Origin of the sequence: Paenibacillus sp. FSL H7-0737 (assembly GCF_000758545.1) — a bacterium.
Taxonomy (GTDB): Bacteria; Bacillota; Bacilli; order Paenibacillales; family Paenibacillaceae; genus Paenibacillus_AQ.
Genome location: NZ_CP009279.1, coordinates 5,536,463 through 5,767,148 on the forward strand (window position 1 = coordinate 5,536,463; position 230,686 = coordinate 5,767,148).

193 protein-coding genes, 1 pseudogene, 4 riboswitches and 1 other annotated feature (2 of these 199 cut by a window edge) are annotated in these 230,686 nt (G+C 45.2%); of the genes and pseudogenes, 58 read left to right on the forward strand and 136 right to left on the reverse strand.

All coding sequences use genetic code 11. The features are described 5' to 3' along the window. The 5 genes from H70737_RS24185 to H70737_RS24205 form a co-directional block, all read right to left on the reverse strand. Positions 1 to 76: the 5' portion of an AraC family transcriptional regulator gene (locus H70737_RS24185; RefSeq protein ID WP_042191405.1), read on the reverse strand. Its footprint begins 797 nt before the window's first position; only the first 76 of its 873 coding nucleotides appear in the window; the start codon lies at positions 74 to 76; its stop codon lies off the left edge, out of view. A gap of 188 nt (positions 77 to 264) precedes the next feature. Then, entirely contained in the window at positions 265 to 645 is a 381-nt protein-coding gene (locus H70737_RS24190) for a FlxA-like family protein (protein WP_042191407.1), read from the reverse strand. Between the two features lie 203 nt (positions 646 to 848). Continuing rightward, positions 849 to 1,559, reverse strand: a complete 711-nt coding sequence (locus H70737_RS24195; protein WP_042191408.1) for an ABC transporter permease — start codon at positions 1,557 to 1,559, stop codon at positions 849 to 851. Further along, positions 1,556 to 2,401 carry an ABC transporter ATP-binding protein gene (locus tag H70737_RS24200; RefSeq protein ID WP_042191410.1) on the reverse strand — a complete coding sequence of 282 codons (846 nt, stop codon included), beginning with the start codon at positions 2,399 to 2,401 and terminating at the stop codon, positions 1,556 to 1,558. Before H70737_RS24200 ends, H70737_RS24195 begins: the two co-directional genes overlap by 4 nt. A 138-nt stretch (positions 2,402 to 2,539) precedes the next feature. Beyond that, positions 2,540 to 3,475, reverse strand: a complete 936-nt coding sequence (locus tag H70737_RS24205) for a LytTR family transcriptional regulator DNA-binding domain-containing protein (protein ID WP_042191412.1) — start codon at positions 3,473 to 3,475, stop codon at positions 2,540 to 2,542. Positions 3,476 to 3,692: 217 nt separating this feature from the next. Between H70737_RS24205 and H70737_RS24210 the strand changes: the two genes are divergently transcribed. Beyond that, positions 3,693 to 4,385: a YetF domain-containing protein gene (locus H70737_RS24210; RefSeq protein WP_042191414.1), complete on the forward strand. Its 693-nt coding sequence runs from the start codon at positions 3,693 to 3,695 to the stop codon at positions 4,383 to 4,385. A 50-nt stretch (positions 4,386 to 4,435) separates the two neighbouring features. On the opposite strand, the gene H70737_RS24215 is transcribed toward H70737_RS24210, so the two are convergent. After that, on the reverse strand, positions 4,436 to 4,828 hold the full coding sequence (locus H70737_RS24215; protein ID WP_042130783.1) for a hypothetical protein: 393 nt from the start codon (positions 4,826 to 4,828) through the stop codon (positions 4,436 to 4,438). Between the two features lie 237 nt (positions 4,829 to 5,065). Here H70737_RS24215 and H70737_RS24220 point away from each other — a divergent pair, with 237 nt between their 5' ends. Then, positions 5,066 to 5,788 (forward strand): YheC/YheD family protein, encoded by a 723-nt coding sequence (locus H70737_RS24220; protein ID WP_042191416.1) that lies wholly within the window; start codon positions 5,066 to 5,068, stop codon positions 5,786 to 5,788. 90 nt (positions 5,789 to 5,878) lie between these two features. Here the strand turns inward: H70737_RS24220 and H70737_RS24225 are convergent, their stop codons facing one another. From H70737_RS24225 to H70737_RS24250, 6 genes are all read right to left on the reverse strand, one after another. After that, positions 5,879 to 6,202, reverse strand: a complete 324-nt coding sequence (locus H70737_RS24225; RefSeq protein WP_042191418.1) for a hypothetical protein — start codon at positions 6,200 to 6,202, stop codon at positions 5,879 to 5,881. A 103-nt stretch (positions 6,203 to 6,305) separates the two neighbouring features. Beyond that, positions 6,306 to 7,253, reverse strand: a complete 948-nt coding sequence (locus H70737_RS24230; RefSeq protein WP_042191420.1) for a hypothetical protein — start codon at positions 7,251 to 7,253, stop codon at positions 6,306 to 6,308. Beyond that, positions 7,250 to 7,807, reverse strand: a complete 558-nt coding sequence (locus H70737_RS24235; protein WP_042191423.1) for an RNA polymerase sigma factor — start codon at positions 7,805 to 7,807, stop codon at positions 7,250 to 7,252. Before H70737_RS24235 ends, H70737_RS24230 begins: the two co-directional genes overlap by 4 nt. A 149-nt stretch (positions 7,808 to 7,956) precedes the next feature. Beyond that, complete coding sequence (locus H70737_RS24240) at positions 7,957 to 8,601, reverse strand: DEAD/DEAH box helicase family protein (protein WP_042191425.1); 645 nt, start codon at positions 8,599 to 8,601, stop codon at positions 7,957 to 7,959. Positions 8,602 to 8,757: 156 nt separating this feature from the next. Further along, a complete protein-coding gene (locus H70737_RS24245) occupies positions 8,758 to 9,756 on the reverse strand; it encodes an NADP-dependent oxidoreductase (protein ID WP_042191427.1) in 999 nt (332 codons plus the stop codon). 16 nt (positions 9,757 to 9,772) lie between these two features. Then, positions 9,773 to 10,063, reverse strand: coding sequence for an ArsR/SmtB family transcription factor (locus tag H70737_RS24250; protein WP_042194449.1), 291 nt, complete (start codon positions 10,061 to 10,063; stop codon positions 9,773 to 9,775). Between the two features lie 364 nt (positions 10,064 to 10,427). Between H70737_RS24250 and H70737_RS29965 the strand changes: the two genes are divergently transcribed. From H70737_RS29965 to H70737_RS24265, 3 genes are all read left to right on the forward strand, one after another. Then, positions 10,428 to 11,471: a helix-turn-helix domain-containing protein gene (locus tag H70737_RS29965; protein WP_052404403.1), complete on the forward strand. Its 1,044-nt coding sequence runs from the start codon at positions 10,428 to 10,430 to the stop codon at positions 11,469 to 11,471. A gap of 282 nt (positions 11,472 to 11,753) precedes the next feature. Next, positions 11,754 to 12,287: an RNA polymerase sigma factor gene (locus tag H70737_RS24260; RefSeq protein WP_042191429.1), complete on the forward strand. Its 534-nt coding sequence runs from the start codon at positions 11,754 to 11,756 to the stop codon at positions 12,285 to 12,287. Beyond that, positions 12,274 to 13,443 carry a DUF4179 domain-containing protein gene (locus H70737_RS24265; RefSeq protein ID WP_042191431.1) on the forward strand — a complete coding sequence of 390 codons (1,170 nt, stop codon included), beginning with the start codon at positions 12,274 to 12,276 and terminating at the stop codon, positions 13,441 to 13,443. The genes H70737_RS24260 and H70737_RS24265 overlap by 14 nt, the downstream gene beginning before the upstream one ends. A gap of 163 nt (positions 13,444 to 13,606) precedes the next feature. Here the strand turns inward: H70737_RS24265 and H70737_RS24270 are convergent, their stop codons facing one another. From H70737_RS24270 to H70737_RS24285, 4 genes are all read right to left on the reverse strand, one after another. Continuing rightward, complete coding sequence (locus tag H70737_RS24270; protein ID WP_042191432.1) at positions 13,607 to 15,346, reverse strand: ABC transporter ATP-binding protein; 1,740 nt, start codon at positions 15,344 to 15,346, stop codon at positions 13,607 to 13,609. Then, the gene (locus tag H70737_RS24275) at positions 15,343 to 17,124 is read right to left on the reverse strand and encodes an ABC transporter ATP-binding protein (protein WP_042194453.1); all 1,782 of its coding nucleotides are present in this window, start codon (positions 17,122 to 17,124) and stop codon (positions 15,343 to 15,345) included. Before H70737_RS24275 ends, H70737_RS24270 begins: the two co-directional genes overlap by 4 nt. A 171-nt stretch (positions 17,125 to 17,295) precedes the next feature. Next, a complete protein-coding gene (locus H70737_RS29970) occupies positions 17,296 to 18,321 on the reverse strand; it encodes a helix-turn-helix transcriptional regulator (RefSeq protein WP_052404404.1) in 1,026 nt (341 codons plus the stop codon). A gap of 260 nt (positions 18,322 to 18,581) precedes the next feature. Further along, on the reverse strand, positions 18,582 to 18,896 hold the full coding sequence (locus H70737_RS24285; protein ID WP_042191434.1) for a hypothetical protein: 315 nt from the start codon (positions 18,894 to 18,896) through the stop codon (positions 18,582 to 18,584). Positions 18,897 to 19,130: 234 nt separating this feature from the next. On the opposite strand from H70737_RS24285, the gene H70737_RS24290 reads away from it, so the two are divergent. Continuing rightward, positions 19,131 to 19,451: a hypothetical protein gene (locus H70737_RS24290; protein WP_042191436.1), complete on the forward strand. Its 321-nt coding sequence runs from the start codon at positions 19,131 to 19,133 to the stop codon at positions 19,449 to 19,451. Positions 19,452 to 19,708: 257 nt separating this feature from the next. Here the strand turns inward: H70737_RS24290 and H70737_RS24295 are convergent, their stop codons facing one another. From H70737_RS24295 to H70737_RS24330, 8 genes are all read right to left on the reverse strand, one after another. Next, positions 19,709 to 21,442: a family 10 glycosylhydrolase gene (locus H70737_RS24295; protein WP_042191438.1), complete on the reverse strand. Its 1,734-nt coding sequence runs from the start codon at positions 21,440 to 21,442 to the stop codon at positions 19,709 to 19,711. A 37-nt stretch (positions 21,443 to 21,479) separates the two neighbouring features. Continuing rightward, positions 21,480 to 23,126: an extracellular solute-binding protein gene (locus H70737_RS24300; protein WP_042191440.1), complete on the reverse strand. Its 1,647-nt coding sequence runs from the start codon at positions 23,124 to 23,126 to the stop codon at positions 21,480 to 21,482. Between the two features lie 34 nt (positions 23,127 to 23,160). Beyond that, complete coding sequence (locus H70737_RS24305) at positions 23,161 to 24,051, reverse strand: carbohydrate ABC transporter permease (RefSeq protein ID WP_042191442.1); 891 nt, start codon at positions 24,049 to 24,051, stop codon at positions 23,161 to 23,163. Between the two features lie 95 nt (positions 24,052 to 24,146). Continuing rightward, positions 24,147 to 25,073 carry an ABC transporter permease gene (locus H70737_RS24310; protein WP_042191444.1) on the reverse strand — a complete coding sequence of 309 codons (927 nt, stop codon included), beginning with the start codon at positions 25,071 to 25,073 and terminating at the stop codon, positions 24,147 to 24,149. A 24-nt stretch (positions 25,074 to 25,097) separates the two neighbouring features. Then, positions 25,098 to 26,396, reverse strand: coding sequence for a 6-phospho-beta-glucosidase (locus H70737_RS24315; protein ID WP_042191446.1), 1,299 nt, complete (start codon positions 26,394 to 26,396; stop codon positions 25,098 to 25,100). Then, on the reverse strand, positions 26,393 to 27,370 hold the full coding sequence (locus tag H70737_RS24320; protein ID WP_042191448.1) for an N-acetylglucosamine kinase: 978 nt from the start codon (positions 27,368 to 27,370) through the stop codon (positions 26,393 to 26,395). The genes H70737_RS24315 and H70737_RS24320 overlap by 4 nt, the downstream gene beginning before the upstream one ends. 21 nt (positions 27,371 to 27,391) lie before the next feature. Continuing rightward, positions 27,392 to 28,381: a LacI family DNA-binding transcriptional regulator gene (locus H70737_RS24325; protein ID WP_042191450.1), complete on the reverse strand. Its 990-nt coding sequence runs from the start codon at positions 28,379 to 28,381 to the stop codon at positions 27,392 to 27,394. A 317-nt stretch (positions 28,382 to 28,698) separates the two neighbouring features. Next, complete coding sequence (locus tag H70737_RS24330) at positions 28,699 to 28,923, reverse strand: helix-turn-helix domain-containing protein (protein WP_019908812.1); 225 nt, start codon at positions 28,921 to 28,923, stop codon at positions 28,699 to 28,701. 246 nt (positions 28,924 to 29,169) lie between these two features. Here H70737_RS24330 and H70737_RS31120 point away from each other — a divergent pair, with 246 nt between their 5' ends. From H70737_RS31120 to nagA, 8 genes are all read left to right on the forward strand, one after another. Next, a complete protein-coding gene (locus H70737_RS31120; protein WP_179085837.1) occupies positions 29,170 to 29,337 on the forward strand; it encodes a hypothetical protein in 168 nt (55 codons plus the stop codon). A gap of 430 nt (positions 29,338 to 29,767) precedes the next feature. Continuing rightward, positions 29,768 to 30,670: an iron uptake system protein EfeO gene (gene efeO, locus H70737_RS24335; RefSeq protein ID WP_042191452.1), complete on the forward strand. Its 903-nt coding sequence runs from the start codon at positions 29,768 to 29,770 to the stop codon at positions 30,668 to 30,670. 5 nt (positions 30,671 to 30,675) lie between these two features. After that, on the forward strand, positions 30,676 to 32,007 hold the full coding sequence (efeB, locus tag H70737_RS24340; RefSeq protein WP_081951199.1) for an iron uptake transporter deferrochelatase/peroxidase subunit: 1,332 nt from the start codon (positions 30,676 to 30,678) through the stop codon (positions 32,005 to 32,007). Between the two features lie 58 nt (positions 32,008 to 32,065). Then, a complete protein-coding gene (locus tag H70737_RS24345; protein WP_081951200.1) occupies positions 32,066 to 33,865 on the forward strand; it encodes an FTR1 family iron permease in 1,800 nt (599 codons plus the stop codon). A 290-nt stretch (positions 33,866 to 34,155) separates the two neighbouring features. Next, entirely contained in the window at positions 34,156 to 35,133 is a 978-nt protein-coding gene (locus H70737_RS24350) for a LacI family DNA-binding transcriptional regulator (protein WP_042191457.1), read from the forward strand. A gap of 236 nt (positions 35,134 to 35,369) precedes the next feature. Continuing rightward, on the forward strand, positions 35,370 to 36,248 hold the full coding sequence (locus H70737_RS24355) for a MurR/RpiR family transcriptional regulator (protein ID WP_042191459.1): 879 nt from the start codon (positions 35,370 to 35,372) through the stop codon (positions 36,246 to 36,248). Then, entirely contained in the window at positions 36,248 to 36,976 is a 729-nt protein-coding gene (gene nagB, locus H70737_RS24360; protein ID WP_042191461.1) for a glucosamine-6-phosphate deaminase, read from the forward strand. Before H70737_RS24355 ends, nagB begins: the two co-directional genes overlap by 1 nt. Then, positions 36,964 to 38,151: an N-acetylglucosamine-6-phosphate deacetylase gene (gene nagA / locus H70737_RS24365; protein ID WP_042191463.1), complete on the forward strand. Its 1,188-nt coding sequence runs from the start codon at positions 36,964 to 36,966 to the stop codon at positions 38,149 to 38,151. Before nagB ends, nagA begins: the two co-directional genes overlap by 13 nt. Before the next feature lie 89 nt (positions 38,152 to 38,240). On the opposite strand, the gene H70737_RS29975 is transcribed toward nagA, so the two are convergent. Continuing rightward, positions 38,241 to 39,344, reverse strand: coding sequence for a YhcN/YlaJ family sporulation lipoprotein (locus tag H70737_RS29975; RefSeq protein WP_052404405.1), 1,104 nt, complete (start codon positions 39,342 to 39,344; stop codon positions 38,241 to 38,243). Between the two features lie 201 nt (positions 39,345 to 39,545). Here H70737_RS29975 and H70737_RS24375 point away from each other — a divergent pair, with 201 nt between their 5' ends. After that, entirely contained in the window at positions 39,546 to 40,616 is a 1,071-nt protein-coding gene (locus tag H70737_RS24375) for a glycosyltransferase family 4 protein (protein WP_042191464.1), read from the forward strand. A 66-nt stretch (positions 40,617 to 40,682) separates the two neighbouring features. Here H70737_RS24375 and H70737_RS24380 read toward each other — a convergent pair whose 3' ends face one another. From H70737_RS24380 to wecB, 8 genes are read right to left on the reverse strand one after another with little or no spacing between them, the layout of a single operon-like run. Continuing rightward, entirely contained in the window at positions 40,683 to 41,723 is a 1,041-nt protein-coding gene (locus H70737_RS24380; RefSeq protein ID WP_042191466.1) for a glycosyltransferase family 4 protein, read from the reverse strand. Beyond that, complete coding sequence (locus tag H70737_RS24385) at positions 41,720 to 42,442, reverse strand: glycosyltransferase (RefSeq protein WP_042191468.1); 723 nt, start codon at positions 42,440 to 42,442, stop codon at positions 41,720 to 41,722. Before H70737_RS24385 ends, H70737_RS24380 begins: the two co-directional genes overlap by 4 nt. Before the next feature lie 31 nt (positions 42,443 to 42,473). After that, entirely contained in the window at positions 42,474 to 43,049 is a 576-nt protein-coding gene (locus H70737_RS24390; protein ID WP_042191470.1) for a class I SAM-dependent methyltransferase, read from the reverse strand. Positions 43,050 to 43,056: 7 nt separating this feature from the next. Further along, positions 43,057 to 43,773 (reverse strand): glycosyltransferase, encoded by a 717-nt coding sequence (locus tag H70737_RS24395; protein ID WP_042191472.1) that lies wholly within the window; start codon positions 43,771 to 43,773, stop codon positions 43,057 to 43,059. Continuing rightward, positions 43,770 to 44,753, reverse strand: a complete 984-nt coding sequence (locus H70737_RS24400) for an SDR family oxidoreductase (protein ID WP_042191474.1) — start codon at positions 44,751 to 44,753, stop codon at positions 43,770 to 43,772. Before H70737_RS24400 ends, H70737_RS24395 begins: the two co-directional genes overlap by 4 nt. After that, positions 44,750 to 45,589 carry a dTDP-4-dehydrorhamnose reductase family protein gene (locus H70737_RS24405; protein ID WP_042191477.1) on the reverse strand — a complete coding sequence of 280 codons (840 nt, stop codon included), beginning with the start codon at positions 45,587 to 45,589 and terminating at the stop codon, positions 44,750 to 44,752. Before H70737_RS24405 ends, H70737_RS24400 begins: the two co-directional genes overlap by 4 nt. Beyond that, positions 45,586 to 46,572 (reverse strand): polysaccharide biosynthesis protein, encoded by a 987-nt coding sequence (locus H70737_RS24410; RefSeq protein ID WP_042191479.1) that lies wholly within the window; start codon positions 46,570 to 46,572, stop codon positions 45,586 to 45,588. Before H70737_RS24410 ends, H70737_RS24405 begins: the two co-directional genes overlap by 4 nt. Beyond that, a complete protein-coding gene (wecB, locus tag H70737_RS24415) occupies positions 46,562 to 47,656 on the reverse strand; it encodes a non-hydrolyzing UDP-N-acetylglucosamine 2-epimerase (protein WP_042191481.1) in 1,095 nt (364 codons plus the stop codon). The genes H70737_RS24410 and wecB overlap by 11 nt, the downstream gene beginning before the upstream one ends. A gap of 141 nt (positions 47,657 to 47,797) precedes the next feature. On the opposite strand from wecB, the gene H70737_RS24420 reads away from it, so the two are divergent. Then, the gene (locus H70737_RS24420) at positions 47,798 to 48,289 is read left to right on the forward strand and encodes a hypothetical protein (RefSeq protein ID WP_042191483.1); all 492 of its coding nucleotides are present in this window, start codon (positions 47,798 to 47,800) and stop codon (positions 48,287 to 48,289) included. Between the two features lie 56 nt (positions 48,290 to 48,345). Here H70737_RS24420 and H70737_RS24425 read toward each other — a convergent pair whose 3' ends face one another. From H70737_RS24425 to H70737_RS24435, 3 genes are all read right to left on the reverse strand, one after another. Beyond that, the gene (locus H70737_RS24425) at positions 48,346 to 49,809 is read right to left on the reverse strand and encodes a glycosyltransferase family 4 protein (RefSeq protein ID WP_052404406.1); all 1,464 of its coding nucleotides are present in this window, start codon (positions 49,807 to 49,809) and stop codon (positions 48,346 to 48,348) included. Between the two features lie 381 nt (positions 49,810 to 50,190). Beyond that, positions 50,191 to 51,306, reverse strand: coding sequence for a CgeB family protein (locus H70737_RS24430; RefSeq protein ID WP_042194464.1), 1,116 nt, complete (start codon positions 51,304 to 51,306; stop codon positions 50,191 to 50,193). A 51-nt stretch (positions 51,307 to 51,357) separates the two neighbouring features. Next, positions 51,358 to 52,374, reverse strand: coding sequence for a CgeB family protein (locus H70737_RS24435; RefSeq protein WP_081951202.1), 1,017 nt, complete (start codon positions 52,372 to 52,374; stop codon positions 51,358 to 51,360). 514 nt (positions 52,375 to 52,888) lie between these two features. Here H70737_RS24435 and H70737_RS24440 point away from each other — a divergent pair. Further along, positions 52,889 to 53,650 carry an AAA family ATPase gene (locus tag H70737_RS24440; protein WP_042191487.1) on the forward strand — a complete coding sequence of 254 codons (762 nt, stop codon included), beginning with the start codon at positions 52,889 to 52,891 and terminating at the stop codon, positions 53,648 to 53,650. 147 nt (positions 53,651 to 53,797) lie between these two features. Here the strand turns inward: H70737_RS24440 and wsfD are convergent, their stop codons facing one another. The 3 genes from wsfD to H70737_RS24455 form a co-directional block, all read right to left on the reverse strand. Next, positions 53,798 to 55,213, reverse strand: coding sequence for a glycan biosynthesis hexose transferase WsfD (wsfD, locus tag H70737_RS24445; protein WP_042191488.1), 1,416 nt, complete (start codon positions 55,211 to 55,213; stop codon positions 53,798 to 53,800). 8 nt (positions 55,214 to 55,221) lie between these two features. Continuing rightward, positions 55,222 to 57,114 carry an LTA synthase family protein gene (locus H70737_RS24450; RefSeq protein WP_042191491.1) on the reverse strand — a complete coding sequence of 631 codons (1,893 nt, stop codon included), beginning with the start codon at positions 57,112 to 57,114 and terminating at the stop codon, positions 55,222 to 55,224. Positions 57,115 to 57,310: 196 nt separating this feature from the next. After that, positions 57,311 to 58,648 carry a 5'-deoxyadenosine deaminase gene (locus tag H70737_RS24455; RefSeq protein WP_042191493.1) on the reverse strand — a complete coding sequence of 446 codons (1,338 nt, stop codon included), beginning with the start codon at positions 58,646 to 58,648 and terminating at the stop codon, positions 57,311 to 57,313. A 67-nt stretch (positions 58,649 to 58,715) separates the two neighbouring features. After that, positions 58,716 to 58,814: riboswitch (purine riboswitch) on the reverse strand. Between the two features lie 258 nt (positions 58,815 to 59,072). On the opposite strand from H70737_RS24455, the gene H70737_RS24460 reads away from it, so the two are divergent. Next, entirely contained in the window at positions 59,073 to 59,552 is a 480-nt protein-coding gene (locus H70737_RS24460; RefSeq protein ID WP_042191495.1) for a DL-endopeptidase inhibitor IseA family protein, read from the forward strand. Positions 59,553 to 59,613: 61 nt separating this feature from the next. On the opposite strand, the gene H70737_RS24465 is transcribed toward H70737_RS24460, so the two are convergent. The 6 genes from H70737_RS24465 to H70737_RS24490 form a co-directional block, all read right to left on the reverse strand. Beyond that, positions 59,614 to 60,141 carry a GNAT family N-acetyltransferase gene (locus H70737_RS24465; RefSeq protein ID WP_042191497.1) on the reverse strand — a complete coding sequence of 176 codons (528 nt, stop codon included), beginning with the start codon at positions 60,139 to 60,141 and terminating at the stop codon, positions 59,614 to 59,616. A gap of 206 nt (positions 60,142 to 60,347) precedes the next feature. Beyond that, positions 60,348 to 60,764, reverse strand: coding sequence for a FliH/SctL family protein (locus H70737_RS24470; RefSeq protein WP_042191499.1), 417 nt, complete (start codon positions 60,762 to 60,764; stop codon positions 60,348 to 60,350). A gap of 4 nt (positions 60,765 to 60,768) precedes the next feature. Continuing rightward, positions 60,769 to 61,071, reverse strand: a complete 303-nt coding sequence (locus H70737_RS24475; RefSeq protein ID WP_042130853.1) for a hypothetical protein — start codon at positions 61,069 to 61,071, stop codon at positions 60,769 to 60,771. After that, positions 61,068 to 61,412 carry an alpha-helical endospore appendage domain-containing protein gene (locus H70737_RS24480; RefSeq protein ID WP_042191502.1) on the reverse strand — a complete coding sequence of 115 codons (345 nt, stop codon included), beginning with the start codon at positions 61,410 to 61,412 and terminating at the stop codon, positions 61,068 to 61,070. Before H70737_RS24480 ends, H70737_RS24475 begins: the two co-directional genes overlap by 4 nt. A 24-nt stretch (positions 61,413 to 61,436) precedes the next feature. After that, positions 61,437 to 61,724, reverse strand: a complete 288-nt coding sequence (locus tag H70737_RS24485; RefSeq protein WP_042191504.1) for a hypothetical protein — start codon at positions 61,722 to 61,724, stop codon at positions 61,437 to 61,439. 204 nt (positions 61,725 to 61,928) lie between these two features. After that, a complete protein-coding gene (locus tag H70737_RS24490) occupies positions 61,929 to 67,088 on the reverse strand; it encodes a glycosyl hydrolase family 8 (protein ID WP_231573343.1) in 5,160 nt (1,719 codons plus the stop codon). A gap of 270 nt (positions 67,089 to 67,358) precedes the next feature. Here H70737_RS24490 and H70737_RS24495 point away from each other — a divergent pair, with 270 nt between their 5' ends. Beyond that, on the forward strand, positions 67,359 to 68,237 hold the full coding sequence (locus H70737_RS24495; protein ID WP_042194468.1) for an AraC family transcriptional regulator: 879 nt from the start codon (positions 67,359 to 67,361) through the stop codon (positions 68,235 to 68,237). Between the two features lie 178 nt (positions 68,238 to 68,415). Here H70737_RS24495 and H70737_RS24500 read toward each other — a convergent pair whose 3' ends face one another. From H70737_RS24500 to H70737_RS29980, 5 genes are all read right to left on the reverse strand, one after another. Continuing rightward, the gene (locus H70737_RS24500; protein ID WP_042191506.1) at positions 68,416 to 69,147 is read right to left on the reverse strand and encodes a sugar phosphate nucleotidyltransferase; all 732 of its coding nucleotides are present in this window, start codon (positions 69,145 to 69,147) and stop codon (positions 68,416 to 68,418) included. Positions 69,148 to 69,194: 47 nt separating this feature from the next. Next, on the reverse strand, positions 69,195 to 69,932 hold the full coding sequence (locus tag H70737_RS24505) for a glycosyltransferase family 2 protein (protein WP_042191509.1): 738 nt from the start codon (positions 69,930 to 69,932) through the stop codon (positions 69,195 to 69,197). Then, on the reverse strand, positions 69,929 to 70,912 hold the full coding sequence (locus tag H70737_RS24510) for a glycosyltransferase family 2 protein (RefSeq protein ID WP_156113183.1): 984 nt from the start codon (positions 70,910 to 70,912) through the stop codon (positions 69,929 to 69,931). The genes H70737_RS24505 and H70737_RS24510 overlap by 4 nt, the downstream gene beginning before the upstream one ends. After that, positions 70,909 to 71,751, reverse strand: coding sequence for a glycosyltransferase family 2 protein (locus H70737_RS24515; protein ID WP_331281393.1), 843 nt, complete (start codon positions 71,749 to 71,751; stop codon positions 70,909 to 70,911). Before H70737_RS24515 ends, H70737_RS24510 begins: the two co-directional genes overlap by 4 nt. 207 nt (positions 71,752 to 71,958) lie before the next feature. After that, positions 71,959 to 77,388, reverse strand: coding sequence for a WIAG-tail domain (locus tag H70737_RS29980; protein ID WP_052404407.1), 5,430 nt, complete (start codon positions 77,386 to 77,388; stop codon positions 71,959 to 71,961). Positions 77,389 to 77,627: 239 nt separating this feature from the next. Here H70737_RS29980 and H70737_RS24525 point away from each other — a divergent pair, with 239 nt between their 5' ends. Then, entirely contained in the window at positions 77,628 to 78,722 is a 1,095-nt protein-coding gene (locus H70737_RS24525; protein WP_042191513.1) for a YheC/YheD family endospore coat-associated protein, read from the forward strand. Between the two features lie 86 nt (positions 78,723 to 78,808). Continuing rightward, the gene (gene asd / locus H70737_RS24530) at positions 78,809 to 79,600 is read left to right on the forward strand and encodes an archaetidylserine decarboxylase (protein WP_042191516.1); all 792 of its coding nucleotides are present in this window, start codon (positions 78,809 to 78,811) and stop codon (positions 79,598 to 79,600) included. Between the two features lie 73 nt (positions 79,601 to 79,673). Here asd and H70737_RS29985 read toward each other — a convergent pair whose 3' ends face one another. The 5 genes from H70737_RS29985 to pdxR all read right to left on the reverse strand — a co-directional run bounded on the left by H70737_RS29985 (position 79,674) and on the right by pdxR (position 92,169). After that, positions 79,674 to 86,504 (reverse strand): glycoside hydrolase family 3 N-terminal domain-containing protein, encoded by a 6,831-nt coding sequence (locus H70737_RS29985; protein WP_231573344.1) that lies wholly within the window; start codon positions 86,502 to 86,504, stop codon positions 79,674 to 79,676. 695 nt (positions 86,505 to 87,199) lie between these two features. Continuing rightward, a complete protein-coding gene (locus tag H70737_RS24540) occupies positions 87,200 to 88,195 on the reverse strand; it encodes an ABC transporter substrate-binding protein (RefSeq protein ID WP_052404409.1) in 996 nt (331 codons plus the stop codon). Positions 88,196 to 88,415: 220 nt separating this feature from the next. Continuing rightward, the gene (gpmA, locus tag H70737_RS24545) at positions 88,416 to 89,159 is read right to left on the reverse strand and encodes a 2,3-diphosphoglycerate-dependent phosphoglycerate mutase (RefSeq protein ID WP_042191518.1); all 744 of its coding nucleotides are present in this window, start codon (positions 89,157 to 89,159) and stop codon (positions 88,416 to 88,418) included. A 547-nt stretch (positions 89,160 to 89,706) separates the two neighbouring features. Further along, entirely contained in the window at positions 89,707 to 90,492 is a 786-nt protein-coding gene (locus H70737_RS24550) for a helix-turn-helix domain-containing protein (protein ID WP_042191520.1), read from the reverse strand. A 171-nt stretch (positions 90,493 to 90,663) separates the two neighbouring features. Continuing rightward, entirely contained in the window at positions 90,664 to 92,169 is a 1,506-nt protein-coding gene (gene pdxR, locus H70737_RS24555) for a MocR-like pyridoxine biosynthesis transcription factor PdxR (RefSeq protein ID WP_042191522.1), read from the reverse strand. A 143-nt stretch (positions 92,170 to 92,312) separates the two neighbouring features. Here pdxR and H70737_RS24560 point away from each other — a divergent pair, with 143 nt between their 5' ends. The 3 genes from H70737_RS24560 to H70737_RS31370 all read left to right on the forward strand — a co-directional run bounded on the left by H70737_RS24560 (position 92,313) and on the right by H70737_RS31370 (position 94,678). After that, complete coding sequence (locus H70737_RS24560; RefSeq protein WP_042191524.1) at positions 92,313 to 92,930, forward strand: pyridoxamine 5'-phosphate oxidase family protein; 618 nt, start codon at positions 92,313 to 92,315, stop codon at positions 92,928 to 92,930. 178 nt (positions 92,931 to 93,108) lie between these two features. Next, entirely contained in the window at positions 93,109 to 94,410 is a 1,302-nt protein-coding gene (locus H70737_RS24565; RefSeq protein ID WP_042191526.1) for an aminotransferase class I/II-fold pyridoxal phosphate-dependent enzyme, read from the forward strand. Positions 94,411 to 94,558: 148 nt separating this feature from the next. After that, positions 94,559 to 94,678, forward strand: coding sequence for a YjcZ family sporulation protein (locus H70737_RS31370; protein WP_212567871.1), 120 nt, complete (start codon positions 94,559 to 94,561; stop codon positions 94,676 to 94,678). A 141-nt stretch (positions 94,679 to 94,819) separates the two neighbouring features. Here the strand turns inward: H70737_RS31370 and H70737_RS24570 are convergent, their stop codons facing one another. The 5 genes from H70737_RS24570 to H70737_RS24590 form a co-directional block, all read right to left on the reverse strand. Next, complete coding sequence (locus H70737_RS24570; protein ID WP_042191529.1) at positions 94,820 to 96,040, reverse strand: ABC transporter permease; 1,221 nt, start codon at positions 96,038 to 96,040, stop codon at positions 94,820 to 94,822. A 1-nt stretch (position 96,041) separates the two neighbouring features. Next, positions 96,042 to 96,788: an ABC transporter ATP-binding protein gene (locus H70737_RS24575; protein WP_042191531.1), complete on the reverse strand. Its 747-nt coding sequence runs from the start codon at positions 96,786 to 96,788 to the stop codon at positions 96,042 to 96,044. Further along, complete coding sequence (locus tag H70737_RS24580) at positions 96,785 to 98,287, reverse strand: DEAD/DEAH box helicase (RefSeq protein ID WP_042191534.1); 1,503 nt, start codon at positions 98,285 to 98,287, stop codon at positions 96,785 to 96,787. Before H70737_RS24580 ends, H70737_RS24575 begins: the two co-directional genes overlap by 4 nt. A 97-nt stretch (positions 98,288 to 98,384) precedes the next feature. Beyond that, positions 98,385 to 99,161, reverse strand: coding sequence for an SDR family NAD(P)-dependent oxidoreductase (locus tag H70737_RS24585; protein ID WP_042191537.1), 777 nt, complete (start codon positions 99,159 to 99,161; stop codon positions 98,385 to 98,387). A gap of 28 nt (positions 99,162 to 99,189) precedes the next feature. After that, positions 99,190 to 99,645, reverse strand: coding sequence for a chemotaxis protein CheX (locus H70737_RS24590; RefSeq protein ID WP_042130872.1), 456 nt, complete (start codon positions 99,643 to 99,645; stop codon positions 99,190 to 99,192). Between the two features lie 253 nt (positions 99,646 to 99,898). On the opposite strand from H70737_RS24590, the gene H70737_RS24595 reads away from it, so the two are divergent. Both H70737_RS24595 and H70737_RS24600 read left to right on the forward strand, forming a co-directional pair. Continuing rightward, positions 99,899 to 100,801, forward strand: a complete 903-nt coding sequence (locus H70737_RS24595) for a LysR family transcriptional regulator (protein ID WP_042191539.1) — start codon at positions 99,899 to 99,901, stop codon at positions 100,799 to 100,801. Between the two features lie 69 nt (positions 100,802 to 100,870). Beyond that, on the forward strand, positions 100,871 to 101,680 hold the full coding sequence (locus H70737_RS24600) for a histidinol-phosphatase (protein ID WP_042191541.1): 810 nt from the start codon (positions 100,871 to 100,873) through the stop codon (positions 101,678 to 101,680). A 99-nt stretch (positions 101,681 to 101,779) separates the two neighbouring features. Here the strand turns inward: H70737_RS24600 and H70737_RS24605 are convergent, their stop codons facing one another. The 7 genes from H70737_RS24605 to H70737_RS24635 all read right to left on the reverse strand — a co-directional run bounded on the left by H70737_RS24605 (position 101,780) and on the right by H70737_RS24635 (position 108,529). Beyond that, positions 101,780 to 102,520: an NADPH-dependent oxidoreductase gene (locus H70737_RS24605; RefSeq protein WP_042191544.1), complete on the reverse strand. Its 741-nt coding sequence runs from the start codon at positions 102,518 to 102,520 to the stop codon at positions 101,780 to 101,782. A gap of 174 nt (positions 102,521 to 102,694) precedes the next feature. After that, on the reverse strand, positions 102,695 to 103,237 hold the full coding sequence (locus H70737_RS29990; RefSeq protein ID WP_052404410.1) for a GNAT family N-acetyltransferase: 543 nt from the start codon (positions 103,235 to 103,237) through the stop codon (positions 102,695 to 102,697). A gap of 31 nt (positions 103,238 to 103,268) precedes the next feature. Then, the gene (locus H70737_RS24615) at positions 103,269 to 104,213 is read right to left on the reverse strand and encodes a metallophosphoesterase (RefSeq protein ID WP_052404411.1); all 945 of its coding nucleotides are present in this window, start codon (positions 104,211 to 104,213) and stop codon (positions 103,269 to 103,271) included. A gap of 19 nt (positions 104,214 to 104,232) precedes the next feature. Further along, on the reverse strand, positions 104,233 to 105,024 hold the full coding sequence (locus tag H70737_RS24620) for a DUF3891 family protein (protein ID WP_042191546.1): 792 nt from the start codon (positions 105,022 to 105,024) through the stop codon (positions 104,233 to 104,235). 188 nt (positions 105,025 to 105,212) lie between these two features. Then, positions 105,213 to 105,977: a succinate dehydrogenase iron-sulfur subunit gene (gene sdhB / locus H70737_RS24625; RefSeq protein ID WP_042191549.1), complete on the reverse strand. Its 765-nt coding sequence runs from the start codon at positions 105,975 to 105,977 to the stop codon at positions 105,213 to 105,215. A 75-nt stretch (positions 105,978 to 106,052) separates the two neighbouring features. After that, positions 106,053 to 107,795: a succinate dehydrogenase flavoprotein subunit gene (gene sdhA, locus H70737_RS24630; RefSeq protein ID WP_042191550.1), complete on the reverse strand. Its 1,743-nt coding sequence runs from the start codon at positions 107,793 to 107,795 to the stop codon at positions 106,053 to 106,055. A 68-nt stretch (positions 107,796 to 107,863) separates the two neighbouring features. Continuing rightward, positions 107,864 to 108,529 carry a succinate dehydrogenase cytochrome b558 subunit gene (locus tag H70737_RS24635; protein ID WP_042130879.1) on the reverse strand — a complete coding sequence of 222 codons (666 nt, stop codon included), beginning with the start codon at positions 108,527 to 108,529 and terminating at the stop codon, positions 107,864 to 107,866. Positions 108,530 to 108,930: 401 nt separating this feature from the next. Here H70737_RS24635 and H70737_RS24640 point away from each other — a divergent pair, with 401 nt between their 5' ends. Then, positions 108,931 to 109,833 carry a LysR family transcriptional regulator gene (locus tag H70737_RS24640; RefSeq protein ID WP_042191552.1) on the forward strand — a complete coding sequence of 301 codons (903 nt, stop codon included), beginning with the start codon at positions 108,931 to 108,933 and terminating at the stop codon, positions 109,831 to 109,833. 71 nt (positions 109,834 to 109,904) lie between these two features. Here H70737_RS24640 and H70737_RS24645 read toward each other — a convergent pair whose 3' ends face one another. Together H70737_RS24645 and H70737_RS24650 are read right to left on the reverse strand one after the other, a co-directional pair. Continuing rightward, positions 109,905 to 110,573 carry a potassium channel family protein gene (locus H70737_RS24645; protein ID WP_042191554.1) on the reverse strand — a complete coding sequence of 223 codons (669 nt, stop codon included), beginning with the start codon at positions 110,571 to 110,573 and terminating at the stop codon, positions 109,905 to 109,907. Between the two features lie 13 nt (positions 110,574 to 110,586). Further along, on the reverse strand, positions 110,587 to 111,882 hold the full coding sequence (locus tag H70737_RS24650) for a TrkH family potassium uptake protein (protein ID WP_042194483.1): 1,296 nt from the start codon (positions 111,880 to 111,882) through the stop codon (positions 110,587 to 110,589). A 134-nt stretch (positions 111,883 to 112,016) separates the two neighbouring features. Then, positions 112,017 to 112,198: riboswitch (cyclic di-AMP (ydaO/yuaA leader) on the reverse strand. Positions 112,199 to 112,512: 314 nt separating this feature from the next. On the opposite strand from H70737_RS24650, the gene H70737_RS24655 reads away from it, so the two are divergent. Further along, positions 112,513 to 114,198: a CPBP family intramembrane glutamic endopeptidase gene (locus tag H70737_RS24655; protein ID WP_042191556.1), complete on the forward strand. Its 1,686-nt coding sequence runs from the start codon at positions 112,513 to 112,515 to the stop codon at positions 114,196 to 114,198. Between the two features lie 107 nt (positions 114,199 to 114,305). Here H70737_RS24655 and uvrC read toward each other — a convergent pair whose 3' ends face one another. Both uvrC and trxA read right to left on the reverse strand, forming a co-directional pair. After that, on the reverse strand, positions 114,306 to 116,258 hold the full coding sequence (gene uvrC, locus H70737_RS24660) for an excinuclease ABC subunit UvrC (RefSeq protein ID WP_269321779.1): 1,953 nt from the start codon (positions 116,256 to 116,258) through the stop codon (positions 114,306 to 114,308). A gap of 121 nt (positions 116,259 to 116,379) precedes the next feature. Then, positions 116,380 to 116,697 (reverse strand): thioredoxin, encoded by a 318-nt coding sequence (gene trxA / locus H70737_RS24665; protein WP_042130884.1) that lies wholly within the window; start codon positions 116,695 to 116,697, stop codon positions 116,380 to 116,382. 358 nt (positions 116,698 to 117,055) lie between these two features. On the opposite strand from trxA, the gene H70737_RS30880 reads away from it, so the two are divergent. Beyond that, positions 117,056 to 117,211 carry a YqzM family protein gene (locus tag H70737_RS30880; RefSeq protein ID WP_143759540.1) on the forward strand — a complete coding sequence of 52 codons (156 nt, stop codon included), beginning with the start codon at positions 117,056 to 117,058 and terminating at the stop codon, positions 117,209 to 117,211. A 166-nt stretch (positions 117,212 to 117,377) separates the two neighbouring features. On the opposite strand, the gene dnaI is transcribed toward H70737_RS30880, so the two are convergent. The 3 genes from dnaI to H70737_RS24680 all read right to left on the reverse strand — a co-directional run bounded on the left by dnaI (position 117,378) and on the right by H70737_RS24680 (position 120,477). Next, a complete protein-coding gene (dnaI, locus tag H70737_RS24670; protein WP_042191560.1) occupies positions 117,378 to 118,334 on the reverse strand; it encodes a primosomal protein DnaI in 957 nt (318 codons plus the stop codon). An 18-nt stretch (positions 118,335 to 118,352) separates the two neighbouring features. Continuing rightward, positions 118,353 to 119,891, reverse strand: coding sequence for a replication initiation and membrane attachment family protein (locus H70737_RS24675; RefSeq protein WP_042191562.1), 1,539 nt, complete (start codon positions 119,889 to 119,891; stop codon positions 118,353 to 118,355). A gap of 289 nt (positions 119,892 to 120,180) precedes the next feature. Continuing rightward, complete coding sequence (locus H70737_RS24680) at positions 120,181 to 120,477, reverse strand: YuiB family protein (protein WP_042130887.1); 297 nt, start codon at positions 120,475 to 120,477, stop codon at positions 120,181 to 120,183. Between the two features lie 349 nt (positions 120,478 to 120,826). Between H70737_RS24680 and hemQ the strand changes: the two genes are divergently transcribed. After that, the gene (gene hemQ / locus H70737_RS24685) at positions 120,827 to 121,579 is read left to right on the forward strand and encodes a hydrogen peroxide-dependent heme synthase (protein ID WP_042191564.1); all 753 of its coding nucleotides are present in this window, start codon (positions 120,827 to 120,829) and stop codon (positions 121,577 to 121,579) included. Between the two features lie 59 nt (positions 121,580 to 121,638). Here hemQ and H70737_RS24690 read toward each other — a convergent pair whose 3' ends face one another. Both H70737_RS24690 and H70737_RS24695 read right to left on the reverse strand, forming a co-directional pair. Further along, a complete protein-coding gene (locus H70737_RS24690) occupies positions 121,639 to 121,917 on the reverse strand; it encodes a hypothetical protein (protein WP_042191567.1) in 279 nt (92 codons plus the stop codon). A 1-nt stretch (position 121,918) separates the two neighbouring features. Further along, entirely contained in the window at positions 121,919 to 123,112 is a 1,194-nt protein-coding gene (locus H70737_RS24695) for an NAD(P)/FAD-dependent oxidoreductase (RefSeq protein WP_042130890.1), read from the reverse strand. 331 nt (positions 123,113 to 123,443) lie between these two features. On the opposite strand from H70737_RS24695, the gene H70737_RS24700 reads away from it, so the two are divergent. Further along, the gene (locus H70737_RS24700; RefSeq protein WP_094877850.1) at positions 123,444 to 124,418 is read left to right on the forward strand and encodes an NAD(P)/FAD-dependent oxidoreductase; all 975 of its coding nucleotides are present in this window, start codon (positions 123,444 to 123,446) and stop codon (positions 124,416 to 124,418) included. Between the two features lie 131 nt (positions 124,419 to 124,549). Here the strand turns inward: H70737_RS24700 and H70737_RS30490 are convergent, their stop codons facing one another. After that, positions 124,550 to 124,693 (reverse strand): sporulation histidine kinase inhibitor Sda, encoded by a 144-nt coding sequence (locus H70737_RS30490; RefSeq protein ID WP_036685584.1) that lies wholly within the window; start codon positions 124,691 to 124,693, stop codon positions 124,550 to 124,552. A gap of 314 nt (positions 124,694 to 125,007) precedes the next feature. Further along, a complete protein-coding gene (locus tag H70737_RS24705; RefSeq protein WP_042191569.1) occupies positions 125,008 to 125,670 on the reverse strand; it encodes a YheC/YheD family protein in 663 nt (220 codons plus the stop codon). Positions 125,671 to 126,001: 331 nt separating this feature from the next. Here H70737_RS24705 and H70737_RS24710 point away from each other — a divergent pair, with 331 nt between their 5' ends. Further along, positions 126,002 to 126,211: a hypothetical protein gene (locus H70737_RS24710; RefSeq protein ID WP_042191571.1), complete on the forward strand. Its 210-nt coding sequence runs from the start codon at positions 126,002 to 126,004 to the stop codon at positions 126,209 to 126,211. A 67-nt stretch (positions 126,212 to 126,278) separates the two neighbouring features. On the opposite strand, the gene H70737_RS24715 is transcribed toward H70737_RS24710, so the two are convergent. Continuing rightward, positions 126,279 to 126,731: a GNAT family N-acetyltransferase gene (locus H70737_RS24715; protein ID WP_042191573.1), complete on the reverse strand. Its 453-nt coding sequence runs from the start codon at positions 126,729 to 126,731 to the stop codon at positions 126,279 to 126,281. 101 nt (positions 126,732 to 126,832) lie between these two features. Beyond that, entirely contained in the window at positions 126,833 to 127,192 is a 360-nt protein-coding gene (locus H70737_RS24720) for a HesB/IscA family protein (RefSeq protein ID WP_042191575.1), read from the reverse strand. Positions 127,193 to 127,564: 372 nt separating this feature from the next. On the opposite strand from H70737_RS24720, the gene mqnE reads away from it, so the two are divergent. Together mqnE and H70737_RS24730 are read left to right on the forward strand one after the other, a co-directional pair. After that, positions 127,565 to 128,671, forward strand: a complete 1,107-nt coding sequence (mqnE, locus tag H70737_RS24725) for an aminofutalosine synthase MqnE (RefSeq protein ID WP_042191577.1) — start codon at positions 127,565 to 127,567, stop codon at positions 128,669 to 128,671. Positions 128,672 to 128,720: 49 nt separating this feature from the next. Then, a complete protein-coding gene (locus H70737_RS24730) occupies positions 128,721 to 129,782 on the forward strand; it encodes an NAD(P)/FAD-dependent oxidoreductase (protein ID WP_042191580.1) in 1,062 nt (353 codons plus the stop codon). 68 nt (positions 129,783 to 129,850) lie between these two features. Here the strand turns inward: H70737_RS24730 and H70737_RS24735 are convergent, their stop codons facing one another. Beyond that, positions 129,851 to 130,105, reverse strand: coding sequence for a YuzB family protein (locus tag H70737_RS24735; RefSeq protein ID WP_042191582.1), 255 nt, complete (start codon positions 130,103 to 130,105; stop codon positions 129,851 to 129,853). A gap of 81 nt (positions 130,106 to 130,186) precedes the next feature. Between H70737_RS24735 and H70737_RS24740 the strand changes: the two genes are divergently transcribed. Then, on the forward strand, positions 130,187 to 130,435 hold the full coding sequence (locus H70737_RS24740) for a NifU family protein (RefSeq protein WP_042130899.1): 249 nt from the start codon (positions 130,187 to 130,189) through the stop codon (positions 130,433 to 130,435). 155 nt (positions 130,436 to 130,590) lie between these two features. Here H70737_RS24740 and H70737_RS24745 read toward each other — a convergent pair whose 3' ends face one another. From H70737_RS24745 to H70737_RS24805, 13 genes are all read right to left on the reverse strand, one after another. Then, positions 130,591 to 131,448 (reverse strand): MetQ/NlpA family ABC transporter substrate-binding protein, encoded by an 858-nt coding sequence (locus H70737_RS24745; protein WP_042191585.1) that lies wholly within the window; start codon positions 131,446 to 131,448, stop codon positions 130,591 to 130,593. Between the two features lie 58 nt (positions 131,449 to 131,506). Further along, a complete protein-coding gene (locus H70737_RS24750) occupies positions 131,507 to 132,166 on the reverse strand; it encodes a methionine ABC transporter permease (RefSeq protein WP_042191587.1) in 660 nt (219 codons plus the stop codon). Then, a complete protein-coding gene (locus tag H70737_RS24755) occupies positions 132,166 to 133,182 on the reverse strand; it encodes a methionine ABC transporter ATP-binding protein (RefSeq protein ID WP_042191589.1) in 1,017 nt (338 codons plus the stop codon). The genes H70737_RS24750 and H70737_RS24755 overlap by 1 nt, the downstream gene beginning before the upstream one ends. Positions 133,183 to 133,282: 100 nt before the next feature. Continuing rightward, positions 133,283 to 133,422: riboswitch (SAM riboswitch) on the reverse strand. Positions 133,423 to 133,522: 100 nt separating this feature from the next. Continuing rightward, positions 133,523 to 134,257: a Cthe_2314 family HEPN domain-containing protein gene (locus H70737_RS24760; RefSeq protein WP_042191592.1), complete on the reverse strand. Its 735-nt coding sequence runs from the start codon at positions 134,255 to 134,257 to the stop codon at positions 133,523 to 133,525. 109 nt (positions 134,258 to 134,366) lie between these two features. After that, complete coding sequence (locus H70737_RS24765; protein ID WP_042191594.1) at positions 134,367 to 135,344, reverse strand: COX15/CtaA family protein; 978 nt, start codon at positions 135,342 to 135,344, stop codon at positions 134,367 to 134,369. Positions 135,345 to 135,433: 89 nt separating this feature from the next. Further along, entirely contained in the window at positions 135,434 to 135,778 is a 345-nt protein-coding gene (locus tag H70737_RS24770) for a thioredoxin family protein (protein ID WP_042194485.1), read from the reverse strand. Between the two features lie 78 nt (positions 135,779 to 135,856). Then, a complete protein-coding gene (locus H70737_RS24775) occupies positions 135,857 to 137,485 on the reverse strand; it encodes a putative polysaccharide biosynthesis protein (protein ID WP_042191597.1) in 1,629 nt (542 codons plus the stop codon). A gap of 27 nt (positions 137,486 to 137,512) precedes the next feature. Next, positions 137,513 to 137,998, reverse strand: a complete 486-nt coding sequence (locus tag H70737_RS24780; protein WP_042191598.1) for a DUF456 domain-containing protein — start codon at positions 137,996 to 137,998, stop codon at positions 137,513 to 137,515. 36 nt (positions 137,999 to 138,034) lie between these two features. Beyond that, a complete protein-coding gene (locus H70737_RS24785) occupies positions 138,035 to 138,790 on the reverse strand; it encodes a Cof-type HAD-IIB family hydrolase (RefSeq protein ID WP_042191600.1) in 756 nt (251 codons plus the stop codon). Between the two features lie 75 nt (positions 138,791 to 138,865). Further along, positions 138,866 to 140,971, reverse strand: coding sequence for a peptidoglycan D,D-transpeptidase FtsI family protein (locus H70737_RS24790; protein WP_052404412.1), 2,106 nt, complete (start codon positions 140,969 to 140,971; stop codon positions 138,866 to 138,868). Between the two features lie 26 nt (positions 140,972 to 140,997). Next, complete coding sequence (locus H70737_RS24795; protein WP_052404413.1) at positions 140,998 to 143,073, reverse strand: peptidoglycan D,D-transpeptidase FtsI family protein; 2,076 nt, start codon at positions 143,071 to 143,073, stop codon at positions 140,998 to 141,000. Positions 143,074 to 143,339: 266 nt separating this feature from the next. Further along, a complete protein-coding gene (locus tag H70737_RS24800; RefSeq protein ID WP_042191602.1) occupies positions 143,340 to 144,485 on the reverse strand; it encodes a transglutaminase-like domain-containing protein in 1,146 nt (381 codons plus the stop codon). A 61-nt stretch (positions 144,486 to 144,546) separates the two neighbouring features. After that, entirely contained in the window at positions 144,547 to 144,984 is a 438-nt protein-coding gene (locus tag H70737_RS24805; protein WP_042191604.1) for a hypothetical protein, read from the reverse strand. Between the two features lie 270 nt (positions 144,985 to 145,254). Here H70737_RS24805 and H70737_RS24810 point away from each other — a divergent pair, with 270 nt between their 5' ends. Next, positions 145,255 to 146,442: an MFS transporter gene (locus tag H70737_RS24810; RefSeq protein ID WP_042191606.1), complete on the forward strand. Its 1,188-nt coding sequence runs from the start codon at positions 145,255 to 145,257 to the stop codon at positions 146,440 to 146,442. A 131-nt stretch (positions 146,443 to 146,573) separates the two neighbouring features. Then, positions 146,574 to 146,921 carry a DNA primase gene (locus H70737_RS24815; protein WP_042191609.1) on the forward strand — a complete coding sequence of 116 codons (348 nt, stop codon included), beginning with the start codon at positions 146,574 to 146,576 and terminating at the stop codon, positions 146,919 to 146,921. A 124-nt stretch (positions 146,922 to 147,045) separates the two neighbouring features. On the opposite strand, the gene H70737_RS24820 is transcribed toward H70737_RS24815, so the two are convergent. Together H70737_RS24820 and cyoE are read right to left on the reverse strand one after the other, a co-directional pair. Then, positions 147,046 to 147,669 carry an SCO family protein gene (locus H70737_RS24820; RefSeq protein ID WP_331281395.1) on the reverse strand — a complete coding sequence of 208 codons (624 nt, stop codon included), beginning with the start codon at positions 147,667 to 147,669 and terminating at the stop codon, positions 147,046 to 147,048. Between the two features lie 17 nt (positions 147,670 to 147,686). After that, positions 147,687 to 148,619 (reverse strand): heme o synthase, encoded by a 933-nt coding sequence (gene cyoE / locus H70737_RS24825; protein ID WP_042191612.1) that lies wholly within the window; start codon positions 148,617 to 148,619, stop codon positions 147,687 to 147,689. A 242-nt stretch (positions 148,620 to 148,861) separates the two neighbouring features. Here cyoE and H70737_RS24830 point away from each other — a divergent pair, with 242 nt between their 5' ends. Beyond that, positions 148,862 to 149,863, forward strand: a complete 1,002-nt coding sequence (locus tag H70737_RS24830; protein ID WP_042191614.1) for a metal-dependent hydrolase — start codon at positions 148,862 to 148,864, stop codon at positions 149,861 to 149,863. Between the two features lie 108 nt (positions 149,864 to 149,971). Then, the gene (locus tag H70737_RS24835) at positions 149,972 to 150,160 is read left to right on the forward strand and encodes a hypothetical protein (protein ID WP_042130914.1); all 189 of its coding nucleotides are present in this window, start codon (positions 149,972 to 149,974) and stop codon (positions 150,158 to 150,160) included. A gap of 1 nt (position 150,161) precedes the next feature. Here the strand turns inward: H70737_RS24835 and trpS are convergent, their stop codons facing one another. Beyond that, positions 150,162 to 151,148, reverse strand: coding sequence for a tryptophan--tRNA ligase (gene trpS, locus H70737_RS24840; RefSeq protein WP_042191616.1), 987 nt, complete (start codon positions 151,146 to 151,148; stop codon positions 150,162 to 150,164). A gap of 61 nt (positions 151,149 to 151,209) precedes the next feature. Next, positions 151,210 to 151,448, reverse strand: a binding site (T-box leader). Between the two features lie 134 nt (positions 151,449 to 151,582). On the opposite strand from trpS, the gene H70737_RS24845 reads away from it, so the two are divergent. Together H70737_RS24845 and H70737_RS24850 are read left to right on the forward strand one after the other, a co-directional pair. Then, a complete protein-coding gene (locus H70737_RS24845; RefSeq protein WP_042191618.1) occupies positions 151,583 to 152,557 on the forward strand; it encodes an aldose 1-epimerase in 975 nt (324 codons plus the stop codon). Positions 152,558 to 152,760: 203 nt separating this feature from the next. Then, positions 152,761 to 152,991 (forward strand): alpha/beta-type small acid-soluble spore protein, encoded by a 231-nt coding sequence (locus tag H70737_RS24850; RefSeq protein WP_042130917.1) that lies wholly within the window; start codon positions 152,761 to 152,763, stop codon positions 152,989 to 152,991. A 149-nt stretch (positions 152,992 to 153,140) separates the two neighbouring features. Here the strand turns inward: H70737_RS24850 and H70737_RS24855 are convergent, their stop codons facing one another. Both H70737_RS24855 and H70737_RS24860 read right to left on the reverse strand, forming a co-directional pair. Next, on the reverse strand, positions 153,141 to 153,551 hold the full coding sequence (locus H70737_RS24855; RefSeq protein WP_042191621.1) for a hypothetical protein: 411 nt from the start codon (positions 153,549 to 153,551) through the stop codon (positions 153,141 to 153,143). 361 nt (positions 153,552 to 153,912) lie between these two features. Further along, positions 153,913 to 155,712, reverse strand: a complete 1,800-nt coding sequence (locus H70737_RS24860) for a M3 family oligoendopeptidase (protein ID WP_042191623.1) — start codon at positions 155,710 to 155,712, stop codon at positions 153,913 to 153,915. A 118-nt stretch (positions 155,713 to 155,830) separates the two neighbouring features. Here H70737_RS24860 and H70737_RS24865 point away from each other — a divergent pair, with 118 nt between their 5' ends. After that, positions 155,831 to 156,022, forward strand: a complete 192-nt coding sequence (locus tag H70737_RS24865) for a YycC family protein (RefSeq protein ID WP_042130920.1) — start codon at positions 155,831 to 155,833, stop codon at positions 156,020 to 156,022. Then, on the forward strand, positions 156,019 to 156,249 hold the full coding sequence (locus tag H70737_RS24870) for a hypothetical protein (RefSeq protein ID WP_042130921.1): 231 nt from the start codon (positions 156,019 to 156,021) through the stop codon (positions 156,247 to 156,249). Before H70737_RS24865 ends, H70737_RS24870 begins: the two co-directional genes overlap by 4 nt. Before the next feature lie 92 nt (positions 156,250 to 156,341). Here H70737_RS24870 and H70737_RS24875 read toward each other — a convergent pair whose 3' ends face one another. Together H70737_RS24875 and H70737_RS24880 are read right to left on the reverse strand one after the other, a co-directional pair. Then, positions 156,342 to 157,052 carry a DUF2225 domain-containing protein gene (locus tag H70737_RS24875; protein ID WP_042191625.1) on the reverse strand — a complete coding sequence of 237 codons (711 nt, stop codon included), beginning with the start codon at positions 157,050 to 157,052 and terminating at the stop codon, positions 156,342 to 156,344. A gap of 36 nt (positions 157,053 to 157,088) precedes the next feature. Further along, positions 157,089 to 157,472 (reverse strand): globin domain-containing protein, encoded by a 384-nt coding sequence (locus tag H70737_RS24880; protein WP_042191628.1) that lies wholly within the window; start codon positions 157,470 to 157,472, stop codon positions 157,089 to 157,091. Positions 157,473 to 157,884: 412 nt separating this feature from the next. Here H70737_RS24880 and ylbJ point away from each other — a divergent pair, with 412 nt between their 5' ends. The 4 genes from ylbJ (at position 157,885) to H70737_RS24900 (ending at position 162,829) form a co-directional block, all read left to right on the forward strand. Then, the gene (gene ylbJ, locus H70737_RS24885) at positions 157,885 to 159,147 is read left to right on the forward strand and encodes a sporulation integral membrane protein YlbJ (protein ID WP_042191631.1); all 1,263 of its coding nucleotides are present in this window, start codon (positions 157,885 to 157,887) and stop codon (positions 159,145 to 159,147) included. Positions 159,148 to 159,223: 76 nt separating this feature from the next. Then, complete coding sequence (locus tag H70737_RS24890; protein ID WP_042191633.1) at positions 159,224 to 160,027, forward strand: NAD kinase; 804 nt, start codon at positions 159,224 to 159,226, stop codon at positions 160,025 to 160,027. A 157-nt stretch (positions 160,028 to 160,184) separates the two neighbouring features. Next, positions 160,185 to 161,369 (forward strand): copper amine oxidase N-terminal domain-containing protein, encoded by a 1,185-nt coding sequence (locus H70737_RS24895; protein ID WP_042191636.1) that lies wholly within the window; start codon positions 160,185 to 160,187, stop codon positions 161,367 to 161,369. Between the two features lie 20 nt (positions 161,370 to 161,389). Continuing rightward, positions 161,390 to 162,829 carry a S41 family peptidase gene (locus H70737_RS24900; RefSeq protein WP_052404414.1) on the forward strand — a complete coding sequence of 480 codons (1,440 nt, stop codon included), beginning with the start codon at positions 161,390 to 161,392 and terminating at the stop codon, positions 162,827 to 162,829. A 126-nt stretch (positions 162,830 to 162,955) separates the two neighbouring features. Here H70737_RS24900 and H70737_RS30495 read toward each other — a convergent pair whose 3' ends face one another. Further along, positions 162,956 to 163,606 (reverse strand): YutD family protein, encoded by a 651-nt coding sequence (locus H70737_RS30495; RefSeq protein ID WP_149645015.1) that lies wholly within the window; start codon positions 163,604 to 163,606, stop codon positions 162,956 to 162,958. A 319-nt stretch (positions 163,607 to 163,925) separates the two neighbouring features. Further along, positions 163,926 to 164,831 (reverse strand): lipoyl synthase, encoded by a 906-nt coding sequence (gene lipA / locus H70737_RS24910; protein WP_042191639.1) that lies wholly within the window; start codon positions 164,829 to 164,831, stop codon positions 163,926 to 163,928. A 294-nt stretch (positions 164,832 to 165,125) separates the two neighbouring features. Between lipA and H70737_RS24915 the strand changes: the two genes are divergently transcribed. Beyond that, positions 165,126 to 166,199, forward strand: a complete 1,074-nt coding sequence (locus H70737_RS24915) for a M23 family metallopeptidase (RefSeq protein WP_042194496.1) — start codon at positions 165,126 to 165,128, stop codon at positions 166,197 to 166,199. A 157-nt stretch (positions 166,200 to 166,356) separates the two neighbouring features. Here the strand turns inward: H70737_RS24915 and H70737_RS24920 are convergent, their stop codons facing one another. Then, positions 166,357 to 168,057: an alpha amylase N-terminal ig-like domain-containing protein gene (locus H70737_RS24920; RefSeq protein ID WP_042191641.1), complete on the reverse strand. Its 1,701-nt coding sequence runs from the start codon at positions 168,055 to 168,057 to the stop codon at positions 166,357 to 166,359. Between the two features lie 121 nt (positions 168,058 to 168,178). Between H70737_RS24920 and H70737_RS24925 the strand changes: the two genes are divergently transcribed. Continuing rightward, on the forward strand, positions 168,179 to 169,210 hold the full coding sequence (locus H70737_RS24925; protein ID WP_042191644.1) for a LacI family DNA-binding transcriptional regulator: 1,032 nt from the start codon (positions 168,179 to 168,181) through the stop codon (positions 169,208 to 169,210). 125 nt (positions 169,211 to 169,335) lie between these two features. Here the strand turns inward: H70737_RS24925 and H70737_RS24930 are convergent, their stop codons facing one another. The 4 genes from H70737_RS24930 to H70737_RS24945 all read right to left on the reverse strand — a co-directional run bounded on the left by H70737_RS24930 (position 169,336) and on the right by H70737_RS24945 (position 174,564). After that, complete coding sequence (locus H70737_RS24930) at positions 169,336 to 172,347, reverse strand: alpha-amylase family glycosyl hydrolase (RefSeq protein ID WP_042191647.1); 3,012 nt, start codon at positions 172,345 to 172,347, stop codon at positions 169,336 to 169,338. A gap of 263 nt (positions 172,348 to 172,610) precedes the next feature. After that, positions 172,611 to 173,276 carry an alpha/beta hydrolase gene (locus tag H70737_RS24935; RefSeq protein WP_042191649.1) on the reverse strand — a complete coding sequence of 222 codons (666 nt, stop codon included), beginning with the start codon at positions 173,274 to 173,276 and terminating at the stop codon, positions 172,611 to 172,613. Positions 173,277 to 173,427: 151 nt separating this feature from the next. Beyond that, positions 173,428 to 174,009 (reverse strand): hypothetical protein, encoded by a 582-nt coding sequence (locus H70737_RS24940; RefSeq protein ID WP_042191651.1) that lies wholly within the window; start codon positions 174,007 to 174,009, stop codon positions 173,428 to 173,430. 18 nt (positions 174,010 to 174,027) lie between these two features. After that, complete coding sequence (locus H70737_RS24945; RefSeq protein WP_042191654.1) at positions 174,028 to 174,564, reverse strand: hypothetical protein; 537 nt, start codon at positions 174,562 to 174,564, stop codon at positions 174,028 to 174,030. A gap of 482 nt (positions 174,565 to 175,046) precedes the next feature. Here H70737_RS24945 and H70737_RS31375 point away from each other — a divergent pair, with 482 nt between their 5' ends. The 4 genes from H70737_RS31375 to H70737_RS30005 all read left to right on the forward strand — a co-directional run bounded on the left by H70737_RS31375 (position 175,047) and on the right by H70737_RS30005 (position 182,163). Next, positions 175,047 to 176,585: a DUF6385 domain-containing protein gene (locus H70737_RS31375; RefSeq protein WP_231573345.1), complete on the forward strand. Its 1,539-nt coding sequence runs from the start codon at positions 175,047 to 175,049 to the stop codon at positions 176,583 to 176,585. Positions 176,586 to 176,738: 153 nt separating this feature from the next. Then, positions 176,739 to 178,781 (forward strand): glycosyltransferase family 2 protein, encoded by a 2,043-nt coding sequence (locus tag H70737_RS24960; protein WP_042191656.1) that lies wholly within the window; start codon positions 176,739 to 176,741, stop codon positions 178,779 to 178,781. Next, positions 178,778 to 180,199 (forward strand): tetratricopeptide repeat-containing glycosyltransferase family 2 protein, encoded by a 1,422-nt coding sequence (locus H70737_RS24965; RefSeq protein ID WP_042191658.1) that lies wholly within the window; start codon positions 178,778 to 178,780, stop codon positions 180,197 to 180,199. The genes H70737_RS24960 and H70737_RS24965 overlap by 4 nt, the downstream gene beginning before the upstream one ends. 14 nt (positions 180,200 to 180,213) lie before the next feature. Beyond that, positions 180,214 to 182,163: a glycosyltransferase gene (locus H70737_RS30005; protein ID WP_052404415.1), complete on the forward strand. Its 1,950-nt coding sequence runs from the start codon at positions 180,214 to 180,216 to the stop codon at positions 182,161 to 182,163. A 26-nt stretch (positions 182,164 to 182,189) separates the two neighbouring features. On the opposite strand, the gene H70737_RS24975 is transcribed toward H70737_RS30005, so the two are convergent. From H70737_RS24975 to H70737_RS25010, 8 genes are all read right to left on the reverse strand, one after another. Next, the gene (locus H70737_RS24975) at positions 182,190 to 182,921 is read right to left on the reverse strand and encodes a glycosyltransferase (protein ID WP_042191661.1); all 732 of its coding nucleotides are present in this window, start codon (positions 182,919 to 182,921) and stop codon (positions 182,190 to 182,192) included. After that, positions 182,918 to 184,120, reverse strand: coding sequence for a hypothetical protein (locus H70737_RS24980; RefSeq protein WP_042191663.1), 1,203 nt, complete (start codon positions 184,118 to 184,120; stop codon positions 182,918 to 182,920). Before H70737_RS24980 ends, H70737_RS24975 begins: the two co-directional genes overlap by 4 nt. After that, a complete protein-coding gene (locus H70737_RS24985; RefSeq protein WP_042191665.1) occupies positions 184,117 to 185,571 on the reverse strand; it encodes a glycosyltransferase family protein in 1,455 nt (484 codons plus the stop codon). Before H70737_RS24985 ends, H70737_RS24980 begins: the two co-directional genes overlap by 4 nt. 69 nt (positions 185,572 to 185,640) lie before the next feature. Next, on the reverse strand, positions 185,641 to 186,723 hold the full coding sequence (yunB, locus tag H70737_RS24990; protein ID WP_371915736.1) for a sporulation protein YunB: 1,083 nt from the start codon (positions 186,721 to 186,723) through the stop codon (positions 185,641 to 185,643). A 145-nt stretch (positions 186,724 to 186,868) separates the two neighbouring features. Then, positions 186,869 to 187,480: a TVP38/TMEM64 family protein gene (locus tag H70737_RS24995; RefSeq protein WP_042191669.1), complete on the reverse strand. Its 612-nt coding sequence runs from the start codon at positions 187,478 to 187,480 to the stop codon at positions 186,869 to 186,871. A 264-nt stretch (positions 187,481 to 187,744) separates the two neighbouring features. Beyond that, entirely contained in the window at positions 187,745 to 188,614 is an 870-nt protein-coding gene (locus H70737_RS25000) for a glycine betaine ABC transporter substrate-binding protein (RefSeq protein ID WP_042191671.1), read from the reverse strand. Between the two features lie 15 nt (positions 188,615 to 188,629). Further along, entirely contained in the window at positions 188,630 to 189,463 is an 834-nt protein-coding gene (locus H70737_RS25005) for an ABC transporter permease (RefSeq protein ID WP_042191673.1), read from the reverse strand. Beyond that, positions 189,463 to 190,659 (reverse strand): quaternary amine ABC transporter ATP-binding protein, encoded by a 1,197-nt coding sequence (locus tag H70737_RS25010; protein ID WP_042191675.1) that lies wholly within the window; start codon positions 190,657 to 190,659, stop codon positions 189,463 to 189,465. Before H70737_RS25010 ends, H70737_RS25005 begins: the two co-directional genes overlap by 1 nt. 259 nt (positions 190,660 to 190,918) lie before the next feature. Between H70737_RS25010 and H70737_RS25015 the strand changes: the two genes are divergently transcribed. Beyond that, positions 190,919 to 191,479, forward strand: coding sequence for a GbsR/MarR family transcriptional regulator (locus H70737_RS25015; RefSeq protein WP_042191677.1), 561 nt, complete (start codon positions 190,919 to 190,921; stop codon positions 191,477 to 191,479). A gap of 62 nt (positions 191,480 to 191,541) precedes the next feature. Here H70737_RS25015 and H70737_RS30010 read toward each other — a convergent pair whose 3' ends face one another. Then, positions 191,542 to 196,437 (reverse strand): carbohydrate binding domain-containing protein, encoded by a 4,896-nt coding sequence (locus H70737_RS30010; protein ID WP_052404416.1) that lies wholly within the window; start codon positions 196,435 to 196,437, stop codon positions 191,542 to 191,544. 307 nt (positions 196,438 to 196,744) lie between these two features. Between H70737_RS30010 and H70737_RS25025 the strand changes: the two genes are divergently transcribed. Next, a complete protein-coding gene (locus H70737_RS25025) occupies positions 196,745 to 197,761 on the forward strand; it encodes a LacI family DNA-binding transcriptional regulator (protein WP_042191679.1) in 1,017 nt (338 codons plus the stop codon). A 113-nt stretch (positions 197,762 to 197,874) separates the two neighbouring features. On the opposite strand, the gene H70737_RS25030 is transcribed toward H70737_RS25025, so the two are convergent. From H70737_RS25030 to H70737_RS25045, 4 genes are all read right to left on the reverse strand, one after another. Further along, the gene (locus tag H70737_RS25030; RefSeq protein WP_042191681.1) at positions 197,875 to 205,395 is read right to left on the reverse strand and encodes an S-layer homology domain-containing protein; all 7,521 of its coding nucleotides are present in this window, start codon (positions 205,393 to 205,395) and stop codon (positions 197,875 to 197,877) included. A gap of 463 nt (positions 205,396 to 205,858) precedes the next feature. Then, on the reverse strand, positions 205,859 to 206,869 hold the full coding sequence (locus H70737_RS25035; RefSeq protein WP_042191683.1) for a ketoacyl-ACP synthase III: 1,011 nt from the start codon (positions 206,867 to 206,869) through the stop codon (positions 205,859 to 205,861). 132 nt (positions 206,870 to 207,001) lie between these two features. After that, positions 207,002 to 207,715, reverse strand: coding sequence for a DUF3153 domain-containing protein (locus tag H70737_RS30015; RefSeq protein WP_052404417.1), 714 nt, complete (start codon positions 207,713 to 207,715; stop codon positions 207,002 to 207,004). Positions 207,716 to 208,187: 472 nt separating this feature from the next. Continuing rightward, positions 208,188 to 209,585 (reverse strand): MATE family efflux transporter, encoded by a 1,398-nt coding sequence (locus tag H70737_RS25045; protein WP_042191684.1) that lies wholly within the window; start codon positions 209,583 to 209,585, stop codon positions 208,188 to 208,190. A gap of 160 nt (positions 209,586 to 209,745) precedes the next feature. Here H70737_RS25045 and H70737_RS25050 point away from each other — a divergent pair, with 160 nt between their 5' ends. Then, positions 209,746 to 210,627, forward strand: a complete 882-nt coding sequence (locus H70737_RS25050) for a helix-turn-helix transcriptional regulator (RefSeq protein WP_042191687.1) — start codon at positions 209,746 to 209,748, stop codon at positions 210,625 to 210,627. Positions 210,628 to 210,698: 71 nt separating this feature from the next. Here the strand turns inward: H70737_RS25050 and H70737_RS25055 are convergent, their stop codons facing one another. The 3 genes from H70737_RS25055 to H70737_RS25065 all read right to left on the reverse strand — a co-directional run bounded on the left by H70737_RS25055 (position 210,699) and on the right by H70737_RS25065 (position 214,159). Then, positions 210,699 to 212,300, reverse strand: a complete 1,602-nt coding sequence (locus H70737_RS25055) for an extracellular solute-binding protein (RefSeq protein ID WP_042191689.1) — start codon at positions 212,298 to 212,300, stop codon at positions 210,699 to 210,701. Between the two features lie 75 nt (positions 212,301 to 212,375). Continuing rightward, complete coding sequence (locus H70737_RS25060) at positions 212,376 to 213,269, reverse strand: carbohydrate ABC transporter permease (protein ID WP_042191692.1); 894 nt, start codon at positions 213,267 to 213,269, stop codon at positions 212,376 to 212,378. Positions 213,270 to 213,280: 11 nt separating this feature from the next. Then, a complete protein-coding gene (locus tag H70737_RS25065) occupies positions 213,281 to 214,159 on the reverse strand; it encodes an ABC transporter permease (protein WP_143759548.1) in 879 nt (292 codons plus the stop codon). A gap of 500 nt (positions 214,160 to 214,659) precedes the next feature. On the opposite strand from H70737_RS25065, the gene H70737_RS25070 reads away from it, so the two are divergent. Next, positions 214,660 to 216,894: an AraC family transcriptional regulator gene (locus tag H70737_RS25070; RefSeq protein ID WP_042191693.1), complete on the forward strand. Its 2,235-nt coding sequence runs from the start codon at positions 214,660 to 214,662 to the stop codon at positions 216,892 to 216,894. A gap of 239 nt (positions 216,895 to 217,133) precedes the next feature. Then, positions 217,134 to 219,065, forward strand: a complete 1,932-nt coding sequence (locus tag H70737_RS31530; protein ID WP_052404418.1) for an exosporium glycoprotein BclB-related protein — start codon at positions 217,134 to 217,136, stop codon at positions 219,063 to 219,065. A gap of 181 nt (positions 219,066 to 219,246) precedes the next feature. Here the strand turns inward: H70737_RS31530 and H70737_RS25080 are convergent, their stop codons facing one another. The 12 genes and pseudogenes from H70737_RS25080 to H70737_RS25125 all read right to left on the reverse strand — a co-directional run. Beyond that, entirely contained in the window at positions 219,247 to 220,359 is a 1,113-nt protein-coding gene (locus H70737_RS25080; RefSeq protein WP_042191695.1) for a cysteine desulfurase family protein, read from the reverse strand. Positions 220,360 to 220,410: 51 nt separating this feature from the next. Continuing rightward, positions 220,411 to 221,448, reverse strand: coding sequence for a tRNA 2-selenouridine(34) synthase MnmH (gene mnmH, locus H70737_RS25085; RefSeq protein WP_042191697.1), 1,038 nt, complete (start codon positions 221,446 to 221,448; stop codon positions 220,411 to 220,413). A gap of 57 nt (positions 221,449 to 221,505) precedes the next feature. Then, positions 221,506 to 222,564 (reverse strand): selenide, water dikinase SelD, encoded by a 1,059-nt coding sequence (gene selD, locus H70737_RS25090; RefSeq protein ID WP_042191699.1) that lies wholly within the window; start codon positions 222,562 to 222,564, stop codon positions 221,506 to 221,508. A gap of 156 nt (positions 222,565 to 222,720) precedes the next feature. Beyond that, the gene (locus H70737_RS25095; protein ID WP_042191701.1) at positions 222,721 to 223,530 is read right to left on the reverse strand and encodes an alpha/beta fold hydrolase; all 810 of its coding nucleotides are present in this window, start codon (positions 223,528 to 223,530) and stop codon (positions 222,721 to 222,723) included. Between the two features lie 106 nt (positions 223,531 to 223,636). Further along, positions 223,637 to 223,821, reverse strand: a riboswitch (cyclic di-AMP (ydaO/yuaA leader). 221 nt (positions 223,822 to 224,042) lie between these two features. Further along, positions 224,043 to 224,216, reverse strand: a complete 174-nt coding sequence (locus tag H70737_RS31125) for a hypothetical protein (RefSeq protein WP_170880375.1) — start codon at positions 224,214 to 224,216, stop codon at positions 224,043 to 224,045. A gap of 84 nt (positions 224,217 to 224,300) precedes the next feature. Continuing rightward, a complete protein-coding gene (locus H70737_RS25100) occupies positions 224,301 to 225,095 on the reverse strand; it encodes a Nif3-like dinuclear metal center hexameric protein (protein WP_042191703.1) in 795 nt (264 codons plus the stop codon). Positions 225,096 to 225,206: 111 nt separating this feature from the next. Then, positions 225,207 to 226,226 carry an endo-1,4-beta-xylanase gene (locus H70737_RS25105; RefSeq protein WP_042191705.1) on the reverse strand — a complete coding sequence of 340 codons (1,020 nt, stop codon included), beginning with the start codon at positions 226,224 to 226,226 and terminating at the stop codon, positions 225,207 to 225,209. 45 nt (positions 226,227 to 226,271) lie between these two features. Further along, entirely contained in the window at positions 226,272 to 226,952 is a 681-nt protein-coding gene (locus H70737_RS31600) for a beta-xylosidase family glycoside hydrolase (protein ID WP_331281446.1), read from the reverse strand. Positions 226,953 to 226,964: 12 nt separating this feature from the next. Continuing rightward, a pseudogene (locus tag H70737_RS31605) lies at positions 226,965 to 227,804 on the reverse strand (glycoside hydrolase family 43 protein); the annotation flags it as partial. Between the two features lie 47 nt (positions 227,805 to 227,851). Continuing rightward, positions 227,852 to 228,754, reverse strand: coding sequence for a carbohydrate ABC transporter permease (locus H70737_RS25115; RefSeq protein ID WP_143759544.1), 903 nt, complete (start codon positions 228,752 to 228,754; stop codon positions 227,852 to 227,854). 59 nt (positions 228,755 to 228,813) lie between these two features. Beyond that, positions 228,814 to 229,782 (reverse strand): ABC transporter permease, encoded by a 969-nt coding sequence (locus H70737_RS25120; RefSeq protein WP_042191710.1) that lies wholly within the window; start codon positions 229,780 to 229,782, stop codon positions 228,814 to 228,816. 84 nt (positions 229,783 to 229,866) lie between these two features. Beyond that, positions 229,867 to 230,686, reverse strand: partial view of a type 2 periplasmic-binding domain-containing protein gene (locus H70737_RS25125; RefSeq protein WP_042191712.1) — the final stretch only. It continues 884 nt past the right edge of the window; only the last 820 of its 1,704 coding nucleotides appear in the window; its start codon lies off the right edge, out of view; the stop codon is at positions 229,867 to 229,869.

Below are 230,686 nucleotides of genomic sequence, written 5' to 3' on the forward strand. Positions count from 1 at the left end.
CCTTCAGGTCTATATCATCAGCAAGATTCTCTTCAATGTATTGTAGAGCCCCGTTCAGATTTGCAAGCAAATCCATTCGAATGACCTCCCTTCACTAACAATATAGCAAGTGTCGTCGGCATCCATCCGACATCTCATGCACAGTTTTGCTGGGTACCTACGAGAAACTTGCCGCTCCTTATGATACGGTTCACCGCCTATTCAAAAAAGAGGTGCGAAAAGCCGGTTCATCACCGGATGCTTTTCGCACCTTCGCTCTCTTGCCTAAATTAACACGTCGAAGTGGCCCTCCGAGTTCACCGTCGCCGTCCGGGGATCGGTCAGACCAATGCCCTTGAGGCCTCCCTTCCACTCAATCCGCGAGAGGGGGAGGTGATCTTGAAGCGGAGAAGCCGGTACAAAATTTACGGCGGCGCTACTCCCGCTTTTCTGTACGAGTTGGGACTCCAGCAGCCGGATTTGCCGCTGCAGCTGCTCCCGGCGATAAGGAGTCTGCATCTCACTTCCTTGTGCCGCATTCACTTTATCCAGTTCCATCATCAGCCGGTTCCGCTGTTTCTCCAGGGAACTGACATCACTCTGTGTACCGCCGTAGGCCGCAATGGTCTGTACGGAGCTGATGCCTGATACTGTCTGTGCCGCCATGATCTTTCCCTCCGTTTCCATGGCTACCAATCCAAATTCAGCCAAATTTGAAAGTTCTAATCATCTTTATTACCCGGCAGGCCCCGTCATGACAACATCACAGCCTCAATATGAGAATAATCGTCGTATAGTCTCAGTCGGCCGCTTGTTTCGACCCTACCAAAGACCCATCGAAGGCTGGCTAAAGTCCCTTCAGAGCTCCCTTACTCGTCCTTCAACCGCCGCTGATACAAAATGATAGACACTACTGTTAGCACAACCGTCCATGCCAAATTAATGAGGAGAGGTTTCAATACATCGCCCGTCGTATAACCTGTATTGCTTAGACCCAGCAGATGCACAAGCTGACTGCTTGGCATGTAATCCAGCACTTTGAAGACCGGATAATCCTTCGCTAGTACTTCTCCCCACGGTGCCCCCATAAATATGAACGCCACAGGGAGTATAGATAATGAGGCTTCAAGCAACGTCTTGGAGAATAAACCGCAGATCGTCCCGGCTGCAGTGTACAGAATAATCGAAAGAATGATTACTGCCACAAACGCCCATATATTAGCTGGCTCATAGCCAAATAATAATGTAGAAATAGCGAGAACAACAGCAGACATGACAAAGACCAAACTGCTTTTGCCGATTAGTACATCCATGGTCGTAGCCGGTGTCATCATTAATGACCGTAAAGTGTTACGCTCCTTCTCTTCCGCAATCAAGCAGGCTTGTGCGAAACATGTTAGCAATACAAACGAACTATTAAAAAGAAAACCGCTGGCTCCAGGTAAAGACGCACCTGCCCTCTTGAAAATCAGAGCGATAATAATTGGAAAAATCAACATAATGGAGATCGCATAATTGCGAGAAAACTCTTTGTAATCCTTCACAAATATCGCCTGGACACGTTTTAATGAGATACTCATAGTAACTCACTTCCTGTCATTTTAATAAAAATATCACCTAGACTTGGCTCTTTCGTTTCTAACCGGTCAATTAACCCTCGTCTCATCCAATCCGCGATTTGATCAGCCGTTCCCTCATCGATCGGGAGCTCGTAAGCTTCCCCATTGATTAATTCAACAAAAACTACGTTCTCCCGGTGCTGTCGTTTAAGATCCTTCGGTGAACCGATGGTTTGGATTTGCCCCTGATACAGAATCGCTACGCGGTTGCATATCAATTCTGCCTCAGCCATGTCATGCGTAGTTAAAAAAATCGTTGTCCCTTTGTCATTTAAGTAGCGTAAGCCTTTATAAATATGTGCTGAGTTTACCGGATCTAAAGCCGAAGTAGGTTCATCTAGAAATAATAATTCGGGCTCATGGATAATCGCGCAGGCCAACATGACACGCTGACGCATCCCTTTCGATAAGAGATTGACTTTCTTTTTGCGCTCTCCGCTTAAGTTTACAAACTGCAGCACCTTATCGACCGCAGATCTGGGAAGATCATATAACTTACGATACAGCTCCAAATTTTCCTCAATCGATAATCTTTCATATAGACCACTGTTATCCGTCAAAATGCCGAAGCGCATCTTCTGTGCAGACTGCTGCATCATCTCCGCTGGCTGGTTAAATACACTTGCCTGTCCACTTGTCGGATTTAACTGCGCAGTTAAAATCTTGATTAATGTCGTTTTTCCTGAACCGCTCGGCCCGAGGAAACCAAAAATTTCCCCTTTCGGAATTGAAAAAGACACATCTGCCAACGCATCTTTATTTCCAAATCTCTTACGGACACGTTCTACTTGGATAACATCCATTAACACCACTTCCTTAGCGTTGATGCCTTAAGCATATAAAGATTGCATGCTTCCAGCCATCAAAACCCGCCGAAATGTAGCTATTATCGCCTGAATAGTACCACAGAATGCTTGCTTGGTTCGACATTACCCAGGAAATTAAATGTTCAGAAGTGCTTTTAATTCAGACAATTTTGAACGAGATAACGGAACCACAGCATCTTTACCTGTATTTAACCGCAAGCTGTAGCTATTCTTCGTCCATGTAATAATCTCTCTTACTTTTTGCAGATTAACGATGTAGGACCGATGACACCTAAAAAAACCGAAATTTAACAATCTTTGCTCGAGTTCGGTCAACGTCAAAGCACAGTCATAATTTTCCCCATCCACATGAACAAGGATCGAACCCTCTACACTTTCTATAAAATCGATTTCAGGCGGATTAAATAAAATTACTTTGTCATTTCTTTTGGTTGAGATCTTCTGCAAGGTTATATTGGTCTCGTCTTGTTTCTGTAATTCCTGCTTATCCTCTTCGAAGTCCCGAATATCCAATGGATGAAATCCGGACTCGTTCAACCGATAAATGGTATCACAGGAAATAAGGGCATCCTCTAAATTCGAAGTTAAAATCAATATCTGCTTTTCTTGCGAAAGATCATCCAGAATCCGTTTGAATTGACGACGATCCTGCTCTTCCAAGTAAAAATAAGGTTCCTCCAGTACAAGCGTAGGCTGATGCGCAAAAAAAACACGTAGCAAGGTCACATACATCCTTTTCGATGAGCTTAGATCCTTGACCCTCACCTTCCGTTCTTCTTTTAGAACAAAATAATCCATTAACAAAGCGGCACGCTCTTTCCTCTCCGTTACTTGGATAAGAAAAGTAATTAGCTCTTCCACCGTTAAACGCATATACTCGCTTTGCCCAGCCCGAAATAAATAATATTGAGAATGGTCCACTAATTGATTCATTAAAAGCTGCTTTCGCTTCAAGTCCGTTATAATGGCAACCGATTGGTTCAATGTCATATTTAATTCAATCATCGGTAGTAATAATTCCCCGTCATAATACATTGGTTGAAATTGCATTCCGTCCTCCTGATCAGCGACACAACTTGGATATATAAAACAATTATAAAGTCAGGATACTTTTTTGTCAGTTTCTAACTAAAAACATAACGGCATGTCCTATCTAAACGTTCGTCCAGCCGTTCATGTTCATTCGATTCCTTTCACTTAACAAGTATAAGCGAGGAAAATGGGGGTCACTTTAAGACTATCTGTTATGCAAGAAGGGGCTCAGCATATGACATATGGAGAAATTCTATTTCGTACGGCAACGTCTTTCGTTGCTCTACTCGTTTTGACGCGTCTTCTCGGTAAAAAACAAGTCGGACATCTAACGTTTTTCAATTATGTAACAGGGATCACCTTCGGCTCCACCACTGCGGAAATTATCGTCAACAGACAAATCACGCTGCTGCAAGGAATATCTAGCTTGGTCTTATGGTCACTCTTGGCGTTCAGCGTTGCATTGATCGGACTGCGCTCTGTCAAAGCACGTGAGATTCTCGACGGCCAACCTACGATTCTCGTCAAACAAGGCAAGATTCTGGAAGAGGCATTAGCTAAGCAGCACCTCAACATCGACGATTTAAGCATGTTGCTTCGGAATAAGGATGTCTTCTCACCCGAAGACGTCGAATTTGCAATTCTGGAACCTGACGGTAAACTTAGCGTGTTGATAAAAGAAGAACTGCTGCCAGCAACAAAAAAAGATATAAAAGTAAACGTTGCACCTGTTCACAATATCCCAACTGAGCTTATCGTTGATGGTAAAATCGTAGAAAAGAATCTTAATAAAATAGATGTCTCTATTGTCTGGCTCAACCAACAATTAAAGAAAGCTAACATTCATTCTTTAGATCAAGTATTTTACGCAGAGCTCCAATTGGACGGAAGTCTGTATATCGACAAATACCAGGATATAAATCCATAAAAGACCCCCAAAGAGAACAGCCCCCAGACTGTTCTCTTTCGCTGTCTGCCTTAGAAGCAGGTGAACGAGCGAATCCGATTCAAATCAATACCGAAGTACCCCCAGAAGAGACCGAACCATCTGAACCCTGCAACAGAATTACGCCCGACGAATACCGGGAAGAACCAGAATTGCTCGCCGTTGTTCAGCCAAATGTATGTGTTGCGGAACAAACAGCCTCTGATCGCACCGGGGTCGATGGCAAATGCGGTGGCCGACATTTGCGGTACGAATTGCGGTGGAGGTGCCGTCGGCGCTTGAACGCCTCCCGGTGCAGCTCCTGGAGGTCCCGGAGTCCCAGGAAATCCACCTGGTCCACCCGGTCCTCCTGGTCCTCCTGGTCCTCCTGGTCCACCCGGAAACCCTGGGAATTGGCCGCTTCCCGGCGTTGGAAAAAATCCCATATGTGATCACTCCTTTCAATGAGTAGGCACAATCATCATATGCATTCGCGGAAAGAGTGTTTGGGCGAATGCCAATAAATAATCCGCGCCCAGCCGAAGCTGAACAGTAATGAAATTAAGCCGCCTAAAAGCCTTTTTCACCTGCTTCGGCTCATAAATATGGACGAATATCCACTTATACTGATTCCTAATTTGACTTAGAATTACCGTAGAAGATTGAAAAAGGCTGTGATTCTAATGTTAATCAAAAGAGACAAATGGTTGCAATATCGCATCCTTCGCAAGGGTTCCTCTCTCGCCGGACGGCTGCCAGAGACACAGTTGCTTAAGAAGAACGCATTAACGAATATGCTGCTTCACTATCAAAGCGTCGTATTGAAACCTCGCAACGGGAGTTACGGAAGGGATATCCTGTTCATTAAACGAAACGGTGCAAACGCCTATCGTATTCATAACGAAAAGAAAGCTTTCACCATGACAGACAGCGATAAGTTATTTAAATTGTTCCATAAAAAAAACAGAGGTCGTGGATATATTGTCCAAAGGCGTCTGCAGCTTGCCCAAATTCAACACAAGCCATTCGACATTCGGATAATGGTTCAACGACAAAAGAGCTCTTCATCCACTTGGAACGTGACAGGCTCATACGCGAAAGTTGCGGCGCAAGGATATCTAGTCACGAATGTGGCTAGCCGCACCATTCCAGTCCTTGAGGCACTCAAATTAGCCCGAATCGGAGATCGGAGCTTGCTTGTCAAAGCGGAACAGATCGCATTATTGGCAGCCACACAACTGGGTGAGCGTTACCCAAAGCTTAGACAAGTCGGGTTCGATATAGGCATCGACAGGAACTGCCGGATTTGGATCATTGAAGGCAATTATCAACCGGACTTACGCCCATTCCGGCTCTTGAAAGATTCCTCAATGCATCGCAGAATATTATGGTATAAGAAACATTAGAACGAAAAAAAAAGACGACCAGCCTCTTATCTTTGGCCTGTCGTCTTTTCATGTTTGGTGCCTATCCTTGATAATCCCCCGCTTGCAATTTTACTTGCGTCTTTTGTTACTTACAACACGCGTCACTTGGAACTTATTTACCCCTACCTGTATAATGGCAAACTGGCTGTAAGAAGTGCCGGAAGACGTATAAGGTTCCGCTTGAATATTTCCACTCGGCGTTCTAACCGTTGCAGTGATTCTAGTCACCAAACAGACTCCACGGCTAGAAGCTTTCCAAGTCTCATCACGCTGAACACTATAATTGTCATCACTACATAAGATGGATGCATATTCAACTTTTCCAAATGCATTAAACGATGTGGAGTTAAAGATCTGTACGGGGTCATAACCGCCAGCTTTTCTATTTCCCATCCTCAAAACCTCCCTTATTATCGATATTATTCATTAAATGCAATTCCATCGTTTTGGTAAGGTATAAATGTGGACAAGAAATAAAAGTACGTTTATCCGATGGTCACAACCCCTTCTCTTTTACTTCTATTATCTTTTTACTAAACTGATATTTCACTGTAACATTCTCAATAATCTCAGTATTCTGGTAGGCAAGAGAACCTTCAAATACTAATGTATCATTGTCTTTCCACACCAGGTTATCAGCATAGCTATAATTCTCATGATCGTTGCGAATCCATGTATCTAGTTCTTTTTGTGCACCATATTTGACTCTTGCAGATTCTATTAACTCTGGACTTGTCATTCCCTCTTCAATATTGCTAATTTGAACAAAATTACTTTTATTAGAGCATGTTACGATCGCAATTAACTTATGATTTGGAGAAGGGATAATTTTTGTAATATACATAGATGGTGCAGAAAAACTTAAATATTCTTTAAGCACATTGTCTTTTATTCTCCAAATGACATTTTGACTTCCATAATCCGAATAATTATTAAACAACGTAAATATCATACTTCCGTCTGCTAGCTTAACAATATAAGGGCTCCGATAACTTTTCGACAAAATATCTACGGCAAAAGCAGCCGCATCAGCGATTTTTTGATTCTCATTTTTTATAAATGGCTGAAGTTCTTTTAACGCTTTTACTCTCAACGTGGGATCATTAAAGCTTTCTACCAGCCTATTAATAGCAATATATACATATTCATTATTATCACTTTTTAAAGCATGTAGAAATTTTTCCGCATCATATTGAGTAGCAGGCTCTAACTCCATGTCTTCAGCATTTAAATAACGTATGTAAGGCTCTGAATTTTGATTTTTATAATATTCTGTTGCTAATAAAGCTGAAGCGGTTGAACTATATAGGACAAGACAGGCAACCAAAATAACCCACTTTTTAGAAATTCCTTTTTTCCTTTTCTCTGTTCCATTGTGCCCAGCCGCTTCAATTAAGTTTTCATCAATGAGTCCGATCTCCTTAAATAAATCTTCTTTTTTCATAGGTTAACCCCCTCTTTGTCTAGATGAACTCGAAGTTTATTTCTTGTCCTAAATAATATGGATTTCACTTTACTACTACTCATATTAAATCTCATAGAAAGCTCATCTATTGAATAGGAATACCAGTACCTTCCAATAAATATGTTTCTCGCTTGCTCATCTATGCCACATAAAAATTGATTTATTAAGTTTGCGATCTCACCTTCTTCATACTCTGTTTCTACAGTATCAGGCGAAGCTAGACATTCTTCTAGTTCCGTTAAAATGACTTCAAACTCACGATTACGCTTTTTCGCTGTATTATAACCATACTTATCAAGCGCAATATTACGGGTGATCCTCCCTAAAAATACCGAAAAATTCCTAGGCAGATTGGGCGGTATCGCATTCCATGCCGCTAAGTATGTATCGTTCTCACACTCTTCAACATCCGAGAAATTTGAAATAATGTTTCTTGCAATGACTCTGCAGTAAGCCCCATATTTATTTTTAGTCTCTAAAATGGCTTGCTGTGAACGCTGTAAGTATAGGTGGATTATTCCTTGGTCTTCCATTCGTTTTCTCCTTTTAAACACTCTTATCTATATAGTAGAGAATTCTTAGGATGGGTTGCACTTATATTAAAATTTACACCCATATATAAAGACAACCCCCTCCTAAACAAGGAAGGGGTCTTTGTAATAGATCTGCCTTTTGGTCATCTCTACAATCCAAAATGTTCTCTAACTAACCTAAATTGTTCTTCCACGCTCATACTTGGTATTCTTTCAACGGTTTTGATCCCCATTTTATTACAAGCAGTCTTAATCTCATTAGAGAACTTAACCATAGATTTGTTACCGTGTTTAATCGTTTCTTCTGGATTTATCGTGTAGGCGTTAATACAATCTAAAATCATCTTATGATCTTCTCTAAAGTAATATAATCTCTCTATCTCTTCATCGGACGTATAAAAACAAATCATTCTCTCTTCTGGAATAAACGGTAGTATACGTTCAGGCATTATTCCTAAATCTATTATAATTGGTTTATCATTAGGCATTGTTAACAAATCAATGATAAAGAAGTCCATCATCTCTTCGACGATTTGAAATAGCCATTGGCAGTGCTCATCTACAGGTTTATTGAACCACTTATTCCAATCCAAATCAGAATTAGGAAATTGAAGGGCAGGGTATTCAACAGGACTAGTGAATGGTCTGTATTTTAAGACATCATCCCTCAATGTTTGAAAGCCTAGCTCCTCTACAAATTCCTTGGTCATGGTAGTCTTCCCAGCACAAGGCCCCCCATTAAGCCAGTAAACATGTTTTAATTGTTCCTTCAAATAATTATTATTAATCTTCATCCGGTACACCCCATATGATTTGTGTAATATCTTACTTTAACACGTTGGTTTCAGGGAGGTGACGGATTCTTATCTTCCTATAACAGTGAAAACACATAGAAATTCTCCTTTCTTGACACAAGTAGTTATATTCTATGAGTGGGGTTAAATTCCCTGTCACTTTATCTTTAATACGATCTTTCCTTTTGCCCTGCCCAATTCAGAATACTCCATCGCCTTCTGAGCTTCTTCGAAAGAGAATATTTGATCAATTACAGGCTTTATTTTCCCTGCTTCTATAAGCTCCGAAATGATCTCCAGTTGTCTGCCGCTAGGTTTCATGAACAAGAAGCTGTATTTGACATTATATTGCTTTTCTAATTTCGTTAGCTTACGGGTAACCAATCGAAAAAGACTCGTTTTTATAAAACCAGACCCATATTCAACTCCGAAGCGTGCATTAGGCAGCCCAGAAACCGATACAATTTGTCCGCCTGGTTTGACTATTTTAAAAGCCTTCTCTAATGTCTCTCCGCCAATCGTATCGAATACTCCATCATAATTTTGTAAGACCTTATCAAATTGTTCTGTTTTATAATTGATTATTTGATCGGCCCCAAGAGATTTGACCAGATTAGCTCCAGCATCGCTAGTAGTTGTAGCTACATAAACTCCCATCGCTTTAGCAAGCTGGATAGCAAAGGTCCCAACGCCGCCCGATCCAGCTTGAATCAATACCTTTTGCCCTGCCGATAGCTGTAATATATCATGTAATGCTTGATAGGATGTAAGCCCGACTAATGGGATTGACGCCGCTTCCTCAAAGGAAAGATTTTGTGGCTTTAAGGCTATATCGTCCTCATGTATGGATATATATTCTGCGAAGGTTCCAATTCTATTTTTTCTTGGCCGTCCGTATATTGCATCGCCTATTTTGAATTTAGTTACTTTGTTTCCTACTTTGGTGACTATACCTGAAAAATCATTTCCTAACACAAGCGGCATATCGTATTTCAACAACATACGAGTTTTGCCATCCCGCACCTTGAAATCGATAGGATTAATACTCGCCGCATGGATCTCTGCCAACACATCATAATCAACTACTGAAGGTGTTGGAATGTCTGCCATTAGAAGAGGACTTTTCCCATATTTTTCAATGATCATCGCTTTCATTAAGAAACCTCCAATTCTAATAATATTGTTCCATAAATTCATCGAGATGGTTTATAAGATTTTTTAACACTCCTAATTTTGTTCTAACGTCCATAAAATAATAATTTTTAGAGCCTTCTTCCCTCACCATTATAATTCCGGCTTCTCTTAAGATTCTTAGATGATGGGAAACAGCAGGTCGTGATAGATGTGTTTTTTCAGTAATCTCACCTACGCGTAACCCGTTCGTACAGGTAGTCTCCATAAGTACAGTAATAATAGATTGTCTTGTCTCATTACCAATAGCTAAAAAGACCTTCTGGCACATCTTGAAATCGTCTTTGATGACTTCGACCTGTTGCTGTTTATTAATGATTCTCACCGCTTTCGTTTCGTTCAATCGTTTAACTTAGTGAACCATTTGCTGACGAGTATGTCATAACAAGATATGCTCCGCAACCTTGAGAAAGAAAATCGAGATCACAAGTAAATTTTTTACATTTCTTCACCTCCAACCCTCAGAGGAGAATTGTCGATAAATCTCAAATCGCCCTTCTTATAAATTGAACCAATGTCCTACAAGGTAACCTGATAGGTTAATCCGCTTAACCAAGCGGTCATTGTGGATATTTTATACAAAAAGTTATACTGCAATTGACTAGTCGAAATGATACAAATTGGAGGTTATCCAAATGAATGTTGAGATAGGAAAAAAAATAAAGACACTTCGTTTACAAAAAGAAATGACTCAGGAAGAACTAGCAGCAAAACTGAATCTGTCATCCCAAGCAGTATCCAAGTGGGAAAACAATGTAACCATGCCTGATATTCAAATTCTCCCTGATTTATCCGTGATTTTTGGTGTTACAATTGATGAATTATTTGCATTAACCGATGATACCCATTTAGAACGAATTGGAAATATGATTAGTACTGAACATTTTATATCTGAAGACGACTTTAACTATGCTGAACAATTTTTAAAAGGAAAACTAAATGATGCGCAAAAAAAGTCCTCATGTCTCACCCTGCTAGCTCAGTTACACATTCATCGTTCAGATGAGCACCGTGAATTGGCTTCCCATTATGCCAAGGATGCACTGCTACTAGCCCCGGACAATAAAAGTAATCATAATGCTTTGCGAGATGCGGAGAATGGAATCATTTTTGATTGGAACTTTTCAAATCACCATAAACTCATTACGTATTATAAGAATTTCGTGCCGAATCACCCGAATTACTGGCAGGCTTATGTTTGGCTTATGAACTACTTAATCGCAGACGGCAGATGTATTGAAGCAAAAGAAATTCTGGAACAATTGAACCAAATCCATCCTGGTCATTTATATCAAAAATATGGAGGGCTGATATGCAAGGAAGAGGGCGACCTTTCTCAGGCGCTGGCTCTCTGGGAGCAAATGACTGATTTGTATCCTGAGGATTGGCTTGCATGGTCCTCCAGAGGAGACTGTATGGCTAAACTTTGCAGGTACGACGAAGCCATAGAATACTATTCCAAAGGTTACGAACTACAGCCAAGTCCAAAGTATACAGATGCATTTGAAGCCATTTCTCATATATATATAATAAAAGGGGAATATGATAGGTCTATTGAAAAGCATCACGAAATAATTGAGCTGCTAGAAAGGGACTGGAAAGTCACAGAGGGTAAGACCGTTGATTTTTATAAGAGAGAAATAGAAAATTTAAAGATAATGTTGAATAAACAAACCTAACATTTATAAAAATACCAAATAACATGGACGACTGGCCCTTTCCGCCAAAACGGCGGAGGGGGCTTTTGCTTTTAGTAAGCAAAACTGCCCCACCAGATACTACATTATTTTGTGAGTCCAGAATGCTTGGAGAATCCCATGTGTGCTGATTTGCCCAAGCGGTGCAGTCCCCGGATATCTTAGGTTTACTTTCGTTGTAACCTTCTAGCTACCTACCCGATCTAATATTTAAGTAACGTTACGAATATCCTAAGACTTTTAGTCAAGAAAGCAGGTAAATCTTTGCATATTAATCCTATTGTCGTCAAAGCCAAAGCTGGGGACTCTGAAGCATTCGTGCAGCTGATGCAAGAGATAGAGTTACCTCTGTATAGAACTGCAAGGTCCCTCGTCAACAAAGACGAGGATTGTGCAGATGCCCTGCAAGAGACGATGCTTAAAGCCTTTAGGTCCATCCATACACTCAGAGAGCCCGCTTTTTTCAAAACGTGGATCTTCCGGATTCTGATTAATGAATGCAACAAAATGATCAAAAACAACGCAAGAGCCCTCCCTTATGGAGAGCTTCCCGAAGTCCCTTCCATTTCCAAGGATTATGAGAAAATCGAAATATGGGATGCCGTTCAACATCTTGAGGAGAATCTACGGATTGTCATTCACCTTCATTACCTACAGGACATGCCGATCAGTCAAATTTCCGACATTCTCGAAATTTCTACGGTAGCCGTGAAGACCCGGCTGCATCGCGCCCGCAAAAAGCTAAAGCATTCATCTCAATTCAATCAAGAAATGGAGTTGCGACATGGTAAACACTAAGTTAGAAGAACAATTAAAGAACTGCCAAAGCCTACTTCCCGATCAGTTATCGGATATTGCCCGCTCCAAGCTGAATGAGACTTACCAAATCATCAGGGAAACCGATAATTCCATTTCCCCCGTTCAGAAAAAGAAAAATGTATCTAAAACTTTTAATAAATGGTTGATTTCCACTGCAGCCGCTGCAATTCTTGGAGTTACAGTCCTTGCTTCCGGCTTTGTATCGCCCGCAATGGCTGATGCACTCAAGCAAATTCCGGTTTTGGGACAAATCTATTCATTATGGGGCGAAAAAAACTTAGATCCCGGTGTTCAACAAGCCGAGGATTTCATCACAAACGTAAACCAAAGCGTGACCCATGGCGATGTGACCATGAATATCCCAACGTTGTTATTTGACGGAACCCGAATTCTTATGAACATAACCACTCCTGGAAACCGTCTGGCTTCGGAGCCCAATTCGCCGCCTTCAGATGCCAATAAAGGGGCAGTGGATAAGTTTGAGGTTCTCTATAAAGGCCAACCTCTACTCTGGAGTTACGAACACATGGATGCTGAGACTGCTTCCAGCATAATGGTTCAGGTTTTGAACACTTATTATGAGCCGAGCACAACAACACAGACTGTCCAGTTCCCTGATCAGTTTGACTTGACTGTAAATGTAACGTTAAAGGGTTACGATGTCCCGTTCGAATTCGTTCTGCCTGTTACAAAATCAACGCCCGTTACCGTACTAACTTCAGAGGAGACCATGCATCACGATAACATTAACTTGCAGATCAGTAAGGTGGAAATCACCCCAATCACAACGCAGTTATCCATTGAGTACAAAACCAAACCGGGCCAGAGCGTAGAAGAAATGCTCGCTTCTATCCCTTCGAAATATAAGGGGGCTAACGGGGGCGTCATCGCTCTTCAATTTGACATTGTAGATGAACGCGGCGTTCAACTGAAGCCCATCGGTGCTCACCCCTTAAGCGAATCTTATAATGTTCGTTTTGAACCCTTCAAGACTATACCAAGTACCGTAACCATCAAACCGTACTTAGTCGTTTCCGAAGGTCAAGCCCCAGCTGGGACTAAAGGACTGTGGGAAGACAACAATATGGTCAAGGAATATATTCCTGAGCTGGAGACTGTACTTTCGGTCCAATAGTTCATTTGTAAAAGGTCCTTATTTTCTAGGATTAAAAGGGTATGCAAACCTACAAAAGACGAAGCCATAAATGGCTTCGTCTTTTGTATTTAAATGGCTTCAGGTAGATTCATCCTTTGTGATAGCCATACGTTTGCCCTCCTAAAAGCGTGAATGACGTTCCCTATGACGTGATGCGGAATCCTACGGATTGCTGCTGCAGCTTCCAGAGACGGTCGTACAATCCGCCTCGTAGTAGTAAAGCTTCATGTCGTCCCTGCTCCACCAGTCGGCCATCTTCCAGCACAATAATGTTGTCTGCACCTCGTATGGTTTTCAGCCGATGCGCGATAACAATAACGGTTCTGCCCGTAATCAGCGCATCAATTCCCTTCTGGATTTCGGCTTCATTCTGCGGGTCAAGCGATGCAGTAGCCTCATCCAGCAATACAATCGGAGCGTTCTTAAGAATCGCACGAGCAATGGAGATCCGCTGCTTCTCCCCTCCGGAAAGCGTACTGCCACCCTCGCCTACCGGCGTGTCATAACCTAGCGGTAATTTCATAATGAAATCATGGCAACGGGCCATTTCTGCTGCTTGTTGAATATCCTGCTGCGACGCGCCCGGCCGCCCAAAAGCAATGTTGTTTCCAATGGTATCTTGGAACAGGTACACATCCTGAAACACAACCGACACAGACCCTAGCAAATGTTCTGGATCAATATCTTTAATATTGCGTCCGCCTAGCAGAACACTTCCCTCGTCAGGATCATAGAAACGCGAGATCAAACGCAGCACTGTACTCTTTCCGCTGCCGGAGGGACCCACGATTGCAGTCAATGAACCTTGCGGCATTTCTATGCTTAATTGTTTGAGAACAGGCTCACCTCCATAGCTGAAGGTAACATTGTCAAAGCGAATGGTACTGCTATCGGGAAGTGGAGCTGTAGTCCCTGTCATTACCGGCTGGCGAAGCAGGTCTACGATGCGTTCACCCGCTTGTTCGTTGTACCGGAATTCAGCATAGTTGGCGAGCGCCGTCGTCAGTGGATCATAGATGCGTGTGCCGACAATAAGGAATACCGCCAGCTGCAAAATACCGAGCTCCCCGCCTAACAATAGATGCACACCTACGTATACTATTAAGGTCAGACCCGCACGAAGAAGAGCCATAGCCGTTAGAATGACCGGTCCGAATATCCCTTCAAGCTTCACACTTTCCTTCATCAAAGTTCGAAAAGAGCTATCCAGACGGACAAAACGTTCTCCCGTCAGGTTGTAGGCTTTCATCACCCGAATACCATTCAAATACTCCTGTAGCCGATTCGCGGCGTTCAGTTTCGCTTTCATATGATTCGTCCCTAATCTGCGCCGCAGTCTGCCTGACAGGTACATAATTAGGAGGGCAACCGGCAGTGCCACGAACATGGAAAGCGCCATCCGCCAGTCGAGGAATAGTAAACCCGCAAGTGCGAATATCGGCAGTACAAAAGCCCCTGCAAGCTGTGGCAGCAGATGTGAAATCCCTGTCTCAACCAGCGTGAAATCGCCCATCATCATATTGGCCAAATCACCAGGATCCCGGCGCGTCAGGTAGCCTAGCGGAAGCTTACGCAGATGTTCTGCTAATTCCGCCCGTCCCTGTGCCGCAACATTGTAAGCCCCGCGGTATGCAGTGCGGTATGCGGGGATCTCACTCAGGAACATCAGCACCATAACAGCGGCTAGTCCCGCGCAAATCCACCAAAGCCGTTCTATCTGAAGCTCTGCACCCACCGTAATATAAGGAGCAAAAATCAACCGCACCGCCTCAATTACAAGCGCAAACGGAAGCACACTAACTATGTTAGCCAGTAAGGAAAAAAGTACAGGCTTCAGCAGCTGCTGCGGTTTGCCAGCAGTAATATTGTGCAATACCTTCATAGCTGTTCCCCTCCTTTTTCCAAATGCCAATCTCCAGCATCACTGTAGGCATGCCACATTTGAGTGTAAAGTCCATCGAGATCAATCAAACGATCGTGATCTCCGCGCTCCACGATTTGCCCATCTCGCAGTACCAGAATTTGTGCGGCTTCACGAATAGAGGAGAGTCTGTGAGCAATAACAATTACCGTCTTCCCGCGCATAAGCTCCGTTAGTGCCAGCTGCATGTGATGCTCATTTTCCGGGTCGGCAAAAGCAGTCGCTTCGTCGAGTACAAGTACCGGTGCATTTTTGAGGATTGCCCGGGCTACCGCAATACGCTGCTCTTCACCACCGGAGAGATAGACGCCACCTTCACCAATTAACGTATCGTATCCCTGCGGAAGCCGAGAGATGAACTCGTCGCATTGCGCAGCTCTTGCTGCAGCCTGGACTTCATCCAGCGTGGCTCCCGGTTTGCCGACGGCAATATTCTCATACAAAGTGTCATAGAACAGGAAGGTCTCCTGAAATACAAAGGCAACTGTATTCATCAGTTCATGAATCGCCATATGACGGATATCCACTCCACCGATACGGATCGCACCCTCTTGCGGGTCCCAGAACCGCGGCACCAAGCTGGCCACCGTCGATTTACCTGATCCTGACGGTCCAACCAGCGCTGTAACCTTCCCTTGTACTGCCCGAAAAGAGACCTCGCTAAGCGCAGCCGCAGCCCCCTCTTCTTCACTGTAGGAGAAGGTTACGTCCATAAATTCAACGTCGAAAGCTTGCGGTGATAGCGGCTTTGCTATTTCTGGTACAGGCTGCTGTGCCAAAAGACGATCCATCCGCTCTACGCCTTCGCCGATATCCCGGGTGCTCGAAGCCAGCATAAGTAGCTTATAGAGCGGAGATGATACGCCTGGTGCCATAATTAGAAAGAACAGCAGCACAAGCGCAAAGGACATGGAATCCGGCTGACCGCTTAGCATAAAAACACCCACCGGTAAAATAAAGGTAAACGAGGAGGCCAGCAATGTTTTGAATAGAACATAGCCTGACTGATAACGGTCCGTAAACTCCAGACAATAATCACGGTATCTGGTCATATCACTGTAGAACTTTCGGAAGGAATGCACCGTCTGCCCGAACACCTTCACCGCTGGCATCCCCCGCACATACTGCACCGCCGAAGCATTGATCTGCTCCAAAGAATCATGATACTGCTTCACACTGGTTTTCCCCTTACTGCTCATCATAAGTGCTGACTGCACAACCATTCCTATGAGGATCGGTAGAAGGCAGGCTACAGCTAACGGCGGACTCAGCCAGAACATCGCCACAATCATCAGCACCGTAGACGCCAGCGCGCTGACCAGATCAGGGAGCTGATGCGCTACGAAATTTTCCACCTTGTCGACATTCTGTTCCAGCGTCTTCTTCACTGCGCCGGTCGAAGTTCCATTCAGGAAGCCGAGCGGCAGTCTGCCCAGATGCTCAGTCATTCGTACACGCAGATTATACTGAATACGAAAAGCCGCAATATGTGAGCACATAATACCGCAATACGAGGTCACCAGACCTCCGATCAATCCGCCGAGTGCAATCCATCCCCAGCGAATCATAGCATCACCATCAACCTGTCCAGGAGATGCGGCATGCCGCAGTAGCTCGGCCAATATGAAATAAACAGACAAAAATGGTACCAGCATTAGCACGGCGCTGACAGATGACAATACACCAGACAGGATCAGCAGGCCTCGCTTCTCTCCGGCAATCTCCAACAGTCTCGACATGCCATTTTTGCTTTTACTCACAGCTGTTCCCCCACTCTTTATAATTACGCACAAAAAAAGTGCACTGAGAATGATTCTCTGTGCACTAGTGTATAGGAACGCTCTTCATGGTTGCTACCGTTTCCGGGATTATAATCAACCAAATCAGGAGCATCTGTTTTCGATGCGAGCTTACATCCTTGTTCCTAAAGAACGCTGTCTACCACTGATCAGATACTCTCCAGGACGCACACCGAATTTTTTACGAAAGGCTGCTGAGAAATGGCTGACATTCACGTATCCGACTCTGGATGCTGCTTCACTTACCGTCATATTTCCATGTTGTAGCAGCTGCTGTGCCCTTTGCATCCGTTGTTCGATCACATAGGCATGGACAGTATAACCGAACATTTCCTTAAAGCCCTTCTTCAATTTGAACTCATTAAGGCAAATAATGCGAGAGAGCCCTGCTAGCGTCGGTGGATGTAAATAATCACGTTGCAGAATTTCCTTGGCTAGTCGCAGGCTCTTCATATCATCTCTAGATAGCTTGACTGTGTGGGAAATCCGATCAGCTTCAAATAAAGATTCATTGAGATAGACAGCCATTAGCTCCAGCATTTTCCCCTCCAGATAGAGTTCCCGCATACCCTGACTATAGGAACAATCCGCAATTTGAGACAGAATGAGTCGGATAGATGGTGTGATTGCGTTTTTGCCAAAAAACAACCCAGCTCCTCCTCCGGCTTGGAGCCGTGTATCCTCGGTCAGTCCGCTGGTCATTCGCTCAAATTGTGCCGGACTCATATCTATGCTGAGGAATCTGTAGCCCGCTCCGCTAAGGTATATACAATTTTCACTTCTTACTCCGCCGTGAAGCAGCACACTTTCTCCTGTATCTATGGCAAAATAGTCCTGCTTCAGCGAGGTCCCCCATTCAATTCCATGTCCCATGCAGAATATCAGCTCCGTACGAGGTGTTCTAAACTCACCCTTCGCTTCAATATCCCGATTAAATTGGAGATCAAAATCCGTCATTTGAAGATAACGCTGAGTAAGCAGGCTCCGGCAGCTGCCCTTCCCTAGCTCGACCGGTGGTTTTATCTCAAAGTGGCTTCCGTCCAACTGGTAAGTAATATTAAACCCTTCGCATCTAAGCGTCTTATGGGCATCAATCGTTTCCGCTTCATTCAGACCATCGCTACGCTTCATGCTCATCCCTACTTCCCCTTACTTTGGATTCATTATATATGTATTGAGAATGATTATCAATTGAATGTTCTTTTAGCAAATATGCATAAACAACAAAAAACCTTCCCACACCCCTAAGGGTGAAGAAGGCTTATATGCGTCACTTCCGAAGACATGGCCAGCTATATTTTCAGCTCCATAACCACCTGTGAACGGCCTTTAACGTTTAGTTTTTACATTACATTGGTGGTGGGGGGAAGGTGAGATGCATCCAATTGTTCACCAATTTAAATTGCTAATCCCTCCAATCGTTCAATTAGCAATGGAATCGCTACTTCAATCCAAAACTCCAGACAAACATGCCCACTGGACATACCACCATGACTGTATTTCTCACAATAGATTTGTTTATCTAAATCACCTAAGCTACTTCCTGTTAATTCCTCAAATGCGTATTTGAATATCTCTGCAAACTCCTCACCTGTACATGGATAATTCACTTCCTGAAAGTACCTCTCTAGCTCATCCCAAAGATATGGATCCCCTCTTAATCCCCACCTTTTTGGTCGCTCATTAAAAATAACTGATACTGTCTTTAGCATCCCCAGCCTCCGCCGCTTTCGAATTGGTCAACTATAACTTAACTCTATAAAACAAGTTAGAATTTCCGATATATCGTACTCACTTAATCTGTGTAAACAGTACTACTGTATCATTTTTAACCGCCAATTGTTCCAAATCCAATTATAATGTTTCTGACTATAATTAGATGATTTCAGACTGGCCAATTACTTAAAACTATTTAAAAATTCGATTAATATAGGGAGAAGATATAAATGATATTTTTTTCAGAAAATTCAAAAATACCAGATAAATATGCAGACTTTTTGAATAAGATTGCAACTTTCTTTGGGGAAGAAGAGAATTTCAAAGGTATAGTAAACGACACTATGGAAATCTTAAGACTGTCGTTTAAGGATGATATTTCCGATGCAGAATTGTTAAAGCGCGCAAGTCTTAATGGTATCATTAATGATCCGGATGTCTTTATGGAAATGATAAGTGACAATCCTGATAAAACCAAAATAAAAACAGTTTATATGGAAGAACTTAATGCTTTGTATTACACGATAAATGACATTTTCAGAACACTATGAGCAAAGAAAGAAGACATTCACCCGTATTTCGGAGATGAATGTCTTCTAACCCAATCTGTTTTCACTGTGTTCTGCCGATTATATTACATCCTCAGATTCCAAAGTCAGCCGGTATCCGTTCTTTCTCTCCCTGACAGCAAATCCCCAGGCTTCGGGTGCTTTCCAGGAGGTCTAAATACAAATCAAGCCTCTGATATCTTTGCTTTGCCCATAAAAAATAAAGCGAATGATGATGTATAGTTGTAATTGTATTAGGCTTAATCCGTAACCTTCACATTTCCAAACACGGCCTTATTCCTCGAATCATCCCCCGGATTGCTGAGCGCTATGCCAATATACACCTTGCGATTCATCGGGATCTGAACAGTTCCGACCGTTTGCCAGTTATTCCCGTTCGTCGAAATAGCGCCTTTGAAGGTATTTCCACTTCTGGTCAGCTTTAGCCATCTTGGAGCCGAGGCAGCCGCAGTATGGTCGACCATATTACCCGCTGTCTCTGCACGATACTGGAAGGTTGCCCCATTCTCGGGGGTAAGCATCATATCCGCGTGCTTCGAATTATGACCCAGCGACTCCCGAATCATAATACCAGCCTTGGCCCAGCCGTCCAATCGGCTAGTGGACTGCACTTTTACAATAATCTCTGCATTGCCACTCACGGATTGGTATATATAATTCAGTCGATCTCCATTTCCCCAAATATCCGTAGAGCTACTGCTGAGTGTAAATTGCTTATTGGATGAATTGTAGGTAACGTTCCCCGGCATGGAACCGATATTTCGAGCCTTCCATCCTGCTGGTAATTGAGCCGGATAGTCTTGTTCTACCGGAGGCGTCCAGCCTGGCGTCGGCCAGGTTTCACGTTCTTTGATATTGGCTAGCTCATCTTCTGGCCAGGCCCCGTAAGCAAAGAACGACAGACGCTTCACGTCCGGATAATTCTCGCGGATTCCCTTGTAAATCTCCTGATATTGATCATCAGTCCAGTCATTATCCAGCGTCGCAACAATTTCCACGTCACTGCCGCTAATCCGGTCGCTCGTATCCTTCAGGATGCCGTAGGAAGTGCTGTATACCCAATCACTATTGAACTCCCAGTCATCAAAGTACGCCATCGGTGCGACAAAGTCGATATCATCTTTGAATTTGGCTACATTCTGTCCAACCTCTGTAAATTCCGGCGGCAAAATATACACACCTAGCTGCACATCCGGATTTGAGGATTCGGAAATATCCTCACGGATATCGCCCACATACTGTCCAATTTGTTCAGTTCTCCATTCATTCCACTGCTCACGCTGAGGCGAATCCGTATCGAAGTCAATGCTGAGCGGGGAATACCCGAACTGCGCCTGATACTTCAGGGCCGTGTAATCACTGACGTCCATGTTGTAATTGTCAAAGCGGATCCAGTCTAGCACAACACCGTCAACAGCATAATTCTCGATCACTTCCTGAATGATGGAACGCTCATACTGCTGCACTTCGTGGTGAATCGGATTGACGAAGTATTCGTTGCCGTTAGAACCTGTGAACGGAGTCTGAACCCCGTTAACCAGCGCTTGCATCTGCCATTCATCGTGAGCAAGGAAGGCTTGCTGATCATGGAACTGGGGAATCCAGGCATGAACCTTGATTCCTGCAGCATGGGCTGCTGTAATGACAGCCTGCAGGGCATCGAAATTCTCGTAGCCTTGCGCGATCGGAGCGATATCACTCTGATAAAATACACTTCCAGACGGAACCTCATCATCTTCATCCTGCTTCACGTTCATGCTGATGACATCGACACCGTAGCTTGTGGACAGCTGGATGAAATTATGGACATCCGCCGTGTTCTTAAACTGGTTTACGGTCCGTACAATAACTTCCGTTTCAAAAGGGGGATTACTCTCCTCATCGGCCTTAGCCGGCACGGAACCACCTACTATTGAAGAAACCAATACGAAGCTTAACATTGCTATGCATCTCGATCTCAGAGCAAATGCCATAATATCGCCTCCACAAGTATAAGATTTTATAAAAGTCTTATTTCGTCGCGTTGATTTTCTTGACATTCTCCTGCCATTTTTCGGTTCTGAACTCAAGCAGCTTATCCAGCCCCGCTTTTTGGGTGTTCTTTTTGGCTGTCTCCAGTGCCGACAATACCTCTTCATCCGACTTCGCCTGAACCATTTGTGCGTAAGCAAGGGTATAAATATCCCCGACATTCTGTGCGATGATGCCAATCTCCGTATCCGGAAGCGGATCGGTATTCACAAATTCCGTAATGTCCAGCGCGGTTTTCCAGGTCACCGTGGACTGCGCCACTGTCTCCCATGATTTCTGGTTCGCGGAAAGCAACGCCTCTAAGCTCATTTTCGCCGTATCAATAAAGGTCGTATTTCCCGCCCAGTTAAAGTCCTCGAATTTTCTCATCGTTTCGGTACGCTCGTTAGCAGGAGTCGTCTTGTATTTCTCATTCGGAATTGGTGCTCCGTCTGCGTCCTCCTCATCCCAGTACAAGCCTTTAGGACCGAAGAAAAGCACCTTCTGTCCCTCCGGACCCGTAATCCAGTCAAAGTAAGCGAAGATGGCCTCCGGATCCTTGGCCTTTTTCGTAATGACACTGACGTTCCAACCCAGCGTCTCGAAACCGCTTACAAACACTTGTGTTTTGTCTAGTCCGGCTTTATGAATCGGCCAAATAATTTCATAACCGCTGTCCGGATTGTTCGCAGTCAGTGCACGGTGTCCCTCGGCTCCATACGTAGTGATATTGGATTCGACCATGACCGCTACCCGGCTGGTATTGACCTTTTCTTTGACCGCATCCTGGGTTTGCTGCAGTGCATCCTGCGTAATCAGCCGTTCACGATAGAGCTTATTGATATACAGCACCATCTCCTCGTAAGCGGGATCGTCCAAGATAGATGACAGCTTGTCGCCTTCCGGATGTCCCATGAGTGAAATGAACTTACTGGTGGAGTTCTCCTTAAAACCGCCATACATAATTTCCAGACCTGCCCCCTTCTCGCCAACCTCCAGAGGTACAACATCCGGATACTTCTCTTGCACCAAGCGTAAATATTGATACAAATCATCAAAGGTCTCCAGCGCCGGTCTGCCGAGCTCATTATAAATATCTTTATTCACCATCCATCCGCCGTTGCCGAATTGCCCGGATGTATACCAGTTGGGAATTTGATAGATTTTTCCGTCATCTGAACGGAGCAAATTCAGGGTGGATTCCTTCACATATTTCTTGAAGTTCGGATACTTGTCATAGTAATCATCCAGCGCAACAAGTTGCCCTGCCTGCACCAGCCGTTCCACTGAGGATCCCCGGTCAGTAAAAATGACATCCGGTAAATCACCACCGACGATCATCGTGTTGAGTTTTTCTCCGGCCGCACCTCCCGATTGAATCGGTTCAACATTAACCTTACGGTTCTCCTGAATCCATTTTGTCGCCTCATTATCCCCCCATGGTGATGTCGTAAGCCAGTCGTAATTTCCATAAAAGCTGAAGGTGACGGGCTTAATCCCGCTGCCGTCATCAGTGGCGACCTCGGTATTCAGATTTTTCTCACTTGTGTTTGGTGAAGTGTTAGAATTCCCCCCTCCGCTACAGGCAGCGAGAAGAAGCACCAGCGAAGTCAGCAGAAGCGATACCCATTTCATACGATTGCCCATTCTTTTCCCTTCTTTCTACATAATATGGAGACTGCTATTCTTTCAATGAACCGATCATTACGCCCTTAACAAAGTACTTTTGGAGAAAAGGGTACGTCAGGATAATCGGAATAGTAGCGATCATCATCGTAGCCATGGTCAGTGACTTCGTAGTAATCGTCCGATTTCGGTTCATATGATCCAGCGCGATGGCATTCGATGAACCAATTTGGGTCATAATGTTGGAGTTCATAACCTGCCGCAGCAGGGTCTGTATAGGAAGCAGTTCGTCTTTCGTAATATAGATCGCTCCCGTAAACCAGTCGTTCCAGTAACCGACCGCAGTAAATAAAGCAATCGTGGCCAGCACAGGGCCGGAGACGGGAATAACGATCCGGAAGAAAATGCCGTAGTTACTGCAACCGTCGATTTTGGCTGATTCCTCCAACCCCTCCGGCAAAGCGTTGAAGAAGGTGCGGATGACAATCATGTTCCAGACGCTGATGATGCCGGGGATAATCAGAACCCAAAAGGTGTCCAGCATACCCAAAGAGCGAACTAGTAAATAACTAGGGATGAGCCCTCCACTGAAGAACATCGTAATCATGAAGAACACCATATATTGTTTTCGAAAAAGCAATGTTTTCTTGGACATTCCGTAAGCTAACAGGGCCGTGAAGAAGACGGACAATGCCGTGCCGCCGAGCGTTCTAAGAATGGTGATCAGAAAAGAATTCAGCAGGCGATGATCCTGAAACACAATATAATAATTTTCCAGGGTAAATGCTCTCGGCAACAAGGTTACACCGCCGAGCGCCGTATCGCTCCCTAGATTAAAGGAAATGACCAGCGCGTTCCAAAATGGGTACAGCATAAGTAGCGCCAGCAGCGTCAAAAGGATATAAATAGTCCGCTGCATGATTTTGTCGCCTAGGCTTAGTCTCATTGTTCACCTCTCCTAAAAGGTTTATGGAGCATTACTTACAATCGATACATCCCAATAAAACTTACATCGGAAGCATTCGCTATGAGTAGTAGTACCTACCAGAGACTAACATCTGCCCGGCGCGCGATTTTGTTGGCCATTACCAGCAGAATGACACTGATTACCGCTTTGAAAAGCCCTACCGCTGTCGCATAAGAGAATCTGGCATTTAATATCCCCACACGGTACACATAGGTGTCGATAACATCGGAGTAGGGTCGCAGGATTGGATTGGTTGCCAGCAGCAAAATGTCCTCGAAGCCCGCACTAAGCAGACTGCCGATGGCAAGAATCATAAAGATGATGATAATGGGGGTAATGCTGGGGAGTGTAATCAAGTGAATTTGCTTAAATCGGCTTGCTCCGTCTATGGAAGCGGCTTCATATAAAGTCGGATCAATGCCTGCAATTGCGGCCAGATAGACAATGCTCCCAAATCCGACCTCCTTCCACACATTTACACTTACTAGAATAGACCAGAAGTATTTGGGTAATGCCAGGAAGTTAACTGGCTCTCCTACCAGATTGAATCGCTCCAGCACATAGTTTACCGTTCCGTTGTCAACAGATAACAGCGAAAATACAAAACCGGATACAATAACCCAGGACAGGAAATACGGTAAATAGCTGACGGTCTGGATAACGCGTTTAAAGCCCATATTACCGATCTCATTCAGCATTAGTGCAAGAAGAATCGGTGCTGGAAAAGAGATAATCAATTTAAGCAAACTAATCACAATGGTATTTCGCATCACATTCCAGAACTCCGGTGCCTCGAAGAACATTCTGAAATGCATAAATCCAACCCAGGGGCTCTTCATAATGCCGCCAAAAATATCGTATTGCTGGAACGCCATAACCACGCCATACATCGGAATGTAGCTAAAAATGAATACAAAGATAATTCCCGGCCAAACCATGGACTGTAAATCCAATTGACTGGTGAATTTCTTCCATCTACTTGGTTTCTCGGCCGTGTTCATCCGTTTTTCCTCCTCTGGACGATTCTAGTGAAACAACGGCAAAAACGCTTTGTTCTTCTCCAGCATTTCATCCAGCAGCTGTTCAGCTACGGTGACCGAAGGCACGAGCGGATGATGAACCATAGCCTGCAGGGCCATATCCCGGTCTCCGTGCACAGCTGCCTCGATGGTGAGGCTCTCGTATTGCTTGACCGCGGCCAGCAGGCCTTTGACGGGCTGCGGAATTTTGCGCAGCGGAATCGGCAGCGGACCTTGTTTGGTTACCAAACAGTTCACCTCAATGGAGGCATCGTCCGGCAAGAAGTCAATCATTCCGTTATTCCTTACATTCAACGTCTGGATATCGCGGGAATCATTATAAATGGAGCGCATCAGCAGCACTGCCGCCTCCGAGTAATAGGCTCCACCACGCTGCTCCAGCTGCTTTGGCTTCTCATTTAGCTCTACGTTCCGGTACAGCTCAAACAGCTCTTCCTCCACCTTCTTCACTACCTCAGCGCGCGATCCGGTCGTTGCTGCTGCTTCCTTCTGTTCCGCAAGCATCGCGTCCGTCATGTAGTAATAGCTCAGGTAATAAGAAGGGATGGCTTTCAAAGCATTCAGAAACCGGTGGTCCCAGGAATCAAACGGCACATTACTCGCCTTGTAGTTCTGGGGGTAATCAATGAGCTCCTGTAGCTTGCTTTTACCGTCAATTACGATATCGGATACCCAGTGCAGATGGTTGATGCCGACAAACTCCGCGTAGATCTTCTCCATAGGAAGTCCGAAGAACTCAGAGAGCCACTTTTGAAAACCGATCGGCGAGTTGCACAGGCCTACGCTTTTTACCGATGAATATTTGTGAACAGCTTCAGTTACCATACCGGCCGGATTCGTAAAATTCAGCAACCAGGCATCCGGAGCTAGCTCCTCGATGTCCTTGCAAATATCCAGAATAACCGGAATGGTCCGCAGGCCTTTCATCATCCCTCCGGGACCCGTCGTCTCCTGACCGATGACATCGTATTGAAGCGGAATTAATTCGTCCCATTTCCGCGCTTCCAGCATACCTACCCGGATTTGAGTGCAGATAAAGTCTGCTCCGGCGATGGCCTCCCTGCGCTCAAGCGTCTGGGTCACGGTAATCGGTAGTCCGGACTCAGCAATCATACGCTTGCTTAATTCCGCAATCGTATGCAGCTTCTCCTTTCCCGCCTCAATATCCACCAGCCATACTTCGCGGACGGGAAGCTTTTTATGGTGCATGATGATGCCTTCAATAAGCTCAGGCGTATACGATGAACCCGCTCCGATGACAACGAGCTTCAGAGTCTCCTTCATAATAATAGCCCCTCCTTACCCAGTGATAGACGATCAAGAACCTCCTGATTCACACACACACCGCTGCTTTCCATTGCCAAAACGACCGCGCCTACAACCGGTTCCCGGGTTAGAATCCTTAAAGTGCCATTTGGAGCTGAATGCTTCACTCTCTGTTCAATGGCCCGCCGGATGATGCCTGAGCGATCCCCCTTGGTCAATAGGCTGCCTGCAAGTACGATGTCAAAGGAATCCTCCTCCATAGCCAAATGGCGGATTGTCGATACCGCTGCCAAACCCAGCTCATCCCCTTGCTTGGTTAGCAGTAGGGTGGCAACCTGGTCTCCTTCATCTGCCGCTTGAAACAGCAGCTCAGCAATCTGAGGAGGCAAGTCTCTGGAATGATCCAGGTAATCCTCCCTTAACTCCGAAACACTGGAATAGCCCAGCAAATGAATTAAGCGTTCGCTTAAGACAGTCTCTTTCTCTCTTCCATCATCCGCCCGAAGAACGCTACGGAATACCTCAATACTTAGATCATAGCCGCCGCCGTAATCACCGAACCGATAGCCAAATCCACCACATTGGTATGTAACGCCTCGCGGATTTTTACCGGCGCAGTTCACTCCCGAGCCGCAGATCAGCACGATCCCATAATTACTCTCTGTACCTGATCGCAAGGCAATCCAGGTATCGCAGGAAATCTCAGTTCGGGGAAGGCCAAGTCTGCTGATGATTGGTCGTAAAATTCGAAAATCGGATTCTCTGTCCGCTCCAGCCAGACCGAACCAGGAATACTCCATCTGATCCTTTGTCAGCCCCGACGCTATAATCGCTCCCGATACAGCCTGGTGCAAACTGTTCTCTGCCTGTTCACGATTGTTTTGATGATTCCCGTTCCCTCCCTTGCCTACACCAATGACCGTTCCCTGTTCATTTGCAATCATTGCATAAGTTTTGCTGCCCCCTGCATCGACTCCCAAAAAGTACTTCACAGTTCGTTTCACTCCTAATATTTAGGTTAACCTTACAGATGCGGTGGATTCACGCACGAGAAGCTGAGGAGCGAGCTTCGTTACAACAGCTGGCATCACCTCCCCATTGATTAATTTCATCAGCAAATCAACACCAATGCTGCCCATTTGCGCCTCAGGCTGTCTGACTGTCGTCAATCGGGGATAAAATTCACCTACGAACTGCTGATCATCAAAGCCAACCACTGAGATATCCTGAGGTACCAGAATCCCCTCCTCACGCAGGGCTTGAACAACACCTAAAGCAATAAAATCGTCTCCTGAAAAAATGGCTGTCGGCAGCTTATCTTCACGGATCCATCTCTTGGCCACCTCATAACCGCTACTTACCGTAAATCCGCAATATTCCGTGCCGAAAGGCGATAGTCCCGCTTCATCCAGCGCCTGTACATAACCCCGCTTGCGCTCTGCTACACTCAGGAACACCGAAGGGCCACCGATATAGGCGATCTGGGTGTGTCCAAGACCAATCAAGTGCTTGGTAGCTTCATACCCCCCTTGATAGTTATCGACGACGACACTGGGAACATCCTCATGCTGGAGCTGGTTATCCAGCAAGACAAACGGAATATTTTTTCTTTTCAGCTCCTCCACATATTCTTTTTCCTCAAGCGGAGATAACAGGATAATCCCGTCAACGCGGTCCTTCTGAAACAGGAAGTTAACGCCTTCATCCTCATTCTCGGCTATCGACAGGGCCAAGAAGTAACCTTGTTCTGCCAGCTTCCGGTTCACCACGCGAATCACGCGGTCATAGAAAGAGTCGTTAAAGTTGGTAATCGACATACCGATGACTCCCGTCTTGCCACGCACGAGACTCCGCGCCGCTGAATTGGGCTGATAATTTAATTCCTCCATAGCACTCAGCACTTTCCGCCTATTGCCTTCACGTACAGAAGGTGAATTGTTAATAACTCTGGATACGGTCACTACAGAGAGCCCCGACTTTTTGGCTACATCATGAATGTTCATCTAAGCTTCTATGCCTCCAAGTTCAATAGTTTAAACGTTATAACTTTTAGGGAAATAAAAAAGGACTAACTCTTCTCACCACAACTACGTCCTGACTGAGAATCGAACATTGAATATCAGTTTCACCTTTATCGAAAGTATCAAAATGATTTCAAAAGTTTAAAGGTTTTAACTTTAAGATGATTTTACAACCATTCCCAATATCCGTCAATCCATAAAATGTAGTCAAATCTAATATTCCGGACACTACAAAAAACCTTCCCTCACCCCTAGAGGTGGAGAAGGCTTAAACGCGTCACTTCCGAAGACATGGCCAGCTATATTTTCAGCTCCCCAAGCTTGATCAGCTCGACAACCGCTTGTGAACGGCCTTTAACGTTTAGTTTTTGCATTACATTGGAGATGTGGTTCCGAACTGTTTTTTCGCTGATAAATAATAAACCAGCGATATCACGAGTCGTTTTGTCCTGCACGAGAAGCTCGAAAACTTCGCGCTCACGATGAGTCAACAGAAATTTGCTGTGGTGTTCGTTCCCCTTCAATGGTGTCACCCCTCCTTGCCCTGGGTTTGTTTGGTATAACAAGGTAAAGGGATACAGTCAAAACATATTATGTATTGATGAAGTTAATGGTGCTGTCATAACTACAAAATGGGCTTAACCATCCGAAGCTTATTACACCGCTTTAGTGAGGACATTCACCCGCAAAACTTGAAATCTCTTGGATAGAATCATCTCCTTACAGGGCAAACTACAACTTGTTGTTTCTTATTAAAAGGAGGTGTAAGTATGAGCAACTCGAAAAATAATCAACCTACTAAGGCAGAGGTACAAACTACGAAATTAAACAAATTGCCACTAGTTGGTAAATTCGAACCGGAATTTTCTGCTGAGGAAGCCGCAGAAGTATTCAAAAATCATCCCACTACGGAACATGAATCCCATAATGAACAATAAAATAAAGACGACACAGAATGAGGCTGTCGAATAAGTAGCTTTTTCCTATAAATGAGACAGCTCGGTTAATTATAAAAACTGTATGCAGCACATAGCAGCGATTCATCCATTATTGGAGAATCGCTGTTTTGTGTTGTTGGTCGTTGACTGCCCGCTTCAACAGTGTATTCATCATCTCCTTAAGAGGGTTACGGTCCCAGATGACGTTATCAGTAAATTTTTCGCATTTTAAGTAGAGTTTCGGACCCCAAAATTAGATATATTTCTACAAACTCAACTCCCAGTCCCGGGAGTTTTTTTATCTTGCAAAATATAACTATGAAATACATCACAATTTTATATTGACAGTAAATGTATACGGACTTATGATAAGTCCAGCATAAATGATAACGATTATCATTCACATATAAAAAAAGGGGTGTTTCATTCAATGAAATTCACATATGCCGTGCCTGCAGGTCTACTTGCAGCCTCCATACTATTTACCGGGTGTGCCAGTAACAACAATAACAATAACAGTAATAGCAATACTAGCAATAATAACTCTGCAAATGCTGCTAACAGTACCAAGGCAACAAATACATCTGATACTACTACAGCAACTACTGCCGACTTTACATCAGCGGTTGAACAATATCGTACATATGTCATCGAGCAATGTGATGAATTTGTAAAGCAAACGGAAAATTTCACGAATGCAGTTAAAGAAGCAAAGATTGAGGATGCAAAGGCACTTTATGCACCAGCCCGCATGTATTACGAGCGAATTGAGCCGATTGCAGAAGCGCTTGGTGATTTGGATCCGAATATTGATGCCCGTGAGAATGACGTAGATGCTGCTGAATGGCGCGGCTTCCATAAGCTTGAAAAGGCACTTTGGCAGGATAACACTACCAAAGATATGACCGAAGTTGCTGACCAATTATTGAAAGATGCCCAGCTTCTACGTGCGAAAGTAGAGACCGTAGAGATCGATGCCAATCTGCTCGTTACTGGTGCTGTAGAACTGCTTAATGAGGTTTCTTCTTCTAAAGTAACAGGTGAGGAAGAACGTTACTCCCACACAGATCTGTACGATTTCGTCGCTAATGTTGAAGGTGCCCAAAAGATATACGAGCTGTTAAAGCCAGAACTGGCGAAAAAAGATGCTGAGCTGGAAAAAACGATTGGTGAACGGTTTGCAGCCTTGCAAGCTGAGCTTGCTCCTTTCAAATCGGGAGATGGATATGTTTCCTATGAAGAGCTGAAGGAAGAAGATGTGCGTAAGTTGAGTCAGAATTTGGATGCCTTGGCTGAGCCATTGTCCAACATGGGAACTATTCTAGGAGTGTGATCATCATGAATAAGCAAAATAGATCTACCGGTGTACCAGTGAATGCAGAGGGTGCCCCTCTCAATGGAGAAACCAAGAGCAATCTTATATTAGATAAAAAACTAAGCCGCCGCGATATGCTGCGGCTTACTGGCGCCACTAGCCTTGGTCTATTATTAGGTGGTGGAGGTGTTGGTGGAATTATGGCTGCGCGTAATGCCGTAGCTGAGCCAACAGCAGCCTCCGATGCTGATTCCATTCCTTTTTATGGGAGTCATCAGGCCGGCATTCTAACCCCTGCGCAAAATTTTATTTACTTCGCAGCCTTTGATCTGACCACAACGAAGCTATCCGATGTAAAAAAGCTAATGCAAGCATGGACAACTGCCGCAGCTTCTCTTACTACTGGCAGCCTCATTGGCAACGTCAATGACAACCCTAATCTCCCACCTTCCGATACAGGTGAAGTGGATGGTTTAAACCCTTCACGCTGTACGCTTACCTTTGGTGTCGGCCCTTCTTTTTTTGACAACAGATTCGGTTTATCTTCCAAGCGTCCAACCCTATTAGCCGACCTTCCAGCATTTACGGGAGACAAACTGGATCCTAAGTGGTGTGGTGGAGATATTTGTGTCCAAGCATGTGCTGATGATCTGCAGGTGGCCTTCCATGCCATCCGAAATCTGGCACGTATCGCCCGTGGCACAGCCGTACTCCGCTGGACACAGGAGGGCTTCCAGCGCACAGGAACAGCAGATCCTAAGGGAGCGACGCCGCGTAATCTTCTAGGTTTTAAAGACGGCACAGGAAATCCAAATACTACGAACGAAGCAGAAATGAACGAAGTGGTCTGGAACAGCAGCAGTGACGGTCCTTCATGGATGAGCGGCGGCACTTATATGGCAGTTCGCCGTGTACGTTTCCGAATTGAGGTCTGGGACCGTTCCTCTCTGAGCGATCAAGAAGCCACCTTCGGCCGTTATCGTCATAACGGAGCACCTATCGGTGCAAAGGATGAATTCGATGATCTGAATCTGAAAGCGGCTGATGCTTCCGGGAAGCCCGTCATTCCGCCGGATTCACATTCTGCCTTAGCGCATGGTGACGGCACCGTCAAAATGCTGCGCCGCTCCTACTCCATTTCCAGCGGATTAGATATCGCAACAGGTCAACTCGATGCAGGATTATTATTCATCAGCTTTCAACGGGATTTAATGAAGCAATTTGTTGCGATCCAGCAGCGCCTCTCGAAAAGTGATCGGCTAAACGAATATATGACGCATACAGGCAGTGCGGTATTTGCCTGCTTCCCAGGTATTCGCCAAGGCGGCTACATCGGGGAAGCACTTTTAGGCTAAGCCAGCTCTAATTTTCCAATCGAATGTTCCTGTCCATTATTGAAAGGGGATTATCCCGATGTACTCTCTTAATAAACGGCTGCTATCGAAGGCAGCCGTAATGATTCTGTTTAGCATCATATGTATACTGATGCTATCTAACCCGGCGGGGGCGAAGGGTGATGGCTCGGTCGACGAGCTGCTGCCGCCAGTCGGCAGCGCGCTCGTCGAAGCCGGCCAGAGCCGCTGGGACGCGGCCGCCGCCGATGTAGAAGCGTTCGCTGCGCTGTGGCGCACCGCGAACGCGAACACGCCGGACCCGGCACTTGCCGGTCCGGCTGCCGCCGTTGACGCCGCGCTTGCAGACGCGGCGGCGGCCCTTGCGGCGGGCGATGGTGCGCCCGCCAAAACGGCACTGTCCACGCTCGCAAGAAGCGTGGACGCGTATGTCACCGCCGCCTCCGGCACGGACGGCGGTGACACTGGATCCGCCGGTCGCGAGACGGCGGCGAAGCTGTTGCCCGCGGCGGAGCGCACGCGGGATGCGGTGCGCAGCGCCGACTGGAGCGCGGCAGCGGCAGCGTACCGCGACATCGTCAGCGGATGGAAGCCGGCAGAGCGCAACATCCGGGCCGACAATTCCGCCGTCTACAGCTTGCTGGAGACGAAGATCAGCCTGTTGCGCATCGCGCTGCAGGCAGAACCGCTCCGCGAGGAGTCGGCGAAATCAGAAGCAGAAGCCTTATATCAGCTGCTTGCTGATTACAGTGAAGGCAAAGCAATAGATGCTGGGGATACTTCCGGTAAACCAGCATCTATTGAAGGACTGATCAGCCATCTCAACAAAGCTTCTTCCACCGCCAAAGCAGGCAACAGCGCAGAAGCAGCTAATATCATGGAGCAATTCATCGTAGATTGGCCCTCTGCTGAAGGACAAGTACAGATCGCATCTCCAGCGGTATACACCAATATTGAGAACGAAAGTGCAGCAGTCACTGGCTATCTGCTCTCTAATCCACCTAAGCTAGATCAAGCCTTAAAGATCATGGATAATATGGTCACTGAGCTGACTCCTTTGGCTGGTGAGACAACCTATAATGCTTGGGATGCTGCGCTAATTCTTCTGCGTGAAGGACTGGAGGCGATTCTCGTATTGTCTGCCCTTCTTGCCTACCTGAAACGTGATGGGAACACAAAAGCACAGAAATGGATTTGGTCTGGCGCAGCTGTAGGACTTGTAGCGAGTATCGGATTAGCCGTTCTACTCACCTATACCATTTCCCGCGCGGCATCTGGTGGAGCACGCGAGATGATTGAAGGCATCACAGGTCTTGTAGCCGTCATTATGATGCTTACCATTGGACGCTGGCTGCATAGTAAATCAAATACCGCAAATTGGAACAACTATGTTGGACGGCAAGTGGATGGAGCATTAGCCAAGGGCAATCTCTGGTCTTTATCCTCCGTAGCAGCGCTTGCGATTTTACGTGAAGGAGCAGAAACCACCATTTTTTATGTAGGGATGGCCCCTTCCATTAAAGTGTCTCAATTGCTGCTAGGGATCGGTAGTGCTCTAGTCATTCTAGCGATTGTAGGTTACGCAATTATTGCCTTAAGTGCGAAATTGCCGATTGCCGCCTTCTTCCGTACAGCTACACTTCTTATTTACTATTTAGTATTTCGCTTTCTTGGAGAGAGCATTCACTCCCTTCAAGTCGCAGGGAAACTACCCGCACATGTACAGGATGGATTACCTTCTATTAGCTGGCTCGGGATGTATCCAACTTGGGAAACTTTAGTGCCTCAGATGCTTGTCCTTGCGTTTATTGTGTGGGAGATGCTACGCAATAGAGCACCAAAAGCGTCACAAACTGTATAGCTACAAAGAAAAAAACGGTTGTCATCTTTTAACGATGACAACCGTTTTTTGTAGATTTTAAATGAAGCCGATGCTAGGATCTTTACATTAAAAATGAAACTAGATGTACCGGTCCGTCACGCCCGTTAGGTTACGCCGGTTTAGTCCGGTAATCCCTTGCAACTACAGTCTAATTTATGAAATGGATTCCATAGCAAGCTTTTTATTTGCAAAGTAATTTACGGACGATATGATAGAATAAAAAGACTAGACACTACACTCAAACACCAAAGGGAGGCTGTTGTTCTCGAATGGCTAATATAAAAGAAATCGCCCGTATGGCTGGTGTTTCCGTGACAACGGTCTCGCGAGTACTCAATAATCATCCTTATGTAAGTGAAACCAAACGAACCGCTGTTTTAAATACGATTGAAAAGTTAAACTACACGCGTAATATGAATGCCGTGCATCTAATTACCGGCCGTACCCACGCCATTGCCGTTATTATCCCTAATATCAACATTTTTTATTTTTCTGTAATTATTGAAGGCTTAGCCCAAGAAGCGTTGCTAGCGCAATACCGCTTGATTCTGTGCCAGACCGATTACCGCCATGAAGAAGAACTCAAGGTACTGGAGATGCTGCGCAACAAAGAAATTGACGGCGTGGTAATTGTATCTACGAGAATGAGCTCAGAAGTCATTGATGAATATACAGCATATGGCCCGATAGTCATCTGCCAAGATAGAGGTGAACGCCGCTTCTCTTCTGTGTATATCGAACATTATTCCGCTTTTCGCTCCGGCCTGCAGTACTTGCATGATAAGGGGTATGAACAGATAGGTTACTGTGAAGGCAGACAACATGGCAGCAGTAGTTCTATCCGGCAAATTGCCTTTAGTGACTTTCTAGCCGCTACAGGCCAGCCTTTTCAGGAAGAATGGATGATGTATAACTGTATGAATGAAGAGGACGGTGGACGTGTACTGCACCAACTGCTGAAAATGAAGAACCGGCCTAATGCCCTAATTATTTCAGGCGATCATGTGGCAGCCGGTCTAATCATCGAAGCGTGGAAGAACGGTATCCGTATTCCTGAGGATCTGGCCGTCATCGGATTTGACGACCAGCCGATCGGACGACTTTTAGGTCTAACCACTATAGATAACCAGTTACCCGAAATGGGCGTTACAGCTTTTCGGATCATCTATGATCAGATCCAAAATAATGATAGTCATCCTGTACACCGTAAGCTTGAGTATCGCATTATTGAACGTTCTACGGTATAGCACGTTTCAGGTATTGTTCAAAAACGGTCCACCTCGCTGTCTTCTGTGAGTGGGCCGTTTTTATTTAAATAGAAGAGAGACTAATAATTCTCGCATATTATCCTTATTGTATTCATTTTTACCCCTTGCATCCGGATAGATTTTGTTTTATTCTGAGTATGAAAATAATTTTCTTATTTCAAGAAGTAATTTTAAAAATAATTTTAAAAAGCTACATTAGAAGTCGAGGTGGATTGATGTCCCCAATTTTATATGCACTTGAGCATGAAAAGTCCAAGCTGTCTCAAATGGAGCGCAAGCTGGCGGAACGGATCCTGTCATCACCAGGTGAAATCGTTCATATGGGCATCACAGAACTCGCGGAGCAATGCGGTATTAGTCCTGCTACTATCACACGTTTTTGTAAGGTTCTACATTTTAAAGGCTTCCCAGATTTCAAAGTAAAGCTGGCGGCTGAAATTGCTCATAGCGATGCAGCGCCTCAGGATGGCGGTTCTTCTTATCAGGATATCGTTGCAGGTAACCCGCTTTCCGTAATTGTGGAAGCGATGCAAACGAACCACCTGACATCCATCCGGGATACTACTTCACTCCTAGATCTGGAACGATTACAAGCAGCCGTTAATTTATTGTGCCAAGCACGGCGAGTGGATCTTTACGGGATGGCGACTTCCTCCATTGTCGCACAAGATTTCTATCAGAAGCTGATCCGCATTGGCGTGAATTGCACCGCTTTCGCTGATTCCCATATGCAGATTACATCTGCCTCTTCGCTATCTGAAGGCGATGTCGTATTCGCAGTATCGTATTCCGGAGAAACCCCAGAGACCATTGATGCTTTAACTTGTGCCAAAGCCAGCGGAGCAAGCACCATCGCTCTAACCTCTTACGGCAGCAGCACCTTGGCAACTCTGGCTGATATTCCACTCTTCTCCTCTTCTCTGGAAAAAGGAATGCGCCGAGGAGATATGGCTTCACGTATTGCCCAGCTACACATCATTGATATTTTGTTTACTGGAATGGTCAGCACCCGTTTTGGGGATTTTATTCCTAGACTGGAGCAATCTTATTTGAATGTCCAACATTACCGAAACAAACGAGGAGGTCAATCTTAATGAATATTCTTAAGTTCAATAGTGATGAAGATTTTGTACAAACGGGTGCGAATCTTATCGCCAGCCTGCTTCAAAGCAATCCAAAAGCGGTGCTCGGTCTAGCGACCGGAAGTTCCCCAGTTGGTGTTTATGCCAAATTAGTTGAAATGCACCAAAAAGGACTTGTAAGCTTCTCGAAAGCCACTTCCTTCAATCTTGATGAGTATATCGGATTGCCTGTTGATCACCCGCAGAGCTATCGCAGTTTCATGAACGAGCAATTATTCAATCATATTGATATTGACCCAGGACAGACACATATCCCTAACGGCAATGCAGCAGATATGGAAGCGGAGTGTCTCGCATATGACAAAATGCTGGAAGAAAACGGACCGGTTGACTTGCAGATCCTCGGGATTGGAAGCAACGGTCATATCGGTTTCAATGAACCAGATACCAATCTGAGCAGCAAAACCCATGTCGTTGATTTGCTTGAAGACACACGGGAAGCAAATGCCAGATTCTTCGACTCTTTGGACGATGTACCTCGGCAAGCAATAACCATGGGCATCGGAGGCATTCTCAAAGCTCGCCAGATTCTATTGTTAGTACGCGGTGCTGGCAAAGCTGAAGCCATCCGGAATGCCGTTGAAGGTCCGATTACTACCCAATGCCCTGCATCTTTACTGCAGAGCCATCCGAATGTAATCGTCCTTGTAGATGAAGGAGCAGGAAAATGGCTGAAATAAATAAAGAACCAGGAAAATTACTGTTTGGTAAGGTTCTGACTCCCCAAGGATTAATTGAGCATGGCGTGATTGCCGTATCAGGTGAGCAAATTCATTATGCCGGCGAGGCAGCATGGCTTCCAGAGGCTTACGCGCACTGGCCAGCTGATGGTCAAGCTTCGGAAGACCTGCTCATCCCTGGATTTGTAGATGTGCATGTACATGGTGGAGCTGGCCACGACTTTATGTATAGTGATGCTGAATCTTTAAATACCATCACTAAATTTCACAGCTCCCAAGGCACAACTACCATGCTGGCTACGACTATGACTGCCTCTAAGCCAGCCATTGACCAAGTATTTGCTGAAATAAACGCATATCGCGCCACTGAGATGCCATACACACAAATCGCGGGCATGCATTTGGAAGGACCGTTCATCAGCCCGAAATGGTCCGGCGCTCAGAATCCTGAGCATATTGTTCTTGCCAATATTGAGTGGCTGGAACAATGGGAGAATGCTTATCCGGGCATGATCCGGCAAGTCACATTGGCTCCGGAACGCGAAGGTGCACTAGAAGCTATCCTCTGGCTACGTAAGCATGGTATTACCGCTGCTCTCGGTCACACCGATGCTTCCTTTGAAGAGGTTATTGCCGCGGCAGATGCCGGGTTAAATCAAGCCGTGCATATGTTTAATGCAATGACACCGCTACATCACCGCAAGCCTGGAACTGCTGGTGCTGTACTATTCGATAAACGCATACGTGCGGAGATCATCGCCGATGGCATACATGTTCATCCTGCAGCGATTTCTCTAGTGGCTAATCTAAAAAAAGATAACAATTTGTTATTAATTACAGATGCCATGTCTGCAACTGGTCTTAGTGATGGCGAATATACAATCGGTGATTTACCTGTGCTGGTTCAAGATGGCATCGCCACACTTAAAGATAACCCTGCCGCTTTGGCGGGTAGTACACTTACCATGATTCGTGGCTTCCGTTATCTCGTACAAGAAGTAGGGCTCACCTTAGAAGAAGCCTCACGTGCTGCAAGCCTTACTCCGGCGATATCCATTGGAATGGAGCGTTCCATCGGTACCTTGGAAGCCGGAAAACGTGGTGATATCCTGCGTCTTGACGCTGAATTGAATTTGCAAGGCGTATGGATTGGCGGTCGCCCAATTACCATTTAATAAGGTGGTTATATAATAAAAAAGCAACAATTCTCGCCACAAAGGTGAGGACTGTTGCTTTTTTTTGGTTTATAAAATCGAACTATTGATTAATAATTACGTGTTGGGAAAATTCGTTCAACCATCGTTCGGAATTCATCCACAAAACCCTTGATTGGATGACCCGCACGGGCCTCTTCTGCATAAACGTTAACACGCTCAACAAAGTCTGGGTTTGCTGATACATATACATCCTTAATCGTTGCATCATGTTTTTTAACTTCAGCAGCGATTTTCGCTTTAATTTCTTTAGTTACTGTATCTGTTTCTTTCATATTCATAGTGTTATTTGTATTGTTCATGTGAGTCGAATGAGTACTGTTCATGTGAGTCGAATTACTTCTGTAATTCGTACCATGCGTACTATTGGTGTAGTTTGGAGTGGTACTGCGAATACCCATTCCAGTCCCTAAACCATCTGTCATTCCTGTCCCGGTTCCGGTTGCATTTCTGGTTCCCAGGCCCATTCCGTTACCAATACCCATCCCCATATTGACATCACGTTTCGAACCGTTGCTATTCAGCAGAGGTCCATTATTATAAGTATGGGTTCTTGTCCCAGTCGTTCCAGTACCTGTTCCCAAACTTCCCATTCCGGTTGTTCCATTTCTGTGAGTACCCATGCCAAGTGTTGCAGGTCCAGTGCTTGTTGTACCAGGAACTGTATTCACAGTGCCTCTTAAGGTTCCGTTCGTTCCATTCGTTACGGCCCCTGTATCATTCATTCCATCGCGTCCTATTTTCACTCTTCCTGTACCCGACATTACTCCAGTCGGTCCATAATTGTGAGGAACTGTAGACGATTTGGCTCGATAAGATGTAGTACCTTTGGCTCGAAGACCAGTAGTTGTATCATGTAACGTTACAGCGACATACGCATTTTTACCTGCCAGCATTACGTTCGCAGTGCGAACTTCAGGCATAGCAGCAATACGATCAGCAAGCTCCTGACTGACCTCCATTTTTGTAATATTATGCGTACCCATTGTTCCTCCGCGCACGGAGTTTACACCGATACGTCCGTCATTTACCCCCCGGACACTATTAGTTTGCACATTAGTCTTTCCTGCCGTGTTCGTCCCACACCCTGTAATACTCACCAAGCCTAGAAGTAATGCGGCTGAGACTGACATGCTGATCTTGGATCGCATCATGAATTCATCCTCCATCTCTATTGTTGTATGTGTGCAGCGTAACAGTCGTTAGCATGACCTTCCGAAGAACAAGCTATCCTGAAAGGATTTGGAACTATGTCTGTTTACCGTCACCTGCGAATGCACATCGGCGTATCTTATAAACAGTAAGCCGTATTTCAACGAGTCGGTATTGCTCCGCAAAAGTCAGGAGGCACGTGCATGAAAGTTTTATTCACGTTTTATATACCGAGTGGCGGGGTGGAGACTTTAAATAAACTGCGGTGCGAGAGTCTCCAGCGTAATGGGATCGAATGTCATGTTTTATATCTAATGCCTGGTTCAGGAAGCCAGAATAAGGCTAACTTTCCGGTCTTCATTTCCTCTATAGATGAGGAGATTAAAGAAGTACTTGAGACACATAACTATGATGCCATTATTGTTACATCCGATTATTTATTGCTTAAGCGTCTGCGTGAGCTCGGTTATGGCGGTATTTTGATATACGAATCTCAAGGACTTGGAAAACGGAGTCATGCGGAAGATCTAATTAAAGACGCTATTCCTTATTTCCGCTCCTACTGTAATGCTGTCTTAATCCCACCAACGGATCATTTACTGGAGCTGTTTATTGAAATCTGTCCATGGCTACATCGGTATGTCATTCCCAACATTGTTGATGTTCAGTCCTTCCAGCACATCCCTGCTGAGCCTCCCGCTGATCCGGTCATCGCTTGGGTCGGGCGTCTGGAAAGCAACAAAAATTGGCGCGAATATTTGAGAATTGCCCATCAAATTCGCCTTCACAAACCAAACCTTCATTTATGGATGTTTCATGATCCTGAACTAGCCACAGAGGATCAAAAGCAGCTCTTCCAAGAAGAATTGCAAACCTTAGGTCTAAATGACCGTCTGAGTACCTTTACCAATATTCCAAATCATGTGATGCCGATTTATTATTCCTCGATAGCCAATTCTGGTGGGTTTCTGTTATCCACCTCGGTTACAGAGGGATTTGGATATGCCGTTGCGGAAGCCATTTGCTGCACTTGTCCCGTACTTAGCACGGATTCCGACGGCGTTAGATCTTTTATTGTGCATAATATTTCAGGTAAATTTTATCCTCTTGGCAACATCCAAACGGCCGTCAATGAAGGGCTAGAGCTAATGAACAATATGCCAATGCGAAATGCACTCCGCCAGCAAGGAAGAAATTATATGGTTTCACGTTACGGTACGGAAAAATATGCGCAGTCTTTTCGTGAAATGATGAACTCCTTTGCCATCTTCTAACTGCAAAAGAACCTTCAAACCACTTTTTTTATGGATTTGAAGGTTCTTTTATAATTTTGGGACATACTAAGATGGATTTCTTGATACAATCTCAAATAACATATTTTGAAATATTCGAGTACTTTTTTCCCAAGTGAAATCCTGTGAAACCTCTTCACCCTTACGAGCCAATCGACGGCGTAAAGACGGGTCTCTGATTAAGGTTATAATGTCATCTGCAAGCCGATTCTCAAACCGGTAGGACATTAAACAGTTATGACCATGTGTACAATATTCCTTATTCCCACCGGCGTAAACCGTAACGAGCGCTGCACCACAACGCATAGCCTCAATCCCTGGTAACGAACCTGTATCATACGTACTCGAACTTACAAAAATGTCGCTCTCACTATAGTGGAAACAAAGTTCTGTATCATTCGCTGGAGTTCTTATTTGGTAACGTTCGTCGTTCACTAGGGCTTGTAGCGTTGCAGATTCCGCTTGTTCTCCGGGAGGAGAAATTAAATATATTTCAACCTCTGGATGGTGGGCTTTAACCTTGTTTAATTGCTGAAGTAAATAATCCTGCTCACGGTGAGCTGAGAATCCGCCCTCTGGTTTGCGCATAATCGCGGAAATTACCAGCCTTTTATTACGATCACGGATTTTCGTATTTTTAAAAACAGGACCTACCCCGATCGGTACGATTCTCCCTTTAATCCCATGGTTCATCTGGACAATTCCTTGTTGCCAGTGTGATAGAACCAGTAGGTTAGGTGCAATATTATACGATGAAAAAGAACGGCTATTGTCAGGTAAAAAGGTAGGCTCATAACAAAGCGCCAATCGAACATGAATGCCTTTCCCCTCTTCACTTGCCCGCTGTGATACTTCGACTGTGGTATAGAAGTTGGAGATAATCACATCTCCTGCAGGAAAATCGCTTGCTGCCAGTTCTCCTTCTTGTGCATAGATCAGTTTACATTTCATCTCGTATTCTACGACACCATCACTGGGTAAGAGGATCGTCACTTCATGACCCATTTCTGTCAGACGATTAGCCAGCTCCGTGAGCATACGCTGCGCCCCGCCCCTAGTTAGAGTTAGAACAGGAAATATTAATTTCATTTCCCTCTCTCCTTTTGCAACAAGCGTGATAGAACCCGGCGATGTCTTGCTTGTACCTGCTCAATCTCCTTTTTCTGCTCCTCTTTGTGAATCACTGAGCCCATTTCGTTATGAACTCGGTAATCAAGCAGCGGTTCCTCTATATAAGACCATGTATAATACGGCAAAATACGCAGCCATAGATCATAATCTTGTGTATACAACAATTTCTCATTAAATTTCCCTACTGTGCGGAAGATATCCATATGGAGAAGGACCGTACTTCCATTCACCGGACAGCCTAACATCATGGTCTCAATAAACTGTGTCCTGCTGTCAAAAATCATACTTATCGTCTCTGAAATCCGCCCACCCTGCTCGTTTACATAATAATAGGCTGTATAATTAAACAAAGTATCTGTGATCTTGAGCATTTGCATCTGGCGATTGATTTTATTCGGATGAAATAAATCGTCAGCACTTAGCCAGGCAAAATAAGTTCCGGTAGCCACTCCTATACCTTTGTTTAGCGCGGAGGCGGTTCCTCCATTGCTTTTTCGTATATAAATAATCTTATCCTTGAAGGGCTCAAGCTTCTCCATCCAAAGAGTAGATCCATCATCGATTACAATGATCTCTATGTTCGAATAACTTTGTTCCAAGACGCTTTGGATGGCGAGATCCACATATGGACAGTTATAAAAAGGAATGATCACCGACACTTTAGGTTCTTCACTCATGCGCTCACCTCCTTCACCTGAAGCTCGCTCTTTATACTGTTTTGCAAGCCAATAAGGCATCTACCGGAGCATGGCCTTCACCATACGCCTCACGAAACGATGGATTTTGAGCATGATGAAAGCCTTTAAGTACAGTTACAGCATATCCCAGCTCCATAAAGTCCTCGGGCTCCCATCCGCTCCGATGCTTTTGATAATGTTCTCCTTGCAAGTGATAATGGTCCGTTCCCTCCTGCGGAAAAAAACCCCGAGGTGTAAACACGACTACACGATTATAGGCGATTCTCTCGGCCATCCCGAGTAATCTCTGTCCTTCCTTCCTTTCAAAGTGTTCTATGGAATCGATAAAAGTGACTGCCGAGAACGTCTTAGGAAGAAATAATTTATCCATATGACTAGCATCACCATGCACTGGAATAATGTGAGGTGATTTATATTCACGATGCAGTAGGTAAGGTCTGTGAATTTCTAGTCCTAGGACAACTGCGGCTTCATACCGTTCAAGCAGGGTACCGGTGCCACTGCCGATATCCAGTATACTTTCACAGAATTTCAACTGCTCCAATAAGATTGGTAGAAAGTCATTCACTTTAATTTCCCGGTACATAACCTTCTTACCCCCCCATCGAAGAGATCAAGTGTTGGAGCGGACCCTTGTAGCGAGCGTTGGTTGCAGCTGCCTCTGCCATAATGACATCGTAATACTTAAGCGTCCCCATCCCTTCATGATTACGGTAAGCGGTGAGTGACTGATTCAGCATCACAGGTGCATACCCGTTCAGAATCGCGCGGTACCATAAATCATAGTCATGTGTATAGGGAAGTGATTCATCAAAAAGCCCAATCGCTCCAAATACCTCTCGTTTGAACATCACCGTGCAGCCATTAATAGGGTTCCCCTGTAAAAAACAACGTAAATAATCGAGGTGACTAGGAAACAATAGCGATGCGTTCATCTGAACTAGTTGAGATTGAGCGTTAATAAAATTGAAGTTGGTATAAGAGATGAAAAGGTTGTTCTGCTCCATGAACAGCACCTGATTATTGATTTTGTCTCGGTAGAATAAGTCATCTGAGCTGAGCCAGGCCACATAGTCTCCGCTTGCATGCAAGATGCCGTGATTCAGTGCGGAGGCAGTCCCTCCGTTACTTTTCCCTAAATAATGAATTCGCGGAAAATACGGTCTAATCAAATCTGTATGAACAGTCGAGCCGTCATCGACGACGATGATCTCGTATGGCTCCCAAGACTGTGAAAGCACACTTTGCAAGGCATGCTCTATATAAGGGCAGTTATAAAAAGGAATCACTACCGACACTTTCGGTCTCATAACATCCGTCCTTCCCAGTTCACGCGGCAATAGTCCAAAATATCTGTTAAGGACTGACTAAACTCAATTCCCGGCTTCCAGCCCAGTGAAGATACATTGTCTTCAGGTGTTGCAGAGGCATCTGAAGTTATTAGTTTATCCCCCGCCACTCCGTTAACCGGAATAGAGAGAGCAGCTTGTGCTGGTCCCCAGTCCATCGGAATTGAAGCACTGGAGCGGCTTATCAGTTGCTCCGCAATATCCCCAAGTTGCCGTTGTGTCCCTGAGTCGATTTGATAAATGGTTCCATTAGTACCTTCGCGCAATATAAAGTCATAAGCTCTTACAGCATCGCGTACATCCAAAAAATCACGTAATGCATAGCGAGATGATAGTTTAAAGGGAGGGATTTCTTCGCCTGCATGTACTTCACTACGAACAATATGCTGTGCCAATAAAGAGCAGAAACCAGTAGAAGGACCGGGACCGATTAGGTTGCAGGGCTCAGCCAGCAGAACGGGCTGTTTAAACAGCGTCCCCCAAGCCAGAGACACCAGCTCTTCTATTGTTTTGCTGAGGCTATATGGGTGTGGGGGTCCTGCCACCACACCCGGTTTGAATTTAAGTCGCGAGCCTGCTACAAGAATTCGACTGGTAGGTAGACTTCGCATAGCTTCTAACAAATATAACGTTGCCATCACATTCGTCTCCATAAAGAGCAAAGGGTTACGCCAAGACTCGGGCACCGAGTTGTTTCCTGCCAAATGAAGGACAGCCTCCGGTGTAGTTTCCTTGATCATCTCAGCTACGGCCTTCCGATTGCTTAAATCACAGTAATAAACCTTCACTCCTTCTGGAAATAAAGCGGAAGCCAGGGCACCCGCTGTGGATGGCGGACGCACCACAGCAGTAACCTCAGCGCCTCCTGCCAAGAACAAATGAACGGCATGTCGACCGGTGAATCCGGCAGCCCCGGTAATCAGTAGTTTTTGACCTTTCATGGGGACATCTCTGACTGTTTCATCCAGTCAGCCAGTTCTTGCAGCATCAATGGGTACGAAGGCAACGGCAAATTAACATCCGTTCTTGTATTCACTAATGTTCGATCTTGAACATGTTCATCCTCAGGGATGATTTCCACATCCTCTTTATGAAAAGCAGCCTGAATATGCTGAAGCAGCTCATACTTACTTACCGGCTTCGGATGCGCTAAATGGATCAGCCCCGATACCGTGGAATCCAGCAGCGTATCCATTGCCTTAGCTAATTGGAGTGTAGTGACTCCGTTCCACATTACCCGGCGGTATCCTGACACTTGACCACGCTGTGCCAGAAACCAATCCATCAAACCAATGCCGTCTGGGCGGATTTCCGGACCAATAATCGAAGTCCGGATCGTAAGATGCCCAGGTTGCCGCACCTCGCCAAGACTTTTCGAAATCGCATAGACAGAGGTTCCATCAGGAACATCCTCTTCTGTGTACCCCCCGCGTGTTCCTTCAAACACGCAGTCGGTACTGATATGAATAAGTCTTGCATGAACAGCTTCCGCCATCCGCCACAAGTGGTGAGGAAGAAAGCCATTCACATGGTAAGCCCCTATTTTGTCACGTTCTGCGAATTGATTGAGTACCCCCATCGCATTAATGATGCAATGAGGGGAGACGATATCGACCAGCTTTTCTACTCCGGCTATATCGTTCGCATCTACATACAGCCCGCCAAGATCGCTCTTATCCCGGGTTGTATGGAAGACGTGATGCTTGCCCTGGCGGCGAAAATAATCCGCCAGCATATGCCCCGCCATACCGTTTCCACCAAGGATAAGCAGCTTCATTGCAGGAAACCTCCTCGAATCAAGATGCTTTTGATCTCTTCCTGATCCATTAGATTCGTCTCGGAGCTGAAACTATTAAAAGAGACATGAGGATAAGCGCTATAATGTGCCTTTAACTCTGGCATGTTCAGCGTAGGGAGAATCACTAGATACTGTTCATCGTAGACAACGGTTGTTAAGCTTTCGAAATCGCTCATTAGAATCTCGTGTATTTTCTCCCCCGGACGAATTCCGGTCTCGATAATACTTACATTCGGCTCTCCAGAGGCCTCGATTAACACCTCAGCCAGGTCGATAATCCGGCAAGTAGGCATCGTCATGACAAAGATTTCTCCACCTAAGCTAACCTCAGAAGCTTTAAACAACAACGTAATCGCATCGCGTAGTGTGAAAAAGAAGCGGGTCATTTTCATATCGGTAATACGTACCTGTCCCTTGTCCTTGATCTGCTTCATGAACAAATGTACTACGCTGCCGTTCGTTCCGAGCACATTACCTCCACGTACGGTTACAAAACGGGTGTTTGAGCCAATTAGATTGGCATAGACGAACAATTTTTCCCCAATCGCTTTGGTCATTCCATAGAAGTTCGACGGGTTTGCAGCCTTATCCGTAGAAATGTAAATGGCTTTCTCAACGCCATTCACAATGGCTGCTTCGATTACATTCTGAGTGCCTACAACATTGGTTTTGAGCGCTTCATACGGCTGATCCTCACAGACCGGAACATGTTTGAGCGCCGCCAAATGGAAGATATAATCAACGCCACGGCACGCGGCGATCAGCGCATCCTTGTCGCGGATATCACCAATGATAAAGCTGAGACGTTGATCCTCGAACTCCCGGCTCATCGCCACCTGAGCGGACTCACTGCGGGAGAATACGATGATTTCCTTAGGATTTTGCGGCAGAAGTTGCCTAATCAGCTCATGCCCCCAGGAACCGGTGCCGCCTGTGACCACAATCCGTTTATTATTGAACATGCAGGTTCCCTCCAAGCAAAAATTTAACTACCTTTACCGAAACATCCGGAGTCAAGTAACCTTCCGGAGCCTCCCAATCCCGACGGAGCGCCGCCATCAGCTTGACGCTACGTAGAATACTTTTCTGGTCAACACCTGACACCACGTTACTTCCGCAATCTACCGTTTCGGGACGCTCCGTTGTTCTGCGAATCGTAACGGTTGGTACTTTCATCAAGCAGCATTCCTCCTGTACGGTCCCACTATCGGTGATGGCACACAAGGCGTGCTGTTCCAAAAAAACAAAATCAAAAAATCCGAAGGGCTCATGAAATTCAACGAGAGGGTTCATTGGAAGAGAAAATTGCTCAGTTAGTTTGGAGCGAGTGCGAGGATGAATGCTGCATATTAAACGAATTCTAAAATGCTCAGCCACTGCGTTAAGACCTGACATAATTTGTACAAGGGACTCTGGATCATCTACATTCTCTGCACGATGTGCTGTTACAAGGAAATACTGCCCTGAGATAAGATTCAGCTGCTCCAGAATGCTGCTAGCCTGGATTTTCGATTCATAATGAGTCATGACCTCATGAATCGGATTTCCTGTTAACACAATACGTCTGCTTGGGAAGCCTTCGCTGATTAGATGTCTTTTGCTCTGCTGTGTATATGGCATATTAATGGTCGAAACGGCATCTATGACACGGCGGTTTTTCTCTTCGGGCACTTTTAGGTCATAGCAACGGTTGCCTGCCTCCATATGCACCACCGGAATACCCATTCGTTCGGCCAAAATCGCGCATAACGCGCTATTCGTATCCCCCAGAAGCAAGACACGGTCTGGCTGTTCTTTTTGTAAAATGCTCTCTAGCCCTCCGAACATGGCGGCAAGCTGGCCGCCGAGTCCTGCTTGCTTATCCTGCAGCACATAATCCGGCGCCCGCAGTCCCAGCTCTGCAAAGAAAATGCCGCTGAGACTGGCGGTGAAGTTCTGGCCGGTATGCACTAGGATATGCCGCTCAGCATGTTCGTCGAGAAGCGGAATGATAACACTGAGGCGGATGATTTCAGGCCTCGTGCCTAAAATCGTCATGATCTTCATGAGTTCACTCCCCTGCCTGTTTGATGATGGTCTGACTTGACTCAGTCGGGTGGATTGAGACTGCTAGAAGCGCGGGTTGGGCTTTTAGCAGGATTGGTAGAATAGCAGATTGAGACAATCTGCGGGATTTATACCGCTCATTTGGCGGGTCCGGCTCGAATCGCGGCAATTTGCGGGATTTATACCGCTCATTTGGCGGTTTCAGCTGGAATCGCAGCAATTTGCGGGATTTATACCGCTCATTTGGCGGTTCCGGCTCGAATCGCGACAATCTGCGGGATTTATACCGCTCATTTGGCGGTTCCGGCTGGATTTGCGACAATTTGCGGGATTTATACCGCTCATTTGGCGGTTCCGGCTGGATTTGGGACAATCTGCGGGATTTATACCGCTCTTTTGGCTCTTTTAGCCGAATTCGCGACAATCTGGGGCATTTATACCCCTCTTTTCGCTCTTTTAGCCGAGTTCGCGACAATCTGGGGCATTTATACCCCTCTTTTCGCTCGTTTAGCCGAATTCGCGACAATCTGGGGGATTTATACCCCTCTTTTTGCACGTTTAGCTGAATTCGCGACAATCTGGGGGATTTATACCCCTCTTTTTGCTCAGTTGGCCAAATTGGAGGCAATCTAGAGCGTAAAATGCCTCGCCATTCGCTCAGCTTGCCACCTTCGCGGCAAGCGAGGCACTTACCCTGCGCGCCGCCGCCCACCCCGGCGGGCTCGGCGGCGCTTGCCCCCGGCGGTGCTCCGCCGCCGGGCAGAACCCTTACGCCGCTTGCGAGCTGCGCGGCGCAAAACCAACGGGCGTCCGCTTCGCCGGCGCGCCCGGGCTTTGCCGCGTCGCTTGCGGGCGACGCGGCTCGGCAGTCCCTTGCTTCGCGGCAAAGCCGGCGACGCAGCGGGCAATTCAGGCAGGACAGCGGGTGGTTCCACCACGCTGTCAGCCTCGCGCACCGGCGGTGCGCTGCAATAGCGGAGGCTCCACATCTCCGCAAGACCCTGCAGGCGGCTCCGATAAGCCGCCGGACCATAAACGGCGTCAACTCGCTCCCGCGCTTGGGCGCCTATGGTTATCGCCAGTCCCGGCTGCGACAGCATGACGTTGACTCTTTCGGCCAGCGCGGAAATGTCCGACGCGGGCACGAGATTTTCGCCGCAGCCTGCTGAGTGCAGGATTTCCCGCAAGCCCCCGGAGTCGTAAGCGACCACAGGCTTTCCAAAAGCCATTCCTTCCAAAGCGGTCATTCCAAAGCCTTCGCGGATCAGGCTGGGAACAACCAGCACATCCATAGCGCAATAAGCAGATGGAAGGCATTCAGCATAACCAACAAATTTAAATCGGGTATACAGACCCTCGAGCTTTACCTTGCGGACACACCGATCATAGTAGCTTTTGTCACCAGCTGAACCTATGACAACAAATTTCGCACTAGGATGGACCGCGTACACAAGCACAGCCATTTTCACAAAATGTTCCAATCCTTTTTCCTTATTAATAAAGGAAGAAATATAACCGACCAGCTGCTCCTGCGGTTTAATCTTTAGCTCTCGCCGTCGTTCGCCCCGAAGCTTGCTCCAAGCCTCAATCATCATCTCTTTGTCATTCCAAGAAGGGGGAAGCTGAATCACTTTCTCCGCTCTTACTTCCTCTGGAAAGCAAGCTGCTGCTGTTTGTGAAATAGCCAGAATCTCATCACTATTCCGATGAATCAGCCCTACACTAATGGGTGTATATTCATTGTCTGTTATCGTCTCTGATATTTTCCATACCACCGGAATGCCCAGTGACTTGGCAGCCATTGCTGGCAAAGCATGGACACAGGTACTTGTAATAATAAACGCCGGGCGCAGTGAGGTCAGCCAGTCTGTTAACTCGTGATACTCCCTGCTTTCCTGGAATTTACGAGCATCTGCCTCGAGCCCTGCATAAGGAGTGTACATTCCATATAAAAGAGGAATCGAGAGCAACTGTACACTTATTCCAAAGCTTCGAGCCTGAGCAGTCAGCTTGCCGTCCTGTGGTGCAACGATAATACAATTAAAGTACGGAGAAAGCTCCTGAGCGAAAAACAACAACAGCTTCTCCGCTCCGGTAATACTGCGTGTATTAGATACATGTGAAAAGAGGACGATTGTAGCTTTATCAGCCATGGCGTTTCGGCGCTCCCTAACGAGGGCCTGGAGCAGCCATTCACCTCCCTTAAAGTTTTACGAAGCGTTGCTCAAGTTTCTTACTTCGTAGTAAAACTCGCTTCGAAAGCATCCACTTAGTTTTACGAAGCGTTGCTCAAGTTTCTTACTCCGTAGTAAAACTCGCTTCGGAAGCATTCGCTTAGCCTGAGCCTCGCCCTCTCAGCCCATAACCCACCTTTGCCTCCGTTCAGCTATCTAAGCCGCTCCATCAGCTTCTTTTCATCAGGTTACAGGCATACGCTGAGGTCCGGTTCTACAGTATATCGAGGAAAAACAGATGCCGGCACGACACCTGTCCCCTGCTAAGCGCACATTTCCATATCCAGTTTGGGCCAAAGTCTAGCCGTAGATTACTGTTAGCATCTGGTGAATACGTTTTGCGTAAGTGTGATCCTTGAGCGTCCGTTCAAAAGCACGCAGCGCGATTGCCCGGCGTTCCTCCTCATGGGTTAAGTAATAACGGATCTTATCCATCATTTCCTGAGGACTCGCAAAGGTCACAATTTCTTCATCCGGTTTGTAGAAAGATCCCATATCATCTCTAGCATCTACTAATTGCAACGTGCCCGTTGCTGCAATTTCAAAGGTACGTGGATTAGGAGAAACGGCAGGAATCGAAAGCGTATTGTTATTAACCACTTCATCAATGTGCGAGCGGTGGAGGTTAATGACGATTTTGGAGCCGCTGTAAGCTACTGACGTCTCTTGTGGGGACATCCATTTGCCAATTTCAATACGGTCACCGTAGAGCGGAGCCTCAGGCAGACGATCCCACCAGATTCCGTTTATCACTGTGTTATAGTTCATTAAATCAGGAAGAATCTCACGGAAGAAGTTCACCCGGTTCCAATAGGCGGAGCCAATAAAGCTAACTTCCCGATTCACTGACGAACGTGTTGTAGTAGGACGGTAATGCTCCAGGTGAGCAGCAAAAGGAAGATAATGGACCTCAGGGCAACCAAGTCCCCGATAGAAATCAATACAATTACGTTCAAGTGTGAATACAAAATCGTAGTGAGCCACAATCTTGACCGTAAAGTCAGTGTAATAAGGATCATCAGTAAGCCAAATAGCTGTCCGAATGCCACTAGTGCGTAGAGCATCGATCTGCTCAAGAGGTAAATCCATACCGTCTAGCACCAATACCAGATCCGGTCTTTGCGCTGCAGCCAGCTCTACTAGATTTTGACGCACATCCGTAATTGTGACTTGAGCTGTTAATTTTTGTAGTGCGCAAAGAACCGCATCATCTAAAGGAGAGTAAGGGTAGCCTTTGCCAGAAGCGACATACATGACATGAATATTCCGCACAGGAAATACTTCTTCAGATCGACCATTCAGGATCGCAAGGCGTCCCCGTAAATAGCCCTCATCATACCCCCCCTTGAAACCACTCAGACGACCACGCAGCTTTTCTTCCTCCGGAGGTGTCAGAGGTAATGGGGGGGTAGGCATAATAAATTCATTATTGTTCATAATCCTCGCTCCTTTATCCCGTTATAGATTTCATACACGTGAAGCAATTACATTCAGCAAATGAGGCAAACGCGCAGTGAATGTATGGTTTCGCATGGTAGTCCGTAATCCCCGTAAAGCATAGATTCGCCGCTCTTTTTCATGCTTCAAATAGTACTCAATCTTCTGCTGCAGTTCCTTAGCGGAGCCAAAAGTATCCAGATCATAACCAGGCCGATAATAATTGCCCAAATCCTCACGAACATCCGTAAGCTGCATAGTACCGCAGGCGCTGATCTCATAGGTGCGCGGATTAATGGAGCGTGAAGGAAGGCGGTAGCTATTCCGGTTATCCTGACCCTCTTCCCACGGGCGGTGAATATTAATGACTATTTTTGCGCCACTGTAGTAGTTGGCTGTCTCCTCAGGCGGGATAAAGCCATTGCTGATAAAAGGTGTAAGTTGATCATAGGTTGCGAGGCGTTCCCAGAACCCCCCAGCGATAAGCACTTTTTTCCCCTTAAGATAAGGTGCCAGTTCGTCGAACAGCTCTGTCCGATTACGAAATGCATTACCAATAAATACAATGTCATACTGATATTGCGGGCCGGTACGCCGTGGGTAGAACATCTTTGGATTGACACACAGTGGCAAATAATGAACCGATGACACCCCAAGGGATTGATAAAACTCTACGCAACCCAGCTCATGTGTAAATACGTGATCATAATGCTTGCAAATGACTGAAGTGTCCTCTGTAAAATAAGGATCATCCACAAACCAAATGGCGGTTGGGATGCCTAGCTTTCTTATCTCCGAAATCTGTTCTAAATGATTTTCCGGGAATACATGAAGCCCATTCATCACTAGCACTACCCCAGGCATTTCCCGTGCCGCGGTTTCCAGCATCGTTTCAGGAGTACTTATTACAAGCTCACTTACAAGCTGCTGCAGCGCCTCCGTTACGCCAGTGTCGATCGCCTGAAATCCTTGAGGAACATACATTAACTTAAATGGTCGGCAAGCTTCGACCCCTGGAGTATTCAGACGCTGCACAGCCTCACACATGCCAAGACGATATCCTTCGTGATAACCGTCGCGATATTCTCGCGGATGCTTGTGTTTTTTTCTCTTTCTCGCTTTCACGGCCTTCACCCTGCCCCGTCGTATTCTCAAGACAGTATAACTATATGCGGAGTCAGCACTCGCCTCATGGACATCTGTCTTTACTAGAACTAAATTGGCAGATGTCCCCTGTCTTTTGCCCGGCTTGCCCGAACCTTAGATGATTTCATCCACTCACAGGATGCTGGTATACTATAAGAGGTTGTTCAAAAAGTCCGCTTTTGATCACGAAGTAGCCCAAGAAGCTTACTCGACATCGAATATTGAATTCAGGCGAAACTTCCGGTGCTCACGTAGCTTCCACTACGCTCCGCTCCTCTGTTTCTACCTTCTTTCAATCTTCTCGGTGCTGAAAACCGTACTTTTAGAACACGCACTATAAAGGTCTAGCTTGAGACTTACATCTCGTCATATCTGAGCGGAAATGATTATTTATGGCATTCACAAGGGGGGCACTATGAATAACACCACGTTGTACTTGCGCCATGCAGAACTGCTTCGTGATCAGGTTCCATCATTCCAAGCCTATCCATTTCATCTGCCAGCCGTAAGAACACTGGATCGGCTTATTTTTCAAAAGCCAGTAACCTTTCTTGTCGGGGAGAATGGCACAGGGAAATCTACCTTGCTAGAGGGAATTGCTGCTGCGTGGGGCTTTAACCCTGAAGGTGGAACACTTAACTTCTCTTTTAACACTCGTTCCTCACATTCAAGTCTCTATGAGTATTTTAGAATTGCTAGAGGGGTTAGACGTCCAAAGGACGGCTTTTTTCTACGCGCGGAGAGCTATTATAATGTGGCTTCTTACATTGATGAATTAGATGAACAACCGGGTTTCAGCCCACCGATCAAGAACTCCTACGGTGGTAAATCCCTGCACGAGCAGTCTCACGGAGAGTCTTTTTTCGCAGCGTTCGTTCATCGTTTCGGAGGGCGTGGTCTTTATATTCTCGATGAACCTGAAGCGGCTCTATCTCCTCTACGGCAAATGTCTCTGCTGGTGCGTATGCATGAGCTAGTGCAACAGGATTCACAGTTTATTATCGCGACCCATTCTCCCATTCTAATGTCCTATCCGGAAGCTGAGATTTTTCTTCTAGAAGGTGAGGGCATAAGGTCTGTCGCCTTGGAGGAAACAGAGCACTATACCGTGACCAAAGCATTTATGAATGACCGCCAGGGTATGCTGCGTGAGCTATTAGAGGATGAGCAAGCATAAACACCTTCGACGTCCCTATAAGGACGGTAAGCGTTTAAGCGAGAAGTATAAGGATAATTTACAACATGGAACATATAAATTCTTATATTTTAATAAAAACAGCAAGTCTCCATAATCGGAAACTTGCTGTTTGATTTGTTCCATAAATTAACGTCTTACAATTCCCACTACCTTGTGTACAACCCATCCGAACATGACTACAACCATCATATCGAAGCACACATTAAACAAGAATAAATGCTTACCAATGTCAGCCCTTCCGTCCCCAAGAATCGGAACCAGGAAGGAGAAAATCCCTATCAGTCCCAATAACATCAGCAGTTCACCAGCAACTCTTCCCCGAACATCCCGACTACGGAAATATTGGAACACCGCCACGGCAAAATACACCAGATAGAATATAGTGAGAAATCCGAGCGTATGCGGAATATGCTTGTTCTTGAATTCGCTCCACCCGCTGTAAGTGTACGATAATGCACCTACTGGCTTATTTTCACTCTTCTCATAGTTCCCTAGATAATAAGGACGAATCGCCATACTGTTACTAGCAGCATATTCCATATTATCTATTAACCGTCCTGGATGTTTTAAGTAGAAGAACAATACATCCTTATGGGATACCCGGTCGTAGAAATCCGGTACCAGCGAAGGATCATCCTGTTTGATCACTGTATCGGTCTGAAAATAATTCGTGCCCGCAAGTACCTCCAACCGCTCCGGCAATCCGAGATCCTGCAAATCTCCCTTCACATCTGGTGATTCGTTTAATATCCCAAAAAACACAGTCTGATACAGGTTAATATGCTTCAGCTCTTTTGGCGCCGTCACGTACATAACGATGGATACCAGAAATATCGCAATCGAAAAGCGTAAGGCCAGCTTTCTCCATTTTCGCTCACCATCAAGCGTCATAAACCGCAGGAAGATCAATGCAAAGGCAATCCCAATCGGCGCATTCTGAATTTTGGAGGTGACCAGAAATAGTATCGCAATAAAAAATAAGGTTAACCCCTTAGTCGTAGGCTTTTCTTGGCTAGTGAGTCTTAACCCCAGTGCAAAGGTCAACAGCATAAACACCATCGATACCGGTTCTCCAAACAAGGAGTTAAAGTATGCCAAATACCCAATATCATAGAATACAAACAATAAAGCTGCACCTAGCAGCAGCCCCGTAACATAAGAGCCGCGAGCATTGTACTTCACCAGCAGCCAGGTCGCCACCAGTAAAAGAAGACCGTAAACTGCACCGAGCAATCTAACATCAAAAAAGCTGCCATGGATGAGCCCGCCGATCAACCTCGGTACAAGCACAACCAAAATCTGTGAAGAAGGATAGAAGCCCCTAAACAAATTCTCATACGCAAAATGAGAATGGCTAAAATTAAAAAACTGGTCGGTATACGATGCTGCAGTATCATAGTAGTTCAGACCGATGGTATTCATCATACGCAGGAAATCTCCATTATCAGCAACCCCAATAAAAGGTCCTACGAATAGCAGATAAATAATGAGACCGCAGCCGGCAAGGCTTACGAGATACTCCGGTTTCCAGAACTTTTTCATGATTCCCCCTATCTCTGTGGTAACAGCTTCACATATTCGTCGGACAAATTCATTAGCTTCAATACATACTCATAATCGCTCTGATATTTCGAGAAGTCCGTTACCGGCTTGAGCGTATCCAGCGACACAGCTTCACCATCTGCAAATCCTTTTCCAGGGACATAGAGAATGTCATCATTAAAGAAGGAGCCGGAAGGCAAATAATACCTCATCCCTAACACATTACGATCAATGTTGAGCAGGTCATGACCAAAGGCTGTATAACCTTCTTGTTGTAGTGAAACACCCATTAAATTAGCTATCGTAGGAAGGATATCTAGTTGTCCCCCCGTACGCTCTACTACCTTCCCTTGCTCCATTCCTGGTACCCGCACAATGAGTGGAATATTAAAGCGGCTGATCCGGGAATCATATGGAACACCAAGTGCACTTTCCACTTGCTCTGGCGGAACATCCTGAGGCTGCAGGCCAAAGTGGTCGCCATACATGACCAGAACAGTGTTATCCCACAATCCATTTTCTTTCAAACCTTCTATTAAAGTACCTATGGCATAATCAGTATAGTTTATAGCAGTCAAATAATCACCAAGCATCGTATCCTTCAAATTATCAGGCACAGTGATTTTCTTAAAGGAATCTGGGATTTTGAAAGGATGATGACTGGATGCTGTCACCATCTGTGCGTAGAAGGGAGTTCCCTTCTTCTTCAGCTCTGTCAATTTCTCGACACCCGTAATATACAGCTGTTCATCGGAAGCACCAAACGCATTAAAATGATCATTCGTAAAATAATCTTTGTCATAATAACCATTAAACCCAAGCGCCGGATATAGCTCATTCCGATTCCAAAACCCTACTTTATTCACATGAAAGGTGTATGCCTCATACCCTTTATCCCTTAGCAGTCGTGGTAAGCTTGGCAATTCTCTGTCCCCGAATCCGGTAGACATGGCTAAAGTACCAATAGGATAAATAGACGTATTGCTCATGAATTCAGCGTCAGATGTATTCCCTGGACCAATCTGCTGGTAAACATGAGGAAAATAAAAGCCCTCATCCGCTAACTTATTCATGACTGGCGTCAATTCTTGACCATCCAAGGATTGATGTAGTGGGAAATTCTGAAAAGCTTCTAATTGTAGCACAATTACATTTTTACCCTTTTGTGAGCCAAAATAATCAGGAGTCGTACCCGCTGGCTTGTCACTATAAGGATAGGAAGATTGCAGGGCGTCAACCTTCGCAATCGTATCCTTAATATCACCCGTTCCAATGAGATTGTTATCTTCATTAATCTTAATCGCAGCAACGACTTCATAATTTAGAAATCCGGCAGTTTCCGCCTGTACAAGCTCATTTGTAATCCCCCGTGCAGAGTGGACAGAATATGCCGATAAAGAAAAGCCTCCAATAATGGATACCAGAATCACCACCACATGCACGAATCCTGTCTTCCGGGAACTAAAGCGTTCACGCGGGTAGGTCTTTCCTTGTTTCCATCTGCGAATCAAACCATAGATAGCGAAGATGACAAAATCCACGAAGAATAAGTAATCAATACTCTTTATGGTAGATTCTACGCTTGCCTTCACTTGAAATACCTGATTGATTTCAGATAAGGCCAGGTAGGTTGGAACAGAACCAAAGTGATTAAAATATACAGCGGCTGCGAACAGCAACAGCGATAAAAAGCCGTTAAATATCCAATAGACGGTTGTTCTCACCCTAGATGGCGTAATCACCGTTAAAATCCCCATAATAAAAAGGACTGGCGCTACATCCGCTGCAATCCATTCCCAAGCAATTCTATCAAAGAACAACACTCTCAGAAGCAACAGCTTTAACCATAACAATATAACAACGATAAAAAAATGGGCGCGATCCGGCCCTTGCTTTTTCACTTATAATCCCCTCTTACATGTTCATTTGTTCGAAATATCAAATCTATTCTAGTAATTTGTAAAATATCAGGTTGTTCTAGTATAACAATACTTACTTTTTTTATCAAAATGGTAGAATTATCTTTCATCAAAAAAGAGATGCCCCGCTGCCCTTCCGGCTTTGGAACATCCCTGTTAACTATAGATTGGTCAATCTTCAGACGATCGAAGTATGCTTAAGCAATCTTTTAATAGAACGGTTAGCTTCATTCAGAACAATCTCTTTATCTACAGTCTTCAGCAGACCCCTTTCCATCACGATCTCTCCGTCGATAATCGTGGTTTCCACATCCGCCCGGGTAGCTGAATATACAATTCTAGAGATGGGATCTACGTCATAGGAGGGGAAGGTATGGAAATTGAAGAGATTCAGGAGCACTAGGTCTGCTTTTTTACCCACCTCGATACTACCGATCTTATCTTCCATCCCTACCGCTTTTGCCCCACCTATAGTTGCCATACGAAATACACTGCGGGCATCCATCGTCGTAGGTCCATATTGAGGCTTCTGAATAATTGCTGCGAGCCGCATTTCATTAAACATATCCAGATTGTTATTACACGGTGCACCGTCAGCACCCAGACTTAGTGACACATGATCATGGAGCATCCCCGGTGTATCAGCAATTCCAGACGCTAGTTTCAGATTTGAGCCAGGGCAATGACTTACATGAACTCCACGATCCCGCAATATGCGCCGCTCCTCAACATCCAGCCATACACAATGCGCCAGTATTAAGCGCTCATTAGCTAATCCTAGATGGTCCAGATAGACGATGTTACGCATCCCGGTCATCGCCTGTACAATCTCAATCTCCCCTAAATTCTCAGAAGCATGGGTGTGCACCTTCACATCATACCTTGCGGAGAGATCTCGTACCTCGGTTAACAAGGGTTCGGTGCAGGATATTACAAAACGCGGAGAGAACGCATATTGAATCCTTCCATTGCCATAGCCATTCCATTTTTCAAGCAAATCCACACTTTCCTGTAAAGAAGAAGCGGTATCCTCCTGCAGTGCTTCAGGCACATCTCCTCCTTTTTGATCCATCATCACCTTACCGGACAAAGCACGTATTCCACTTTTAGCAATGGCCTGAAAAGCATAGTCCGTATGGTGAACAGTCTCCATATCAACAATCGTAGTGGTTCCGCTGGAAATCAGTTCTCCAATACCGAGCATCGCCGAATAATAAAGGGATTCCTCATCATGCGCTGCCTCTAACGGCCAAATCCGTTTACGCAGCCAGTCCATAAGCTCCAGATCATCTCCCTTCCCACGGAATAACGTCTGGCATAAATGAATATGCGTCTGAACAAAACCGGGAATTAACGTACGGTTCGTGGCATCGATGACCTTTTCGTCTCCCTGCGGGATCAGACCAATGCCGATTTCTACGATGATATCATCCTTAATTCGAACATCCCCGACAATAATTTCCTCCTGTTTGTTCATTGTAATGATCTCAGCATCTTTGATCAGAATGTTCCCCATTGTCCTTATCCCCCTCATTGTTCATTCGTTTGCCGTTTCACGGTGTAACACAAAAAGACCACAAAAATATGCCGTAGCATATTTTCGTAGCCAGAAATTTACGGTTTCCGGTAGAGACCCTTAAACCAATTATTAAGGATATACGAAAAGAGAAGCTATTCTATTCCAAATTTGAATAAATCAATCATAAGACAAAGACAGGTTTAATGTCAACAAAAGTTATTTAAACTAACACAAATTTCTTGATTAGATCTATTCACAATTAAAAACAATGATTTTCTCTATTCATATGTAAAAAAACCTAACTTAAATTATGATTTTCCACACTACTTATCAATGTTTCTTAAGTTCCGCTTTTATACTCGTCCTATCACCCGAACCGATAGCTTCGCTTTTAATAAAGTAATAGTGAGGAGGAGATCAAATGCCAACAATTTCTCAAACCCCAAATGAGTTGCAAGCATTCATCGCCGCTGCTGAAAAAGTATGGTTCGAGGTCTACGATTCTGCCGATTCTCGTAGAGTGATCCGCGTTGATGGCGCCGATTATTATCGTCTGCCGGTTAGATTCAGTACCAGAGCTAAGGTTATTTCGTATTTTCGAAAGTACTGGGGCATTACAATGAGCAACACCATGATCTGTAATTTAAAAACCGTTTCTAGAAACAACAGGCTTTATGTAATATCGGGAGATACAGGAACCATTGCTTTTATCCCAAGAAGACTCACCGTTACGGGTCGCACATCAACAAGAATACGCCTTACAGCAGTTCTGTCCATTGATGATATGAGCGATGAAGATATCGTTAACGTTCGTTACCTGATCGGCGTATCCGGTAGAAGGCTTCTTATCCTTAACCGGGATCAAAAAAATACCGATACTCGATATCAGACATGCCGTTAAGGGAATTAAGAAAAAAGGTCCAGAGGTTAACCCTCTGAACCTTTTTTTATGTTAAAGCTTCCTAACTATGTTCCGGTTTCAGCACCTTCTCGAATACTGGAAAGTTCGCCGTGCGGTTCGGAAAACCCACTTCACCTCTATGGTCATAACCAAGGCGAGGATAGATTTCCAATGCTCTAGTATTCTTCGCATAAGTATCCAGCCGAATACTTGTGTAACCATTACGCGCTGCGTAATCCTCCGCGAAAGCAATTAGCCTAGTCGCAATCCCTTTTCCCTGAATATGTGGATGAACTGCTAAACGATGCATAATCAGATGTGGCCCTTGATTTTGCTTCCACTCGATCTTCTTATATTCCTCAGAAGCATTCTCATCCAGTACAAGAATACCCGCGATAGCTTGATCTTCTTCACATACATATAAGGTACCCTGTGCGATATCCAGTTCGATAATCTCTTTATTCGGATAGCTCTCATCCCACTGGTCGCTTCCAGCGGCCTGCATAACTTGTACACATTTTGAGATCAATTCCATGATCTCTTCGATCTCATCCTGTCTAGCTTTTCTGATTCCATTTCCTACTTGCATCCTGCTATCCCCTCTTTCTTATCGACATCTGAAAACCTCTGAATAGATTCTCGTTTTAGAAGTCTATCATATTCGGAGACAAATTCCGATAGTAGGATGATTCCAGAGAGGATGCAATCCCTCTAAGCTGAGGGACACGAAAGATCAGAATAACACATCATAGATTAGATCTCCGGGTCCCTTCCTCTTAACTTACCTGCCGCTGCTCAATTAAACTCCAGCTTATGCCCGTCCTCGAAGCCCTTGGCGAAACCGGCGTCGAACCCCACGTTGTATGCTTCTGTGTACCCCTGCTGAAAGGCGTCTGCCGGTGGCGTTTCCGGCGAAACGCCAAGATCCGGGGGGAGCGGAATGACCTGCGGGGCAGGTGGAGCCTCGATAACCGGCACTACATGAACTGGTGCTTGTATAACCCTCACCTTTCGAACAAGCTTGCGGCGGAGTCTTCTTTTCTTTCGTACCAAAAGACCCTTCTTCGTCTTTCCATAACGAACGACTTTCCGAGCAAGTCCTCTGCGGGGTTTGCGGGCTAGACCTCTACGCACTTTCGTTTTCCGCGAGAGCAACAGTGTGCGTCTGCGGGTTCTGCCTGAACGTAATGTTCTAAGGCTCTTTTTCTTCATGCTTCTATTCCTCCTGTGCTCCATGATCTCTGGAGGTTCCTACGGCGTATGCCTTGCTCAGCCATGGCGCAGCAGGAATTCCCCGTTTCGGTTGATGTAATGAAATCCCGGACATCATCCGGCACATCGCGCTCTGATACCCACTTAAGATTCTGATATTGTCGCTCAATTTGCGGGCCGTCAGCTCAGATTGCCCCGTCAATTCGGCGATGCTCTCCAAGATGGCCGCCAAAGCAGCCTGACTGCGCGAAATGGAGCGGATCATCTCCAGCTTGACGGCATGTTCAGAGAGACGGTCCCCGCTCATTTGCTGTCTTCTCCAAAACTGAACCCATCACCTGACATGTCTCCAAAACCTTCCCCGCCACCATCATCTTCCCCACTGCCCAGCACTGCTTTTAAATTGCTGTAGAGTCCATTCTCCAGTTTAGTCAGCCCTTCGACCATTTCCACGATAACTTCGTGAATGGAGAGGGATTCCTTCAGCTGCTCTTCATGAGATTCGAAAGCTCTAGCGTGGATATGATGTTGTGCCCACTGTTTTACCTTTTCAGCTTCAACCGCCTTAGCTTCCAGAATCATTGCAATGTTCCACTGGATAGTGGCGGTCGACTCCAGCATTTGCAGATAAGCCTTTTCTCTGCTCATCATCCGCCTCCTGCTCCTATAGCGTTACTCTTCTTCTTGGCCGTTCAATTCCTTAATTACTCTGCCTACCCCTTCAGCCATCGCTTCTTCCAGATCTGCAAGTGCATTCAAGTAAGCAATAATATTCTTGTTTACTTGAGTTGAGCTTTCGATCATCCCGCTGATACCGTCAAAACCGGGATCTGCATCTGGCAGATCGTGGACAATTTGCGACATACGGACAGCCACGTGGCGCTCGGCATCTAGTATCCGCGCCATCTGTTCGTGCGTATGGGCCATGTGCTGCAGGACCTTGGTTATTTTATTCTGCACCTTCATGTCTCCTTTGCTCAAACGCCCTGCTACAGCATATGCGGCAGAAGCCGGGACGGTGCCGAGGATATAAAGGCAAGTTACTTCTCTAAACAAGTGGATTGGCGGACTCAGGATGCTTTAGAAAATTGCAACAGGCCGTGTAAATGGAAAATAAAAGGCCAACAGCCCGGTCCATTTGGAACGGGCTGTCGGCCTTTTGGATTAATAATATTTATTGATGATTCTGTAAATGAGAACCGCCGTTTCGGCGCGGGTTGCAGCTTCCGTTGGATGGAGCAATTTCCCGTCACCAAGGGCAATGCCCTCCCTGACCAGTACGGCTGCTGCCTTTACGGCATAATCAGCCACTTTGGAGGCATCCGCAAATTTGCCAAGGTCGGAGATGGAACCGGTCTCCGCTAATTTTCCTGACTTCTGCAATGCTCTTACGATGAATACCATCATATCCTGCCGGAAAATCTCTGCTCCCGGATTGAACCTGTTGCCGCCAACTCCGCTGGCAATGCCCAATTGTTTGGCTATTCCCAGCGCTTCATAATAGTATGCGTCCTGATCGGCATCCGCAAAGCTCACTTCAAACCCAGCCTTTAAATCAAACGCTCTGACCAGAAGCAATATAAAGTCCGCTCTTTTCATCTTGGCGCCCGGTTCAAAGAAAGTACTCGACGTCCCCTGAACGATTCCTTTAGCCGCCAGAGCTTCAATAGCCTCTTTGGCCCACAAATGACTGCCGATATCACTGAAAACAGATTTCTTTGGCTGCAGTTCCGGTGTTGGTGCCGGTGTTGTCGACGGACCTTCACTTGGCTTCGGAGCTGCCGGCGTTGGCGTTGGAGTCGGGTTACCACCTCCACCGCTGCCCGAGCCACCGTTCCCGCTGGCCTTTAATGTAGATACGATTCTCACATTGCTTATCTTGGACGTATTTCCTGCTGCATCAACAGCTATAATATAGTATTTGTACTGGGTATCCGCAGATAAACCGCTATCTCTGTATTCTGTTGCCTCCAGGGTCTTGATTTCAACGTCATTGCGGTAAATCCTGTATCCCGTTACTCCCAAATTATCCGTGGAAGGTGTCCATTTTAGATCAATGGCAGAGCTGGATACCGCTTCCGCTCTCTCTATTGTTGGTTCCATGGGAGCCTCAGTATCAACGATGGTTGGTGTCCACCAGTTGCCGGATGCCACAATCATGCTGAGCAGACGCAGATTATTGCCAAAATATAAATCGTCTTCGGTAGAAAACGCCGCATTATAATCCCATAATTTATTCAGCCACTCCTGATTGGATGAATCGATCATGGCGCTGACCATCATCGGTGCGGAGAAGGAAGTGTCTGCATAATCATTGATTGCTTCTGTGCCGTCCAGCTTATATCCCGCAAGGATCTTGGCCGGATCATTATCCGCCTTGGCCCGAATCCAGCGGTTCAGCGTGCTGAGCTGCTCTTTAGCCCGGTTATCACCTGTCAGGAGATAATCCGTACTTATCCGCCAGGGAATACGGGAAGAGTTGTAGTTGTAATCCCCGTCATTTTCCGATTCCAGGAAGTATCCATCCGGGGTATCCCATATTTTCTGGCTTACCGGTTTGTATTGCCCATCCGTATCATCCTTGAATACAAAATCCGGCAACAAACCGGCTTTGGGACTGTAATTTTCATACAGACTATTAATGATGTTGTAGGTCTTATCGGTAACACGATCCCAATTGGGGTCTCCGGATACATTTTTAAAATCTTTCAGATGCTGCAGCATAAAATCGGAAGGACGTGTAGCATTGCCGAACATGGAATCATTGTCACTGACCCAATCCGCCAATTTCAATGTCCACTCGGAATGGTTGACATCGCTTTTCATAATAGCGTTGATTACCTTTTTGGCCTGGGACAAGTAGTTAATTTCCCCGCTGCTGCCCCATTGGCTGTCGGCAAGCAGAAGAGCGTAAGCAATATCCATATCGCCGTCGGTTGCCGAATCCACACCATTGATATCAATAATTTCGGTGCCGGTATCCGCTTGCTGCCATGCCATTAAATCGGGATTGATTTCACTTGGATGTGCTCTGAAATAGCGATACATCCCGTCAAAATACTTCTTAGCCTCCGGATCATGACCCGCGAGCAAAGCGGTAATCAGCATTCCGTAGCCATGCGCTTCTGAAACTGTAATCTCGTTATTCTCAAACCAATCTCCGTCGCTATACCACACGTAATACTGGTCTGACTGATATGGATTTTGTTTCAGATATTTTGTTTTCCACTCGTTATATAATCTGCCCACCGTAGCGTCTAGTTGGGCCTGAGTCAAGTGATTCGGCTTAATGGAGCCGGCCACATAAGACGTATGCTGCGGAAATGCCTTATGGACACCCTCTCCAGTGGATGAAGGTTTGGTCTTTACTTGAACGGTATTGCTCGCCAGCGATTCCTTCTCTTCTGCATTATAGGCCTTCACAGTATAACTATAGGCCGTATCCGGAGTTAACCCGGTATCGCCGTAGGATATTTCCTTCGTCGTGCCGACCTTGCTGCCGTTGCGGTATACGTTGTAGCCCGCTGCCTGAATATTGCCGGCCGATGCCGTCCATTTCAAGTTGATTTGGTAAGGAGAAACCGCAGTTCCTTTTAAATCTGAAGGTGCTGAAGGCGGCTCCGACTCGCTTGGACCTTCGATTGTACTGACTTCGACCGGATCTGAATTGATTCTTGTGCCGACCGCTTTGACAATAAATTCATATTTTTTCTCAGGATTGATATCATCTACCGTGTAGGTGTATTCCGTTTGACCTTCCGCTGCTGGCACATATATACTCCAGTGTGTCTTCACCTTGTCATTCTTCTCATAAATCCGGAATCCTCTTACAGGTTCTGTACTTGCGGAAGGTGCACTCCAGGTCAGAACCGCCTTGCTGCCGTTCAATTTCACCTTCACCGCTTCCGCCGGGTCCGGTTTGGTGTCCGTTCGCTTGATCCCATATTTGTCATATGCTTTTAGGCCGTCGCCAACGGTGTCCGGCTGATTCTCATCCGCTACGGCTGCGGTATATGCTGTAAAGGAAAGCACTCGGTCTGTGATGGAAACATCCGTAAACATCTTCTTCTCCGGCTGTTCGTCGATGGCTGCAAAGTAATCATCATAAGGAACCGGATTCCCGTTTTCGTCCTGAATCTCGCGGGGTTCTCCATTCTCATCCAGTTCATATTGATTGTTCTTATAATAGAATTTATTTCCGAATGCATTAGACATAAGATAGACCGTGCCTTTGGGGTTGAGCGCATTGCCCTCTCCATCAAATGTCAGCTTCTCCTTGGGAATAACTTCATCATTGTACATTTGGAAGGATCTCATATACATATGATCATGGGCCTCGAACACCATATCGATGCCCATCTCGTCAAAGGCAGGAATCAGGTATTTCTTGTAAAACTGGACGCGATCGTCTTCCCATTGTGCAGAGTTGTCGCCTGCTGCATAGGGGCTTTTGTGAAAAGTAACAAACTTCCACTTCTTGTCGCTGCGGGCGACCGTACTCTTCATCCAGGCCACTTGGTCCCAGAATTGGTCATCCGCCCATTCCACATCTTTCCCATTCTCTGCAAGTGCCCCCGAATACTGCGAATTGAAGACAAGATAGAGTGCATCACCGTATTCAAAAGAATACACAGAGCCTTCATGGGTATCCGCAACAACCTGTTTCGGCAAGTTGAAATGGTTGTAGAAGTTGTTATTCGGTGTCGTCTCGTCTCCGTCATAATCCATGACCTCATGACCGCCAAGTACAGGCACATATGGCACTTGCAGCAATTGATTCTGAGCTGCTCCGAGCATCCATTGCCACTGCTCCTCCAAATCACCGTTATCCACCAGATCTCCGGCGCTGATCAGGAATTTAGGGTCGCCTATATAATCAACTGCTTTCCGGAAAGTATCACCCCAAGGCTCAAAGTCAGACTTGCTGGAAGCCTGTGAATCGGAACCGGCGATAAAACGGAAAGGCTGGTGGCCGGCAGCATCGGTAGTGAACGAGCCGATAGAGCTCCAATCACCTGATTTGCCGTTACCTGCCCGAAATTTGTAAGCTGTTCCCGGTTGAAGCTGGTCTGCAATGACTTTATGACTAATAAATTTCGTTTTATGGTTCGTACTTCTGTCGCTTTTACTCATAAAGGTCTCAATTTCTTCGGCCTCTCCCTGATAAGTCAAAGCCCCGTTCTCCGGGAAAATGTTCCCCATAACCTTTGAGGCTTCTATAACCTGTACCACGGTATCCGTCATTGCATCCGTGTACCAGGCCAAAGCAATGCTCGTCTTTGGATCTCCGTTAAATGTCATATTGATGGATTTTGGAGCAAGAGGCGAATCCTGAACGCCAAAACTCCAGGAAACTTCCCGAACTAGCGGCACAAGATCTGCCCCCTTGATAAGCTCCTTGGGTATAGTTACCGTGTAAGACTTCCCATAAGTCAACGGAGGATGGTTTATCCGCAAAGTATCTCTGTTTAAGACTTCAAGTGTAACCCCATCAACCGGTTGATCGTTCTCATCGGCAAATCGGACAGCATAACCCGGATCAAGGGCAATGGCCTTGTTGAATTTGATTTCAACGGGAGCTTCGGGAGATACATTTCCAGAACCGTCTGAAGGCTGCTGGACAAGATCTACGGTAGGAATGACAGGTTCTTTCCCCGGGATCGGCTCGCCGGACACCTTGATATTTCGGATTCTACTGGAACCTGAACCCCCTATGCCCTCATCATTCCCCCTGGTGTTGCTATCGGAGCTGACGATCCAGCGAATATATAATATTTCCCGATCATTGCTGTTCGGAAGGGGAGTATTCACCAATCTGCAGGTATCTCCCGGGCAATCAAAACTGGAGACGGCCATTTTAAGATTCGTATTCGACACATCCTCCCACGTTTGTCGGTCTACACTCGTCTGCACTTTAAAATCACGCGGACCTGACCCGGATGAATTTTGCTCAGAGGATAAGGTGATCTTCTCAAACCCGGTTGTAGACACGGTAGCAAGCCAATACTTTTTCCCGTTTCCATTGTCCCAGCCCTGATAGCTGATCGCTTTCTTGCTTACATCCACATCCTCGAACACACCGCCTACATTGCGAAAAGTAGAAGCTGTCTCATAGATGCCGTATGTAGCCGAGATTACCCCCACATTTTCAGCGGCCTCATCAAACACCCATTCGGCAATCGTCTTTACACCGGTTATTGAATCTGAACCGACAGCATCTGGTGCTGGTGCAGCATTTGCAATCTGGAATGGCAGCAGTATAAGCACGAGCAACAAAGAAATGGATTGGTGCAGCCTTCTTTTCAAATGACCCTTCTTTTGCACTCTCGTTCCCTCTTTTCGCAGATAATAGTTTAAGCGCTTTAACTTTCACTTGCAGCGGACCCTGATTTTCTTTTCCCCTCCTTAAATACGATTTATATGTAAATATAGCGCATTCATTTCTATTCAATCTCTGCATATTTTGTTATTGTTAATGATTTTCTACTTTTACCGCTATTTAATTTCTATCCTGTTCAACAGGTCAATGAACGTGATACGATTGATTCAGGTATGGATCATGTTTCTGCGAGGATCATTCCCGCCGGATTGGAGATGACACCCCTGGAAATCAACTTCTATAAGTCTGATCCCTTTCACATTAGCCGAGAGAAAAAAAATGTCTCAAGTATGCCTTCAAATCATTATCACGATGCTTATGAAATTCTCTACTTAGTGTCTGGAGAGCTGTACTATTTTATAGAAGACCGAACCTTTCAAATCGTCAGCGGGGTTTTATTGTTCATTAACGCTAATGACCTGCACAGACTAATTAATGTAAATGGTACGATGTACGAAAGAGTTACTTTATTGTTTAAAAGGGAGTTCCTTCGCGACTTTTTTGCGGACAGCCCTCTTCCATGCGACCTCTTCTCCTGCTTTCACTCCAGATCAAATGCGATCAAGTTAAGCGGCAACGACCAGATCTTTGTCGAGAATCTTTTTAGCAAATTGATTCATGAAGACACCAAGAGACCTCCAAATTTCGACTACTATCGGAAAATCCTGTTGATGGAGCTGCTGATCTTCATCCAACGAAAAAAGCTTCCGGATCAAAACGAGCATTTTGTAGAAACGAACCGGACCCATAAGAAAATTTCCCAAATCATCCATTTCATCAACGGTAACTTCGCTGAGCCTCTGTCTCTGGAATACATATCGGACAGGTTCTCCATAAGCACCTCCCATTTAAGCCGAACGTTCAAGGACACAACCGGTTTTACTTTCAGCGAATATGTAAATAACACCCGCCTCAAAGAAGCCCGCTCTCTGCTGCAGGACTCCAAATTAACCGTTTCGGAAATCGCTGAGCGTGCAGGATTTGGTAACCTGACCCATTTTGGAAGAGTATTTAAAACCATGACCGGAACCTCACCGCTCAAATACCGCAAACAGAACCGGGTTGATGAAGATAATATCTCTACGCAAGCTTGAGATCAGCTCCTTCGTCCGGACTGCTGCGCTAATCAAGAAAAAACGGGAGCCGTCCATAAGGACGACCCCCGTTTCTCGTAGAAATATAAGCAAAGTATGGTGAAGGATATACTTTCTTATAGTTTATAAAAAAGGAGTGCCCGACCCAAGGCCGGCCACTCCACGTTACCGCTGCCACTTATGGCAGTGCATCCTTCAGCTTCTCTCCCGCCTCCCGCAGAGACTGGAACGTCCCCGCATCGCTCCACCAATCCTTGAGAACATCATAGCTGAGCCTGCGGTTAGCAGCATATATATTATTTACATCGGTAATCTCCAGTTCCCCCCTCTTGGAAGGGGATACTTGGCGGATGATGTCAAACACAGCTTCATCGTACATATAAATACCTGTTACGCAAAATTTGGTCTTGGGATGCTCAGGTTTCTCTTCGATATAAGCAATCCATGCGGAATCTTGACTATCGAACACGGGAACACCGTATCTACGTGCGTCGTCCACCGGCTTCAGCAATACCTTGGCTGTACCTTCAGGCTGCCGGAGATAGCTCTCCACGTAAGGTGTCAGATCATCCATAAACAGATTATCACCAAGCAATACGACAAACCGTTCCCCAGGGAAAATGAATCCTTCTGCTAAATCGAGAGCCTCTGCAATGCCTCCAGCAGCTTCCTGAATCTTATAAGTCAGAGATACACCAAATGCTGCACCGCTGCCTAAAAAATCCGTATACAGACCAGCAGATTGCTTACTGATGACCAGAAGAATGTCGGTAATCCCTCCCCGGCGAAGCCGATCTATGCCGTAACAGACCATAGGATATTTGCCGACCGGAAGCAAATGTTTGTTCATAAGCCGGGTCAGCGGTTGAAGTCTGGATCCTGTTCCGCCCGCCAGTATGACTCCTTTCACTTACTTTCCTCCTCTTTATCTAAGTCCTTTGCCTTCGGATCTGCACTTTATATGAAACTCGTTGGATCCACATTCCATTTGTTCATAAAAAGCTTACGATTTCGTTCCACCAGCTCCTGCAGCCCGGTGTGATATACCTGCTTGAAGCTCGCACTTCCTTCATGGTGTACAAGGCAATCCCCTGCGATGAGCAATCGGTATCCCTTTAGCCTGGCGCGATAACAATAGTCATCATCCTCGTAATGTCCAGGTGAGTATCTCTCATCCAACAGACCTACGGAAGTAAGTAGCTCTCTTTTGAATAAAAAACATAATCCTACCAAACGTTTAGTCTCCAACCATTTTTGAGGATTGGAACGGTTAGTTATCTCTGCAGCCTTATGAAAATCTAACAGACTTTCATAATCAGTCTTCACCTGTTGACGTCCACTCGCATAGTTTGTCACTGGCCCAACAATACCAACTTCAGGAGCACTATATAGCGATCTCTTCAGATTAGTTAACCATCTATGGGAAACCACCACATCATTATTCAGCAGTAACAATTCATCCCCTGATGCTAGCAGTAGACCCAAATTGCAGGCGGATGGAAAGCCTCGATTCTCAGGCAATGAAATAAACGTTATACGATTCGCGCGGCAATAGGCATCCGTTCCATCTGATGAAGCATTATCTACAACGATGATCTCGTAAGGCAGTGGAGTATACGCACGTATCGATTCCACACAGGACCGCAGCAGTGGTAACGCGTTGTAGGTCGGAATAATAATACTAGTCATCGTCATATCCGGTTCCTCCAAGCGGCTACTTGTCTGCGGTATTCACGCTGCGTTTCGCTATTAAGTAGGCCCCCATCATCTCGACGGGAAAGCACCTCAAGGAGAGCCTCTGCGTGATCCCCTATGATCAATTTCTCCACAGCATTTCCAGCGCCTATGTTCGCTTGACGCAGCCGATTATGCTTAATCACATTCACCGTTCCAACTTTCTCCACCCTTAGCTTCTCTAATACAGAACGAGCTTGGGCTTTAGGAGGAACTATTAATTCACGGTAGCCTATAGTCTCAAGTGCTCTCCGGGAAAGCGCGTGAGGGACAGCCGTCATAGAGCTAACTCCGAGATCGTACCGTCCAAGAGCATAATTCAGAAACAGCTTGCTGCGAGTAACATCATCGCATAATCCAAAAGAAGGCATCAGTGGATCCAAATCATTAAGAGCCACGTCAATTCCACCATCTACAGCAGCTGTGAATAATCCGAGCTGAGATGCAGGGATAACCATATCTCCGTCCAGGAAGAGCAGAATATCTCCTCGACTCAGCTTCGCACCAATAGCCCGCCCTACATCATGTCCAACTGACTCCGGACAATGCACAACTATAGCTTGACGATGTTGTCTGGAAATGGGAAAGCTGCTATCGCTGCAACCGTTAAGCACGACGATAATTTCAGTAGGTCCCAAGAGCGATACCTGTTGCAGCAGACGTCCCAAGGTCTGCTCCTCGTTACGCGCGGAGATAATAACTGACAAGGTCCCACGTAAGCTCGGTAAATTCAGCAATTCGCGACCTACCTTTGATTGCCGAGACAGAATCGGTGGCCGAGCGGTAGGGATGCCTCTTTTTACCGAACGATTCGCTACCCTTTGGCGGGGTGCCAGTGTTGTTTTGGCCTGACTAGATGCTGAACGTTTCTTTACCGTACGAGTTGCTGTTCCTCGTCGAACGGCAGAGCTACCAGATACTTGTAACAGAGCAACCATCATCTCACCATCTCTCTGCGCCGGGTTCCGTCGCTGAACCCCGCCCTGATTCCCCGGTGTTCAAGCAAGAGGGATACAGCCTCCATATGATCTGCTGTAATCAACTGCTGCAAAGGATCTGTGCCATCTTCCTTACGTCTGACCGCATTCAGTTTCCCTACATGCACTTTGTGAGCAGCTACCACACGTAAACCACTCAGAACTGCCTGAGCATGTGCCAGAGGGGGACGAGATAATGATTGACTCCCTAAGATTTCAAGCGCTCTTCGGCTGATTGCGTGCGGAACCGCCGTCATCGAACATCCTTTTAGATCCGGACGGCCAAGCAAAATATTAAGTGCATGTTTGGAAAGCACCACCGGATGGGGCGAAAGTCTCCTTACCGGTCCGGAATAATCATTAAGCGCTATGTCTGCGCCACCACTAATGGCGGTGACGAAAGGACGTAGCCCCGAGGCAGGAATCACTAAATCTCCATCGGTAAACAAGAGAACCTCTCCCTTAGCTACCTCTGCTCCGACACTGCGACCAGCGTCGTGTCCCAGCGGCAACTCATAGGAAATAACATGCGCACCAAGCGAAAGGGCAATTTCTGCCGTTTGATCGGCTGATCCGTTGACGATTACAATAACCTCGCAGCGCGGATGGACCCTTCTAGCTCCGGATATCACTCCCGCAATGGTCTTCGCTTCGTTCATGGCAGGAATAATAACCGAAACATAGGGATTTGGATGGTTAACGATAGGGATTGCGGCGACTTGCCGCACTGGGCGTGAAGTCCGCCGTTTGATCCGAGAGACCCGCCGTCCCGTGCGGCGGGCAGAAGTACGTTTGGGCTTCATGCTCATCCACCTTCCTTACAGAGCCTATTCGTCAGGCTGAGGGTTACATCACAGTTTATGTACTACGCCGAACAGGGTAACGGCCTTTGTCTCCTGTCATGTGGAAAACAGGACAAATGTACTCACCCTCTTAATTGCTAGGAGGACAACACAACAAAAAGCGCAGCCATCGGCTGCGCTTAGCATTTTGTACATCATCATTGCGAATTAATCAAACACACGATCATCCACTACCGGTTTGGCTAACGGAGCGCCGATAGCAATCCAAGAGATGACCCCATAGAAATGCGGAGTTTCGCGCAAGCGCACCACTTGTATCACTGCATCTCCGTTGGCTCTGCTCTTCAAGGAAGCATAGAAATATGGTTGATTCGTCATGGCGACGAGCACATAACCGGTATGACCAAAGTTCTCATCGAACGATACGGTCACTTCCACACTCTCAGCATCCCCATTGAACATGAATGCTGTCATTCCAAACTGCTGAAGCGCTTCTCGCTTACCTGCAGTCTGAATCGGACTGAAGGATAGATGTTCAGCATTTACAGAATTCACTGCCAAATGAGCACCGTTTACTGCACCAGGAGCAATATGATAATCCTGAACGCTTTCTTCCTCTAGATGACGGGCTTGAATAGCGAAGGAAGAGATTTTGGAAGCCACCACCGATTCATCTTGAAGCTCTGTCGTCCCTACCGAACCATCAGCCAGATGAGAGGACTCAATACTTCCTGCCTTCAGCTTTACTCCATCGATGCTAGCATCAGGAAGCAACGCAGAGCTGCGTGTTTCATCCGCAAGATGCTCCAGTTTGATGATACCGGGCTGCAAATGCCGATCTGCCACGATCTGGTCAGCAAGATGCTCTCCGTACACACTCCATGGCTGTAAATGTGAAGCATTCACTGAACCTTCGGCCAGTTTTTCTTCGGTAATGCTACCTTCCGGCAACAGTTCGGAGCTACGAACCTCCTCTGCCAGATGCTTTAGGGTAATGCTGTTAGATCTAATGTGGCGACTATCTACCGTATCCCCTGCCAAATGACCGCCATAGACGCTACCAGGAGCCAGGTGGAATGATTGGATAGATCCACCCTCCAATTTCTCACCTGTGATACTGCCATCCGGCAAAAGATCTGCGCTAAAGACCTCTTCCGCCAGATGATTCAGGTTAATACTTCCTTGCCGGATATGGCGGCTATCTATCGTACCACCCGCTAAATGCCCCCCATACACGCTACCTGGAGCCAAGTGGAAAGCAGAGATGGATCCACCCTCAAGCTTTTTACCGGGAATGCTGCCGTCTGCCAGGAAATCCGAGCTACGTGTCTCTGATGCTAGATGAGCTAGTGTGATCTCACCGTAACGGATATGGCGGCCTTCTACTGCACCGAGGCTCAAATGACTGCCATCTACGCTTCCTGGTGCCAGATGGTTTGAATCTACAGATTCTTCTGCCAGCTTCTCACCGGTAATGCTACCATCTGGCAGAAATTCGGAGCTACGTGTCTCTGATGCTAGATGAGCTAGGGTAATCTCACCGTAACGGATATGGCGTCCTTCTACTGCACCGAGGCTCAAATGACTGCCATCTACACTTCCTGGTGCCAGATGGTTTGAATCTACGGATTCTTCTGCCAGCTTCTCACCGGTAATGCTACCATCTGGCAGCAATTCGGAGCTACGTGTCTCTGATGCTAGATGAGCCAGGGTAATCTCACCGTACCCGATATGACGTCGTTCTACTGCACCTGAGCTCAAATGACTGCCATCTACACTTCCTGGTGCCAGATGGTTTGAATCTACGGATTCTTCTGCTAGCTTCTCACCGGTAATGCTACCATCCGGCAGGAAATCGGAGCTGCGTGTTTCTGGTGCTAGATGAGCCAGGGTAATCTCACCATACCCGATATGACGTCGTTCTACTGCACCTGAGCTCAAATGACTGCCATCTACACTTCCTGGTGCCAGATGGTTTGAATCTACGGATTCTTCTGCCAGCTTCTCACCGGTAATGCTGCCGTCCGGCAGTAATTCTGAGCTGCGTGTCTCTGGTGCTAGATGAGCCATTGTAATCTCACCATACCCGATATGATGGCCTTCTACTGCACCCCAACTCAGATGACTACTCCCTACACTTCCAGGTTCAAGATGAATAGAACTAACGGATTCTTCTGCCAGCTTCTCACCGGTAATGCTGCCGTCCGGCAGTAATTCTGAGCTGCGTGTCTCTGGTGCTAGATGAGCCATTGTAATCTCACCATACCCGATATGATGGCCTTCTACTGCACCCGAACTCAGATGACTACTCCCTACACTTCCAGGTTCAAGATGAATAGAACTAACGGATTCTTCTGCCAGCTTCTCACTGGTGATACTACCGTCGGGTAACAATTCAGAACTGCGCGTTTCTTTTGCCAAATGAGCTAACGTAATCTCGCCATTTCGAATATGACGACCTTCCACTGCGTATGGACTCAAATGACTGCCATCTACACTTCCTGGTACTAGATGATTTGAATCTACGGATTCTACTGCCAGCTTCTCACTGGTGATACTACCGTCGGGTAACAATTCAGAGCTGCGCGTTTCTTTTGCCAAATGAGCTAACGTGATTTCACCATTTCGGATATGACGGCCTTCCACTGCGTCCGGACTCAGATGACTACCATCCACACTTCCTGGTATTAGATGATTTGAATTTACAGATTCTCTCGCCAGCTTTTCTCTGGTAATACTGCCGTCTGGAAGCAAGTCTGCGCTACGTGCATCTTTGGCTAGATGAGCTAAGGTGATTTCACCGTACCCGATATGGCGGCCTTCTACTGTATCCGGGCTCAGATGGCTGCCATTCACACTTCCAGGTATAAGATGATTTGAGTTCACAGATTCTTCCGCCAGCTTTTCTCGGGTAATACTGCCATCTGGGAGCAAGTCTGCGCTACGTGCATCTTTGGCTAGATGAGCTAAGGTGATTTCACTGTGCCCAATATGACGTCCCTTCACTGTATCCGAGCTCAGATGACTGCCATCTACGCTTCCGGCCATGAGATGAATAGAACCTACGGATTCCTCAGCGAGCTTCTCGCCGGTAATACTACCATTAGGCAGTAGCTCAGAGCTAAACGTTTCTTCTGCCAAATGAGCTAGTGTGATCTCACCATGCTGAATGTGACGACCTTCTACTGCACCCAGTCTCAGATGAGTTCCGTCTACACTTGCAGGTACAAGATGAATAGAATCTACGGATTCTTCCGCCAGCTTCTCCCCGGTAATACTGCCCTCTGGCAGCAAGTCGGAGCTACGTGCATCTTCAGCTAGATGAGCCAGCTTGATCTCACCATGCCCGATATGACGTCCTTCAATCGTATCCATGCATAGATGGCTTCCGTCTACACTGCCCGGTGAAAGATGCTGGGAATCCACAGCCCCTTTGGCCAGCTTAGACCCGCTAATGCTGCCCTCCTGTATTTGAATCGAAGAGATGGAATTAGGAATGATATGACCATTTCCGATGGACAACGGCCGGATATGCGCCCCGCCGATACTTCCCGGATTCATATGTCTGCTCTGAACCGCACTATCGCTAATGGATTTTGAATGAACTGCATTCACAGATAAATGCTCTGCCTGAACTGCCGACACTGCTAATTTACTGGAATCCACACTTCCATCAGCAAGCTTAGCCGATGTGACCGATAAATCACTAATCTTATCCGTCGATACACTTTCCGGGGACAGCTTTAACGATGTCACCACATGATCTGCCAGATGATGTGGCTGCACTGCCCCAGCGGCCAAATGAATCTCTCTCACCGCAGCAGAAGCCAGCTTATCTCCCGAAACCGAGCCGGACTGAATCGCAGCAGTAGTCACACTATTTTCTCCGAGATGTCTCCGTTCCACAGCTCCAGTGGCAAGATGATCTTTATCCACTACAGCATCCTGCAAGGCACGACCGCTCACGCTGGCATCTGCTAGATGTTTCTCCTCCACTGCACAAAAAGCGATATGCTCACCACTTACCACTTCACGAGCAATCGTACTTCCAATGACCGATCCTGCTGCTAGTTTAGCCGAGCTCACCACTCCGTCCGCTAACTTGGCGGAAGTAACGCTCTGTGGACGCAGGTGCTCCGCACCCACAGACTCTGAGGCCAGCTTTTCTCCAGTAACAGCACCAGAGGATAGATGTTCCGTATGAACAGCTTCATCCATAAGCTGCTCCGAGCCTACCGCTTCCGAAGCTAAATGGGAGTGGTTCACAGCCTCACGTTCCAGATGATTAGAGGAAACAGCTTGCATAGCAATTTGCGGTCCGCGTATGGCGGATTTGGCAATATGTCTGGTGGTTACAGCTTCATCTGCTAGCTTATGTGCGAGTATGCTTTGATCAGCGATTTTCGATGAGGTGACCGCTTGCTCAACCAGCTGTGCAGTACCTACCGCACCCTCTGTTAGCTTTAAAAAGGAGATACTTCGGTCAGCTAGATGGCGACTCGTTATTTCCCCGTCGCTGATATGGGAACCGTGTACGCTTTCTGCACTTAGATGGATGCTTCTCACTACTTCTGCACCTAGCTGCTTGGAACCAATAGCACCATCCGCTACATGTGCGCCTTCGATTACACCCGACTGGAGCTGCTCCTTGCCGATCAGCTTGCTGGCAAGCTGCCCTGGTCCGATCGCTCCCGGAGCCAAATGTCTAGCGGTTATCAAAGCATCGCTAAGATGGCGACCCTCAATCACAGCATCAGCCAGTTTGGAGCTGCTGATTTCACCATCGGCTATTATATCGCCAGATACCGCTGCATCAGCTAGCTTGGAACGGTCTATACTCCCGTTTGCGATGTGGCGGCCTGTGATGCTACTGCTTCCTATTTTCTCACCAGTAACCGCTCCATCTTCCAGTAGATCAGCCGTAATAATCAGATCGCTCAAATGACGGCTCTCAATTGATTTATCCGCAATTTGACCGCCGCCGATAATCCGATCAGCCAGCTTCTCTGGACTAATACTACCGTTCTTCAGCTTCTCTCCACTGATGGAATGATCCAGCAGTTTACCGCCACTTACGCTTCCTTCAGCTAAATGTTCACCCACAATGGATTCAGGCGCGATTTTCGAAGAAGTAACTGCCTTGTCCGCGATATTGATGCTCTGTACAGCGTAATCTTGCAACCATGGTGTACCAATAATGCCGAACTTCAGCTTAGAACCGTCAATGGTACGTGGAGCGATTTTAGCTCCTGTAACTGCTGCATCCGATAGATCATCTGTATAAACGGGCTGGAACCGCTCTTTTTCAGGAGCGAACCAAATCGTCTCAGGAAGATTATCCGCCTGTTTCTGAAGCTGCTCTTCCACTATAGGCTCTGGCTCTGGCTCTGGCTCTGGCTCTGGCTCTGGTTGCAGAACTGGTACGAAAATTGATTCCTCTTGAACGACTTCAGCGATTGCTCCTCCACTTACCTGAACATCAGCGAGCTCTGCTTTACTGACTCCGTCATTGCTGCTCCCCGAATCCTTAGAACTGCCTTTGCTTTCCAGCATGCTCAGTTCCTTTATATTGGGATTATCTACATAGTAGAGTCGTTTTTGTGGACTGCGCGGCTGCTTTTTTTTGGAACCCCTCACAAGCAGTCTCCTCCTTCCATCTATTGTTTCTCCTAGGCATCATATGCAGCGGTATAGGCTGATGACACCCTTTTGCGATAAGCCCTTAATAAGATTCTGATGAAATTTATACTTTCTTATATTTAAAAAAAGGCTTCTGCCGCCGCGCATTCGTCCACCCTGACATGCGGGTACAAACATACAATGACAAGAGTAGTAAAAGCGGGAATCACGTGACCGAAGAAACAGGAGGAACAAACATGGGGCATAAGCTCGTTGGAATACTACTAAATGCCGATATGCACCGGGGCGTTCCCCGGCTAAAAACAGGACAGGAGTCTCTATCCAACTATGAAGAGGCGGCCGCTGCATACGGCCTAGTTCCCTGCTTTCTGAAGCTCGCGGACATCGATACAGACTCAGGCTTCAGCGCCGCCTATATAAAGGGATCTCATGGATATAAAAGCGTAGTAGTTCCTACGCCAACTGTCATCCATAACCGAGCCATATACAGCCAGAATAGCCCAGGAATGCAACGTCTGCTGCGGCACCATCCTTTGGTGTACAATACTTGCAATCGATACGGCAAGGATGAGATCCATGAACTGCTTGAGCAGCATGAAGAGCTGCGTGAGGTTTTGCCAGCAACAACTGGCGTATCTGGACTCAAACAAATGATGAATCGTTACCCCGATCTTATTCTTAAACCTTGCCGTGGAAGCATTGGGAATGGGGTCATGCGACTGGTTCGTAAAGGGCCTCAGCGCTGGAGTTTAAATTATCTCTCCCCCTCCATGCGGCGCTGGATAAGCACTCCCGTATATCAGGGGGCGCTGCCAAAAATGCTCCGGGCACGCCTTGCCTCTGTCCCTTATCTCGTGCAGGAGCGTATTCCCCTTGCTGAGATTGGAGGACGTCCCTTTGATTTACGCGTCACCATTCAACGCGGCTGGGGAGGCGATTGGCAGGTTACCGGTCTCTTTGCTAAACTAGCACCCCCTGGGGGGTTTGTCTCTAATATAGCCCGTGGAGGAGAAGCGTTAAGCTCTTCCTTTGCGCTGGAAAAAGCCTTCTCTAGAGGAATAGCGGCCCATATCCGTATAGCTGTCGAAACACTTAGCCTTGTTATAGCTCGTTGTCTCGAGCAAGACCTTCCAGGGCTGGCCGATATCGGACTGGATATAGGCATTACAAAGGATGGTCGCATCTTCTTCATAGAATGCAATGGCCGCGACCAACGCTATGGATTTCACAAAGCCGGCCTTACGGAGATTTGGAAGGAGAGTTACCGAAGACCTATGGGATACGCACGTTTTTTACTAGAAAAGAACAGCCTCATATATAACAGTTATTGATTTGTCTCCTATTCTATGTCAATATAATGCAGAGCAGATGGCGGCCACATACGACCGTACTGCTGTATTATGGAAGGGAGATGGGCATGGTAAAACAATTGCTGCGGCTAATGACCGAGCTATCCTCGCACCGATGGCTTTCACGGTTAATGGGGTCTTTTTCTCATAGTAGACTCAGCCGTTTTCTAATCCCGGTATTTATTAAGACTTATCAAATCCCCTCCGCCCAAGCGGAGAAGAATCCTGGAGAATATCTCACTCTTAATGAGTTTTTCAGCCGCCGGCTGAAGCCTGGCATGCGGCCTATTGCAACCGATGCTGACGCTTTAGTTAGTCCCGTAGATGCAATGATTACTGCTATGGGTGACATTTCCTCTGGTACGATTATGAATGTAAAAGGGCAGGATTATAAGATCGAGGATCTACTAAATCATTCTCCGCATCTGGAGCTATACAAGAGAGGTTTTTTCTTCGTCCTTTATCTAAGTCCTACGGATTATCACCGGATTCACTCTCCCCTTACTGGACATAAGGTTGAGAGTGATCATATTCGTGGACGAGCCTATCCTGTCAACGATTTCGGCATGCGACATATGAAGGGCGTACTGAATCGCAATGAACGTCTTATCACGTATATCGCCGGAGACTACGGAGAAACCGCAGTAGTAAAGGTAGGCGCGATGAACGTCAGCAGCATCGGGTATACGGATGCTAACGCTACCGAGTGGCAAATCGGCGATGATCTAGCCTATTTCGAGTTCGGCTCCACTGTAGTACTGCTTATGGAGAGCGGTACTTTTACCCCGAGACCCAAGCTTGAGGTCAACACGAAGGTAAAGATGGGGGAATTGCTGGGGACGCTACATCGGCCGCTTTAGTAAAGCTACGAAATAACAAAATAAGGGTATCCCTAACCGATTGAAAATCGGCGCCGGGATACCCTTGTTTTGTTTATTTCACTTTAGAGCTTGTTACGCTAGCATAGTAATCCAGTACATTGTTGATGATCACAGCTGCTTCAGCTCTTGAGGCCGAAGCTGTCGGATCCATTTCTCCACCGCTGCCTCCATTTACAATACCAAGATCTTTGAAGACATAGACCGCTTCTTTAGCATAACCCGCAATAGAAGCATCATCTGGGAAGTCATGGTTAGTCGCTTGCGGCAATTCAACATTCAGTTTCTTCAATGCATTGAATAGAATTAAACACAGGTCCTGACGGCTAATGCTGCTATTAGGAGCAAACATGCCATTACCGATACCATTGATCAGTTGATTAGAAGTCCCAATCTCAACATAGTTTTGATACCAAGCATCTTTCAGAACGTCAGTAAACTGCTTTTGATTCTCGCCCATGCTAAAGTTGAAGCTTTTTACTACCATGGCAACAAACTCGGCACGGTTTACCTTCCCACTTGGATCAAAGCTTCCGTCTGTGCGTCCGCCGATAATATTTCTCTCCACCAGCGCTGCAATCGCAGATTCTGCCCAGCTAGGAATTAGAGTAGCATCTTTAAACTTATTCTTAAGCTCTTGTCTGATTAGCTCCGGTGTCTTCGTTTTTCCATCTGTTTTTGGAGGCTGCTGTTCTCCAGGTTTTACGACTTCTCCAGGAATCGATGGTACTGAAGGTACCGCTGGGGTAGTCGGTGTTGGTGTACTTGGTTGACCACCAGCTCCACCGCTGTAAGGTTTAACGATCACAGAGATCTGTACCTTCAGGCCAAGTGGATTAGCTATACCCTCAGGGAAGACAAGATCCCCCTTGATGGTGTACGTTCCTTCCGTATTACCGTTATAGCCTTCCTTGTTCCACTGAACAGAAACGACCTTATTCATCCCGGTATTCAGGGTTACTGATACTGAAGCTGGTAGCTCCAGTGCGTCAAAACTGGTACCATAAGCAACGCTTTTACTTGCTAGTGCTTGCACTGCCGTGATTTCTGGTATCGTAATGACCTCCGGTAGTACTTCGATCGTAATGGATGCCTTCAGGTCTTTGGGATTGCTGACACCTTCCAGAGGTACTAGCGCTCCTTTCAGGATATAAGCTCCTTGCTTATCGCTATTGTAACCTTCACTATTCCAATCGATGGATATCGCCTTTGTCTCACCGTTGTTCAAAGTAGCTATGACCGATGATGGTAGCTTCAATCCATTAAATGGAGTGCCGAATGGAACGCTCTTACTTTCCAAATCCTGCACTGTGACAATCTCAGCGACACGAATCACTTCCGGCATTACCTGAATGGTGATGGAAGCTTTCAGATCATTAGGGTTGATCATTCCTTCTTCTAATACCATAGTACCGCTCAGCACGTATGATCCTTCCACATTGCCGTTATAACCAGCAGGGCTCCATTTAACAACAAGTTCCTTCTGCTCATACGTATCAAGCGTTACTGTAGCTGAAGACGGCAATTCCAACTTATCAAAAGCGGTGCCAAATTCAACATTTTTGCCCTCCAGCTTCTCAACTTTAGTAATCTGGATAGGTTTAGTGCCTTCTGGCAGTACAACCACTGTAATAGAAACAGTTTGATGGGTACTATTCAATACCCCCTCAGGAAGCTCAAAGCTACCTGCCAGCGTATAACTCCCCGCTTTTCCACCGTTGAAATCTTTACTATCCCATTGTACAGGCAAGTGAATTACCCTTTTGTTGCCCAATGTAGCTTCCACTGTAGCTGGTAAATTCAATTCTCCTGCAGCAGTTCCGAACGGCACACTCAGCAGTTGCGGCTTAACAATCGATATAATTTCTTTAGCATGGGTATCTTCTGTCCATTTGGCATAATACACCGTGCTTATGTTCATTACCGTGTCTACGGTTAATGCATCACCGGTCCCTTCTTTATTATCAAACCAGCCAGCAAAAATGTAGCCTTCACGTTCCGGTACCCGAGGTAAGGTGCTTATTGCTTCACCTTTAAATGCGGTTACTTTGGTAGGAGCCGGTGAGTCCAGATAATTCTGATCGAAGGTGACTTCAATCGGATCAGCATAAATGAGTTCAACATATTGTAAATTTGCATTTAATCCGTTAAAAATCATATACACATTTTGTTTTCCAGTCACTTTGGTTCTGTCTAGGAAGGTTTCCGCTGTCAAATAATGATCAATGTAAGAATTTCCAGGCGTTTGTTTGGTGCTTGCCATTCCATAATTCCCCCAAGCAGCGCCTGCTTTCTGAGCAAAACTAATGCTTGCAAATTCATTACCAAGTTCAAAAGAACCTCCGCCGCTGTAAGCATCAGCGTATGCTCTTCCTTGTGTAGTAGCTCTTTTAACTGGTTTACCCGTATTGTCAGCCTCTGTATAGAATTTAAAAGATGGAGACGATCCGCCTTCACGGGCATACTGCACTCTTACTTCCACAAGATTAGTCAAGTCAACCTGACCGAAATAAACAAGGTCATTAGAATTGACATAACTCATGGCGTCCGTACCACTTTCGAATCTGAACTGGGTATTCGTTGCATAAATCCATGGTGCATTATAAGGATAGATTCTGATACCGTTCTCTACTTTCAGCGTTTCTCTCGGAGCAATATTGATTGGCATAGACGATATGCTCAAATCTGTTATAGCCGCCTTCAAGGAAGCTATGGCTTCTGCAACAACCTCGTCATTAATCGGCTCAGCAAGAACAGCCTTAACCTCATCCAGCACAGTGTTGAATTTGAGCTTTTTGTAAGCTGTGTATGCATTCATATCGATATTTTGAGCAGCCTTGATATCCGCTTCTAACGCCGATGTGTCTACATTGTCCTGCTTCAGCTGGAAGGTTAACCAGTTCAGGTCAATACCAGCACTCTCAAATACAATTCTAAGGGTATGCTCACCCGCCGACAGCTGAATATCAGGGATTCTGAAGGTTTTCCATACCCCTTTAGTCGTGGTGAGGTCGAAGGTACCCAGTAGCTTATCGCCATCATAGATGCCAAAGGACATTTGGGCGACATCCGATTGGCTAGAGCGAATTCGTGATGTGACTTTGTACATGCCTTCTTTCTCTACATTTACCTTATAGGAGATGGCTTCTCCCTTACTTGTGTTGGTGTAGCATAATCCACCGTCTACGTCATTACTGCTTACTGGCGTGATTATCGGAGTAATGGAGGCAAATTCCGTCTCAGCTACCTTCAATTTAGTATTTTTCCCAATCTTCTTTACTGCCAAAGCTACATCACTGTTGATTCTGACATAATCAAAATCAACAACAAATGGATCTGTGAGATTCTGACTTCCATTAGATGCAAGTAATCCAAACTTCGGATTGGCATAATTCGCAGTTGTACTGCCAAGTGAAATATATTCCTTGCCGTCAGCGCTGACATAACCGGAATAGCTGTTGCCTATTTTTTTCAAACGTAAATACAGCTCTTTCTTTTCTCCAAAAATACTGGTGAGCTGACTGGCAGACAGTTGTCCGATGGTAACAGGCTCCGTACCTCCGGTTTCTTTGGTCATACCGATGATCTTGCCGCTACTGTATTCATACTTCACCCAGATATAGTTATTGTTATCCTGTGAAGCCGTGATGCCGACGCCGTTATAATTTTGATTTGGCGCTTTGCTCATATTAATTTTCACTGTTGCTTCCCAGTTGCCGAAGGCCTCCTGCTGGAAATAGTTCTTCAAATCTGCATGATCACTCCAGAAGTCGCCTCTTTCAGCGATGATTCTCAAATTGCCGAGAGCAGTGCTCAAAGACCAATTTTTGTTGTTTTCTGTATTGGTAGCAGTCTCTTTATTAATCGTCCAGAAGTTGCTTAGATTTGTACTATCGAACTCATCGCTCTGTGGTGTCGTACCAAACTGTATCACATAGGAATTCGCCTGATCGGAGCTGATACATTTGATCGTCACTCTTTTATTGATGAGATCTACGTTGGCCGTTGCTTTTACACCATCATTCGTTTCAAACGTAACTTCAGGTAAAGTAGCCCCGTTACTGAGACCTACATCATAACTGAACCTAGTCTGTGCAAACCCCTCAAGCGGCTTACCATCAATCGAGATATTCTTTAAATAAGCATAGGTCGGATTCTCAAAAATCGGTTCCAAGCCTTCCTCCGAAGAGAAAATAACCTTGTAGATCCGTTTCTCTCCTCCGGCCGAAGCAGTAATTACAGCAGCCGGTCTATCTTTATCGGCTTGTCGTATACTTACGTCTACACCAGCTATCGCCGTAGCTTTGACTTCAGGATAGCTGCTAGTTTCAGTCGTTTCACCAAAGGCTTTATAGTCGAGTTTCAATGGATTAAATATTTTGATCTTTTTGCCGCCAACCGTAATATCAGAGAGCTGTGGATCTCCTGATTTGTCCGTATTCACCCGGAACCAATCTCTTCCCGGCGTATAATTGACCACATAATCAATCTTTGCCGTTCTTGCAAAGGCTGGAGATTTCATCAAAAAGCTCGTGATATTCTTGGCAGAACGCTGCAATTCTCCCAGGGTCAGACTGCCGTTAGCAAGCGATGTCATCGTATTAAAGGTACTGTTATTCCGATTCTTATGCGTTTCTGCATAATCGTTCGGAATTACCATGTAAAGGTCATTTTGGGCACGGACCATGGCTTTGCCGTTGGTTTCATCATAACGATTGGTAGTGGCATAGAAGCCCTGATCCTCACTCATCTTCGCCCACCAGTCTGTCATGACAATCCCGTCAAAGCCCCATTCTCCGCGGAGGATGGTCGTATTCAGGTCATAGTTACTGGAAGCCCAAGTTCCGTTTACCGGACCATAGGACGTCATCACTGAACGCGCCTTTCCACTCTTCACTGCCATTTCATAACCTTTCAAATAAATCTCGCGAAGCGCTCTTTCAGAGACAAGTGCATTCACAAGATGTCTATCCGTTTCCTGATTGTTCGCTGCGAAATGCTTAATAGTAGGCGATGTACCGTTCTTCTGAAGACCTCTTGTCTGCGCAGCAGCCATGATGCCTGTCAGTAACGGATCCTCTGAAAAATACTCAAAGTTTCTTCCGTTCAGGGGACTTCTGTGGATATTGATTCCCGGTCCAAGCAGCGTATCGATATTGTTAATCAGCATTTCTTTACCTAGAAGATTGAACAATCTTTCATTTAGCTCGGTGTTCCACGTACAGGCAAGCATCGTCCCGTTCGGGATACTGGTTGCCTTCTCTGCATTGGTCTCCATCCGGATTCCTGAAGGACCGTCGGCAGCACTGTCGATAGGGAGTCCGAATTTCAGCAGATTTTTAGTGACACCACCAAAAGCAGCAGCGGTTCCGGCAGTAACTTTGGGGCTGGACATCCCTTCCCCTAAAATAATGGCCCCCAGATCGTTGTTGGACAATTGTGCAATGAACTGATCCATAGTCACTTTCTGATTGTATACATCCAATAAGGTATAGCCCTTGTCCCCAGTTTGTGGAATGGACGCAGGGAGATTTTGCTTGATTCTTTCATCCAAGTCGGTAGTCCGTGTCGGTACCTTTTCAGTTACAGTGGTAAAAGTACCATTTTCATTCGGTTGTCCTGGTTTGATACGATCAAATTCCTTAGTTGGCGCGAGCGCTTCCTGCAGGGTTTCTACAACCTTCAAAGCATTAAGGCTGTATACTCCTTGCTTTTCGCTGTCAGTTACACTGTTGCCTACGTAAATATTATAGTCACCAGCTTCTAAAACATAAGATGAATCATGACCTGTAATTCCACTATCATCATATGAGGCCATATCTTTGGTGTCATATGTGATGGTGATCGACTGTGATTCCCCAGGCTGTAACAGCCGGGTTTTAGCAAAAGCAGCAAGCTCCTTGGCTGGCTTGCCAAGTTTACCTTGTGGTGCACCGTAATAAATCTGTACAACTTCTTTGCCTTCCACCTTACCTGTATTCTGAACAGTTACAGTCACTGCAACCTCATTCTCACCAGCGTTGACATTATCAGTCGTGATCTTGAAATTGGTATAGGACAGTCCGTACCCAAATGGATAGAGCACCTTATCCGGAGCAAGGGTCTCAAAATAGCGGTAGCCTACATAAATATCCTCACTATAAGAATTCTCAGTTTTGCTGCCAAAATGTGCAGTAGAAGGATAGTCAGCAAGTGTAGCTGCAATCGTATCGCTCAATTTTCCGCTTGGCGTAACATCTCCGGTCAGTACGTCGGCTACTGCGCTACCGCCTTCCATCCCCCCTTGCCATGTGTACAAAATAGCAGCTTTGGGATAGTTTTTAGCCCATGACATATCGATAACGTTGGCTACGTTCAATACGATGGCCACTCGGTCGAATTTGGCATAGACCCGGTTGAGCATGTCTACTTCAAGGTCTGTCAGCTTATAGGCACCCTTGACGTCCGTATTATCCTTATCTTCACCGGCTGTTCTGCCGATGATGATCACAGCTGTATCCGTTTTTGCTTTTGCTGCATCCACAATCTCATCGGTTAAAGGCATTTCTGCCTGTGACCATGGCTCTGCTGCCCAGCCACCACCGCCATTGTTGAAAGGATTCTTTTTGATCCAGTCGGCGTAGACCTTCGCCAGATCTTCATTTAACTTGAGACTGGGATTGTTCCGAAGACCTTCCAGAATCCCATTCACATAATCTACTCTTACCGCACCGCCAGATCCTGTGCCTGACTTGTAATAATGCGCTTGTATGCGGCCAAATACCGATACATTTTCACTCATCTTGATAGGGAGCACTTGTTCATTCTCATTTACTTGTGATCCTGCTGGTTTATACTCCGGATTTTGCAGCAGCACAATACCTTCAGCGGCCACTTCTCTGGACACATCCGCTAATCCCGGGAGAACCTTAGCCAAAACGGGAGAACTGGTACTAGGCGTTATGATTGAGGTTATCAGAATGCAGCAGAACAATATCTTAAGTAAGCGATTACAATTTTTCCTCATACTTATCACCATTCCTTTCGATTAAGGTACAGCTTAGGATAATGGGTCATCGTAAAGAGCGAGATTTCAATTAAAAATTTCTAATGCATAAACGTTCGCTTCATAAACCAATAGGATGATTTTACTTTCAGGAAGGAGTTATTCTCTAAGAGCGCTAGCCGCTGTGGAGTAAGGCTTATTCAAGCATCAAGTGTGTTACTGATTAAATCTAAACCGGTTTAGATTTTTCGCATAATTCTCCTAACTCATACTTACAAATTAAAACGTGCGAAAATGTTCATTAATTCCTCCTTTACTTTTTAAACTTACATTGAATACTATCATCAGAAATATCATCCTAACATAGAAAATCCTCATAGATTTATTGAATATACTCATGTATCACAGAATTTAAGTTTTTCAAAATAACTAAAAAGACTCACTCGGCCGATAGCTAAACTTATAAACCGAAGTTAAGATGGAGCCATTATAAAACAGCTACATTAAAAATAGCAGGGAGAATCAGCATCGCTCAATGCCGATTGTCCCTGCTATAAAAACCAAATGCAAGCTCGTGGACTTTCGTTGAAGTAGAATTATTTTGCAGATAAAAGACTCTCAGTAATGTAATTTAACTGCGCTTCAAGCGTAACGGGATCACTATATGTATCAGCGGTTGGGTCCAGTTGGAATACGTTGCCTGTTTTTACGGCAGGAAGATGCTCCCATAAGGGGTTGTCGTAGACGATTTTCGGATCACTCGTATCACCAGCCCATGGGCATGTGAATACAATATCTCCAGCAAATTGAGGCAGCTTCTCAAGGGAGATTGTTGCCCAACCAGTGCCGCTGTCTATAGCTTCTTTCTGTGCTTCAGGAGGTGCTTTCAGACCAAATTCATTATAAATAATTTCTCCACCGCGCCCGTAGCTGTGACCGAATACGAATAGACCACCGGAAAACGGATTTAGGATAGAAACGGTTTTGTCACCTACAGCTGCTAACACCTGAGGCTTCAATTCTTTGATTTTTTTGTTCCATTGTTCCACCCAAGCTTTAGCTTCGGCTTCTTTCCCCGTTAATGTACCGAAATCAAGCATTTGATCTCTGATAGTTTTTGCACCGTATTGAATGGCTACTACTGGCGCTATTTCGGCCAGCTTGTCGAGTCCTTCCATTCCGGAGAATACAACAATAAGATCAGGGTTCAGCTCTAAAATGTGTTCAAGAGATGGTTCAGCTCCAAGGCCTTGAACGCCTTCCAGCATTCCTTCAAAGTAGGGACTGTTTAAGACACCATTCATAACACCAACCGGTTTGATACCTAACGCCAAGAAGTATCCTGTGTCGAAGGAGGTTAAATCGACAATCCGCTTCGGATGTCTGGGTACTTGAATATCTCCGTTACTTGCTTGATATGTAATCATGTCCACTTCGCTGGATGAGTCATTGCTGTTTGATAAAGATACGGCACTCTCTGTCCCGTCTACTGAGGAGGTAGTATGCTCAACTGCTTGTCCGCAAGCTGCTAGCAGTAACGATATAACCAAAGTAAACACAAGCAATAGATAAGTTTTTGGAGATCTAAACAAAATAAATTCACTCCAATCGACATAATATATAATGATACTGATAATCATTATCAATGCAACTATATAATATTATTCTATTCTTGGCAATGTAGAATGCGTTAACATCTACTGCATGTACCTTTTGGACACCTACTACACACTAAAAATAAAAGGACAGCCCCATGGCTGTCCCTTAATCTTTTCAAGTCATTATATGCTCTCTTTACATCTGTTACGCCTATTACACATGTCCTTGCTTAGCAACATCACGCGCCTTGGCCGCAACCTGTTCCGGATCTCCTAAATAAAAGCGGCTGATTGGATTAATGTCCTCATCCAGTTTGTACACGAGTGGTACTCCTGTAGGAATATTGAGCTCCAGCAGTGCTGCCTCATCAATATCCTCCATAAATTTGATCAACGCTCGCAGTGTATTGCCATGGGCTGAAATGAGCACCCGTTCCTTTTTACGTACAAGGGGAACGATGCGGTTTCTCCAGAAATCACCTACACGATGAACAGTATCTTCCAGACTCTCGCCTCGCGGAATATCCTCCGGACGAATACTGCTATAACGAATATCGTTTCTGGCATACCGAGGATCATTAAGCTCAAGCAGTGGAGGCCGAACCGATAAACTCCGTCGCCAGAGATGCAATTGTTCTTCACCGTATTTTATCGCCGTTTCACTTTTACTAAGTCCCTGAAGTGCACCATAATGCCGTTCATTCAGCTTCCAGGACTTTTGCACAGGAATCCACAGCAGATCCATTTCATCGAGAACATAGTTGAGTGTTTTGATCGATCGTTTGAGTACTGATGCAAAAGCAAGATCAAATGTATACCCTTCATCCTTCAAAAGCTTGCCAGCAGCCTTAGCCTCTTGAATACCCTTCTCGGTTAAATCCGGATCACTCCAACCCGTAAACAAATTCTGCACATTGTACTGGCTTTCACCATGACGTATCAGTACGATTTCGTACATTTTATCTCTCCTCCCACCTATATGCTCTGGAACTCTGTTACATCATGCAATAGATCACCGTGATAATCTCTAGTATGGGCGTTTTTTGGGCAATTGAATGTAAGATATGCAACAGAATGCAAAATTACCCTCACAGGAGATTTATTCTATTGTATCAAATACAACGAGAGGAACGATAAATCCTTCAGTTTGCCAAGCATAAATGCCTAGCGGCATCCTTATAAGGACGGTATGCGTTTATGTCTTATATTTCAAAAAAACCGGAAGCCTGTTGGCCCCGGTTATTTAAAGTCTTTGGTCATATCCAGCGATTGTATACCTGCTCAGTTTAGAACCAGCTATCTATGGCAAAAGCACTCGATTGTTTTAATCTTCTCAAACGGTTTCTAAAAAGCCCTGCGCCTCCACTTTTACAATCGGTGTTGCAGATTCGGCGTCTGATCATCATCCCTTGCGTCTCCCCTTCCAAGAAGTTATGTAAATTCTCTGTAAACTAAACTGCAAAGTATTTACCCTTGGATGAAATAACTGAAACAACGAATGCAAATCAGCGGATCTCAGATGGACTTTTTCCGGTATACTGCTTGAACTGGCGGCTGAAAAAGAAAATGTCACGGTATCCAAGTGCATCCGCTACCTCAGTAACATTCATTCCAGCGTAGAGCAGCAAATGCTGAGCACGCTCAATCCGAGCTCGAATGACATAAGATTGAACGGAAGAGCCAGTAAGCTCCTTAAACTTAATTGAAAAATACCGCGGCGACAGCCCTGCACGTGCAGCAAGATCCTCTACGCGATGCGAAATCCCGGGATGTTGGCTCACATAATTCGCTATTTCGTGAATAATCTCTGTTAAATGGTTGCTAGCATAACGTTCTACAGGCTTCACTCGGTCCTCCCTAAGCAGATGAATCATTAGTTGCTTTAGAACAAGCTGCCCTTCTTCCTCAGCCGCGTACGTATCCACTAGGAACAGCCGGACGTAACGAGCAAGCAGATGCTCAAATTCAACGGTTTCTGCAAGTACGCGATAGGGCAGTGGAACATCCGTCACCTCTCCGGTGACATCAAAATGAATATATGTAAGGACAAGTGGTCTTTGCGGATTATGAGTAGCGCTTGTATGATCACCCGGACGGAACAAGAAGCAGCTCCCCTTGCCCACTTGGAAGGGTTCCCCGTTACGAATAACCGTCCCTTCCCCGCTCCATACATAGAATAAATCATAATTTTGCAGCGACTTCTCTCTTTTTTGCCATTTCCAGCTTGGTTCGCACACAATCTTCGCCAAGGCAGGTAATATAACAAAAGAGGATGGCGATGCGTGCAGCATAACGTTCCCTCCTAAAAGTTTTGTTAGCATAATCTACTTGAGTTACTCCGCAAAACTTGCTTCGTAAGCATTCACATAGTTTTGTTAGCATAATCTGCTTGAGTTACTCCGCAAAACTTGCATCGTTAGCATTCACTTCGTTTTGCTTCCCATCCCCACCATCATACCTTGTCATGTTGCAGTTTGTACATCTTCCCACGCCAAAAGCAGGCGCTTTATTCCTTCCTCCAGCTCCACAGCATTCAAATGGGCAAAAGCAAAACATGCGGCTGGCTCCCCCGGCGAAACTTGATATAACGCCACATCTCTGAAATCCGTGCCGCGCCTGTGCGCTGCCGCCCGGAATGCCACGAACTCTTCTCTACTGCGTAGCCACCGCCCATATACTTGCAGCCCCGCATCGCCAGGCAGCAGCTCAAACAGCTCATTAAACTGTTCCGACAGCATCGCCCTAAGGATGCGACCGCGTTCACCATAAATGCGGGTCATCCGACGCAGATGACGGCCATAGCCGCCAGTATTCATAAACCGTGCCAATGCCCGCTGTTCCAGCAGTCCGACTGGTAAAGGCTCATATAGCGCCTTAGCGGCGATCGTCGACTTTACCAGAGAAGGTGGAAGCACTGCAAAGCCAAGCCGAAGGCCAGAGAACATCGTGTTTGAGAAGGAGCCAATATACACGACCCGTTCTCCGCGATCTAGCGCTTTTAATGGCTCGATTGGACGTCCTGACCACCGAAACTCACTGTCATAATCATCTTCAATGATTACCGCTTCATGTCGCTGCGCCCATTCCAGCAAGATACGCCTCCGTTCCAAAGGGAGCACCACACCTGTAGGAAATTGGCGACTTGGTGTAACAAACAACAGACGCGCATCCCAATCCTCCGGAATTAGACCGCTATCATCCAGCTTTCCTACCAGCAATCGTCCCCCATTGATCTCTACCGCTCGGCGAATCCCATGGAAACCCGGATCCTCGACAACCGCTTCGCCCCCTGCATCCAGCAGCAGCTGGGTCAAAATAACGATGCCTTGCATCGAACCGCTAAACAATACGATATGCTCTACATCCGCACGAATCCCGCGGGTAATCCGCAGATGCGCAGCGATAGCTTTGCGAAGCCCTTCATCTCCTTCGGGAGGACAAGTGCTTTGCAGCATACCGCCTTCTTTCCCTCCAGCATACGTTAGCGCACTGCGCCATTCGGCGTAAGGAAAGTGCTCCATCCGCATACCGCCGCTAAGGAAGCTTACAACATTCTTGCTACGCTGCTCATACAAGGGTGTCGGGCGCGTGAGCAGTCGTTCTCCCCATGCCGAAAGTGGGATCGTTCTCTCAGATGCAGAGCCTCCCCCAGCAGCATCTGCCACCTCACCCGAAGTCACATTTTCACGCTTATTATCTCCAGAAGCTGAAACAAAGCTATCTTTTGATACGAATGTCCCCCGTCCAGTCACCGTCCTTACATAACCATCAGCGAGCAACATTTCATACACCTGCGAGACCGATCCGCGCGACAAGTCATAGTGCATAGCCAGACTTCGTGTAGACGGCAGCTGAGTGCCACCCGGGAGAGTTCCCTCCAATATTCCAGCGCGAAGTGCATGATATAACGCTAAATATTTGTAGCGGTGTATCGCCAGATATTGATCGAATGCCAGCGTAATATTCATTGTTTCCCTCCTTGGCCAGCAAGTGGTCCATTAAAAACTATCTTAATTGGTCCTTTTTAATTGTCAACTACTCTACTATTCTTGAAAGAACATCTACATCGGAGCAAATGCTCTACACTATTAAGAATAAGGACGTGAACCCTATGCGCAGAAAAGAATTTCAAGTAGATCAGGAGGAAGAATTGATCTCTTTTCTAGACGGAATGAGCTTCGGTTTTCTCGGTACAAGCGATGAACAGGGGCTACCGCGGGTGACACCGCTGAATTTTGTATATACAGATGGTTGTTTCTATTTCCACGGTAGTCATGCTGGCGGCAAAATGAAGGCGATCCGCAATCAGCAGAAGGTCTGCTTTACCGTAGCGGATGAGTATGCACTGATTCCGTCTTATTTTAGCGATCCAGAGATGGCCTGCCCAGCAACCGCATATTTTAAAAGTGTTACCGCCTACGGCATAGCCGAGCCCGTCGAAGACATTAGCGAAAAAGCCATCGTACTCTCCTTATTTATGAAAAAACTCCAGCCCGAGGGCGGCTATAATCAGATAGATGCAGAGGACCCTAAATACCGTCCCCGTCTAAAGGGCGTCGCGGTAGTGCGCATTACCCCAGATGAGATAACGGCGAAGTTTAAGTTTGGGCAAAATCTAAAAGAAGAAGGACGTTCTGGGGTCATTTCCGGCCTATCTGAAAGAAATCATCCACGTGATGAAGAAACCATTGAAATGATGAAAAAATACTGCCCCTATCACTCCGAATAATAGATACGGATAAACCAGTTTCTCGTTCAAAATAAGCGCTACGTATAGTGTAAAACTTAAACTTCCTTAAATTTTAAAAAAACGTATCTTTCCAAGTGACGGTTGCAAGTGGCGGTGATATAATGTTAGGCAATGTTAACAGTATGTATCCCCAAAGAACCCTGGAAGGATGAAACTGATGAATCCACTAGCTGGACAATTAAACGAAAGTATCAAAGCAGGAAATGAACATGTATATGATATGCTCTCTACGCTTGGCAAAGAAATTTACTTCCCTAAGGAGGGTATCCTGAGTCAATCTGCTGAAGCAGGAGCTCACGCCAAGAAATACAACGCAACCATCGGCATTGCTACCGAAGGCGGTGTACCTATGCACCTCGGTGTCATTCAGGATAAGCTTTCCGCTTACAGCCCTAAGGATCTGTATAGCTACGCTCCTCCAGCAGGTAAACCAGAGCTGCGTACTGTATGGCGTGAAAAGATGCTGCGCGAAAATCCATCGCTAGAAGGTAAAACCATCAGCAATCCTGTTGTAACCAACGCCCTGACTCATGGGCTTAGCATTGTCGCTGACCTCTTCGCTGAGCCAGGTGACGCTATCATCTACCCAGATAAGAATTGGGAGAACTATGAACTAACCTTCGGAATTCGCCGCCATGGGGAGACCGTTAACTATCCGCTTTTTACAGAAGAAATGACCTTTAACAGTACGGGTCTTGAAGAAGCGCTACTGGCTCAAAAAGAACGCGGAAAAGCGATCGTTCTGCTGAACTTCCCTAACAATCCTACAGGATATACTCCAGGGATTAAGGAAGGCGATGAAATCGTCGCAGCTATCCTTCGTGCGGCTGAGGAAGGTATTAACGTGGTTGTCGTAAGTGATGATGCTTACTTCGGACTGTTCTTTGAAGACTCACTAAAGGAATCATTATTCGGTAAGCTTGCTCATCTGCACCCACGTGTGCTTCCAATCAAAATTGACGGTGCAACTAAAGAAGAATTCGTCTGGGGCTTCCGTGTTGGCTTCATCACTTATGCCTCGGAAGACAAGGATTTGCTGGCTGCATTGGAGCAAAAAACATTAGGCATCATTCGCGCCACTATTTCCAGTGGTGCACACCCATCACAGACCTTCGTATTGGATGCACTAAAATCTCCACAATTCGAAGAACAGAAGGAAGAGAAGTTCCAAATCATGAAGGGCCGTGCGAATAAAGTAAAAACGCTGCTCGATAGCGGCAAATACGGCGATGATGTATGGACGTATTATCCTTTTAACTCCGGCTATTTCATGTGTCTGAAGCTGCATACTGTTTCGGCTGAAGCTCTTCGGCTTCACCTGATTCATAATTACGGACTGGGCACTATCGCTCTGGGTGAAACAGATCTGCGGATTGCTTTCTCTTGTATCGAAGAAGAACAGCTCGAAGATCTGTTTGATCTTGTATACGCAGGCGTTCGTGATCTGGAAAAAGCTTAACAAATCTTTCATATTCCTTCCAATCAGCTCCGTTTCTACGGGGCTGATTTTTTTCTGGACTCCTCCGGCATTGGCCTATACATGCTTCTCTCTCCGCACATACAATACGATGTACTCAAGTACAACACACACCGAAAGGGGAATGAACATGAGCGAAGAAGTAAGAGGCGGATTTAACGGTTGTTGTGGCGGTGGATTCACAAGCACTGGCGCCATTCTGGTTCTCTTTATCCTGCTGGTAATCATCAGCCGTTCACTCTTTGTCTAACTAGAGATGACAGTCTCGGGAGAGAGCTTTGAGCTCTTTCCCTTTTCCAGTGGTACACCTCATTCCCCACGCAAAAAAGGCTCCCTCATCCGTAGAATCCTCTACTTTTGAGAAAGCCTTTTTTTATTTTGAAGTAACTCCCTACAAATCCTCGTCAGCCATCTTTGCCGCTTTGCGGGACAAGTATCCCTTAAACAGAAAGGATACCAGAACCCCTGCTACAAATGTACCAATCACTGGTAGTAGACGGTCGCCTATAGAGGCTAAGAAAGGTAAACCAAGAATCAGTGCCACTACCAGATGCGCGCGGAATACGAATTGCGTTGTGTTATCCGCCTTACTGCCTTCAGGAAAAGGATATACTGTCAGCCAAAAAGACTCACTATGCAATTTGCGGAGTGCCGACAATTGTACACCAATAATGAACAGGAAGAACAAATAGATGGCTGTACCGAAGTAACTGTCATGGTTCAACCAATTCAGCAGCAAAGCCAGTACCGAAATCCGCATAATGATTCCGAAGATATCTCCTCGGGCGAAGCTTTTGGTCAGCAGATAGCGGTAAGCCGTATCCTTACGCCAAGGCAGCCGAGCCCCCCATTTGGAAAGATAACGACGAGGATATACCCGTTGCTCACGGCCCGGTACATCCACGAACCAACCCAGAACCATCAGGGCGCGTCCACCTTGATTTTTTTCCATGGCGATTAGTCTTTCCCAAGGTACGGCGTGGCGTCCAGGTACGGATAGTGCAACAAGATAGGCTGCTGCTAATAGCGCCATAAATATCAGGCTTCTACCGGCAGGCTGCCACAACCAAGCGGCAATAATTAATCCTCCTACTGCCCAGCGTAAGAAAGTGAATATGCCTGCCATCGGACGCGACAGCATAGCTATCTCTTTCCATAAGCCGTAACTCGCGACTAGCTTCACAGCAATCAGAATCAATATTGTAAATAACAGCCGCTTAGGCGAGTCATCTGTACGTATGTACAACGGCCAAAGGGTAATGAGTACAAATAACAATCGAACAATCTTCCATACGTTCCCACTCACCCACGAAGGTGCGAAATATTCCTTCATTCGATGTCCTTGAGGCAATAGAAAGATCGTATCCGGAGTCTGCAAATAGGTGCGGAAGCTGCTATTTACTGCTGCAGGCAGCAGTATTGCAAGCATAATCCAGCGGATGGGAATACCTTCAGGCACATTCTGTAACAACGATGTATACCAAGCAGAGAAGACAATCAACACAAAGAGGAAGACCATAGCTACGCCGCTTTGAATGATATATCCCACATAAGGAAGCATACTTCCCATGAATCGACCTCGCCGCGTGCGCCGCAGCTCTTTCAAATCCATATTATTTCCCTCCCTGAACCAGCTCGTAGAACAGCTGCTCCAAAGTCAGCCCCTGTAGTCCAGTGCTTGCCGCAATTTCTGCCAGCGTTCCCTGAGCAATCACCTTACCTCTATGCAGCACAATAAAGCGGTCGCAATAATTCTCAATGGTAGAAAGAATATGAGAGCTAAGCAGAATAGAGGAGCCTGATTTTTTCAGATCCATCATGAAATCAAGCAGAGAGCGAATCCCGAGCGGATCCAGTCCTAAAAAGGGCTCATCGATCACATATAACGCAGGGCGTGCCACGAAAGCGCACATGATCATGACCTTCTGCTTCATCCCTTTGGATAGATGAGTCGACAACGTGTCCATCTTATCTTCCATATGGAACAGCTTGGCTAGATGTAAGGTGCGAGTTTCGTAGTCACTTTGTTCTACCCCATACGCTCTTGCTGTAAATTCAACATGCTCACGTACTGTCATTTCATCATACAGAAGAGGCGATTCAGGCACAAAACTCAAAGCATTGTGATATCCGATGGGATCTTCAGCACGGGTCTTGCCCTTTACTGTGATATCGCCCTTATGGGGCGACATCAATCCTAGAATATGCTTCATGGTCGTACTTTTTCCTGCTCCATTTAAACCAATTAAACCAACCATTTCGCCAGGCTGCACCTGAAGTGCAATATCATGCAGCACCGGCTTATTCAGGCTGTATCCACCACTGAGGCCCGTAATTTGCAATACGGGAGAATTATTCATTGACCGTCACCTCTCGGAGTTTTGTCTTTCAACCACTTTGGTGCTCCTTTATTCTTACGGTTCTTCTCACGTTCCGCATTGCTGCTGCGTTTGCTTCGTGCAGGAGTAGCACCTCCACGTGCGCCTGCAGAAGGGTTCACACTGCGCTGAGAATCGCGCTGTGATTCTACGCTTGCCTCACTTGTCTGGATCGTTGCTAGTCTTTTAACAGGTTGCTGCTCTGTGCTGGTTGTAGACGGCTGAGTTCCTGCATTCCCAGATGTTCGCGCCTGTGGCTTACTGCTGCGCGGAGAAGAAGCATCGCGGCGTTGTCCGCTGCTCTCATTTCGTCCCCGTCCACTATTCAAAGCGTTGCGCGCTTCATCTGCTGCTAGCACCTTGCCACCGACCATTTCCCGCTCTTCAAGGGCAATATCCAGTTCACGCGCAAATTTACGCATAATAAAGGTCTGCTGCTCTGTCACAATCGTTACGGATAATCCGCGTTTTCCCATCCGACCCGTACGACCCGCACGATGTACATAATGCTCGGAATCAAAGGCAGGATCGAAGCTTACTACCAGTGACAAATTCTCAATATCCAGCCCTCTGGCAGCTACATCACTGGCAACAAGCACACGGAATTTCCCTTCGCGGAAACGTGACAGTACATTACTGCGCGTTACTTTATCAGCATCACCGTAAAGTGCGGCTGCGGTCAGTCCAAGATGGTTTAGCTTAGCCTCTACCTCTGCAATATCATCAGTCGCATTCACGAACACAATCGCCTTTTCTGGATTGTAATGACGGATGACCCGACGCAGCATGTCTATTTTGTTGCGTTCTTCCGTTACAACGTAATGATGCTCTAGACTCTCTGCTGTCATGACACCAGGAGCAATTCCAACCTCTGCCGGGTTCTTCATTTCACGATTTGCCAAGGCTTTCGTCTCCGGACCAATGGTTGCAGACAGCATAACGAGCTGGCGTGAACGCAGTGCGCTGCTAACAATTTTCGTTACCTCTCCGGCCCCGCTTAGCTGAAACATTTGGTCCGCTTCATCTAGAACAATCGTGCTGACTTCATGCATCTTTAACTTGCGAAGACCAATCAATTCGCGAATCCGGCCAGGGGTTCCCACAACAAGCTGTGGATGCTCACGCAGTTTATCAATCTGGCGTTTGATGGCTGCCCCGCCAATAAGACCCATTACTCGAATCCCACGGTGTTCGCCATAACGTTCCGCCTCACGTAAGATTTGCATCGCCAGCTCCTGTGTAGGGGCGAGCACCAGCTTTTGGACCACCTTCTGCTCCGGATTGATCGTTTGAAGCAGAGGCAACAGATAGGCCAAGGTCTTACCCGTTCCAGTCTGGGAAGCAGCAATAACATCTCTTCCCTCCAGCAGAAGTGGAATCGTCTGCTCTTGTACCGGGGATGGAGCGTTAATACCGAATTCCGACAATCGGGCAACTAGGTCTTCCTGAATGCCGATAGCCGCAAAAGAAGCTTTATTCATAAGTGTAATTCATCCTTTTCGCTTGAGATAATATCTTCATTATATGCCAAAAAGGCCTCTCCACCAAATGGAAGGCCAATAATGCTGACGGCAGGCTCTATTTTCTGTTCATCGCATTATAAGTAAGCTTGTCCGCCAGGCGAGGAAACAGACCATAAAGCCGAATACCAAACCCTGCCAGACCCGGAAGATCAATCTCTTCTTTGCCAGTTTCCATGACTTTTACGATCTTGGAAGAGACATGTTCTGGTGTCATCATCATCCGAGCTACACTCTTTTCATAATTGCCGGAAGGGTCAGCCGTTTTGAAAAAATCAGTGGCAATGGGACCAGGGTTCACAGCCGAGACGATGATTCCGCTCTTCCGCAGCTCCTGACGAAGTGCATTCGTGAATCCGAGAACAGCATGCTTGGTGGCTGTATAGGCTACCGATTTGGCTGTACCGATCTTCCCTGCCATAGAAGCCACATTTACGATCTGGCCACTTCCCCGCTCTAACATATGTGGAACAACAGCCTTCGTACAGCGAACAATCCCCATATAGTTAACATCCATCATATCATCAAACTCATGAGGCTCCATCTCTGTAAAAGCGGCGAATTTACCATACCCAGCATTATTTAGCAAAATATCAATTCTGCCGTAAGTCGCCAAAATTTGAGCAAAGGTCTCTTGTACACCGTCGGCATCTGTTACATCGCATGTATACAGTCCAAAAACGCCCGGAATACCGGCCGCCGTTTCTTTCAACTTCGCTTCGGAACGTGCCACAAGGATCGGAATCGCACCTTGCTTACTAAGCATTTGTGCGGTTAATGCACCAATACCGCTGGATGCTCCTGTAATCACAACAACCTTATCTTTAAGTACCATAAAAAGTATTTCAGCTCCTAACTCTTGCCTAAGAGATCATCACCTGAATATCCATCTCTCCAACCCCATCCATCAACAATGGAATACTAAGTGCTCTGCGAGGCAAAAAGGACATGCTCTCAAGCTTCATAATTTGGGGAGGACTTATATCCACTGAAACCCCCTGATTATATAGAATCGTACTAGCATTTCCACTGATCATATTGCCCAGCTCTGAAATTGCACTCTGACCCATCTCATCCATCTCCGTAATCACATACCCGCCCATCATAATCGATACCATTCGCAAGGCTACCTGCTCTGCGATACCAAATATAATATTTCCGCTCAGCTGGCCTGTCATTCCCACTTGAATCCATATATGATTATCGATCAGTTCAATTTCTTTGATGCCTAAATTCCCAGTGGAAGGCGAGACCTGAATCACTTGTTCTATAACTGTCCGTGCAGATTCTAAAAACGGATTAATTACTTCTGCTTTCATGAAAGTCCTGTCTCCCCCTTTATCGTGCTTTAGTCATATACCAAAAGTCCCAAGTAATATGGATTTATTATACTTTATATATCGGCACAATTCAGCAAAAATTAATGTACATGTCGAATTCGAACCCAAGTTTGTTTATGTTGCAACATTGCTCTGTCGGGTATTATCTCCTATAATTTAAATCAAATGCCAACATGGAACGTAATATTTCACCCCATCACTTTCATATTTGCTTGTCCAAAGGAGGTATTCCATGAACATCAGCCAGCTGGAGACACTAATAACGATCTCCAAAACGATGAGCTTTCGCAAGGCCGGAGAACTGCTTAACTTGACCCAACCAGCGGTTTCAGCACAAATCAAGAGCCTTGAAGAAGAGTTCAAAACACAGCTGGTTGACCGGAACCAGCCTGTTACGTTAACCGATCGAGGAACTGTATTTCTGGAGCATGCGGAACAAATTGTGACGATTGTGGAGGAGCTTAAACAGAGACTTGCGGACCTTGAAGATAATCCCCAAGGACATATTATTCTCGGCACTACTACCTCTATCGCCATTCAAATTTTACCGCGTATTTTGTCCTATTTTAAAGACCAGTTCCCTCATATCAAAACATCTATTTCCTCTATGTCCTCGTCTCAAATTTATCAACATGTCGAGAATGGCATTGTCGATGTCGGCATTGGCTATTTGATCGGACGAAGTCCGAGTATGACTACTTCCATTCTTTATTATGATACATTCGAGTTGGTGGTCTCACCTAGACACCCCCTGGCTCAAGTTAAGACTGCAGGTATAGAAGCCCTAAACAAAACCCCGCTAATTCTGCTCTCACCGGATACAGTGGGCCGTAAATTTGCCGACGAGGTATTCTCCAAGCATGGCATAGAGCCACAGGTAATTATGGAACTGACCAGTAGCGAGGAAGTGAAACGGATGGTAGAACTCGATTTAGGTGCAGCCATTATTTCCAAGCAGTCAGTGACCGCTGAGGTGCGAGCCGGTTCCCTCAAAATTGTGCCTATTATTGAATTGGAAGTCACACATCCTGTTGGCGTCATAACGAAGTCTGGAAAATACGTGAACTCAGCCATGAGACAGTTTCTCAGCGATCTCAAAGGTATGCCGGAGACACAATTTATTGGATCTGAATAAAAAACACCCAATAGTGGAATCGATACTTCTGAGCTAATTGCATAACCTTGTTTAAAGGAGTTGATCTTGATGAAATTTGACCTGCATACACATCATTTTCGCTGTGGCCATGCTGATGGAACGATTAGAGATTATATCGAAGCCGGAATTTCAGCAGGTTTAGGGGTAATAGGCATTTCTGATCACACCCCATATTTCGGAAGCCCTTCCGAGCAAGCTTTTCCTCTAATTGCTATGGGTAAGTCCGAATTCTCAAACTATGTTGAGGAAGTCCTCTCCCTCAAAAAAGAATACGAAGGTGTAATCGACGTTCTGCTAGGTATTGAATCAGACTACTTCCCTGAGCATGCCGAGCTTTACCGCAAAACATTATCCGCCTACCCTTTTGATTATGTGATTGGATCGGTACATAGTGTTGGTGGCGTCAGTATCTTTAACAAGGGTCGCTGGAAAGGGCTTAGCAAAAATGAACAGATTCGTGTGAAGTCTGATTATTATCGATTGATTGCTGATTCCGCCCGCAGTGGCATGTTTCAAATTCTCGGTCATATTGATGCGATGAAGGGAAATTATCCTGCTTTTTCAGAAATCCCTGCTCCAAAGCCAATTGATGACTGTCTGCAAGTAATTAGTGAATGCGGCGTGGCGATCGAAATTAATACCTCAGGCGGAACCAAGCTGGTTGGCGGTTGGTATCCATCAGAAGATATACTGGAGCGCGCACATCATTTTGGCGTTGAGGTTACTTTCGGTTCGGATGCGCATAAGCCGTCCCGAGTCGCAGAAGACCGAGATGCGGTAGCTGCACAGCTAAAAGCAATAGGTTTTACACATTGGGTTTATTACAAGCAGCGCGAGAAAATTAAAGTTTCACTGTAAAGATTTCTTATATTTCGAACAAATGCACCAAGCGTTATTGGTTTAGGGGTGGGGTTACCCTCCGTTAAACCAATCTCCGCTTGGTGCATTGTCGTTTATTTATAGGTTGTCGCAGGTAAACCCTTGCTGCTTCAGGGTGCGCTTCGCATCCCCATATTCCGGGTTGATATCGTAAAAATGAGCAATCGTGCTCGTCCAATCTCTCTCCGTTAATCCCTGCTGCTGCATATATTCACGGTGGGTTTGATTATAAGCCTCCAGGAGACCTTCCACATCCGGATTGTATTGTTCCTCATGAAACACCGCTTCCAGCGGCAGCCGCGGCTTCTGTGCGGTCTCTTCGGCTGGATATCCAACACAGAGCCCGACGATAGGGAATACGTACTCCGGCAGCTTCAACAAATCAATAACGCCTGCTGTATTGCGCCGGACACCCCCAATAGGGATGATCCCGAGTCCCATGGATTCTGCCGCTGCAATCGCGTTAGCCACTGAGATACCAACATCTGTAGCTCCAACGAGCAGAGCATCTACATCTTTTACCGCTTCAAAAGACTTGCCTTCCACTTTACTTGCTAATTTCGCTCTATAGAAGTCCATGCAGAACACCAGAAAGACGGGGGCTGCTGCTACATGCTTCTGATTACCGCACAAGACCGAAAGCTGCTGCTTACGTGCAGGATCCTTGATAGCTATAATGGAGACCTGTTGTCCATGAACCCATGAGGGCGCTGCTTGGGCCGATTCGATCATTATCTTTAGCTTATCCGGCTCCACTTGTAGATCAGAATACTGCCGGAAAGAACGGTGATTCATTAACGTCTGTATTACATCATTCAAGATGTTACGCCTCCTTCTCAATTCATTCGACTGTTAGTTAATCATAAACGATCGGATTAGGTCCTGACAAAAAAAATGGACCCGAATCATCGGGTCCCAAAGCAGTATATTTTTAAAAGGGGGTCATGTACTTAGTTTAACCGGACACTGTTAGAGTTTCATAACGGCATTATTTCATTTGTGTAACAATGTGAATACTTTCATTACATCGTCCAAGGAGCCTACTCTGGGCATCACTCGCTCCAGCATCATGCCGTTCTTAAGCATCACACGTTCGGATCTAATATTATCTCCTCGGCAGCGCCCTTCGATCCGTGTGATTCCAAGCGTATGAACACTGTAATTTAAAAATAAGCCAACCGCCTCTGTCGCCAATCCGCCTCCCCAGTACGCCGGGTCTAGCATATATCCTAAAGTGGCCTTGCCCTCACGGCGGTTCCAATGCTGTAAAGCAACAATACCGATCAACTTCTGCTGCTCCTTCAAATAGATACCCGCATGTAATGCGCAAGGATCGAATGCGAATAACATCCGGTTCACCAGCTTCTCCACCTGAGCAAGGTCTGATCCAGCTCCGGTGCGTATTTGAATATGAGCCTGCACTTCTGGGTGGGAGAGCAATTGCTGCAAATGACAGGCATCCTCGGGCGGAATCATCCTAAGGTCAACCGCCACACCTTGTTGCGTCTGGAACGATACTGCCTCATAAGTGCTCATACTCTCTCCTCCATGCAGCTAAAATATCAGCCTATTCATCCGATGAATGGTGCAATGTCAGCACCGTTAATTCAGGCCTACATAGAAAACGAAAAGGCATGACTGTTTCGCCAAAACCTCTATTCACATACACTGGCATACGCTTGGTATCTGTATAATACAATCCATTTATGTACTTTTGAGACCCATAAGGGGTGAATGGCGCACCTACAAACGGCAGGCGAATCTGTCCTCCATGGCTGTGCCCGGATAGCTGTAGGTGAAAGGAATGAGCCTGTGCTATATCAGCATAATCCGGTTCATGCATCATCAGAACGGTAAAGGTTCCTGCAGGCACACCCTTGAGTGCCTTCACAGGGTCAGGCTCGCCATGCAACAGATCATCCAGTCCGGTCACAGCCATAACTGCCCCGCCTCTTTTTAGAAGATAAGATTCATTCCTTAGCACCCGGAAACCAGCAGATGTAAACAACTCGATAATCCGCTTCGTATTCTTGAAATCATGGTTGCCTAGCACCGCATATTTTCCTAGTGGAGCATTCAGCTCTGCCAATACAGGTATGGCATCTACAAGATCCTCAGGGTTGCTGTCCACGATGTCGCCTGTAAAGCATATAAGATCCGGTTCCTCCTTAGCGATACGCTCTGCAAGTCGAGCCAGATCACGGGCATCCTTATTAAACCCAAGGTGAGTATCACTGAAATGGACAACCTTCATGCCTGAAAAAGCAGAGGGAATATCTTTGAAGGACAACTTCAGCTTAGTAACCTGAATCCAGTTGGACTCCCCTTGCCAAGCGTAACCACTTGTGAGCAAGCCTGCGCCGATTACAGTAGCCGCACCTCGAACCAGGAATTGCCGGCGGGTCATAGTTGTCTTGCCCTTAGATCGACGTCCAGAGGCGCTAGAGTGGGTGTCTTTACCTGAATGATTATTTTTCTTATTGGGAGAAGCCCCAGACGATTGTATATTCATACGGAGTTTCTCCTTCCCTTCAGCTTTCGTTTAGAGCCGTCAGTACAATTCTACATTCTTCCTCTGGCGTATCACGGTATGCGGGTGCGATGCCTCTCTTAGCAATTTCTGATTGTTGGACTCGTTTCAGCATAAAGGCTACTTCCACCGTCTTCTTAAAGGGAAAAGGATCCAGCACTAACGTTGACTTATCTTTCCACTCCACGGTTATCGTACGACCTGACGTAAAACTGAAATCTTCACTGCCAGAGAATCCTTCACGCCACCATGGATGCTCCTCAGATTTCGGGCTACCTGGTTCATTTAAAGCCAAATATAGAGATAAGTCATCGCAGAATTCCAAAAGACGGGCATCATAATACAGCTCATCTTCACCAATCGGTTTAGATACTTCCAGTTCTCGGTGAATACGGGATCTACGTTCCTCTTCATGCTCTTGATATAACGTCAGTTCTGGATAATCCAGTCCCGAAATCTTAATGAGTCGTTCAAAATGCAAGCTGCACAAAAGCGCTCCGTAAGGTGTCCGCGCCTCGATCTCATCAAGTCCTCGCTTATAAAAGGTCAGCTTCGGCACTACAGGAAAATCAATAAAGCTGTAAGGCGCGTGTTCCGCATCGTTCCAAAAGGGCGTCTCATCTAGATCAATCCAGCCCCGGTCATGTTCAGCTACCGCCCAAAGCACCTCATCCCGGCGTCCTTCTTCTGGCACATGCTCTTCCTTAAACCAAATGGCAAGCTCTCCAGCTAACTTCCCGTGATCATGCTGTTTAACCATTACAATTGCTCCATCATGCTCCCGACAAATCACGATTATTCCTCCCTGTTGTTCCACACCTAACGTACGTTAACAATGGATATTATAGCATATGCTATTCATTCTTCTGAGCTAGACTAATTTCCTAATCTCTACCAATTATAAACAAAAAAGCTATCCTCAGCGAATATAAATCCACCATTGAGGATAGCTCAATATTAAAGATCCGGCGGTACTACTTATTACACACCTAACCAGCGTTTGAACATATGTTTTGTCGTCTGCTTATTAATTTCTGCAATGGAGGTGGTAAGAGGAATACCTTTTGGACAAGCGCGCACACAGTTCTGTGAGTTACCACAACCGTCAATACCGCCATCATCCATCAATGCGTCCAATCTTTCATCCGCATTCATTTCACCCGTAGGATGAGCATTGAACAGGCGTACTTGAGAGATGGCTGCGGGTCCGATGAAATCCGTCTTCTCGTTGACATTCGGACAAGCTTCCAAGCATACACCGCAAGTCATACACTTAGATAATTCATAAGCCCACTGCCGTTTCTTCTCCGGCATACGTGGTCCCGGCCCAAGGTCATACGTACCATCGATTGGAATCCAGGCCTTTACTCGTTTAAGTGCGTTGAACATCCGGGTACGGTCAATCACTAAGTCACGCACCACCGGAAATGTCTTCATTGGCTCAATGCGTACAGGTTGTTCCAGATTGTCTATAAGCGCTGCGCAGGCTTGGCGAGGTTTGCCGTTGATCACCATCGAGCAAGCCCCGCATACTTCTTCTAGACAGTTGGAATCCCAGCATACCGGAACGGTGCTGTCACCTTTGGCATTCACAGGGTTACGCTGAATTTCCATCAAAGCACTGATTACATTCATACCCGGACGATAAGGGAGCTCAAATTCCTCAACATAAGATGAGCTTTGTGGATCGTCCTGGCGGGTGATGATAAACTTTACGTTTTTGGGAGCTGTAGCAGTTTCCGCCATAATGGTTCCCTCCTCAAATTGCCTAATTTTATTTCATTAAGCTTGCCTCGCAAGCTGTTTCACTGCTGGGAAAGATTAATCCTTCGAATAATCACGGACCCGTGGAGGGATCAGTGAGACATCGACTTCGTCGTAAGAGATTTGCGGACCGTCCGCAGTCCAAGCTGCTTTTGTGGTCTTCAAGAATTCCTCATCATTACGATCCGGGAATTCCGGTTTGTAATGAGCGCCGCGGCTCTCATTGCGCATAAGCGCTCCCAGTGTCATCGCTTCGGACAGCTCCAGCATGTTCCACAGCTGACGGGTGAATGCCACACCTTGGTTATTCCAGCGTGACGTATCGTTCATATTGATATTGCGATAGCGTTCTTTAAGCTCTTTGATTTTGCCAATGGTCGCTTCCAGCTTCGGATTGTGCCGTACAACCGTCATATTGGCGGTCATCCATTCGCCCAGTTCCTTGTGAATCACATAAGCATTCTCTGTACCTGACATCGCTAGCAGAGACTCATATTTGTCCGTCTGCTTTTTGTGGAAGCTATCATATACAGAAGAAGAGATATCTTGTGACGATTTCTTCAGACCTTTGATGTATTCAACAGCCTTTGGTCCAGCAACCATACCGCCGTAAATGGCAGATACCAGAGAGTTAGCGCCTAGACGATTCGCTCCATGATATTGATATTCACATTCGCCTGCCGCAAACAGACCAGGAATGTTTGTCATTTGGTTGTAATCAACCCACATACCGCCCATGGAATAGTGCACAGCCGGGAAGATTTTCATCGGTATTTTACGAGGGTCATCCCCCATGAACTTTTCGTAAATTTCAATAATCCCGCCAAGCTTCACGTCCAGCTCTTTCGGGTCCTTGTGAGAGAGGTCCAAATACACCATGTTCTCACCGTTAATACCCAGCCCTTGATCCACACACACATTAAAAATCTCACGTGTAGCAATATCGCGCGGCACCAAGTTACCGTAGGCTGGATATTTCTCTTCAAGGAAATACCACGGCTTTCCATCTTTATAAGTCCAGATGCGGCCGCCTTCACCACGTGCTGATTCCGACATTAAGCGGAGCTTGTCATCTCCCGGAATAGCCGTTGGGTGAATCTGGATAAATTCTCCGTTGGCATAATGTACGCCCTGTTGGTACACTGCACTTGCTGCTGTACCCGTATTAATTACGGAGTTCGTTGTTTTACCAAAAATAATACCCGGCCCGCCGCTAGCCAAAATAACAGCGTCTGCAGGAAAAGTCTCAATCTCCATCGTCTTGAGATTCTGGGCACTTATGCCGCGGCATACCCCTTCGTCGTCAACGATGGCCGAGAGGAACTCCCAGTTCTCACGTTTCGTTACAAGACCTTCGGACTCCCAGCGGCGCACCTGCTCATCCAACGCATACAAAAGCTGTTGACCTGTCGTTGCGCCAGCAAATGCAGTGCGGTGACGCTTCGTTCCGCCGAAACGACGGAAGTCGAGTAATCCCTCAGGAGTGCGGTTGAACATTACGCCCATCCGGTCCATAAGGTGGATGATACCCGGTGCTGCTTCACACATCGCCTTGACCGGTGGCTGATTCGCCAGGAAGTCACCGCCGTAAACGGTATCGTCGAAGTGCTCCCAAGGGGAGTCGCCCTCCCCTTTCGTATTTACCGCGCCGTTGATGCCGCCTTGCGCACAAACGGAGTGTGATCTTTTTACAGGCACTAATGAGAATAATTGAACATGTGCACCGGACTCCGCTGCCTTGATGGTAGCCATCAGGCCGGCCAGACCGCCACCCACGATAATGATATTTGCTGTTGCCATGATAGTTCACTCCCTTTATTGAAAATATCAGAAAGGATTCTGGAATCTAGTCCTGAGAGGATAATTACTTAGATGAAAGTCTTTATGGACTGAGCTATGGAAGCTGCGGTTTGAAATTCAGCATCACGGAAAGTGACTAGCGAAATGAGGAACATAAACGTTACAAGAACAAATATACCGAGACAAAGGTAAGAGGATACCCGCTGTGAACGAGGTCCTACCGTGATTCCCCAGCTGATCAAGAAAGACCATAGGCCGTTTGAGAAGTGAAAGCATGCTGCAACGATACCAATAATATACAGTGTCAACATCAGTGGTTGAGTCACGATATCATGCATCAGACCACCCAGCTCTTCATGCTCTACACTACCAACTGCCACCTGAACCCGGGTTTGGAACAAATGCCAGACTATAAAGATAAAGGTAATAATTCCTGTAATGCGTTGCAGCGTATAACGCCAGTTTCTTTCAATGTTGAAGCGGTTCAAGTTCGGCTTGGATTGATAGGCAATATATAGTCCGTATACGCCATGGTACAGCAGAGGAAGCCATATACCGAACAATTCCAGGAAGAAGACAAGCGGCAGGCTATTCAGCCATATCACGCTGTCAGTGAAACCGGAAGCGCCACCCTCTACAGCCGCAAAATTCGTCATCATGTGCTCAATGAAGAAAGCTCCAAGCGGGATAACGCCTAGCAAGGAATGAATCTTTCTGGAATAAAATCCTTTCATACAAAGTAACCCCTTTCCGATTAAAACAGCGTTTTCATTATTGTGTATTCACCGCCGGAACTACATTTGACACAGGATAACGTAGACTATGTCATGACAAAACGTCTATATTTACCGCTATCCTTGGTTTCCCGGACTTTGTTTTCTTTTTCACAAAATGTGAATATCTTGTGTCACTTTTCATGTTACTCCTTTTTCCCTTATAAGGGAATTGCAATCTAATTATTAAACGTTATACAATAAACGCATAAGAATAGATTTTATATGATAATAATTCTCATTTAGAGAAACAACATTTTCCGACAAATCTTTTATTTCCTTATGGAGCAAGAAGTATTGTCTTCATGGCTATGAATTTCGTCACTACTGTTTATAGATTGCACTACGAGAGGAACATAAATATGTTTGACGATTTAGATGTTTTTGCAGCGGTTGTGGAGCACTCCAGCTTGAATCGGGCCTCCCGCCAGCTCAATCTGTCCCAACCTGCCCTATCTCGTAAAATCTCCAAGCTGGAAGAACGGCTGGGTGTAGCGCTATTTAATCGTTATGGCAAGCGACTGGAGTTAACCGAGGTTGGGCGTCTTACTTATTCCTACGCACTTGAACAACGGCAGCAGCGCTCTAAATTTCTGGAGGCATTGTCAAAATACAAAGAAGGCGAGCCTAAGCTCGTCACCTTAGGGGCGTCACTTACCTCACTACAGACCACTCTGCCTCCACTAGTAAACGCATATATGGAGAAATACCCAACTGCGGAGCTGAAGCTAATCACAGGCCGAACACATGAAATTGTCTCCTCTGTCAGTGAAGGAAAGTCAGATATAGGTCTGATCGCTTCCTCTATTCAAGAACCTGGACTGCGCTGCATTTCTCTGTTTGAGGATCAACTTCGACTGGTTGTTTCTGAGCATCATCCTCTGAATCAATCTACCAAGCTAACCATGGATGATCTGTCCCGACTGCCTATGATCCTGTTCTCCAAAGGCACCTGGTACCGACGTCTAACAGACGATCTGTTCCAGCGCTGTGGAATTGATCCAGACGTTCGGATGGAGATTGACTCCTTCGAAGCCATCGTGCGGCTGCTGCCGACAGTCAATGTGGCAGCGTTACTGCCCAAGTCTTATCTGCGTCCGCAGCTGTTAAACGGCGGTGGGCTGGTCTCTCTGCATATTAAGGAGCTGGAGCAGACTCAGCGAACTACCTGCCTGATTTACCGTGACGATGGGAGCCTGAGCACAGCGGCCCGCAGCCTCGTGCAGGTCACAGAAGAGATGTTTCTAACGGAACGAGAGAAATAGTACATACCTCTGCGTGCAGCCTTAATTAAAAAAGCCCTCCGTCCCATGTAAAGGACGGAGGGCTTATCTATTTAATCTTGGTTTACAACTTCATCCTCAAATCGATCAATACTTTCATTAGAACCAATGAGTACCATAACGTCGCCCTCACTCAAATGATCATGTGCCGTTGGAGCCACTATAATTCCACTTTCCCGGTTCAGGGCAACAATACTGCAGCCATATTTCGCTCTTGTATTTAAATCTGACAAGCTTTTCCCGTTCATGCAAGACGGAACGGTTAGCTCGACGATTTTATAATCCTTGGACAGTTCAATATAATCCAGCAAATTGGGTGTCACGAGCTGATGTGCTACACGAATGCCCATATCCCGCTCCGGAAAAATAACCCGGTCCACGCCCAGCCTGGACAACGCACGACCATGAAGGATCGAGATCGCCTTGGCTACTACTTGCTTGACTCCAATCTCTTTTAACAAAATCGCCGCCAGAATACTTCGTTCCATATTGTCGCCAATCGCTACAATCCCACAGTCAAAGTTCCGTACGCCGAGCGAGCGCATAATTCCTTCATCTGTAGCATCAGCCACTACCGCATGCGTCAGGTGATCGCTCATTTCCTCCACACGCTCCTCATGGTGATCAATGCCGAGCACCTCGTAGCCCATTTCCATCAGCTCAAGTGCAAGGCTTGAGCCAAAGCGGCCTAAACCGATTACTACAAATTGCTGTGCTTTCATTTCGGATTAACTCCTATCCAATAATTATTTTACCTTCTGGGTGCTTATACAATGGTTTACCCTGTTTAGGTCCAAGCGCATACACTAATGTTAATGGACCTAACCGACCTGCAAACATGGTCAGACAGATCAGAATCTTGCCGAAGATAGACAGTTCAGGTGTCAGCCCCATGGTTAGTCCCACCGTGGCAAAAGCTGAGGTCGTCTCAAATAATATCGCTAAGAAATTACTATCCTCTGTTGTGGACAGTAACATCGACACCGTGAGGACCAATAGCAAAGCGAGTAATGTTAACGTCAACGCTTTATAGATACGCTCCTGCGCCAATCGGTAACGGAACAGTACAACATCTTCACGTCCGCGCAGCATCGCGATTACTGCACCAATCATAATCGTAAAGGTTGTAGTCTTGACCCCGCCACCTGTTGATCCTGGAGATGCACCAATAAACATAAGAATAACCATAAAGAACTGTGAGGCTTGCCGCAGTCCGGCAATATCCACCGTATTGGCGCCAGCGGTTCGGGGCGATACCGACTGAAAGAATGCCGATAATATTTTTCCGCCGAAATTTAAATTCCCCAGTGTGCGCTGATTCGTAAATTCAAATATAAAAATAACTAAAGCGCCGATAAGAATAAGCCCTGCAGTGGTGGAGAGTACAACTTTGCTATGCAAAGATAATTTACGTTTGACACGAAACTCCACCAGATCCGACATGACAATAAAACCAATACCGCCAGAGACAATCAGAAACATCACCACGATGTTCACTAGCGGGTCATATACATAATCGGTTAAACTCCGGAAATCCCCGAAAATATCAAATCCAGCATTATTAAACATAGACACCGCATGAAATATTCCAAAATAAACGGCCTTGCCCAGTGGCATATCAAACGCCCAGCGTAAGGACAGAAGCACCGCTGCACAGCCTTCGATGACCAAAGAATAAATAAGTACTCTCCGGATCAGTCGAACAATCCCCTCCATAGAGCCTTGGTTCATTGCTTCCTGAAGGATCAGTCTATCCCGCAAGGAAATTTTGCGTTTCATCATCATGGCAAATAAGGTCGCCATTGTCATAAACCCTAAGCCACCAACCTGGATAAGCACCATAATTACGGTTTTCCCAAAAATGGTGAATGTCGTCCCGGTGTCCAGCACCACAAGTCCTGTCACACAGGTGGCCGATGTTGCAGTAAACAACGCATCAATAAAACTAACAGCATTCCCGCTGGTACTCGAAATGGGAAGCATTAGCAGCAAGGCTCCAATCAGAATGATCGATGCAAAACCAAGCACCATAATCTGAGGCGGAGAGAGCTTCAGGAACTTTGATTCAGAAACCCTGCGAAACTGTGAAGCCACTACGCTCACCCTCTTATCAAAATTTAAAGAATTCCAACAAAAAAAGCACTGGAAAACCAATGCTACCCTTGGTTCCTGCAGTAAATTAGCCTACGAGGTTAGCTGACGGATTCGGACTGTGCAGGCTGCCCTATTCGTTCCTAGAACGAAATTCACCCCTGATGAATAAAGATAATGCCTATGGCGTATACTCATCTTTTCATTACTTCTTATGGTTCCCCCGTTTTCACCTGAAATTCGGCTATATACAATTGCATACAAATTATATATGTTATTTCGATAAATCACAAAGACACTATTAATGGTGATTCATATGAAAAATGCGGTTTGGAGAGGATGTACCACTAAGAGTGCCTTTTCTCATCACTTTTCCGTGTTTTCCCTGCAATTGCATCGATTTTCATGAAAAATGAAGAAATAATCACCTTAAATTCATGGTATATATTCAGCTACCTATTCTATAATATCTCTATTACCCATAAAAAGAATATACGATGATTTTTGTAACTATCATGGCACTAATACTATAATGGAACATAACATTGTCAGTTTACAAGGAGGCGTTACATGAATCCCGTTGGCCAGCCCTTACAGCAACGTGCCCTCTCCAAGAGGCTCATCATCTCGGGCATTATCGGTCTTATTCTATTTATTATGTTTCAGATTGCTCCCTCGGTGCTAAATAGCCCTGCCGGGGAAGATACTACTGTCATCAGCAAGGCGGAAGCCCGCGACAAAGCCATATCATTCGCAGAACAAAAGCTGAACTACACCAAAGCACCAACTGATCAGTGGAATGTACTGTACGATACGGACTCTTCCTTTTATGGTTATATGTCCCGCGAGAAGCTTTTGGAGGACTATACAAAAAAGAAATTGGATCAACGATATCCTTTTGACATTTTCCGTGTAACACTTAGTCCTTCAGCGGAACAAGAGCCACTAATCTCCGTTGACCTCAATATGTATACTGGTGCAGTTGTCGCTTTCACACAAGGTGCAGAAGGATCAGGTACCGTATTACCAAACAATGTATCCACCAGTGCAAAAGAAGAGGACAAGGGTACTACCTTATCACTTGCACAAAAAGAAAATCTTGCCCGTCCCTGGCTTCAGGAATGGGATGTAAATCCCGCCAAGCTGCAAATTGAATCGAATACGGGAAACTACGGGCTCGTGTATACAGATCGTTCCGTTCAGATCGGCGAATCCTTACTACACTATTATTTCGATTTCACTGGCGAACAGGTATCCAGCTTTAAAGCAGGATTCACCGCTCCAGCCTGGCATACCTCCTATGTAAAGGACCAGACCTCTCTCGCGGAAAAGTTTACTTTATTCGGCTACGGTTTGCCTACTTTAGCTTTAGGAATTCTGGCACTCATCTACAGCATACTTAGAAGAGAACATACCTCCTTTAAGCGTGGAATATTCCTAAGCTCAGCTTATTTTGTAATCATGATGATCAGCACCTATAATATGCTCCCTGAATCCTCAGGCGAAGGACTCGAGGCTCAGATAACTTCCGTCATAATGTTCATCATTTATGCCTTATATAGCCTCCTAATGTCCTCCCTGCTCTATTTTTCTTTAGTTGGAGGGGACGGCCTATGGAAAAAAGAAGAGGGGATGAACCCATGGCCTCGTGCTAAAGAGCCTGGCTATGGAAAATATGTTCTGGATAGTATCCGGGCTGGATACGTCTGGGCATTCGTGCTGCTAGGGGTGCAGACCCTTATGTTCATCGTATTATCACTTACCTTGCAGAACTGGTCCACTACTGACGCTACTCAATCTCCTTACAACATGAGATATGCTTGGCTGCTGCCCATCGTTGCATGGCTCGCTGGTTTATCCGAGGAAGCCATTTATCGTTTTTTCGGAATTCCTATGTTGAAAAAAGTATTCCGAAGCACGTTCATTGCTTGCCTGATCACCACGCTGGTTTGGGCGTTTGGCCATACGCTGTATCCGATCTACCCCATCAGTTCCCGTCCTATTGAGCTGACCGTGATTGGTTTGCTCTTTAGCTATATTTTCCTTCGTTACGGATTTATTGCCGTCATGTTCAGTCACGTCGTGTTTGACAGCATTCTGATGGGCGCTACGCTGATCTTTATGAAGGAAAGCGTGAATGTAGGTGCTGGTATCTTCGCGATTATCATGCCGTTCATAGTCGCCTACATCGTCTATCGGTTTAATCCACCGCAAAAATCAGAACCTAAGCCGGTTGAACCTACATCTGTAATTTAAAGAAGTAACGAGTGGATAACCTATAATAAAAAAAGGTGTCACAGCAGAAAACTGCTGTGACACCTTTTTTTATATTTACGTTTACATCATTCCAGTATTTCGAATGCCTATGTCGCTGGCTCTTCATCCTTGAGCGCCTCAAGAATTTGACTAGCCAGCTTTTCGCCAATAGAAAGTGATTTAAAATCTTCTATGGAGGCTTCTTTAATTTTCTTTAGCGATCCGAAATGCTTAAGCAGCGCCTTGCGCCGCTTCTCGCCTATACCTGGTATGGAGTCCAGTTTAGAAGTAACCATGGACTTCCCACGTTGTTCACGGTGGAAGGTGATGGCGAATCTATGCACCTCATCCTGAATCCGTTGCAACAGATAAAATTCCTGACTATCCCGAGCCAAAGCGACAGGTTCTGGCGGATCTCCAACCAAAAGCTGAGCCGTCTTATGCTTATCATCCTTGACGAGACCACAGACCGGAATGAATAACCCCAGCTCGTTCTCCAGAATATCAATAGCTGAGGATATCTGCCCTTTACCACCATCGACTACGATAAGATCTGGTATCGGCAGGTTCTCTTTCAGCACCCGTTCATACCGCCGCCGGATGACCTCGCGCATCGTTCCATAATCATCCGCACCCACCACCGTACGAACCTTATATTTACGATACTCTTTTCGTGCGGGCTTGCCATCAATGAAGACAACCATCGCAGAAACCGGATTAGTCCCTTGAATATTCGAGTTATCGAACGCCTCGATCCGGCTTAAGCGTTCGAGCCCCAAGCTCTCGCCTAAGCTCATTGCAGCACCAGAGGTACGTACTTCATCTCGTTCAATAAGCCGGAACTTCTCATCGATTGCGACTGTAGCATTTTGGCAGGCCATACCGACCATCTGCTTCTTGAGGCCACGCTGTGGCACTAGCACTTTGGTGCCGAGCCACTCCTGTAGAATAGAGGCGCCACCTGCAGCATCAACGACACCTGCTGCTGATGCTTCCGCAGCGGCCATTTCACGGGCCTCAACTTCTTCAGGCGATTCGGGGGTATCTTCCCCCTTTTGTAGATCTTCTTCGGCTGGAGTAGCAATGACAATCGCCGGTTTAGCTTCTTTATCAACCACTGCTTCCTCGTCAAGCACATCCGGCAGAAGAATCTCCTGCGGCAGAGCAGGATTATCACTGTAATACTGCGTCACATAAGACATAAAGTCACTGTAGGCTTCCCCATAGAACGGAAAGACAGAGGAGTGGCGCTGAATCATCTTCCCTTGTCTCATGTACAGAATCTGTACACACATCCATCCCTTGTCTACCGCATAACCAAATACGTCACGATCCTTAGTATCTGTGGTGTTAATCTTTTGTTTCTCCATCAATGCATCAATATGGATAATCTGATCCCGCAGTTCCTTCGCCCGTTCAAAATATAATTCCTCAGCAGCTTCCTGCATCTTCTGCTGTAGATCCTTCTTAACCGCATCATGACCTCCGCTCAGAAAAGCAGCGATATCTTGCGTAATCTGCTCATACTCGGACTTCTGCACTTCCTTCTCACACGGTGCCAAGCATTGGCCCATGTGATAGTAAAGACAGACTTCCTTTGGCATTACGCCACATTTACGGAGCGGATACATACGATCGAGGAGCTTTTTCGTTTGCTGTGCAGCATAACCATTAGGATAAGGGCCGAAATATTTTGCTTTATCTTTAATCACCCGGCGTGTGACTTCAAGCCGAGGGTGAGTTTCATTCGTTATTTTGATATAAGGAAATGTCTTATCGTCCTTCAGAAGTACGTTATAACGCGGCATATGCTTCTTAATCAGATTGCACTCGAGAATGAGCGCTTCCATGTTACTGGACGTAACAATATATTCGAAATCTGCAATATTAGCGACAAGCCGCTGAGTTTTACCATTATGACTGCCTGTAAAATAAGAGCGAACCCGGTTCTTAAGCACCTTCGCCTTACCCACATAAATAATGGTGCCTTCTTCATTCTTCATCAGATAGCACCCGGGCAGGTCGGGTAATAGAGCCAGTTTGTTGCGGATATTGTCCAAAATGATCCCCTCCAGCTAAATTGGACCCATAATTAATTGGCATTCAGCACACAAAACGCCTCCGGAATGAACCGAAGGCGCTGAGCGGCAGGGCCGAGGCCCGAACAGTAGCATTTAACAATTATTGATGTTTAGCTACGATATTTTTCAGGGATTCTTTGGAGTTCAATCCCACAACTTTATCTACCGGTTGACCGTCTTTGAAGAAGATCAGGGTTGGGATACTCATCACGCCAAAACGGGAAGCCGTTTCCGGATTCTCATCCACATTCAATTTTGCAATCTTCACGCTGTCTCCCAGTTCTGCGGACAATTCGTCCAAGATTGGAGCAATCATCTTACAAGGACCACACCAAGGAGCCCAGAAGTCTACTACTACAGTACCTTGACCTTCCACTTCGTTACTGAAGGTTTGGTCAGACACGTTCACGATAGCCATGATATTGTTCCTCCTCTAAAGTTTTACGAAACATTAATCCACTCTAAACCAAAGCTTAGTTTATGGAAGCTGCTCCGAAAATATAAGTTAATAAATTGTTTCATGTAATATGATAACCAAATTACCACTTACCGACACAATTCCAGTATAACATATCTTTAAGGGATATGTTATATATCACATACAATTATATTGCCCTCAAACTAATTTTATTTACGTTACTCTTTTCTTTACAATCTCCCCAGCCTTTCGGTATACTCTAAGAAAGCGCATTAAATGTCAATGACTTATTTCATAATGGTCAACTCAATTTGCATCTTAACAATACAGGCATTGTCCCTGTAAGGAGGCAGAAGCTATGGATGTCAACGCGCAAGCACGGGACCCACGAGAACATATCAACGAAGAACCCCGCAATGATCTAGGCGATTTAATGAATGGATTTTTCGGAATGACTGCATTTATGACCGTTGTCTTTTTCGGCATGGTTATCATTAAGTTCATTTCGGAGTAAGGGAATCATCGCAATATAAACAGAAGCCGTCTCAAAAGTAGTGAATGCTACTTAGGGGGCGGCTTCTTTTTTTGAGAGTAAATAAGAAAAAAACAGAGAGCAACGATCCTCCAATAAAAGGAGAATCGCTGCTCTTTTGAATGTTACGGTTATGAATATTTCGAGTTTATCTAATCGTCCCCCGTTGATTCTCCCCATGCAGTGGAATGACATCCACAAAAGGAGCAATACGATCCATCAAACGTTGACCTTTATAAATCTCCTCGCCATCCTTGCTCGTAAAGCTAAGATGTTTCTCCAAACCATCGAGCGGATAATTTGAGGTATAGAAGGTTGGCTTACGGTTCATCCGATAATTCAGAATCGCACCAAGCACATGATCACGCGCCCATGGATTCAAGTTCTCCGCACCAATATCATCAAAAATAAGTAAATCGCAATTTTTCAACGTATCTACGGTTTCCTTCATCTTCTGGCCGTCCATCATGATCGACTTCAAATCCTCGATAAAATCTGGCATATATACGATAACTCCAGTATAGCCGGCAACAGCAAGCTCATGAAGCAAGTAACACATCAGAAATGTTTTGCCTGTTCCGAAAGTCCCATGTAAATAAATCCCGCGCGAGGTCAGACCCTCTTCTTTAACACTCGTGATATAATCAAATATTTTATTAACCGCTGAGACCCGGCGTGGATCCTTGCCCATAATATCTATTTCATCATAACCGCCATTGAGCACACGCTCGTCCACATAAAAGCTACGGATACGTTTGCGGATGCTATCCTGATTATCCTGTGCCACTTTAAGCCGGCATGCCGTCTTGCGCTCATATAAGTCCGCCGAACCATTCACGCTCTCGACCGTAAGTTTGCTAAAGTGACCAGGGAAATCATTCGGACATTTCTCTAGACCCGGACAGTTCGCACAGTGGCGGCTTTCCTCTACATATTGATACAGGCGGCTCATATGAAGCCGCAGTCGCGAATCATCTAACTCAGGATGTTCAGACTGTAATGCCTTCACAAGCGGATGATTGAATAACTCCTGTTCAAGATCGCGTTGACGCTGCCGTAGAGTTGGATTGTTAATCGAACGAAGCACATCGCCCATAGACTCCATAGTTCCACCTCTCTTTCATTACGGCGCTTGGGAAACGCCTTTTTTCTTGTTGGCTTTAATTTCTGCCGCTTTCTTCATCATCGCCGCGAATTCCTCTTCCGATACCGTTCCGGCACTTCCATCGTCCAGCACAATCGGAATTTCCGGTTTAGCGGATCGACCTGTATTTTTAGCATATGAACGTGATCGAGATCCTGCCGCCGTGTTAGTTGTAGCTCCCTTGCCTTTCACTTTGGACTGATCCCTGATATATTTTACAGCCTTTTCGTAGGTGTTCACCTGTTTAACCAGCATATTGGAAGCGATAGCCTCCACAAAATTGCGGTTCATTCGCTGTTCTCCACCTGAGGCTACCATAGTCATTAAGTAATGAATAAGTACATTGATTACTTCACCGCTTAGCTTATAGTTCAAATCTATTTTCTCGAACATATCCATCAAATGACTGGGTACTGCACCTGGGAAAAAAGTTTGAAGCAGCCGCGTATAAGGTTCGTTCCGCAGCATCATATTATATTGGTGGATGTCACATTTGGACAAAAATTGTGGTGGTACTTCTACATAATACTCCATCTCTACAGATTGCTCCGGTGGTGCTATAGAATCATCATTCTCTTCAGAGGCACTGGAACGGATGGAAACAACCTTAGCAGCAGCAACTTCACGCTTTTCTTGTCGTTTCATATCCTGCCTGAAATGCTGGCTCGCTTTATATTGCAGTGCATCCAGAATAACCTCGCCATCCGGTGAGAACACGCCATCTTCATCCAGCAGACGACATAAATCCTGCGGACTGAGTTCGTACTTATGAGCTACATAGTTAATAACACCCATTTGAGTATGGTCAAAACGCAGTTTTTCTACATGAGCCCGGTTCACGGATTCCCTTGGAAAACGCAAAATAATATCACTATATCCAATCGCTTGTTCTCCAGATTCACGCATACCAGGCTGACGCACAGTGGCTACTTCTGCAAGTGCCTGCTCCAGCTCATAATCAATGACATGTGTATTAAGTTGAAAAATATCATAAAAAGGCACGGAGATATTCTCTTTGCCTATGGATCTGCGACTCCATTCTTCTGGCTCTCGATTCCAGAATTGTTCCCGTAAGGACAGCACAGCAAATTTGCCGATTTTATCGCGTAACAGCAACGTCAAATGCTGAGTGGCAAAAAAGTCAGCTGGCGATAGCGGCGGCATAAGCTCATATTCATATAAGTAATCATCGGTTTCCGGCACATAGATTCGACAGGTCTGTAGCAGACCTACCGCTTCTAACCGGGAAGCCTGATCTATTAAATATTTGCGGCCTTTCTCATTTGGTTCAACGCCTAGCGTCATAAATAATCTGCGCTGTTGCTCCACTCCAGAATAGCCAATGCTATCTGCTGGTACATGTTCAACCAGCAAGCGATAGAAACTGATTGCAAAAGCTCCTACCATAGGCTGATACACAGAGCTAAGCATACGTCCATCTATAACACTAAGACCAAATTCGCGGGAAACGCAGTACCGATGATGTTCGGTGAAATGATGTAAGTTACTCATGCGCATCTACGGATACCCCCTTGTTTTCACGAATTCATACAGGATTCTATTCTATCATAAAAAACGTCGCCGGAAATGTAAATAAACTACCAATTCCGACTCTTTTCGCTATAATCAGCTTTTTCATACGATTATCTACCTCTATTAAACAAGAAGAAACGGCTTCACTGTCCTCTGGAAGAGGAAGGTTCCGTTTCTCGCTGAATTTCAAAATGATTCTTAGCGTAGAACTAAAAGCTTATATGTTCAAAAAAACGACTCTCACATCAGAGCCGCAGGTCTTCCGATTAAATCTTTAAAACATCTTGTAACCGCCAAAGCGCAGTTTTTGAATGGTCCATCCACTCAATATAGCACCTGCAAGACCAGCGACACCAGTTAAGTAATCAACAAAGTGGAAACTGGAGAGATGCTCCCAGAGCGACATCGCGCTTCTATCCCAAATGGAATAGACTACGACGGGTAGAATAATAAGTACGAATAGATAAGCGGGAAACCAGGTTGTCTTCATTAACATGTTAAGAATAAATCCAATACCAAACATCATCACAAAGAATAAAACGGTTAGGATAAACACTGGAATAAACCCCATCTTACCGTCACTACCCCTTTCTATAAAGAAGCGCACATCTTATACGAGCTAGTAGTAAGTTTACTAGAAAAAATGTCACGAAGCAATGAACTTTATTCAAAATCAGGTCTAATTCTCTTACATCGGAATGTCATCATTTGCTCTAAGCAACTTGATTGCGATACAATGCATATAGATTAATAAATCATACATAGTCTATGATGCAGGAGCTTCGTAGCTAGTTTTACGCGACGTTATTTCAAGCGGAGCCTATGCTTCGTAAAACAAAGCGTATGCTTCCGATGTTAGTTTTACGCGATGTTATTTCAAGCGGAGCCTATGCTTCGTAAAACTTTTAAGGAGTGAGATCATGAACGAAGCCGCTATGACACTGGAAGGCTGGTATGCATTGCATGACTTCCGCTCACTGAACTGGACCGCATGGACGGCAGCAGATGATGAAGAACGTGCCGTTGCTCTGGAAGAATTACATGCTTTTATGCAAGAATGGAGTCCTGTCGAAGAAGCCAAACAAGGCAGCTCCGCGGTATATTCCATCGTTGGCCAGAAGGCCGATTTCGTAATGATGTTCTTGCGCGAAAGCTTGGAAGATCTGAACCAGCTTGAGACGGCCTTTAACAAAATCGCTTTTGCTCAATATACAACTAAAGCCTATTCCTACGTAAGTATTGTTGAATTAAGCAATTACCTTGCGGGGGGCAGCGATGGTAGTGATCCTATGCAGAATCCGCATGTTATCGCACGTCTAAAACCTGTTTTGCCGCAAGCGAAGCATATTTGCTTCTACCCAATGAACAAGAAACGCGAGCTCGCCGATAACTGGTATATGCTTGATATGGATAAACGTCGGGAGCTGATGGCTTCTCACGGATTAATCGGACGTGGTTATGCGGGTAAGGTGAAACAAATTATTACCGGCTCCGTAGGTTTTGATGATTGGGAATGGGGCGTAACCCTGTTCGCTGAAGATCCGCTGCAATTCAAGAAGCTGGTTTACGAAATGCGCTTTGATGAAGTCAGTGCTCGCTACGGCGAATTCGGACCTTTCTATGTCGGCAACCTGCTGACTGAGGATTCTTTTGAAGAAATGCTTAAATTGTAATTGTAATAACAAAAAGGGTGAGTCTCCAGATCTTTATGGAGACTCACCCTTTTTAAATGCTATAACGAAGTTCCTGCTTCCTCATCCTCTTCGCTGTCATCTTCATCATCACGCAGACTTTCCAAATATTCAGCCGTAGCCCTGTCACGCGCTCGCCCTTTTTCCTTTAAGCGTTCAATGCCAGGGAGAATGAGCAGATCAATTTCCTTTTGAACAACATACGCTAGATCGTACTGATTCTGATCCTCAAGATAAGATCCAACCTCAATCAGTCCGTTATATCGGTCCAATTCTTCTCGGGTCAGCAATCCACGCACCTGCACGCTGCAGTGACGCATCTTATAAGAATCTTCCTTTTTTCAGAACCAGCGGAATCCCACCGATAATGAACAAATAGCGCATATCCACAACTTTTTTCAATTGAGCTGCAGTCCAGCCCTTGTAAGTTTTGCTGCCAACTACAGCAATCCCTTGACCTTTACCTAGAGAAGCTACTGTTCCTTTATTGCTGAATGCAAATTTCTTGGGTTGTTGATTACGGATCGCAGCCACCAAATTATGTGCACAGCACTCTCCCTGTTGCATAGCAATTTGTGCCGTTGGCGGATAAGGACGCCCTTCTGGGTTAATCATCAAGGAGCCGTCTCCAATAATGAAGATATTGTCTTGGCCTGGTGCACGTAAATATTCATCTACTTTCACACGTCCACGCATAGCTTCAAATCCTGCAGCTTCAATCAGACGATTCCCTCGAATTCCGCCTGTCCAGACAATTGTAGAAGCCTTAATCTCTTCGCCTGATGCCAGAATTACACCGTTTGGTAGACATTCCTTGATCGCAACGCCCATCTTGAATGTAACACCCTTCTTAGTGAGCAAGTTCATCGCATACTCAACAAGTTCAGGAGCAAATCCAGGCAGAGCTGTTGGAGCAGCTTCTATGTTATATATATTTACCATGCTTGGATCAACGTCAAATTCTTTGCACAACCCAGGGATGCGGTCAGCTAATTCGGCCACAAATTCAATTCCGCTAAAGCCGGCACCACCGACTACGAAATTGATATGCTCCTGTGCATTGTTCTCGTTCTTATATTTGGCAAATTGATACTCAATATGTTCACGAATCAAACGAACGGAGTTGATGCTCCGGATCGTCAGTGCGTATTTATCAAGTCCTGGAATACCGAATGTTTCAGGCTCTCCGCCCAAAGCAATGACGAGATAGTCATACGAAAGAGTACCATCCTCCAAAATAATCTTTTTCTGCTGGGTACGAATTTCCTGAACAGATGACTTAACGAGATCGATCTTGAATTCATCGATTAGTTTAGAAATAGACACCCGAGTGTGTTCAATACTATCTGTACCCGCGGCAGGCATATGTAGATGGGTAGTAAAATAGTGGTACTCGTGACGGTTTACGAGCGTGACATCCGCTTCATTATAGTTCAAAGCCTTCTGTAAGCGCTGTGCGGTCAAAATACCCCCATAGCCCGCGCCTAAGATTACGATTTTGGGAATACTACTCATGTTCCGGCTCCTTCCAAGAGGTAAATCTGTCTTTGTATTTTTTATTGAAACAATGTACGGTCCTTTTTGTGAATTTATACACTTATATTTAGAAGAAATTCCAATCAAACTTAAAGGATTTCTAAATTGACCATATCCATTGTAAACCTTAGTGTACTATTAATCAAACATTAAAATACTAAAAAACGTCACATTCTTATTGTGTTCTAAAGTCTTTCTTTGCAGGTATGTGTCACAATGTTTATAATAAGAAAGAATACAAGTATGGCAAAATGAATATATCAACTCGGAGGTGTAATATCCCGTGACACAAGAGCAATCCGGCGTTCCTATGAGCGACCTTTTAATCATAGGTGGCGGTCCAGCTGGCATGTTTGCCGCATTTTACGGTGGGATGCGTCAGGCATCCGTAACACTTATTGAAAGTATGCCCCAATTGGGAGGACAACTTGCTGCACTTTATCCTGAAAAATACATTTATGATGTAGCAGGTTTTCCAAAAGTAACTGCACAAGAATTGGTTGACAACCTGACACGGCAAATGGATATGTTCCAATCGAATATCCGGCTGGAGGAGAAAGTAATTTCTGTTCAGAAACGGGACGAACGCCATTTTGTAGTTACAACTGATGTAGCAGAATATCACAGTAAAGCTATTATCATTACAGCTGGCGTAGGCGCTTTTGAACCTCGTCGTTTAGAACTGCCAGACGCAGGACGGTTTGAAAAAGCCAACCTTCATTATTTTGTAAATGATTTAAATGCCTTTAAAGATAAAAAAGTTCTGATTAGCGGTGGTGGAGATTCCGCAGTAGACTGGGCACTAATGCTGGAACCGATCGCGGAGCAAGTAACCCTGATTCACCGCCGGGATAAATTCCGTGCGCATGAGCACAGCGTAGAGAATCTGATGGCTTCCAAAGTTAACGTAATTACACCTACTGAAATTACAGAACTGCATGGTGACGAGTTTATTACTAAGGTTACCTTATCTCATATCAAGACCAAGGAAACACAAGAAATCGAAGTCGACAGTGTAATCGTCAATTTCGGATTTGTTTCCTCTCTGGGACCCATTGCAGAGTGGGGCATCGATATTGAAGGGAACTCCATTGTTGTTGACTCACGTATGGAAACGAGTATTCCGGGAATCTTTGCAGCTGGCGATATTACCACATATCCAGGTAAGCTGAAGCTAATTGCTGTAGGATTCGGCGAAGCCCCAACGGCTGTGAATAATGCAAAAGTCTACATCGATCCGGAAGCCAAGCTTTCACCAGGACACAGTAGTAATATGAAACTCTAATTCTATCTACCACAATAAAAAAGGGTATTCTGACAGGCCTATCAATACTAGCCTATCAGGATACCCTTTTATGTTTGTGACTCGCGGTTTATTTATATGTAGCCAGCTACAAAGGTATACTTTGCGCTCTTTTAATGAAGAACCGCATGAACTGGAGAGTGTAAGTTTCGTTTGCGAATCTCAACGAGTAGAAGAGCGATGAAATCATGCTCTAGTTGCAGTTCTATCGCTCTATGGTAAGAGTCTAGAAGCATCTCATCGGACAATTCAACCATAACGTTCATCTACCTTTCCTGTATTTGGATCTGAATCTATCATATCAAACTATCATTTTTCGAACAAGCGTTCGTGTTATCCACAAGTACATGTGGAAATCCTGTGTATAATATGTGCGTAAGCGTTACAAAGGTGATACCTGCACAGTGGAATATGGGGATAATAGTTATACACAGGACTGAACCACTTGTATACAGCTAAAAATATATTTTTATTGTAAATAAATTACAATATAATTTACCCCAAAAGAACGCAACTAAACGCAATTTTATCTTACTACTCTATTATCGTCAATTCTAAAATTTTTGTTAATTTACTGAGGTCTTGTATTAACCTCCAGAATCCATATTTTACCTGAATAATCCACGGCGTAATCAAAACCCAGTTCCCCTATTCCAGGGAAATGCCGCTCCATCAGTTCGATACATACGAGCGTTAGCCTGCGCATTTCTGCTTTCTTCGCTGAGGCTTTAATTCGAGGCAAGGATCTGCGAAGTCCTTCTCGACAAGAAAGCATCGTGCCACCTTTACATAAATTAGTTACGAACAGGCCAGGCCGGGCCAATCTTCCCACCATAGAGCGAAACTCCCAAACACCACCATTTCTCACTACTTTGACCCGATAATCAATAGGACGCCCACCAATTCTGGCGAGAGAAATCCCCTGTTGAATCAAATATTTACGTCTAACCTTGACGAAATGAAGCGCTCGTCTCATGGATCTAAAGTCCTTGTAAATTCGAGTTCTGTCCATATAAGTAAATCCATAACCTCGACTATCCCGAAACACTTTAATTACACCGTAGCCTCCACCGCCAACTATTGGTTTAATAACAACATTTCCGTATCTCCGGAGCATAGCTAACAGTGAGTCAGCCGAATACACCCTCGTCATTGGTATATAATGAGAAACCCTCGCGTCACTGAGCAATGCTTCTGTCTTCAACCATTTGCTAGCCAATTGTCTTCCCGACATCGTCCTTTCCCTCCTTTCACATTCCAGCCTACCCTATACATTACTCAGAAAAGGCCCCACCCTCTTGTATGATTGTCCGTGTAGGAGGAAACTCTTAGCAAAAAGGGCTTAGAGCTTGTATCGACAACATTCTCAATCTCGCAGGTTAGATTGCAGATTTTGTAGAACCTCATTTCTGAACATTCGACATCTAAATCGCAATGGATGAGTTCACTATAACTAGAATAATCTTCAAAATCGTTGTATTATTAATAGCGGTTACATTTTCAATTCCTACTATATAAATAATGAATTAGAGGCTCGCTAAAAAACAGCGCGGGGAGGGCTCGGAATGGCTCAGTTTTTCGAGGTATTATATTGGGTGGCCATGCTTGGGATGTCCATCGTATTGGCTGGAACGACTATACTGATCTGCGCTATTGGCTTTAAATTCATTAAAGACAGACGCAGAGCACTGGGTGCTGGCTGTATTGCCTTTTCCCTTGGAGCCGCAGGGCTCATCGTGTTTATGATTAATTACAAGTTTATTATTCCAGCCTAATTGTACGCAGGAACAAACAAAAGCCCTCTCGAGGAATTCCATCGGAGGGCTTTTGCTTGTATGTCATTCATATATCTAGCGTAAGACGGATCATATCCACTACCTTGATCCCATTTTCAACAATCTCTTCACTATAATGCCTGATAAAAAAATCTCTATCGATTCCGGTAATTCTAAATCCACATTTCTGATAAAGAGCCAGTTGTCCTATACTAGAATTTCCCGTACCCACTTCAATCGTCTTCGCACCAAGTAATCTCGCATTCTGAATCGCATGATAGACCAACTGCTTTCCTATCCCTTTACTTTGCTGACTCTCATCAACAGCTATATTCACTAGCTCCACTGTCTCAGGTCTCGTTTGTAGCAAAACATAGACACCTATAATGCAATTCTCCACTTCAGCTACAAAACATTGCCCTCTTTTTAAATACGCTTCAACAAGACTTAGGGAAGGATCGGCTAATAACAACAAATGTAAGGGTGGTTGTTCTTCTGCGTTTAATTTCCTAATTAGCATGCTTTGAGCTCCTTGTGATGACTTTTGTCATTGAGAATAAAAAAAGCCTCCAAGCCCGTGTTGTAGAAATCAACATGGGGCTTGAAGGCGTAACGTCGCGATTAGCAAGGCTCTTCGTTCGGTTTTCCTGCATCCGTAGCTGTACGGAAGCTTGAGCCACAGCCACAGGTTGCAGTAGCGTTCGGGTTATTAATGGTGAAGCCACCTGTCATGCCGGATTCTTCAAAATCAATTTCGAGACCATCAAGGTAACGAAGATTTTCTTTCTCCACGACAACCTTCATTTCTTGGATGTCCATATATACGTCCTGATCAGTTTCATTATCATCAAAGCCCATAGCGTAAGAGAATCCACTGCAACCGCCGGGCGTTACTCCAATACGGAGGAACATGTTCGGCACTTCTTGTTCAGCAAGCATCGCCTTTAATTGTTCTGCTGCCTTTTCGCTAATATTAATCATGATCATATCCTCCTATAAATTAAACTTACTTCAACAGAAAAACTTATGTTTAAGAGACCTTCCGGTCAAAAGTTACTTTCTTAAAAATATATACTTAATAAACTCAGTATAACCGACTATTCCATTACCCTCAAGTCACAACTGCCTTATGCTTGACCTGCCACACCAAAATAAACCATCCATATCCAGCTGTTGATCCCCTTATAAGAGAGGTTTATAATAAGGAAGGCAAACATAAGTAAAAATTCGGAAATTTGTCACGGAGGCTAAACCTCCGATTTATTTTCATGAATGAACAGCTACCGTCTGGGTAAGTCTGGGAATTATCTGCGGGCAATGGACCCCGTAAAACTTTCAGGAGGAATTTATTATATGTCTACTCTTTTCACCCCCCAAACAGACGCCCGAATGATGAACATTATTGAAAAAGTTCGTGGCGGCGAAAGATTGAATTTAGAAGATGGCGTTTATTTATATCAAAGTAACGACCTACTTACGATTGGCCAATTAGCAAATGAAGTCAATCTTGCAAAGAACAACAACAGGGTATATTTTATCGAAAACATGAGTCTATATTTCACCAATGTTTGCGAATCTCACTGTGCATTCTGCAATTTCCGCAAAGATGATGGAGAAGAGGGTGCTTATACCCTTTCCGGTCAGGAAATGGTGCAATATGTCGAACAGCATATTCATCCAAGTGTGCGCGAATTCCATATCGTAGGCGGTCATAATGACAAGGTTCCTTTCCAGTATTACGTGGATTCTTTAAAAGCCTTGAATGAACGTTTCCCTGAGGTAACCTTAAAAGCATACACTGCAGCCGAAATCGATTTTTTCACCCGAATTAGCGGATTGAGTATTCGTGAGGTACTCGAACAGCTGCGTGCTGCAGGACTTAAGACACTTACTGGTGGCGGTGCAGAAATATTATCCGATCAATACCGTAAAAAAATGCGTGTAGATAAAGCTAATGTGGAAGAATATCTAGAAGTTCACCGAACAGCACATCAGCTTGGCATGAAGACACATACAACTATGCTTTACGGCTCGATTGAATCTCATGAAGATCGTATCCGGCACATGATGCAGATCCGCGATCTACAAGATGAAACCAATGGCTTTATGGTATTCATTCCATTATCTATGCAGCCTAAGAACAAGAATGCAGGAATTATGCGCCGCAACTCCGCTTATGAGGATCTGAAGACGATTGCGATCAGCAGATTGATGCTGGATAATTTCGATCACATCAAAGCGTACTTTATTAATATCGGTCCTCAGCTTACTCAAGTTGCACTGAATTTCGGTGCTTCTGACGTCCATGGTACTATTCTTAAAGAACGCATTAGCCATGCGGCTGGTGCCTTAACACCTGAAGGCCTCACTCGCGATGAATTGATCTGGTTAGTAAAAGGTGCTGGACGAATTCCAGTAGAACGCGACACGTTCTACAATGCGATAAAGGTATACGAATAAAAGACTACCTAGATCCGTTATCCTATATTGGAAAGGAAGTTCGGTCAGCATGAGAACACTACTCGTTCTGGGCGGCGGCTATGGCGGCTTGGCCCTAATTCAAGAATTGCTCAATAATCACCTTCCACAGGATATTGAAATTATCTTAATTGACCGAATGCCTTATCAAGGAATCAAAACGGAATATTATGCGCTTGCCGCAGGTACAGTAACTGACTATCACTTGCGGATCCAGTTTCCGGTTCATCCCCGTCTCACTATCCGTTACGGTGAGGTGAGTTCCATTGATTTGGAGAGTAGAATCGTTACAATGGAGCCTGACGAGACTGTGTCTTATGACATACTTGCCATTGCACTAGGTTGTACCGACAATTACCATAACATCCCTGGAGCTGATCAATATACTTGCAGTATCCAGACCTTTGCAGGAACACGCGAAACTTACCAACGTTTAAACGATGTGAAGCCTTATGGAACAATAAACATTGTAGGCGGAGGACTAAGTGGAGTGGAATTGGCGGCAGAGCTTCGGGAGAGCCGACCAGATCTTAATATTGCTATTCTGGATCGCGGTGAACGTGTCTTATCTGCCTTCCCTGCGAAGCTGTCACAGTACGTGGAGGAATGGTTTCACCACCATCAAGTACAGACACTTGGACGTGTCTCCGTATCCCATGTAGAAAAAGATGCGCTTTTTAACGGTACAGAGGAAATTCTTTCAGATGTTACGGTATGGACCGCGGGGATCCAACCGGTGAAGGTTGTTCAGGAATTAACAGTCCCGAAGGATCGCGGAGGACGAATCATTCTGGATGAATATTATCGTGTACCTGATTATCCAGAAGTGTATGTAATTGGCGACTGCGCCAGCCTGCCATTCGCTCCAAGCGCACAAGCCGCAGGAGCGCAGGGTGAGCAGGTTGCTCAGGTTATTCAAGCCATGTGGCGCGGCGAGACCCCTAAGCTTCATCCTATTCGTCTAAAGGGTACCTTAGGCTCACTAGGCAAGAAAGCTGGATTTGGTCTGATGGGCCAGCGCTCCGTAAAAGGACGGGTTCCCCGTATCCTTAAGAGCGGGGTACTCTGGATGTCAAAACGCACTTTAGGATAAACCTAAGGGCTGCTCTTTTCCGTTATAAATACGAAAAAGAGCAGCCCTTTATTTTCCACAAAAAGCATTTAATCAAGATCCATATTAAACCAAGCCTCTAGCTCTTTGATTTTAGTATCAATTTTCTTTTCTAGCTCGTCAACAGTATCTGCTGCAACGATGTCCCCTTCAACCATGGCAAACGGGGTTAAATAACATTCCCCACAATTGTTCAGGCATCCGTATTCGATCACATCGTAATCTGGATTTTCCTCCAGCTTATGCATTAGCTTGTCTGTTCCGTGACCCATGTTACTGGCACAAAATTCAATAATTGGTCTCATGATGATCTCCCTATTCCGCCTAACCATTTTATTTTTTAACTTTTTGTACTATAATGAACTTACGAAAGGAGTGATTGAGAAATGAGTGAGAATGCACAAAGCACCGAAATGTATGATGAAGTATTGGAAGTGCTGGATAAGCTTCGTCCGTTCCTGCAACGCGATGGCGGCGACGTTGAACTGGTCGATGTAGAAGACGGCATCGTTAAGTTGAAACTTATGGGTGCCTGCGGCAGCTGCCCAAGCTCCACGATCACCTTGAAAGCCGGGATTGAACGCGCCCTTCTTGAAGAAGTAGAAGGCGTACAAGAAGTTATGCAAGTATTCTAATCCCATTCAATATCATTCCCGATCCTCCTCTTCAGGAGATCGGGATTTTCTTATTATAGAGGATTTAGCCTTCCCCTACAACATACAGCATAAAACCCGCATGCCATTAGGCAGCGGGTTTTATGCTGTATTAGAGATTAAGTTAGCTTTCTGTCTTAAAATGCTGGAATGATCGAGCCTTTGTACTGCTCTTCAATAAAAGCTTTAGCTTCTGGAGAATTCAGTGCAGCGGCAAGCTTTTTGATTGCATCGGAATCTTTATTGTCAGGACGAGCTACCAAGATGTTAGCATAAGGGGAATCCGTTCCCTCGATGAACAATGCATCTTTAGTAGGAACTAGGTTAGCTTCCAAAGCATAGTTAGTGTTAATCAAGGCAAGATCTACTTCATCCAATTGACGACCTAACATTGCTGCATCTAGCTCAATGATTTTAAGATTTTTCTTATTCTCAGTGATATCTGCTTGGGTAGATGTGATGTTGGTATCATCTTTCAAAGAAATCAGTCCATTTTTGGCAAGCAGGATCAGTGCACGACCACCGTTTGTAGCATCATTCGGGATGGCTACTTTCGCACCATCAGCCAGCTCGTCGATGGATTTGATTTTTTTGGAATAAGCACCAAAAGGTTCAACGTGAACGGCTGTAACAGAAACTAGATCCGAACCGTTCTTTTGATTCTGGTCATCCAGGTAAGGTTGATGTTGGAAGAAGTTAGCATCCAGATTCTTCTCTGAAAGCTGAACGTTTGGTTGAACATAGTCAGTGAATTCTTTGATTTCTAATTTAATTCCTTGCGCTTCAAGCAATGGAGCAATAGCTTTTAGGATCTCAGCGTGTGGAACAGGTGAAGCACCAACCACCAATTTTACAGGTTCTGCAGATGACTCAGTTGCAGCACCATCTTTTGGTGCATTAGTAGCAGCCGAGTTAGAAGCATTATTGTTATTGCCGCAAGCAGCCAGCACCACAACCAGTGTCAGACTAAAAAAAGTAAGTAGTAATTTTTTCATTTTAAATCCCCCTCTTATCCTTGGTATTTGTATGAATAAGGCTATATATGGACGTACCTTATTTCCGTGTGAAATGTCGTACTAGTCGATCACCGGCCATTTGTAGCAGTTGCACCAGTATGACCATTAAGACTACAGAGATAATCATAACTTCCTTCTCATATCGGTAATATCCGTAACGAATCGCTAGATCCCCTAACCCGCCGCCGCCTACCATCCCGGACATTGCCGTATAGGAGACCAGTGTAACCAGTGTGATCGTAACCCCAGCGAGCAGACCTGGACGAGCCTCTGGCAAAAGAACACGCATAACGATCTGATTCGTGGATGCTCCCATCCCTTGCGCCGCTTCGATTACTCCACGATCCACTTCTCTTAATGCCGTTTCCACCAAGCGAGCAAAGAATGGAGCTGCACCAATCACGAGCGGTGGAATCGTACCAAGTACTCCAATGGAGGTTCCAACGATAGTTTTGCTAAAAGGAATTAAAGCCACCATCAAAATGATAAACGGTACGGAACGCAAGATGTTTACAAAGAAAGATAAGACCGAGTAAATTACTCTGATTACTATACTATTCGATCTTCCCCATAAATACAATAGAATTCCGAGTGGTAAACCAAGAATAATTGTGAACAATCCAGAGAATATTAACATTTGCAAGGTAGCAACTGTAGCATCCATCATTTCTTGCCAGTTTAAGTCTGCGAAATTCATTACGAAATCACCTCCACTTCAAGGCCTTGAGCGGTTAGTTCGGCTATCGTCACAGCGATCGCTTCAGCTGGACCTTCGAACCGAACAATCATTTGTCCATAAGGTACGTCTTTTATCGTTGAGATGGTACCATGCAGAATGGCGAAGCTAACACCTGTCTCACGTACTACATTGGAAAGTGCAGAGCCGTAGGTCTTCTCTCCGAAAAAAGTAATTTTGACGGCCTGAGAGTTGTCCCCAGCAGCAGCGTCAAGCGCCGTACGAAGGGGTCCCTCATTCTGTGATTCACTGCGAATGAAATCGCGAGTGACCTCATGCTGCGGCTTCAGGAATACCTCCGTGACTTTACCTTGCTCAACGATACCACCACCATGAATGACCGCAACACGGTCGCAGATGCTCTGAATCACGTGCATTTCGTGAGTGATCAGCACAATGGTCAGATGGAATCGTTTATTAATATCGAGCAATAGCTTAAGAATAGAGTCTGTCGTTTGTGGATCAAGCGCAGAGGTTGCTTCGTCACACAGCAGCACATCGGGGTCGCTGGCAAGTGCCCGTGCGATGCCCACCCGTTGCTTTTGTCCGCCTGATAATTGGGAGGGGTATTTATCCCGGTGTTCTTCAAGCCCCACTAAGGCAAGCAAATCTTTCACTTTAGTATCAATATCTGCTCTCGAAGTGCCTGTGAGTCGCAGAGGAAAAGCAATGTTATCGTACACCGTTGCAGAAGATAGCAGATTGAAATGTTGAAAAATCATCCCAATTTTGCGCCGTTGTTCCTGCAGCTGACCTTGAGTAAGCTTGGTTAGTTCAATGCCATCTACCCAAACTTCCCCTTCTGTCGGACGCTCCAACAGATTAATGCAACGGATCAATGTACTTTTCCCCGCTCCAGAATGGCCAATAACTCCGAATATTTCACCTTTTTCGATAGACAAATTCAATCCGGAAAGTGCTGAAGCCGCATGGCTGCCTTTTCCATATACCTTTGTTATTCCTTTTAGATTAATCAACGCTCGTCGCCCCCTTTATAATTCACTTATTCCATACAAAAAAACCTCCGACGATCGATGCAGATCGCAAGAGGCTCTGTGTGTTTATTTAGACAATGCCTTCTCATCTGCCAACGACCACAAACCTTGCGTCATTGTAGGAATTAGCACCATGACATTTGTACATAACGCTAATCGCGCTGTATACAAATCGGTTGCCGGGCTTCATCGGGCCTATCCCTCCGCCACTCTCGATAAGATATAGAGTATGAAATTTTATGTTTGAATTCGTACAGACTTTAATGCAAGCATAAGTATAGTAAGTTTCTTGTTTTTTGTCAAAAGGAAATATCTTGAACGCTTAGGATTGTACACGCTTTGCCTTGCTGATTTCCTTACGCAGCTGTTCATTGCTGTAGCTGAATGCCGCGATTAATGTTTTACAGTTCATTTCAAGGGACTGCTTCAAATCCTCAAGATGGCTATCTAAATCCTCAAGCTGAATTTTGTCATGCAAGCCTTGATGTCGCTGCCATAAATCATCCTGCATTTCGGAATTCATATAATGAATTTCAGCATTTCTGCGCTTGCGTAGATTCTCCAGTGGATCACGATAAGAGTTCTTGATCTGTTCCAGTTGATCCGCTAATGCAGGATGCACATTCAATAACTGAAGTTGACGCAGTACTGTAAAATAAGAAAAGTGCGTTTTTAATTTGGAGGTTTTGAGGTCATAAAAATGATTCAGTACCGTTCCAAGCTTGTCCAGAAGAGAGAACACACGAATAAATCCATCTTTATAAAAATAAACATACCGCGCATAATCGCCTTGTTCCACTGGTGACATATCGTCCATATAACCAGCGATTACCGATTTCCGGTAAAAAGCAGCTGCGAACCAGCTTTGCTCCAATTCATCCAATGAGGAGATCAGTCCACGTGTCCAAATCTCCAGCTTGCGGTATTCATGGTCATTATCCTCATGAGCGTTCATTTCCTTGCGCAGTAAGGCTGCAAATGTGGCCATGTTCTCCATCGCGTCAGCCAATACACCGCTGTTCTTTCGAGGCGGCTCTCCAAGTATAACCCGCAGCATATCCCAGTCCTCCTAAAGTTTTGTCCAGCACCACGATATACCGATTTCCACTTTATTATTCCGAAGGTAAAGCGACTCTATCCACGGTGGGAACTTTCTACCAAGGGTGTTACAACGGTGTCATTGGATTCGTTGGATTTTTTTCAACAACTACATTTCTCGCGCGATTCAGCTGCCAGACTCTTACACTCATATAACATAAGACACCAAACAAACTAGCGATCAACAAAATATGAGCCAAAGCGGCAAATATGTACAATCTTTCATTATCTAGTGTGTAAACAACAGCAGCTCCACTAAATACCTGCATCAAGCACAGCAGAACAGCCGCTACGCCAAGAGCTCTTAGCTCTGGGTAATCCTTATGTTTCCAAAAAGCTAAATGTCCAAGCACCGCAGTAAGAATGAATAAGATCAAAGCCGCAATCCGGTGCGTAAAAACAATACCTACTCCCCCGGAAAGCTCGGGAACCCATTCACCGTTACAGAGCGGCCAGCCAGAACATCCACCGCGCGAATCCGTATGACTAACAAAGGCTCCAATATAAACAACAACATAGGAATAAAAGGCCGTAAAGCAGGTTAAATTGCGGAAAGCCTTACTGACGGGTTGCTTCTGAAGCTCCATCTTAGGATCGTACTCACCTGCTTCATGTCGCCTTTTAGTTCCTAGAGCCAGCATTAGAGAACTTGAAAAAGCGATCAAAGAAAAGCCCATATGTAGTGCCATTACAGCAGCAGATTGGGATTTAATCACTGCAAGCGCTCCCATACCACCTTGAACAATTACAAACAGCAACGTCATGAATGCATATACTAACAAGTCCCGCCGATTTCGAGCATAACGCCAAAAGGCAATCATCGAGGCAAGTGACAATAACCCTGCCAATCCGCTAAACAAGCGATGGGTGTATTCAATCATCGAACCTACAGTATAGGCCGGAATCAATTTCCCATGACAGAGCGGCCATTCATTTCCACATTCCAATCCCGATCCAGTCTTCGTTACAACCGCTCCCCCTAGTACAGCGAGGAACATGATAAGGCAAGTAAGATAACTAAGCCATTTCAACTGATTTGTCGACAAAAATATCACCCGCAGTTTTTAGTAATGAAGAAGCATCTTAAAAAACCACCGCTTTTGCTCGAACAGGCGAAAGCGGTGGTTTTCCGGAATTACTGTTGAAGGCTTTGATGCACTTGAACCGCTTTATCCAGGAAATTCTCAATTTCCTCGCGGGATTTACGTAATTTATTAACGAATCTAACCAATTCACGTCCATCGGAATACGCGACAAAGCTTGGAATACCCATAATATTTTGTTCCTGACTAACGTCACCCACAGCATCAACGTCAACCTCAACCAGCGTTAGACGATCTGCATAGGCTTGCTCTACCTCAGGAATAAAAGGATCGATAAATTTACAATCCGAGCACCAGTCCGCCTTGAAGATGGCTACAGTTAATCGAGGAGATTGAATGGCTACCTGAAATTCAGCAGGAGAACTAATTTTGTCCATAGCTTGTTCAGTCCTTTCTTCCATATCTGTCAAATTTCTATTCTTTAAGTGAAGCAAAATGTCATGCAGAAGTCAAACTTATTCTCTCATACGAACACGCGCAGGCTGCAATTTCATCAGCGGATGGAGCAATTTTTGCAATGCACGCGGATAACTGGAGATTTCCTGTTTAGTAAGCACACCCAGTACAATTAGCATGACCAGATAAATAACAACAACTGCGGCCCCTACAACAAGACAAGTGATCAGAAATGCCAGACGTGCAGGCATTAGATCTGTTAACAGAATTCCAGCTTGGTTAAGTCCAAAACCAATACCACCGGACACCAGAACCGCAATTGCGAAGCCGCCCCACCGTTTACCCATAATTTCGAAAGGTACAATGGATTTCAGCATCCGTAAGTTAAGAATAGTAATAACTACGAAACAAAGTGCTGTTGCGCCGATAATCCCGTAGATCCCAAATATCTTACTTAGTAAGAAGCTTGCGACTAATTTAACAATAATACCCACTAGCACATAATACATTGAAATGCGTGATTTGCCCATACCGAGCAAGATGGAGTTCGTTGTCATCATGGTGATCTGAAAGATCGTTCCAATCGTAAGCATCGCCACAATTCCGCTTCCGTCCAAGCTGCTGAACAATAACCCGTTTACAGAATAAGCTGCTGCCACAAGTGCCAACACAATTGGCATCCCTGTCAGGATAGAAATCCGCAAAGCAAGTGTAATTTGCTTCTTCAAGTGTCCCTCATCACGACGGGCATAGGCAGCTGAAATGATCGGAATCAGCGAGGTACCTAGCGCAATGGCTAGTACCGGCGGAATTCCGGCCACACTTTGAGCACGCGTGGTTAGTATACCCAAAGCTGCTGTTGCACTCTCTCTGCCCATCTGATCAATAAGCAGTGGAACAGCCAAAGAAGTATCAATCACATTCACTACGGGAATCGTAAGTGAAGAGAGCACGATCGGAATTGATAGTGTGAAAATATCTTTGTAAATTCCCCAAATCGGCAATTTTTGAGTGGTATTGTAATTTAATCCTTGCTGTTTATCCTCTCGGCGCAGCTTGATTGCAAAATAAATCATGACACCAAATGCTGCAATACTACCAATTACGCTACCGAAGGATGCTCCCGCAGCTATAGTTGTATTGTTATACCCCTGCTGTAATAGAATATAAGCTAGTAAAATAGCGACTAGTACGCGAGCGAACTGCTCTACAATCTGTGAAATACCACCAGCCATCATATTGTTGCGCCCTTGAAAATATCCACGCATCATGGCAATTGCCGGAAAAAGTAAAAGCGCAGGTGCAATAGCCCTAACTGCCATCGCTGATTCAGGTACATCAGCAATATGTGTCGCATAGAACGGAGCGCCTATGTACAGCAAGGCCGTCATGATTACCCCTGCTGCTACTGAAAATAGCAATGCTGCATGATACACTTGTCTCGCCTCTTCAGGACGATTCAGAGCGTACCGCTCGGAGACCATTTTACTGAGCGTACTTGGAATACCTGCTGTAGCCACGGTGAGCAGCATTAAATAGATATTGTTCGATACCCCAAATGATGCTCTCCCCACATCATCAAAAATATGATCCAGCGGCACCCGCTGAACAAGCCCGAGTACCCTTGCCACCAAAGCTGCAGCAGCAAGGATAAGCGTGCCTTTTACGAAAGACTCTTTCTTGGACAAACCATTTCCCCTTCTTCACTGTTAAAATTAAAACCGGACGACCCATATAAAAAAGAGGACGACCATAATAATTTGTAGCACAATTTTGACAACAGTACTACTAAACAACCCAAGTATTGATCCTACACTTACTTTGGCAGCTTTAGCCGGTGAAGAACCTACGATCAATTCTCCTATAAAGGCACCCAGAAACGGACCAATAATAAGTCCAAAGGCTGGGATTACAAAAGGACCAATGATTAGCCCAATCGTACTCCCGATAATCGATGAACGTGAGCCGCCAAATTTCTTAACGCCCCAAGCCCCTACAACGTAATCAGCAATAAATAAAACTACAACGATCAGCGTTTGAATGATCCAGAACCAGGCACCAAAAGGCTCGAAAGAAAAGAACCAGCCATATACGAAAAAGGCAAGATAAATCGCAAGCGCACCCGGCAGTATAGGGTACACAGCCCCCGCTAGCCCTACGGCAAATAAAGCAATAATAAGAATCCAACCCAGGATCGTCAACACTTAACCTCCTAATAGCAAATATGCTCTATGGATTCACTTCGCAATAGCTTCATTAAAAATATATTTTTGAATGACTTCTGCAATTCCATCATTATTATTAGAAGCCACCACAACGTCAGCCTCTTCTTTAACCGTCTCCTGAGCGTTGCCCATGGCAACCCCAAGCCCTGACTGCTGAATCGCTGCAAGGTCATTGAGGCTGTCACCAACCGCTATAACTTGGGACATGTCTAGTCCTAGCAGCTTACAGACTTCCATGATTCCGGCTGCTTTATTCACTCCTAGAGGGTTAATCTCCAGGTTATGTGGAGAGGAGTTCGTAATCTCCAATCCACCCATATCTTGAAGACGAAGCAGCAGCTTATGACGAAGCTCATCATCTTCGGTGTGATAACCGAATTTAAGCCATTCTCTGCCCGTTACATCCCCATCCCAGTTATCCTGTTTGTGGACTTTTTCCGTAGAATAGGCCCAGAACCAGATGTCATCTTCTTTAGCAAGTTCATACATTTGCTGTACCAGCATAGGGTCCATCAATGATCGCCGATAAATTTCATGTGGAGCTCGCCATACCTCACTACCGTTCACAGTAATCATAGGTGTTTCTAGTCCAAGCTGCTCAGCATATGGAAATGCACTTGTAAAAGCCCGGCCTGTCGACAGACAGACATGAACGCCTGCGTCGACCGCCTTTTGAAGCCATTTCACCGTTGTAGGTGTAATAATCTGTTCATCATTCAGTAGGGTTCCATCCATATCCAAAGCAAGCAGGCGGTATTTGGCAGTCATTGCCACCCCTCCATTCTTTTATGCTCTCAATAGAGCAGCTGTTTATTTTTAATCATTATTCCCTTAGAGTCAAAGTTACTGAGTACCTGTAGTCGTTCCTTCATTCGCAGGATCATTCGTATTATTACCTGACTGTAGACTCTTCTTCGGAACGCCATCAAGTCCATATTCCCAATCATAAGCATCAAAAATTTTACGTGCGACCGGCGCAGCACTCTGGGAACCAAAGCCCCCTTCTGGAATGACTACGGCTACTGCCAGCTTAGGATTATTTCGTGGGGCATAGGCAATAAATACACCATTATCGCGAATTTGACCCTTCGCCACTTGTTGGGATGTTCCCGTCTTACGAGCAAAATCATAAGGGAAATCAGAAAAAGCACTAACTTCACTTCGCATACCCTGTTGAATTTCTTTCCAATAGGATTTATCAAAGGCTGTTACTTCATCTATTACCTCACGACCGAACTCCTTGACTACTTTTCCGTCAGCATCTGTAATCTTACTAACTAGCTGAGGTTTGATCCGCTGTCCTTCATTAGCAAGTGTAGCTACGTATTGGGCAAGCTGCAACACCGTATAACTACCTTGTTGGCCGAAAGAAGCATATACAAGTGCCGCTTGGGCACTACCCGCAGCCTCTATATTGGTATAGTTAATCTGTCCTAAGAATTCATTTGGCAGACCACTTCCCGTGGATACACCAAGTCCAAACTCTTTCATATACCTATCCCAGATATCTACGCCTTTGCTTTTGTATTTGTCATACAATCGTTTACCGATCATATCCACCATGAACGCATTCGAGGATTTCTCAATCGCTCTTGCAGGGTCCATAGAACCGTACACATGTCCTCCAGAGTTTCTTACCTTGGTTTCATGACCTGCTTTACCAAAAGTCGCGAAACCTCTATCCGGATAGTAGGTTGAGGTTGTAAAGAGACCTTCATTCAAACCCACGAGTACGCTCAAAGGTTTAATTGTTGAACCTAGTAGCAGCACAGACCTAAGTCCATTACCTGACGTCCCTGAAGAAATCGGATTAATGGTACCGTTCTGATAGTTGTCCATAATACTGTTCCAAACATCAGTGGATAAGGATCCCGATGTCCAAATATTCGTATCGTAGTCCGGCATACTTGCCATACTGACGATATTCCCCGTATCAACTTCCATCGCTACAGCGTAACCAGTTAAAGCATTAGGATGCGTTTTACCCTGTACAGTATTGGAATGCAGCCACTTAATCTGATCCATAATCGCCTGCTCTGTCTTCATCTGAATGTTCTTATTAATAGTTGTCCAGACGTCATTGCCTTTCACAGGAGGGACTACACGTTCGACTTTTTCTGCCATGTTCTGTGGATTGACAGAGATTTCCTGATAGCCGTTTTGTCCCCGAAGCTCTCTCTGATACTGCAGCTCCAGGCCGTCAAATCCGACAAACTCGTCGTCCTTGTAAGTTAGTCCTGGCTCCGGATTGTTCTTCATAGCATTTAAGATATTCTTATAAATATTAAGGCTGTTTGCTGATTTAAAAGGCTTGATATAACCTATCGTCTGTACGGCAACCGTATCTTTATCGTAATGACGAATGCTTTCCTCGACAATTTCAAGGCCTGGGTATTCTCCCTTATGTTCCATGAAATAGGCTACTTCCTGAGTAGTCAGGTCCGCCTTAATTCGCCGTGCCATAAAGCCAAGTGATTTCCGGAAATATAAATCCAGTGCGTCAATAACATCTTCTTCTGTCATCTTCTCAGCTTTTGGATCACCATATTTATTGAAATCAGTTACCAGCTTGGCTGCCAATGCATCTGACTTGGCTTTAGCTTCTGGAGTTAGGGTAGTTTTACCGGTATTTTTATCTGTTTGCTTAGCGGTATACTCCTTATTGAGCGTAATATACAGCGATTGAACCGGTGTAGAGTACGCTAACTTCTCACCTTCAGCAGCATAAATTACACCTCTCATGGATGCAAGGGGTACATTTTTGGTATCTCTGCTTGTCTCCACTTCAGTTAAAGTTGGTCCTTCCACGAATTGCAACACAGCCAGGCGTATAATAATTACGCAAAATATAACAAACGTGCTAAAGAAAAACACGTTGAGTCGCAGGCCTATGGAACTTTTACTGTTGGTCTCATCTGGAGGTGAGGCCTGCTTACGAAAAAAACTCACAGTTTATTTCTCTCCTTTTTCTCTAATTATTTTTGAACGGGGTCTGACGCAGGAGCAACATTCTTTTTTGGCACACCATCGAGCCCATACTCCCAATCATAGGCGTCAAAAATTTTACGAGCCACCGGAGCAGCGCTTTTGGAGCCAAAGCCCCCTTCTGGTATAACAACCGCTACGGCTAGCTTCGGATTTTCTCGCGGAGCAAATGCAATAAATACCCCATTATCACGGTTTATATTTTTTCTGTCTGTTTTTTCAGAGGTACCTGTCTTACGTGCAAAATCATAAGGAAAATCATCAAAGGCACTAACTTCACTGCTCATCCCCTGTTTGATCTCTTTCCAGTAGGATTTGTCAAACGTTACCGTATTAAGCACTTCTCTTTGAAATTCCTTAACCGCCTTACCTTGCGCATCCGTGATCTTGCTAACGAGTTGAGGCTTAATACGCACTCCTTCATTTGCAAGAGTAGAAGCATACTGGGCAAGCTGCAATGTAGTATAACTGCCCTGTTGGCCAAAAGAAGCATAGATAAGTGCGGCCTGCGAGCTGCCTGCGGCCTTAAGATCAGTATAGTTAATCTGGCCCGCTGATTCACCTGGGAGACCACTTTTCGTAGATACACCCAGCCCGAACTCTTTCATATATCTGTCCCATACCTCAATGCCTTTATCCCCCGGATATTTCTTGTAAAGCTGCTTACCCACCATATCAATCATAAATACGTTAGAAGATTCTCTAATGGCTTTAGCTGGATCTAGTGGACCATATACGTGACCCGATGAATTTCTTACGGATGATTTATTATCCTTACCGAAATAAGTAATGCCCACATCTGAATAGGTAGTTGAGGTATTAAAGAAACCTTCCTTTAAACCAATTAACACACTTAATGGTTTGATCGTAGATCCCATAAACACAAGTGAACTAAAATCATGACCTGATCTACCAGATGAATTCGAAGTAATCGTACCGTTTAGATGATTATTCATTATTTTATTCCAAACAGGTGTTGGTAAGGAGTCTTTAGTCCATACATTTGAATCGTAATCCGGCATGCTTGCCATGGCGACAATATTTCCAGTTTCCACTTCCATTGCTACGGCGTATCCGGTTAAAGCATCTGGATGCGTCTCACCTTGAACAGCATTGGTATGCAGCCATTTAATCTGATCCAAAATGGCCTGTTCTGTCTTCATCTGAATCTTCTTATTAATGGTCATCCAAATATTATTACCTTTTACAGGAGCAACGTTCTGTTCAACCTTCTCAGCCATATTCTGAGGAGTCACCGAAATGACCTGATAACCATTTTCTCCTCGTAGCTCTCGTTGATACTGCATTTCCAGACCATCAAACCCCACATATTCTTCTGCTTTATACATAAGTCCAGGGGGAGAATCTTTTTTCATTTCACTACGGACATTCTTATACATCGCTATATCTTCAGTCGATTTAAACGGCTTTCCAAAGCCGACTGTCTGTACCGCTACCGTATCTTTATCGTAGTGACGAACACTCTCCTCCACGATCGTTAGCCCCGGATAATTGTCTTTATGCTCCATGAAATAGGCTATTTCCTCTGGAATTAATCCAGTCTTGATCCGTCGCGGCACATAACCTAAATACTTTTTGAAATCTAAATCTAATAAATCCAAGATATCTTGCTGCGTCAGCTTCGGTGCATTCGGATCTCCATATTTAGCAAAATCAGCCGCAAGCCTTGCCGCAAGCATATCGGAGTTATTCTTCGCCTTTTCCGTAAGTGAGGTCTCACCCGTTACTTTATCTGTCGTTCTAGCTGTGTAATCTTTAGTTAATGTAAGGTAAAGCGACTCCGTAGGTGTTGAATAGGCAATCTGCTCTCCTTCGGCAGCAAAAATAATCCCACGCATCGCTGCGAGCGGAACAATTTTCGTTTCCCGGCTCGTTTCTTCTTCACTCAACAGAGCTCCCTCAGTAAACTGTAAACCTGCAAGACGTACGATAATAATACAAAAAATAAAAAAAGTGCCAAAGAAAAAAATATTCAGTCTCAAACCTACAGAATTTCTTGAAGATACCCCGTCCTTAGGCGGGAGCTGCTTACCAAACAAACTCACCAGCTTTCTCCCCTTCTACAAGCATAAACGCATTGACCGTCCTTATAAGGAAGGTAAGTGTTTAAGCGAGAAATATAAGACATAAAGTATAGAGCTTATACTTTCTTATATTTTAAAAAAATGTCTGACAACCCTTTGCCTGCGACATTACTCTTATGATGAAGGTGAGTTCTTAGCTGCTTATTGTGAGCATGCCCTCGCATTTAAGTTAGAACTGACGTTACTTGAGTTTATTGTACCACACCCCAGGAGTTCAACGCCCTCACTCAGAGGGCGTTCTCCCTAATATGCGTTTCATCAAAATCCTTCGGATTGAACCAATCTCCACTGCTAGCCCAAGTCGGATCCAGCGGAATCCAAGCTTGCCGATCACTTATATATACTTCATTCCAAGCATGTGCACCATATCCGCCACGCCCATCATAACCCTGACCTGTTACAACCCGTACCTGCAAGCCCTGTGAACGAGCCATCACAGCGTACAGTCGGGCATAGTCTATACACACCCCTTGCCGAGTGTCGAATGTATCCTGTGGTGTCTGTTCATGCCAGACCCTGTTTTGCAAATAATTGTCAGCCTTAGCATAATCGTAAGTCACGCGTGTACCTACCCAATCATAGAGAAGTCTCGCTTTTTTCTCTTCTTCTTGCGCTTGTCCAACAATGTCTTCTGCTGCTCCTATAATATCCTGAGGAATTTCATGATCGATAACCTCATATTTTCTGCGAAGGATATCATTCATCTCTGCTGCAACGGTCTTCGTCAGAATTGGAAGTTTCTTCTGCACAGTCTCACCAACAATAGGTTCAAATACAGCAGCAGCGCTCTGACTATAGATTGGAGAGGACTCCACATAACGACTAAATCCACTCTCCGGATTTAATCCAACACAGATGAAAAGAGCAAGAACAATTACCAGACTACGCATTAAGCCGATAATTAATCCAACCATTGCTCCTCCCATACGGCTTACCTGCGTAATCTTTCTGTCTTTAAACTTCTTAGTACGCCGCAATTGTGGAAAAGGTAGCAACATGGATAACAGTCCTAAGAGCATACGAATTAACAGATAAGAAATCAGGAGTAACAATAGAAATCGAACCAGCGGTGATTCTGATAACACAGACACCGCCGTATAATAAATTTGCTGCCACTGTGTAAGCTTCGTATCAGGAAGACTAATCCCCGATGCCCAAGTCTCTACATAGGGATTGAGGTAGGCCGCAGCTGGGATAGCTAATACCAAAGATGCTATAGTAAATAATCCTGTTCCCAGCAGCCCAAATAATCTTCCGGTAGCGCTTGAGAAACCTCTGCTCCAGCCTTGCAATAGAGAGAAGACTACAACCATCAGGAGGGCGATGGAGATGATATTAGCATCACTCACACTAGTCATCCATCCGTTTATCATATCCGCTCTCTCCTTTCAGTCGCGTGCTTGCTCGCTTGTTATATTTTTGAGTCCAAGCCTGTTATTGATGTTTTCGGGCTTCCTCGATAAATGTTTTTGTCGTATCTGTAACACTCCACTTTCCAAGACTCACACCCCGGAAAGTAACCTCTACTTTATCTTCACCCGCTGCGCCCTTCACTTCAATATTCGGCGTTGTAATCGTAAAGGTCCCGTCTCCATTTGAAGTGTACTTCGCATCCTGCGCTTCTTTAAGCATAACCTCTTGCGCTTCCTTCTTCAGCGTGCTTACCGTTCCATCTGCCACCTTATTCACCGCGTTACCAATTTGGTCCATTGTAACACCACTATAGATGAACAAACCTACAACGATCACAATGACAATCGCCCATTTCAGAACGGTTTTAACCAAATTAACAACCGCAAACAGCAGGACAAGCGCAATTACAATAACTAGCCAATTTTCCCTTATAAACTGTGACCATACCTCTGGATCCATCAATCTCACAACACCCCTATCGCCTAGTTTCGTCCCAAGGATTCTCTCTTCCCATAGACATAACGCCAATATTAATTATTATACATGAATACCCATCATAATTCATGGTTCCACCCTCCGTAAAAGGTATACCTACTAGCGGAATTAAAAAAGCGGTATAAGCCCTCTCTGTCCCACGTAAAGTACAAGTAGTGCTTAAGAATTGGTTCTTCATTATTACGCCGTCCTGCATTCACTTGTGCTGTAGGTGGCTCTCGGAGGTGTTTCCCTGTGAAAACTGCGCTGTGGCTATACTTATTTCTCTTTTTGGCGTTCTTCGATTTACATGCTCAGTATCCCGTCCTTACGCCCTTTGCCATCTCTCTTGGTGCGGGACCCACCTTTATTGGCTGGATGATGGGCATGTACTCGTTGACCCACCTTCCCGGCAATCTGCTTGCAGGCGTACTCGTCGATCGTAATGGCTCCCGCCGCTACATCGTCTTCAGCCTTGTCGCAGCGGGAGCTATCCTACTGCTGCAAGCTCATGTACAGCTTCCATGGCATCTGCTGATGCTAAGAGCAGCAAGTGGATTCGTGCTCGCTTTCCTCTCTCCAGCCTGTATGACGTTACTCGCTTCTTTGTCATCGGATGCCACAGAGCAGGGTAAATATATGTCCGGACATGGTATCGTTCATACGTTAGCTTCAGTTGTATCGCCTGCTGCGGGAGCTTTTATCGTAGCAAAAGCCGGCTACTCTGGCACCTTCACCACACTTGGATGGCTCCTTATCGCAACAGGAATCATGGCTTTTTTCAGTGTACCTGCACCTTCGAGACATATATTAAAGCCGCTAAGCTCAGCGCAATCAGCATTAAAAGTTCCAGATAAACCTTCTATACCAACGAAAGATGATGATCTGGTATCCAAACGGTATTACCTTTTACCTTTTTTCGTTTCCTGTTCACAAGGCGTTCTCTTTTTCGAGCTCCCGCTATCTCAAACAGGGAGCAACAGTATTCTTTCCACTGGTATCCTACTGTCACTCCTCAGTTTAGGTGCTTTGGTAACGCTCAGCATGCTCTTCCTTAACCGTCTTTCTCCGGGGGGAAGAATAGCAGCGGCATTACTGGGAATGGCCATCAGCTTCTTTGCACTCGCCTCATTTCACAGGATTCCGACTGCTGCGATTCTTTTTATGCTCGGCGCAGCCAAAGGAGTGTTGTTTCCTGCAATGGCATCACTCTTTATTAGTCTCGGTGGCCCTGGGCGAATGGGTCGGACTTTCTCCATGCAGTCGATAGCCATGTCACTCGGTGCATTCGCTGGGCCCGTGGCTGCTGGACAGCTAAGGTCCTTCGTTTCTCCTTACTTCATAGCCTTTCTAATACTAATGGTAGCATTGCTTCTTCTTCCACCTAAAAACACTGGTAAACTATCGAACCTCACTTCCAAATGGAACGGGCGAGCCGCATGATTCTTTGCTTTTACGACATTTCCCGGGGAATGAAGACTTTCCTGCAGAAACAGTTGTTAAAAATGACGATCCTTCGGTAAACTATAATGAGCCTGAAGCTTGGACCCATTCCCGGAGGTGATTGTCAGCTAATGTCCATAACGATTATTGTCGAAGGTAAGAACGATCGCAGCAGATTACGGCGCGTGCTGGTACCGGAAGTAGAAATCCTATGTACCTTTGGTACATTAAATACACTAAAATTAGAATCCCTCCGGCAACAAGTAGGAGATGGAGAAGTATACCTTTATTTGGATAACGATAGCTCTGGCAAAAAAATACGCAGTGTGCTCCGGGATGCCTTCCCTGATGCCGATCATATTTATACTCGTCGCGGATATGCTGGTGTGGAAGGTACGCCTGATGAATACAACATCACTCAGCTCGAAAAAGCCGGATTGGAAGATTTCATCGTCTACCCTGAACCACTTCCATTTTAGCTGAAACAAGTATAAGGATAATGTATAGCATGAAACTTATACTATCGTATATTTAAAAAAACGCCTTTTTCGTTATCCGCTCAATAAAGAGGGATTCGAAAAAGGCGTTTTTAATGTTTATGTTCTATTCCCGAGCCAATTCCGTTAGCTGATCGGCAAGAAATTCAGGAGTTACGTTCTCCGTATCTCCTGCGTCATACAATGCACGAAGTTGATTGTTCCGGTCAACTAACGCTATACGGTTGGCATGTACGAAATTTTCTTTGGAATTCCCTGCGATTAGTACTTTAAAAGAATCCGTCGCTAACTTACGAACTTCTTCCTGATCCCCCCGCAAGAAATACCATCCATCATAATTCGCCTGAAACCGGTCTGCAAAAGCCTTAATAGCTTCCCGAGTATCATTCTTCGGATCAAAAGAGATAGAAACAAAACCCGTATCTTTACCAAAACTGCCATCCTCGACCAGAATCTTCTGTGTCTGAGATAACAAAAACGTAGTTATAGGACATACATCCGGACACTGTGTAAAAAAGAAGTATACCAGCCGTGCTTTACCTTGTGTATCAGCCAGAGTAACCTGGTCTCCATTCACATTTTCAAGAGAAAAGTCCTGCACTTCTCCGATTACTGGCAATTTCTCTTTTCCTAAATTCAAAGAGTTAATTGCCAGATAACCAGCCATAATCAAAGCAAGTATTAGCAGAAGCCAAGTCCATTTATAACGCTTAAAGGTTTGCACGGACACGTATACCCTCCCTCTTCTTAACCGTGAATCGTATTCAATACAAGTACGATCAAACTAACTGTCAGGTAGTTAATGGAGAAGAGGAAATTCTTCTTCGCCCAGACTTCATCATCTTTAGCCTTAAAGCCCATCAAGGTCAATACTAACCAAGCCAAGGACAACGCTGATGAAATGATTAGAAAAAATATGCCTGCGTAATCGTAGGCGTACATTAACACTGGAATAGGCAGCAAAAGGGCTACATAAGGAATCATCTGAAATTTCGTACGTCGCGTCCCTTTAACTACAGGTAACAATGGAAATCCTGCCGCTCTATATTCTTCTTTACGTCTAATGCCCAACGCCCAGAAGTGAGGGGGTTGCCATAGAAACAACATGGCAAAGATCAGCCAAGCGCCTAGATCAACCGTTCCTGAAACCGCAACATAACCAATTACTGGGGGCATTGCTCCAGAAATCGCACCTACGGAGGTGCTCCATGTTGATGTCCGCTTCAACCAAAGCGTGTATACTACTACGTAAACGAACATACCAACAATTCCAAACAGACCGGCAAGCATACCTGAAAAAGCAAACAGCACGATCAAACCTGCAATACCAAGCCCAATGGCGTATAATAACACAGTGTTTGGTTTTAGTCGTCCTGTAGGAAGCCCCCGTTCACGGGTTCTTTCCATCTTCATGTCCAGATCCCGGTCGAAATAGTTATTAAAAACGCAGGCCGAAGCCATAACCAGCATAGTACCGAGCAGAGTCAGAACTAATCTGCCGTAATGAACATCCCAACCCGAGGCCAACCAATATCCCGCAAAGGCGGCAATAAGGTTAGATCGGATAATACCGGGTTTTGTTACAGCAATGAAATCACGCCAGCTAGCACCTTCCGGTGGAGATTTTGCAGACATGGCTGCAGAGTCGGAAGAAGCTTGAAATGTTATATGATTGTCCACACCTAATGATCCTCCTTCTAAACGAACATGTAACGTTCTAACCGAAGTTTTTTTAACTTCGCTGTTAACTTTATCATAACAAACCCGTGAAGACTTTGACAGTCATGGAACAGTAAGTTCATGAATTCGACAATTACGTGACAATATTTATTTTGTATTTATTTCAATCCCCTTAATAACCAGGGCTGTATTTGGGTAATTATTAAATAGAGAACTTCCGAACAACAAAGGAGAACTGACCAATGGATACTGCTACACATTTAGTTATGGGCCTAGGCTTAGCCGGGCTTTCCTTCGTTGATCCCATCGTTGCTTCTGATCCGAAACTGGCCGGGGCTGTTATGCTGGCAACAGTGCTCGCCTCTCAGGCTCCTGATGCCGATACTGCGCTACGACTGAAGGACAATGCAATGTATATTCGAAATCACCGAGGAATCACACATTCCCTACCCTTTCTAATTCTGTGGCCCGCGCTGATTTCCTTCGTGTTAGGCCCCTTATTTGGTTTTACTGATTTACAAGCTCTAAGCCATATTGCGCTCTGGAGCTTCATTGGTGTAGGTGTTCACGTATTTTCTGATCTATTTAATACCTATGGCACTCAGGCTGCACGTCCATTCACGGAGAAATGGATTGCATGGAACATCATCCACATTTTTGATCCATTTATATTTGGTAGCCATATCGCAGCCATCCTTCTCTGGATCACCGGGATCATTCCACCGCAACCTTTATTTATTACACTGTATGCCTGTACTATTCTTTATTATATTTGGAGAACCGTCGTTCACGCACGTCTCACGCGTAATATTAAGCTTAAGGATTTACATCATAGTGCCGGCGAACGTTATATTGTAATCCCTACAATTTCACTAAAGCGCTGGAACGTAGTCAAGGTGAAAAAAGATGGCAGCTATGATGTTGGGCAGTTAGTCAATAACCGACTGGAATGGTTCAAACATGCTGTATGCTCGACTCATCCTGCTGTGGAGATTTCCAAGTCGCACCCTGATATTCAGTCCTTTCTATACTTCACCTCTTATGCAGTAGCCGAAGTCGAGGAACTCCCTTCAGGATATATGGTGCGCTGGGGGGACGTACGTTATTTACATCGCAAACAATACCCGTTTGTGGCTGTATTAGTGATGGACAATCAATATCGACCTTTAAATACTTATGTAGGTTGGCTTAGCAGCGAGAAGCTCGACAAACGATTTTCCATTGACCCTGGTTCTTTACGATGAAACTGTAGACTTACGCAGAGATCTATTCTATAATCACAAAAAATCCCGGAGTATTATTATCATACTCCGGGATTCATTTTAGCAGACATAGAAAGGAAGGCTCTCTTAATGGGTAAAGGACTTTCACTTTGGTTCGCTTGTTCTTCTATTCTTATTCTTACTGCCGCTTCAATCGCGATCAGTTATAGCTTTTGGTTGGCACTTCTGCTCGGGTTTCTCTGTGTCATGAATATTGGCTGGGGATTTATCCTCAAGGCCAAGATCAGACGCAAACAGGAAAGCCTAAGCGCTGATTAGATTAACGAGCTGGCAGAAATCCCATCCGCTCTTTAACTCCATTCAACGTCTCAGTTGCAACAATACGTGCACGACCAGCACCTTCAGCAAGAATATCTGTAATCGCACCCGAGCTACGAATTTCATTATATCTTTGTTGTAAAGGCTCAAGCGTAGATACAACCACTTCAGCAAGATCTTTCTTAAAGCCGCCATACATTTGCCCTTCATAACGATCGGCAATTTGCTGGAGTGTCATTCCAGAACATTCGGAATAAATACTCATCAAATTACTAATCTCTGGCTTATTAGCTGGATCAAAAATTACTTCACGTCCTGAATCAGTCGTTGCACGGCTGATTTTTTTACGGATTACGTCCGGTGAATCTAACAGAGCAATGTAGCTGCCTGCGTTAGGATTGCTCTTGCTCATTTTTTTGGTGCCATCATCCAGAGACATAATACGTGCACCCACCTCTGGAATGTACGGCTCCGGAATGGTAAAGAATTCGCCAAAACGATTATTGAAGCGACCAGCTAAATCACGAGTCAGCTCCAAATGTTGTTTTTGATCTTCTCCAACTGGCACAAGATCCGCATTATAAACAAGAATATCTGCTGCCATCAAGGAAGGATAGACGAATAAACCAGCGCCAACAGAATCTTTACCTGATGATTTATCTTTAAACTGGGTCATACGCTCCAGCTCGCCCATTGCTGTAAGTGTCGTCATGATCCAACCCAGTTCAGCGTGTTGTGGCACATGCGACTGCATATAGACATTAGAACGTGCAGGATCAATTCCTGCTGCAATAAAGAGGGCCGCTACGGATTCTGACTGTTCACGCAGTGCCGCAGGATCTTGTGCTACAGTGATTGCATGCATATCGACAACCATAAAGAAACATTGATGATCATCTTGCAGCTTCACAAAATTTTTCAGTGCTCCAATGTAGTTCCCCAATGTAAGTGAACCGCTTGGCTGAATGCCTGACATTACTTTTTTCATAATATAGACCTCCGTTTGATGTCATTTCTAAGTTTCCGAGAACGCAAAAAAAGCCTCATCCGCAAGGGACGTGAGACCGTGGTGCCACCCTTATTCGCTGCTTAATCTTGTTTGAACAAGAAAAAACAGCCTTAGTCTTCCGTTAACGGGGAAGATCCGGCCGGTCTACTAGGGTATCTAGCTCCCGTTCAAGCTCGGCGCTCAGGGGTCCATTCATCAGGTTTGTCCTACCGGTTCGCATCAACCACCGGCTTTCTGAAGGTGCAATGCCTGCCTACTTGTCCCCGTCATCACATTATCATCATGAATTAATGCCTTCATCATAGAACCATAAAGAGAAGTTGTCAAATCACTTAACCACTACCGTATAAATCTGTTATGATAAGGTTATCCATGTTCTATTCGATTACAGTTACGATAAAGGAGCATATCTCATGAAACAGGTGACCAAAGGGCAGTGGGGCGGTTATGATACTTATATTTTGCACAGCCGTGAACTGGAAGTCACGCTTTTGCCGCGACTAGGAAATAACGTGATTTCATTGTTTGATGTCAAGAAACAACGGGAAATTCTACGGCGGCCTGATGAAAGCGATCAAGCTTTCTTTATGCAAAAACCTTACCATTTTGGCATGCCGCTATTAATTCCACCCGGAAGAATTCGTAAGGGCCAATTTCAATTCGAGGGTACAAGTTATCAATTTGACCAGAATACCGCTAATGACAATCATATTCATGGTCTACACCGAACTCAGGCCTGGTGTGTCAGCGATATTGAAGAAGATGAGGATGGTTGCGCGGTCACTACTGAATTCCGAACGGAAGATGATCCACACTGGATGGAGCAATTCCCTATCCCACTTAAATTCGAAATGACGTTTAGGCTTCAGGAAGCCCGATTTACCCAAACTTTAAAGGTTACTAATCTTGGAGATCATCGAATTCCTTTTGGGATCGGTTATCACACCTGGTTTATGATTGATGGAGAACCTGAGCGCTGGAATCTTAAGCTCCCAGTAAATAGTATTTATGAACTGAACGAAGAATTGCTCCCTAGCGGCAATCTGATTCCACTTGGTGATCTGGAAGCCTTGAACACCGGAATGAACATGCAGGGAACTAATTTTGATACTGCTCTACGTATTGGAGAAAAACAGCCTGTAGAAGCCTTATTATTACGTGATGATGGTTATGGCCTTCGTTATACTGCTGACGAGAATCTATTCCGTCACTGGGTGCTATATACCAAAGGACCGGCTGATCAATTTCTGTGTATTGAGCCCTATACCTGGCTCGCGAATGCACCGAATGTATCCGAGGATGCTTCCTTCACAGGTCTTTTAACGGTAGAACCCGGTCAAAGTCAGAATCTATCCACCGTGCTGGAAATGATCTATCCTGAGATTTAAAGCAGATATACATTATATCGGTCTTGCCTTGCGATTACGTAAGGGAAGACCGATTTTTTTTGTGTAATCCCTAGCAATAAAGGATTTCTATCCTCACTTTTATTTCACTAATAATTACCATCCTTAAAACCTTTCGAAGTGATGCATGAATTAACCTCTTAGCGCTCATACTATCTTCACAACGGGCGAAGGAGGTGACACACATGGGTCAAGCAGGTCAAGGTCGTAGCAGCCGTTCCAATAACCTGGTCGTTCCTCAAGCAACTGCGGCATTGCAACAGTTGAAATATGAAGCAGCACAGGAGCTTGGAGTAACGATCCCAGCTGACGGTTATTACGGGAACTACACTTCTCGCGAAACTGGTTCTCTGGGCGGTTACATCACTAAACGTCTAGTACAACTGGCAGAACAACAACTGTCTGGTCGTCAGTAACAACGTTATCTTAAGTGTTTTATCCGGCTAGGGCGATATCAAGCATAAAGCCTAAAGCCGAGTAGCTTTTGAGCCCTCTCACACTTCTTTCTGAAGCTGTGGGAGGGTTTTTGATTTTCACAATTATTGGAATTTTATGTAAACAACGCTTAACCAAAAAACTGTTCGGAACTTTCAGCATAGGCATTACGAGGCGATCGAATCATTAGATTCGCCATATTATAATTGGACTCCAACGTAGCATCTACAATCACCATTCCCTGTCTAATGGCGAATTCATAAGAAATCTCACCATGCGTCCAACGCCGCTTGTATTTCAGGCTTTCCAGCGCCATTAGTCGAAAAGAAGACTGTTGTCCATCTGTCATCCCTTCTTTTGCATCAGTGAATACCCCGCTTCGCCCAGAAAGAGGATTATGTCGTATCCCGAATTTTCCGATCATGTTATTTCGTATTTGCACAAAAACCGTACCAGAAGTTAATCCCGATAATTCTTCCTGCAGCTCCTTAAACACCATATCCATCTGTCTCGCTAATGATAGTTGTTCCGTCTTAAGCATTACTTCTCCTCCTAAAAGTTTTGTGAGCATAGCTTGATTTGAGTGCACTTCGCAGAACCGACTTCGTAAGCGCTTGCTTATTTTTGTGAGTTCAGCCAAGTGGTACTCTAGCGTGCCTTATATAAGGCTTAAGACTCATTATAGGTTACTAACAAATGGCAAACAACATTATTCGGCAAAATTGGGTTATTATCCCTATAGATGCGCGAAATCCATAGATTAATCGCATATTTCTTTTTATAAATCGTGATTTTTCGACATTTTATCATTAAAAAAAGCCCCTGTATCAGGGGCTTTTGCGTGTTCATGCTGAAAAATTATTGTTTTTTCTACCGCTAAATTTGTCTTAGTTTAGACTTTTTCAAACTAATTGCTCCGTCATCTCCAAGAACTCATTAATGTCAGCTACAATCAGATCTGTAGCGCCTTGCCAGAAGTCCGGCTTCGTAAGATCCACACCCAGATGCTTAAGTACCAAATCCTCTAAAGTCATCACACCAGTATCTTGCAACAAGCTATCATATTTGTCTGCAAAGGACGCTCCTTCTTGCAGAGCCAGTCGATACAAGCCTGTGCTGAACATGTAGCCAACGGTGTAAGGGAAGTTATAGAACGGCACATCTGTGATATAAAAATGCAGTTTAGAAGCCCAGAAATGAGGATGGTATTCCGAAAGCACCCCACAGAAGGCTTCCTTCTGTGCTTCCACCATCAATTCAGACAGCTCCTCAGCATTTACAAGGCCTTCCTTACGTTTCTCATAAAAACGAGTCTCAAATAAGAACCGAGCGTGAATGTTCATAAAGAAGGCTACGCTGTTTTGAATTTTCGTTTCAAGCAACGCCAGTTTCTCTTCAGCGTTGCTAGCGGCTTTAACCTGAGCGTCAGATACAATGACCTCTGCGAAGGTTGAAGCAGTCTCTGCAACGTTCATAGCGTAGTTCTGATTAAATACAGGTTGATCATCCAGCAAGTAAGAATGATAAGCATGTCCCAGCTCATGTGCCAAGGTTGAAACATTGGAAGTTGTACCGCTATAAGTCATGAAAATCCGCGATTCCTTACTCTCAGGGAAGGATGTACAGAAACCTCCAGGACGTTTTCCCGGACGATCCTCAACCTCAATCCAGTTATTATCAAAAGCACGCTCTGCAAACTCTGCCATCTTCGGACTAAATTTGCGGAACTGGGTAACGATATCTTTAGCGGCCTGATCATATGGGATTTTACCTGAAGATTTACCCACTGGCGCTTCGACATCTACCCAAGAAAGAGCATCCAGTCCAAGCAGCTTAGCTTTACGCTGAAGATAGGTCACGAGTGCAGGCTTGCTATTCGTAATCACGTCCCACATCGCATTCAAAGTATCTTGTGACATGCGATTGATGCTCAGCGGATCTTTCAGAATATCTTCCCAACCTCTTCCTTTATAGAGCTTCAGACGGAAGCCCGCTAAGTGATTCAAGGTATCCGCACAGTTATCTGCTGCTTCGGTCCATGCTTCTTCCCATTTATGGAACATGGATTGACGTACTTTCGGATCTGGATCATCCAGCTTGTTAAAAGCTTGACCTGCGGAGAGCAGCTTTGTTCCTTCTTCATCCTCAAATGGGATCTTAATCGAGCTTACAATCGTATCATAGTGCCCGCTCCATCCATGATATCCGTCAACGGCTAGTTCTAGTGCTAAGCTTTCCAACTCTGGACTCATCTTCTCACGGGCCAAGTCACGGCTCTCGCTCAGCACGAACGTTAATGGAGCAATCTCCGGACGTGCCATCCACTCTGCCCATACCTTGTCTGTAGTCTGACGAAGCACATTACTGAATTGTGAGCTAATGCCTTCGAATCCGGCACGCATACTTGTCACTCGAGCCGCCAGTCTTACCGCACCTTTGTCCATTTGATTCTGAGCGCCCAGACAGTCTGCGAAGGAAGAGACCTCCACAAGTCTTCCTGAACAGCTCTGAAGCAGTTCTATAACCTCGTCCAGCGCCTTTGTAGACTCAACATCCGTTGGAGCTACAGCATTCTTCACCAGACCCTGTAAGGCTGCAATATCTTGTTCAAGATTCTTTAAAAAGCTTTCTAACTCAGTAGAGGACGATCCTCCAGGAAATATGGAATCAAGTTCCCAAGTCAGTGATAATGGTTGTTTCATGTCTTCTCACCATTCCTTTGCTCTCATTTGGTTTTCTTTGTAATTGACTTAACACCATGGTAAAGTGAATAACGATACCGGAACATTCATAGCCGATAAACTTTAGGAGGGCATCCATATGAAGCCACTACAAATTTCACCGGAAACAGCCATAACGTTATCCAAGCAACTAGGCGTTCCACTGGAACACTTGATGCATATGCCCCAACATATTTTGCTACAAAAAATAGCTGAGCTATCCAAAAAGCAGAATTCACCGCAAGCTGAGGATGGAAATGAAGAGTCTCCTTCTGGGAAGGATTCACAATGATTCCTTTTAGTCATACCTGGCCTTATGACATTATTTTAGGCGATATGTATGTGCAGTATTGCCCTTTCTGCAACTCGGAGAATGTTCTTCTCCCTATGAAGCCAAAAGAATTGCAAATCGTTCGTGACGGCAAGAAAAAACTACTTGTCTTCCCATGTTGCAGCGCCAGTCCCACAGTTGTAGATAACGACGGAGATTACCTCCTATTCGATCGGGCAGTCCGATAAATAGAAGGTCATCTAAATCCCAATCTTACCATTTTTATAAAGCGCAGACGAGAGCATTACTCTCTTCTGCGCTTTTTGTTGTTCGTGAAGCTTTAAGAACCTGAAGGCAATCCATCGGCATCAATATCTACAGTTTCGCCGCGCATTTGCTCTCTTAGCACAACCCACTGCTCCCTGGCAGCTCGAATCATCGCAGCATCCATAATCTTCTGATCATTAATCAGGCGGGAGAACCACATTACAGCCACAGAGAACTCTCCGATGCGCCGGTTAAGTTCGCCGATAAGATACATGAGCCGGGCATCATTGCCAGCTATTCCGTCTTTTTCGTATACCTTCACATATTCAGCTAATGAATAGCGCAAAAAGCGTTGTTCCTGTTCCGTATTCCCTTGATACCGATACAACCAGGCAATGTGATGAAGCAGACTTGCAATAATTCGATCCTTATCGTTAATACTTTGAGCGCATAAAAGCGCCAGTTTATAGGTCTCAAGTGCAGTTTCCCAGCTTCGTTTATCCCCAAAGTCACGGCTCTTCCATCGTTTTCCTACCTGTTCATTAAATGCTTTTCGCTGCAGATCCGTCAGCTTGTCCGCTGAATTTTCTGTAGAGGCAAACCCACAACTCGGGCAGACACGTACAACATAATAATCCGGATTCTCGTTTTTGTAATATGCGCAAAAATCAGCATCGCGGCGGATAGCCTTTTTTAGGCTAGGGCGTACGCGAGAGGTTGAAAATTCATGTTCACAATTGCAACATTTGACCTTAATAGAATATAGGGGTATTAACTCTGGCAAGTACTCTCATTCCTTTCAGGATCAACCTGTCCCTTATTATTCCTGGGGCATGTTAACAAAATGATGTGCGGGACCTGCAAGGCGGCTAAGGACGAACGAACGTAGCGGCTCTTCTACGCCGGTCTCCTCAAGCGCCTCTTTCATACACTGCAACCATTCTTCAGCACGTTCTGGAGTAATGGGAATATGCATATGCCTTGCTCTCATCATGGGATGTCCATGCAGTTCTGAATACAATGGGCCACCGCCAAAAAACTGTGTCAGGAATTGATACTGCTTCTCCAGAACAGGAGAAATGTCTTCAGGAAATAACGGACCCAGCTGCGGATGAAGCTGCACTTTGGCATAGAACACTTCCACCAATCGATGTAGCGCCTCAGCTCCTCCTAGGTTCTCATATATACTCTCATTTGGATTCATTGAGGTTACCAGCTCTCTTCCATATTAATGAAACGTTTCTTACTTTATTATACCAAAAAAAAGCACGGCTCGGATATCCGTCGAAAGTGCCCCTAAACGGCAGAAAAAAGACGCTAAACTATAGTTTAGCGCCTGGAGGTTATTGTCAGTAGGTCCGAAATTCTTCATCACCTGAAGGGACGAGAGAGACCCGGATCACATATACAAAAGCACAAACGAGAACTCCGGCTACAACGCTCATCGCCATCACTCCATCCCATTTATTCTTGTAACAGAGGGTGCATTTCTTATTTACATAATATCATATTTCGAACGAAAAAGCACCGATTTATGTAACCGCTTCCTTTATTTTTTTTGTGCTGTTTGTCCTTCTTTTCGCATACATCTAACCATAGATCAGGAGGCGTTAATTATGACTTTTAAAAAGATTGGCGGCCCACTGCTGGGATTAACATTGGCAGGCTGTATGCTGCTGATGTTGCTTCATCCGGAGGCATCCCTTGGCGCAGCCTTACGAGGCCTGGCCATCTGGTGGGATGTGTTATTCCCCTCCCTATTTCCATTCTTCGTCATATCCGAAATCATGCTAGGCCTAGGGATCGTTCATCTCTTCGGTGCACTGCTCGATCCATTGATGCGCCCTCTTTTTGGTATACCAGGTAGCGGCGGGTTTGTCGCTGCGATGGGATATGTATCAGGATATCCTGTTGGCGCTAAATTAACCGCTAAGCTGCGGGAACAGAATCTGATTAGCAGAGTAGAGGGCGAACGATTAGTCGCTTTCACAACCTCCTCTGACCCAATCTTTCTGTTAGGTGCAGTATCCGTTGGTTTCTTTCGAGACGCATCGTTGGGGCTCATCCTAGCCCTCGCCCACTATGGGAGCGGTTTGATTGTTGGCTTGCTAATGTCGTTACATGGACGCAAAGAACAGAGCTCCCCCTCCCAAGACCCATCCATAACTAGTTCTACTGCCCCCTCTGTTCCAGCAAAAAAAGGTTTTGGAAGAATCCATGCAGCACTTCTTGCCATGGAGGAGGCTCGGCGCAAAGATGGACGGAGCTTTGGGGAGCTATTAAAGGGAGCAATCCAGTCCTCGCTAAAGCTTATTATTGTCGTAGGCGGTTTGGTTGTATTCTTCAATGTGCTAATGGAACTGCTAGCCCGTGCCGGTATCCTATCCTCCCTCTTTAACATGACAGGACATCTTGTGTCCCTTGTAGGTGGTCCTCCAGAACTAGCTCAGGCTCTCATTAGCGGATTCTTTGAGGTGACGATCGGTGCCCGTTCAGCAGGTGAAGCCGCAGCTTCCATCCCGCTTCAGTTCAAGGTAGCGGCAGCTGCCTTCATTCTCTCTTGGGGCGGATTATCTGTACATGCCCAGGTGGCAAGTATTCTGAACGGTACCGGGCTGCGGTATCTGCCATTTTTGACTGCACGGCTAATTCACGCCATACTCGCATCAGGATTGGTCTTGCTGCTCTGGAACCCTGTGATGAACACAGGACTGTCTACCGCATGGGTATCATTACCAGCCTCTGCTGCCTTTACTCCTTCTGCCTCAGGGATCACGGCAAGCCTCGCCCTGCTGAGCCTATTATTAACTGCTGCAATTCTAGTCTCACTGCTTATCCCTGTATTCATGACAATGATTCGATGGGTACGGCGAAGTTGATTAGCATATTGTGTTCCGGGTCAAGATTGATTATGATCGGTGTATGACTGAATTATACAAAAGGAGCCTGTACATCTTGAGATATTATGTTCTGGACCGCGGTGATGAACTATCAATCAAACTTGCCGAGCAGTTTCACAAGCTGGCGGCGGAGCGGGACCTGCAACTGGATGCCGAGTCTCCCGAAATCGTCATCTCTATTGGCGGAGACGGCACAATGCTGCACGCTTTTCATACCTTTATCGATCAAATCCCCAATCTAGCCTTCGTAGGTGTGCACACAGGACACTTAGGCTTCTATGCGGACTGGCAAGCGGAAGAGCTACCCACCTTAATCGACTACATGTGCGGAACCGAGGATTCTGAGCCTCAGAAACCTCGTATCGTGAAATATCCGTTGCTTGAGCTGGAAATTCACAAGAAATCCGGTTCTTCGTCCCACATTGCCCTAAATGAATTTACCCTTAAAGGGGTAGATGGAACTATAATGATTCAAGTTGACATCAATGATGTTACCTTCGAAATGTTCCGGGGTGATGGGCTTTGTATTTCTACTCCTTCTGGTAGCACGGCCTATAACAAAAGCCTTGGGGGAGCCATGGTTCACCCATCTATAGAAGCGCTGCAGATTGCCGAAATCGCCTCAATTAACAACCGCGTATTTCGAACAATGGGGTCGCCATTACTACTGCCGAAGCATCACCATTGCGATATTCTTTCATGTAAGGATCAGCGCTTACTACTCACGATAGATCATAACAATATCCCAGTAGATGATCTGATTTCAGTACGCTGCCAAGTATCGGACAAGAAGGTCAGTTTCGCCAGGTACCGTCCTTTTCCGTTCTGGAACCGTGTACGTGAAGCTTTTTTAGTTTAAGATTAACCTTCGATCCAACGATTTTCAGTGGCTGGAGATATCCATTTCTCCGGCTTTTTTGTGTGACAAAACTAACACCAACTGATAGACTGAGAGAGAAGCCAAATGGTATAATGAGGCTATTTTACAAAGAGTTACATAAAAGGAGAGAGTACTGTTGAAAAGATTTTTATCCCTCTTAAGCATAAGTCTACTGGCCCTCATACTTGCGGTCCCGGCTTTTGCAGCATCGAAACCAATTGATGTTTATATTAACGGAAGTAAGGTTTCCTTCACCGCTGGATCCCCATACTTAGCGAACAATTCTGTACTTGTACCTTTCCGGGTTGTCTTTGAGAAGCTTGGACTTCAAGTTCTCTGGGATGCCAAAACTGGAACGGTAACAGGAAAAAGTTCAAATCTTGCGATTACCCTCAAAATTGGCAGTAACCGCGCTACTGTTAACGGAACCGTTAAAAAACTAACCACTGCACCAGTTTCCTCAGCCGGCACTACATACATCCCTTTGCGTTTTATCGCAGAGGCAACCGGGGGCACAGCTGTCTGGAATTCTACCAGTAGAAGTGTACAAATTACTACTCCTGTCTCCAAAGGTAAGGACGAAGCAGCCATTACAGCATTAATCCGTTTGTCTAATCAATATTTCAATGAAGAAAAAGCGACTAGCTTCTACTCCCTTATGGATTCGGAGTACTCTTACACGGAATCAGTGGCCGAACTCAATGAATCTTTTAAAGCTTTTGACATAAAGAATACTATTGATAGCTTGGAAATCCTCGACATTACAGCTGACGAAGCCACTGTGTATACGCTTGAAAGTTCACGCAGAATAGGTGGGACTTATACTCCAGATACAGAGAATGAATACGTATATACCCTGGTCCGCAAGAATGGAAGCTGGAAGATTTCATCCGTGGAATCCCAAAGCTCGACCGTTCTCCTTACTCGTGAACAAGGTACAAAACCAGCAGCCAACATCCCTCAAAACGATGCGGATGCCATCAAAGGTACTATTAGCAAGTACTATCAAGCAATGAACGAACAGAATCCTACAGCAGTTCTTTCCACGATGACTTCATATGGAGAAGAATATGATTCCTCTCTCAAGGCAGATTTGGATGATTTCTTTGCTTCGTATGATATTACCTATACTCCAGGCATTTCAAATATTTATTATTACAGTGCCAAGGAAGCTGCTATATATGTAGAAAGCAAAGACAAGGAAGCTAGTGAAGAGGAGACTTATGAGCAGGGCCTTATCTATATTCTATCCAAGTCGGATACTGGTGTTTGGACAATCGATGACACATATAGCATCTACAATAAACTTGTGAAATCCTAATAAAAAGGGTGTTTGATTCCATGAAATCAAAAAAAATAATAAGTGCACTGTTAACCAGCTGTCTAGCTTTATCTATTACATTTGCTCCAATGGCTTCCGCTGCAGATGCCGCTAAAGCTTCCACAGACAACAGTGATCTTATTAATGAAGTAATGAAGCTACTGGAGAACTATAATCTTTCAGATGTAGATAAAGATATTTTGATTCGCGGAGCAATTGACGGCATGGTGAACACACTGGATGATCCATACAGCCAATACTTCAATTCCGAGGAAGCGGCGCAATTTGAACATGCGGTTGATCTCGAGTACGTTGGCATCGGTGTTAAACTTCAATATACGCCAACAGAGCTCTACATCGAAGAAATCTCTCCAGGTTCTCCTGCTGAAAAGGCAGGCTTGAAACGCGGCGATACGATTCTCAAAATCAACGGAATACCTGTTGACGAAACGGATGATTCGGAACTAAGTGGAGCCGCGGGCACTAAGGTCACCCTGCTGATCCTCAGAAATGGTGTCACAAAATCTTATGTTGTCACCCGAAATGAATTGAACTCGACTTCCGTTTTTGGAACCCTCATTGGTCCGAAGATTGCCTATATTTCGCTAAGTGGTTTCACACAGAATTCTGATGAAGAATTCGCCGCTATGCTGAAGAAGATGCGTACAGCGGGAATGAAATCCATGGTGCTTGATTTACGTGATAACTTGGGTGGCTACATGGATTCGGCATACAACATTGCCTCTAGTTTTATGGATAAAGGCATCATGATGTATACCTCTGATCAAAGTGGCGCGTTAACTCCTGTAACGATTACTAGTGGCAGCAAAATCGGTGTGCCCGTCGTAATTCTAACCAACGAATACACTGCAAGTGCGTCAGAAGCTCTTACGGGCGCCCTGCGCGACAACAAGCTGGCTACTGTTGTAGGCACTCGTTCTTACGGCAAAGCGCGTATTCAAAGCCTACTTCCAGTGTCTAATGGCGACATGCTGAAATTGACCACGCAGAAATATCTAACACCTAAAAAAGAAGACTTTAATCACATCGGTCTCGCACCGGATATTGAGGTAAAAGGGAAAACTGCACAGTTGATTACTGCCCTGCAGATTGCTGGAATGAAGACTTTAGAAGTCACCGGAGATCATCATATCTTAAATATCAACGGGGTTCCTTTTGCTGGTAATGTTGGTCTTGTTAAGCAGGGCGATAAAACTTATGCTTCATCGCTGGTGCTGGCTGCGCTTGTCGAGGGCGAGATCACCTGGGATGCCAAGAACAAGAAGGTTATCGTAAAGAGCGGAACAGGCACATCTACCGGCTTTACGCTTTCCTCCAAAGAGGCGCTATCTCAGAATGGTGAGACCTACATTGAATTAAATGCCTTTAAGAAGAAGTTTCCGGCACTCGTATGGAGTTACAATGCTACACAAAAGCAATTGAAATTATCTATAAAATAATCCATAAGAAAAGGCAGCAATTCTCCAGAGATGGGGTTTGCTGCCTTTATTATTTGTACATATCTATTCAAAAGAAAAAAGCTGTCTCATTCGTAGAAGGACTCTACTTATGGTCAGCTTTCATCGTTACGATTGTGGATTTTCTATGTTTTGTGTGTTTTGTGTATTTTGATTATTTTGAGGCTTTTGTGTGTTTTGGGGTTTTTGGGATTGACCTTGTGGTGGTCTGCTTTGAAATTCCTTTTTGGATTTCTTCCCTTGCGAATCTTTACCCCGGTGATTTCGGCTTTGATGTTCTCTCAGAGGTCTATCCTTAGCAGAAGTCATCTCTTTAAATGCAGCAGATGAATTCGAACCTTGCTTAGATGATGTTTCTTTAGAGGAGAGCTCTTTATCTATAGCCGCTCCATCATTATCTTCAGCTTCTAGCTCCGAATCTTCTTCCTCACTCGGCTCTGGTATTTCTTTGATCAGAATATCCTTGAACAAACCTTCTTGTGGTACCTCTTTTAACTTATGCAACACAAAATATGCGCAGCCAAAATTGCAATATTCATTAATATAATCGACCATGCCAGAAATCGCTGTATCCCGATTCACCTTTGGGTGGTTGTCCCGATAAAAACCTTTCAAACGCAGCTGACTGTAACCCCAGTCACCAATAATGTAGTCGTATCTTTCCAGCACTTCGCTATATCTTCCGCGAAACGCCTCCGGATTCCAACCATCCTTATGATCTAACATTAGTTCGTAGCCTTTTCCGCCTATAACGATCAAACCTTTTGTCGCCTGCCTTTCGAAGGAAAGTATTTTCGTTGATTATGCCGTCATTTCCGAGAAATATTGGGCTTTCGGTCGCTGTTGTTGATTAATTTCTTCTATTTGAACCGCATTCAGCGGTGAAATTAATCAACAGTGTATGCTTACGATGCTAGCTTTCCTTCGGAAAGCTTTCAGGCGAACGCTAACGCTCCTACAGCTCCAACATTTCTCTCCAATGACTCAAATCAACGTTTTTTTATGTGTGTAGCCTAAGCGCGGGGGCTTCAGATCGCTTTCGCTCCTTATGCCCTCTGCTACCTTGAAAAATAAAAAATTAACTAGAAGAAACCGTGCGCTCCTCACGAGCTTGAGCGGCAGATTTCACCTGCTCATGCGCACGATAAGAGCTGCGAACAAGCGGAGCTGATTCCACATGGCTAAAGCCACGCTTCAATCCCTCTTCCTTAAGCAGCGCAAATTCCTCTGGTGGATAATATTTCTCCACATTCAAATGCTTTGGAGAAGGCTGCAAGTATTGTCCTAAAGTCAATATATCACAATTTACGGCTCGTAAATCATCCATTGCTTGTAAAATCTCATCCCACTCTTCACCGACTCCAAGCATAATGCTTGATTTGGTAGGAATATCCGGCTTCATTTCCTTGGCTCTGCGCAGCAGTTCCATCGAACGGCGATACTTCGCTTTAGCCCGTACACGGTCTGACATCCGTTCCACCGTCTCAATATTATGGTTAAGAATGTCTGGATTACTGTTCATAACAATCTCTAGACTATTCCGTTCTCCCAGGAAATCTGGAATCAATACTTCAACACTACATAACGGAAGGCGTTTACGAATTGCCGCTACCGTCTCAGCAAAAATCTGAGCGCCACCATCCGCAAGATCATCACGGGCCACACTGGTCACCACGCAATGGCGAAGGTTCATTCCCTCTGCAGCTTCTGCTACACGTTCAGGCTCCTGCAGGTCCAGCTCTGTCGGCAACCCTGTATTCACAGCGCAGAAACGGCATGCGCGAGTACATATATCACCAAGAATCATAAAGGTAGCCGTTCGATTTGCCCAGCATTCATAAATATTCGGACACCTAGCTTCTTCACATACGGTATGTAAAGTTTTAGAACGCATCATGCTCTTGATTTCCTGATAGTTATCACCGGTAGTTAGCTTGATTCTAATCCAATCCGGCTTAGGCTGCTTTGCTGTTTTATTCGTCAAAATAATAAACCCCGCTTCCTCCTGAATGTGATGCTGCAGATGAAAGATGCTGCCTCATATTATACCATGTGCGCTTTACAATTGCCTGTTTTTGTGAAATATGCAGGGCATCTCAATTTCGATTCCGGCGAAGAATTTACTGGTACCTTTAGACAAGAACGGATAAAAAGTAGCCTTTTGCTTCAATCTATAATAAAAGCTTTATCCGAAGTGTCTACATTCAATTCTACGCCCGGACAAAAGGAGGCTGTTATCTTGCTGGCCCTATTTAAGAATACTAATAACCGGAGATCTATGTTATGTCTGTCCGCGGCCGCTATCCTTTGGGGTGGTTTAGGCCTTCCCGTTCCAGCAGCTGCAGTACAGGCTACAGTCCAACCGGTGGAAAGCAGCGGCAATTCTGTTAATGCTAGCAAAGAATCCATATGGTCTGCCCGTAGGGGGATTTATGATCAACTGAGTGCAGCCACTGGAATCCCTTGGTTTAGATTCGCAGCCATTGATCAATATGAACGCACCATCGCCAAAAAAGGTTCCTCAGACAAACCCGTCACCAACCGTCTTACTGGAATCATGATTCCAGCACCCGTATGGTCCGGTCCACTCAACCCGGATCAGGAGGATACTTCTCCTGAATCCATCACTTTCTTTAACGGCTTCGGCCGTGATGGCTCAGGTGATGGAATCGCCGATCCAGAGAATGATGCTGATGTTCTATATAGTATGGCTAGACACTTGCAGAAATATGGTGATTCAGCTAATGATTTCAGCATTGGCATTTGGGAGTATTATCACAATGGTCGTGCCTCTCAGCGCATAGCTCAGTTCGCCAAGCTATATGAACATTTTGGTCGGCTTGACCTATCAGGTAATGCTTTTCCACTTCCCTTAAGTAATTCTTATTCTTATCGTAGCACTTGGGGAACCGGCAGAAGCTGGGGTGGGGCACGTATTCACGAAGGGACTGACCTCTTTGCACCGCAAGGTATGCCAGTACGCAGCACCTGCTTTGGTTTAGTGGAAACTAAAGGCTGGAACCGCTACGGTGGCTGGAGAATTGGAATTCGTGATATCGAGAACCGTTACCATTATTACGCCCATTTATCCGGGTATAACAAATCCATTTCTCGTGGAGATATCGTCTCACCAGGTGAAATCATTGGCTGGGTTGGCAGCTCAGGTTACGGAAATCCAGGAACACAAGGGAAATTCCCGCCACATCTACATTTTGGCATCTACCGTGACCGAGGGATTACTGAATGGGCTTTTGACCCTTTTCCGTTGCTAAAACAATGGGAGAATCAGGAGTATAGAGACTTAAAGAACAAAAATAAAAAAAGTGCTACAAACAAGGAAAAACGCCTTTAGCGTCTCTAAAGGACGGTCAGCGTTTATGCGAGAAATATAAGGATAATCTTATACTTTCTTATATTTTTAAAAAGAAACGGCTTCGCCATCCTTTGGAGATGACACCCGTTTCTTGATGAATAAGGCCCCTTCTTTTGAAGAGAGGCCTTATACTATTTTAGTACAACATTAAACATCCAAACGGTTCAATGCTCATTATAAGCTTGTTATTATTTTTAAAAGTAGCTCCTGACAGTAAATCGGTAAGCAAATTCTTATCCGAACGATATACATTAAGCTCAAGCTCGTACGCGTTCGGAGAATTATTGATAATTAAACCTATCTTCTCTTGACCCATTCCCCGTGTATAACCGAAGACATTACGGACTTCATCCGTGAACCAAGGACGAAACTTACCTTTTCGTAGAATATCACAGCTTTTTCTTAGGAAAATCAGCTCTTGATACCACTTCAGCAGCGCTGTATTTTGAGCTTGCTCTTGCCATACCATAGCTTTTCTACAGTGAGGGTCCGTAGCTCCTTCCATCCCAACCTCATCCCCATAATAGATCATCGGAATACCGATATAAGTCATCTGAAAAAAAACTGCCAACCTCATGCGCTGTATTGCCGTACTCTCGCGGTCCCAGCCACGTCCCCCCTCCTTACACGCTGTAAGAAAACGCAACGTATCATGACTGCCAATCAATTGAAACATAGCCGAATTCGCCTGGTCATTATACAACGCCTCCTGATGGAGTACTTGCTCCATAAAGCGATCTGGCCCTGTTGACTGCTCTGCAAAGAATTCCAGCACGGCATCCCGAAGCACATAATTCATGCCACCATCGAATTGATCCCCTCTAAGCCAAGGCCCAGAAGCATGCATTATCTCTCCAATGAGTAGAATTTCAGGAAATTCAGACTTGAGCTCTTGCCGAAACCGGGACCAAAAAGCCGGGTTGACCTCATTCGCTACATCAAGACGCCAGCCGTCTATTTCTGCTTCACGAATCCAATACTTGGCAACTCCAATCATATAATCTGCCGTCTCGGGATGATCCATATTCAGCTTAGGCATATGCGCTTCAGCTTTAGCGAATGTCTCATAATTCGGGGCAGGCGTCTGTGTTACGGGAAAAGAACGAATAAAGAACCAATCTTTATATGGAGACTGCTCGCCTTTTTCCATCACATCTTTAAAAGCAAAGAATTGATCTCCCGAATGATTAAACACGGCATCCAAAATGACCCTAATTCCATGACGATGTGCCTCACTGACCAGCGTCTTCAATCCATCTACATCGCCAAATGCAGGGTCGATCTTATAATAATCGGAGGTGTTATATTTATGCTCGGAAGGAGACTCAAATACAGGCGTCATGTAAATAGTGTTCACACCAAGCTGCTGTAGATAAGGTATTTTGTCCGTAATGCCTTTTAGAGTTCCACCATTGTAGCTGCTAGGATAAATTTGATAGGTCACCGCATCCTGGCTCCATAACGGTAACTTCAAAGCCTCAGAATGGTGAAGATATGCATATTGAAAAGAACCTGCACGCTCCCGATTCTCCGACGCGCCCCTCTCTCCATACCAGATATACTGCCCCGCAGCATTCGCTATATGGAATAGATATCTGCTTCTTCTAGTGCTGGTCTGAATAATTGCTTCATGAATCTCATAAATACCGGCCGACCCAATCCGCTCCATCTGCAAAGGAACTTCTTGCCCCGGAGAATCATAACGATCCGAGTGGATTACGGTACAGGATAATTGCTGTCCAGCTTGTGTAAATAATCTGAGCTTCAGGGTCCCTGTACCTACAGGATAGGCAAATGGATCTTCACTTGTATGATATACAAACCATGATTGAGGCATAACTTATGGACTCCTTCTATACTTTTATCGTTCTATCTATCTGTTCATACATCATTAGAGAGACTGCTAAATTTGTGTTATTATGGTTACAAATACCGTTTTCAAGTTATGAGGGACGACGATGAAAGTAACGATTTCTGATATTGCTAAAGCAGCCAATGTGGCTAAATCTACTGTATCTAAAGTACTAAATGATTCCCCAAAAATATCACAGGAAACGAAACAAAAGGTTCGAGAGATTATGAAGCAAATGAACTACACGCCAAGCAGTATTGCTACTGGATTAGCTAGACAAAGCAGCTGCAATATTGGCTTACTGGTTGATATGTCTAAAGAAAGTGAGTTTCTGAACCAATTCTTCTACAACATTATTGGTGGAATCGAGAGCGTAATTGCACCTTTAAAATACGAGCTGACCATTTCCAATGTGCAACTTAGCAGTCCAGAAGGCCATTTTCTAAATAGGCTTGTGTTTAGCAAACGTGTCGACGGTATTATTGCCAACAACTCCGTGCTGACTGAAGAGCTATCTGAAGAACTGAATCAACTGGAGTTTCCTTACATCTCCATTGGAGAGATTATGACCCCCGGAAGTTGGGTTGATTTCGATAATGAAGCAGGCGGCAACATGCTGACCGAGCATCTCATCGAACAAGGTTATTCAAAGATAGCCTTCATAGGCGGGCAGCAGCAGGAAAAAATTTATACACATCGCCTAGGTGGATACTTAAGCGCATTACAGCAGGCTGACCTTACCGTTCCTCAGCAATGGATCATTAACTGCAAGGCTGATGAACATGATAGCTATCATGCTGCACTTGAGCTTTTGCAGCGTGAAGAACGGCCAGACTCTGTGGTGTGTATGAACAGTTATGTAGCCTTTGGGGTGCTTCAAGCCGCAAAAGCACTCGGAATTGATGTTCCATCTGAACTCGGCATCGCCGCTTTCGATGAATATCCGCTGTCCCGTTATACAACACCTCCTTTAACTTCGCTTAATATCGATACGTTTAAGCTGGGTGTATCTTCAGGGCAGCTGCTGATGGAGCGCATTCGTGGCAATGATGCGCCCCACAAGCATTTGCTACTAGAGCCAGAACTAATTCCTCGTGAATCCACGATGAGAGCTAAATTCTCTGGAGCAACTTCATAATTGGACTACTTTTCTATTGTATCTTCTACAATGAAAAAGCTTCGTACTACTTACCAAGGAGCGGCCCCACACGGGGGGCCGCTCCTTGTCATGTGAAAGGTATTTTGATCCACTCTTATAGTAACTTATAGATCTTTCCAACGCTGCACGGTCAGGTTCACTGTTTGTGCGCCGCCTGCTGGAGTAAGCGTTCGATTGGAAATGTCCGATCCGTTCGAGTTTACCTCCACATTAGTCCAAGCGCCCCGCGTAACTTTATATTGCACCGCTGTTCCTGCTGGTAAGCTCAGTGTGATGGAATACACCCCATCACTACCTTTAGTCAGTTGATAGGCTGGATCCGCTGCATTCCAGCTGTTGAAGGTACCGGTAAGATACACAGGTCCGCTCGCCGGAGTAGACGCTGGAACATTTACACGAAACGTCACACTGTCTGCTTGAGGTTCCCCTGCGCTGATACTTCCGTTCACTAGACTCCAGGTTCCATCATCAAAATGGTAATTACTGCTGCCGTTGTTATCCCATGTACCACTGCCATTATTAAAGGCTGCGGTCAGTCCGGCTGCAGTGCCCAGCTGAATTGTGATCGACTTATATCCTGGGAAAGAAGAAGCTTGAAGCTGTTCACCAGGAGCCGTCGTCCAGACTGTCGCCCCATCCAGCTTGTAATGAATGTAAGAGCTGCTGTAAGCCGTATTCTTATAATAGATCGTTGCAGTGTTGCCAGTCGGTGTAGTCGTTGGTGTTGGGGTTACCGTTGGCGTTGGCGTTGGCGTTGGGGTTACCGTTGGCGTTGGCGTTGGGGTTGGGGTTACTGTCGGCGTTGGTGTCGGTGTTACTGTTGGTGTCGGTGTCGGTGTCGGTGTTACTGTTGATGTTGGCGTCGGTGTTACTGTTGGTGTTGGCGTTGGTGTCACTGGTCCACCCGATGTAATACTTCCTGTTGGCGTATAAGTCCAGGTTCCAGTACCGAATAGATAGTTGCTCCCCCCGTTACTGTCCCATGTGCCACTGCCGTTGTTAAAGCATGCTTCAAGCTGGCTGGCGGAACCGATATTAATCGTTATTTTGTTGTATCCGGCTACTTCAGATACAGGTATAGCCACACCCGGAGATGTCGTCCATGTACCTCCTACTGGGCGATAATGAATATAAGGCGAGGTATAACCTTGCTTATAGTAAATCGTGACACTGTTCCCTGCTGGTGTTGTAATAGAAGCAATCGCACTAAGAAGAGATAGATTGCCTGCGGCATCAAATGCTTTTACCGTGTAGTTATAGGTAGTGCTAGCGGATAAACCATTGTCCGTATAGGATGTAGTCGCCGTTGTGCCTACCTTGACACCATTACGATAAACTTCATATCCAGTTACGCCTACGTTGTCGGTAGAAGCCGTCCAGCTGATCAAAGCGCTAGATGCATTCTGAACAGTTGCCGTTACATTAGTCGGAGTGGTTGGAGGAACTGTTTCTGATGGTTGTTGTTGTTTCGCATAGATTTTGGCTGAATTCGCACCTACAGTTACAGTAATTTGCTTTCCAGTTACTCCGCCTGATTGTACAGTCACTGTATCTGCAGTATTCAGCTGATTATACAAAACTGTTCCTGCGGTCAAACTACTCTCGGCACGTAGCGGGATGGTTACCGTTTGCGAACCATTAGATTGATTACTAAATACAGAGATAGCTTCTTGACCTTGATTAGTTCCAGTGTCGATACGACGTGAGAAGGCATATAAGTTCTGTGCAGCCCACATTTCACGTTGAGTACCTGTACGTAGTGCTGGGTTATTTTTACGAATTTCATTAAGTTTGGCTACGTGCTTGTAGGTGCTGGCATTTTCATTAAAATAGTTCTCAATCACGTTTCCGCTTGCATCCCGTTTCACCATAGACCAACGGTTCCAAGTATCCGCAATACCGCCTGTCATGATCTGACTGTTGCCATTGCCTTTGTTCTGCTCTGTTCCTTGGAAGACAACCGGTGTTCCACGAACTGTAAAAATAAAGGTTAAAGCATTCTGCAGCTTATCAACGCTTCCCCCGGCTTCCGTTAGAAAACGGTTGCGGTCATGATTGTCGATAAAGGTAACCATGTGATTGGCATTCCCGTTGTAGTAGGAATCCTGTGCCAAGGTGCTTTTGATATTGGACTCAAAAGACTGTCCATAAGCAAAGCTGTTAAGTACGGAGAAGAACATTGGGAAATCGAGCATGCCCCATTCCTTATTGTTTCCGACCCAACGTGAGACAAATTCAGCATTTCCGTCGAAATTCTCGCCAAATGTATTAACACCCAGATAATTTTGTAGCTCACCAATATCTGTTGGCTTCATCAGCTTGGCAGCATCCACACGTGCACCGTCAGCGCCTGTATAATCAAACCAGCCTTTGATGGAATCGAATATCGCCTGCTTAGCCGCAGGAACATCAAAATCAATGTCATCTAGCCCGCCCAAATCATGATTCTCTAAGTAATCCTGCGCCCACTGGTCATATCTTCCATCCGCTAGAGACCAGTTAATATCTCCATTATGGTGGTACCATGCTGGATTATTGAACGGAGCCACTGGCTGCAATGATGGGATATCATAATAGGCTTGAGAACCTAGCATATAATCACCGACGTGGTTTGGCACAACGTCAATCACTACTTTGATGCCAAGCGCATGTGCGGAATCCACAAGCTCTTTCAGCTTCTCCTTCGTTCCGAAGTATGGATTGGCAGCGTTAGGGTTCTTAACGTTGTATCCGTGATAGGCTGTATTTTTACCGGTACCGTTGTTTTCCCGGTTAGTCATTTGTGGCTCAGCCACTGGGGAAATCCAAATCGCGGTATAGCCCATATTTTTAATATATGATAGCTTATCGATAATCCCCTGCCAGTCTCCGCCTTTCATATAACGGAAATCTTCCTCAGAGTTTTCTCCATAGCGAATTGCCGCACCAGTAGCATTGTTGGAAGTATCTCCATCATTAAATCGGTCAACCATAATCTGATAAATAGTGTCGTTTTCATTAATCGTGCCGATGCTTGCCGCTTCAGCTTTTTGCGGTGTTAAGACAAACAAATTAATCACGGTAGAAAGAAGAATAGATGTAATTAGAACGGGTACATACCATAACCTACGTTTCATTGCGTGCATCTCCCTCTCTTATTAAAGCGTATTCATAACACTCTAAAGCCTACTTCCTTGATTAAAAACCAAGCCCACCCAGTGATGTCTCTAATGTTTTTAACGTCTTTAACACAAAAAACAAATAATTTTAGGGAAACCGGTTTCCCAACTAAAAATTACCATGATTGTGAATGCGTTGTCAAGATATAAAATTTAAAATTCCCAAGAAAAAGAGCCTCCTTATTGGGGGCTCTTTGGGGTTCATTATTCACCTTATATGCTTAGCTTCCTACACTCTGAATAAAATGCAGTACTTCATTCATAATCCGGTCCTTATCTTCACAATGACAAACCATATGACCACTGTTATCCACCATTATCACCTGTTTTTGGGCTGTAGGAATCGTATGCTGCAGGAAGTCAGCGCTTCGAGTCTTCACCAGATGATCTCGCTTACCCTGCACGATCAAGGTTGGAGTCTCAATATGCGGATAGATTGAAAAACTCTCCCGGACCAATCGTTGAAACTCTCTCGTCGCCCTTGGGGGCGTTGAAGTGAATTTATTAATATACGTTTTTAGCATGGAAAAGCTCCCAAGAGTCTTAAGAATCTCCACAGGATTCAGCGGAAATACGGGAGTGGACAATAAAGTAAGGGATTTGATCCAGGGTTTATACCGTACAGAAAGATGTGAAGCAATAAGGGCACCGGTAGAAAAGCCGATCAGATGAACACCTTCATCCGTCTTTAACAGCTCTGTCAATTCATCTTCAGCACTCTGTTGCCAATCATGTCGATCCGAATGCAATAAATCATTCCTGCTCCCCCCATGCCCTTTCAGGGTAAACGTTCTGGAACGGTAATTATGCTGCTCCATAAACTGGGACAAGGGAGAGATCTCATGCTCACCTCCGGTAAAGCCATGAATAAATAAACAACTTTCCATAATTGTCCCTCTTTTCACATTCCAATCTGACATGCAACTTTATTGTATAATGCCAATCCCCTTTATTTTCTATACATTCCACCCTTTTATGTAAAACCTCAACCCAAGTGATGTCAAGGTTCAGCTCTGTGAATGGTTCGCAGCAAAAACGCTATTGTTCCCACCAAAGAAGACCCAACGCTGAGGTAATCGTTAAACCTACGGCGGAGCTGGATGAGGTTACGTTAGCACAAATAGCAGTCCCAGGCGGTACAATGATGCTGCCCGTAAAGTTCTGTGTGAAAGCCCCCGGTGCCAATTGATAATTGAAAAGCGTCGTTCCCCCGCTAATGGCTGCTGTGGAAGACTGAACGGTCATCGCACTCGTCGCCGAGCTGCCCAAATTATTATTCGTTGGCGTTAAGGTTGCTGGTGAAGTTAGCGTCCCTCCTTTTACAATTGTAAAGCTACCCGACATTGCGGATAGTAGAGAAGAACCGCCAATACTGCCGCTTATACGTGAGATATAAACAGTTTTTCCACTGCCTGAAGCATTACTAATCCGAATAGAAGCTATTGCGGATATTAGACTAAGTACGACCAAACTAGACGCAGATGTGTTAGTTGAATACAAGACTGCAGCCTGCGAAGCGCTTATTTCAGGCGGCGCGCTAATATCTGGCGCTTGGAAGGTGTTCACCATATCCACATAAAGCGGTTGATCGTTGTCGTTAAATACAAATTGATTAGGCATATTTATCCCCTCCTGTTTCTAATATTCCCACCAGCTGATAGACGTTGTCGCCGCTGATGACCCCGATGCAATCGTTACGGAGGTAGTGATGGAATTTCCGGGAGGAACAACAATTTGTCCAGTAAAATCAACAATGACCGGACCGACCGCCAGCAATAGAGATACTAGAGTAGCCGGACCTCCAGTAGGCGCAGCCGTAGAGGTTCTTGCCGTCATAACACTGGTTAACGCACTGCCAAAATTATAATTAATCGGTGTAACGGTGGTTCCGGTGACCGTAGCGTTCCGAAGTAGTGATAAAGTAACCGCCGCCGTCGCTGAGCTGGCAGTAACACGGGATACATATAAGGTACGTCCGCTTCCTCCCGGATTACTAATCTGAATAACTAACGGGGCAGCCGTCGTTACCGTAGAAGTAAATGGGATTCCAAACAATAACCCCGCCTTAGCTGCTCCCCCCTCAGGAGCTGAATCTATACCAGGTGCAACATACGTATTGACTTGTTCTGTAAAAAGTGGCTGGCTACTCTGATTGAATACTGAGTCGTTCGGCATGAGTTATCCTCCCCGTACTTAAGCTTATTCTATTTTATGCCACACTCAGTAACAGGTTGTGGGAATGTGCGTATATTGCTTTTTCTGCCCAATCACCCCCTATTTCCCACCATATATTAATATCAAACCATTCGAATGGCTAAGGATTGTCCCTATCGGTTTGCAGCTTATTGGACTGCGGTTTATTTTTAGGCTCAGGGCTCAAACGACGGTTTGGGCCTTTTCATGGATTGAGTTCCAGAAAGCCCGTAGGAAGTGAATGAAATCCATAACGGCCGGAGCTTAAAAAGCGCAGCAAATTAAAACAAAAAAAAGCGGAGCTAAAACGATGATCTCTTACACAATTAAGAATCAGGGAGATCACCCTGTTAGTCTCCGCCTCCACGCTACATTCAAAAGGTATTGGCAAGCAAGATTGTGTATACGTCCAAGCCCAGTCTTTTGGTATAACTCAATCATTTATAAGGAAAGGACGAGGAACTTTGCCTAACTATAGCTCTTTTCAAGCGAATCCTGATAATCTAAGAACGCTTATATTCGGCCGAGATGCCTCGCTGATTGATCATCCGCTCACTACAGATCCAAGCGGAAATCTAACAACGATTATCCTTGACGGCACCATTTCCAGCGTGCTCGGCGCTACGATCACCGCGGGTACTTTGTCCTCCGCAGGTACAGTTACCAACATCCTTAACGGCACCATTACTAGCGTGCTCGGTGCTACAATTACTGCCGGTACTTTGTCCTCCGCAGGTACAGTTACCAATATCCTTAACGGGACTATTACTAGCGTGCTCGGCGCTACGATCACCGCGGGTACTTTGTCCTCCGCAGGTACAGTTACCAACATCCTTAACGGCACCATTACTAGCGTGCTCGGTGCTACAATTACTGCCGGTACTTTGTCCTCCGCAGGTACAGTTACCAATATCCTTAACGGGACTATTACTAGCGTACTCGGCGCTACAATTACTGCGGGTACTTTGTCCTCCGTAGGAACAGTTACCAACATCCTTAACGGGACTATTACTAGCGTGCTCGGCGCTACGATTACTGCCGGTACTTTGTCCTCCGCAGGTACTATTACCAACATCCTTGAGGGCACCATTACCAGCGTGCTCGGTGCTACCATTACTGCCGGTACAATCACTAGTGTGCTTGGGGCAACCATAACAGCAGGTACGTTATCATCCGCCGGAACAGTTACAAACATCCTAAACGGCACCATTACTAGCGTACTCGGAGCCACCATCACAGCTGGTACTTTGTCCTCAGCAGGTACAGTCACCAACATCCTAAACGGCACCATTACTAGCGTGCTCGGCGCTACCATCACAGCTGGTACTTTGTCCTCCGCAGGTACTATTACTAACATCCTTGAGGGCACCATCACTAACGTACTCGGAGCCACCATCACAGCTGGTACTCTATCTTCCGCAGGTACAGTCACCAACATCCTTAACGGGACTATCACTAGTGTGCTCGGAGCTACGATTACTGCTGGTACTTTGTCTTCTGCAGGTACAGTCACCAACATCCTTAACGGCACCATCACCAGCGTACTCGGTGCCACCATCACAGCTGGTACTCTATCTTCCGCAGGTACAGTCACCAACATCCTTAACGGCACCATTACTAGTGTGCTCGGAGCTACGATCACAGCTGGTACTCTAAGTAGTGTCACTTCTATTTCACAACGCAGCTTTATAGAACAGACCACTACAGGTATTGCGACTGCTAATACCTATACACCTCTACCAGCCGTTACTACGAGCGTACTGGGAACGTATTCCTTCTTCATTAACAATACTGGGGCAAATCCGGTCAACACACGTGTGGAAATCAGTGCTGATGGAACGAACTATTTCGTCGATACCACGGGGGATAATCCTTTAGCAGCAGGCTCTATCGATGTCATCGTGCCAGCCAGATTCCTGAAATACACCCGCCTATCCTATCAATCAGCCAATTCTGGCTCTGCATCCACGATCAATGTAAGTTTCAATGCTCAGGGCACGTAATCCAAATGACCATCATATGTTGTAACAAGAAAGAGTACATGGATATCCATGTGCTTTTTCTTTAACTATAAGGACGCCGAAGGCGTTTATGCTTGTGTCAGCAGCTATACATATGTGCAACAAACACATAATGCTTTCCAAGGAGGAACAACCGTGAATAATATTACGCTTGGCGTCCACCTCATCGTAAAAGATGAAGCTGATCTCCTACCTCACTGTCTCGCAAGCATAGCTGGTGCTGACGAAATTGTGATGATCGATACGGGCTCTACCGACGAATCCATAGCTATTGCCGAAGCGTACGGGGCTAGAGTCTTCCAACGGGAATGGACAGACGATTTCGCGGCAGTTCGTAATGAAGGGCTCGTTCATGCCTCAACAAATTGGATTCTTATCCTTGATGCCGATGAGTGCTTGCAGACCCCACTTACAGAAATCCGCAGCCTTCTGCAGAACACACAAGCTCAGGCTTTTACAGTAAACATTGATAATTGGGTTGGCGTACGACCTGAAGATAAGGTAAAACACAGTGCAGTCCGCTTATTCCGAAATGGACAGGGTTATCAATATAGTGGAAGAATTCATGAGGGAATTGACACTTCAATCCTTAGCAAACATAACCTCTCGGCGATTGAGCACAGTCAACTTGAGATTATACACTTTGGATATTTACCTGAAATCATGACACGAAAAGATAAAATCAATCGAAATAGACACCTGCTGCACCTCGCTTTAACCGAATATCCGGATGATCCTTTCCACTCCTATAATTTAGCAGTAAACTTCTGTCAGGACGGTCGTCTTCTGGAAGCTGAGACGTTGCTTCGTCAAGGCCTTCACCATGTAGTACTCGAAGCCTCCTATCGTCCTACGATGATTAGGGATCTCTGTAAAATTTATCATGCTCAAGGAAAAATGAATGCGATTGACCCCTTGCTGATGATTGAACTGGAACGTTATGGCGACTATCCTGATTTGCATTTTTTGTTAGGGCAATCTTTGGAGAGCCAAGGCCTTTTGGAACGTGCGCTATTAGCTTATCAACATGCAGAGTCCATTCCTGAGCATGAGGTGCTTAGCGGAAAATATGTATGTGAACAAGGAATGAGTACCTTTCGCCCCCTATACCGGATGGGTTTAATCTCACAGCGGCTTGGTCTTCTTGAGGATGCTGCGAGATTTTTTCATCGTGCACTTCAACACCATTCTTTATATACGCCCGCCTTGCAGGGGATTGCTGCTGCTTTTCAACGCTTAGCTGTCCCCGATGAGGAAATCGCAACTTTACTAATCCAACTCGTTCCCCCAACTACCTCAATCAGTAGATCCGCGATCATTGACAGTTTATATGAGATAAACGCTTATGAGACCATAACTACCTTATCCCGAGATATTTTTCCATTGGAATTGGATACTGCATGTAGAATCATCTCATCACTCATCATCACCGGCAAGCTAGAAGACGCGAGTACAGCTATAGGGCAGATGACCTCACTGGCTTCCCAAGATCACCTTGGTTTAGAGCATCAAAAGCAGTGGTATACTCTTTGGGCCATTTGCCAATGGGAACGATATGGAGAATTTAAAAAGGACTTGCTCAACCATATATCAGGTGAACTTCGTTCTGGACTGGAATACATTGAGCGATCCCAACGCCAACGAGTGGCATGTCCGGTAGAAATAGAGGTAGATCACATATATTCCTCATTCCTTTCCGACCTCATCGGGCAATCCGTAAAGCTGCATCAGCTCACACTTAGTCATACTTTAGTGGACTTGTTCCCTGCTTATCGATCTGAATTTGCCACAGCATTATATAAAGAAGGGAATTGGCAGGCCGCAGGAGAGGAATTTATTGTACTTGTTCGTGATAAGATCGCCGATGCAAGCGTGCTTTTTTATATTGGTGAGATGATCTTTGACAAAGGGCATTATTCCGAAGCCAGTGAATGGTTTCAGCAAGCGCTGGAACAAGAGCCTGAGCATGAATCCGCAAGAATCGGCTTATCCCTCTGTTATCTTCAGCAAGCGAAGCTGAGTATGGAAGATGCTCTACAAAGTTTAAAGGATGCCCATGCTCATGGCCCCTTGCAGGAGGATATCGGAGCTATCCGTAAATCCATTACCTTGCTAAATCGTACATCTTGGCACACTCAGTGGAGCTTCCGTCAGAGCGAAGGGAGGTCATCCCTATGAACCACTCAAGAAGAAAGCCACTAATTTCCTTATGCATGATCGTTAAGAACGAAGGAGATAGCTTGAGCCAATGTTTAAAAAGCGTACGCGGAGTCGTCGATGAGATCATTGTAGTCGATACTGGATCCAACGACGCCACGGTTCAAATTGCCCTAAGCTTCGGGGCCAAAATCATACAACACCCTTGGAGCGGCGACTTTGCTGCTGCCCGCAACGCGGGTCTCCAGCAGGCCCATGGACAATGGATTCTTGTTCTAGATGGAGATGAGGAATTAAGTGAGGAGAGCAAGGGAGAATTACTGCTATGTGCCGAGCATATGGAGTACGAGGCATTTTTCCTACGCATTCATAATCATAAAGGGCTAACCCCCGCTTCACAGACGATCACCGTCAATCCGATTATTCGGATGTTTCGTAATCGCCCTAAGTACCGGTTTAGCGGTATCATTCATGAACAGATCGCTGAGGCTATCATAACAGCTACACCCCAGGCACCGATGCATTTGACCACTGTAGTCATCCATCATTATGGTTACGCAGAAGGGGTAGTCGTCAAGAAAGATAAAATCAAACGAAATGTCGAGCTGCTGAAAGAGCAGCTAAGGTTAAATCCTAAAGATCCTTTCCACCATTTTAATATGGCTGTTGAGTATATGCGTCTGGGGGAGTATCAACCTGCTCTAAAACATATCCAACAATCACTAGAAGAGGCACCGCCTGATACAAGTTACATCCACCTGCTGCACAAATATGAAATTCGCTCGCTTGCAGAATTAAAAGATTATCCTGGGGCGCTTGCAGCTTGTGACCGTGGGATTAGCTCACATCCGGATTACCCAGACTTAGCTCATATCAAAGGGGCTCTACTCTTACAATTAGGTGCCTTTGCAGAAGCCAAAGTATCGTTGCTACAAGCGCTGGTCATCGGAGCTGCTCCTCCCGGCTACCATACTGAGGCTGGATTCGGTTCATATTTAACCTATTATATGCTGGGTCAATTATGTGAAGAGATGGGTGATGAGACCGAAGCCATTGCTTGTTACACCAAAACCGCACAGCTTCATCCCGAACCTACTCCCGTCATTGCCCGGCTACTACGAGCCCTGAAATGTGCAGGTCGTGAGAGTGAGATTTACGGTTGGTTCCACGCTCATCTGCCAGACTACACAGTGACTAAGAACAGGATTCTCCTAGAATTATTACAGAGTGAGGGATGTAATGAAGCAGCCGCACAGCTGATAAATGCCACAGAGCAGCCCATTTCTATAGAAGTGGCATTTAATCAAGCATCTGAGCAGGGGCGTTCACAGATTATGTTAGCGGATCGTCTGCTTGCTTCATTATCCTCTTCTGCTACCTATTCACCAGCGGTCAAAAGAGTACGCCTAGCTCTTCCGCTTCCCAAAGTTTCAGAATAGGAGGGACGTTTCCTATGACCACACCCGATATCACACTTTGTATGATCATTAAGAATGAGGCGAACCACCTGGAGAAATGCCTGTCTTCTGTGCAAGGAATCGTATCAGAAATCATCATTGTGGATACCGGGTCTGAGGATAATAGCATAGACATAGCAACTAAGTTCGGTGCAAAGATCATCGATATGACTTGGGAGAATGATTTCTCGAAAGCACGAAACCTAAGTCTGAAGCATGCAACTTCCTCTTGGATTCTAGTACTTGATGCCGATGAGGCTGTAGATCATTGGAGGAGGGAGCAGCTCCAGCACCTGCTGGACGCAGCGCATATTCACGGATATTGGCTACCCATTATCCACTATATCGGTGACGCCCCTGAAGCGGATTTTGTTACCGATCATGTCTGCCGCCTGTTCAGAAACGATAAAAGAATCATCTTTCGTGGAATCATTCATGAGGAGACGGCCAGCAGCATTTGGGAGCTTCCTGCGGGGGAGATCGCTTACGCTGAATTGCGTATTTATCACTACGGTTATTTAGAGGATGAACTACAGCACAAAAATAAATACCAGCGCAATTTAGCTCTCATCAATAGTGGTCTGCAGCTTCAACCGAACCATCTAATCCTTCGTTATGCACTAGGGGTAGAGCATTATCAACAGGAACAATATCATGCAGCGGCAGATGTACTTCTTCCATTACTCGCTGATGTTCCAACCCAATCCGGGTATGCCTCCGATATTTATCTAAAGACTGCCTATGCCTTACAACGATGTAACAGGCAGCAGGAATCTAAGGAAGTCTTTCATGCGGGGAGCTTATTGTTTCCTGATTTCACTGATTTATTAGAGGGCTATGCTGCTTTGTTGCTCGAACAAGGACAGCTTAGACAAGCTAGACACTTCTTGCAGCAAGCACTGAAGAGCGGAGATACAGCACATCCACATCCATCTTCTTCGGGAAGTGGAACGTATCGAACAGAACTACTAGCGGGCAGAGTATGCGAGAAGTTATTTCTATATCCAAACGCGCGGGAACACTACGAGGATGCTATACAATTCAAACCAGATTATACGGATGCGTGGAAACAGCTTGTCCCACTAAGCCTGCTATCCGGAGAGAGGTTAAGTATGATCGCATTGACCCGCTGCCATATCCACGCTCTCTCACCAATTACCTTAGGCTATCTTGTGCCCGCGGCGCTCAATGCTCGTGACTTTGAATGGCTGGTCACTCTCTCTTTTGCTTCGCAGCTACCGTTAGCCGTTCAAACCATTGTGCAGGCTTTCCTTGATTGTACTCAGCAGCAAGAGGGGGAACACACCCTAGCACCGCTTGAGCAGCTGCTTCATAATCCATCTATTCTCTCCGAACGTTCATCTATACTCGGCTATCTCTGGGCTTTGTCTTGCCGTGCTGGAGATACTGAATCAGCCATGAAGTGGCTTATCTCCATATCGCCATACAGACCGGGGATGCTAACAATTCATCATATCTTAACAGGTCGTTCTGACATTAAGCCTGCTCTTCCTGATCTGAGCTACGCTATGCAATTGCTGCTTCAGGTCGGTGCTTGGGATAGTGTATTATCGCTTTATCGACAATCAGAGGGCTCTTTATTCCAGTGGTGCAAGCTGCCGCAGCCCTTATACTATGGATTGCTTGAGGCTCCTATCCCCGTAAAGAAACAGTGGTGTTCCATCTATCTCAGTCAAACCCCTCATTATAATGCCTCGACGGACTGTGCCGAATGGCTATTATATGTGGCAATAGCTTGCTCCTGTGGGGAAACTCCAAAGATCGCTCAATCAGATGAAATGGCTTTGCGCAGAATCGGGGGAACTACCGCTGCAGTCGGTCTCTCATACTACAAGCTCATACTCGCGGCAAAAGCTTATCCCCATGGGATTTCCTCAGTTCAAATCCCATGGGGGCTGCTCGTCAGATCTGCCAGTCAGACCTAACCGACTGGCAGATTCGGATTTCAGAGCTATTCTTTCCATTCGATCAAATGGGGCTGCGCATCTAGAATGGACTGGTACTGCTCCAGACTCCCCCAGCGCCCCTCTGGATCAAGCTCCATATAACGCGAATATTTAAGTCGAAGCTCTTCCGGCGGAACCGCCCATCCATAATGCTTCACCCGCAGTTCGGCAAGAAAACCCGGTAATACAGAGTAAGAAAGCGGCAGCCTAGGAACATGATGATCCATTTTCGGGAAGAAATAATGAAAATTCGGCAAATATCGGACAAGTGTACGAGTATGCTTCGTATGGATATTCCAATGTTCATCTTCACGATAATGGGTGGTACCACCCCAGAAATCAAATAGCCGGAAAGATACCCAGTCATACACATCCTGATCAATCAGCCGTCTCATCTCCCGTTTAGCTGTCTCTTCATAGAACTCATCAGCGTCTACAGACAGGAGCCAATCCGGATTCGTAGATACCGCCAAATCCCATAATATCTGCCTTAGCTCCCACTCCCGATTAAACAAGGAGGTCTCCAGTGTCACAAGCTTCGTAACCTTGGCAAAAGAACGACATAACTGTGCCGTATGATCTGTACTTCCATCATCAACAACTACAATATCATCCACAAACTCACTCAGTTCTTCAAGTACCTGCTCCAGATACCTTCCAGCTTCGTTTCGAACCTGCATCATAGCGGTCAAGCGGTTACCTGCTGTTTTGCGGAGAGGCCATCTATGACTACTCATCCCTCCACTCTCCTTTTCAATCGTTTTACCGCCTCTTCTAGATCTGCCATCTCTGATAAAAGCGGCCACGCCTGATTGTCTTGCCCTGCCGCATTCAAGAAGCTGCGTATAGCCTCATGCCGTCTGCCATGTAGCAAGTGTATTGTGCCTTCTATAACCCCATCTACACTTCCCTCCAAATCTTGCTGAAGCTCTAGCGCTTTTTCCCATTGGAAGGTCCGAATATAATTCTGAATCAATAACAGCTTCGCCTCTGAGGTAGTCAGCGAACTCAGAATTCGTACTGCCGCAGCTTCATCCTCATTCAAGCGAAACAGCTCTGCCCGGACAAGTTCGTACTGCCCGGAGTGAAGCCAGCCCCGCAGTCTTTCCGCATCCCGCTTCTCCTCAGCTGTAAATGCCGTAATCGTATATTGTTGAACAGCTGTTTCCAAATCCCCAGTCTTACCCTCTATAGCCGAAAAAAAGCGAAAATGTGAATGAAGGCAATCTAAATATTCATACAGCACCATGAGCTCAAAGGATTGCGTCAGATAGCGGTTTGCTACGGGATCCCCCAACAAGTACAGATAGGAAGCTGCCAAGTAATGTACAACAGGTTGACTGGGCAGCTTAGCACACATGGAAATGTAATAATCCGCCCGCAACTCAAGCTGTATAGTAAACCAATTAGCAGGTGATATCGTTGAATCCTGCCACAAGTTCACTATGGCCTTCCTCCACAGTACCTCATAATCCGTAAGAAAATACAGCCGATCTCCCTGAAAGGTAGCTCCATAGGATTCCTGCTGATCCCCGCCGAGATAGAGCACACCTTCCCTGCGTAAGCTCTGCTCTAGATATATCCGTTCAGATCGGGTGGCTACAAGGTCAGCCTTTGCGCCAAGCAAACCGCTGTATTTATCCCATAACCACTTCTTTTCTTCTTCCGGGCAACGTTCTAGCAGAGCCACTACATAAGCTGCCTGCAAGGAGAGAACCTCTGTGAGCCAATAAGGAGAAGAGACAAGAATCGTGTATTGCTTCATGTTCAAAGAATAAATATCTGCAGCCGCAACTGCCCTAATCTGATTGTTAGTCTGCTGCTCACTGGTCATTCGTCCAGCAAAGCAGACCCCTTCCCGGTTGGGAAGAAGCTCTAGCAATCTTTTATATTCGTAGTCCTCCCAAGAACCTCCGCTTAGAATTAAATATTTCATGGGTGTGCCTCCTTGGAATCGGACAAATCCCCAATATAGCCTATTACCAGAGAGGCATTAGGGTGAAGCAGCAATTGACGGGAAGTAAACTTCCTATTGCTAATCATCCCGGGCACGATCCCTCCTTTGTAAGCAATACGTTCAAGAGGTAGAGTGAGCGCTGAATCTCCCCCTGCAAGTAAATGAACCCCCGCTTCCTCCATTTCAGTCGATAAACTTACGATCAGATCAGCGGAGCCTTGGGTTATGGCCTTCACCACCCGCTCAATATAATGTTTCTCATATTGGATAGAAGTGGACAAATACAGAATGATATCACTCTCATATAATGCAGATGCGTTCTTTAACGCCCGTAACCATCCATCCTCACCATGAACCGTTATCACTACATCATGTTCGCTAACCGGAAACTCAGGAGCAGCGTCCAGCAAAGTATCTCTGATCCAAATCCAGCGAATATACTTGTAGCTCTGCTGCTCGCGTGCAGCTATCCATTGCTCCTTCAGCTCATCACAATCCCAAGCTTCATCACAATACACTATGGCCGTTACCAACGGAGAAGCTAAGGGTATCCTGCCCAATGGTATAACCGGCTGTGGAAATTTTAAGAATTCAGTAGGCGGTACTAAAAGTCCTTCGTTCTCTATCCCGCTTTCAAGTGCCCATTTCTTGTAGTATGTCTGCCAGCCATTCGTCTGTTTGGATTCGTCCTTCGTTCTCAGGTATCTATCCAGTGACTGAATAGCATGAACATACACAGCTTCACTCAGTGCCAGTTTCGCTCCAATCTGCCGCGCTCGGAGACACCAGTCAGCTATCATGAGATGCCGCGCTTGAAGCGAGGTGTCAAAGCCGCCAATTCGCTGAATCAATTCCTTAGTGAATAGAAGACAAGATCCGGTTAGCACTTCCACCTCGCGCCATTCGCCTTGATACCGCCCAAGACTGTAGCTTACATGCTCAGCTAATTCATGATGAGTACCAAAGTGAAGCCGTTTCTTCCCTTCCCCTCTCTCGGTAGAAGAACGCGGAGCAATGACTCTAACGGAAGCATCATCAAAGGAAGCCCACATTAACTCGCTTAACCAGCCAGGCGATACCATAATCGAATCTTCAAGCAGAACAGCAAAGGTGGTCTCGATATGGGCCAGAGCTAGGTTCGGCATATACTCCACCTTCTCATAGGGTAGGAAGAGCACTGGTTCCTCTGGCGAGAACTGTCTTGCTAATACCTCCATGGGGAAATCGGGCGTCATTGAAACAGCAATAATGCGCACAGCCACTCCTGAGTGGCGCAGCAGCAGGGGTAAACAGACCCTGGCACATTCCATACGGCTAAGCTCAACTACAATAGAAATCCCATCTTCACTTGGCAAGGGTAAAAGTCCGGCACGTTCAAGGAAACCATATCTCCCTGCCAAGCGTTCCATATTCAGCGATTCATGTGACATTTGGACTCACGCTCCATTTATTTAAAGCAACTCTACCAATAGTCTATGAGCGGTTAAGCACGATATCCCTTAATTCCCTCCATTTACACCTTTGCCGCCTTCTTCTGTATGAGCTGCGCCTGTATTCGAAGAATTGGGTGCAGCTGGTGATGAATTGCTATCCTCTTGGCTATTCCCAGGGGTATCCTTGCTCTGATCTGATACTCCATTTTTATCTCCACTTACAGATGGTGCAGGAATAGCAATTCCCGGGGCACTGCTGCCATTAGCTCCGACAGGCTGACCCTGATTATCGTAGTAATACATAGGCACGTCTCCGACGACCATCAAATATGACACAGGAATTTCCGTATCCACTACTTGGGGCTCCATGTCAAAAGGAATAACCACCGCTACCTCCGTAACAATATGGATATAGACCTCAACTAAAATCATATTAATTCCGGCATTTTGCTGGCGAGTGCTGAGTTCAACCTTAACAGCACCTTGCGGTTCAATCTTGATCGGGATATCAGGTCCATAAGAGGCGATGAGAGGACTACCTAGTGCCTGACCGAGCGGAATATATTCTGTCTGATTATGCAAATCCTGCAACGTGGTCTGGATTACCTCTGCTGCTTGCGAAGTAATACGCATATGCTCCGCATAGTTCAACATAAAGCCTGATATTTTCCCGTTCTTATCGGTCTTCCAATCAATCAGTTCCTCCGCATTTCCTCCGTTCGCAACTTGTGAAGTAATCGCTTTATTTATCGACTCTGTTGCGATTTGCTTCACACGAATTTGCGCTAAATGCAAGATAGGTGGCTTCATGTGCAGCTCCACGTATCGCAGTGCTTGTAGCACAAGCACAATCAATACCAAGGATGCAATCAACCAAAATTTGCGCCGGCTTCTTGGCTTACGCGTGTTTCCGCCGGAAACGGTCATCTTTCTCTCTGCCCTACTGGATGATCTCATATGACTTCTACTTCGCTTAGCTTCAAAGCGTGCACTCTGTGGTCTTGCCGCTGCCCTACTAGGTTTTGACTTGAACGCGGAGCTTCTTCCAGAGAACCTCGGCGTCCCGCCCCCATTTATTTTTGGCAGCCGAAGCTGACCTAGATCAGGTAATCTTAGCCCTCGGTTCCCCCATTTTCTTAATCTCCCCATTGCGATAGTCCCTCCCACCTTACGTAGAGGTCAAGCCACCTCCACTTAGTTTAAGGTATTCGGAAAGAAGACAAAAAAGAAGAACGTTCCCTCCGGCGGATAATGCCAAAGAAACGTTCTTCATTTATTTGATGATCAATTAATATTAGTGCATTCTACTCCGTTTATCTTCCTGTAGATGGTCCCAGTGCCGCCGTATAAAGATACCGATTAGAATAGCGATAAACACGGCATACCAAGTAATATATCCATTCCATTCTTCCCTAGGGACAATTAGACTTGAGCCGATCGTACCGAATAGCCAAATGTAAGACAGATTCCCAAGCACGGTTCCCCAAATAAAAGATGATGCTTTTATCGGTGAAACAGCGGACATAAAATTGATTATATTGTTCGGAATAATGGGAATCGTACGTAGAAGGACCAGCGTCCAAATTCCATATCGGTCCAAGTAACGCTGCCATTTATCATACCTTTTCAGCTTGGACCTCCATTTTCGATCAAACCAATTGTAAAGGTATCGTCGAATGAGGAAGTACATCAGTATTCCACCCAGATTACAAGCCAGCCAACTAATTATCATACCTCCAATAACGTTAAATACTGACACATGGAGGACAATCAAAATTACGAACGGAAAAAATCCTAATATACTCTGCAACAGCGCCAATGGAATCGTCACAAATAAAATAGAGGGTCCACTAAGGCCAAGCGTTTGCAGCAGCCAATCTATCCAGGTATTTATGGTCTCTGTCATGAAGCAGTCTCCTCTCTTGACTCCTTGCAGCAGCTGCCTCCTGATTTACTTCGCTAAAGCATAAGTGTGAGCATTAAAATATAAGCAAAGTATAGATATTCCTTTGAATACTTTGCTTATATTCCCAAGAAAAACACCCCTTCCGGGGTGTTTTATTGAATGATTTTGCTTATGAAGTGCATTTGTAAAGAACAGTGGTTAGCGTACAAGTTACACTTTTGTAATCCATTGATTCTTCACATCATACCACAGAATTCTATCTACTTACAATTCTACACCTTGAATCCACGCATTCACTTTATCTGGGTTGTTTTCTACCCAAGTTTTAGCAGCTTCTTCTGGTGACTTCCCACCTTGAACCTCAACCATTACTTTCGCCATGTCTTCTGCTGTCCACTCGAATTGATCCAAGAACTTATAGACATTCGGCATGTCTTCTTTCAGACCTTGACGAACCATCGTATGGATTTGCTCATCCGCACCATATACACCTTTTGGATCTTCCAGATATTTCAGGTCCATATTGGCGAACATCCAGTGTGGTGTCCAACCCGTTACAACGATAGGCTCGTTGTTGTCATAGGCTTTTTGCAGCTCCTGAGCCATCGCTGCCGATGAACTTTCTAGAAGCGTATATTCACTAAGACCATATTCCGCAATAGCCTTTTCAGTCGTCGTCATAATACCAGCACCAGGCTCAATTCCGATAATTCGATTGCTCAATTTACCTGCCAGGTCACTGTTCTTCAAGTCTTCAATAGAATTAATATCCATGTACGCTGGAACCGCTAAACCAACTTTAGTTCCGTTCAAATTAGCACCTAAATCTTCGATTTTCGAACCATACTTCTCTAAATAAGCTGCATGCGTGCTTGGTAACCAAGCTGCGACCATAGCATCCGCACTACCATCAGCAACCCCTGCCCACATTGGGCCTGCATCTACCTGTAGCATTTCAACGGTAGCTCCAAGCTTAGTTTCAAGTACTTCTTTAACAACATAAGTACTCGCAATTTCGGAATCCCATGCCACATATGCCAATTTCACTTTTTCTTTACTAGTGGATGAACATCCGGCAATAACAGTAATCATCATAATCACTAACAGGAATATACCTATATTTTTTTTCTTCATATCTATTTAAAACCCCTATCTCTGTTTTGGTTTTAGTGCATTCTGCGTTAAACGGTCGAGTAGAATAGCTATAATAACGATAGCAATCCCCGCCTCGAACCCATCTCCTGTCTTAGCCTGCGATACCGCGCGGTATACATAGGCACCTACACCTTGCGCACCGATCATAGATGAGATGACAACCATCGAGAGTGATAACATAATCGTCTGATTGACGCCTGCCATAATCGTTGGCAGTGCGATCGGCAGCTGCAATTTAACCAGCTTCTGAGTTGGTGTTGAACCGAAAGCATCGGCTGCTTCAACTAACTCCTCTGAAACCTGACGAATACCGAGATTGGTCAAACGAATTGTCGGTGGAATCGCAAAGATGATCGATGCAATTACACCTGGAACTACCCCAAGTGAGAAAAAAGATACCGCTGGCAATAAATACACAAATGCCGGCATCGTCTGCATAAAGTCCAAAATAGGCGTAACTGTATTTCTAACCGCATTTCTCTGCGCACACAAAATACCAATCGGTACGCCGATTACTACAGCCAATATCGAGGCGGTTAGAACAAGGGCTAAAGATTGCATCGAAGGTCCCCATAATCCGAGATTATCGATTAAGAGCAGTCCGATTACCGCAAATAAAGCCATGCGCCATTTCCCAATCCAATAAGACAAAGCTGCAATAAGTACGATAAGCACTAATGCAGGCAGGAAGGTCAGCGCACCTTCAATTGCAGAAACCATTCCACCGATTATTGTAGCGATAAAGTCAAACAAGGGGCCACAATACGTAGTTAGCCAGTTTTCCAACCACTCGAGGGCCTTTCCTAAAGGCAGTTTTGGAATGTCCATTAAGATCCTTCTCCTTCCGGTACCGCGTTACCCGCGAGTGCGGAAAGAACGGCTCCCTTAATCACAATGCCCTTTAATTTATCCGCTTCATCTACGACGGCTACAGGCAAATGTGTCTCAGATATTAGTTCAAAGAAATCATTGAGCAGCGTTTCTGGATATACACGAGGAATCTCCCGCCGTGTAACCTCTAGGATGGATTTATTATCCTTTAGTGCCTGTGCTGCGTCCTCAGCTGTAATAACACCCAAGAGCTTGTTTTCTTTGTCTACCACATACAAGCTGAATATGCCGCTATCACGCATTAATTGAAGTGCTACCCGAGGTCCACGCTCAGGTCTAACCGTTTCCGGTTGCCGCATCACATGAGCTGCTGTTAGCACCTTGGACAAGTCCACATCCTCCACGAACCGCTCTACATATTTATTGGCAGGTTGAATGAGAATCTCTTCCGGCGTACCAATCTGCACGATAACACCGTCTTTCATCAATGCAATCCGATCACCAATCCGCAGGGCTTCGTCTAGATCATGAGTGATGAACACAATCGTCTTCTTCACTCTGGACTGCAATTCCAGCAGCTCCTGCTGCATGTCTTTACGGATCAGCGGATCTAGTGCACTAAAGGCTTCGTCCATGAGCAGGATATCTGGGTCATTAGCAAGTCCTCTTGCTAGTCCCACACGCTGCTGCATCCCTCCGCTGAGTTGATCCGGGCGATGGTTCTCCCATCCCTTTAGACCCACTAGATGCAATGCCTCCATGGCCCGTTCAGTTCTCTTCTTTTTATCTACGCCCTGAACCTCAAGTCCGTATTCCGCATTCTCCAATACCGTTCGGTGTGGAAACAATGCGAACTTCTGAAACACCATGCCGATGTTCTTGCGCCGAAATTGCCGAAGCTCCTCCGGGTTCATTTTAACGACGTCTTTTCCTTTAAAAAGGACTTGTCCCCCTGTAGGCTCAATCAAACGGTTCAACAAACGAACCAACGTTGACTTACCGCTGCCGGACAATCCCATAATTACGAATATTTCTCCTTCTTCAATGCTGAATTCGGCTTTGTTGACTCCGACCGTCAACTTTAATTCCTGAGCGATCTTTTCCTTTGACCACCCTTGCTCTAATAATGGAATCGCCTTTCCCGCATCATGACCGAATACTTTGGTTAGCTTTTTCACCTCTATAATAGCCATGCCGTCCTCCTTCTCCCGAAAATATATCCGGGTTTAGTTCACTTATAGTAGTGTACCGGACTATTGAAAATTCATGCAAACACCATATACGGATAAAATTTAGTGTACAGTTTTAACTTTACGTACTTTATGTATAGAATACTCTGTTTTACACCAAATTCCTTTCTTCATGATTTCTTTACTTATGGAGGGGGATTTGATTACAATACATTGTATAAGGTTGCAGCAGTCTATCGACCTATTCCTCAGGAGGGACATCATGAACGATTTAGAAGGGTTAACACCCGAACAAATAGAGAAGATTAGTAAGGCCCGTGAACGCGTGATAGACTCTATCGGTAAAAATATGGACCTATACGGCATCACTTTATCCATTGGGCATTTATACGGTTATATGTATTTCAATCAAGGTCCAGTGACACTGGACGAGCTTAGCAAAACAATGGGAATGAGCAAAACGTCCATGAGTACGGGAGTCCGTACCCTCCTAGATCTGAAAATGATCGATAAAGTTTGGGGGAGAGGGACTCGCAAAGACCTGTTTACCACTGTGCCTGACTGGCATCAGAACTTCAGTGATTACTTCTCTATTAAATGGAGAAAAGCCGTCGAAGGAAATATGATTTCACTAGCGAAATCACTTGCAGAAATTAACGATATGAAAAAAGAGTATAGTGACGATAGTAAACTTATGCAGCTCTTAAATACAGATGAAGAGAAGATTACCGAATCCATTAATTACTACCGCTGGTTGCTAAAATTAATAGAATCCTTTGAGAATGGTAAGATCTTCGAATTTATCCCTAAAGAAGAATCTTAATTCCAAAACAAAAAAAAACGACAGTGCTCCTGTAAAAAGGAAAACACTGCCGTTTTTTTCGTTTAACCTTCGATTAAGCTTACATCATCCAAATAGATCGTGCTGCCCGCACTAATTTCATTATTCGTCTCCGTACTGTTTCCATCAATAAGCCCTAGTAAAAATACCAAATGAGCCCCTGCGTCTGTCGCACCGTTCATGGTAAATGTGTAGCTGAATTCTTTCATACTTTGGGTCAAAGCTATAAGCTCAGCTTCCATATATTTGTTGTATTCCCCGCCTTTATGCTCCACAGCTACCTGAATATTACGGTTTACCGTAGAACGGGCCTTAAACTTCAAGGTATACGTCTTTCCCTGAATAAGCTTCAGGTTTTCATAATCCACTTGTGCGCTGTAAGCAGCTTGCCCTGTGCCCGTCAGATCTATCGCAAATTCCCCATCTTTTACAGCAGCAGATCCAGTTCCATCAAAATACTGGCTCCACCCTTTAGAATCCACATCAAAGGTTCCATTATCCAGCGTACCGCTTGGTGGGTTCACTGGCGGACCACCTTGTACCTCCCGGACCACAATATCGTCAAAAGAAATCGTATGTGGCGTACTGTTAGTCGTAGGATCAGTGCCCAGCGATTTGCCGATCAGATAATTCAGCTTCAGCGGATTGCTGTTGGACACCGTAAATTGTGCGCCATACGTTGCCCAATCGGCAGTAATATCAAACTTAGCTTGAGCGGAAGCTGCAGAAGTATTGGAGTATTCTAGGATGATCTGCCGCGGAACCGTTGATTTCGCCTTAAAGCTCACCTCATACGTTTTTCCGCCTTCCAGTGGGATACCCTCTTGGTAGAATTGTGTATGCCACGCCTCCCATCCTGCCGACGTAATCAAGATTTCTGCCACGCCATCCTTTACCTCAAACCCAGAAACACCACCTTCTCCAGACCATGTAGACCAACCCGTCTTACCACTGCCGAACGAGCCATTTATGACTAGATTGTTATCGTTAGCAAGTATCGTCTGAAGCACAGATGCATTTGCGTAATGGTCAGCTTCTACAGTGATTGTATAGCTGCCCTCGGATGGAAATACTGCTGCATCGATTGTGATTTTTCCAGGCTCAATGGTGTACTGTTCGGTTTCAAGTGTTATACCATTAACCTTCACTGCAATGATTTTCTTTCTCCAATCCTCATGGTCTATGAAGGTTAGTTCAATCGGCTGCGAAACTCTGTTATTGCTGCTATCGCTTAGTAATTCCTGCGGTTTGGCCGGTGCATTTTTGATTTCAAATTTCACATTATCGATGATAATATCATGGCTTTGAGGAATACTAATTCCCTCAACCTTTCCAAGCAGGAATTTAAGTGACAATGTGTCCTTACTGCCTTGACGGAATTCGAATGTGTAATGATTCGTTGCTGGTGTGAGCTCTACAATTTTTGTAAATGAAGCCTGATAAGACGCATTTTCAACATTCACACCGATTTTTCGGGCAATGGTTGAACTGGCATCAAACTCTAGCACATAATCTATTCCGCTTGCAGCTTTCAAGTTATTTTGAAACAACATCACGGAATATGGCTGGCTACCCGTATTCGTAATGTTAAACTTCGCTGTTCCATCTGTAGCAGTAGCAGTGCTCTGTCCGCCCTGCTCCGTCAACAGCCAATCCCAGGCATGAAATTCAGTGTTGAATTCACCATTCACAAGCGGGTAGTAGACAAGTGATGGATCATAATAAAAGCTCGTGCGCAGCAACTTGAAGTTATCCAAGATGACTGTATCGGTAGCACCGTTCAGAAGTAACACAAATTGTCCCTCATGATCCGTTGTACCTGCAAGGTTGGTGAAGACTGCTTTTATTTGTTGTTCACCTTGGGCTAAATTAACTGACTGCTGCGCATGTACGTTGCCGTCTTTTCCAAGAAGCTGAACTGTGGCAGTATGTGCAGAGGATACTGCAGCATTAAAGGTAAGCTCATAATCTTGGCCCTGTATGAGCTGAATTCCCTTCTGAAGCAATCGAACTTCGCCACTTTCGCTGCCGCCAATCTGCAGATTCAGCTTTCCTGTATCATCTACATTGGCAGTGGACGTTGTACCATTGGCTATTTCTACGTGCCAATAGCTCATCCGATTGGGCTCACCAAGATCGAAAGTGCCATTGTACAGATGATTACCGCTACCGAGCGGTGTTTTTATTCCATCATGATCAAAAGGAATACTATCTACCTCTTCCAGACGGACATTACCTAACCAAACTGGTGAAGCGTTAGTTCCCATATTGAACTCTATCCGTGCTGCAATGTCAGAGTTGTCCTTCATTTGAAACATCGTTTCGTAATGGGACATCTCGGAAGTCAGCTCTGCCTTAAGCGCTGGAGAATAAGCCGCAAAGCCACGTGATTCTCCCCCCGTTAATTTAACACTAATATTACGTGACACATCTGTTTTGGCATCGAAGCTGAGCTTATAGAATCTACCTTTAGCAACGGATACAATCGCTTGAGGTTGAACGGAATAGGCATTGCCTCCAGCGTTACTGATATTTACCTTTAGGAAGTTGTGTCCTCCAATCGGTACAGTGGAAACTGTAGCATCAGCTCCTGGTTCTTTAAACAAAACCCAATGTGAAGTATTCGGTATGCCCATTCCATCATCTCCCGGAACCTGCTCCGTGAAGTTGTTGTTATAGACAAGGTTTCCGTCAGGAAGTGCTAGCTTTGAGCCTTCCAAGTAAGGCTCCTTATCCAGCGTAACTGGTACCGGCTCACGATACTCTCGGCCTGTCAGTTCATAGACTCTGACATAATCAACCTGCATCGATTTTGGAAACACGGTTTCTGGTGTTGGATCACCATCGAAGTTGCCGCCGACAGCCAGATTTAACAGCAGGTGGAACTCCTGATTGAACGGTGCTGGATAAGCATTATTCGCAGGCTGGCCATTGCTGATGCTGTACCAGTCATTTTTGGTCAAGAACAGCTCACCATCTACATACCAGCGAATTTCTCCCGGTTCCCACTCAATGGAGTACGTATGGAATTGTTCTATCGTGGAGCCTTCCGGGAACACGTACTCTTTGCCAGAGTATACATTGTTAGGCCATTCGCCGCCGTAATGAATGGTACCCGCTACCGTATTAGGACGGCTGCCCCAGCCCTCCATAATATCAAGCTCACCAGAGGAAGCCCAATTTCCGTACTCGTAGTTCTCCGGCAGCATCCAGATCGCTGGCCAGTACCCTTTTCCGGTAGGCGCTTTAGCCCGAATCTCGAATTTCCCATATTTCTTGCTAAACAGACCTTTCGTTTTAAGTCGCGAAGAAGTGTACTCCTTGCCACTTACTGCTTCTTTACGCGCGGTAATCACTAGATTACCATCCTGTACCTTTGCGTTCTTCTCATCACTTGTATACCATTGCTTCTCGTTGTTGCCCCAACCTGGATTGTTAAATTGCGAACCATCTCCAAGGTCATAGGTCCATTTCGTAGGATCAATGCTTCCTTCATTGAATTCATCTCCCCAAACCAACGTCCACGGATCATTGGTTGGTGTTGGACCTCCATTACCAGAACTGCTTGAGGCTGAAGTTGCTACTGGCAGTGTCGTTTTACTAGTGTTTCCTTTCTTTAATGGCGAGCCGCCAATCGTTACTCCATCGGCTTTGTTATCTATTGAGGTTACGCTTCCGCTGCCTTGAATCGCTGTGCCTCCAGCGCTCGCAGTCAGGATTAACGCGGCCACCTGTGCATTGTTCTCCAGAGTCAATTGCGTTGAGCTGCCCACCGTAAGACTGGCAACAGTTCCTGAGATTCTTAGCAAAGAACCGCTGACTGCTGAGTCTGCCGAGCGAACCGCTGCAAATATCCCTCGAAGTGAGATAATATGAGGGACGACGTTCATCTCAACATCCCCAAAGCCTGCTCCCGTAAGATCGCTACTCTCTTCCAAGATAGCTCCGGATTGCAGCTGCACAGTACCCACAGCTGTTGAACCGCTGGCATAAATTCGAACCTTCCCGTTAAGTTTGGCTACTTGAAGCGGCCCAAGAGAAGTATTGTGTAAGCCAATACTCTGCTCACCGCCACCTCGTACAAACGTAGTCCCTGTTACCTTTACACCTTCAAGCTTCGCATTCCCTTCGGCAATCCCCTCCGTTAAATAAAGATTGCCTTGGATGACAGTATCTTTAAGAACCACATCGGCATGATTAATGATTACATTGCCCTTTACTGTTCCAAGCGAAGTCTCTCCAGATTTTAAGATGAGTCCCGAAACCATTCGATCAGCAAGCTGAGCAAGCTCTGCACGTGTAATTCCGCCCTCAGGCTTAAACAAACCTCCAGGATAACCTTTAATAAAGCCAGCACTCGATAGGGCTGCTATCGCTTTCGCAGTTTCATCACTGACTCCGTTCAAATCAGTGAATGCTGATGTGCTACTTTTGTCCGTATTGAAACGAAACACTTTCTCCAAGGATAGTGCCGCCTCAGCACGCGAAAGCGCATGTGAAGGATAAATATTGTTATTCTTATCACTGCTTAAATATCCAGCTGTAATCCCTTTGGCAATATCACTCTTATACCAGTCTGTAGCCAGCACATCCGCTGGAAGCTTATCCGATTGCTCCTGATAATTAAATATACGATTCATAATAGCTGCGAACTCTGCCTTTGTGACTTCCTTACCAGGTCGAAACGACCCATCGTCATATCCACTTATAATCCCATTTGCGCTCCAACGCTGTAATGGACCTGCAGCCCAATGGCTTGGAGATACATCCGTAAACGCTTTCAATACATCGATTGTTTCATTTTCCACTTTCGTTGCCGCTGAATCAGGTGAGTTTCCCTTTAATGGCTCTGCCGCTGAAGCATTCATGCTCCCAACCGGTGATAGCAGCCCGGTGACAAGGAGCATAGCAGCTATTGCTGCCGTGAAATTCCTCTTCATCCTAAACATCACTCCTCGAATTTCGTAATATTCGTAATTCAAGCGAAGAATCGAAATCGGTTTCGACAATGTTATTGTTGCTTAGATTTCCATATTTGTAAAGATATAATTTTGAATTTTTTTACATTATTTTTTTCGGAATATATCTCAGTATTAAAATATCCGTTTGACTTGTTTCGGTAATAAGAATAGACTTAAAACAACTGTTTTACTCTTCACTCCATTCAAAAAAACTCATAAATAACCGCTCTACTACAGTCTTTCCCCCATATTCCAACTATTAAGCGGAGGGTGGCTTATACTACATATGAATATCAAAATGATTGCCGAAATGGCAGGCGTTTCTGTCTCGACCGTTTCGAAAATTATGAATAATTACAGCGATGTTTCGGAAAAGACCAAGAAAAGAGTCCTGGAGATCATCGAGCAAACTGGATATTCACCATCCAACTCCGCCAAGACACTTGCAACCAAAAAATCGAATCTGATCGGTGTGATTTTTGCGGGTGAGCTTAATGTAGAATTTACGCACCCTTTTTTCGTTGAGGTATTAAACTCCTTCAAGAAACAAATGGGTGTACTGGGATACGATCTCATCTTCTTTTCGAACGAAAAATTTATTAGCAGCGGAGATTACTTCGCGCGCGCTGTTCATTTTAATGTGGATGGCTGTGTCATTATATCTGGACAGAAGATGGAGCCAACGATCCACGATCTGGACATGAGCAGTATCCCTTGTATCGGGGTAGATCTCGAACTAAAAGGGAAGAAGTCAGGCTTTGTTATGTCAGATAACTTCCAAATATCCTCTAAGGTCGTAGAGCATTTTTATCTTCTTGGTTATAGGGAGCTTGGTTTTATAGGAAGTGCCGCAGATTCAGAAATATCCAATCTACGGGAAGCAGGATATACCAAAGCTATCGAAAGTTTCGGTCTCCCTTTGAACCGGCGTTGGTTTGTACATGGCGACGATTTCTTTGAGTCCAGCGGGTATACGGCTATGCAACAATTAATTCAAAGCGGCAGTTTACCAAAGGCCATTTTTGCTGCCTCTGATTTGCTGGCTTTAGGAGCCATCCGTGCATTAAAAGAACATGACCTCCGGATCCCTGAGGATATCGCCATCATCGGCTGTGATGACATCGAAGCCTGTAAATATACTACACCAAGACTGTCTACCATCCGTCAGAACAAACAACGACTTGGTATCCTCGCTGCCCATATGCTCTATGACTTGATTAACAATCAGTCAGGTGGTGGTTCATTTGTTGTGGAGCCCGTACTTGTTGTGCGCGAGTCCTGCGGAAGCCAATTGAAATTTTAAGGTATAACATGAATAAATCCCCTCAAAGTTTACAACGTCTCAGACCTCGATAAGATGTCTAAGCATTGTCTAAATTGAGGGGATTTTTCATGTAGGGAACTTACAATTTCATTTTAGAATTTCGCAAGTAGATTTGAAATACTTTGAGCTGCCTCGGCACGGGTTGTCATCGATTGCGGAAGGAAGTTACCATCCTGATGACCCATCAGAAGCATAGCTTCTAGCGCACCTTGTACATAGGTTACTGCCCAAGAACTAACTTTAGAGCTGTCATTAGTCGCATGGAATGAGCTTGCTTCCGGCTTAACGCCCGTACGATATGCATAGGCTCTTACCAGCATAGCTGCCATTTCCTCGCGGGTAATCTGTTGATTCGGGTTAAAACGATCCTCGGATACGCCTTGAATAATACCTGCTTCAAAGGTTGCATTGACCGCCTCTTCGTACCACGATCCAGCGACTACATCTTGGAATGAAGTCGGACGACTCGCAGTTAAGGAAAGCGCTCTGCTGAGGAGAGCTGCATATTCTGCTCTTGTGATGGAACCCGATGGGTTAAACATAGAGTCAGATTGTCCCTTCACAATTTGTTTAGCAGATAGTTCCTGAATAGTCTTGTATGCCCAGTGAATTTCAGGTACATCTCGATAGCTGTTTTGGAACGAAAGAACAACGTATTGGCTAAAATGATTCAAATCTACGGTAAGACTGGTTTTGGACGGATTCATCGTCCCCCCTAGATAGGTAAAGCTGCCATTTTCCTCAATACGATAAATACCCGCTAGAGCTGGATTGGTTCCATTTAGAATCGGTAGTGTTATCTTCACGGGTACTGGGAATTGCTTCAGTGAATATTTATTACCAGACTCATCTGACATGATTAATGAGAAGTCCATGATGTCACTAACCCGTGAATACGGTGGAGTTATTGTAAGTTGATTCGATTGAATGGCTTCCATCCTCAAAAGTATTGTTGCTGTCTTCGCAGTTGATGGCAGAAGCTTACGAAGCTCATTCAATACTTTGGAGGACATAACGGCACGAACCCCATTCACTTGAATCTCTAAATCCCTATTGCCGATCTGATCGAGTTGATCGATCGGAATCATAACTTGATTCTTATCCGCTTGAAGCTGCAAAATGATGTTTCCTTCAGCACTCTTCGTTAAGAGTTCATCTGGGATAACAACCACCCCTGCAGGCAGCTCCGGCTTCACCACCACTGGCGGCGTAACGCTTGATCCTGGGTTCCCCCCACCCGTTGGTGGTGTTGTCGAGGTATCATTTTCGCGCATAACAGCAATAGTGTAAATCTGTTTGGTTCCATCTTGAGCTGTCACAGTTACGGTGATCATATTAGTGCCGACATGTAAATCTCCACTGCCTGTTATCGATACAGTAGCCATAGGATCCGCTGCTGTATAGGTTACTCGCGTAACGGTTGTTGAGTAAGGTACAGTCAGTTCGTAGTTGTATTGCCCAGAGGCAAATCCACGAATCGTAGTTCCATTAACGCGAAGATCTACCAGATCTGCATTGCTTGAAGACTCCGCTTCAGGCTGACGCGTAATGATGATCGTATAAATATTTAGTAATCCGTCTTGAGCTGTCACGGTAACCATCACGACGTTCCTACCAACCTCAAGGGCTCCACTACCCGTAATCTTAACTACGCTAGTCGGATCGTATGCCGTATAGGTAATATCCGTTACCGACGTACTATAGGGAACCGTTACTTTATAGTTTAACGTACTAGGTGCAAAAGCTGGCAGAGTTTCCCCATTCATTCGTAGATCGGACAGCAGAATTTGGTTAGGTAAGGATTCTGACTCACGGATGACGATAATGGTATACACATTCGAGCTGCCGTCTGGAGCTTGGACATGCACTTCCACCAGATTCTCGCCTACTTGCAGAGACTTACCACCTATGACATGAACGCTTAGTAAAGGATCTGCTACCTTATAAGTGACCTCTGCGACCGAAACATTATTCGGTACACGAATCGCATAGTTCATTTGATCCGGTGTGAAGCCGATCAACGATTGACCGTTTACCTGAAGATCTACTAGTGTTGCCTGAGAGATCTGTACTTCTTTAGTTGCAGTGGTCAAATTCGGCATCGTTTCATGCCCTTTCGCATCTGCAATCATCGCTTGCGTAATTTGTACAGCAGTAGCCTTTTCTTGTGGTGATACTCCTAGCTTAAGAATCGGAGCATCAGCTTGAATGCCATTCGTTGAGGTTAGAATGATTCTTGTCATTCCATTAACCATCTCTTTGCGCATAATCTTAACGCCAGGTTGAGCCGGTTCAATCGATGAGAAGATGAGACTGCTGGAGTCTACATTCAAATCGATGGCTGTCACATCTGAAGTCGCATTGTTGATTGATACTTCATAACCGTTAACCTTTTGTGTAGCAGCATCAACTAATTTTGTGAATCGCAAGTCCGCAGCACCCGATTGTTTCTGTTCGGTTTGAGGTATGAACATACCGTCAATGACATGAGAATCTCCAATGGATGGGTTCAGGCCAAGTGCAGTTAGAACTGTTGCAGCCAAGTCTCTTGTATTCCCACCTTGCAATAATTTCTCCTTCCCGTCTTCGGTGGCTACTGTTCTACCATTCGCCGCGAAGAAGATTGTGGTGGCAAGGGGCTCATCTTGCCCATGACTTGTTGCCATACCCAAAGTTCCGTCTGCATTCTCTTTACCCCCACCATGGTCAGGCAGCATGAGGATGAGCGTGTCTTCCAACAAATGATTGTTCTTTAAAGCATCATAGATGGTCTGGATGTTCTTATCCGTCTTCTTTATTTGCTCATAATACGACTTCGTATAGAATCCATCACCATGGCCCGCCCCATCCATATCATCCAATTGGAAGAAAATTAACGAGGTATCTTTCGCTTTGCCGCTAGCAGCGTATTGCGTGAACGCCGCTACATCAGCTTCATCTCCTAGGGAATAACCTTCGACACCAACAGAAGGTTCAATATGCCCTTGAACGATGTTGCTCCAGGTGGAGAATACCGTTTGTTTAGTAGCAGGCAATGCCTCCCTAATTTTTTTGAATACCGTTGGGTAGTCCCATGATTCACTGTATGTGTAGGCTGCGGTATCGTCATTATATAGACCATGCTTTTCATAACCAACACCATTAATCATCGAACCCCAGTTTGGAGATGAGCTGGAAGGTAAAGTAGTTTTAGCCGTATAGCTAATAGCTCCATGCTCGATAATGTTCCGAATAGCTGGAATTTCCAGGCGATCACCTACCTTTTCTTTCTTGGAGCTAGGCGTCTCCCAATAAGGCGCATCCTTGGAGACTGCTACACCCCCACCATCAATCCCGATGACAACTACACGTTTATAGGGCTGGTAATGGGCTTGAGCTGCCATATCTGCCAGCTCTTCATCCGAAATGCCTTTCGCAAGTGCAAGATCACCTATCGTAACATAACCATCTGCATTAAGATCTTCGGAAGCTTTAGCATGGATCTGAATAACGGCAGGCGCCGATTCAAATGCCTTAATCGTTAGTTTTGTTGATCCAGTATAGAAATCCGCATGCTTAACTTCAATGATGCCTTGGCCGGAAGCACCAAGCGTATTGAATTTGAGCTCCGAGATTCTGGACTTTGCATACTCCAGCGGATTCTCGATGTTATAGACATTACCTCCTGGAAGTTCTAGTCTAACGATACCAGGGGTCGAAGCGTCTGTCTTCGTTGCGCGAGATGCGCTGACAAATTCGAACTGTTCTGGATCATACGCTATCTCAACGACAGCTTTGTCCACTTTAGTCGTCATATCAGGTGTACGCAAATCTAGATTATATCGGAATTGCGTACCTTGAACCGTGTGCTTAGCTCCAATCAGATTTAATGAACCTGAAAAATCCTCAATGGAAGCAAGCGGTGGAGCACTGTTATACATATTAGAAACTTCCTGCGCGGTTAATGTTCTTCCATACATATGAAGCTCATCAAGCTGTACTTGCAGCGCATTGCTGTAATTGCCTGTACCATCATTTCCGATCATGGTTGACAATCCTGTATCCAGCGTACCCGTTCGACCTGCAATGGTCATGGTGCTTGCTATACCCTGATAGTTCGTGCCATTAACTTTGGTCACATTTACAGGAACACCATCTTTATAAAAATCAACTCGCCCTGAAGCACGATCATGCGATATGGCGATATGATGCCAGGTGCCATCTACAACATTTGGAATTTGGGCATCTGCACGCGATTCTCCGGATGTATTGAAGTTCCATTGGAGTGCACTTCCCTTCAGTGCTAAGGCATAACCCACATTTGCACCAGAATCCCAATTTTTGTTGGATAGAATCGCAGGGTCTCCTGAGACAGAAGGCGATTTAACCCAAAATGAGAACGAGAAGTTCTTGTCCTTGCCGAATTGCAGACTTGTTGGCTTGCCAAGATCAACATATTGCAGCGCTGAGCTCTTGGAATCGATACTCAAGGCTTGACCGACGCGACCTTTCACGAACTGTGGATCTTTAACCGGTGTTGCCGGTATAGCATTTACAGATTGATCCTCCAAATTATTCTCGAAGGACATCTGTAGAAGTGTATCCGCAGAGAGCACTGAGCTACCAGTAAAATCGATTTCACTCATACTGGTGAATAAAGCGGTTGGGTTATAGGTGCTCGTGACAACAAATTTCACATATCTACCTTGTATCGCTTTATCCAGAATATTGAAGTCTTGATATCTCGTGCCTTTCCAGGTTTTCTGGAATGTGCCGATCGCTTTATTCGCCGGATTGCCCAGGTACGCCGGATCGGTCAAATCCGATAATTGATCCGAGGCGTAGAGTTCAAAATCCTTTGGAAATTCCAGAGCCGTCTGACTTAAGCGGCTAGTGCGCCCAATACCAGTTAAGTTCTTACTACCCTTCATGTCGATAATCACCCAATGTGGAAATGAAGCGACAGGCTCCTGCCATTTGGAATGCCAAATCGTAGCGGTATCGTTATCTAGGATGTTCGCAGCATTGGCATTTTCATTGTCCGCATAAGAACTAAAGGAGTTGATAGTGAATGCGTTCTTAGGAATAAAGGAATATATTGCTGCCTGTTGTATTTTTTTATAGACCCACTGAAGCTCGACATAAGCAAGGTCAATTTCGGTTGGGCTATTACTTGCCGTTAGTTGTCTGGCTTTCTGAAGTTGGTTCGCAAGCTCGTCCAACTGGTCTTTCGGGTAAGATACACCACTGACTTTATCGCTGTTCTTTTGGAAGGAAGCAGCATCATGAATTAATGTGGTGAGCTGTTCAAAGGTAAAGAGCTGAACACCCTTATAGGAATCCGACAATGCTTTGTTTTCCATGGCTGTGAGCGATCTCTTCCAGATTCTCAGATCATCTATGGTAATCGTTGCTCCGCCATTTCCTTTGTTGCCATCCACACCAATCAGCGTGTTAAAGGTTGTATCTACACTTTGAGTACCAAGCGAGGCGATACTCCCCGATGCCTTCTCCGTCCCATCTACATAAACTTTTGCTAAGTTGTTTGTTCTGTCCGCTGTAATGGTAAAGAGATGCCACTCCGTTCCTACACTTGATGCTGTAATATCCGCTCTTTTCGTTCCATCACTAATATTTAAGGTCATACCATTGGTGGAGGCAGGTCCAATATACCAGCCTAGGTTACCGCCACTATTCCAGTTTTTATTGGAAAGGATAGTCTGATCCCCGGAAAGATTGCCTTTGTGCCAGAAAGACACGGTGAAGCTTCCTGCTCCGAATTTCAAATCATCACGCTTGCCCAAATCAATATAATTACTATTACCCGCTGCAATGAGCGCAGCTTTATTGGATTTACCATCGACATACGATACATTGCCTGCTAGACTTGCAAGCCCTGTCACGTCTTTAGCTTCATCGGATAGGTTACCATCCAATCTCATATCGACCACTAGATCCTTCCACATGGTCGATGGATCAATTGGCGTCAGTTCAGGTGCTTCATTGCCGGCTGTGAACGATTGCTCTAGCGTTGCAGAGCGATTCCCGTAGGCATCAACAGCTGTCACTTGAACAATGTATGAAGATTGAGGTGCAAGTCCTTCGAGTGGAATATTCATTGCATTCGGAACCGGGGAAAAGTAATAGTCAGAGAATACATTCACAGATTTGCTGCTAACTCCAGACCTTTTATCGATAACATTGATCTCATAATGATGCATAGATTGATCATCTTTCGCTTGCTTAAAGGAAAGTAAAGGTACCGTATCCTGATTCGTTATGTCGAGTTCACTATTGAATACAGGAGCAATCTTATTACGGTTGGCCGTCGTGTACTTGAAATTGCTCTTAATCGCTTCATTCGTTGAGCCTTTTAGCTGAATGACCCACTTGTCTCCAGCAACTGTACCCGCACTGTTGAATGGAGGCTGCGGCTCAGCCGTCCATTTACCGTCTATGTAGATATCTCCAGGATCTGCGTTAAACGCAATCCGATCCACCTCAACCCGATCCGCATATACCTCAACGAAGTCGGCCTGACTGACAGGAAATTCAAAACGTCCTTCAAGTCCCTTCTTAGTCACTTGGGAGTAACCGCGATCGGATTCAATGTAAGACATGGAACCAAGGTTAACTGAAGTGAAATCCTTCTGATAAATGGAGCGATCATCACTAATATTCAGATGGGAATGTCCGGAGAAGGTAATCACTTGAGGATAGTCTTTGAGATCCGTATAAAGATTAGGATTCGATGCCTGTTGCCCATCCATTACCGTATTCGATATAGGTTGGTGCACATTCACGAAGATGGGGGTATTCTGATTCTTCGGATCAGCTGTGAGCTCTGCAAGTCTACCCTTTAGCCAATTACGCTGACCTGTATCTGAGTTGTAGTTGTTCCCGTTTAAAAATAAGAAATGATAGCCACCGATTTCAGATTCATAATAGCCATTCGGCTGGCTTGTGAACCAGTCCACAGGATAATGTTCGTTGACTTTAGCAACGGTGGAATCGTGGTTACCTATAGCCATTCGGATCTGGGTGTTATTCCACTGCTTTCTAGCTAAATTTTGCTCAAAAATTTCCCGAACCATCACATGATCATTAGGCTTGTCGTTCCCATTATCATTAATCATATCGCCAACGACGAGTATCGCATCCGGGTTCGGGAAAATTGACCCTATCGTATCAAAGAATTGGGTGTAACGTGCATCTGCTGAAGCATGTGAGCCTACATGTACGTCAGACATCGCTACAAACTGGAGCAACGGCTTTTCTTTGGTCTTGATGATATAAGAGAAGGTTACTCCTTTACTAGCTACACCATCTTTGATCGTAATGGCAGACAAATTCGTTGTTTTGGAAATCGAGATCGGCGCGTTATATTTTAAACTATGAACATCCGGAAGTGTGCCGTCGAGTGTATAGTAAATGTCAGCATTCTGCGTTGCAGTTGTGAGGTGGATCGTCTGCGCTTCTTCATATCGGCCGGCGGGTACAGAAGTCGTTGGTTGATCTACAGATAGAATCTCAGATTCTTCAGCTGCAAACACAGGGGTGATATTCGGCATCGTGGAACCAATCACTGTAAGTGCCAGTAATAATGCAACAAATTTCCTACCTTTTCTGAACAAAATCATCTCTCCCAAGCATTATTTTATAGTTTTGAATCCCATGAGAACTCTCCATCGACAAAAGAGCTAACTACCCTTATCTCGGATATATTCGATAACTCCTCCTTTCTTCATCCTATTCAAAGTACATACCATATTATTTTTTTTGGTAGACTGGGGTCTGCTGTGTTTATTGTAGGTATGGATTATTTGCCTAGCATTAAATATCTGTAAACTTCAAAAGATGCATCCAAAGGCTGTGATATGGGTCAAAACGCCTAACTCAATACCAAAAGATGCCTAATAAACGAATAACATCTGCATATCATTAGCCGAATATGATCACAACAGTAGCCTAATACATGCATAATATATGCCCAAAAATACTTTTAGTAATGAAACAAAAACGACCGTTCCTCGAAAAAATACCGAGAAACGGTCGTTGCTTTAACAAAGTTTTATTATTTATGTTTACCTGAACAACTCACAATAAAGTTGGCTCCCCTACTTGCTCATCCAAGTTCAGCTCTACCAGTTGACCGGCCTGCGTCAGCCCCGCACCAAAGCCATACATCAGAATCTTGTGCCCGTTCTTTACTTTGCCTTCACGAATGCCCAAATCAAGAGCTAAGGGAATTGTTGCGGCAGAAGTATTGCCAAAATTCACAAGACTATGCAGCACTTGCTCCATCGGATAGTTCATACGCTCGCAAATCGGCTCAATCATTCTCATATTTGCGCTGTGTGGAATAAACCAATCGATTTGCTCCAGACCCACTTCTGCTTTTTCAAGCAGCTGCTGTACACCGAGAGGAACGGTTCTGACCGCCCAACGAAATACCTCGCGTCCGTTCTGTACGAGCATCTGTGTATCTACCAGTTCAATATTATTCACCGTATGGGCTAGACCCGTGCGATACACATGATGCGCGCCGCTGCCATCACTAGCTAGCTGAAAGCCTAGAAATCCCGTCGATTGCTTATCACTCTCCACAAGCACTGCACCAGCCCCATCACCAAAAAGGATACATGTACTGCGATCAGTATAATCTGTAATCTTGGAGATCGTATCCGCACCAATCACTAGAACCTTACGGTGCATCCCTGAAGCAACATAGCTATGAGCTGTATGAAGTGCATATACAAAACCCGCACAGGCTGCGCTCAAATCTATAGCTCCTGCAGTCTGCGGAATATTTAAGCGGTCTTGAATCAAAGAAGCTACTGAGGGAAAGGAAAAATCAGGTGTACTAGTAGCTACAAGGACCATATCCACATCCTCAACGTTTTTTCCATAACGTTTCATTAGATCCTGTACTGCCGATACACATAAATCGCTTGTGTATTCATCCTGCCGACTAATTCTGCGTTCACGAATTCCAGTCCGCCCCACAATCCACTCATTATCAGTATCCACCATCTGCTCAAGATCGGCATTCGTCAGTCTTTTTTCCGGGACATAAGTTCCGATAGCTGTAATTTTTGCACCTGTCATTCCAATCACCTCTTCATTTAGTATCTGATATTAGTACTTGGTACTAATTATAACTCTACACCTGCTATAAAGTAAAGAAAGCCGGTAAAGCAGCATGGCTTCCCGGCACTATCAATACATATCTCGAACCATTTAAGCACGATTTACTTTACGGTGTTTTCTTTTTCTGACGAAAAATAGAATCGCAGCAATGATCACCACCACTAGGATGATTAACACGATCACTATGTTCCATACATTTGGCACATAAAGCTGCATTTTGATCGGCTCCGTATCCCCCAGCGTAACATTCCAGGTAAGTGTTCTGCCTTCATCAACAGCTGCATTATTATCACCAATTAGATCTATTGGCAACGTTAGTTTAAAATCAAATGCAAAGTTTTTCAACACCGCCCGAATAATCGGCTTTGATAAACTCAATGTCCCCATGTTATCCATAATAGTATCCACATAGCTATTAAATTGAGGCTGTGCCTCAACATCATACGTGGTATATAACAAATTCTTTTTAGTAACGAGCTGTAGATCCACAATATCCAGCCCCATAGAGGTTGAACCTATATCCTCAAATGAAGCGTAATTTTTCTGGATTTCATAGACTGTAGACTTACCTTCTTGTCGTTTTTCTAGCTGAATCCCTTCCTCCTTCAATTTATCTGTCAGACTCTTCTCCATTTTATCGCTGATCAATGCTTCTGTTCGGGAATCCAATTTCACATTCATTGCTAAATCTACGCTTTGATTCTTATTCACCGTGACGTGAACGGTACCATTAGAACATCCCGATATTAGTATCATCATTAAGAGCAGTGTTAGGATCGTCAAGCCTCTCCATTTTAACGGCATTTTCCTCAAACCCTTCAGTAGTATGTATTCATAAAACAGGTACCCATGCTCTAAAGGCTAACTCATTTATATCATAGAATCAAATTCTATATGAATGAATAATCAAATTTCAGAACCATCAAACTTAAATTTTATACTCGCACAAAAAAGAGGCTAACCCTTAAGTAATTATTTACTAATGGGTAGCCTCTCTCCGAAAACATCCCCAAACACCCACAGCTCGGTGGGCGATTGCGCAGCAGATGGGGATTAGTGCTTGGCGCACTTAGGGTGCTCAGTGGTGCTTGGAATGCTTGATGTTTGTTGTCGCTCGATGTTACTTGCAGTTCTCAAACTTTCTATTGGACTCCAGAGTTGCTATTTTCGAAAAAACGGCTCTTTTGGGCAACTATCGGACCCCAGAGACACTATTGGTGCAAAAAGACATCATTACACTCCATTGCCCACCATGGTACGGCTTATAGAGTCCCGCTCATATAGTTAACGAAGTACTTCTTTTCCCGGCTCCATGTAGTGAGGCATTCCCTTCACTCAAACCGATATCCGCCTGACGGATAACTTTCCTCCCTCTCCAGCGCATTAGAACAAGCATCCCCCGCACAAATTCATCAGCAATCATACAGCAGTAGATCCCTGTGAGCCCCCAGCCTAAGCTGATTCCAAACCAGTAAGAACATCCCACTCCAATAATGGACATAGACACGATGGAAGTATACATCGTATAACGGGTATCGCCGATGGCGTTCAGCGCATTACCCATGCCCATATTCAACATTTTGCAAGGTTGCAGTAGGAGATTTAGGGCCAGTAGGGAAATCCCAATCGCAATAATCCGCGGGTCGGAAGTAAAATAACCTAGCAGATTCCTGCCGAAAAGAAATAGCAGTAACATGTTCGCTGATACAATAGCCAAGCCGATATACAGCGTGCGATATGCACTACGATAAGCTTCTTTCAGCTTCCCTGCCCCGAACAAATGCGCGATCTGTATCTGTCCAGCCAGCGCGATTGCATACCCTAACGTGAAGCAAAAGGACTCTAAGGTATTGAGATAAGTCCGTGCGGCTAACGCTTCTGCGCCCAGTGCGGCTAGAAAGGAATAGACAATCAACTGAGAGAACACCCAGCAGGAAGAATTAATCCCTAGAGGCCAAGCAATCCTTATAATTTCCTTGAATAGCTTGCCGTTGAATATACGGAAATCCCTAAGTCTAATCTTAATCTCGAAGGAACCTCTAAACATGGTATACAGCATGATCACACCGACCAGTCTACTGATAATACTTGAGATTGCGATTCCAGCAAGCCCTAGCTGTGGCAGACCGAACATCCCGAATATAAAGGTATAGTTCAGAATAATGTGAATGACATTTATGATGACCCCTGTGTACATTGGTCCTCTGGTGTTCCCTGTATTACGAATCGCTGTTCCAAGGGAAGCAATCATCCCCACCAAAAACAGACCGCCACCGACATACGAGATATAGATATTGGACAGTGATAATAGCTCAGGCGATATATTTAGAATCCCCGCTATTGGACCCGCATAGAAGAACAGGATGATACTCACGACGATACCAAGAATGAGACTAACCGATACGCCCATAATTGCAATCGTACGCGCTTCGCTGAAACGTTTTGAACCCATTCTTTGCGCGATCAGGATCCCCGCTCCGCCCGCAAAGGTGGTAAAAAGTGTGGTCAACGCACCGAACAATTGATTGGAAATGCCGACTACGGCGACTGCATCGTCTGAAATACGGCTGACCATGAGCGTATCCACCGTACCTAGCAGGGTCTGTAGAAACACCTCTATAAATATAGGCCAAGCCAATACCCATAGTCCAAAGCCCTGTCTTTCTTTTTTCACTAAATAAACCTCCCCTTAAACCAAACATGCATACTGGACCTAAGAAACAGCATATTTTTTCTTTAGGTCAGACTAAATTATAGATGATATACTTTTGGTGATGGTACAGATTTCAAACCAATAATTTCATTATTTCAACCTCATAAAAGGAGATCTCTCCATGAACATTATTAATTTTACCGTCCCGCCAATGCCCTATTATATCGTAAGTGGATTGCATACCTTCTCACCAGGGCATTACCACATGAGCCGCCACAATATCAAGGTATTTGATTTGCTTGTAGTCAAGCAGGGCTGCCTATATATGAATGAAGGAGGTCTCACCTTTCAGGTACGTGCAGGTCAGGCACTGCTTCTTCGTCCAGATAGCCATCATTTCAGTACGGACAGCTGCAAGGAACATACCTCTTATTATTGGCTGCATTTTCAGACAGTGGGCGATTGGAATATCTCCGAGGCTATGGCTACAGCACCAGAGACAGAACACAACAGAGTGGAGCATCCTCTTCATTCAGACGAATTTAATATACGCACTTTTACCTTACAGCTGCCCCAATATACCTCTCTGCTGCAACCGTCCAAGATGGAGGAACTGCTCTCGCAGCTGAATCAACTAGCGCCTAATTCCCATTTGAGCGATACTCCATTTCAGCAGCAGCTGCTATTTCAAGAGGTTCTCCAGCAATTATCTGCCTCTCTGCGTCATGAGCGTCCCTCTCCCTCCAAAATATGTGCAGAGCAAGCTGCCTCCTATTTGCGCAGTCATTTCCGTGAGCGCATTACAGCACAGCAGCTAGGGGAGAACCTGAACTTTCATCCTGTATATATCGCTCGTTGCATGAAAAAGGAATACGGCTGTGCACCTATGGATTACCTGCTGCACTACCGAATTCAGCAGAGTAAGCTATTGCTGATGCAGACCAGTTACACGATTGCCCGGATCGCCGAGGAGGTCGGCTTCAATCAAGCGCCTTACTTCAGCTCCAGCTTCGTCCGCATTGAGGGAACCACTCCGAGGGAATTCCGCCAGCGCTTCTCGTAGTCTCCTAAAATACAAAAAAAGGGATGTTCCCCCGCCTTTTTGGCTTAAGGAACATCCCTTGCTCTTCTTTATTACAACCCCTTCTCCTGTACGTAAGCATTCCATTGCTTGATATATTCCGCCTGAATTTTCTCAAGTCCGGCTTGCTTAGCCTTCTCCATGAAGGTAGCTAGACCCGCATCAACATCCTCTACCAATCCGGCTTGCAGCGGATACAGGTATTGCTTTTCTACCTGTTCCAGCGCCGCTTTTTCAGCCTGATAAGAGGTGTAATCTTCAGCAAATCCTGTGAAGATATCCGGCTTCTGAATCTTATCAAGCTCAGCGAAAATCTCTTTGACGCCATCATAGGATTTGTCGAATAACATAAATTCCGGGTTCCGCCATGCCCAGCCGTTCATCCCTTCACGAGTGAAGCCGTTCGTAGAAGCATCTCCAATAAGCTCATAATAGCCGTTTGCATCAACCTTATAATTTTTTCCCTCAACACCGTATTGTGTCAGCTGGTTATAACGTTTATCCAGAACCATCTTCTCATAAAAGGCCAATGCACGTTCCGGGTTCTTGCTGCCCTTCGGAATAGCAAATCCATTATGAATAGGATGCACCGGTGTTGCGTAACCGATCGTTTGACCATAAGGATAGTAACCCAACTCCCAATCTGGATGAGCTGCTTTAACTTTCATCAGCGTATCGTTGAAGCGAGTCGGGTTATCACCGAAGATGGATGCCGCTTTACCCGCAATAACCGGAGCCTGAAGAGTGTCCTTCACGTTCAATACATTTTTGGAGATTAGGCCTTTTTCCTGCCAACGTCTCATGGTCAGCAGTTCTTCTTTATGTTCCTCCGAGCCCCAGTAAAGATAAGCCTTCGAAGGATCGCTGTACTTGATTCCGATACCATAAGGCAGCGGACTTCCGACCATCGCGGTAAGTGTAGTGTAGACATCATGCAGATTGCCCCTCACATCACTGTTAAAGGATGCCGGCGACATCTTCGGTTCATTCTTCTTGATCCCTTCCATATAAGCCTCATAGCTGGCCAGATCTGTTGGCTCAGGCAGATTGTATTTCTTACGCAGATCCTCACGCCATACGAAACCGTTAGTTACATATTCCTTATAGGTCGCGGGTACAGTGTAAATCTTGCCATCAATCTTAACTGCATCCCACATATCCTGCGGTACAAATTGCTGGAGCGCTGGAGCAGCCGTCGGCAGCAAATCATCTATAGCCAAAAAAGCTCCTTTTTTAGCATAAGCTTGATACTGTGTCCAATCCGCAGTAAAAATCAAATCAATCGATTGTCCAGAAGATAGTAGCAATTTGTACTTCTGATCCCAGTCTGTCCAAGTTGTATAGTTGAATTTAACGGTTGCATTCAGATCTTCTTCAGCCATCTTGTTAATTTGCGATTCAATACTTGAAAGATCTTTCGGAGCATCGCCCAGCATATAAAACTGCAGCTCGACCTTCTTCGATGTATCCAGCCCCGACTTCTCCTCAGTCTCAGCATTGGTGCTCTGAGCCGTATTCCCGCCGCTATTACTCTCTTTTACCGCTGCATTTTCCCCGTTCGTGGAACTAGAATTCCCCCCACAGCCTGCCAGTAGAGCCAAGCTCAGTACTGACGTGAGCAGAATAGACATGCTTTTGCCCCGTAGCTTATTCATCTGAATCCTCCCTTTTCACTATGCTTCTATGTTAGCCGACTTTACCTAAACCCGGGTAGGGGTAAGGTTACGGTTCTAACCTTTTACAGCTCCGATGGTCAACCCTTTGACGAAGTAACGCTGAACGAATGGATACAGAAATAGAATTGGTCCAGTCACAACAATCGCCATGGCCATTTTGGTAGACTCAGCAGGGACTTCTGTAGCCAGAGACACCCCAGTTCCAGCGCCCATCTGTGCAATGAACTGCGCTGAATTGATAACATTGTACAGATAGAACTGCAGTTGATATTTATGGGTATCATTAATGAACAGTGAAGATGTGAACCAGTCATTCCAGTAATACAATGCAAGGAACAATCCGACTGTAGCAATCCCTGGCATGGAGAGCTTGAGGACGATCTGCCAGTAGATTCTGAAATCACCGGCCCCATCGATTTTCCCAGAATCAAATAGCTCCTCAGGGACTGCTGATTTAACGAAATTCTTCATTAAAATAATTAAGAACGGTGTCATCAGGCCTGGTAGCACCAATACAGCATAGGAATCCAGCAGACCGAGGTATTTAGTAATCATGATGTACCAAGGAACAAGTCCTCCACCAAACAAGGTCGTAAAGTATATATAGAAGGAAAAGGTATTGCGGTATTTGAAATCCTTGCGGGCCAGCACATAACCAGCCATCGTCATGAAGAAGAGTCCTAATGTCGTTCCCACTACAGTGGTGACGATGGTGACCGTGTAAGCACGCAGTACTTCATCCGGGAAAATGAACACCGTCTTGTAGCCTTCAAGAGAGAACTGCCCCGGAATCAGATGATAGCCATCCCGGATAATAGATTCATTGCTGGTTAATGATGCGGATATAATTAGCAGAAAGGGCAGCAGGCAAGCAACCGACAGTCCAATGATGACCACATAGGCGATTGCATGAAGCATCCGTGTATATTTATCCTTTTGAATTTTCATTTCTTGTCCTCCTAGAACAGGGCGTAGTCATCATTTATTTTGCGAATAATATAGTTAACCGTCATGATGAGGACAAAACCGAACAAGGACTGATAGACCCCGGCAGCAGTAGCCATGCCCACATCAAACGTTACTTTAAGCGAGCGATAGACGTAGGTATCGAGAATATCCGTCGTATTATAGAGAAGCCCGTTGTTTCCTATTAATTGATAGAACAGATCAAACTGCCCTTTCATAATACTTCCGAGCGCAAAGAGCAGCAGCACCACAAAGGTTGATTTCAGCATTGGCACTGTAATATACCAAATCCGCTGAAAAATATTAGCGCCATCGATCTTAGCCGCTTCATAATATTCATCACTGATCCCTGTAATCGCTGCTAGATAGATAACCATGCTATAACCGAGATTCTTCCATAGATAGAAGATAATAATTAGAAAAATCCAAGCCCAGGGTTTGCTGTAAACGTCCACCGGATCAAGCCCAAATTGTGTAAGCATTGTATTTAAGAAACCGCTGTCATAATTGAACAGGTTGTAGACAATAACACTTAGAATGACGAAGGATACGAAATATGGTAGAAACATTATCGATTGGCTAATCTTTTTAAACCATTTCCCATTCAGTTCACTTAAGAGAATCGCACAAGCAATCGCCAGCACATTCCCAAGTACAATAAAAGCGATGTTGTAACCTATCGTGTTCATCGTCAGCTTCACCAGTGTGCCGGATCTCCAGAGAAACTCGAAATTCTGCAAGCCGACGAACTTGGAATTAAACATACTGCTGTTGAAGTCAAATTGAGTGAACGCATAATAGATACCTACCATTGGAAAATAAGAATTTACTAAGAAAAAGATCAAGGTGGGCAGCAGCATCAGAAACATCATCCGATTGTGTATCAGTTCATAAATAAATCCCTTCTTCTTTCTTGTCGTCCGTAAGCGTGCTCTTCCATCGGCCTGGATGCCAAGTTCGACGGTTGAGATTCCTTTGGATGAGGTTTGGCTCAAGGTCTCTCACTCCCTTTAATGTAGAAACTGCATAATTCCACTATAGGGTGGTTCTTTTGAACACAGAAGTGAAGCTTCATAGCTTTCCTGCACAAACTGGAGAAACCGCTAATGAACAATAAGGATGTTTATGAAGCAGCGATGAATCGTGTTAATGCCAGTGTACATAGGGGAGTGCACTCGAATATCCCGAAAATAATGATGATATGTGCACAAATATTTATTTTCTTCACAGCTATATATTGGTAAAATACAACATTCTAGTGTTACTCCACTGTTCTGTTCACTCTAGGGCAATTATAATAAGAGGACTTCATATCTAGAGTTCATCCAGAGCCTTATCCAATAAGCCGCATATATTTCGGGGGAGGGCTATTATGAAGAATAGTGATATACGGAGAAAAAGACTGCTGTATGGCAAGCTGCTAACAACGATCACACTATGTATCTCGTTAACTCTTCTGGTCTCTACAATCGTGTACTATACATACTACATCGGCGTCGAGAAGACTCAGACCTTCCGTTCCGATCTAAGAGATCTAACTCAGACTGGCAAAAAAGTAGTCAACATGGCTGAAGTAGCTCAAACGCTTTCATTTCAGCTGTACAGAACCTCCACTATTTCCCATCTGTTGTTCTACAACAAACCTTCCATTTATGAGGTTACGGCTGCAATGTCGGATCTCGGAAACTATCTGAACTCCATGCCATACATTGAATCCATCTATGTTTATAATCCGAATAATGACACTATATATATCTCAGCGGCGCAAGGGCAGAATGGTGTGTACTCCACAGGAGAGTTAGAGGACACTGAAATCATACAGATGTTGAATCATTATCAGGATTACAAAACATTCACTCCGATCCCACGCACCTATTCCATCGGCGAACCCAAATCAGAAGCTATCGCTGTCTATACTTATCTCTGCTATGATGCGATCAACTGGGACCGCGCCATCAATTCTGCAGTTATTGTTAATATATCAGCAGCTTGGATAAACAAGGAGTTGGCTAACAGCAATACCGCCGGTAGTGGTAACACTTATCTTCTTGATGACCAAGATCGGTTTCTATCGGGGAACAAGCTGACATTGGAGAAACTCTCAGGGGATGAAAGCAGCTGGGTAGAGCATAAAGTTAAAGACCGCTCCGCAGGTTATTTCACAGCTCCTTTTAAAGGCCAGAAATCACTAGTGTCCTATACTTCACCAGATTCTCTTGGTTGGCAGTATGTTCGCATTACTCCATATAATGTGATCACAGAACAGACCAACCAAATCCGTAATACAACACTACTGATTTCTTTGATTATTTTAATATTCGGACTTATCATTTCTAGAATGCTATCCAAACGCCTCTACCTTCCTATTGATTCCATTGTAAGCCGAATGAATAGCCTTGAAGCTGACAAGCGCAACAGTATGTTTACGATTAGACAGAATTCTTTACGTAATCTTGTTCTCGGTATTAAATCACCCCACAGCAGCCGGCCAACTGATTTGGAGCAGCTGAGTATTGCCTTCGGCTTAAACGAGAGCTATCGGCTAGTATTGCTGCGTATTGATGAATACAATACCCTGCGACAAGAGCGAGGTGCTTATCTACTTGCATACAAGTTCGCGATCATGAATATTGCTTCGGAAATTTGCGGTCAGACTTATCAAGTGGAAAGCGTAGATATGAACGACGACAGCGTAGTTATGTTACTTAGCAGTATGTCGTCCGCTGAATCTCTCGATACAGAATTGATCGAAGTGCTGCTGCGACAAATCCGTGTGGCTTGCTGCGATTATCTGAAAATAGGATTATCGCTAGTGTACAGTCCCGTTAGTGATAATCCAGATCGATTGAACCACCTATATAGCCAGGCCAAAGAAGCTTCTAAACATAGACTTTTTTATGGGCATGGTTGCCTAATCAACGCAGAGAAGATTAACGAATTGCAGAATAACCTATACTCTTACCCTGCGGATAACGAGAAAAAGCTGGTTGATGCCCTCACCAGTGGTAGAACAGACGAAGCCCATAGCCATTTCTCTGACATCGTGCGCGAATTGGACCAATACCCCTACTATATACTAGAACTAACGCTATCCAGGGTGACGCTAACAATTAAGAGAATCATCGATAATATCAAAAAGCTCAGCTCTACATCTGTGGAAGATATCCTCAAGATACCTTCACTTGAGAATTACGAGACGATGAAGGAGCTTGAAGAAGCTTTTTACCAACTCTTCGATGATATTCAGGAATTACAGGCCGATAAACGTAGCTCTAAGCAAAGTGATCTGATCCGTCAAATTAACCAAAAAATCAATCAATCTTACACGGACCCCAGCCTGGGCCTGAACCAGATTGCTGATGAGCTTAACCTGTCACCTATATATGTCAGCCGTCTTTATAAGCAGCAAACAATGACAGCTATTGTGGATGTCATCATGGATGTACGAATGCAGGAAGTATGTCGCCTCTTGAAAGAGAGCGATCTGTCCGTATCGGATATTGCTGAAATGACCGGTTTCACGAGCAGTTCTTATCTCCATCGGATGTTCAAACGCAACTTCAGCATCACGCCGATGGAATACAGGCGTTCTAATACTCGTTCATAAAACTGAAGGCTGAGTGAGAATGCGAACGGAGTACAGATCAATAACACTACTAAACTACTCTATCAAAAAAAGGCAGGCTACTGTATTAGCGGTGGCTTGCCTTTTTAATGTAGGTTCATGTGTATTGACTTCCAGAGCGATTACTGTAACAACTTCAGCTTCTCTGAATATGCTGATTGGGCAGGTTCCCAATTTTTAAAGGTATGAAAAGGAGAAGCTCAAGGAGGAGATACAAAAGCATGTCGGATCATTATCATAGACCATTCAAAGGTGACGCTATCCTAAACAAACAAGGAAGAATAAGCAGTCCTGTCAGAAAAAGAGAGTGTGCTGCACTATTAAAAATAGTCACAGAGCTTGCTACAGTGGTACCTCCCGCACTTACGAATCCCACTACACTTCATATTTCCAATCTTCAAAGAGTGTTAAGAGAGCTCATGGAATTCTTGCATGAGGCTAGGATATGCAGCCCTTTTAGAACGGAGCTTCTTTCTGTAGTAGAAATAACTATTGTATCTACTGAGGTCAGTCCCTTCTCCGTCGTGAGCGTGGGTACTAATCTTCAACAGCTGTTAGCCGAGTTATTATCTTTTATCCTCGCCACGAAGATTGACTCTCATTGCAAAGATCAGTTGGTAATTCAAATCAGACATATTCAAGCTTCTATTTCACAAGCGCTCGGCTTACCTATTAAGGGTGCGACGGGGCCACAAGGTCCTCAGGGACCCCAAGGAACTCAAGGAACTCAAGGGCCTCAAGGACCTCAAGGACCTCAAGGAGCCACTGGTGCAGGGCTGCAAGGTATTGTAGTCTTTAATCCGGCACAAAGCCCATTGTATCCAGCGGGTCAAGTAGTAACCTTTAATGGCAGCACTTATATAGCTACTGTTGCCGGACCCAAAGGAACACCAGGTAGTTCGTCAGATTATTTACTAATTGCTGGTGGAGCGACAGGCGCGACTGGAGCGCAAGGACCTCAAGGGGCGCAGGGTCCTCAAGGTCTTCAAGGTCTTCAAGGACTTCAAGGACTTCAAGGACTTCAAGGACTTCAAGGACTCCAAGGTCCTCAGGGTCCTCAAGGCGCGCAAGGAATACAGGGACCGACAGGACCTGGAGCAGGGGCAACTGGACCGACAGGGGCTACGGGTACTGCTGGGCTTGCTGGTCCGACAGGGGCTACAGGCATCGCCGGGCTTGCTGGTCCGACAGGGGCTACAGGCACCGCCGGGCTTGCGGGGCCGACTGGTGCGACGGGTACTGCCGGGCTTGCTGGTCCGACAGGGGCTACAGGCACCGCCGGGCTTGCTGGACCGACGGGCGCTACAGGTACTGCCGGACTTGCTGGACCGACAGGCGCTACAGGTACAGCTGGAATTGCTGGACCGACAGGCGCTACAGGTACAGCTGGAATTGCTGGACCGACAGGCGCTACAGGTACTGCCGGGCTGGCTGGCGCGACGGGTGCGACAGGTACTGCTGGAATTGCTGGGCCGACGGGTGCGACAGGTACTGCCGGACTTGCTGGACCGACGGGGGCTACGGGTACTGCCGGGCTTGCTGGTCCGACGGGGGCTACGGGTACTGCCGGGCTTGCTGGTCCGACTGGTGCGACGGGGGTTACCGGAGTTACAGGAGTTACTGGGGCAACCGGTGATGGCGCAATCATTCCACTGGCATCTGGTGGACCAATTATTATGACCACGGTTTTAGGTGGTTTGGTGGGAACAACAAGCCTTATAGGCTTCGGAAGTTCAGCCACAGGCATTTCTCTTGTTGGTGGAAATATAGATTTGACAGGTACTGTTCTTGGACCTCTTATCAACTTTGCAATGTCCGTTCCTCGTTCAGGAGTGATAACATCTATTGCTGCATACTTCAGTAATACTATAGCTTTATCACTTCTTGGTACTTCCGTAAATGTGACGGCACAATTATTCCAATCTACTTTACCAAATAATACATTCACACCTATTCCTGGGGCCTTAGTACCTCTGCCAACTATCACAGGCACAATTAATCTAGGAACTTTTGTCAGCGGAATTACGAATGGTATCAATTTTGCTGTAACACCGCAGACACGTCTTCTTATGGTATTCTCAGCCACTGCTACAGGTCTTACCCTTGTAAATACAGTCACTGGTTATGCAAGTGCAGGCTTTACTATTGTATAATCACTAACACAAACAAAAGCATCTGCCCTCCCCACTAAAGGAGTAACAGATGCTTTTGTTATAATATTCGATTAAAATTTCTTGATCTTTCGACTCAGATGCCGCTATTGGTTCATTTATCGCCTCAAAGGGGAATTTTCGGACCGGAAAGAGGCTATTGAGCAAAAATTGGGCAGTCTACTCACAACAAATACTCTTTTAGCTTACCGATAACCTCATCGATCTCCGCTTTAGTCGTATACCGTCCCACACTAAAACGAACCGCTCCCTGCCCAATACTTGCTGAGACATTCATTGCCTTTAGAACAGGTGACATCAATGTTTCTCCAGAATGACAAGCTGAGCCTGTTGAGGCAGCCACATCTTCCAGCGAAGCAATCACTTCGTGACCCACCGCTCCAAGAAAACTAACGTTAAGCGTGTTGGGCAATCGCTTATGCCTATGACCATTCAGGTGAATTCTGTCGCCAAATGCCTTCTGCAATCTATCGTAGAAATAATCCGCTACTTCTTTCACACGCTCTCTGGATGGAGAGTCCGAAGTAAGCTCACAGGCTTTTCCTAATCCAATAATATAAGGGGTGTTTTCCGTTCCGGCACGTCTCCCCTGCTCATGACCCGCTCCGTGAATTAATGGCTCGATGTGAATGCCCTCTCGGATGTACAATGCTCCAATCCCTTTTGGCGCATATAATTTATGGCCTGCCAGCGTTAGAAAATCCACCCCTAACTCAGCCACATCAAGCTCTACTTTTCCAGCGGACTGCGAAGCATCGGTATGTACAAGGACACCCCGTTCATGGCAGACCTCAGCTATTTCTTTGATCGGCTGAATCGTGCCCGTTTCGTTATTAGAGTGCATAATGGAGACTAGTATAGTTTGGTCTGTAAGCTGATTTTTCACATCATCTACCTGCACCATTCCATACGCGTCAACAGGTACATAAGTAATCGTGTAGCCCAACTGCTCCAGATACTGACACGGTTTAACTACCGCAGGATGCTCCACAGCAGACACAATAATGTGATTGCCTTTATGTCGATATGTTTGGGCGACGCCCTTGATGACGGTATTATTCGACTCGCTGCCCCCGCTTGTAAAAAGCACCTCACCCGGCGTACAATTCAGGAAATTAGCCACCTGTGTTCTTGCACGCTCGATTCCGACTTTAGCTTCTTGTCCCAAAGAATGACTGCTTGAAGGATTGCCAAAATGACCATAAAGATAAGGAATCATAACCTCTGCTACTTCCTTATCTACAGGTGTTGTAGCGTTATAGTCTAAATAGATCATTTGTTAAGCCGAGCCTCCTCTAAACCCCTCATACTTTACGATACCTAAAGCTTATACCTTCTGATTACTTAAAAAAGAGATCACCGCAACCTCAGCCTCATCCAAATTGTTCACCTTAAAGGTAACTCTCTCAATGCCTTCATACTGAGTAGACGTATAATCGTATTTAGGATCATAGTAGTATTCTAACAGCAGCGCAACAGCCTCTCCGAACATATCAGCTTGCAAGCACCGCTCGATTTCCGCCGCAATGGGGATATGAATTCGCGATTTGATACTTCGAAATGCTGAAATGCACTGTTCTTTATATTCTTCTGGTCGATAATCCTCAAGGATTTGCTGCACTCTGGCTTGTAGTGGCATCTCAATCCAAATCTGTGTTCCGATCTCTTTCTGCTCGGCCATGAATGGGGGCATTACGACCTTCCCAATCTTTTTGCTCTCCGCTTCAAACAGTACATAAGGAGCATCCCCAAGCTTAATTAATTCCTCCATAAGAAGACTATCGAACGTTTTTTGATTGTTTGCATGAAGTCCGATCTCGCCAAAGATAGAACCGCGGTGACCTGCCATTCCTTCCAAATCCAAAACAGGATAGCTCTGTGCCTTCAGGCGGTGCAGCAGGTTTGTTTTACCTGTACCCGTATTTCCATGAATGACATAAGGCTTCGCCTTGAATTCATAGGACTCCAGTTCATCGAGTACCCATTTACGGTAAGCTTTATAGCCGCCAATCAATCGGTAAGCGTGAATATCCATTAAAGAAAGTACGGTCGCAGTTGTACGGCTGCGCATACCTCCCCTCCAGCAGAATACAGCCTTGTCCCCTTGAATCGCAGCAAATTCTTTGACAAAGGTAGGTAGCTTCGCAGCAGCAATCTCCAAACCGCGTTCTTTCGCAGCCTGCACACTTTTCTGTTTATACAACGTACCTACTTCAGCCCGTTCCTCATCGTCAAAAAAGGGAATATTCAAGCTATCCGGCAGCGTTGCATCTTTATATTCAGAAGGAGATCGAACGTCGATAACGGTGATCTGCTTCTTATTCTTTAACACTCTTAGTTCTTCCAATGTAATATCCTGAAACAATGCGCTCTCTCCTCTGGTGGCTAACTTCTTAGGTCGCCTCTAAGCTGAACTCCAGCGTTATTGCGCAGCTATAACTGCAATCTGACCCGGATGTTCTTCCGTTACCTCTCCGATCAATGCTGCTTCTACACCTGCATCTACTAACTCTTTTAGCAAATCCTCACTTTGTTCAGGAGCAACAGAGATCAGCAATCCACCGGAAGTCACAGCATCACACAGAATATAGCGGCTTAATTGGTCCATCTCTTCCGGATAAAGAATACTGCCCTCCAAATGGGCAAAGTTATTCTTAGTGCCGCCTGGAACAAAGCCCTGCTCCGCGAGTTCTCTTACTCTTGGCAGCATCGGTACATCGCCTTGACGAATAATCAGTCCGTGGTTGCTCCCCTTTGCCATTTCCGAGGCATGTCCAAGCAACCCGAATCCGGTAACATCTGTACAAGCATGTACATCATAGGGCTCCATGATTTCAGCCGCTTTTTTATTCAGTGTAGACATGACTGTCGTAAGGCGTGTAGTTTCTTCTGGGGATAGCTGATCCTTTTTAATAGAAGTCGTTAAGATGCCCACACCGATAGGTTTGGTCAAAATCAGCTTGTCTCCTACCTGCGCACCTGCATTCGTTCTTACTTTGTCCGGATGCACAAGGCCCGTAACGGCCAATCCAAATTTAGGCTCTTTATCGTCGATGGAATGTCCGCCCACAAGCGTTGCTCCTGCTTCCTGCACTTTATCTGCTGCACCGCGCAAAATGTCACCGAGAATGCTTTTGTCCAGAACAGAAATAGGGAAGGCCACAATATTAAGCACCGTAAGCGGCTTACCGCCCATAGCATAAATATCACTTAACGCATTAGCTGCTGCAATTTGCCCAAAGGAATAAGGGTCGTCCACGATCGGCGTGAAAAAATCAACAGTTTGCACTAACGCCAGATCATCACTTAATCGATATACCCCAGCGTCATCACTGGTATCCAGACCCACAAGTAGATCCGGATTAGGAACGGTTGGTGGTAGACTGCGAATAACCTGCATGAGATCGGCGGGACCGATTTTGCAGCCGCAGCCCCCTTTTGAAGATAATGAGGTCAATTTTATGGTTTCGGCTTGAGACATCATGACTCAGCTCCTTTAGATAGTTAGTATCGAATAACTTTAATCTTACATCAGTAGACAGCATTGTACAAAATACAGACATACAGAAGAACGCCCCGTAGCCAGTACATACTCCCCGGCTATGGGACGCCTCTCATTTCTCACTTACCATTAAGATTAACTAATCTGCTGAGTTTCCTGCTGTTTCTCCAAAAACCGCTGAAGTATAGCATTAAATTTCTCCGGCTGACACAGATTACTAGGATCTAATGCGTTAGGGATAATCACTAACTGAGCATGTGGCAGCTGAGACACCATATCCTTCATACAATTAACTCCAAATTCACTAAAGTCACCTACAATACATAAGGCGGGACGCTTAAAAGACTTTAAGCATCTAGTGTAATCCACATGGCTCGTAGCCAGCCTTTGCCGATACAATTCCCGTGGACGTTTATCGAGAAGTCCTCTTCTAATCTCGTTATAAGCCAGATTCCAGCGTTCCCGGTACATCATACGAATCGAAGGCAGTACAAGCTCACTTGGAGCGTAATACATTAACCAGCTACAATAAGCAGCCATAAGCTGGATTTTACCGATTATCGTTGACGCCTGACTTCTACAAAAGCTATCCGCGACAACAATCGCTTTTACTCGCTCTGGATATTGTTTCGCAATATGCTGAACGACGAGCCCCCCATAGGCACTCCCAACAAAAACAGCCTCACGAATACCCAAATCATTCAATAGCATAATTATATCTAGACATTGGGTTTCAATAATCTCGTTTGGGGCCTGCAGTAATTCACCTGATTTGCCATTCCCCCGTAAATCACACAGAATCACTTTATATTTATCAGAAAAATACTCCAATTGTGGCTTGAACATACTATGTGTTAATCCATGTCCATGGATAAACACAACCGGAGCCCCTGTTCCATTGATTTCGTAATAGAGCGAAGTTCCATTCAGTTTAGCAATAGGCAAAGTTAACACCTCTTTCATAGATAGGTTCTACAACTATATCTGCTTTTTAACGCAGCAAAAAACCACAGAGGGATTCTCTGTGGCTATTCATCATCAAATACGCCATTCATCCTCTCTCCATACGCTTACGAGGTTAGCTGTCGGATTCGGGCAGTGAGAGTTGCCCTACCTGCATGGATGCATTTATGCACCTGGAACAGGATTCACCCCATAACTAGTACCGATTGTTACACTGGTTCCCAGTTGTTGGTTCCCCCGCTTTCCTTAACGGAAATTAAGCGGACTTCTTATGTAATTGTCAGTTATGTGATGAATCATACTCCGTGTAAGGTTTCTTGTAAAGTTGAGCCGTGGGCAAAATAATGTTGAAAGCCATGCTTTTCATTTCATATTGAGCATACACTTCGTTTTCTCTTTCTTTTGCTCTTGTTTACTCAATATATCTAAAAAAAGCCGAGCGGCCATCAGAGATCAATCCCTGAACCACTCGGCTTCGTTATACAATCATATGGCTACAACAGATCGGCGTTTTTCAATGCATGCTCCCAGCTCGGAAAAAAGAACAGCGCACTTCTCATAAGATCAGGATCGCTTTGCTTCACTTGTTTTTTGCTGATCGAGCTTCCATCGGTTTGAAGCTTTTTGATACGACTTAACACTTCATCAGCCTCCAAAGGAATTTCCATTGAAACACTCCTTTCTCAGTGACCTGGTTTCCAATCATTTTCTCCATAATATGCAAATTTATTCTTCATTTCGGTTTATACGAATTAAACCAGCTGATAGACCGGTTGTTCAGCAATAAAATAAGTAGGAATCATTGGGTATTTCTGTGCCAGAACTTCAGCTAAATATTTCATTCCTGGAGCTTCACTTTCCGCATGACCTAACATAATCAGCGCTTTTGATCTGCCTTGGTGGACAGCATCCCTCACATATTCTGGAGTTTCCCATTCGGGGCCCTCGCCAGCAATAATTAAATCAAGATTGTGCTGATTAAAAAGAGGAATAGCCATCGTCCCACCTCCTCTGTAACCTACTAATATCCCCACATGTCTGCATATCTGGGATACGTCTCCGGCAGCACGTAAATAGGAGATACCTAGCTTTATTTTTATATACTGTGCCGCTTCACTTACCGTCATAGCTGGAATCGATAGGATTGTAGCAGTGGATTGCTGCTCAACCACATAGGCTGACCATTCAAGCTCTCGTAGCAAGCCCACCATGATCCCGTCTGGTTGATGCCTATGCCAATAATCATGATAACGAAAAATAGCCAGTTCAGAACGCTCGATTAAACTCAGTTTCGCAAGATAAATAGGGTCATCCTCTAACCACTCACTCGTCTCATGATGACTGTAAAACACACCTTCATGTGTGATCAACAAATTGGCGTTCATAGCAACCGCTCGCTCCACAACATATTGCGTAGCGCAAAATGCCGTAACCATCCCTGTAATCACCATTTCTGGATTCCCCGGCTTAAGAGTATCCACAGTCCCATCTATCTGTTCCATGGCTCCTATTAAATCTTCCAGAATCCTTCTAATTGTCACGCTCACTTTAATCCGCCCTTTGAGATCTATTCTACTAATCTATCAACGTATAAATAACCCGCCCTTAATCGATATAAGGACGGGTTCACAGTTCATTATTTGAGCAGCTTGCCCACTCTATGATTTCGTGGCAGAGGTGATAATTCGATGGAAAGCTGGCTTCGGCTTATGCCCTTCATCGAATAGGAACGGCCAGTTCTTCCGCCCACGAACAGGGAAATCATCCAGCCAGGTATAGTCATCCGCTGCTCCCCAGAACGTAACCGAACTAATCACGTCCCGGTATTCTCTCAGCAGTGCGAACATCGCTTCATATCGATCTGCTTGAAGCTCGAGCAGCTCAGCAGGTACTGTCTTTAAGTCCATTCGTTTGTCATCGAAACGGAACATGGATACATCCAGCTCTGTCAGTTGGAGCTGAAGTCCTAACGATGCATATTTTTCGATCGCTGCACGAATATCATCCAGACTAGGATCGTATAAATTCCAGTGTGCCTGCAATCCGACGCCATGGATCGGCACGCCTTGTTCCAATAGCGACTTCACCAGTTTATAGATTTTGTCACGCTTTAATGGATGGGATTCGTTATAGTCATTGTAGAATAATAATGCCTTAGGGTCAGCTTCATTGGCGAATTCAAACGCTTTGGCGATAAAATCCGGGCCAACAATGTCGAGCCACTTCGAATGGCGAAGAAGCTCTTCTCCTTCATCGGCTATAACTTCATTGACAACATCCCAAGCATAAATATCATCCTTATAACGTCCTACAACGGTCTGAATATGTGATTTGACTCGTGCAAGCAGAATCTCTTTGCTTACAGGTCCTCCGCCCTTATCCTCAAACAGCCAGTCCGTTGTCTGGTTGTGCCAAATCAAGGTATGTCCGCGCATCGCCATATGATGTTCCCTGGCAAAGGCAACCAGCTGGTCTGCTGCCCTAAAGTTATAAGTGTCCTCAAGTGGATGCAGACTTTCAAATTTCATCTCGTTCTCAGCGGTAATACTGTTGAAATGATAAGCAAGCAAATGCTCCTGTGATTGGATAGTTAATGGGTTGACGGCTGCGCCAATCTTGAAATCCTCTGCGAACACTGTCTTTAGTGCAGGCTCTGTAAAATCACTAGCTGGTCTCAACAATCTCCCTCCTAACAAACGTATCTATATTCCGTATTCGAAATATTATGACCGATAATCGAACCAATCAAAGTGGGCAGGTACCTCAGCTACTTTACCATGACCTGTCGCATATAAGCCAACAAGAACACCGGTAAATCCGTTTCCTTTGACAGCTTGAGGGGATAATGGATAGGCTAGAGCCCTAGATAGCTCGATCCATTCCTGACCATCCAAAGAATAAAGTAAAGTGTATTCCGTTAGCTCCGCCCGAATTTTCAGATATAAACATCCAGCAATCGTTGGAATCTCTGCAGCCACATGTGTTGTTCCATCAACAGTTAAATAAGCTGTAATCACTCTATGTCCATTTCTTTGCGATAGTGCAATTTCATAATGTGCATTCTCGTCCAATCTAGCACAGAGTCCAGCCTCTTCACCGTCCACGGTAGGGTTAAAATCCAGTAATGTACTCCATTCAGCTGAAGTATGCTGCTGTCTTCTGCCTATAAAGGCTACCTGACCCACTTCATTAAGGTCTTTCGATTGCCCTCGAAGAGCTAGAAAACCCGGACGTTGGCTTAGTGACCAGCTTCCCTCTGCCGGATTCCGCAGAAAGGATAATCCCAACGGCAATACAGGGTCATCAAAATCATATCTTCCGCTAGTCTCAGGTTTTGGCGAATGACCCGGTACACGCGGAACCTTCATCTCCAGCCCGACAGTGTCCTCATTATTATCAATCATCGGCCATCCGTCTTCATTCCACGTTACAGGGGCAAGAAAGGTCTCTCTTCCTAGCACTGTATACTTGGAATCTACTAGACGTACTCCAAGGAATACGGCCCACCAATCCCCGTTACGATCTTCGATCAGATCAGCATGTCCTAGATACTGAATGGGACTATCAGTCCCGCGATGGGTCAATATCGGTTGCTCTAATCTTTCAAAAGGACCGTAAGGGGAGGAAGAACGACCGATAATTTCTCGGTGTTCCTTTGCCGTGCCGCCTGAAGCAGACATGATATAATACATTCCGTTAATTTTGTACAAATGTGGTCCTTCCGTCCAAGGTCCACCATCCCCAGTCCAGATGACAACAGGTTCTGTTAATGCTGCTCCTGTAGCAATGTCTATCTCATATTGAATAGCGTGGGAATCATAATCTGCTCCCTGCTGGGTGGTTACATATACCTTTCCATCCTCATCAAACATTAGGGAAGGGTCAATTCCTCCATAAGGAATACTAATCGGGTCTGACCACGGACCCGCTGGGTCCGTAGCCGTAACATAGAAATTCCCCTTCCCGTGTATTTCGGTCGTTATCATGTAAAACGTTCCTTCATGATACCGGATGGTTGGAGCAAATATACCTCCAGAGCTTTTGCTCTTACGTGTATCTAGCTGACTTACACGATCTAATACATGACCAATTTGTGTCCAGTGAATCAAGTCCTGGCTGTGAAAGATAGGCACCCCAGGAAAATATTAGAAGGAGCTACACACCAAGTAGAAATCATCCCCTGCTCGAGTGATGCTAGGATCTGGATAAAAACCTGGAAGTATTGGGTTCGTGTATGTGATTGGAGATGGAGTCATAATTCAACAAACAACCTTCCTATTATTTAATAGTGGGTGCAAGCTACTTATTCCTTCACGCTTCCTACGTTCATTCCAACTACAAAGTACTTTTGCATGAATGGATAGACTAGCAGAATCGGAACCGAAGCAACGATAGTAACGGCTGCACGAATGGACTTTGGAGTTACCATTGACCCCGCTGACTCCGCAGTTACCCCTGCCCCGTTAGCTACACTTGCGCTACTGTTCGCATTCATACTAGATTGTATTAGTTTCATTAATTCATACTGCAATGTACTCAAGTGCTGGCGGGAAGAGGTGTAGATAAAAGCATCAAACCATGAGTTCCATGCACCTACCGCGACAAAAAGGGCGATGGTAGCCAGAACAGGTTTACATAAAGGGAAGACTACTTTCATGAAAATCTTAAATTCCCCGGCACCGTCGATTCTCGCGGATTCCATAAGACTTTCATGTATGCTACCAATATAAGTACGGATGACGATCATATTAAATGCACTTATCATAGTCGGTATTACATATACCCAAAATGTATTAAGCAAATGAAGATCCTTAATTAGGAAATAATTTGGAATCAGACCCGCATTAAAATACATGGTTAGGACGAAAACAAAGGTAATCTGCTTGCGGAAAACATATTCTTTCCGGCTTAAAGTATAAGCAAGCATTGTGGTTAAAAATAGATTCAGGATCGTAGATATCACTGTTCGTGCTACCGAAATCCAAAAAGCAGGAATAATTGTACCAGAGGCAAAAACAGCTTTGTAGTTCTGTATAGTCCACTCCCTAGGCAATAGATAAATGCCGCCGCGGATGGTATCATTTCCCTCATTTAAGGAAACTGCTATAGTATTCAAGAATGGATACAAGGTAACAATGACTAGACATATCATAAAGATAGTATTGAAGGTACCGAACACTACTGGTTCGATCCCTATAATTCTCATACGTTTTCTACTATTACTTTTTGGAGATTTCTGAGGTATTAATTGAGTTTTTTCCATGATTATAACAGCCTCTCTTCCCCTAGCCGCTTCGACGTCCAGTTAGCTAAAAGCAGTAACGTTACACTTACGACTGTTTTAAATATGCCTCCCGCAGTGGCTAAGGAGTAATTCCCTTGCCCAATCCCGTATTTCAATACAAATATATCAATCGTATCCGACCAGTCTACAGTAAGCCCGTTCCCTAACAAGTACGGAACCTCAAATCCGACATCCAATACATGTCCTATGGACATTATCATCAGGATTACAATGGTTGGTTTAATTCCCGGCAATGTTACATTGAACATTTTTTTGTACCGGTTAGCCCCATCAATCTCAGCAGCCTCATATAAAGCTGGATCTATAGAAGCCATAGCAGCCAAGTAGATGATTGTACTCCATCCAACCTCTTTCCAGACGGTTGAAGCACCCACAATACCCCAGAAATACTTCCCTTCACTCAACCAAAGGATTGGTGAATCGATAAGATGTAATTTCATGAGCACGATGTTGATAATCCCGTCGTTAACCGAGAGGGAGACACCTACAATCCCTGTTACAATAATCCAGGAAAGAAAGTGAGGTAGGTAGGATATGGTCTGCACGGTTCTTTTCCAAAATACATTTTTGATTTCATTAAGAAGTAAGGCCAATGTTATCGCGGTTATAAATCCTAGAAAGAAATTAATTAATCCCATAGCCAGTGTGTTTCGTAGTACCCTTAAAAAGGTATCATCCGTAAATAGAAACTTGAAGTGTTTCAAGCCGACCCATGTCTGTTCGCCAAATGCCTTAGCTGGTTTATAATCCTGAAAAGCCATTGTCCATCCCCAAACAGGTACGTACGCAAATAGTACAATATACAGCAGCAATGGAACTGACATCCAAATCAGCTGTTTCTGATTCTTAATCAAGGTCAGAGTAATCGGTTGCTTCTTTTTTCTTTTAGGATGCCGGTTAACTTTTTTTCCCGTTAAAATCTCATCCATATATTTTCTCCCCACATCATCCATATATTTCAGAAAGTGGTTGGCTAATAAGCCACCACTTTCTGATTTTTAAGCAAGCTCTAACTATTTAACACTCCAAGTATCAAATCTCCATTTAAGCTGTTCATTGATTCTGTCTTCGTAAGCTTTAATATCCGCTTTATGAAGTTCTCCAACAAATTCAGTCCAAACTTTATCGAAATCGGAAGGGCTAGCCAAGATTGCTTTTGGCAGGTACTTGGTCTTAACTTCTCCCATCTTCGTATCGGCAATTTTTGCTGGAGAATTTTCAACAAGATCTATCGACCAAGCAGGATAAGCCACTGGGTTCGGTCCAGGCTTACTGAAGAAATCTACATAACTGTTGAATCCATATGCGTCAAGAACTTCCTTGTCATACGCTTCCAACCCTGCTTTATATTCTTCTGGTTGGGCTGCCGCATCCGTTGAGTTACCGTCTGCAAAGTAACCTTGCATTTTCGGAGCGGTAGCATACCAAGCTTCTGCTTTGTTACTTAGCTTCCATGTAGCATCAACTGCGTTATCCCGTTGCTCTTGGTTTCTTATAAAGCGACCGTCTACCACTTGATAATCTTCGCCTTCAATCCCCCAAGTGAGGGTTCTTTGCCAATCTTCTTGAATCAATGTGTCCATAAGTTTAAGGATTCTCACTGGATCCTTAGCATTGACAGTAATCCCGAATCCATTATTCAAGTTAAGAGCAGGACGATCCAGATAATAATCTTTGGTGTTAGTATCATACACAAGAGGCAGACCTACATAAGTGCTCATATCTTTCCCTTGTGTCTTGAGTGAATCTTCTGCTTTACCAAAGTTCCAGTGCTGATCAAACATTCCCAGTACGGCTCCGCTAGACAATTTAGCTAAATATTGGTCATAATCC

What these genes read in the sequence shown, in the direction of transcription:
- H70737_RS24285 (WP_042191434.1), bottom strand. Translation starts at nt 18,896, where the DNA reads ATGCTAAAGACAGTATCAGTTATTTTTAATGAGCGACCAAAAAGGTGG.
- H70737_RS31600 (WP_331281446.1), bottom strand. Translation starts at nt 226,952, where the DNA reads ATGATTGATAATAATGAGGACACTGTCGGGCTGGAGATGAAGGTTCCG.
- H70737_RS24220 (WP_042191416.1), top strand. Translation starts at nt 5,066, where the DNA reads ATGTTAATCAAAAGAGACAAATGGTTGCAATATCGCATCCTTCGCAAG.
- H70737_RS24265 (WP_042191431.1), top strand. Translation starts at nt 12,274, where the DNA reads ATGGTAAACACTAAGTTAGAAGAACAATTAAAGAACTGCCAAAGCCTA.
- H70737_RS24515 (WP_331281393.1), bottom strand. Translation starts at nt 71,751, where the DNA reads ATGAAGCCCAAACGTACTTCTGCCCGCCGCACGGGACGGCGGGTCTCT.
- H70737_RS24400 (WP_042191474.1), bottom strand. Translation starts at nt 44,753, where the DNA reads ATGAAAGGTCAAAAACTACTGATTACCGGGGCTGCCGGATTCACCGGT.
- H70737_RS24590 (WP_042130872.1), bottom strand. Translation starts at nt 99,645, where the DNA reads ATGAAAGCAGAAGTAATTAATCCGTTTTTAGAATCTGCACGGACAGTT.
- H70737_RS24225 (WP_042191418.1), bottom strand. Translation starts at nt 6,202, where the DNA reads ATGGGAAATAGAAAAGCTGGCGGTTATGACCCCGTACAGATCTTTAAC.
- H70737_RS24475 (WP_042130853.1), bottom strand. Translation starts at nt 61,071, where the DNA reads ATGAGCGGGGACCGTCTCTCTGAACATGCCGTCAAGCTGGAGATGATC.
- H70737_RS24980 (WP_042191663.1), bottom strand. Translation starts at nt 184,120, where the DNA reads ATGAAATATTTAATTCTAAGCGGAGGTTCTTGGGAGGACTACGAATAT.
- H70737_RS29970 (WP_052404404.1), bottom strand. Translation starts at nt 18,321, where the DNA reads ATGAGCATGAAGCGTAGCGATGGTCTGAATGAAGCGGAAACGATTGAT.
- H70737_RS31530 (WP_052404418.1), top strand. Translation starts at nt 217,134, where the DNA reads ATGTCGGATCATTATCATAGACCATTCAAAGGTGACGCTATCCTAAAC.
- H70737_RS25080 (WP_042191695.1), bottom strand. Translation starts at nt 220,359, where the DNA reads ATGATCTATTTAGACTATAACGCTACAACACCTGTAGATAAGGAAGTA.
- H70737_RS24985 (WP_042191665.1), bottom strand. Translation starts at nt 185,571, where the DNA reads ATGTCACATGAATCGCTGAATATGGAACGCTTGGCAGGGAGATATGGT.
- H70737_RS24350 (WP_042191457.1), top strand. Translation starts at nt 34,156, where the DNA reads ATGGCTAATATAAAAGAAATCGCCCGTATGGCTGGTGTTTCCGTGACA.
- hemQ (WP_042191564.1), top strand. Translation starts at nt 120,827, where the DNA reads ATGAACGAAGCCGCTATGACACTGGAAGGCTGGTATGCATTGCATGAC.
- H70737_RS24680 (WP_042130887.1), bottom strand. Translation starts at nt 120,477, where the DNA reads ATGGGGTTTATTCCAGTGTTTATCCTAACCGTTTTATTCTTTGTGATG.
- H70737_RS24465 (WP_042191497.1), bottom strand. Translation starts at nt 60,141, where the DNA reads ATGCAAGTAGGAAATGGAATCAGAAAAGCTAGACAGGATGAGATCGAA.
- H70737_RS24750 (WP_042191587.1), bottom strand. Translation starts at nt 132,166, where the DNA reads ATGAATTTCGCAGACTTAAACTGGCAAGAAATGATGGATGCTACAGTT.
- H70737_RS24570 (WP_042191529.1), bottom strand. Translation starts at nt 96,040, where the DNA reads ATGGATTTGAAAGAGCTGCGGCGCACGCGGCGAGGTCGATTCATGGGA.
- H70737_RS24550 (WP_042191520.1), bottom strand. Translation starts at nt 90,492, where the DNA reads ATGCTGCACGCATCGCCATCCTCTTTTGTTATATTACCTGCCTTGGCG.
- H70737_RS24505 (WP_042191509.1), bottom strand. Translation starts at nt 69,932, where the DNA reads ATGACGATGACTAGTATTATTATTCCGACCTACAACGCGTTACCACTG.
- H70737_RS24565 (WP_042191526.1), top strand. Translation starts at nt 93,109, where the DNA reads ATGAATCCACTAGCTGGACAATTAAACGAAAGTATCAAAGCAGGAAAT.
- H70737_RS24395 (WP_042191472.1), bottom strand. Translation starts at nt 43,773, where the DNA reads ATGAGACCGAAAGTGTCGGTAGTGATTCCTTTTTATAACTGCCCTTAT.
- H70737_RS24710 (WP_042191571.1), top strand. Translation starts at nt 126,002, where the DNA reads ATGGCTCAGTTTTTCGAGGTATTATATTGGGTGGCCATGCTTGGGATG.
- H70737_RS24390 (WP_042191470.1), bottom strand. Translation starts at nt 43,049, where the DNA reads ATGTACCGGGAAATTAAAGTGAATGACTTTCTACCAATCTTATTGGAG.
- H70737_RS24975 (WP_042191661.1), bottom strand. Translation starts at nt 182,921, where the DNA reads ATGAGTAGTCATAGATGGCCTCTCCGCAAAACAGCAGGTAACCGCTTG.
- H70737_RS24235 (WP_042191423.1), bottom strand. Translation starts at nt 7,807, where the DNA reads ATGGAAGACCAAGGAATAATCCACCTATACTTACAGCGTTCACAGCAA.
- H70737_RS24435 (WP_081951202.1), bottom strand. Translation starts at nt 52,374, where the DNA reads ATGTGTGAGGCTGTGCAGCGTCTGAATACTCCAGGGGTCGAAGCTTGC.
- H70737_RS24845 (WP_042191618.1), top strand. Translation starts at nt 151,583, where the DNA reads ATGAAACAGGTGACCAAAGGGCAGTGGGGCGGTTATGATACTTATATT.
- H70737_RS24300 (WP_042191440.1), bottom strand. Translation starts at nt 23,126, where the DNA reads ATGGGCAATCGTATGAAATGGGTATCGCTTCTGCTGACTTCGCTGGTG.
- H70737_RS24580 (WP_042191534.1), bottom strand. Translation starts at nt 98,287, where the DNA reads ATGAATAAAGCTTCTTTTGCGGCTATCGGCATTCAGGAAGACCTAGTT.
- H70737_RS25000 (WP_042191671.1), bottom strand. Translation starts at nt 188,614, where the DNA reads ATGAAGAAAAAAAATATAGGTATATTCCTGTTAGTGATTATGATGATT.
- H70737_RS30005 (WP_052404415.1), top strand. Translation starts at nt 180,214, where the DNA reads ATGACCACACCCGATATCACACTTTGTATGATCATTAAGAATGAGGCG.
- H70737_RS30490 (WP_036685584.1), bottom strand. Translation starts at nt 124,693, where the DNA reads ATGGTTGAATTGTCCGATGAGATGCTTCTAGACTCTTACCATAGAGCG.
- H70737_RS24720 (WP_042191575.1), bottom strand. Translation starts at nt 127,192, where the DNA reads ATGATTAATATTAGCGAAAAGGCAGCAGAACAATTAAAGGCGATGCTT.
- H70737_RS25070 (WP_042191693.1), top strand. Translation starts at nt 214,660, where the DNA reads ATGAAGAATAGTGATATACGGAGAAAAAGACTGCTGTATGGCAAGCTG.
- H70737_RS24805 (WP_042191604.1), bottom strand. Translation starts at nt 144,984, where the DNA reads ATGGATCCAGAGGTATGGTCACAGTTTATAAGGGAAAATTGGCTAGTT.
- H70737_RS24195 (WP_042191408.1), bottom strand. Translation starts at nt 1,559, where the DNA reads ATGAGTATCTCATTAAAACGTGTCCAGGCGATATTTGTGAAGGATTAC.
- H70737_RS24345 (WP_081951200.1), top strand. Translation starts at nt 32,066, where the DNA reads ATGTACTCTCTTAATAAACGGCTGCTATCGAAGGCAGCCGTAATGATT.
- H70737_RS24315 (WP_042191446.1), bottom strand. Translation starts at nt 26,396, where the DNA reads ATGAAGGAGACTCTGAAGCTCGTTGTCATCGGAGCGGGTTCATCGTAT.
- H70737_RS24575 (WP_042191531.1), bottom strand. Translation starts at nt 96,788, where the DNA reads ATGAATAATTCTCCCGTATTGCAAATTACGGGCCTCAGTGGTGGATAC.
- H70737_RS24785 (WP_042191600.1), bottom strand. Translation starts at nt 138,790, where the DNA reads ATGACTGCCAAATACCGCCTGCTTGCTTTGGATATGGATGGAACCCTA.
- dnaI (WP_042191560.1), bottom strand. Translation starts at nt 118,334, where the DNA reads ATGGAGTCTATGGGCGATGTGCTTCGTTCGATTAACAATCCAACTCTA.
- H70737_RS24880 (WP_042191628.1), bottom strand. Translation starts at nt 157,472, where the DNA reads ATGAATCCAAATGAGAGTATATATGAGAACCTAGGAGGAGCTGAGGCG.
- H70737_RS24745 (WP_042191585.1), bottom strand. Translation starts at nt 131,448, where the DNA reads ATGAAAAAATTACTACTTACTTTTTTTAGTCTGACACTGGTTGTGGTG.
- H70737_RS24205 (WP_042191412.1), bottom strand. Translation starts at nt 3,475, where the DNA reads ATGCAATTTCAACCAATGTATTATGACGGGGAATTATTACTACCGATG.
- H70737_RS25115 (WP_143759544.1), bottom strand. Translation starts at nt 228,754, where the DNA reads ATGAGAATTATAGGGATCGAACCAGTAGTGTTCGGTACCTTCAATACT.
- H70737_RS24935 (WP_042191649.1), bottom strand. Translation starts at nt 173,276, where the DNA reads ATGGAAAGTTGTTTATTTATTCATGGCTTTACCGGAGGTGAGCATGAG.
- H70737_RS24405 (WP_042191477.1), bottom strand. Translation starts at nt 45,589, where the DNA reads ATGAAGCTGCTTATCCTTGGTGGAAACGGTATGGCGGGGCATATGCTG.
- H70737_RS24270 (WP_042191432.1), bottom strand. Translation starts at nt 15,346, where the DNA reads ATGAAGGTATTGCACAATATTACTGCTGGCAAACCGCAGCAGCTGCTG.
- efeO (WP_042191452.1), top strand. Translation starts at nt 29,768, where the DNA reads ATGAAATTCACATATGCCGTGCCTGCAGGTCTACTTGCAGCCTCCATA.
- H70737_RS24835 (WP_042130914.1), top strand. Translation starts at nt 149,972, where the DNA reads ATGGGTAAAGGACTTTCACTTTGGTTCGCTTGTTCTTCTATTCTTATT.
- H70737_RS25065 (WP_143759548.1), bottom strand. Translation starts at nt 214,159, where the DNA reads ATGATGTTTCTGATGCTGCTGCCCACCTTGATCTTTTTCTTAGTAAAT.
- H70737_RS29990 (WP_052404410.1), bottom strand. Translation starts at nt 103,237, where the DNA reads ATGAGCACTTATGAGGCAGTATCGTTCCAGACGCAACAAGGTGTGGCG.
- H70737_RS31370 (WP_212567871.1), top strand. Translation starts at nt 94,559, where the DNA reads ATGAGCGAAGAAGTAAGAGGCGGATTTAACGGTTGTTGTGGCGGTGGA.
- ylbJ (WP_042191631.1), top strand. Translation starts at nt 157,885, where the DNA reads ATGACTTTTAAAAAGATTGGCGGCCCACTGCTGGGATTAACATTGGCA.
- H70737_RS30880 (WP_143759540.1), top strand. Translation starts at nt 117,056, where the DNA reads ATGGATGTCAACGCGCAAGCACGGGACCCACGAGAACATATCAACGAA.
- H70737_RS31125 (WP_170880375.1), bottom strand. Translation starts at nt 224,216, where the DNA reads ATGGAAATTCCTTTGGAGGCTGATGAAGTGTTAAGTCGTATCAAAAAG.
- H70737_RS25025 (WP_042191679.1), top strand. Translation starts at nt 196,745, where the DNA reads ATGAATATCAAAATGATTGCCGAAATGGCAGGCGTTTCTGTCTCGACC.
- mqnE (WP_042191577.1), top strand. Translation starts at nt 127,565, where the DNA reads ATGTCTACTCTTTTCACCCCCCAAACAGACGCCCGAATGATGAACATT.
- H70737_RS24410 (WP_042191479.1), bottom strand. Translation starts at nt 46,572, where the DNA reads ATGTTCAATAATAAACGGATTGTGGTCACAGGCGGCACCGGTTCCTGG.
- H70737_RS24920 (WP_042191641.1), bottom strand. Translation starts at nt 168,057, where the DNA reads ATGCCTCAATCATGGTTTGTATATCATACAAGTGAAGATCCATTTGCC.
- H70737_RS24585 (WP_042191537.1), bottom strand. Translation starts at nt 99,161, where the DNA reads ATGGTACTTAAAGATAAGGTTGTTGTGATTACAGGAGCATCCAGCGGT.
- trxA (WP_042130884.1), bottom strand. Translation starts at nt 116,697, where the DNA reads ATGGCTATCGTGAACGTGTCTGACCAAACCTTCAGTAACGAAGTGGAA.
- H70737_RS24965 (WP_042191658.1), top strand. Translation starts at nt 178,778, where the DNA reads ATGAACCACTCAAGAAGAAAGCCACTAATTTCCTTATGCATGATCGTT.
- H70737_RS24735 (WP_042191582.1), bottom strand. Translation starts at nt 130,105, where the DNA reads ATGAGACCAATTATTGAATTTTGTGCCAGTAACATGGGTCACGGAACA.
- H70737_RS25120 (WP_042191710.1), bottom strand. Translation starts at nt 229,782, where the DNA reads ATGGATGAGATTTTAACGGGAAAAAAAGTTAACCGGCATCCTAAAAGA.
- H70737_RS24690 (WP_042191567.1), bottom strand. Translation starts at nt 121,917, where the DNA reads ATGCGTCACTGCAGCGTGCAGGTGCGTGGATTGCTGACCCGAGAAGAA.
- H70737_RS24525 (WP_042191513.1), top strand. Translation starts at nt 77,628, where the DNA reads ATGGGGCATAAGCTCGTTGGAATACTACTAAATGCCGATATGCACCGG.
- H70737_RS24480 (WP_042191502.1), bottom strand. Translation starts at nt 61,412, where the DNA reads ATGAGCAGAGAAAAGGCTTATCTGCAAATGCTGGAGTCGACCGCCACT.
- H70737_RS24855 (WP_042191621.1), bottom strand. Translation starts at nt 153,551, where the DNA reads ATGCTTAAGACGGAACAACTATCATTAGCGAGACAGATGGATATGGTG.
- H70737_RS24385 (WP_042191468.1), bottom strand. Translation starts at nt 42,442, where the DNA reads ATGAGTGAAGAACCTAAAGTGTCGGTGATCATTCCTTTTTATAACTGT.
- H70737_RS24210 (WP_042191414.1), top strand. Translation starts at nt 3,693, where the DNA reads ATGACATATGGAGAAATTCTATTTCGTACGGCAACGTCTTTCGTTGCT.
- H70737_RS24325 (WP_042191450.1), bottom strand. Translation starts at nt 28,381, where the DNA reads ATGAACATTCATGATGTAGCCAAAAAGTCGGGGCTCTCTGTAGTGACC.
- wecB (WP_042191481.1), bottom strand. Translation starts at nt 47,656, where the DNA reads ATGAAGATCATGACGATTTTAGGCACGAGGCCTGAAATCATCCGCCTC.
- H70737_RS24470 (WP_042191499.1), bottom strand. Translation starts at nt 60,764, where the DNA reads ATGAAGAAAAAGAGCCTTAGAACATTACGTTCAGGCAGAACCCGCAGA.
- H70737_RS24305 (WP_042191442.1), bottom strand. Translation starts at nt 24,051, where the DNA reads ATGAGACTAAGCCTAGGCGACAAAATCATGCAGCGGACTATTTATATC.
- H70737_RS24510 (WP_156113183.1), bottom strand. Translation starts at nt 70,912, where the DNA reads ATGATGGTTGCTCTGTTACAAGTATCTGGTAGCTCTGCCGTTCGACGA.
- H70737_RS24760 (WP_042191592.1), bottom strand. Translation starts at nt 134,257, where the DNA reads ATGCTGCGGGTTATACTTGGAGAGCCGCCTCGAAAGAACAGCGGTGTA.
- trpS (WP_042191616.1), bottom strand. Translation starts at nt 151,148, where the DNA reads ATGAAAAAAGTAATGTCAGGCATTCAGCCAAGCGGTTCACTTACATTG.
- H70737_RS29965 (WP_052404403.1), top strand. Translation starts at nt 10,428, where the DNA reads ATGAATGTTGAGATAGGAAAAAAAATAAAGACACTTCGTTTACAAAAA.
- H70737_RS24915 (WP_042194496.1), top strand. Translation starts at nt 165,126, where the DNA reads ATGTTATGTCTGTCCGCGGCCGCTATCCTTTGGGGTGGTTTAGGCCTT.
- H70737_RS24650 (WP_042194483.1), bottom strand. Translation starts at nt 111,882, where the DNA reads ATGGTGCTTGGTTTTGCATCGATCATTCTGATTGGAGCCTTGCTGCTA.
- H70737_RS24730 (WP_042191580.1), top strand. Translation starts at nt 128,721, where the DNA reads ATGAGAACACTACTCGTTCTGGGCGGCGGCTATGGCGGCTTGGCCCTA.
- H70737_RS25060 (WP_042191692.1), bottom strand. Translation starts at nt 213,269, where the DNA reads ATGAAAATTCAAAAGGATAAATATACACGGATGCTTCATGCAATCGCC.
- H70737_RS30010 (WP_052404416.1), bottom strand. Translation starts at nt 196,437, where the DNA reads ATGAAGAGGAATTTCACGGCAGCAATAGCTGCTATGCTCCTTGTCACC.
- H70737_RS24635 (WP_042130879.1), bottom strand. Translation starts at nt 108,529, where the DNA reads ATGAAAGGATTTTATTCCAGAAAGATTCATTCCTTGCTAGGCGTTATC.
- H70737_RS24695 (WP_042130890.1), bottom strand. Translation starts at nt 123,112, where the DNA reads ATGAGTAGTATTCCCAAAATCGTAATCTTAGGCGCGGGCTATGGGGGT.
- H70737_RS24430 (WP_042194464.1), bottom strand. Translation starts at nt 51,306, where the DNA reads ATGCCTACCCCCCCATTACCTCTGACACCTCCGGAGGAAGAAAAGCTG.
- H70737_RS24830 (WP_042191614.1), top strand. Translation starts at nt 148,862, where the DNA reads ATGGATACTGCTACACATTTAGTTATGGGCCTAGGCTTAGCCGGGCTT.
- H70737_RS24940 (WP_042191651.1), bottom strand. Translation starts at nt 174,009, where the DNA reads ATGCCTAATCAATTTGTATTTAACGACAACGATCAACCGCTTTATGTG.
- H70737_RS24230 (WP_042191420.1), bottom strand. Translation starts at nt 7,253, where the DNA reads ATGAAAAAAGAAGATTTATTTAAGGAGATCGGACTCATTGATGAAAAC.
- H70737_RS24700 (WP_094877850.1), top strand. Translation starts at nt 123,444, where the DNA reads ATGAGCGACCTTTTAATCATAGGTGGCGGTCCAGCTGGCATGTTTGCC.
- H70737_RS24615 (WP_052404411.1), bottom strand. Translation starts at nt 104,213, where the DNA reads ATGAATATACAATCGTCTGGGGCTTCTCCCAATAAGAAAAATAATCAT.
- H70737_RS24800 (WP_042191602.1), bottom strand. Translation starts at nt 144,485, where the DNA reads ATGATAAACGGATGGATGACTAGTGTGAGTGATGCTAATATCATCTCC.
- pdxR (WP_042191522.1), bottom strand. Translation starts at nt 92,169, where the DNA reads ATGAATATTACGCTGGCATTCGATCAATATCTGGCGATACACCGCTAC.
- H70737_RS24250 (WP_042194449.1), bottom strand. Translation starts at nt 10,063, where the DNA reads ATGTGCCAGAAGGTCTTTTTAGCTATTGGTAATGAGACAAGACAATCT.
- selD (WP_042191699.1), bottom strand. Translation starts at nt 222,564, where the DNA reads ATGTCTCAAGCCGAAACCATAAAATTGACCTCATTATCTTCAAAAGGG.
- H70737_RS24640 (WP_042191552.1), top strand. Translation starts at nt 108,931, where the DNA reads ATGTTTGACGATTTAGATGTTTTTGCAGCGGTTGTGGAGCACTCCAGC.
- H70737_RS24245 (WP_042191427.1), bottom strand. Translation starts at nt 9,756, where the DNA reads ATGAAAGCGATGATCATTGAAAAATATGGGAAAAGTCCTCTTCTAATG.
- H70737_RS24860 (WP_042191623.1), bottom strand. Translation starts at nt 155,712, where the DNA reads ATGAAACAACCATTATCACTGACTTGGGAACTTGATTCCATATTTCCT.
- H70737_RS24945 (WP_042191654.1), bottom strand. Translation starts at nt 174,564, where the DNA reads ATGCCGAACGACTCAGTATTCAATCAGAGTAGCCAGCCACTTTTTACA.
- H70737_RS24870 (WP_042130921.1), top strand. Translation starts at nt 156,019, where the DNA reads ATGATTCCTTTTAGTCATACCTGGCCTTATGACATTATTTTAGGCGAT.
- H70737_RS31120 (WP_179085837.1), top strand. Translation starts at nt 29,170, where the DNA reads ATGAGCAACTCGAAAAATAATCAACCTACTAAGGCAGAGGTACAAACT.
- wsfD (WP_042191488.1), bottom strand. Translation starts at nt 55,213, where the DNA reads ATGAAAAAGTTCTGGAAACCGGAGTATCTCGTAAGCCTTGCCGGCTGC.
- asd (WP_042191516.1), top strand. Translation starts at nt 78,809, where the DNA reads ATGGTAAAACAATTGCTGCGGCTAATGACCGAGCTATCCTCGCACCGA.
- H70737_RS24240 (WP_042191425.1), bottom strand. Translation starts at nt 8,601, where the DNA reads ATGAAGATTAATAATAATTATTTGAAGGAACAATTAAAACATGTTTAC.
- H70737_RS24865 (WP_042130920.1), top strand. Translation starts at nt 155,831, where the DNA reads ATGAAGCCACTACAAATTTCACCGGAAACAGCCATAACGTTATCCAAG.
- H70737_RS24310 (WP_042191444.1), bottom strand. Translation starts at nt 25,073, where the DNA reads ATGAACACGGCCGAGAAACCAAGTAGATGGAAGAAATTCACCAGTCAA.
- H70737_RS24770 (WP_042194485.1), bottom strand. Translation starts at nt 135,778, where the DNA reads ATGGACAAAATTAGTTCTCCTGCTGAATTTCAGGTAGCCATTCAATCT.
- efeB (WP_081951199.1), top strand. Translation starts at nt 30,676, where the DNA reads ATGAATAAGCAAAATAGATCTACCGGTGTACCAGTGAATGCAGAGGGT.
- H70737_RS24995 (WP_042191669.1), bottom strand. Translation starts at nt 187,480, where the DNA reads ATGACAGAGACCATAAATACCTGGATAGATTGGCTGCTGCAAACGCTT.
- H70737_RS24460 (WP_042191495.1), top strand. Translation starts at nt 59,073, where the DNA reads ATGCCAACAATTTCTCAAACCCCAAATGAGTTGCAAGCATTCATCGCC.
- nagB (WP_042191461.1), top strand. Translation starts at nt 36,248, where the DNA reads ATGAATATTCTTAAGTTCAATAGTGATGAAGATTTTGTACAAACGGGT.
- H70737_RS24380 (WP_042191466.1), bottom strand. Translation starts at nt 41,723, where the DNA reads ATGAAATTAATATTTCCTGTTCTAACTCTAACTAGGGGCGGGGCGCAG.
- H70737_RS25050 (WP_042191687.1), top strand. Translation starts at nt 209,746, where the DNA reads ATGAACATTATTAATTTTACCGTCCCGCCAATGCCCTATTATATCGTA.
- H70737_RS24655 (WP_042191556.1), top strand. Translation starts at nt 112,513, where the DNA reads ATGAATCCCGTTGGCCAGCCCTTACAGCAACGTGCCCTCTCCAAGAGG.
- H70737_RS29975 (WP_052404405.1), bottom strand. Translation starts at nt 39,344, where the DNA reads ATGATGCGATCCAAGATCAGCATGTCAGTCTCAGCCGCATTACTTCTA.
- H70737_RS24815 (WP_042191609.1), top strand. Translation starts at nt 146,574, where the DNA reads ATGTCCATAACGATTATTGTCGAAGGTAAGAACGATCGCAGCAGATTA.
- sdhB (WP_042191549.1), bottom strand. Translation starts at nt 105,977, where the DNA reads ATGGCGGAAACTGCTACAGCTCCCAAAAACGTAAAGTTTATCATCACC.
- H70737_RS24645 (WP_042191554.1), bottom strand. Translation starts at nt 110,573, where the DNA reads ATGAAAGCACAGCAATTTGTAGTAATCGGTTTAGGCCGCTTTGGCTCA.
- H70737_RS24740 (WP_042130899.1), top strand. Translation starts at nt 130,187, where the DNA reads ATGAGTGAGAATGCACAAAGCACCGAAATGTATGATGAAGTATTGGAA.
- H70737_RS24425 (WP_052404406.1), bottom strand. Translation starts at nt 49,809, where the DNA reads ATGGCTGATAAAGCTACAATCGTCCTCTTTTCACATGTATCTAATACA.
- H70737_RS24560 (WP_042191524.1), top strand. Translation starts at nt 92,313, where the DNA reads ATGCGCAGAAAAGAATTTCAAGTAGATCAGGAGGAAGAATTGATCTCT.
- H70737_RS24190 (WP_042191407.1), bottom strand. Translation starts at nt 645, where the DNA reads ATGGCGGCACAGACAGTATCAGGCATCAGCTCCGTACAGACCATTGCG.
- H70737_RS24495 (WP_042194468.1), top strand. Translation starts at nt 67,359, where the DNA reads ATGACACCCCTGGAAATCAACTTCTATAAGTCTGATCCCTTTCACATT.
- H70737_RS24850 (WP_042130917.1), top strand. Translation starts at nt 152,761, where the DNA reads ATGGGTCAAGCAGGTCAAGGTCGTAGCAGCCGTTCCAATAACCTGGTC.
- H70737_RS24355 (WP_042191459.1), top strand. Translation starts at nt 35,370, where the DNA reads ATGTCCCCAATTTTATATGCACTTGAGCATGAAAAGTCCAAGCTGTCT.
- H70737_RS25010 (WP_042191675.1), bottom strand. Translation starts at nt 190,659, where the DNA reads ATGGCTATTATAGAGGTGAAAAAGCTAACCAAAGTATTCGGTCATGAT.
- H70737_RS25055 (WP_042191689.1), bottom strand. Translation starts at nt 212,300, where the DNA reads ATGAATAAGCTACGGGGCAAAAGCATGTCTATTCTGCTCACGTCAGTA.
- H70737_RS24295 (WP_042191438.1), bottom strand. Translation starts at nt 21,442, where the DNA reads ATGGCATTTGCTCTGAGATCGAGATGCATAGCAATGTTAAGCTTCGTA.
- H70737_RS24925 (WP_042191644.1), top strand. Translation starts at nt 168,179, where the DNA reads ATGAAAGTAACGATTTCTGATATTGCTAAAGCAGCCAATGTGGCTAAA.
- H70737_RS24705 (WP_042191569.1), bottom strand. Translation starts at nt 125,670, where the DNA reads ATGTCGGGAAGACAATTGGCTAGCAAATGGTTGAAGACAGAAGCATTG.
- H70737_RS24290 (WP_042191436.1), top strand. Translation starts at nt 19,131, where the DNA reads ATGATATTTTTTTCAGAAAATTCAAAAATACCAGATAAATATGCAGAC.
- H70737_RS25015 (WP_042191677.1), top strand. Translation starts at nt 190,919, where the DNA reads ATGAACGATTTAGAAGGGTTAACACCCGAACAAATAGAGAAGATTAGT.
- H70737_RS24675 (WP_042191562.1), bottom strand. Translation starts at nt 119,891, where the DNA reads ATGCGCATGAGTAACTTACATCATTTCACCGAACATCATCGGTACTGC.
- gpmA (WP_042191518.1), bottom strand. Translation starts at nt 89,159, where the DNA reads ATGTACGAAATCGTACTGATACGTCATGGTGAAAGCCAGTACAATGTG.
- H70737_RS24715 (WP_042191573.1), bottom strand. Translation starts at nt 126,731, where the DNA reads ATGCTAATTAGGAAATTAAACGCAGAAGAACAACCACCCTTACATTTG.
- yunB (WP_371915736.1), bottom strand. Translation starts at nt 186,723, where the DNA reads ATGGGGAGATTAAGAAAATGGGGGAACCGAGGGCTAAGATTACCTGAT.
- H70737_RS24275 (WP_042194453.1), bottom strand. Translation starts at nt 17,124, where the DNA reads ATGTCGAGACTGTTGGAGATTGCCGGAGAGAAGCGAGGCCTGCTGATC.
- H70737_RS24900 (WP_052404414.1), top strand. Translation starts at nt 161,390, where the DNA reads ATGAAATCAAAAAAAATAATAAGTGCACTGTTAACCAGCTGTCTAGCT.
- H70737_RS24215 (WP_042130783.1), bottom strand. Translation starts at nt 4,828, where the DNA reads ATGGGATTTTTTCCAACGCCGGGAAGCGGCCAATTCCCAGGGTTTCCG.
- H70737_RS24200 (WP_042191410.1), bottom strand. Translation starts at nt 2,401, where the DNA reads ATGGATGTTATCCAAGTAGAACGTGTCCGTAAGAGATTTGGAAATAAA.
- nagA (WP_042191463.1), top strand. Translation starts at nt 36,964, where the DNA reads ATGGCTGAAATAAATAAAGAACCAGGAAAATTACTGTTTGGTAAGGTT.
- H70737_RS24375 (WP_042191464.1), top strand. Translation starts at nt 39,546, where the DNA reads ATGAAAGTTTTATTCACGTTTTATATACCGAGTGGCGGGGTGGAGACT.
- H70737_RS30015 (WP_052404417.1), bottom strand. Translation starts at nt 207,715, where the DNA reads ATGCCGTTAAAATGGAGAGGCTTGACGATCCTAACACTGCTCTTAATG.
- H70737_RS25005 (WP_042191673.1), bottom strand. Translation starts at nt 189,463, where the DNA reads ATGGACATTCCAAAACTGCCTTTAGGAAAGGCCCTCGAGTGGTTGGAA.
- H70737_RS25035 (WP_042191683.1), bottom strand. Translation starts at nt 206,869, where the DNA reads ATGACAGGTGCAAAAATTACAGCTATCGGAACTTATGTCCCGGAAAAA.
- H70737_RS24440 (WP_042191487.1), top strand. Translation starts at nt 52,889, where the DNA reads ATGAATAACACCACGTTGTACTTGCGCCATGCAGAACTGCTTCGTGAT.
- H70737_RS24930 (WP_042191647.1), bottom strand. Translation starts at nt 172,347, where the DNA reads ATGAAACGTAGGTTATGGTATGTACCCGTTCTAATTACATCTATTCTT.
- sdhA (WP_042191550.1), bottom strand. Translation starts at nt 107,795, where the DNA reads ATGGCAACAGCAAATATCATTATCGTGGGTGGCGGTCTGGCCGGCCTG.
- H70737_RS24455 (WP_042191493.1), bottom strand. Translation starts at nt 58,648, where the DNA reads ATGGGGAACATTCTGATCAAAGATGCTGAGATCATTACAATGAACAAA.
- H70737_RS24600 (WP_042191541.1), top strand. Translation starts at nt 100,871, where the DNA reads ATGAAATTTGACCTGCATACACATCATTTTCGCTGTGGCCATGCTGAT.
- H70737_RS24595 (WP_042191539.1), top strand. Translation starts at nt 99,899, where the DNA reads ATGAACATCAGCCAGCTGGAGACACTAATAACGATCTCCAAAACGATG.